The sequence below is a fragment of the Serratia proteamaculans genome, from assembly GCF_946227095.1.
Lineage (GTDB): Bacteria > Pseudomonadota > Gammaproteobacteria > Enterobacterales > Enterobacteriaceae > Serratia > Serratia proteamaculans_E.
The window spans coordinates 346,029-575,520 of record NZ_CAMISV010000002.1 but is presented as its reverse complement, the minus strand read 5'-3'; the positions used below and the strand labels follow the sequence as shown (position 1 = coordinate 575,520).

General features: G+C 55.8%; 216 protein-coding genes, 3 tRNA genes, 1 other RNA gene and 1 pseudogene (2 of these 221 only partly in view). 95 read left to right on the top strand and 126 right to left on the bottom strand.

Going from position 1 to position 229,492, the window contains the following annotated elements; genetic code table 11:
- The 6 genes from arnE to OC597_RS06315 form a co-directional block, all read left to right on the top strand.
- A protein-coding gene (gene arnE, locus OC597_RS06340; protein ID WP_261284431.1) for a 4-amino-4-deoxy-L-arabinose-phosphoundecaprenol flippase subunit ArnE crosses the window boundary here: on the top strand, positions 1-68 show its end. Its footprint begins 280 nt before the window's first position; only the last 68 of its 348 coding nucleotides appear in the window; its start codon lies beyond the left edge, outside the window; its stop codon occupies positions 66-68.
- Positions 65-457 (top strand): 4-amino-4-deoxy-L-arabinose-phosphoundecaprenol flippase subunit ArnF, encoded by a 393-nt coding sequence (gene arnF, locus OC597_RS06335; protein ID WP_112347550.1) that lies wholly within the window; start codon positions 65-67, stop codon positions 455-457. Before arnE ends, arnF begins: the two co-directional genes overlap by 4 nt.
- A gap of 172 nt (positions 458-629) precedes the next feature.
- Positions 630-1,094, top strand: coding sequence for an NlpC/P60 family protein (locus OC597_RS06330; protein WP_135316311.1), 465 nt, complete (start codon positions 630-632; stop codon positions 1,092-1,094).
- Between the two features lie 57 nt (positions 1,095-1,151).
- A complete protein-coding gene (lplA, locus tag OC597_RS06325; protein WP_261255357.1) occupies positions 1,152-2,165 on the top strand; it encodes a lipoate--protein ligase in 1,014 nt (337 codons plus the stop codon).
- A 552-nt stretch (positions 2,166-2,717) separates the two neighbouring features.
- Positions 2,718-3,455 (top strand): EAL domain-containing protein, encoded by a 738-nt coding sequence (locus tag OC597_RS06320; RefSeq protein ID WP_261255354.1) that lies wholly within the window; start codon positions 2,718-2,720, stop codon positions 3,453-3,455.
- Positions 3,456-3,707: 252 nt separating this feature from the next.
- Complete coding sequence (locus OC597_RS06315; RefSeq protein WP_099065550.1) at positions 3,708-5,150, top strand: protein adenylyltransferase SelO; 1,443 nt, start codon at positions 3,708-3,710, stop codon at positions 5,148-5,150.
- Between the two features lie 46 nt (positions 5,151-5,196).
- Here the strand turns inward: OC597_RS06315 and OC597_RS06310 are convergent, their stop codons facing one another.
- The 9 genes from OC597_RS06310 to ppsR form a co-directional block, all read right to left on the bottom strand.
- On the bottom strand, positions 5,197-5,982 hold the full coding sequence (locus OC597_RS06310; RefSeq protein WP_261284433.1) for a heme ABC transporter ATP-binding protein: 786 nt from the start codon (positions 5,980-5,982) through the stop codon (positions 5,197-5,199).
- Positions 5,975-6,979, bottom strand: a complete 1,005-nt coding sequence (locus OC597_RS06305; RefSeq protein ID WP_261255348.1) for a FecCD family ABC transporter permease — start codon at positions 6,977-6,979, stop codon at positions 5,975-5,977. The genes OC597_RS06310 and OC597_RS06305 overlap by 8 nt, the downstream gene beginning before the upstream one ends.
- Positions 6,979-7,809, bottom strand: a complete 831-nt coding sequence (locus OC597_RS06300) for a heme/hemin ABC transporter substrate-binding protein (RefSeq protein WP_262208044.1) — start codon at positions 7,807-7,809, stop codon at positions 6,979-6,981. Before OC597_RS06300 ends, OC597_RS06305 begins: the two co-directional genes overlap by 1 nt.
- Positions 7,806-8,840, bottom strand: coding sequence for a hemin-degrading factor (locus tag OC597_RS06295; protein WP_262208043.1), 1,035 nt, complete (start codon positions 8,838-8,840; stop codon positions 7,806-7,808). Before OC597_RS06295 ends, OC597_RS06300 begins: the two co-directional genes overlap by 4 nt.
- Positions 8,841-8,903: 63 nt before the next feature.
- The gene (locus tag OC597_RS06290) at positions 8,904-10,946 is read right to left on the bottom strand and encodes a TonB-dependent hemoglobin/transferrin/lactoferrin family receptor (protein ID WP_261284434.1); all 2,043 of its coding nucleotides are present in this window, start codon (positions 10,944-10,946) and stop codon (positions 8,904-8,906) included.
- A 94-nt stretch (positions 10,947-11,040) separates the two neighbouring features.
- The gene (gene hemP, locus OC597_RS06285) at positions 11,041-11,232 is read right to left on the bottom strand and encodes a hemin uptake protein HemP (RefSeq protein WP_369804786.1); all 192 of its coding nucleotides are present in this window, start codon (positions 11,230-11,232) and stop codon (positions 11,041-11,043) included.
- A gap of 162 nt (positions 11,233-11,394) precedes the next feature.
- Positions 11,395-11,880: a glutathione peroxidase gene (locus tag OC597_RS06280; RefSeq protein WP_261255338.1), complete on the bottom strand. Its 486-nt coding sequence runs from the start codon at positions 11,878-11,880 to the stop codon at positions 11,395-11,397.
- Positions 11,881-11,984: 104 nt separating this feature from the next.
- Positions 11,985-13,031 (bottom strand): 3-deoxy-7-phosphoheptulonate synthase, encoded by a 1,047-nt coding sequence (locus OC597_RS06275; protein ID WP_135316322.1) that lies wholly within the window; start codon positions 13,029-13,031, stop codon positions 11,985-11,987.
- Positions 13,032-13,228: 197 nt separating this feature from the next.
- Positions 13,229-14,050: a posphoenolpyruvate synthetase regulatory kinase/phosphorylase PpsR gene (gene ppsR / locus OC597_RS06270; RefSeq protein WP_085116558.1), complete on the bottom strand. Its 822-nt coding sequence runs from the start codon at positions 14,048-14,050 to the stop codon at positions 13,229-13,231.
- A 533-nt stretch (positions 14,051-14,583) separates the two neighbouring features.
- Here ppsR and ppsA point away from each other — a divergent pair.
- Entirely contained in the window at positions 14,584-16,962 is a 2,379-nt protein-coding gene (gene ppsA, locus OC597_RS06265; RefSeq protein WP_099065558.1) for a phosphoenolpyruvate synthase, read from the top strand.
- A 112-nt stretch (positions 16,963-17,074) separates the two neighbouring features.
- Here the strand turns inward: ppsA and rprA are convergent.
- Positions 17,075-17,185, bottom strand: an RNA gene (rprA, locus tag OC597_RS06260) — antisense sRNA RprA.
- Positions 17,186-17,431: 246 nt separating this feature from the next.
- Positions 17,432-18,532: an AI-2E family transporter YdiK gene (ydiK, locus tag OC597_RS06255; RefSeq protein WP_261255334.1), complete on the bottom strand. Its 1,101-nt coding sequence runs from the start codon at positions 18,530-18,532 to the stop codon at positions 17,432-17,434.
- A 252-nt stretch (positions 18,533-18,784) separates the two neighbouring features.
- Here ydiK and ydiJ point away from each other — a divergent pair, with 252 nt between their 5' ends.
- Together ydiJ and menI are read left to right on the top strand one after the other, a co-directional pair.
- The gene (ydiJ, locus tag OC597_RS06250) at positions 18,785-21,841 is read left to right on the top strand and encodes a D-2-hydroxyglutarate dehydrogenase YdiJ (RefSeq protein WP_261255332.1); all 3,057 of its coding nucleotides are present in this window, start codon (positions 18,785-18,787) and stop codon (positions 21,839-21,841) included.
- Positions 21,838-22,254 carry a 1,4-dihydroxy-2-naphthoyl-CoA hydrolase gene (gene menI / locus OC597_RS06245; protein ID WP_085116562.1) on the top strand — a complete coding sequence of 139 codons (417 nt, stop codon included), beginning with the start codon at positions 21,838-21,840 and terminating at the stop codon, positions 22,252-22,254. The genes ydiJ and menI overlap by 4 nt, the downstream gene beginning before the upstream one ends.
- Positions 22,255-22,308: 54 nt before the next feature.
- Here menI and OC597_RS06240 read toward each other — a convergent pair whose 3' ends face one another.
- Complete coding sequence (locus OC597_RS06240) at positions 22,309-22,713, bottom strand: hypothetical protein (protein ID WP_085116573.1); 405 nt, start codon at positions 22,711-22,713, stop codon at positions 22,309-22,311.
- Between the two features lie 555 nt (positions 22,714-23,268).
- Here OC597_RS06240 and sufA point away from each other — a divergent pair.
- The 7 genes from sufA to OC597_RS06205 all read left to right on the top strand — a co-directional run bounded on the left by sufA (position 23,269) and on the right by OC597_RS06205 (position 30,235).
- Positions 23,269-23,640, top strand: coding sequence for a Fe-S cluster assembly scaffold SufA (gene sufA / locus OC597_RS06235; RefSeq protein WP_085116563.1), 372 nt, complete (start codon positions 23,269-23,271; stop codon positions 23,638-23,640).
- Positions 23,641-23,654: 14 nt separating this feature from the next.
- Positions 23,655-25,151, top strand: coding sequence for a Fe-S cluster assembly protein SufB (gene sufB, locus OC597_RS06230; protein ID WP_085116564.1), 1,497 nt, complete (start codon positions 23,655-23,657; stop codon positions 25,149-25,151).
- Positions 25,152-25,193: 42 nt separating this feature from the next.
- Entirely contained in the window at positions 25,194-25,940 is a 747-nt protein-coding gene (gene sufC, locus OC597_RS06225) for a Fe-S cluster assembly ATPase SufC (RefSeq protein WP_099065633.1), read from the top strand.
- A complete protein-coding gene (gene sufD / locus OC597_RS06220; protein ID WP_261255324.1) occupies positions 25,915-27,201 on the top strand; it encodes a Fe-S cluster assembly protein SufD in 1,287 nt (428 codons plus the stop codon). The genes sufC and sufD overlap by 26 nt, the downstream gene beginning before the upstream one ends.
- Entirely contained in the window at positions 27,198-28,418 is a 1,221-nt protein-coding gene (gene sufS / locus OC597_RS06215) for a cysteine desulfurase SufS (protein WP_262208034.1), read from the top strand. The genes sufD and sufS overlap by 4 nt, the downstream gene beginning before the upstream one ends.
- A gap of 95 nt (positions 28,419-28,513) precedes the next feature.
- A complete protein-coding gene (gene sufE / locus OC597_RS06210; RefSeq protein ID WP_261255321.1) occupies positions 28,514-28,927 on the top strand; it encodes a cysteine desulfuration protein SufE in 414 nt (137 codons plus the stop codon).
- Between the two features lie 294 nt (positions 28,928-29,221).
- Complete coding sequence (locus OC597_RS06205; protein ID WP_261255319.1) at positions 29,222-30,235, top strand: L,D-transpeptidase family protein; 1,014 nt, start codon at positions 29,222-29,224, stop codon at positions 30,233-30,235.
- 143 nt (positions 30,236-30,378) lie between these two features.
- Here the strand turns inward: OC597_RS06205 and OC597_RS06200 are convergent, their stop codons facing one another.
- The 7 genes from OC597_RS06200 to OC597_RS06170 form a co-directional block, all read right to left on the bottom strand.
- Positions 30,379-30,615, bottom strand: a complete 237-nt coding sequence (locus OC597_RS06200; RefSeq protein WP_005165631.1) for a major outer membrane lipoprotein — start codon at positions 30,613-30,615, stop codon at positions 30,379-30,381.
- A 308-nt stretch (positions 30,616-30,923) separates the two neighbouring features.
- Entirely contained in the window at positions 30,924-32,336 is a 1,413-nt protein-coding gene (gene pykF, locus OC597_RS06195; RefSeq protein ID WP_261255317.1) for a pyruvate kinase PykF, read from the bottom strand.
- Between the two features lie 403 nt (positions 32,337-32,739).
- Entirely contained in the window at positions 32,740-33,045 is a 306-nt protein-coding gene (locus tag OC597_RS06190) for a cupin domain-containing protein (protein WP_099065638.1), read from the bottom strand.
- Positions 33,046-33,186: 141 nt separating this feature from the next.
- Positions 33,187-33,263, bottom strand: a tRNA-Val gene (locus OC597_RS06185).
- 21 nt (positions 33,264-33,284) lie between these two features.
- Positions 33,285-33,361: transfer RNA gene (locus OC597_RS06180), tRNA-Val, on the bottom strand.
- Between the two features lie 21 nt (positions 33,362-33,382).
- Positions 33,383-33,459 (bottom strand) — tRNA-Val (locus tag OC597_RS06175).
- A 193-nt stretch (positions 33,460-33,652) separates the two neighbouring features.
- On the bottom strand, positions 33,653-35,029 hold the full coding sequence (locus OC597_RS06170) for an MATE family efflux transporter (RefSeq protein ID WP_261462472.1): 1,377 nt from the start codon (positions 35,027-35,029) through the stop codon (positions 33,653-33,655).
- 242 nt (positions 35,030-35,271) lie between these two features.
- Between OC597_RS06170 and OC597_RS06165 the strand changes: the two genes are divergently transcribed.
- Both OC597_RS06165 and OC597_RS06160 read left to right on the top strand, forming a co-directional pair.
- The gene (locus OC597_RS06165) at positions 35,272-35,922 is read left to right on the top strand and encodes a riboflavin synthase subunit alpha (protein ID WP_261255313.1); all 651 of its coding nucleotides are present in this window, start codon (positions 35,272-35,274) and stop codon (positions 35,920-35,922) included.
- Positions 35,923-35,951: 29 nt separating this feature from the next.
- Positions 35,952-36,248 (top strand): I78 family peptidase inhibitor, encoded by a 297-nt coding sequence (locus OC597_RS06160; RefSeq protein ID WP_170925020.1) that lies wholly within the window; start codon positions 35,952-35,954, stop codon positions 36,246-36,248.
- Between the two features lie 81 nt (positions 36,249-36,329).
- Here OC597_RS06160 and cfa read toward each other — a convergent pair whose 3' ends face one another.
- The gene (cfa, locus tag OC597_RS06155; RefSeq protein WP_207977095.1) at positions 36,330-37,481 is read right to left on the bottom strand and encodes a cyclopropane fatty acyl phospholipid synthase; all 1,152 of its coding nucleotides are present in this window, start codon (positions 37,479-37,481) and stop codon (positions 36,330-36,332) included.
- 340 nt (positions 37,482-37,821) lie between these two features.
- Positions 37,822-39,030, bottom strand: coding sequence for a purine nucleoside transporter PunC (gene punC / locus OC597_RS06150; protein ID WP_261284443.1), 1,209 nt, complete (start codon positions 39,028-39,030; stop codon positions 37,822-37,824).
- A gap of 123 nt (positions 39,031-39,153) precedes the next feature.
- Between punC and punR the strand changes: the two genes are divergently transcribed.
- Positions 39,154-40,098, top strand: a complete 945-nt coding sequence (gene punR, locus OC597_RS06145) for a DNA-binding transcriptional activator PunR (protein WP_261255307.1) — start codon at positions 39,154-39,156, stop codon at positions 40,096-40,098.
- On the opposite strand, the gene purR is transcribed toward punR, so the two are convergent.
- A complete protein-coding gene (gene purR, locus OC597_RS06140) occupies positions 40,095-41,120 on the bottom strand; it encodes an HTH-type transcriptional repressor PurR (protein WP_099065644.1) in 1,026 nt (341 codons plus the stop codon). The two genes, punR and purR, sit on opposite strands and share 4 nt — an antisense overlap.
- A gap of 323 nt (positions 41,121-41,443) precedes the next feature.
- Here purR and cydH point away from each other — a divergent pair, with 323 nt between their 5' ends.
- Positions 41,444-41,533, top strand: a complete 90-nt coding sequence (cydH, locus tag OC597_RS06135; RefSeq protein WP_004943739.1) for a cytochrome bd-I oxidase subunit CydH — start codon at positions 41,444-41,446, stop codon at positions 41,531-41,533.
- Between the two features lie 56 nt (positions 41,534-41,589).
- Here the strand turns inward: cydH and sodB are convergent, their stop codons facing one another.
- Entirely contained in the window at positions 41,590-42,168 is a 579-nt protein-coding gene (gene sodB, locus OC597_RS06130) for a superoxide dismutase [Fe] (RefSeq protein WP_085116580.1), read from the bottom strand.
- Positions 42,169-42,361: 193 nt separating this feature from the next.
- Complete coding sequence (locus tag OC597_RS06125) at positions 42,362-43,183, bottom strand: C40 family peptidase (protein ID WP_261255301.1); 822 nt, start codon at positions 43,181-43,183, stop codon at positions 42,362-42,364.
- A gap of 415 nt (positions 43,184-43,598) precedes the next feature.
- On the opposite strand from OC597_RS06125, the gene OC597_RS06120 reads away from it, so the two are divergent.
- The gene (locus tag OC597_RS06120; protein WP_012144929.1) at positions 43,599-43,946 is read left to right on the top strand and encodes a Grx4 family monothiol glutaredoxin; all 348 of its coding nucleotides are present in this window, start codon (positions 43,599-43,601) and stop codon (positions 43,944-43,946) included.
- 72 nt (positions 43,947-44,018) lie between these two features.
- On the opposite strand, the gene rnt is transcribed toward OC597_RS06120, so the two are convergent.
- Positions 44,019-44,699, bottom strand: coding sequence for a ribonuclease T (rnt, locus tag OC597_RS06115; protein ID WP_261255298.1), 681 nt, complete (start codon positions 44,697-44,699; stop codon positions 44,019-44,021).
- A 78-nt stretch (positions 44,700-44,777) separates the two neighbouring features.
- Positions 44,778-45,185 (bottom strand): lactoylglutathione lyase, encoded by a 408-nt coding sequence (gene gloA, locus OC597_RS06110; protein ID WP_099065734.1) that lies wholly within the window; start codon positions 45,183-45,185, stop codon positions 44,778-44,780.
- Between the two features lie 338 nt (positions 45,186-45,523).
- Between gloA and idi the strand changes: the two genes are divergently transcribed.
- Entirely contained in the window at positions 45,524-46,063 is a 540-nt protein-coding gene (gene idi / locus OC597_RS06105) for an isopentenyl-diphosphate Delta-isomerase (RefSeq protein WP_262208029.1), read from the top strand.
- Positions 46,064-46,130: 67 nt separating this feature from the next.
- Here idi and OC597_RS06100 read toward each other — a convergent pair whose 3' ends face one another.
- From OC597_RS06100 to OC597_RS06085, 4 genes are all read right to left on the bottom strand, one after another.
- On the bottom strand, positions 46,131-47,228 hold the full coding sequence (locus OC597_RS06100) for an alkene reductase (RefSeq protein WP_262208028.1): 1,098 nt from the start codon (positions 47,226-47,228) through the stop codon (positions 46,131-46,133).
- A gap of 86 nt (positions 47,229-47,314) precedes the next feature.
- Positions 47,315-47,935: a TetR/AcrR family transcriptional regulator gene (locus tag OC597_RS06095; protein ID WP_112347520.1), complete on the bottom strand. Its 621-nt coding sequence runs from the start codon at positions 47,933-47,935 to the stop codon at positions 47,315-47,317.
- Between the two features lie 103 nt (positions 47,936-48,038).
- Positions 48,039-49,676 carry a phosphoethanolamine transferase EptA gene (eptA, locus tag OC597_RS06090; RefSeq protein ID WP_262208027.1) on the bottom strand — a complete coding sequence of 546 codons (1,638 nt, stop codon included), beginning with the start codon at positions 49,674-49,676 and terminating at the stop codon, positions 48,039-48,041.
- 146 nt (positions 49,677-49,822) lie between these two features.
- On the bottom strand, positions 49,823-50,464 hold the full coding sequence (locus OC597_RS06085; RefSeq protein WP_262208026.1) for an NAD(P)-dependent oxidoreductase: 642 nt from the start codon (positions 50,462-50,464) through the stop codon (positions 49,823-49,825).
- Positions 50,465-50,605: 141 nt separating this feature from the next.
- Between OC597_RS06085 and OC597_RS06080 the strand changes: the two genes are divergently transcribed.
- The 3 genes from OC597_RS06080 (at position 50,606) to OC597_RS06070 (ending at position 52,792) form a co-directional block, all read left to right on the top strand.
- The gene (locus tag OC597_RS06080) at positions 50,606-51,535 is read left to right on the top strand and encodes a LysR substrate-binding domain-containing protein (RefSeq protein WP_261255253.1); all 930 of its coding nucleotides are present in this window, start codon (positions 50,606-50,608) and stop codon (positions 51,533-51,535) included.
- Between the two features lie 21 nt (positions 51,536-51,556).
- Positions 51,557-51,796: a DUF1289 domain-containing protein gene (locus tag OC597_RS06075; RefSeq protein ID WP_261255242.1), complete on the top strand. Its 240-nt coding sequence runs from the start codon at positions 51,557-51,559 to the stop codon at positions 51,794-51,796.
- Positions 51,797-51,895: 99 nt separating this feature from the next.
- On the top strand, positions 51,896-52,792 hold the full coding sequence (locus tag OC597_RS06070) for an aldo/keto reductase (RefSeq protein ID WP_262208025.1): 897 nt from the start codon (positions 51,896-51,898) through the stop codon (positions 52,790-52,792).
- Between the two features lie 41 nt (positions 52,793-52,833).
- Here OC597_RS06070 and OC597_RS06065 read toward each other — a convergent pair whose 3' ends face one another.
- Positions 52,834-54,681 (bottom strand): polyurethane esterase, encoded by a 1,848-nt coding sequence (locus tag OC597_RS06065; protein WP_262208024.1) that lies wholly within the window; start codon positions 54,679-54,681, stop codon positions 52,834-52,836.
- A gap of 240 nt (positions 54,682-54,921) precedes the next feature.
- Between OC597_RS06065 and sodC the strand changes: the two genes are divergently transcribed.
- The gene (gene sodC, locus OC597_RS06060; RefSeq protein ID WP_262208023.1) at positions 54,922-55,443 is read left to right on the top strand and encodes a superoxide dismutase [Cu-Zn] SodC; all 522 of its coding nucleotides are present in this window, start codon (positions 54,922-54,924) and stop codon (positions 55,441-55,443) included.
- A gap of 9 nt (positions 55,444-55,452) precedes the next feature.
- Here the strand turns inward: sodC and OC597_RS06055 are convergent, their stop codons facing one another.
- The 3 genes from OC597_RS06055 to OC597_RS06045 are packed head-to-tail and all read right to left on the bottom strand — an operon-like array spanning position 55,453 to position 58,593.
- Positions 55,453-57,486, bottom strand: coding sequence for an FUSC family protein (locus OC597_RS06055; protein WP_262208022.1), 2,034 nt, complete (start codon positions 57,484-57,486; stop codon positions 55,453-55,455).
- A gap of 9 nt (positions 57,487-57,495) precedes the next feature.
- Positions 57,496-58,353, bottom strand: coding sequence for an efflux RND transporter periplasmic adaptor subunit (locus tag OC597_RS06050; protein ID WP_261255215.1), 858 nt, complete (start codon positions 58,351-58,353; stop codon positions 57,496-57,498).
- Between the two features lie 3 nt (positions 58,354-58,356).
- Positions 58,357-58,593: a DUF1656 domain-containing protein gene (locus OC597_RS06045; protein ID WP_170925021.1), complete on the bottom strand. Its 237-nt coding sequence runs from the start codon at positions 58,591-58,593 to the stop codon at positions 58,357-58,359.
- A 180-nt stretch (positions 58,594-58,773) separates the two neighbouring features.
- On the opposite strand from OC597_RS06045, the gene slyA reads away from it, so the two are divergent.
- Positions 58,774-59,208, top strand: coding sequence for a transcriptional regulator SlyA (gene slyA, locus OC597_RS06040; RefSeq protein WP_099061826.1), 435 nt, complete (start codon positions 58,774-58,776; stop codon positions 59,206-59,208).
- An 88-nt stretch (positions 59,209-59,296) separates the two neighbouring features.
- On the opposite strand, the gene OC597_RS06035 is transcribed toward slyA, so the two are convergent.
- On the bottom strand, positions 59,297-59,761 hold the full coding sequence (locus OC597_RS06035) for an outer membrane lipoprotein (protein WP_026142354.1): 465 nt from the start codon (positions 59,759-59,761) through the stop codon (positions 59,297-59,299).
- A 367-nt stretch (positions 59,762-60,128) separates the two neighbouring features.
- Between OC597_RS06035 and anmK the strand changes: the two genes are divergently transcribed.
- The 5 genes from anmK (at position 60,129) to pdxY (ending at position 64,679) form a co-directional block, all read left to right on the top strand.
- Complete coding sequence (gene anmK / locus OC597_RS06030) at positions 60,129-61,250, top strand: anhydro-N-acetylmuramic acid kinase (RefSeq protein ID WP_262208021.1); 1,122 nt, start codon at positions 60,129-60,131, stop codon at positions 61,248-61,250.
- Between the two features lie 45 nt (positions 61,251-61,295).
- Complete coding sequence (locus tag OC597_RS06025; protein ID WP_261284451.1) at positions 61,296-61,598, top strand: MliC family protein; 303 nt, start codon at positions 61,296-61,298, stop codon at positions 61,596-61,598.
- A gap of 87 nt (positions 61,599-61,685) precedes the next feature.
- Entirely contained in the window at positions 61,686-62,339 is a 654-nt protein-coding gene (gene pdxH, locus OC597_RS06020) for a pyridoxamine 5'-phosphate oxidase (RefSeq protein ID WP_099061829.1), read from the top strand.
- Between the two features lie 139 nt (positions 62,340-62,478).
- On the top strand, positions 62,479-63,753 hold the full coding sequence (gene tyrS, locus OC597_RS06015; protein ID WP_261284452.1) for a tyrosine--tRNA ligase: 1,275 nt from the start codon (positions 62,479-62,481) through the stop codon (positions 63,751-63,753).
- A gap of 65 nt (positions 63,754-63,818) precedes the next feature.
- Positions 63,819-64,679: a pyridoxal kinase PdxY gene (gene pdxY / locus OC597_RS06010; RefSeq protein WP_262208020.1), complete on the top strand. Its 861-nt coding sequence runs from the start codon at positions 63,819-63,821 to the stop codon at positions 64,677-64,679.
- Positions 64,680-64,727: 48 nt separating this feature from the next.
- Here pdxY and gstA read toward each other — a convergent pair whose 3' ends face one another.
- The 4 genes from gstA to OC597_RS05990 form a co-directional block, all read right to left on the bottom strand.
- Entirely contained in the window at positions 64,728-65,333 is a 606-nt protein-coding gene (gene gstA / locus OC597_RS06005; protein WP_261255129.1) for a glutathione transferase GstA, read from the bottom strand.
- A gap of 92 nt (positions 65,334-65,425) precedes the next feature.
- Positions 65,426-66,310 carry a 4-hydroxy-tetrahydrodipicolinate synthase gene (dapA, locus tag OC597_RS06000; RefSeq protein ID WP_261284454.1) on the bottom strand — a complete coding sequence of 295 codons (885 nt, stop codon included), beginning with the start codon at positions 66,308-66,310 and terminating at the stop codon, positions 65,426-65,428.
- Between the two features lie 204 nt (positions 66,311-66,514).
- Positions 66,515-66,781 carry a DUF3811 domain-containing protein gene (yjbD, locus tag OC597_RS05995; RefSeq protein ID WP_085116604.1) on the bottom strand — a complete coding sequence of 89 codons (267 nt, stop codon included), beginning with the start codon at positions 66,779-66,781 and terminating at the stop codon, positions 66,515-66,517.
- Between the two features lie 102 nt (positions 66,782-66,883).
- Entirely contained in the window at positions 66,884-67,549 is a 666-nt protein-coding gene (locus tag OC597_RS05990; RefSeq protein ID WP_261423749.1) for an HD domain-containing protein, read from the bottom strand.
- Positions 67,550-67,783: 234 nt separating this feature from the next.
- On the opposite strand from OC597_RS05990, the gene OC597_RS05985 reads away from it, so the two are divergent.
- Positions 67,784-68,179: a nuclear transport factor 2 family protein gene (locus OC597_RS05985; RefSeq protein ID WP_261284456.1), complete on the top strand. Its 396-nt coding sequence runs from the start codon at positions 67,784-67,786 to the stop codon at positions 68,177-68,179.
- On the opposite strand, the gene OC597_RS05980 is transcribed toward OC597_RS05985, so the two are convergent.
- Together OC597_RS05980 and OC597_RS05975 are read right to left on the bottom strand one after the other, a co-directional pair.
- Positions 68,176-68,445, bottom strand: coding sequence for a hypothetical protein (locus OC597_RS05980; protein WP_037418759.1), 270 nt, complete (start codon positions 68,443-68,445; stop codon positions 68,176-68,178). The two genes, OC597_RS05985 and OC597_RS05980, sit on opposite strands and share 4 nt — an antisense overlap.
- Before the next feature lie 213 nt (positions 68,446-68,658).
- The gene (locus OC597_RS05975; RefSeq protein ID WP_261255098.1) at positions 68,659-69,036 is read right to left on the bottom strand and encodes a RidA family protein; all 378 of its coding nucleotides are present in this window, start codon (positions 69,034-69,036) and stop codon (positions 68,659-68,661) included.
- Positions 69,037-69,179: 143 nt separating this feature from the next.
- Between OC597_RS05975 and OC597_RS05970 the strand changes: the two genes are divergently transcribed.
- A complete protein-coding gene (locus OC597_RS05970) occupies positions 69,180-70,034 on the top strand; it encodes an aminoglycoside phosphotransferase family protein (protein WP_262208019.1) in 855 nt (284 codons plus the stop codon).
- On the opposite strand, the gene OC597_RS05965 is transcribed toward OC597_RS05970, so the two are convergent.
- The 4 genes from OC597_RS05965 to OC597_RS05950 all read right to left on the bottom strand — a co-directional run bounded on the left by OC597_RS05965 (position 69,999) and on the right by OC597_RS05950 (position 72,964).
- Positions 69,999-70,502: a cupin domain-containing protein gene (locus OC597_RS05965; protein ID WP_261255074.1), complete on the bottom strand. Its 504-nt coding sequence runs from the start codon at positions 70,500-70,502 to the stop codon at positions 69,999-70,001. The two genes, OC597_RS05970 and OC597_RS05965, sit on opposite strands and share 36 nt — an antisense overlap.
- Positions 70,503-70,525: 23 nt before the next feature.
- Positions 70,526-71,191 carry an O-methyltransferase gene (locus tag OC597_RS05960; protein ID WP_261255073.1) on the bottom strand — a complete coding sequence of 222 codons (666 nt, stop codon included), beginning with the start codon at positions 71,189-71,191 and terminating at the stop codon, positions 70,526-70,528.
- Positions 71,181-71,666, bottom strand: coding sequence for an MEKHLA domain-containing protein (locus OC597_RS05955; RefSeq protein ID WP_261284458.1), 486 nt, complete (start codon positions 71,664-71,666; stop codon positions 71,181-71,183). Before OC597_RS05955 ends, OC597_RS05960 begins: the two co-directional genes overlap by 11 nt.
- 116 nt (positions 71,667-71,782) lie before the next feature.
- On the bottom strand, positions 71,783-72,964 hold the full coding sequence (locus OC597_RS05950; RefSeq protein ID WP_261462480.1) for a benzoate/H(+) symporter BenE family transporter: 1,182 nt from the start codon (positions 72,962-72,964) through the stop codon (positions 71,783-71,785).
- A 113-nt stretch (positions 72,965-73,077) separates the two neighbouring features.
- On the opposite strand from OC597_RS05950, the gene OC597_RS05945 reads away from it, so the two are divergent.
- Together OC597_RS05945 and OC597_RS05940 are read left to right on the top strand one after the other, a co-directional pair.
- Complete coding sequence (locus tag OC597_RS05945; protein ID WP_262208018.1) at positions 73,078-73,641, top strand: helix-turn-helix domain-containing protein; 564 nt, start codon at positions 73,078-73,080, stop codon at positions 73,639-73,641.
- 164 nt (positions 73,642-73,805) lie between these two features.
- On the top strand, positions 73,806-75,896 hold the full coding sequence (locus tag OC597_RS05940; protein ID WP_262208017.1) for a prolyl oligopeptidase family serine peptidase: 2,091 nt from the start codon (positions 73,806-73,808) through the stop codon (positions 75,894-75,896).
- A gap of 81 nt (positions 75,897-75,977) precedes the next feature.
- Here the strand turns inward: OC597_RS05940 and dtpA are convergent, their stop codons facing one another.
- The 6 genes from dtpA to rsxD all read right to left on the bottom strand — a co-directional run bounded on the left by dtpA (position 75,978) and on the right by rsxD (position 81,163).
- Positions 75,978-77,498: a dipeptide/tripeptide permease DtpA gene (dtpA, locus tag OC597_RS05935; protein WP_261255038.1), complete on the bottom strand. Its 1,521-nt coding sequence runs from the start codon at positions 77,496-77,498 to the stop codon at positions 75,978-75,980.
- Between the two features lie 197 nt (positions 77,499-77,695).
- Positions 77,696-78,097: a hypothetical protein gene (locus OC597_RS05930; RefSeq protein ID WP_262208015.1), complete on the bottom strand. Its 402-nt coding sequence runs from the start codon at positions 78,095-78,097 to the stop codon at positions 77,696-77,698.
- Positions 78,098-78,102: 5 nt separating this feature from the next.
- Positions 78,103-78,744, bottom strand: a complete 642-nt coding sequence (gene nth, locus OC597_RS05925) for an endonuclease III (protein WP_085116616.1) — start codon at positions 78,742-78,744, stop codon at positions 78,103-78,105.
- The gene (locus OC597_RS05920) at positions 78,744-79,442 is read right to left on the bottom strand and encodes an electron transport complex subunit E (protein ID WP_135316385.1); all 699 of its coding nucleotides are present in this window, start codon (positions 79,440-79,442) and stop codon (positions 78,744-78,746) included. Before OC597_RS05920 ends, nth begins: the two co-directional genes overlap by 1 nt.
- Positions 79,439-80,068 carry an electron transport complex subunit RsxG gene (gene rsxG, locus OC597_RS05915; RefSeq protein ID WP_261255036.1) on the bottom strand — a complete coding sequence of 210 codons (630 nt, stop codon included), beginning with the start codon at positions 80,066-80,068 and terminating at the stop codon, positions 79,439-79,441. Before rsxG ends, OC597_RS05920 begins: the two co-directional genes overlap by 4 nt.
- Before the next feature lie 9 nt (positions 80,069-80,077).
- On the bottom strand, positions 80,078-81,163 hold the full coding sequence (gene rsxD, locus OC597_RS05910; RefSeq protein WP_261255035.1) for an electron transport complex subunit RsxD: 1,086 nt from the start codon (positions 81,161-81,163) through the stop codon (positions 80,078-80,080).
- Between the two features lie 380 nt (positions 81,164-81,543).
- Here rsxD and OC597_RS05905 point away from each other — a divergent pair, with 380 nt between their 5' ends.
- Positions 81,544-82,437 carry a helix-turn-helix domain-containing protein gene (locus OC597_RS05905; protein WP_262208014.1) on the top strand — a complete coding sequence of 298 codons (894 nt, stop codon included), beginning with the start codon at positions 81,544-81,546 and terminating at the stop codon, positions 82,435-82,437.
- Between the two features lie 36 nt (positions 82,438-82,473).
- Here the strand turns inward: OC597_RS05905 and rsxC are convergent, their stop codons facing one another.
- From rsxC to OC597_RS05875, 6 genes are all read right to left on the bottom strand, one after another.
- A complete protein-coding gene (gene rsxC, locus OC597_RS05900; RefSeq protein WP_262208013.1) occupies positions 82,474-84,813 on the bottom strand; it encodes an electron transport complex subunit RsxC in 2,340 nt (779 codons plus the stop codon).
- On the bottom strand, positions 84,806-85,378 hold the full coding sequence (rsxB, locus tag OC597_RS05895; protein ID WP_085116623.1) for an electron transport complex subunit RsxB: 573 nt from the start codon (positions 85,376-85,378) through the stop codon (positions 84,806-84,808). The genes rsxC and rsxB overlap by 8 nt, the downstream gene beginning before the upstream one ends.
- Positions 85,378-85,959, bottom strand: coding sequence for an electron transport complex subunit RsxA (rsxA, locus tag OC597_RS05890; protein WP_085116624.1), 582 nt, complete (start codon positions 85,957-85,959; stop codon positions 85,378-85,380). The genes rsxB and rsxA overlap by 1 nt, the downstream gene beginning before the upstream one ends.
- Positions 85,960-86,104: 145 nt before the next feature.
- A complete protein-coding gene (locus OC597_RS05885; RefSeq protein WP_112347490.1) occupies positions 86,105-86,545 on the bottom strand; it encodes a DUF2569 domain-containing protein in 441 nt (146 codons plus the stop codon).
- Between the two features lie 160 nt (positions 86,546-86,705).
- Positions 86,706-88,211 carry an L-arabinose isomerase gene (araA, locus tag OC597_RS05880; protein ID WP_262208012.1) on the bottom strand — a complete coding sequence of 502 codons (1,506 nt, stop codon included), beginning with the start codon at positions 88,209-88,211 and terminating at the stop codon, positions 86,706-86,708.
- A 33-nt stretch (positions 88,212-88,244) separates the two neighbouring features.
- On the bottom strand, positions 88,245-89,930 hold the full coding sequence (locus OC597_RS05875) for a ribulokinase (protein ID WP_262208011.1): 1,686 nt from the start codon (positions 89,928-89,930) through the stop codon (positions 88,245-88,247).
- A gap of 361 nt (positions 89,931-90,291) precedes the next feature.
- Here OC597_RS05875 and OC597_RS05870 point away from each other — a divergent pair, with 361 nt between their 5' ends.
- From OC597_RS05870 to OC597_RS05845, 6 genes are all read left to right on the top strand, one after another.
- Positions 90,292-91,275, top strand: a complete 984-nt coding sequence (locus OC597_RS05870; RefSeq protein WP_085116628.1) for an arabinose ABC transporter substrate-binding protein — start codon at positions 90,292-90,294, stop codon at positions 91,273-91,275.
- A gap of 60 nt (positions 91,276-91,335) precedes the next feature.
- Positions 91,336-92,871 carry an L-arabinose ABC transporter ATP-binding protein AraG gene (gene araG / locus OC597_RS05865; RefSeq protein WP_262208010.1) on the top strand — a complete coding sequence of 512 codons (1,536 nt, stop codon included), beginning with the start codon at positions 91,336-91,338 and terminating at the stop codon, positions 92,869-92,871.
- 17 nt (positions 92,872-92,888) lie between these two features.
- On the top strand, positions 92,889-93,872 hold the full coding sequence (araH, locus tag OC597_RS05860; protein WP_085116630.1) for an L-arabinose ABC transporter permease AraH: 984 nt from the start codon (positions 92,889-92,891) through the stop codon (positions 93,870-93,872).
- A 98-nt stretch (positions 93,873-93,970) separates the two neighbouring features.
- A complete protein-coding gene (gene araC, locus OC597_RS05855; protein WP_261255019.1) occupies positions 93,971-94,888 on the top strand; it encodes an arabinose operon transcriptional regulator AraC in 918 nt (305 codons plus the stop codon).
- Positions 94,889-94,969: 81 nt separating this feature from the next.
- A complete protein-coding gene (locus tag OC597_RS05850; RefSeq protein ID WP_262208009.1) occupies positions 94,970-96,010 on the top strand; it encodes an oxidoreductase in 1,041 nt (346 codons plus the stop codon).
- 65 nt (positions 96,011-96,075) lie between these two features.
- The gene (locus tag OC597_RS05845; protein WP_262208008.1) at positions 96,076-97,074 is read left to right on the top strand and encodes a bile acid:sodium symporter family protein; all 999 of its coding nucleotides are present in this window, start codon (positions 96,076-96,078) and stop codon (positions 97,072-97,074) included.
- 237 nt (positions 97,075-97,311) lie between these two features.
- Here the strand turns inward: OC597_RS05845 and add are convergent, their stop codons facing one another.
- From add to OC597_RS05800, 9 genes are all read right to left on the bottom strand, one after another.
- Positions 97,312-98,310 carry an adenosine deaminase gene (gene add, locus OC597_RS05840; protein WP_262208007.1) on the bottom strand — a complete coding sequence of 333 codons (999 nt, stop codon included), beginning with the start codon at positions 98,308-98,310 and terminating at the stop codon, positions 97,312-97,314.
- Between the two features lie 188 nt (positions 98,311-98,498).
- Positions 98,499-99,095 carry a P-loop nucleotide/nucleoside kinase family protein gene (locus tag OC597_RS05835; RefSeq protein ID WP_261284469.1) on the bottom strand — a complete coding sequence of 199 codons (597 nt, stop codon included), beginning with the start codon at positions 99,093-99,095 and terminating at the stop codon, positions 98,499-98,501.
- Positions 99,092-99,529, bottom strand: coding sequence for a PTS sugar transporter subunit IIA (locus OC597_RS05830; RefSeq protein ID WP_262208089.1), 438 nt, complete (start codon positions 99,527-99,529; stop codon positions 99,092-99,094). Before OC597_RS05830 ends, OC597_RS05835 begins: the two co-directional genes overlap by 4 nt.
- Positions 99,530-99,538: 9 nt before the next feature.
- Entirely contained in the window at positions 99,539-99,808 is a 270-nt protein-coding gene (locus OC597_RS05825) for a hypothetical protein (protein WP_262208006.1), read from the bottom strand.
- A gap of 73 nt (positions 99,809-99,881) precedes the next feature.
- Positions 99,882-100,724: a class II fructose-bisphosphate aldolase gene (locus OC597_RS05820; protein WP_262208005.1), complete on the bottom strand. Its 843-nt coding sequence runs from the start codon at positions 100,722-100,724 to the stop codon at positions 99,882-99,884.
- Positions 100,711-102,078, bottom strand: coding sequence for a PTS sugar transporter subunit IIC (locus tag OC597_RS05815; RefSeq protein ID WP_085116638.1), 1,368 nt, complete (start codon positions 102,076-102,078; stop codon positions 100,711-100,713). Before OC597_RS05815 ends, OC597_RS05820 begins: the two co-directional genes overlap by 14 nt.
- Positions 102,071-102,385 (bottom strand): PTS sugar transporter subunit IIB, encoded by a 315-nt coding sequence (locus OC597_RS05810; RefSeq protein WP_262208004.1) that lies wholly within the window; start codon positions 102,383-102,385, stop codon positions 102,071-102,073. Before OC597_RS05810 ends, OC597_RS05815 begins: the two co-directional genes overlap by 8 nt.
- Positions 102,386-102,395: 10 nt before the next feature.
- Positions 102,396-103,376 (bottom strand): 6-phosphofructokinase, encoded by a 981-nt coding sequence (locus tag OC597_RS05805; protein ID WP_262208003.1) that lies wholly within the window; start codon positions 103,374-103,376, stop codon positions 102,396-102,398.
- A 385-nt stretch (positions 103,377-103,761) separates the two neighbouring features.
- A complete protein-coding gene (locus OC597_RS05800) occupies positions 103,762-104,517 on the bottom strand; it encodes a DeoR/GlpR family DNA-binding transcription regulator (protein WP_262208002.1) in 756 nt (251 codons plus the stop codon).
- Between the two features lie 100 nt (positions 104,518-104,617).
- Here OC597_RS05800 and OC597_RS05795 point away from each other — a divergent pair, with 100 nt between their 5' ends.
- From OC597_RS05795 to OC597_RS05785, 3 genes are all read left to right on the top strand, one after another.
- Positions 104,618-105,226 carry an NUDIX domain-containing protein gene (locus OC597_RS05795; RefSeq protein ID WP_262208001.1) on the top strand — a complete coding sequence of 203 codons (609 nt, stop codon included), beginning with the start codon at positions 104,618-104,620 and terminating at the stop codon, positions 105,224-105,226.
- Positions 105,211-105,588, top strand: coding sequence for an NUDIX hydrolase (locus OC597_RS05790; protein WP_262208087.1), 378 nt, complete (start codon positions 105,211-105,213; stop codon positions 105,586-105,588). Before OC597_RS05795 ends, OC597_RS05790 begins: the two co-directional genes overlap by 16 nt.
- Positions 105,589-105,734: 146 nt before the next feature.
- Positions 105,735-105,884 (top strand): hypothetical protein, encoded by a 150-nt coding sequence (locus tag OC597_RS05785; RefSeq protein WP_261462490.1) that lies wholly within the window; start codon positions 105,735-105,737, stop codon positions 105,882-105,884.
- Between the two features lie 99 nt (positions 105,885-105,983).
- On the opposite strand, the gene OC597_RS05780 is transcribed toward OC597_RS05785, so the two are convergent.
- The 13 genes from OC597_RS05780 to OC597_RS05720 all read right to left on the bottom strand — a co-directional run bounded on the left by OC597_RS05780 (position 105,984) and on the right by OC597_RS05720 (position 118,355).
- Positions 105,984-106,310 (bottom strand): hypothetical protein, encoded by a 327-nt coding sequence (locus OC597_RS05780; protein WP_261462491.1) that lies wholly within the window; start codon positions 106,308-106,310, stop codon positions 105,984-105,986.
- 121 nt (positions 106,311-106,431) lie between these two features.
- Positions 106,432-107,457, bottom strand: coding sequence for a fimbrial protein (locus tag OC597_RS05775; protein WP_262208000.1), 1,026 nt, complete (start codon positions 107,455-107,457; stop codon positions 106,432-106,434).
- A 26-nt stretch (positions 107,458-107,483) separates the two neighbouring features.
- Positions 107,484-110,015 carry a fimbria/pilus outer membrane usher protein gene (locus OC597_RS05770; RefSeq protein ID WP_262207999.1) on the bottom strand — a complete coding sequence of 844 codons (2,532 nt, stop codon included), beginning with the start codon at positions 110,013-110,015 and terminating at the stop codon, positions 107,484-107,486.
- A gap of 39 nt (positions 110,016-110,054) precedes the next feature.
- On the bottom strand, positions 110,055-110,792 hold the full coding sequence (locus tag OC597_RS05765) for a fimbrial biogenesis chaperone (RefSeq protein ID WP_262207998.1): 738 nt from the start codon (positions 110,790-110,792) through the stop codon (positions 110,055-110,057).
- An 85-nt stretch (positions 110,793-110,877) separates the two neighbouring features.
- On the bottom strand, positions 110,878-111,405 hold the full coding sequence (locus tag OC597_RS05760; protein WP_261462495.1) for a fimbrial protein: 528 nt from the start codon (positions 111,403-111,405) through the stop codon (positions 110,878-110,880).
- Between the two features lie 211 nt (positions 111,406-111,616).
- Entirely contained in the window at positions 111,617-111,880 is a 264-nt protein-coding gene (locus OC597_RS05755; protein ID WP_261462496.1) for a hypothetical protein, read from the bottom strand.
- A 16-nt stretch (positions 111,881-111,896) separates the two neighbouring features.
- The gene (locus OC597_RS05750; protein ID WP_261462497.1) at positions 111,897-112,112 is read right to left on the bottom strand and encodes a hypothetical protein; all 216 of its coding nucleotides are present in this window, start codon (positions 112,110-112,112) and stop codon (positions 111,897-111,899) included.
- A 58-nt stretch (positions 112,113-112,170) separates the two neighbouring features.
- Positions 112,171-112,488 carry a hypothetical protein gene (locus OC597_RS05745; protein ID WP_261462498.1) on the bottom strand — a complete coding sequence of 106 codons (318 nt, stop codon included), beginning with the start codon at positions 112,486-112,488 and terminating at the stop codon, positions 112,171-112,173.
- Positions 112,489-112,586: 98 nt separating this feature from the next.
- The gene (locus OC597_RS05740; RefSeq protein WP_262207997.1) at positions 112,587-112,775 is read right to left on the bottom strand and encodes a hypothetical protein; all 189 of its coding nucleotides are present in this window, start codon (positions 112,773-112,775) and stop codon (positions 112,587-112,589) included.
- A 97-nt stretch (positions 112,776-112,872) separates the two neighbouring features.
- A complete protein-coding gene (locus tag OC597_RS05735) occupies positions 112,873-115,008 on the bottom strand; it encodes a peptidase domain-containing ABC transporter (RefSeq protein ID WP_262207996.1) in 2,136 nt (711 codons plus the stop codon).
- Between the two features lie 33 nt (positions 115,009-115,041).
- Positions 115,042-116,301: an HlyD family secretion protein gene (locus tag OC597_RS05730; protein ID WP_262207995.1), complete on the bottom strand. Its 1,260-nt coding sequence runs from the start codon at positions 116,299-116,301 to the stop codon at positions 115,042-115,044.
- Positions 116,302-116,337: 36 nt separating this feature from the next.
- Positions 116,338-117,651: a TolC family outer membrane protein gene (locus OC597_RS05725; RefSeq protein ID WP_262207994.1), complete on the bottom strand. Its 1,314-nt coding sequence runs from the start codon at positions 117,649-117,651 to the stop codon at positions 116,338-116,340.
- Positions 117,652-117,719: 68 nt separating this feature from the next.
- The gene (locus tag OC597_RS05720) at positions 117,720-118,355 is read right to left on the bottom strand and encodes a response regulator transcription factor (RefSeq protein WP_262207993.1); all 636 of its coding nucleotides are present in this window, start codon (positions 118,353-118,355) and stop codon (positions 117,720-117,722) included.
- A 399-nt stretch (positions 118,356-118,754) separates the two neighbouring features.
- Here OC597_RS05720 and OC597_RS05715 point away from each other — a divergent pair, with 399 nt between their 5' ends.
- A complete protein-coding gene (locus OC597_RS05715; RefSeq protein WP_262207992.1) occupies positions 118,755-119,453 on the top strand; it encodes a fimbria/pilus chaperone family protein in 699 nt (232 codons plus the stop codon).
- Between the two features lie 244 nt (positions 119,454-119,697).
- Positions 119,698-120,357: a response regulator gene (locus OC597_RS26630; RefSeq protein WP_315904191.1), complete on the top strand. Its 660-nt coding sequence runs from the start codon at positions 119,698-119,700 to the stop codon at positions 120,355-120,357.
- 93 nt (positions 120,358-120,450) lie between these two features.
- Here OC597_RS26630 and OC597_RS05700 read toward each other — a convergent pair whose 3' ends face one another.
- Positions 120,451-123,738, bottom strand: coding sequence for a hybrid sensor histidine kinase/response regulator (locus OC597_RS05700; protein ID WP_262207990.1), 3,288 nt, complete (start codon positions 123,736-123,738; stop codon positions 120,451-120,453).
- A 693-nt stretch (positions 123,739-124,431) separates the two neighbouring features.
- Between OC597_RS05700 and OC597_RS05695 the strand changes: the two genes are divergently transcribed.
- From OC597_RS05695 to OC597_RS05680, 4 genes are all read left to right on the top strand, one after another.
- Positions 124,432-125,388, top strand: coding sequence for a 2-keto-3-deoxygluconate permease (locus OC597_RS05695; protein WP_099061867.1), 957 nt, complete (start codon positions 124,432-124,434; stop codon positions 125,386-125,388).
- Positions 125,389-125,409: 21 nt separating this feature from the next.
- Entirely contained in the window at positions 125,410-125,751 is a 342-nt protein-coding gene (locus OC597_RS05690) for a UxaA family hydrolase (protein WP_262207988.1), read from the top strand.
- 11 nt (positions 125,752-125,762) lie between these two features.
- On the top strand, positions 125,763-126,935 hold the full coding sequence (locus OC597_RS05685) for a UxaA family hydrolase (protein WP_262207987.1): 1,173 nt from the start codon (positions 125,763-125,765) through the stop codon (positions 126,933-126,935).
- A gap of 260 nt (positions 126,936-127,195) precedes the next feature.
- Positions 127,196-127,945: a FadR/GntR family transcriptional regulator gene (locus tag OC597_RS05680; RefSeq protein WP_262207986.1), complete on the top strand. Its 750-nt coding sequence runs from the start codon at positions 127,196-127,198 to the stop codon at positions 127,943-127,945.
- Between the two features lie 41 nt (positions 127,946-127,986).
- Here the strand turns inward: OC597_RS05680 and OC597_RS05675 are convergent, their stop codons facing one another.
- Together OC597_RS05675 and malX are read right to left on the bottom strand one after the other, a co-directional pair.
- Positions 127,987-129,168, bottom strand: a complete 1,182-nt coding sequence (locus tag OC597_RS05675) for a MalY/PatB family protein (protein ID WP_262207985.1) — start codon at positions 129,166-129,168, stop codon at positions 127,987-127,989.
- A complete protein-coding gene (malX, locus tag OC597_RS05670; RefSeq protein ID WP_262207984.1) occupies positions 129,161-130,780 on the bottom strand; it encodes a maltose/glucose-specific PTS transporter subunit IIBC in 1,620 nt (539 codons plus the stop codon). The genes OC597_RS05675 and malX overlap by 8 nt, the downstream gene beginning before the upstream one ends.
- A gap of 225 nt (positions 130,781-131,005) precedes the next feature.
- On the opposite strand from malX, the gene OC597_RS05665 reads away from it, so the two are divergent.
- Entirely contained in the window at positions 131,006-132,037 is a 1,032-nt protein-coding gene (locus OC597_RS05665; protein WP_261284476.1) for a Mal regulon transcriptional regulator MalI, read from the top strand.
- Positions 132,038-132,039: 2 nt separating this feature from the next.
- Here the strand turns inward: OC597_RS05665 and OC597_RS05660 are convergent, their stop codons facing one another.
- Positions 132,040-132,933, bottom strand: a complete 894-nt coding sequence (locus tag OC597_RS05660) for a LysR family transcriptional regulator (RefSeq protein ID WP_261284477.1) — start codon at positions 132,931-132,933, stop codon at positions 132,040-132,042.
- Positions 132,934-133,125: 192 nt separating this feature from the next.
- On the opposite strand from OC597_RS05660, the gene ampC reads away from it, so the two are divergent.
- Positions 133,126-134,268, top strand: a complete 1,143-nt coding sequence (gene ampC, locus OC597_RS05655) for a class C beta-lactamase (RefSeq protein WP_261284478.1) — start codon at positions 133,126-133,128, stop codon at positions 134,266-134,268.
- Between the two features lie 9 nt (positions 134,269-134,277).
- On the opposite strand, the gene OC597_RS05650 is transcribed toward ampC, so the two are convergent.
- Positions 134,278-135,207 carry a LysR family transcriptional regulator gene (locus tag OC597_RS05650; protein WP_261284479.1) on the bottom strand — a complete coding sequence of 310 codons (930 nt, stop codon included), beginning with the start codon at positions 135,205-135,207 and terminating at the stop codon, positions 134,278-134,280.
- 102 nt (positions 135,208-135,309) lie between these two features.
- Here OC597_RS05650 and OC597_RS05645 point away from each other — a divergent pair, with 102 nt between their 5' ends.
- Positions 135,310-136,467 carry a serine hydrolase domain-containing protein gene (locus OC597_RS05645; RefSeq protein WP_261284480.1) on the top strand — a complete coding sequence of 386 codons (1,158 nt, stop codon included), beginning with the start codon at positions 135,310-135,312 and terminating at the stop codon, positions 136,465-136,467.
- Between the two features lie 45 nt (positions 136,468-136,512).
- Here the strand turns inward: OC597_RS05645 and OC597_RS05640 are convergent, their stop codons facing one another.
- Complete coding sequence (locus tag OC597_RS05640; protein WP_261254989.1) at positions 136,513-138,042, bottom strand: YdgA family protein; 1,530 nt, start codon at positions 138,040-138,042, stop codon at positions 136,513-136,515.
- Positions 138,043-138,183: 141 nt separating this feature from the next.
- Positions 138,184-139,362 (bottom strand): mannose-6-phosphate isomerase, encoded by a 1,179-nt coding sequence (manA, locus tag OC597_RS05635; RefSeq protein WP_261254988.1) that lies wholly within the window; start codon positions 139,360-139,362, stop codon positions 138,184-138,186.
- 201 nt (positions 139,363-139,563) lie between these two features.
- Here manA and OC597_RS05630 point away from each other — a divergent pair, with 201 nt between their 5' ends.
- From OC597_RS05630 to fumC, 3 genes are all read left to right on the top strand, one after another.
- A complete protein-coding gene (locus OC597_RS05630; protein WP_262207980.1) occupies positions 139,564-139,803 on the top strand; it encodes a hypothetical protein in 240 nt (79 codons plus the stop codon).
- Positions 139,804-139,826: 23 nt separating this feature from the next.
- Positions 139,827-140,165 (top strand): hypothetical protein, encoded by a 339-nt coding sequence (locus OC597_RS05625; protein WP_261254985.1) that lies wholly within the window; start codon positions 139,827-139,829, stop codon positions 140,163-140,165.
- Positions 140,166-140,417: 252 nt separating this feature from the next.
- The gene (gene fumC / locus OC597_RS05620) at positions 140,418-141,815 is read left to right on the top strand and encodes a class II fumarate hydratase (RefSeq protein ID WP_207977028.1); all 1,398 of its coding nucleotides are present in this window, start codon (positions 140,418-140,420) and stop codon (positions 141,813-141,815) included.
- Between the two features lie 124 nt (positions 141,816-141,939).
- Here fumC and tus read toward each other — a convergent pair whose 3' ends face one another.
- A complete protein-coding gene (tus, locus tag OC597_RS05615) occupies positions 141,940-142,878 on the bottom strand; it encodes a DNA replication terminus site-binding protein (RefSeq protein ID WP_262207979.1) in 939 nt (312 codons plus the stop codon).
- Positions 142,879-143,033: 155 nt separating this feature from the next.
- Positions 143,034-144,299 carry an MFS transporter gene (locus tag OC597_RS05610; RefSeq protein WP_262208085.1) on the bottom strand — a complete coding sequence of 422 codons (1,266 nt, stop codon included), beginning with the start codon at positions 144,297-144,299 and terminating at the stop codon, positions 143,034-143,036.
- Between the two features lie 149 nt (positions 144,300-144,448).
- Between OC597_RS05610 and OC597_RS05605 the strand changes: the two genes are divergently transcribed.
- From OC597_RS05605 to bioD, 3 genes are all read left to right on the top strand, one after another.
- A complete protein-coding gene (locus tag OC597_RS05605) occupies positions 144,449-145,339 on the top strand; it encodes a LysR family transcriptional regulator (RefSeq protein ID WP_262207978.1) in 891 nt (296 codons plus the stop codon).
- A gap of 159 nt (positions 145,340-145,498) precedes the next feature.
- On the top strand, positions 145,499-146,716 hold the full coding sequence (mlc, locus tag OC597_RS05600; protein ID WP_261254983.1) for a sugar metabolism global transcriptional regulator Mlc: 1,218 nt from the start codon (positions 145,499-145,501) through the stop codon (positions 146,714-146,716).
- A gap of 151 nt (positions 146,717-146,867) precedes the next feature.
- Positions 146,868-147,539 carry a dethiobiotin synthase gene (gene bioD / locus OC597_RS05595; RefSeq protein ID WP_262207977.1) on the top strand — a complete coding sequence of 224 codons (672 nt, stop codon included), beginning with the start codon at positions 146,868-146,870 and terminating at the stop codon, positions 147,537-147,539.
- Here the strand turns inward: bioD and clcB are convergent.
- On the bottom strand, positions 147,536-148,816 hold the full coding sequence (gene clcB / locus OC597_RS05590) for a voltage-gated ClC-type chloride channel ClcB (protein ID WP_261254980.1): 1,281 nt from the start codon (positions 148,814-148,816) through the stop codon (positions 147,536-147,538). The two genes, bioD and clcB, sit on opposite strands and share 4 nt — an antisense overlap.
- Before the next feature lie 275 nt (positions 148,817-149,091).
- On the opposite strand from clcB, the gene OC597_RS05585 reads away from it, so the two are divergent.
- Positions 149,092-150,579: an MDR family MFS transporter gene (locus OC597_RS05585; RefSeq protein WP_261284484.1), complete on the top strand. Its 1,488-nt coding sequence runs from the start codon at positions 149,092-149,094 to the stop codon at positions 150,577-150,579.
- A 39-nt stretch (positions 150,580-150,618) separates the two neighbouring features.
- On the opposite strand, the gene OC597_RS05580 is transcribed toward OC597_RS05585, so the two are convergent.
- Both OC597_RS05580 and OC597_RS05575 read right to left on the bottom strand, forming a co-directional pair.
- The gene (locus OC597_RS05580) at positions 150,619-150,918 is read right to left on the bottom strand and encodes a DUF1161 domain-containing protein (RefSeq protein ID WP_261284485.1); all 300 of its coding nucleotides are present in this window, start codon (positions 150,916-150,918) and stop codon (positions 150,619-150,621) included.
- 89 nt (positions 150,919-151,007) lie between these two features.
- On the bottom strand, positions 151,008-151,376 hold the full coding sequence (locus tag OC597_RS05575; RefSeq protein WP_099061886.1) for a DUF1283 family protein: 369 nt from the start codon (positions 151,374-151,376) through the stop codon (positions 151,008-151,010).
- Between the two features lie 148 nt (positions 151,377-151,524).
- On the opposite strand from OC597_RS05575, the gene OC597_RS05570 reads away from it, so the two are divergent.
- Positions 151,525-151,851: a YnfA family protein gene (locus OC597_RS05570; RefSeq protein WP_262207976.1), complete on the top strand. Its 327-nt coding sequence runs from the start codon at positions 151,525-151,527 to the stop codon at positions 151,849-151,851.
- A gap of 34 nt (positions 151,852-151,885) precedes the next feature.
- Here OC597_RS05570 and ydfG read toward each other — a convergent pair whose 3' ends face one another.
- From ydfG to OC597_RS05515, 11 genes are all read right to left on the bottom strand, one after another.
- Positions 151,886-152,635, bottom strand: a complete 750-nt coding sequence (gene ydfG / locus OC597_RS05565; protein WP_262207975.1) for a bifunctional NADP-dependent 3-hydroxy acid dehydrogenase/3-hydroxypropionate dehydrogenase YdfG — start codon at positions 152,633-152,635, stop codon at positions 151,886-151,888.
- A 181-nt stretch (positions 152,636-152,816) separates the two neighbouring features.
- Entirely contained in the window at positions 152,817-153,338 is a 522-nt protein-coding gene (locus OC597_RS05560; protein WP_261254970.1) for a GNAT family N-acetyltransferase, read from the bottom strand.
- A gap of 97 nt (positions 153,339-153,435) precedes the next feature.
- Positions 153,436-154,878, bottom strand: a complete 1,443-nt coding sequence (locus OC597_RS05555) for an MFS transporter (protein WP_261462521.1) — start codon at positions 154,876-154,878, stop codon at positions 153,436-153,438.
- Between the two features lie 168 nt (positions 154,879-155,046).
- Positions 155,047-157,371, bottom strand: a complete 2,325-nt coding sequence (fecA, locus tag OC597_RS05550; protein WP_262207972.1) for a TonB-dependent Fe(3+) dicitrate receptor FecA — start codon at positions 157,369-157,371, stop codon at positions 155,047-155,049.
- Positions 157,372-157,482: 111 nt separating this feature from the next.
- The gene (fecR, locus tag OC597_RS05545) at positions 157,483-158,442 is read right to left on the bottom strand and encodes a ferric citrate uptake sigma factor regulator FecR (RefSeq protein WP_262207955.1); all 960 of its coding nucleotides are present in this window, start codon (positions 158,440-158,442) and stop codon (positions 157,483-157,485) included.
- A complete protein-coding gene (fecI, locus tag OC597_RS05540; RefSeq protein ID WP_262207954.1) occupies positions 158,442-158,963 on the bottom strand; it encodes a ferric citrate uptake sigma factor FecI in 522 nt (173 codons plus the stop codon). Before fecI ends, fecR begins: the two co-directional genes overlap by 1 nt.
- Positions 158,964-159,056: 93 nt before the next feature.
- Complete coding sequence (locus OC597_RS05535) at positions 159,057-160,136, bottom strand: ABC transporter ATP-binding protein (protein WP_261284493.1); 1,080 nt, start codon at positions 160,134-160,136, stop codon at positions 159,057-159,059.
- The gene (locus tag OC597_RS05530; protein WP_085116665.1) at positions 160,136-161,089 is read right to left on the bottom strand and encodes a carbohydrate kinase family protein; all 954 of its coding nucleotides are present in this window, start codon (positions 161,087-161,089) and stop codon (positions 160,136-160,138) included. The genes OC597_RS05535 and OC597_RS05530 overlap by 1 nt, the downstream gene beginning before the upstream one ends.
- Positions 161,090-161,108: 19 nt before the next feature.
- Positions 161,109-161,948 carry a carbohydrate ABC transporter permease gene (locus OC597_RS05525; RefSeq protein ID WP_085116666.1) on the bottom strand — a complete coding sequence of 280 codons (840 nt, stop codon included), beginning with the start codon at positions 161,946-161,948 and terminating at the stop codon, positions 161,109-161,111.
- The gene (locus OC597_RS05520) at positions 161,938-162,846 is read right to left on the bottom strand and encodes a carbohydrate ABC transporter permease (RefSeq protein ID WP_261284494.1); all 909 of its coding nucleotides are present in this window, start codon (positions 162,844-162,846) and stop codon (positions 161,938-161,940) included. Before OC597_RS05520 ends, OC597_RS05525 begins: the two co-directional genes overlap by 11 nt.
- Positions 162,847-162,855: 9 nt before the next feature.
- Positions 162,856-164,106 carry an extracellular solute-binding protein gene (locus tag OC597_RS05515; protein ID WP_262207951.1) on the bottom strand — a complete coding sequence of 417 codons (1,251 nt, stop codon included), beginning with the start codon at positions 164,104-164,106 and terminating at the stop codon, positions 162,856-162,858.
- 100 nt (positions 164,107-164,206) lie between these two features.
- Here OC597_RS05515 and OC597_RS05510 point away from each other — a divergent pair, with 100 nt between their 5' ends.
- The 5 genes from OC597_RS05510 to xdhC all read left to right on the top strand — a co-directional run bounded on the left by OC597_RS05510 (position 164,207) and on the right by xdhC (position 171,597).
- Positions 164,207-165,379 (top strand): ROK family transcriptional regulator, encoded by a 1,173-nt coding sequence (locus tag OC597_RS05510; protein WP_261254955.1) that lies wholly within the window; start codon positions 164,207-164,209, stop codon positions 165,377-165,379.
- A 313-nt stretch (positions 165,380-165,692) separates the two neighbouring features.
- Positions 165,693-167,024, top strand: coding sequence for a guanine deaminase (guaD, locus tag OC597_RS05505; RefSeq protein ID WP_262207948.1), 1,332 nt, complete (start codon positions 165,693-165,695; stop codon positions 167,022-167,024).
- Positions 167,021-168,451 carry a xanthine dehydrogenase small subunit gene (xdhA, locus tag OC597_RS05500; RefSeq protein WP_262207946.1) on the top strand — a complete coding sequence of 477 codons (1,431 nt, stop codon included), beginning with the start codon at positions 167,021-167,023 and terminating at the stop codon, positions 168,449-168,451. Before guaD ends, xdhA begins: the two co-directional genes overlap by 4 nt.
- Positions 168,444-170,846 carry a xanthine dehydrogenase molybdopterin binding subunit gene (gene xdhB, locus OC597_RS05495; RefSeq protein WP_262207944.1) on the top strand — a complete coding sequence of 801 codons (2,403 nt, stop codon included), beginning with the start codon at positions 168,444-168,446 and terminating at the stop codon, positions 170,844-170,846. Before xdhA ends, xdhB begins: the two co-directional genes overlap by 8 nt.
- Positions 170,830-171,597, top strand: a complete 768-nt coding sequence (xdhC, locus tag OC597_RS05490; RefSeq protein WP_262207942.1) for a xanthine dehydrogenase accessory protein XdhC — start codon at positions 170,830-170,832, stop codon at positions 171,595-171,597. The genes xdhB and xdhC overlap by 17 nt, the downstream gene beginning before the upstream one ends.
- Before the next feature lie 15 nt (positions 171,598-171,612).
- Here xdhC and OC597_RS05485 read toward each other — a convergent pair whose 3' ends face one another.
- From OC597_RS05485 to OC597_RS05475, 3 genes are read right to left on the bottom strand one after another with little or no spacing between them, the layout of a single operon-like run.
- Positions 171,613-172,617 (bottom strand): fumarylacetoacetate hydrolase family protein, encoded by a 1,005-nt coding sequence (locus OC597_RS05485; RefSeq protein WP_262207940.1) that lies wholly within the window; start codon positions 172,615-172,617, stop codon positions 171,613-171,615.
- The gene (locus tag OC597_RS05480; protein ID WP_262207938.1) at positions 172,614-173,195 is read right to left on the bottom strand and encodes a VOC family protein; all 582 of its coding nucleotides are present in this window, start codon (positions 173,193-173,195) and stop codon (positions 172,614-172,616) included. The genes OC597_RS05485 and OC597_RS05480 overlap by 4 nt, the downstream gene beginning before the upstream one ends.
- 26 nt (positions 173,196-173,221) lie before the next feature.
- The gene (locus OC597_RS05475) at positions 173,222-174,067 is read right to left on the bottom strand and encodes an alpha/beta fold hydrolase (protein WP_262207936.1); all 846 of its coding nucleotides are present in this window, start codon (positions 174,065-174,067) and stop codon (positions 173,222-173,224) included.
- Between the two features lie 305 nt (positions 174,068-174,372).
- Here OC597_RS05475 and OC597_RS05470 point away from each other — a divergent pair, with 305 nt between their 5' ends.
- From OC597_RS05470 to OC597_RS05460, 3 genes are all read left to right on the top strand, one after another.
- A complete protein-coding gene (locus OC597_RS05470) occupies positions 174,373-175,293 on the top strand; it encodes a GNAT family N-acetyltransferase (RefSeq protein WP_262207935.1) in 921 nt (306 codons plus the stop codon).
- A 154-nt stretch (positions 175,294-175,447) separates the two neighbouring features.
- A complete protein-coding gene (gene dcp, locus OC597_RS05465) occupies positions 175,448-177,649 on the top strand; it encodes a peptidyl-dipeptidase Dcp (RefSeq protein WP_262207933.1) in 2,202 nt (733 codons plus the stop codon).
- A gap of 167 nt (positions 177,650-177,816) precedes the next feature.
- Complete coding sequence (locus tag OC597_RS05460) at positions 177,817-178,980, top strand: serine hydrolase domain-containing protein (protein WP_262207932.1); 1,164 nt, start codon at positions 177,817-177,819, stop codon at positions 178,978-178,980.
- Between the two features lie 30 nt (positions 178,981-179,010).
- On the opposite strand, the gene OC597_RS05455 is transcribed toward OC597_RS05460, so the two are convergent.
- The 5 genes from OC597_RS05455 to OC597_RS05435 form a co-directional block, all read right to left on the bottom strand.
- Positions 179,011-180,318 (bottom strand): MFS transporter, encoded by a 1,308-nt coding sequence (locus OC597_RS05455; RefSeq protein ID WP_261284506.1) that lies wholly within the window; start codon positions 180,316-180,318, stop codon positions 179,011-179,013.
- Between the two features lie 145 nt (positions 180,319-180,463).
- Positions 180,464-181,099 (bottom strand): N-carbamoylsarcosine amidohydrolase, encoded by a 636-nt coding sequence (locus tag OC597_RS05450; protein ID WP_262207929.1) that lies wholly within the window; start codon positions 181,097-181,099, stop codon positions 180,464-180,466.
- A 9-nt stretch (positions 181,100-181,108) separates the two neighbouring features.
- Positions 181,109-181,861 (bottom strand): maleate cis-trans isomerase family protein, encoded by a 753-nt coding sequence (locus OC597_RS05445; protein WP_099061907.1) that lies wholly within the window; start codon positions 181,859-181,861, stop codon positions 181,109-181,111.
- Positions 181,862-181,877: 16 nt separating this feature from the next.
- On the bottom strand, positions 181,878-182,672 hold the full coding sequence (locus OC597_RS05440; RefSeq protein ID WP_262207927.1) for an alpha/beta fold hydrolase: 795 nt from the start codon (positions 182,670-182,672) through the stop codon (positions 181,878-181,880).
- Positions 182,669-183,820 (bottom strand): FAD-dependent monooxygenase, encoded by a 1,152-nt coding sequence (locus OC597_RS05435; protein ID WP_316044860.1) that lies wholly within the window; start codon positions 183,818-183,820, stop codon positions 182,669-182,671. Before OC597_RS05435 ends, OC597_RS05440 begins: the two co-directional genes overlap by 4 nt.
- Before the next feature lie 329 nt (positions 183,821-184,149).
- On the opposite strand from OC597_RS05435, the gene OC597_RS05430 reads away from it, so the two are divergent.
- The 6 genes from OC597_RS05430 to OC597_RS05405 all read left to right on the top strand — a co-directional run bounded on the left by OC597_RS05430 (position 184,150) and on the right by OC597_RS05405 (position 193,593).
- Entirely contained in the window at positions 184,150-185,208 is a 1,059-nt protein-coding gene (locus OC597_RS05430; RefSeq protein ID WP_262207925.1) for a 2,5-dihydroxypyridine 5,6-dioxygenase, read from the top strand.
- Between the two features lie 66 nt (positions 185,209-185,274).
- Positions 185,275-185,748 (top strand): MarR family winged helix-turn-helix transcriptional regulator, encoded by a 474-nt coding sequence (locus tag OC597_RS05425; RefSeq protein WP_099061911.1) that lies wholly within the window; start codon positions 185,275-185,277, stop codon positions 185,746-185,748.
- 91 nt (positions 185,749-185,839) lie between these two features.
- Positions 185,840-186,382: a (2Fe-2S)-binding protein gene (locus OC597_RS05420; RefSeq protein WP_261254912.1), complete on the top strand. Its 543-nt coding sequence runs from the start codon at positions 185,840-185,842 to the stop codon at positions 186,380-186,382.
- Positions 186,375-189,950 carry a molybdopterin cofactor-binding domain-containing protein gene (locus OC597_RS05415; RefSeq protein WP_262207923.1) on the top strand — a complete coding sequence of 1,192 codons (3,576 nt, stop codon included), beginning with the start codon at positions 186,375-186,377 and terminating at the stop codon, positions 189,948-189,950. The genes OC597_RS05420 and OC597_RS05415 overlap by 8 nt, the downstream gene beginning before the upstream one ends.
- 239 nt (positions 189,951-190,189) lie before the next feature.
- Positions 190,190-191,455 (top strand): HlyD family secretion protein, encoded by a 1,266-nt coding sequence (locus OC597_RS05410; protein WP_262207921.1) that lies wholly within the window; start codon positions 190,190-190,192, stop codon positions 191,453-191,455.
- A 2-nt stretch (positions 191,456-191,457) separates the two neighbouring features.
- The gene (locus tag OC597_RS05405) at positions 191,458-193,593 is read left to right on the top strand and encodes a peptidase domain-containing ABC transporter (RefSeq protein WP_316044862.1); all 2,136 of its coding nucleotides are present in this window, start codon (positions 191,458-191,460) and stop codon (positions 193,591-193,593) included.
- Positions 193,594-193,629: 36 nt separating this feature from the next.
- Here the strand turns inward: OC597_RS05405 and hpxO are convergent, their stop codons facing one another.
- Together hpxO and OC597_RS05395 are read right to left on the bottom strand one after the other, a co-directional pair.
- Entirely contained in the window at positions 193,630-194,787 is a 1,158-nt protein-coding gene (gene hpxO, locus OC597_RS05400) for an FAD-dependent urate hydroxylase HpxO (protein WP_262207919.1), read from the bottom strand.
- 129 nt (positions 194,788-194,916) lie between these two features.
- Positions 194,917-195,411, bottom strand: coding sequence for a DUF1003 domain-containing protein (locus OC597_RS05395; protein ID WP_261254902.1), 495 nt, complete (start codon positions 195,409-195,411; stop codon positions 194,917-194,919).
- 239 nt (positions 195,412-195,650) lie between these two features.
- Between OC597_RS05395 and OC597_RS05390 the strand changes: the two genes are divergently transcribed.
- From OC597_RS05390 to OC597_RS05380, 3 genes are read left to right on the top strand one after another with little or no spacing between them, the layout of a single operon-like run.
- Positions 195,651-197,858 (top strand): xanthine dehydrogenase family protein molybdopterin-binding subunit, encoded by a 2,208-nt coding sequence (locus OC597_RS05390; RefSeq protein WP_261423804.1) that lies wholly within the window; start codon positions 195,651-195,653, stop codon positions 197,856-197,858.
- A 14-nt stretch (positions 197,859-197,872) separates the two neighbouring features.
- Positions 197,873-198,331, top strand: a complete 459-nt coding sequence (locus OC597_RS05385) for a (2Fe-2S)-binding protein (protein ID WP_012145048.1) — start codon at positions 197,873-197,875, stop codon at positions 198,329-198,331.
- An 11-nt stretch (positions 198,332-198,342) separates the two neighbouring features.
- Positions 198,343-199,647, top strand: coding sequence for a cytochrome c (locus OC597_RS05380; protein WP_262207918.1), 1,305 nt, complete (start codon positions 198,343-198,345; stop codon positions 199,645-199,647).
- A 34-nt stretch (positions 199,648-199,681) separates the two neighbouring features.
- On the opposite strand, the gene OC597_RS05375 is transcribed toward OC597_RS05380, so the two are convergent.
- Entirely contained in the window at positions 199,682-200,851 is a 1,170-nt protein-coding gene (locus OC597_RS05375) for a cupin domain-containing protein (RefSeq protein ID WP_262207916.1), read from the bottom strand.
- 588 nt (positions 200,852-201,439) lie between these two features.
- On the opposite strand from OC597_RS05375, the gene OC597_RS05370 reads away from it, so the two are divergent.
- Genes OC597_RS05370 through licT form a run of 3 tightly spaced genes read left to right on the top strand, consistent with a single transcriptional unit; the run spans position 201,440 to position 205,581 of the window.
- Complete coding sequence (locus OC597_RS05370) at positions 201,440-203,305, top strand: beta-glucoside-specific PTS transporter subunit IIABC (RefSeq protein ID WP_262207914.1); 1,866 nt, start codon at positions 201,440-201,442, stop codon at positions 203,303-203,305.
- Positions 203,302-204,714 carry a glycoside hydrolase family 1 protein gene (locus tag OC597_RS05365; RefSeq protein WP_262207913.1) on the top strand — a complete coding sequence of 471 codons (1,413 nt, stop codon included), beginning with the start codon at positions 203,302-203,304 and terminating at the stop codon, positions 204,712-204,714. The genes OC597_RS05370 and OC597_RS05365 overlap by 4 nt, the downstream gene beginning before the upstream one ends.
- Before the next feature lie 27 nt (positions 204,715-204,741).
- Positions 204,742-205,581, top strand: coding sequence for a BglG family transcription antiterminator LicT (licT, locus tag OC597_RS05360; protein WP_262207911.1), 840 nt, complete (start codon positions 204,742-204,744; stop codon positions 205,579-205,581).
- Here the strand turns inward: licT and OC597_RS05355 are convergent.
- Entirely contained in the window at positions 205,578-206,498 is a 921-nt protein-coding gene (locus tag OC597_RS05355) for a LysR family transcriptional regulator (protein ID WP_262207909.1), read from the bottom strand. The genes licT and OC597_RS05355 overlap by 4 nt on opposite strands.
- A gap of 99 nt (positions 206,499-206,597) precedes the next feature.
- Between OC597_RS05355 and OC597_RS05350 the strand changes: the two genes are divergently transcribed.
- Together OC597_RS05350 and OC597_RS05345 are read left to right on the top strand one after the other, a co-directional pair.
- Complete coding sequence (locus tag OC597_RS05350) at positions 206,598-207,170, top strand: chromate transporter (protein ID WP_261423810.1); 573 nt, start codon at positions 206,598-206,600, stop codon at positions 207,168-207,170.
- Positions 207,167-207,688, top strand: coding sequence for a chromate transporter (locus OC597_RS05345; protein WP_085116688.1), 522 nt, complete (start codon positions 207,167-207,169; stop codon positions 207,686-207,688). The genes OC597_RS05350 and OC597_RS05345 overlap by 4 nt, the downstream gene beginning before the upstream one ends.
- A 40-nt stretch (positions 207,689-207,728) precedes the next feature.
- On the opposite strand, the gene OC597_RS05340 is transcribed toward OC597_RS05345, so the two are convergent.
- The gene (locus tag OC597_RS05340) at positions 207,729-208,088 is read right to left on the bottom strand and encodes an AprI/Inh family metalloprotease inhibitor (protein WP_262207906.1); all 360 of its coding nucleotides are present in this window, start codon (positions 208,086-208,088) and stop codon (positions 207,729-207,731) included.
- A 418-nt stretch (positions 208,089-208,506) separates the two neighbouring features.
- On the opposite strand from OC597_RS05340, the gene OC597_RS05335 reads away from it, so the two are divergent.
- Together OC597_RS05335 and OC597_RS05330 are read left to right on the top strand one after the other, a co-directional pair.
- Positions 208,507-210,105, top strand: coding sequence for a serralysin family metalloprotease (locus tag OC597_RS05335; RefSeq protein ID WP_262207904.1), 1,599 nt, complete (start codon positions 208,507-208,509; stop codon positions 210,103-210,105).
- A gap of 69 nt (positions 210,106-210,174) precedes the next feature.
- Positions 210,175-210,894, top strand: a complete 720-nt coding sequence (locus tag OC597_RS05330; RefSeq protein WP_262207902.1) for a 2-phosphosulfolactate phosphatase — start codon at positions 210,175-210,177, stop codon at positions 210,892-210,894.
- Positions 210,895-210,897: 3 nt separating this feature from the next.
- Here the strand turns inward: OC597_RS05330 and OC597_RS05325 are convergent, their stop codons facing one another.
- The 8 genes from OC597_RS05325 to OC597_RS05290 form a co-directional block, all read right to left on the bottom strand.
- Positions 210,898-211,557 carry a dihydrofolate reductase family protein gene (locus OC597_RS05325; RefSeq protein WP_261254885.1) on the bottom strand — a complete coding sequence of 220 codons (660 nt, stop codon included), beginning with the start codon at positions 211,555-211,557 and terminating at the stop codon, positions 210,898-210,900.
- A gap of 153 nt (positions 211,558-211,710) precedes the next feature.
- Positions 211,711-212,208 carry a GNAT family N-acetyltransferase gene (locus OC597_RS05320; protein ID WP_262207900.1) on the bottom strand — a complete coding sequence of 166 codons (498 nt, stop codon included), beginning with the start codon at positions 212,206-212,208 and terminating at the stop codon, positions 211,711-211,713.
- A 29-nt stretch (positions 212,209-212,237) separates the two neighbouring features.
- Positions 212,238-213,245 (bottom strand): alpha/beta fold hydrolase, encoded by a 1,008-nt coding sequence (locus tag OC597_RS05315; RefSeq protein ID WP_261254881.1) that lies wholly within the window; start codon positions 213,243-213,245, stop codon positions 212,238-212,240.
- Positions 213,246-213,377: 132 nt separating this feature from the next.
- Positions 213,378-214,547 (bottom strand): pyridoxal phosphate-dependent aminotransferase, encoded by a 1,170-nt coding sequence (locus OC597_RS05310; RefSeq protein ID WP_261254879.1) that lies wholly within the window; start codon positions 214,545-214,547, stop codon positions 213,378-213,380.
- Positions 214,548-214,760: 213 nt separating this feature from the next.
- Positions 214,761-216,365, bottom strand: coding sequence for a GMC family oxidoreductase (locus tag OC597_RS05305; RefSeq protein WP_262207897.1), 1,605 nt, complete (start codon positions 216,363-216,365; stop codon positions 214,761-214,763).
- Positions 216,366-216,385: 20 nt separating this feature from the next.
- On the bottom strand, positions 216,386-216,904 hold the full coding sequence (locus OC597_RS05300; protein ID WP_261254876.1) for a sugar dehydrogenase complex small subunit: 519 nt from the start codon (positions 216,902-216,904) through the stop codon (positions 216,386-216,388).
- Positions 216,905-216,914: 10 nt separating this feature from the next.
- A complete protein-coding gene (locus OC597_RS05295) occupies positions 216,915-218,195 on the bottom strand; it encodes a c-type cytochrome (protein ID WP_262207895.1) in 1,281 nt (426 codons plus the stop codon).
- Positions 218,196-218,417: 222 nt separating this feature from the next.
- Complete coding sequence (locus OC597_RS05290; RefSeq protein WP_261254872.1) at positions 218,418-219,323, bottom strand: DMT family transporter; 906 nt, start codon at positions 219,321-219,323, stop codon at positions 218,418-218,420.
- 174 nt (positions 219,324-219,497) lie between these two features.
- Here OC597_RS05290 and OC597_RS05285 point away from each other — a divergent pair, with 174 nt between their 5' ends.
- The 3 genes and pseudogenes from OC597_RS05285 to OC597_RS05275 all read left to right on the top strand — a co-directional run bounded on the left by OC597_RS05285 (position 219,498) and on the right by OC597_RS05275 (position 221,284).
- Complete coding sequence (locus OC597_RS05285) at positions 219,498-220,370, top strand: helix-turn-helix domain-containing protein (RefSeq protein ID WP_261423822.1); 873 nt, start codon at positions 219,498-219,500, stop codon at positions 220,368-220,370.
- A gap of 15 nt (positions 220,371-220,385) precedes the next feature.
- Positions 220,386-220,553, top strand: a pseudogene (locus OC597_RS05280) (glyoxalase); the annotation flags it as partial.
- A gap of 392 nt (positions 220,554-220,945) precedes the next feature.
- Positions 220,946-221,284: a MoaF-related domain-containing protein gene (locus OC597_RS05275; RefSeq protein WP_261254866.1), complete on the top strand. Its 339-nt coding sequence runs from the start codon at positions 220,946-220,948 to the stop codon at positions 221,282-221,284.
- Between the two features lie 179 nt (positions 221,285-221,463).
- Here the strand turns inward: OC597_RS05275 and OC597_RS05270 are convergent, their stop codons facing one another.
- The 3 genes from OC597_RS05270 to OC597_RS05260 form a co-directional block, all read right to left on the bottom strand.
- A complete protein-coding gene (locus OC597_RS05270; protein ID WP_261284533.1) occupies positions 221,464-222,660 on the bottom strand; it encodes a multidrug efflux MFS transporter in 1,197 nt (398 codons plus the stop codon).
- 124 nt (positions 222,661-222,784) lie between these two features.
- On the bottom strand, positions 222,785-223,999 hold the full coding sequence (locus OC597_RS05265) for a glycosyltransferase family protein (RefSeq protein ID WP_012145068.1): 1,215 nt from the start codon (positions 223,997-223,999) through the stop codon (positions 222,785-222,787).
- Positions 223,992-224,822 carry a mannosyl-3-phosphoglycerate phosphatase-related protein gene (locus OC597_RS05260; RefSeq protein WP_262207890.1) on the bottom strand — a complete coding sequence of 277 codons (831 nt, stop codon included), beginning with the start codon at positions 224,820-224,822 and terminating at the stop codon, positions 223,992-223,994. Before OC597_RS05260 ends, OC597_RS05265 begins: the two co-directional genes overlap by 8 nt.
- A 228-nt stretch (positions 224,823-225,050) precedes the next feature.
- Here OC597_RS05260 and OC597_RS05255 point away from each other — a divergent pair, with 228 nt between their 5' ends.
- From OC597_RS05255 to OC597_RS05235, 5 genes are all read left to right on the top strand, one after another.
- Entirely contained in the window at positions 225,051-225,899 is an 849-nt protein-coding gene (locus OC597_RS05255) for a GNAT family N-acetyltransferase (RefSeq protein WP_261462559.1), read from the top strand.
- A 246-nt stretch (positions 225,900-226,145) separates the two neighbouring features.
- The gene (locus OC597_RS05250; RefSeq protein WP_262207887.1) at positions 226,146-227,018 is read left to right on the top strand and encodes a MurR/RpiR family transcriptional regulator; all 873 of its coding nucleotides are present in this window, start codon (positions 226,146-226,148) and stop codon (positions 227,016-227,018) included.
- Positions 227,019-227,036: 18 nt separating this feature from the next.
- Positions 227,037-227,600 (top strand): D-alanyl-D-alanine dipeptidase, encoded by a 564-nt coding sequence (ddpX, locus tag OC597_RS05245; RefSeq protein WP_262207885.1) that lies wholly within the window; start codon positions 227,037-227,039, stop codon positions 227,598-227,600.
- 35 nt (positions 227,601-227,635) lie between these two features.
- Positions 227,636-229,186, top strand: coding sequence for an ABC transporter substrate-binding protein (locus OC597_RS05240; protein ID WP_262207883.1), 1,551 nt, complete (start codon positions 227,636-227,638; stop codon positions 229,184-229,186).
- Between the two features lie 48 nt (positions 229,187-229,234).
- Positions 229,235-229,492, top strand: partial view of an ABC transporter permease gene (locus OC597_RS05235; protein ID WP_085116706.1) — the beginning only. Its footprint extends 759 nt past the window's final position; the window shows 258 of its 1,017 coding nt (coding positions 1-258); it begins with the start codon at positions 229,235-229,237; its stop codon lies beyond the right edge, outside the window.

Sequence of the window (229,492 nt, the reverse complement as noted above, 5' to 3'; positions counted from 1 at the left end):
CCGCACGTCACTGGTTCGGGGTGGCTTCGATCATGCTGGGGATCCTGCTGATGAGTATCAATCCATGAGAGGTTACGCCTGGGGCGCAGCCAGCGTGCTGTTGGTCACGTTGGCGCAGTTACTGATGAAATGGGGCATGGCCCAGATCCCATTGATGTCGTTTGCCGACGTCACGCTTAACCTGTTTATTCAGTACTGGTTGCCCTTACTGACGGTCAGCGGCGGTATTTTCGGCTATGCGCTGTCCATGCTGTGCTGGTTCTTCGCGCTGCACCATTTGCCGCTTAACCGGGCTTATCCGTTGCTGAGCGTGAGTTATGCGCTGGTCTACCTGGCGGCGGTGATCCTGCCCTGGTTTAACGAATCCGCCACGCTGCTGAAAACGCTGGGCACGTTGTTCATCCTGTTTGGCGTGTGGCTGATTAACAGTCAGGCCAAGGTAAAAACGCCCGAATAGCGTAAAAACCGGCGTCAATTCGATTATCTCCTTCAGCATGCTTGCCTTTTTCCCCCGCAGGGGGATAAATTAGCCCAAAATGGCGCTCACCTTACTTGGTGCCGGCTTTGCCTCGCAGGCGGTAAGCTTACCGGACGGCATGATGCGGCAATCTGTTCAATGAAGGGATATTATGCGGATGCGTATTTGGTTTTTATTAGCCAGTTTAATTCTTGCCGGTTGCAGCAGCCATGCGCCGCCACCCAGTGGCCGATTGGCCGACTCCATCGTGGTTGTCGCTCAGTTAAATGAGCAACTGCGTCAATGGTATGGCGCGCCCTATCGCTATGGCGGGTTAGATCGCGGCGGTGTTGACTGTTCCGGATTCGTTTATCGCACCTTCAGCGATCGTTTCGATATGCAATTGCCACGTTCTACTGAGGCGCAAACCTCGCTGGGGACCAAAGTGTCGCGCGATGAGTTAATGCCCGGCGACCTGGTGTTTTTCAAAACCGGCGGCGGTGAGAACGGTTTGCATGTGGGCATTTATGACACCAACGATCAGTTTATCCACGCCTCAACCAGCCGTGGCGTGATGCGCTCCTCACTGAATAACGTCTACTGGAAGAAGGTCTACTGGCAGGCGCGCCGCATTTAGTCTTAACCCTTTGATTTGGTGTATCATGGCGGTATCACGTCCTTAACGGTGACCGCCATGAATAACTTACGCCTACTGATTTCCGACTCCTACGATCCCTGGTTCAATCTTGCCGTCGAAGAGTGCATCTTCCGCGAAATGACCACGCAGAAAATTTTGTTCCTATGGCGCAATGCCGAAACCGTGGTAATCGGTCAGTCACAAAACCCGTGGAAAGAGTGCAACACCCGCAGGATGGAGCAGGACGGTATTCGCCTGGCGCGGCGCAGCAGCGGCGGTGGGGCGGTATTTCACGATTTGGGCAATACCTGTTTTACCTTTATGGCAGGCAAACCCGGTTACGATAAAACCGTTTCTACCGGCATTATTCTGCAAGCGCTGGCTCAGTTGGGTATTTCCGCCAGCGCATCGGGGCGTAATGATCTGGTGATTGATACCGCAGAGGGCGTGCGTAAAATCTCCGGTTCGGCCTACCGGGAAACCCAGGATCGCGGGTTCCACCATGGCACGCTATTATTGAACGCCGATCTCAACCGCCTGGCGGATTACCTTAATCCAGACCCAAAAAAGTTACAGGCCAAGGGCATTACTTCGGTGCGGTCACGGGTTGCCAATCTGGCGGAGTTTAAACCCGATATCAGCCACCAACAGGTGTGCGACGCGGTGACTCAGGCGTTCTTTGATCACTATGGTGAAACGGCCAAAGCGGAAATCATTTCTCCGGATGTTTACCCGGATCTGCCGGATTTTGCCACTCAGTTTGCCAAACAAAGCAGTTGGGAATGGAATTTTGGCAAGGCACCGGCATTCAGTCATTTGCTGAATGAGCGGTTTGTCTGGGGTGGGGTGGATATCTTCTTTGACGTAGAGAAAGGCTTGATCTGCCGGGCGCAGATTTTCACCGACAGTCTCAGTCCGGCACCGTTACAGCGGTTGGCCGAGATGCTGGTGGGTTGTGCCTATCGCAGTGAGGCGCTGGCTAATTGCTGCGACACTTTGATTGCGCAGTTCCCAGAACAGGCCGCTGAATTAACCGAACTGCGGCAATGGTTGCTTGAAACGATCAAATAACGTTCGGATCCTGAACGTTCCGGGATGAGGTGACTCATCCCTTTTTTATGCCACGAGTTTGCTCCCTCTTTCCTGACGTTATCCCTTTCTGTAAAAATGCAGTGAAAACACTGAGGTAGCATAATTTCCCCAAAAAGCAAGGTGGGCATTTTTTTGCGGATTCAATGCAGAGAATAACGCGAAGAATTGATGCGTTATTAAATTTAATCAGTTGATGTCACTTCTTCGTACATGAGTCCGGGGGGCGGATTTGATATTTATCGGTTAATAGGAATTTCTTTAATTAAAACAATGGCGATAAGTCAAATTTTCAGAATTACCCTATTCCTTAAGCTAAATATGACTTAAATTCATGCCTGGCGCTCTATTTTTTGCCTTAAGCCAAATTGTTTTTTATGTTGCATTTTGCCTGGTCAATATAGCTTTAATCTATCAATTAAATGATAAGTTATCACTGGCTGCATTGATATTTCCGATTAATCCCACAGGGATTGATCGATAAAATATATTGATATACGATGAGATGTTCGCCATTCAGCCTATGGCACTGAAATGAAAATCCAATTCGAAGCTGACTTTATTAGTAGCTATGTTTTTCAACCTGTTTACTCAATGGAGGGCAGGCTGTTAGCGGTGGAAATTTTGAACCGTTTTAATAGTCTGGACGGTGATTTGGCGATGCCGGCTGACATTGGGATTAATTTATTGACCTACGAGCAAAGGATTGAGTTATTTAATGAGCAATTGAGTTTGGCAGAACAGCATGCCACCTGGTTTGTCGAAAACGACGTGCTGTTGACCCTTAATGTTGAAGAACCCCTGGTCGATTTGATTCTCTCTGACGCTCAATTGTGTGAGCGCATCAGACAGTGGCCATTTATTGCCTTTGAAATCAGCGAGGGTTTTCCGAATCTTTCAGCAGGAAAAAACAATGCAAAGATCCGTCAGCTTAGCGAGAAGTTCTCACTGTGGCTGGATGACTTTGGTTCCGGCCAGGCGACTCTGACCGCATTGTATGATGGGCTATTCGACTACGTGAAAATCGATAAGCGTTTTTACTGGCAGTTGTTCAACCATCAGGGTTATGACGTAGTGATCGACTCGCTATTAAAGAATATCAATTTGCTGTGCAAGGGAGTGATCGTCGAAGGAATAGAGAAGGAGGAGTATTTTAATAAGCTCAGACACGCCGGCGTTTTTGGTCTACAAGGTTTTTTATGGCCCAGCGTTGGTGTGGATAATCTGGCAGCGTTACGGGTAACACCCGATGAGTTCAATAACAATAATTGACAGTACTTACTACACACAATGGGGCCAATAATGGACTGGATGATGTTTGCTGTGATTCCTGCGCTGTTATTCATCATGATTTTCTCGCTGATAAAGTATTTTATCTATCAGCGCAAAAGGGCTTTTAAGCCATATCGGCATAAACGTTGAACCATGCGCATCTGTCCTGGTTTCAGGCAGATGCGTTCTCCCTGCATTTCCTCTGTGTTAATCACCACGCCCAAGCTCTACACTAGGTGGAACGGAGGGCCTATGCCGCAGTTTGAAAACGCTTACCATCAACAGTTAACCGGTTTTTATACCGAATTGAACCCCACGCCGCTGCAGGGCACCCGGCTGCTGTATCACAGCGAGCCGCTGGCCCGAGAACTGGGGTTGGACGAAAGCTGGTTTACCCAGGATAAAACCCCGATTTGGGCGGGTGAAACACTGCTGCCGGGCATGCGCCCGCTGGCTCAGGTGTACAGTGGCCACCAGTTCGGCGTCTGGGCCGGGCAGTTGGGTGACGGTCGCGGCATTCTGCTGGGTGAACAACGACTGGCCGATGGCCGCAGCATGGACTGGCACCTGAAAGGGGCCGGCCTGACGCCGTATTCGCGCATGGGCGACGGCCGTGCGGTCCTGCGCTCGGTGATCCGTGAGTTCCTGGCCTCCGAGGCACTGCATCATCTGGGTATTCCCACTACGCGCGCGTTGACCATCGTCACCAGTGAGCAACCTGTCTACCGTGAACAACCGGAGCGCGGTGCGATGCTATTGCGCGTAGCGGAAAGCCACGTGCGTTTCGGCCATTTTGAACATTTCTATTATCGAAAGCAGCCGGAGCAGGTGCAACAGTTGGCCGATTTTGTTATTGCCCGCCACTGGCCGCAGTTTCAAGATCAGAGTGATGGCTATCTGCAGTGGTTTACCGACGTGGTTGAACGCACCGCGCGGTTGATTGCTCATTGGCAGACCGTCGGTTTCGCTCACGGCGTAATGAATACCGATAACATGTCGATCCTGGGCATTACCATCGACTACGGCCCGTATGGTTTCCTCGACGACTACAAACCTGACTACATTTGCAACCATTCGGATCACCAGGGGCGTTACGCCTATGATAATCAGCCAGCGGTGGCGCTGTGGAACCTTCACCGGCTGGCACAGACCCTGTCCGGGCTGATGAGTACCGAACAGCTACAGAATGCGCTGGCGGCCTACGAACCGGCCCTGATGCAGGCTTATGGCGAACAGATGCGTGCCAAACTCGGTTTCTTCACTCAGTCGTCGCAAGATAACAGCCTGCTGACCGGGTTGTTGAGCCTGATGGCGCAAGAGGGCCGAGACTACAGCCGTACCTTCCGCCTGTTGAGCCAGACGGAGCAGCAGCAGGCGCAGTCACCGCTGCGGGATGAGTTTATTGACCGCGCCGCGTTTGACGGTTGGTACCAGCAGTACCGTCAACGCTTGCAGCAGGAGCAGGTGAGTGATGCCGAACGGCAACAGGCAATGAAAGCGGTGAACCCGAAGCTGATCCTGCGCAACTATCTGGCGCAGCAGGCGATTGAAAGCGCCGAACAGGATGATGTCAGTAAGCTGGCTCGCCTGCATCAGGCTTTGCTGACGCCGTTTGCCGACAAGCCGGAATATGACGATCTCGCCGCGTTGCCGCCGGATTGGGGCAAACATCTGGAGATCTCCTGCTCGAGCTGATGGGGGTAAAAGATAACGGGTGCGGCTTGCCGCACCCGTTATAGCCCTACTGACGCAAATACACTTGCGGTAGCGCCACTTCCGGGTGGTGAACCACCCCGAGATCCGCCTGATACCAGCGGGTGAGTATATCCGCCTGCAACACTTCCTGCGGCGTGCCCGTAGCGACCAATTGCCCCTGATGCAGCAATAAAATGCGGTCCGCGTACAGTGCGGCCAGATTGAGATCGTGCAATACACAGCATACGGCAATCGGTTGTTGCCGCGTCAACGTGCGCAGCAGCCTCAGCGTATGTTGCTGGTGGTAGAGATCCAGCGCCGAGGTCGGTTCGTCGAGAAACAGCCAGGCCGGCGTGGGCTGTGGTTGCCAAAGCTGTGCCAGCACGCGGGCAAGCTGTACCCGTTGCTGTTCGCCGCCAGAAAGCTGTCGATAATCACGCTGGGCCAATTCGAGACAGTCGGTTTGTGCCATCACTTGCTGTACCGCCTGCTGTGCGTCGCGCTTGCCGTGCGGTGCGCGCCCCATGCTGACCACTTCTTCGACGGTAAAGGGAAAGGCCAGATCGCTGTGTTGGCGCATCACCGCGCGCACTTTCGCCAACTGCTGCGGCTGCCACTGTTCCAGCGGTCGGCCAAGCAACTGGCATTCGCCACAGCCTGGTGCCAGATAACCGGTTAACAGGCGCAGTAACGTCGATTTTCCCGCGCCGTTCGGCCCGATAATCGCCACCATTTCACCGCTGGCAATACTGAGTGAGACGTCGTTGATCAGCCGGCGTGAACCCAGGCTGTAACGTAATTGCTGCGCCGTCAGGCTTGATGAGTTATCCACCCACACGCTCCCGCTGGCGCATCACCAGCCATAAAAAGTAAGGGCCGCCGATCAGGCTGGTCATCAAGCCGACCGGCATTTCTGCCGGTGCCACCAGGGTGCGCGCCAGCGTATCGCTGACCAGCAGCAGGCAAGCGCCACCGAGTGCGGAGCAGGGCAGCAGCCAGCGATGGTCGCCACCGAGGCGCATGCGTACCAGGTGCGGCACCACCAGCCCGATGAAACCAATCACGCCGCTCATCGCCACCGCTGCACCAATCAACAATGCGCTTAGCAGCAGCAGTTGCAGTTTGGCCCGCTGAACATTCACCCCCAGGTAATGCGCCTCTTCATCACCCAGTTGCAGCAGGTTCAGGCGGCGCGCCTGTAACAGCGTCAGCAGGGTGGCCGGCAGGATCAACGAAGCGGAAACCACCAACGTTGGCCACTGGGACTGGCTCAGGCTGCCCATCATCCACAATGAAAACTGGCGCAGTTGCTGGTCGCTACTGAGGTAAGACAGCACACCAATCGCCGCCATGCACAGGGCGTTGATGGCGATACCCGCCAGCAACAGGCGTGACAGGCTACCGTGACCGCTGCGGCTGATGCCGTAGATCAACAGTGAGACCAACAGGCTGCCGAGAAACGCTGCCAGCATGTGTCCATACAGGGCAATTACCGGTGGCAGGGCCAACGGCATAACGATAATCAGCGCAACAAACAGCGCGCCGCCGCTGCTGATGCCCAACAGGCTGGGATCGGCCAATGGGTTACGAAACAGCCCTTGCATCACGGCACCAGACACCGCCAACGCACAGCCTATCACCACTGCCAGCAGTACGCGCGGCAGGCGGATGTTCAGCCAGATATGCCAGGCGGTGTCGCTGAAGGGCTGTTGCCACAGGGTGCGAAACGACAGCGTTAACGCACCCAGATTGGCGGCGCCCAGCGCCAACAACATCAGCAGCACCAACAGGCCGGTGATCGCCAGACGGGGGGAGGTGCGACTGCGCATTACTTTTGCTCCGCCGCACGACGCAGCTCGGCCAGCGCGGCCGGTGTTTCCAGCCCAAAGCCCAACAACGCCATATCGTCAACCACCAACACCCGGTGCTGTTTACCCGCCGGGGTGAGTGCGATGCCCGGCAATTTCCACAGCTGTTGTTCGCCGCCGAGCGTTTTTATGCCGTCAGTAGTGACCAACAGCAGGTCGGGGGCGCTGGCAATTACGCCTTCCTGCGACAGTGGGCGATAGCGGCTGAATCCTTGCATGGCGTTCTTCAGACCCGCAGCGGTGATGACCGCATCGGCGGCAGTGTGTTGTCCGGCGGCCATTGGCGTAATGCCGCCGTGGCTCATGACGAACAATACCCTGACCGGCAGCGCATCGGTTTTCACCACCGCCAATTGCTGCTGGTAGCGGCTACTTAACTGCTTACCCTGGTCGACTCGCTGCAACGCATTGGCGATCACGTCGATTTTTTCCGGCACGCTTTGCAAGGTTGTATCACCGGGAATGCGCACCACTTTAACGCCGCTTTCTTCCAGCTGTTTGAGTACCAGCGCCGGTTCGGCTAACTCGGTGGTCAGCACCAGCGTGGGTTTTAGCGCCAAAATCCCTTCGGCGTTGAGTTGGCGCATGTAACCGACGTCCGGCAGTTTTTTAACCGCTTGCGGCTGCAGGCTGGTGCTGTCTCGCGCTATCACTTCATCGCCCGCGCCCAGTGCGAAGGCAATTTCGGTGACGTCACCGCCTATCGAGACAATACGTTCCGCCGCCGCAGCGGTGAACGGCAGCGCCAGCGCAATGCACCACGCCAGACGACGGGTCAATGAGGGTTTCATGCGGCAATGTCCTTGGGTTCGAGCGCGGCGACCTGCTCACGCCACTGGGTTTGTTCCGGCTGGCCTTCGGTGCGTTGGCCGTAAAGTTGGGCGATCTGTGTGCCGTCGGCGGCAAACAGTTCCAGGCTGGTAACGAAACCGTCTTTGGTCGGTTTGCGGGTGATCCAGCTTTCGGCGATCGCGTCTTCGATCAGGTGCAGGGTGAAACGGCGGTTAAACACGTTGATCCAGCCTTCCTGCGGCATCAGACGTTCAATCTGACCGGTGAAGATCTGCACGCAGCCCCGGTTGCCAACAAAAATCATGATCTCGTTCTGCAGGCCCATCGCGGCGTTAAGCAATTGGTTCAGGGCGCTGTTATCGACCCGATAGGCCAAATCGTTGCCGACGGCGCGGAAGGCTTGCTGACGGGTCAGTTTATTGCGGCTCAGCAACTGGAAGAACTGGTGAACGTCGGTCATGGCACGCCATTCCTGGTCGATCTTGTCGGCATCTGACACTGCGTTGCTGACCGTAGCGTCTGCCGGTTGCAGCGCCAGTGCTGGGTTTTCTGCGTTCAGGTGGCGTTCAACCAGCGCCATCCAGGCCGGCAAATCGGTTTCATCGGTGGTGTACACCTTATGCAGTGCGTCGCCCTGATGATCGAAGAACTGAATGCTGTGACGCACGCCGCGCTTATTGGTTTCACTCATGGCAAAAGCGCTGGCCCACTGGTTGAGGAACAGGCGCAGATCCAGCTCACGGGGGTTCAGGATCAGCCCGGCGTGGCCGTTCAGGTGCTGGTTGCGATAGCGGCCCATTTGCTCATGTACCGCGTAGCTGTTGCGGGTGATGGATTTGGTCATGCCGACCTGCTCGAGTTCGGTCAGCAGGGTACGGGCATCCGCCTGCAGGCGACGGGTATCCTGACCGACGCGGGCGTGGGTCAGTTCCGCTTCACTGACGCCAAGCAGCTCAGCCAGATCGCGCGCATATTTGCCCGGGTTATCGATTTTTGCCTGTTGGTAGCGTGCGTATAGGGTATTGCTCATAGGGTGTTCTCCTGTGTGAGGTTCAATCGGCGGGCAATCGGCTTGCCCGCCGGATTCAAAACGTTACCACTGATAGCTGACCAGCAGTTTGGCATTACGCCCATCCTGCGGAATGCCCTGTGGCGAGTAATATTCTTTATCAAAGGCGTTGCCCAGCACCACCGTGGTGGTGACGCCTTGCAGGCGCTCACGGCCTTTATAGCTGAGGTAGAAATCGTTGACGCCATAGCCGCCTTGTTCCGCCGTGCCGGTTGCCACGTGGGTGGATCTTTCGGCGAAGGTCGCTACCCAACCGGTCGACAGGCCGCTTTCACCCAAAGGGACGTCAAGTGAACTGGTAACCGTATCCGGGTTGATGTCGCTTAGCCATTCGCCGCTGTTGCCGTTCAACTCACCGCTGCGTGACTTATCTTTACCGCGCGTACGGTTGTAGGCCAGATCCCAATTAAACCACGGGGTTTGATAGCTCAGCGACGTATCCCAACCCCAGATTTTAGCGCGTGAGATATTTTGCGAGGCAGTCTGAGTCCGGGTGACGTACAGGCTGATGTAGTCTTTGGCATCGGTGTCGAAGTAGCTGGCTTTGAACTGCAGGTTATCGTCAGCCATCAGTAAATCGTCGAAGCGCAGGCCGAAACCGTACTCCGCGGTGCTGGTGGTTTCAGGTCTCAGATTTGGGTTGGGCACCCAATAATTGCCGGGAAAGTGCCTGGAGTCATTGTACATTTCGCCCATGGTAGGTGCGCGGAAAGCCTGGGAATAAGAGCCGAACAACATCAACCAATCGGTAGGTGAATAGGTCAGTGCACCGCGGGATGACCACTTATCCGCATTAACATCATCATGGCCCTGGCTGCTGCCCTTGTAATTGTCGTAACGCGTTCCCGCCAGAAGGGTGACAGGGATATCACGCAACGTAATTTCATCCTGCAACCAGCCCGAGGCGAAGTCGATTTTAGCCTGTGGGAAGCTGGTAGTGGCGCCGCCTGGCGCTTGTTTTTGTTGATAGCTTTCTGAACCGTAGGTCAGCAGGTGCGAAGCGAAACTGTCGGCAAACAGGCGGGTGCGGTTTTCCAGTTTGGCGCCGTGGGTGGTTTGCTTACGGAATTCATCCGTGGAGCCGGCATCGTGAGCGTTAATTTTGACTTCTGAGGTATACACCTTAACGTCGGCGTCCAGCCATTGCTGATTTAGCGGTTTCAGCTTATAGCTCAACGCCGCATCGCGCTGGATAGTCGAGCGTTGGGTCATAGGATTACTGCGGGAAAAATCGGGTTCCTGCGGGTTTTTTGGCTCACGGGCGCTGTTATTGTAATAGCGCAGATCGCCGCTCAGTGACTGAGCATCATCGATTTTCCAGGTTCCCTTGGCCAGCACATTGCTGATGGTTTCATCGTTGGGGGTATCAAAGCCGTTGCCCTGGCGTAGATCGCCGACGTCACGGGTACCGAACGACAACAGGCCGTCGAGATTGTCTGTCTTGCCATAGGCGCTGGCGCCCATACCCAGGCTATGATCGCCGCTGCCGGCGGTGCCGTAGACCCGGTAGCCAGTATCATGGCCAGGCAACAGCAGATCGGCGGCATCCACGGTTTCATAGGCGATCACCCCTCCCAAAGCGCCGCTGCCATACAGCATGGCTGCGGGGCCTTTAACCACCTCAATGCGTTTTACCAATGCCGGATCAAGGAAGGTGGCACCAATATGCCCGGTGTCGGTGCCCTGGCGGATGCCATCGACCAGCGTCAATACGCCATTTTTACCGTAGCCGCGCATAGAAACATCCTGACCGTTGCTACGGCCGGTACCATTGACGGTAAGCCCCGGTACGCGGCGTAGCATATCGGCGGCGCTGGTGGCGGTCTGGCTTTCAGGCGTATTGCCCTCGATCACCGTGACCATCATTGGTGCTTCAAAGCTGCTGCGTGCGTTGCCGGTGGCGGCGACGGTCATGGTTTCGTCGCTGGTTTTGTCCTTTTTTACCGGCGTCGTCGTGGAAGAAGCAGGGGTACTGCTGGTTTGTGCAAAAGTCACCGTCGGCAGAGCACAGGCAATCGCCAGACTCAATGCGGATAAACGCAGCCGGGTGGAATAGGTCAGAGGCATGTCGCAACTCTCCGTATGTTTTAAACATATCAATAGATTTGCTGGCTGCCTGGATCAAAAACGATCGGGGTGGCTGGCGTTGAGGGGTAAGGGGTTATTTGGTCAGGATCAATTTCCCGGCTTTGGTCTGCCGCAGTTGATAACGCTGGCCCTGATGGATGATGATCGCCACGCCGTCGGCATCAAGCAATTGCGCACTATCGTAGCAAGGAGGCGAAACCAGGCCGCTTTCAGCGGGGTGAGCTGCTTGGGCAGGCGGGGTGCGGTTATAATTATCCATCGTCATGTGTTTATAAAACAGACCGTTAAATAGTAATTAATATCAAATTGAGAATCATTATCATGTGAACGAAAGGTTACATCAAGGAAAATTTTCTTACCGATGGAACCTTTTTGCAAGAAGGTGATGTGAGACGGGCTGAGACGACTCAGCCCGTAAAAAGCGGGGTTATTTCAGCAGGGTTTCGATGCGCTCAAACAGGCGTTCGGGTTTGGTGATGGGCGCGTAGCGTTTTACCCGCTGGCCGTCGGCGGTCAGCAAGAACTTGGTGAAGTTCCATTTGATGCGTTGGCTGCCCAGAATGCCGGGTGCCAGGCGTTTTAATTCGCTGAACAGGGGATGCGCACCCGGGCCATTAACCTCAACCTTGTTGAACAGCGGGAAGCTGACGCCATAGTTCAGCGTACAAAAGTTGGCGATCTCCAGCGGGTCGCCAGGTTCCTGTGCGCCGAACTGATTGCAGGGGAAACCCAGCACCATCAGGCCGCGATCGCGATAGTACTGCCACAGATTTTCCAGACCGTGGTATTGAGGCGTAAACCCGCACTTGCTGGCGGTGTTGACCACCAGATAAGCCCGGGCTGGGAAATCACCGAGGGTTTTGTGCTCCCCTTGCAGTGTGACGCAGGGGATAGATAACAGTGAGTGGATCATGCCTAGGCTCCGAATCCGTTCCATGGGGAACTGCGAGAATTGCTACCAGTATAGATGAGTGAGTGGCGGGCGGAAAAGCCGGGGCGGGCGCCCCGGCGATGAGATCAGAAGCGGGTATCTACCGCATCGGCCAGCATGGCCAGCAGTTGTTCGCTATCGGACCAGCTCAGGCAAGGGTCGGTGATGGACTGGCCATAGGTCAGCGGCTGACCGGCAACGATTTTCTGCGTGCCTTCCACCAGGAAGCTTTCTGCCATTACACCGGCGACGGCGACGGAACCGGCGCGGATTTGTTGGCAGACGTTTTCGGCCACTTCCAACTGGCGACGATGCAATTTCTGGCAGTTACCGTGGCTGAAGTCGATCACCAGCTGCTCCGGCAAATCGAATTCGCGCAGGCTGTCGCAGGCAGCAACCACATCGGTAGCATGGTAGTTCGGCGTCTTGCCGCCACGCATGATGATATGGCCGTAAGGGTTGCCGCTGGTCTGATAGATCGTCATCTGCCCGTGTTTGTCCGGCGACAGGAACATATGGCCGGCACGTGCCGCACGGATGGCGTCAATCGCGATACGGGTGTTGCCGTCGGTGCCATTCTTGAAGCCTACCGGGCAGGACAATGCGGAGGCCATTTCACGGTGGATCTGGCTCTCGGTGGTGCGCGCACCAATCGCACCCCAACTGATTAAGTCGGCAATGTATTGACCAACCACCATGTCGAGGAACTCAGTGGCGGTTGGCAGGCCGAGCTGGTTCACTTCCAGCAGCAGCCGACGCGCCATTTCGATGCCCCGATTCACCTGGAAGGTGCCATCCAGTGCCGGATCGGAGATCAGGCCTTTCCAGCCCACCACGGTGCGCGGTTTTTCAAAATAGGTGCGCATCACGATTTCCAGACGGTCCTGGTAACGAATGCGCAGCGCATTCAGACGGCCGGCATAATCGACGGCGGCGTCCAGATCGTGGATAGAGCAAGGGCCGATCACCACCAGCAGGCGACGGTCTTCGCCGGTCAGGATTTTTTCAATTCGCTGCCGTGAGGCAGTTACGTTGTCCGCGATTTCGGCCGAGATTGGCAACTTCTCCGCCAGCTCTTGCGGCGTGACGAGGCTGTCGATGCGCGCGGTCCGCAGTTCATCTGTTTTGTGCATGATTTTCTCTAAAGACTTTTCTTCGCTGCGGCAGGAGTGCCGGGAAGTGATGGCGATCACAATAACGTAAAAACCGATGAATTCAACCGGAGAAACTGTGTTCTGTTGATCAAAACCGCTAAAAAAAGCACAAAAAACGTGGCCCGTGGGGAAATAAACAACAGATGGCAGGGGGCTTCTTTCCCGCCATCTTATCATCAGAACATACGACGGCTCATGCCCAGAATATCCAGGATTTTGGTCGAGATCTCTTCCACCGAATAATTGGTGGTGTTCAGATAACGGATCTGGTTTTTACGGAACAGCGCTTCTACTTCTGCAAGCTCCATCCGGCATTGACGAATTGAGGCATAACGGCTGTTTTCTCGACGTTCTTCGCGGATGGCGGCTAAGCGTTCCGGGTCGATCGTCAGACCGAAAAGCTTGTGCTGAAACGGCTTCAGCGCCACGGGAAGGTGCAAATTGTCCATATCGTCGGCGGTAAACGGGTAGTTGGCGGCGCGGATACCGAACTGCATCGCCAGGTACAGGCTGGTGGGGGTCTTACCGCAGCGCGAAACACCGAGCAAAATCACCTGGGCCTGATCGAGATTACGCAGAGAAATACCGTCATCATGCGCTAACGTGTAGTCAATGGCGGCGATACGGGCGTCATATTTGCCGAGGTTGCTGGCGGTCAATCCGTGGGTGCGGTTGGGCACCGGGGTCGGTTCCACTTCCAGTTCACCCTGTAACGGGCCGACCAGCGCCTGCACGATATCCTGGCAGAAACCTTCGCTCTGGGTAATGACATTGCGTACTTCCGGCGAAATGATTGAGTAAAACACCAGCGGCCGCACGCCGGTCTCACGATAAATATCGTTAATCTGCTGACAAACCCCGCGGGCTCGCGCTTCGGTTTCCACAAAGGGCAGCGTAAAGGTGGTGGCTTTCACCGGAAATTGCGACAACACCGCGTGGCCCAAAACCTCGGCGGTGATCGCCGTTCCGTCCGAAATATAAAAAACGCTTCTTTCCACCCTGGGCTCCTTAGCTGAAACGGTGACGTCATTATCACGTTTGCTTGTTCATATCATGGGCTGCAGATAATCCTGCGGTAAAGGGGCAGGCAAAAAAATTGTGATAATGCAGGCAGAGTGGATGAATAAACACCTTGGTCAGGGAATGAACGATTGCTATAAAAAAAGCGGGTTAAAACACTATTTTAAATTTTATGAAAAATGGAGGTTTATTTCCAATGGGGAATTATTCGTCAGGGTGGCGTTATTTTCACCAAAGACAGGGTGGATTACAGGGTTTTTAAAACTGAAGTTTAAAAAATACTTAATTTGTTGAGATTTAAGCTATTAGTGCGGAAGGGAACGATTCCAGACTGATTTTCCGTTTCAGGAAGTTTTCCTAAAATCCACTTTCTTCGCCGGGTTGATCGATTCACCTTTCCATCTCTTATGGATCATTGTGCTAGTCTGATTCGGCACCGTTTTAGCGGCGCTGAGAAAGCAAGCGAATTAAATCCGTCTATACCCTACTGATAGCAATAAGGATTGTCTCGATGTCCAACAATGGCCCAGACTTGCGTAATGTGCTTTGGTACAACCAGCTCGGCATGCACGACGTTGACCGTGTCGGCGGCAAAAATGCCTCACTCGGTGAAATGATCACCAATCTTTCCGATTTGGGCGTTGCCGTGCCAAACGGTTTTGCCACCACCGCGCAGGCGTTTAACGATTTCCTCGAGCAAAGCGGTGTTAACCAGCGCATCTATCAGTTACTGGATCAAACTGACGTTGACGACATTGCTCAATTGACCAAGGCTGGCGCGCAAATTCGCCAATGGGTCATCGACACGCCGTTCCACGCGGAATTCGAGCGTGAAATTAACCTGGCTTACCAGCAACTGGCCGATGGCGAGCCGGAAGCGTCATTCGCTGTGCGCTCCTCTGCCACCGCAGAAGATATGCCGGATGCTTCCTTTGCCGGCCAGCAGGAAACCTTCCTTAACGTGCAGGGTATCGACGCCGTCATGGTGGCGATCAAGCACGTGTTTGCCTCACTGTTTAACGACCGTGCCATCTCCTACCGCGTGCATCAGGGTTACGATCACCGTGGCGTGGCGCTGTCGGCCGGTGTGCAGCGCATGGTGCGTTCTGACCTCGCGTCTTCAGGTGTGATGTTCACCATCGATACCGAATCCGGCTTTGATCAGGTGGTGTTTATCACTTCTGCCTTCGGCCTGGGTGAAATGGTGGTGCAGGGCGCAGTCAACCCTGATGAGTTCTACGTGCACAAACCGACGCTGCTGCGAGGCAACCCGGCTATCGTGCGCCGCAATCTGGGGTCGAAGAAAATCCGCATGGTGTATGCGCCATCGCAGGATCACGGCAAGCAGGTACAAATTGAAGACGTGCCAGAGCAGCAACGCAATCGTTTCTCTCTGACCGACGAAGAAGTGCAGGGGTTGGCACACCAGGCCATTCTGATCGAAAAACACTACGGTCGTCCGATGGACATCGAGTGGGCCAAAGACGGTCATACCGGTAAATTGCTGATCGTACAGGCCCGTCCGGAAACCGTGCGCTCTAACGAGCAAACCATGGAGCGCTATCAGCTTAACGCCACCAGCCCGGTGCTGGTGGAAGGCCGTGCCATCGGCCATCGCATTGGCGCAGGCCCGGTGAAGGTCATCCATAACATCAGCGAGATGGATCGTATTCAGCCGGGTGATGTGCTGGTGACTGACATGACCGACCCGGATTGGGAACCGATCATGAAGAAAGCCGCCGCGATCGTCACCAACCGTGGCGGCCGTACTTGCCACGCGGCGATCATCGCGCGTGAACTGGGTATTCCGGCGGTGGTGGGTTGCGGTAACGCGACCGATCTGCTGAAAGAAGGCCAGCAGGTCACCGTTTCTTGTGCAGAAGGTGATACCGGCTTCGTTTACAGCGATATCCTCGATTTTAACGTGCAGAGCTCCGAAGTGACCGAGCTGCCGGATCTGCCGCTGAAAATCATGATGAACGTCGGTAACCCTGACCGTGCCTTCGACTTCGCGCGTTTGCCGAATGAAGGTGTGGGTCTGGCCCGTCTGGAATTTATCATCAACCGTATGATTGGCGTGCACCCGAAGGCGTTGCTGGAGTTTGATCAGCAGACCCCAGAGCTGCAAACGGAAATCAAGGCGTTGATGCAGGGCTATGACCATCCGGTCGAGTTCTATGTTGGCCGTCTGACAGAAGGGATCGCTACGCTGGGTGCGGCGTTCTGGCCGAAGCGGGTGATTGTGCGCCTGTCCGACTTCAAGTCCAATGAGTATGCCAACCTGGTCGGTGGCGAGAAGTATGAACCGCACGAAGAGAACCCGATGCTGGGCTTCCGTGGCGCCGGTCGCTATGTGTCTGACAACTTCCGTGACTGTTTCGCGATGGAATGTGACGCGGTAAAACGCGTACGTAACGAAATGGGCCTGACTAACGTCGAAATCATGGTGCCGTTTGTTCGTACGGTGGAACAGGCGGAAGCGGTGGTTGCCGAGTTGGCACGTCAGGGCCTGAAGCGCGGTGAGAACGGCCTGAAAGTGATCATGATGTGCGAGATCCCGTCCAATGCGTTGTTGGCGGATCAGTTCCTCGAGCACTTTGATGGCTTCTCTATCGGCTCCAACGATATGACCCAGTTAACCCTGGGGCTGGATCGTGACTCGGGCGTGGTGTCTGAGCTGTTTGATGAGCGTAACGAAGCGGTGAAAATTCTGCTGTCGATGGCGATTCAGGCGGCCAAGCGCCAGGGGAAATACGTCGGCATTTGCGGTCAGGGTCCGTCCGACCATGAAGACTTTGCCGAATGGCTGATGGATCAGGGCATTGACAGCCTGTCGCTCAACCCGGATACCGTAGTGCAAACCTGGGTTAATCTGTCGAAGAGAAAGTAATTCTCGGGTAACGAATTAACCACGGATCTTAAAGCCGTAACTCAGGTTACGGCTTTTTTATTTCTGAATGTAAATAGAAGGGGCGAATGGAATAATAACGGTCAAAAAAAGAATAAAAAAAAGCCCATCATAGAAGACGGGCAAAGACTACACACAGCAATTCACATGTATGGCATTACATTGTTTGGAAATTTTGCTTTAAATCAGGTGTTTGAAGCAATAGATGGTAATAATACTAAATATTTAAGCGTCGCCAGTCATTAAGAATCGTCCGAATCAAGTTCCGTATTTGAATTCATTCTAAAGGCCGGTAAATTTTATCCCGTATCTAAAAAGATGCATTTATTCAGTATGTTTAATTAATGTTCGCTGGGGGAGTCATTGCGGTGAGTTTTATTATCGCGGAGGGGAATTCAAAAAAAATGGAGCAGGGGGTTCCCGCCCGGCAGCCCGGACAGGAACGGGGGGATTACATCTGTTCCAGCTCTTTGGCGACGTCTTCCAGATCGGTGGTCGGCTCAGGGGCTTCGTGCATCCAGGCGGTAAGCAAGCGATAAGACACCGCCAGAACCACCGGGCCGATAAACAAGCCAATCATGCCGAAGGCCAACAGGCCACCGATAACGCCTGACAGGATCAGGATCATCGGCAGATCGGCACCCATGCGGATCAACACCGGCCGCAGCACGTTGTCCAGCGTGGCCACTACGCAGCTCCATACCAGCAACACGGTGCCCCAGGTGGTGTCGCCACTCCAGTACAGCCAGATAATGGCCGGTACCAGCACCAGTAACGGCCCCAATTGCGCCACGCAGCAGATAAAGATCAGCACCGTCAGCAGCGTTGCCGCGGGAATACCGGTTACGGCCAGGCCAATACCGCCCAGTACCGATTGCACCAGCGCGGTGACTACCACACCCAGTGCCACGGCGCGGATTGCCTGACCGCCGAGCACCACCGCCGCGTCGCCTCTTTCGGCACCCAGACGGGTTGCAAAGTGACGAATACCCAGAGCCACTTGCTCACCGCGTGCATACAGCAACACGCTAAATAACAGCATCAGCGTGCAATGTAACAGCAGGCGGCCAATATGTGCGGCCTGTGCCACAAACCAGGTGGCGGTCTGGCCGAAATACGGCTGTACCTTCGCCACCAGCGCGGTTCCGCCGGCGTTCACCAGCGTATGGTAGCTGGTATAGATCTTGTCGCCGATCATCGGGATAGATTGCAGCCAGGCCAGATCGGGAATATGCAGTTTGCCCGGCGTACTGGCCCAGGCAACGATGGGCGCGCTGTTGTCCACCACGCTGCTGACCAAAAGAGAGATTGGCAGGATGAACAGCAGGATCAGCAGTATCGTCATCACGAGCACCGCCAGCGAACGCCGTCCCCAAAGTATTCTTTGCAGTTTAATCAGCAGTGGCCAGGTGGCAATGACCACCATGCCGGCCCAGGCAAAGCCGAGTATAAAAGGTTGAACGACCCAAAAACAGGCGACGATCATAATGACGATAAACATCACGCCAAAAATAATCCGTGGCAAATCATATCGGGATTTCGGGATTGTCATGAATGGGTTCTCATTCTGGTAAGTTAACTCCTTGGGGCCGTTTAATCATGGTGCATATTGGTGAAAAACGACAGGGCGGTACACCTTTTGTTGCGGGCCATACTGCGGCAGGGCAATTGCAATAATCTGCATGCCTTCACTAAACGAGTATGTTAGTTTTTATCCCTAATAAAAAACAGGGTGGGCCTGAATAAAGGCCTGATTCAGCGTTCATCAGCGCATAAAAATTAGACAGACAGGGTCAAAAATCGAATGATCCCACAAATTTCTCAGGCACCCGGCCTCGTTCAACGGGTGCTCGACTTTTTGGAAGCGTTAAAGCAAAACGGATTCAACGGTGATATCGCCACCAGCTACGCCGACCGGTTGACGATGGCCACCGACAACAGTATCTATCAGTTGCTGCCTGACGCGGTAGTGTTTCCCCGTTCCACCGCGGATGTGGCGCTGATAGCCCGTCTGGCGGCCGAAGAGCGTTTCACTGCTCTGACCTTCAGCCCGCGCGGCGGCGGTACCGGCACCAACGGTCAGTCGCTCAATACCGGTATCGTGGTGGATATGTCGCGCCACATGAACCGCATTCTTGAAATCAACGTCGAGCAGGGCTGGGTCAAGGTTGAGGCCGGGGTGATCAAGGACCAGTTGAACCAGTATCTGCGGCCGTTCGGTTATTTCTTCTCGCCGGAACTTTCCACCAGTAACCGCGCCACGCTTGGCGGTATGATCAACACCGACGCCTCCGGTCAGGGCTCGCTGGTGTACGGCAAAACTTCCGATCACGTGTTGGGCCTGCGGGCGGTGCTGCTGGGCGGCGATATGATTGACACCCGCGCCATGCCGACACCGCTGGCGGAAACGATTGCCTGCGAAGAGACCGTTGAAGGGCGTATTTATAACCAGGTGCTCAACAGTTGCCGCGACCAGCGCGGATTGATCCTGGAAAAATTCCCCAAGCTTAATCGCTTCCTGACTGGCTACGATCTGCGCCATGTGTTCAGCGATGATATGCAAACCTTCGATCTGACGCGCATTTTGACCGGCGCCGAAGGGACGCTGGCGTTTATCACCGAAGCGCGGCTGGATATCACGCCGCTGCCGAAGGTGCGCCGACTGGTGAATGTCAAATACGACTCCTTTGATTCCGCCCTGCGCAACGCCCCCTTTATGGTGGAAGCCAAGGCACTGTCGGTCGAGACCATTGACTCCAAGGTATTGAACCTGGCGCGTGAAGACATTGTTTGGCATTCGGTCAATGAACTGATCACCAACGTGCCGGATAAAGAGATGCTCGGCCTGAACATCGTCGAGTTTGCTGGCGATGATAAGGAACTGATCGACCAACAGATGGAGAGCCTGTGCCTGCGGCTGGATGAGTTGATCTCCGGGCAACAGGGCGGGGTGATCGGCTATCAGATCTGTGGCGATCTGGTCGGCATCGAAAGAATTTATAACATGCGTAAAAAAGCGGTTGGGTTACTGGGTAACGCCAAAGGGCGCGCCAAACCGATCCCGTTTGCCGAAGATACCTGCGTGCCGCCGCAGCATCTGGCCGATTACATTGTCGAGTTCCGCCAACTACTGGACAGCCATAACCTCAGTTACGGTATGTTTGGCCATGTGGATGCCGGCGTCTTGCACGTGCGTCCGGCGCTCGACATGTGCGATCCCCAACAGGAAGTGCTGATGAAGCAGCTTTCTGACCAGGTGGTGGCGCTGACCGCCAAGTATGGCGGCTTGCTGTGGGGGGAACATGGCAAAGGGTTCCGCGCCGAATACAGTCCGGAGTTCTTCGGTGAGCAACTGTACCAGGAACTGCGCCGCATCAAGGCCGTGTTCGATCCGAATAACCGGCTCAACCCCGGTAAAATCTGCCCGCCGTTAGGCGTCGATGCGCCGATGATGAAAGTGGACGCTGCCAAGCGCGGTACGCTCGATCGTCGGATCCCGGTCGAAGTGCGCACCTCGTTCCGCGGAGCCATGGAATGTAACGGTAACGGCTTGTGCTTCAATTTTGATGTGCGCAGCCCAATGTGCCCGTCGATGAAGATCACCGGCAGCCGTATTCACTCGCCAAAAGGCCGGGCGGCGCTGGTGCGTGAATGGTTGCGCCTGCTGTCCGAGCAGGGCGTCGATCCGCTGGCGCTGGAGAAACAACTGCCGCAGCAGCGCCTCAGTTTTAGGGCTGTGATCGAGAAAACCCGCAACAGTTGGTACGCCAGCAAAGGGGAGTACGATTTCTCGCACGAGGTGAAAGAGGCGATGTCCGGCTGCCTGGCCTGTAAAGCCTGTTCTACCCAGTGTCCGATTAAAATTGACGTGCCGGGCTTCCGCTCACGTTTCCTGCAGCTTTACCACACCCGCTATCTGCGACCGGCGCGTGACTATATGGTCGCCGGCGTGGAGAGTTACACCCCGCTGATGGCGAAAGCGCCGAAGGTGTTCAACTTCTTTTTCCGCCAGCCCTGGGTGCGTGAACTGAGCCGCAGCAGTATCGGCATGGTCGATTTGCCGATGCTCTCCAGCCCGACATTGCGCCAACAGCTTTCAGGCCACGGTGCGTTAACCATGACGCTGGAGCAGTTGGAAGCGCTGAGCACAGAACAACGCGAACAGCATGTGTTGATCGTGCAGGATCCCTTTACCAGCTATTACGATGCCAAAGTGGTGGCGGATTTTGTGCGGCTGGTGGAAAAGTTAGGTTACCGCCCGGTGCTGCTGCCGTTCTCACCCAACGGTAAGGCGCAGCATATCAAAGGCTTCCTGACGCGTTTTGCCCGCACTGCACGCAAGACTGCCGATTTTCTCAACCGGGTGGCCAAGCTTGGCATGCCGCTGGTGGGGGTCGATCCCGCCCTGGTGCTGTGTTACCGCGATGAATATAACGAGATCCTCGGGGAAACTCGTGGCGACTTCCAGGTGCAGTTGGTGCATGAATGGTTGCAGCAGCTGTTAGCCGAGCGTGCGGAACAGCCGGCGACCGGTGAAGCCTGGTACCTGTTCGGCCACTGTACCGAAACCACGGCGTTGCCGACCAGCGGCCAACATTGGACGTCGATCTTTGCGCGCTTTGGCGCCAGGCTGGAAAATGTCAGCGTCGGTTGCTGCGGCATGGCGGGGACTTACGGCCATGAAGTGAAGAACCTGCAGAATTCACTCGGCATTTATGAGCTATCATGGCACCAGGCGCTGCAACGTTTGCCACGGCAGCGTTGCCTGGCAACCGGCTATTCCTGCCGCAGCCAGGTCAAACGCATTGAGGGTAACGGTGTACGACACCCATTACAGGCACTTCTGGAGATGATTGAGTGAAACTGTGGAAAAGAGAAACAACGCTGGAACAATTAAACCAGGCCGGTGAAGGCTGCATGGTCAGCCATGTCGGGATCCGCTTTACCCGGCTGGAAGAAGATTACCTCGAGGCAACCATGCCGGTCGATCAGCGCACCCGGCAGCCGTTTGGCCTGCTGCACGGCGGGGCATCGGTTGTGCTGGCGGAATCGATGGGATCGATGGCCGGTTACCTGTGCTGTGAAGGCGAGCAGAAAGTGGTGGGGCTGGAAATCAACGCCAACCATTTGCGGGCTGCATTTGAAGGAGAAGTCCGCGGCGTGTGTCGTGCGCTGCATATTGGCCGCCGTCATCAGGTTTGGCAGATCGAGATCTTCGATTCGCGCGATCGTCTGTGCTGCACCTCGCGTCTGACTACCGCCGTCATCGATTAAGCGTTTTACCCCGCAGGCAGCCCTGTCTGCGGGTGTTTTTGTCGTGCAACCGGGTTACAGCTGAAAAGGCACCCGCTTGACGAAGTCCTTCTGGAAGGCATTGGCCTTCTCCCAGGTGCCTTCCATCGCATATTTCTGGCAAATCAAGGTCAGGGTATGACGGGCAAAATGATAGCTCTGAACCCGGAACAGCTGGCAGCGCTGTGGATTATTTATTTCCACGATCAGCCGATTATGCAGTTTGCTCAGCGCATGCAGATAGCTTTCATCATCGCCATTCTCCAGACACAGGTTAGCCATGTTCAGGCTGACGTTGTTATAGCGTTTCAGGTGGTTGACGTTGCACTCCGGCCGTCGAAGCGATGCTTCCGCCATGTAGAAATCTACCGTGGCATCGCGCACGCTGAATTTGTAGTCATCAATTTTGCCCAGCAGCCACGCATTCATCGAGATATTCATTTGCCCGCGCTCAATGTGAATTGAATGATAATCATTATCATATTTATTGACGCGTTGGTGATCAATCATTCTGTTGAAATATTTATCGCCGGCAGGGGATGGATTGGGGCTGGGGCAACCCAATATAACCAGTAACGACTAAACTTTAATCAGCGGTTACCGTTTCTGTTGGCTCTGTCGGGTGAGTGAAATGGCGTGAAATGCGCCTTATTGTCGATAAACGCATTTTTAAGACAGACAAAATGCAGAAATAGGTATTTTCTATGAATGTTTAAATCTACAGAAAAAGCCCGGCCCTGTAAAGCGTTCGAGCCAATGGGCAAGCGCAATGGTGATACAGGATGTGCAGTAAATTCATAAGGATAAAATGATTCCATTTCCGACCGGCAGCGCCTGGCGCGCTGACTGTCCCGCGCGCTTGCCGCATGCCGAAGTGAAAATCCGGGCTTTTAACGGATACCCCTGTAAAACAAACGGTTGAAGTGATAATCGTTATCACTAACATAGTAGCAACCCAGATTGGCTGTGGTAAAACACGAGTGTGAGGTAGGCCATATGCAAACGGAAAATGTCGGCACTTTTTCTCTGGACGAAAATGTCTGGCAAGGCATTTTGCTCAGTGACAATGCCGTACAACAAATCAGTAAATTAATGCAGCAGGATCCACAGGTGAAGGGGCTGCAACTCGGGGTCAAGCAGTCAGGCTGCGCCGGGTTTGCCTATGTGCTCGATCTCACCCGTGCGCCTGCCGACGACGACCTGCTGTTTGAGCGCGATGGCGCCAGGCTGTACGTGCCGTTGAAAGCCATGCCGTTTATCGATGGCACCACGGTGGATTTTGTCCGTGAAGGGCTGAATCAGATCTTCAAATTTAATAACCCTAAAGCTCAGCATGCCTGCGGGTGCGGCGAGAGTTTTGGCGTTTGAGCGATGCAATCAACATGACACGAAGCAATGTAGAAATGCCTAATGAAGTGCAGGCTTGGGTCAGCGAAGGTCGCTACAAAGAAGGTTTTTTTACCCAGTTGGCCACCGATGAGTTAGCCATGGGCATCAACGAAGACGTGGTGCGCGCTATCTCGGCCAAGCGTAACGAACCTGAGTGGATGCTGGAGTTCCGCCTCGAGGCCTACCGTGCCTGGCTGCAAATGGAAGAGCCACACTGGCTGAAAGCGAACTACGACCGCCTGAACTATCAGGATTACAGCTATTACTCGGCGCCGTCCTGCGGCAGCTGCGATGATGCCTGCGGCTCACAGCCCGGTGCGGAGCAGCAACCTGGCGCACCGACGGACAACAACTACCTGACCAGCGAGGTTGAACTGGCGTTTAACCAGCTCGGCGTCCCGGTGCGTGAAGGCAGCGAAGTGGCGGTAGACGCCATCTTTGACTCGGTCTCGGTGTCGACCACCTACCGGGAAAAGCTGGCGGAGAGCGGGGTAATTTTCTGCTCGTTCGGCGAAGCTATCCATGAATACCCGGACCTGGTGCGCAAATACCTCGGCCGCGTGGTGCCTTCTAACGACAACTTCTTTGCTGCATTGAATGCGGCGGTGGCCTCCGACGGGACCTTCGTCTACGTGCCGAAGGGCGTGCGCTGTCCGATGGAGCTGTCGACCTATTTCCGCATCAACGCCGCCAAAACCGGCCAGTTCGAGCGCACTATCCTGATCGCCGATGAAGGCAGCTATGTCAGCTACATCGAAGGCTGCTCGGCCCCGGTGCGCGACAGCTATCAGCTGCATGCGGCGGTGGTGGAAGTGATCCTGCACAAAGACGCCGAAGTGAAATATTCGACGGTGCAGAACTGGTTCTCCGGCGGCGACAGCAAGGGCGGTATCCTCAACTTTGTGACCAAGCGTGCGCTGTGTGAAGGCGCGGGCTCGAAAATGTCCTGGACCCAGTCGGAAACCGGCTCGGCGATCACCTGGAAATACCCGAGTGTGATCCTGCAGGGCGACAACTCTATCGGTGAGTTCTTCTCGGTGGCGCTGACCAGCGGTCATCAGCAGGCGGACACCGGCACCAAGATGATCCACATTGGCAAGAACACCCGTTCGACCATCATCGCCAAAGGTATTTCTGCCGGGCACAGCGAGAATACCTACCGCGGTCTGGTGAAGATCCTGCCTGGGGCGGAAAACGCGCGTAACTTTACGCAGTGTGACTCGATGCTGATTGGGCCGGATAGCGGTGCCCATACCTTCCCGTATGTTGAAGCTCGCAACAATAGTGCGCAGCTGGAACACGAGGCTACCACCTCAAAAATTGGTGATGACCAGCTGTTCTATTGTCTGCAGCGCGGTATCAGTGAAGACAATGCCATTTCGATGATCGTCAACGGATTCTGTAAGGACGTGTTCTCAGAGCTGCCGCTGGAGTTCGCCGTTGAGGCACAGAAGTTATTGGCCATCAGCCTGGAACACAGCGTGGGCTAAATGCCGGATTTACAGCGCGACAGCGCGACCTAAGGACACTGCATGTTAAGTATCAAGAATTTAAAAGTCAGCGCGGAAGGCAACGAGATCCTCAAGGGCCTGGATCTGGAAATCAAACCGGGTGAAGTGCATGCCATCATGGGGCCGAACGGCTCGGGCAAGAGCACGCTTTCGGCAACCCTGGCCGGGCGCGAAGAGTACGAAGTGACGGCGGGCGAAGTCACCTTTAAAGGCAAGGACCTGCTCGAACTGGCCCCGGAAGACCGTGCCGGTGAAGGTGTGTTCCTGGCGTTCCAGTATCCGGTGGAGATCCCCGGCGTCAGCAACCATTTCTTCCTGCAGACCTCGGTCAACGCGGTACGTAAATACCGTGAGCAAGAACCGCTTGATCGCTTCGATTTCGCTGATTTTATCGAAGAGAAAATTGAACTGCTAAACATGCCGCCCGATCTGCTGACCCGTTCGGTTAACGTTGGCTTCTCCGGCGGTGAGAAAAAGCGCAATGACATCCTGCAGATGGCCGCGCTGGAGCCGGACCTGTGCATTCTGGATGAAACCGACTCCGGTCTGGATATCGATGCGCTGAAGATCGTCGCCAATGGGGTTAACTCACTGCGGGACGGCAAGCGCTCGTTCATTATCGTCACGCACTACCAGCGTATCCTGGATTACATCAAACCGGATTACGTCCATGTTCTTTCCCAGGGCCGCATCGTTAAATCCGGCGATTTCTCCCTGGTGAAACAGTTGGAGGAGCAGGGCTATGGCTGGCTTACCGACGAACAATAATTCACGCGCGCTGCAGCAGCTTTACAGCCTGTTTGAAGCCCGCGGCGGTGAGCATTCCGCCCATGCGCTGGCACACTGGCAACAGGCTTTACGCCTGGGCTGGCCGACCCGCAAGCATGAAAACTGGAAATACACTCCGCTGGAAGGCTTGCTGGAACAACAGTTCCTGGAGCCGCAACCGGAGCTGGTCACGGCCGCTCAGCGGGATGCTCTGGCGCTGGATATTGCCGCTTATCGGTTGGTGTTTGTCGACGGGCGCTTCTGCGCGGCGTTAAGCGACAGCGATCTGGGCGATTACCAGTTTGACGTGGCGCCTTATGGGACGTTACAGGCGCTGCCGGAGCCGATCCAGGCCGAAATCTTCCTGCATCTGACCGAGAGTCTGGCGCAAGAAACCAGCTTTATCCGCGTGGCGGCCGGTAAGATTGCGCAGCGGCCGTTGTACCTGCTGCATATCAGCAGCGGACGCGGCGCTGAAGGTGAAGTGAATACCGTACATCACCGTCATCATCTTGAAATTGCGCGTAATGCGCAGGCTGAGGTGATCGAACATTATGTCAGCCTGAACGATGCCGCACATTTCACCGGCGCACGCCTGACCGCCAACGTGGGCGACAATGCTCAACTGCATCACTGCAAACTGGCGTTTGAAAGCCAGCCGAGTTACCACTTCGCCCATAACGATCTGGTGATTGGCCGCGATGCGCGGGTCAAGAGCGACAGCTTCCTGCTTGGCGCGGGGCTGACGCGACATAACACCAGCGCACAGCTCAACGGTGAAGGCTCCAACCTGACGATCAACAGCCTGGTGCTGCCGGTCGGCAAGGAAATCTGCGATACCCGCACCTACCTGGAGCATAACAAGGGTTACTGTGAGAGCCGCCAACTGCACAAAGTGGTGGTTAGCGATCGCGCCAAAGCGGTGTTTAACGGCATGATCAAAGTGGCCAAACACGCGATTAAAACCGATGGGCAGATGACCAACCACAACCTGCTGTTGGGCAAGGTGGCGGAAGTGGACACCAAGCCACAACTGGAAATCTACGCCGATGACGTGAAATGCAGCCACGGCGCGACCGTTGGGCGCATCGACGAAGAGCAACTGTTTTATCTGCAATCGCGTGGCATCGACAAGCATGCGGCGCAGCAGATGATTATCTTTGCCTTCGCTGCTGAACTGACCGAGGGCATCGGCAACGAGACCATCCGTGAATCGGTGCTGGCGCGCATTGCGCAGCGCCTGCCGGGGGAGGCAGCATGAGTTTTCCGATTGAACGGGTACGCAGTGACTTTCCGCTGTTGGCGCGTGAGGTCAATGGCCAGCCGCTGGCTTACCTCGACAGCGCTGCCAGCGCGCAGAAACCGCAGGCAGTCATCGATCGCGAACTGGATTTTTACCGTCATGGCTACGCGGCGGTGCACCGTGGCATCCACACCCTGAGCGCCGAGGCGACGCAGGAAATGGAAGCGGTGCGTGAAAAGGTGGCGGCGTTTATCAATGCTGGCTCGGCCGAAGAGATTGTGTTCGTCAAGGGCACCACCGAAGGCATCAACCTGGTGGCCAACAGTTTTGGCCGCCATTTCCTGCAGCCCGGCGACAGCATCATCATCACCGAGATGGAGCACCACGCCAATATCGTGCCCTGGCAGATGCTGGCACAGGAACGCGGGTTGAACCTGCGCGTCTGGCCGCTACAGCCAGACGGCACCCTGGATTTGGCCCAGTTGCCTGGGCTGATCGACGCGTCCACCAAACTGCTGGCCCTGACCCAGGTATCCAACGTGCTGGGTACGGTGAATCCGGTGCAGGAAATTACGGCGCAGGCGAAAGCCGCCGGTCTGAAAGTGCTGATCGACGGCGCCCAGGCGGTAATGCACCAGCGGGTGGATGTTCAGGTGCTGGATTGCGATTTCTACGTGTTCTCCGGTCATAAGCTGTATGGGCCTTCCGGCATCGGTATTCTTTACGGTCGGCAGGCGCTGTTGCAGCAAATGCCACCCTGGGAAGGGGGCGGATCGATGATCCAACAGGTCAGCCTGACCCACGGCACCACCTACGCCGAGCCGCCGTGGCGCTTTGAGGCGGGGTCGCCCAACACTGCCGGTATGATGGGGTTGGGGGCGGCAATCGACTATGTGAATGCGCTGGGGCTGGAGGCGATTGGTGATTACGAGCAGTCACTGATGCATTACGCGCTGGAAGCGTTGCAACAGGTACCGATGCTGAAAATCTACGGTCCGGCAGAGCGCGCGGGCGTGATCGCCTTTAACCTGGGTGAGCATCATGCCTATGACGTCGGCAGCTTCCTGGATCAGTACGGCATTGCTATTCGCACCGGCCACCATTGCGCGATGCCGCTGATGGCGTTCTATAATGTGCCGAGCATGTGCCGCGCTTCATTGGCGTTATATAACACGCGCGATGAAGTAGACCGGCTGGTGGCCGGGTTGCAGCGCATCCAAAAACTGCTGGGATAGGATAGACCGGGGCTTAATCCCTCCGGGTGAATAAATGCCTGTAGTCAGTGACATGGGGTCGGCATGCCGGCCCCTGAATGATTGAAAGGATCCTCATGGCGAACTTGCCGGACAAAGAAAAGTTAGTGCGTAATTTCTCCCGTTGCCTGAACTGGGAAGATAAGTACCTGTATGTCATTGAACTGGGTGCCAAACTGCCGGTGCTTGACGATAGCGAACGCCAGGCGGGCAATCTGATTTCCGGCTGTCAAAGCCAGGTGTGGATTGTGATGCAACTGGGAGATCAAGGGCAGGTCGAGTTTCACGGCGACAGCGATGCGGCGATCGTCAAAGGACTGCTGGCTGTGGTGTTTATTCTTTATCACCAAATGACGCCACAGCAGATTATCGAATTGGATGTTCGTCCCTTCTTTGCCGAATTGGCGTTGAGCCAACACCTGACACCTTCGCGTTCGCAAGGGTTAGAGGCGATGATCCGCGCTATCCGCAGTCAGGCTGCCAAGCTCTGACATAGCTCTAAGACTCATTGATACGGTGCTGGTATTTGTTGTGTCAATGAGTCTTTACAAAGCCCAGCAACTCCCGCCATCAGCCCTGCAAATCAGTGACATATCAGCAGCTTACTCCTTGACGTTGCATTGACAAATCGATAAAGCGATTACGTTATAACATGTTGATTTTTAGAGGAGTTATTGCCTTTGGTGTCAGCATTGCTAGTATTAATCAGGTCTTGTCTGATTTACCCGCAGCCAAGTGCCCGTTAGCCTTGTGGCCGAACCGTAATAAGCATAATAGGGATGATAATGAAACGTGCGTTGAGTTTAATGGGCATGCTATTTGCCACCGTACTGACAGGCACTCAAGCTGCCAGTGCGAGCGAATACCCGCTGCCGCCGCCGGACAGCCGTCTGATTGGCGAGAATACCACCTACACCGTTCCGAATGATGGACGTCCGCTGGAGGCCATTGCCGCCGACTATCAAATTGGTCTGTTGGGCATGCTGGAGGCCAATCCTGGCACCGATCCGTTCCTGCCCAAGCCAGGTTCGGTATTAACTATCCCGACCCAAATGCTGCTGCCGGACACCAAGCGTGAAGGTATCGTGGTCAACCTTGCCGAACTGCGCCTGTACTATTACCCGAAAGGTGAGAACAAGGTGATCGTTTATCCTATCGGTATCGGCCAGACTGGGATGCACACTCCGCTGCAGGTCACTTCCGTCAGCCAAAAAATCCCGAATCCGACCTGGACGCCAACGGCCAATATTCGAAAACGCTACCTGGAGAAAGGGGTGAAACTGCCAGGCGTGGTGCCGGCCGGGCCTGAAAACCCAATGGGGTTATTCGCGATGCGTCTGGCCATGGGACACGGTGAATACCTGATCCACGGCACTAACGCCAACTTTGGTATCGGTATGCGCGTCAGCTCTGGCTGTATCCGCCTGCGTCCAACGGATATCGAAGCACTGTTCAACATGGTACCGCCCGGGACTCGCGTGCAGGTGATTAACGATCCGGTGAAAATCTCTGTTGAGCCGGACGGTAAGCGCTACGTAGAGGTGCATCAGCCACTGTCGAGAGTGGAGAGTGACGATCCACAGACCATGCCGATCACGCTGTCGAAAACCGAGAAAACTTTTGTGGGTGATACTCAGACCGATAAGGCGGTGTTCGATAGCGCGGTTGTACGCCGCTCTGGCATGCCGGTGCTGGTTAATCTGGGGCAGAGTCCATCTGAGGTCAGTTTAACGCCTGTAGCCTCGCAGGAAGCGAATAAAGGCCTATTCAAGAGCGCACCTATCAGCTCGGTGAATTAAAAACGGTCGTAATGGGTAATTCTGAGGGGTTCAGCGTGCTGAGCCCTTTTTTTTCGCCTGGTGGCAAGGGGGAGAAGTAGGGGGAATTTGCAGACAAAAAAAACGGCGCACAGTGTGCGCCGTTTTCATTAACCGAAGCAAACTTACTTTTTGTAAGCGTGTGCTTGGTTGTCCAGGCGCTGGTTAGCACGTGCTGCGTCGTCTTTAGCTGCTTGAACGTCAGAACGGATTGCGTTCACGTCGTTGCTCAGCTGGTCAACTTTAGCGTTCAGAGTCTGAACGTCAGAAGACAGTTGATCGATTTTAGCATTGCTTGAACAGCCTGCCAGCATAGTGGAAGCCAGGATTACCGCGCCCAGTACCAGTTTAGTACGATTCATTATAACACCCTCTAGATTGAGTTAATCTCCATGTAGCGTTACAAGTATTACACAAACTTTTTTCGAAAGAGAATAATTTTTTTGGATTGGAGTGCTTTATTTTGATCGTTCGCTCAAACTTGCATCTTCTTTTGAAAAATAGTTAAAAAATGTAGGGAAAACAGCCGGATTCCATGGGACAACTCCGATTTGTAATTAGCTAAATAATGAGCAATCCACGGTTGCGTTTTTGAGAAAACAGTTTACTAGTGCTAAAAAAAACGCCGCTAAGCGGCGTTTTTGTCAAAATAATTATGTCACGTTTTATATTAAAGCACGTGAACCGAGGCAGTATTGGTCGTGCCGCTTGGTACCAGAGCACCAGAAACCATCACCACAACGTCGCCTTTTTGTGCCAAACCGCTGGCCAGTGCCGCTTCTTTTCCAATGCGATAGAAGTCGTCGGTAGAGGCAATTTCCTTGACCATCTGTGGGATCACGCCCTTGGTCAGGATCAGCTGATGTGCGGTAGTTTCGTTGGTGGTCAGCGCCAGGATCACCGCGTTAGGGAAGTATTTACGCACTGATTTGGCTGACTTGCCGCCGCTGGTGGCCACCACGATCAGTGGCGCATCCAGTTTCTCTGCGGTTTCAACCGCACCACGGCATACGGCTTCGGTGATGCGCAGCTTGCGATTGTCATGCAGGCTGTCGATACGGCTTGGCATCACGCGATCGGTGCGCTCACAGATGGTCGCCATGATGGTAACAGCTTCCAGCGGGTATTTGCCCTTGGCGCTCTCGCCAGACAGCATGACGGCGTCGGTACCGTCCAGAATGGCGTTAGCCACGTCGCCGGCTTCTGCACGAGTAGGGCGCGGGTTCTTGATCATGGAATCGAGCATTTGGGTGGCGGTGATCACCACTTTACGTGCACGGTTACATTTTTCGATCATCATCTTCTGAGCGAAGATCACTTCTTCTACCGGGATTTCAACGCCCAGATCGCCACGAGCTACCATGATGCCGTCAGAAGCTTCGAGGATCTCGTCGAAGTTGTTCAGGCCTTCCTGGTTTTCGATTTTGGAGATGATTTGGATCTGTGCGCCGCCATGGGCTTTCAGGTGCTCACGAATTTCCAGCACGTCAGAACGCTTGCGGATGAAGGAAGCGGCAACGAAGTCCACACCCTGTTCGCAGCCGAAAATCAGGTCGCGTTTGTCTTTCTCAGCCAGTGCAGGCAGTTGGATGGAAACACCCGGCAGGTTAACGCCTTTGTTTTCGCCCAGGTCGCCGCTGTTCAGCACCTTACAAATCACTTCGTTTTCGGTGACGTTGGTGACTTCCATGCCGATCAGGCCGTCATCTACCAATACCGTGTTGCCGATTTTCAGGTCAGCGCTAAAGCCGGCGTAGGTTACTGCAACACGTTCATTGTTGCCGATAACGCTCTGATCGGTGGTGAAAGTGAAGGTCTGGCCGGCAACCAGCGCTGCGTCTTTGCCGCCTTCCAGTTTCATGGTGCGGATTTCTGGGCCTTTGGTATCCAGCAGGATACCGGCGTTCTGACCGGTTTTTGCCATCACGGCACGCATGTTCTTGATGCGGTTGCCGTGCTCTTCGTAATCGCCGTGGGAGAAGTTAAGGCGCATTACGTTCATGCCCGCATTCAGCAGGTTGGTCAGCATTTCTTCCGATTCGGTTTTTGGACCGATGGTACAAACAATTTTGGTCTTTTTCATGACGGAGTTTTCTACAAGTTGTGATGGATAATAAAACGAATAAAACCAGCGGTCAGGCCACTGATAAGGGATTTGAGTCGCGCCTGGTGATGCAAAACACAGTTAAGGATAGGTGACCAGAGTCGAAATGGGGCGGAAAAATTCAGCCCGCGCCGGGATGCGGGGATGCTGCGCAACGTGATGAGATGAAAATGTGTTGTTATTGCGTTTTCGCAGATCAAGGGCTGAAACCATTCAACTGAAAGACGTTGCGCATTATAAAGGCTAAGCGGCGGGAAACAAAATAAAAAACCGATGCAAAACCTCGGTTCCGTCAAATCAGCAGCAAATAGGGCGCAAATGCAAACCCGCAGTGGGTGTTTGTTGCGCAAATAACATTTTTAAAAGTGCGTGTATTGCGTGGTCAGTTTGTGGTGACGATTTCCCACAGCGTACCGGCCGTCAGACAGAAACAGCCGCTGGCGGTGTTAGCGGGGATCGCGATGGTTTCACCGGCTACTACCACCTGGCTGTCGTTACCTACGGTGAATTCAAACTCACCGGAGACCACTTGCGTTTGCAGAGCGTAATCGCGTTTTTGCAACTGGCCAAAGGTACCGGCGTCAAACTTCACTTCCGTGGCGCGGGCACCGTTGCTCATGACACCTTGTCGGCGGATGAGGCCGTTGTCGAGTTTCTCAAACGGGGTCTCTGCGGTAAATGTCAGCATGGGATCGGTCCTGATAAGGTATTCGCCTTGATGATACCTGATACGGCTTGCGGTGACAGGAGCAAAGCTACGGGATCGGACTGGCGAGTTAACGGTAGAGAAAGTGTGAGTCGATAGGGTAGAGCTGAGGAAACAATGATTTGGTGCGTCCGAGTGGACTCGAACCACCGACCCCCACCATGTCAAGGTGGTGCTCTAACCAACTGAGCTACGGACGCACTGCACTGCTTTTAGAAATTTGGTGCGTCCGAGTGGACTCGAACCACCGACCCCCACCATGTCAAGGTGGTGCTCTAACCAACTGAGCTACGGACGCACTGTACTGCTGTTAGGAATTTGGTGCGTCCGAGTGGACTCGAACCACCGACCCCCACCATGTCAAGGTGGTGCTCTAACCAACTGAGCTACGGACGCATCTTTTCCTGTCTGTCATGGCTGACAGCGGGGACGAATATTAACGAGCTACCCGCGTGCTGGCAAGGAGAAAAACGTAATTTTATCCGGTATTTCACGCGATTGCTGCGCTTGTGTGCAGTGCGGTGGTTTTTTCTGCAAACAAGGGTGATGAAGTTGTCGACCGGGTTAACTTCCCGGCCGACAGCGACAGTTAGCGGGCAGAACGCTGCAGGATCAACGCCGCCGGCTGTTTTTGCAGCCAACGCATACGCATAGCCATCATGATGGCGGCGAAGGTCAGGCCAATGATAAAGCCAATCCAGAATCCACTTGGCCCCATCGCCGGTACCACGACGTCGGTCAGCGCCAGTAGATAGCCGCTCGGCAGACCCAGGATCCAATAAGCTACAAAGGTGATGAAGAAGATTGAACGGGTATCTTTATAGCCACGCAGAATACCGCTGCCGATCACCTGAATAGAATCGGAGATCTGGTAAATAGCCGCCAACAACATCAGGTGCGATGCCATGGCAACCACCGCCGGGCTGTCGTTATACAGCAGGGCGATCTGTTCACGGAAGGTGGCGGTAAACAGCGCGGTGCAACAGGCCATGGCGATGCCGACGGCAATCGCCGCGTAGGCGGCAATTCGCGCACCTTCGACCGAGCCTTCGCCCAACCGATAGCCGACACGGATAGTCGCGCTGACGCCCAGTGACAATGGCAAGACGAACATCAGTGCACTGAAGTTAAGTGCAATCTGGTGGCCGGCCACGGAAACAATGCCCAGCGGCGAAACCAGCAGGGCGACGACGGCGAACAGCGTGACTTCAAAGAACAGCGCCAGTGCCACCGGCAGGCCAATGCCGAACAGGCGTTTCATTGCCGGCCAGTCGGGGCGTTTGCTGCTGCCTTCATGCGGCAGAATATCGCGCTGTGACGGTGCGCGTTTAACATACCAGCGCATCGCCAGGAACATAAACCAGTAGACGCTGCCGGTTGCCACGCCGCAACCGACGCCGCCCAGTTCCGGCATACCGAACTTGCCGTAGATGAAGATATAGTTAATCGGGATATTCACCAGCAGGCCGAGAAAACCAATCACCATGCCCGGTTTGGTTTTCGACAGTCCTTCACACTGGCCGCGCAACACCTGGAAGAATAAATAGCCCGGAGCGCCCCACATGATGGCATGCAAATATCCCACGGCTTTATCCGCCAGTTGCGGGTCGATATTGTGCATCATGTCGATGACGAACTTGCTGTTATACAGCACGATAATCACCAGCAGTGAGACGATGGCCGCCAGCCAAAAGCCCTGACGAACCTGATGAGCGATACGATCGCGTCGGCCTGCGCCATTAAGCTGAGCTATCACCGGCGTTAACGCCAGCAGCAGGCCGTGGCCGAACAGAATGGCCGGCAGCCAGATTGAGGTACCGACGGCTACTGCCGCCATATCCGTGGCGCTGTAGGCACCGGCCATAATGGTATCTACCACGCCCATTGCGGTTTGTGATATTTGCGCGATGATTACCGGGATAGCGAGGGCCAATAAGCTACGCGCTTCAATTAAGTACTTCTGCACGCATACACCTTTTCTATTTATTTATGATGGAGGGATGGGTCGTCGCGAAAGGACAACAATTAAAAATAGCGGAATTTTGTCAAAAAGATTGTACCCGCTCGGCGTGGTTAAGCAAATGCTGTGATGAAATAGTTATTAAATGCGCAGGCGCAGATTTTTTGTCGCCCCAGGTTTGGTTTTCATCGTCAACTGGGGCAAACTGCCCCAAGCGTTTTAAACATTTTCAGAAAGAAGAGGCTCACATGTTCACCGGTATCGTACAAGGCACCGCGCCGCTGGTCGCCATTGATGAAAAATCCAACTTCCGCACGCACGTCATCGACATGCCCACTGAGTTGCTGCCTGGGCTCGAGCTTGGCGCATCGGTCTCTCATAATGGCTGCTGCCTGACCGTCACTGCGGTTGAAGGCAACCGCGTCAGCTTTGATTTAATCAAAGAAACGCTGCGCCTGACCAACCTCGGTGAGCTGGCGTTGGGGGACGTGGTCAACATCGAAAGAGCGGCCAAATTTAATGATGAAATTGGCGGTCACCTGATGTCCGGCCATATTATCTGCACGGCAGAGGTTGCCAAGATTTATACCTCTGAGAATAACCGTCAGGTGTGGCTGCGCATGCCGGATGCGGAACTGATGAAATACGTTCTGCACAAAGGCTTCATTGGTATCGATGGTATTAGTCTGACCATCGGTGAGGTGGTGAATAACCGTTTTTGCGTGCATTTGATCCCGGAAACGCTGGAGCGCACCACGCTGGGCAAAAAACGCCTGGGTGATAAGGTGAATATTGAGATCGATCCACAAACGCAGGCGGTGGTAGACACCGTTGAGCGGGTGTTGGCGAGCCGTGAAGCGGCAATGGCGGCGGCGAGTGCGCTGGCACAGAAGGTCTGACGAACGACAAACTACAGAGGAGCAATCGCGTGAAGTTTTATGGGAAAACGTTGATGTTAACGGCGCTGTTGGCGCTGAGTGCTTGTAGCAGCTCGCCGGAACAGGGTACTGCCAACCCTGCGGTAGATGCAGAAAATGACACCTGCGGTGCGGCGCAATATCAGAGCTATGTCGGTAAACCGATGTCAGCGCTCGAAGGCGTGCAGATTGAATCGCAAGTGCGCGCGATTCCGTATAACTCTGCGGTCACGATGGACTTCAATCTGCGTCGTCTGAACTTCCTCGGCGATAGCGATGATAAGATCATTCGCGTGTATTGCGGCTAATATACCCGCGTTGATCAATGCATAAAAAGAACCCCGGTTAGTGTAAGCTAGCCGGGGTTCTTTCATTATGCTGAGTGATTATTAACGCGTGACGCGAATACCGCCATCAACGCCTTTCGGGCTGAATACCACCTGCCACAGCTGAATATCACGTGCGCGAAACGCTCCTGCACAGGCATTCAGATAATAGCTGAACATGCGTTCGAAACGATCCGAATAACGTTGGGCAAGTTGTGGCCACGCCTGTTTGAAGCGTTCGTACCAGGCCATCAGGGTGCGATCATAATCGGCGCCAATATTATGCCAATCTTCCATCACAAAACGCCCCTCACTGGCCTGGGCAATATGTGAGATCGACGGCAGGCAGCCATTCGGGAAGATATATTTGTTGATCCACGGGTCAACATTCATATCTGTCCGATTCGAGCCAATGGTGTGCAGCAGGAACAGGCCGTCCGGTTTTAAATTACGCTCCACCACTTTGAAGTAGGTGGGGTAGTTTTTCGGACCAACGTGCTCGAACATGCCGACAGAAACAATACGGTCAAACTGCAGGTCTAAATCGCGGTAGTCTTGCAAGCGGATTTCGACGTCCAGCCCGGCGCAGTTTTCCTGTGCCAGTTTTTGCTGTTCGGCAGAAATGGTCACGCCCACTACCGAAACACCGTAGTTTTTCGCCGCATAGGCGGAAAGCCCGCCCCAGCCACAGCCAATATCCAGCAAGTTCATGCCCGGCTGCAGCTGCAGTTTATCGCAAATCATCCGCAGCTTGGCTTCTTGCGCTTCTTCCAGCGTGGTGGCTTCTTTCCAGTAGGCGCAAGAATATTGCATATAAGGGTCGAGCATCTGCGTAAACAGATCGTTTCCCAGATCGTAATGTTCTTTACCGACTATCCAGGCGCGTTTCTTCGATTGCAAATTGGTGAGTCGCGCGGCGGCAATACGCAGGGTATCTTTCAGATGGCGGGGGAGTTTCTTTTCCAGACCGGCACGGACTACGTGTTGAAAGAATATATCCAGCCGTTCACATTCCCACCAGCCGTCCATATAGCTTTCGCCCAGGCCAAGGGAGCCTTCCTGCAGCACGCGTTTAAAAAAATCGGGATTTTTAACCTGAATATCGAAAGGGCGCGAGCCGTTAACTTCAATACCGGCCATGCTGAGCATTTCATGGGCGATGCGATACCATTGGTTATCCTGAATGCTCAGATCTTCTATACACGATGAACTCATAGCTTCTCCATCACCTTCTTCTGACTTATGACCCGCCAAAAAATAGCTTAGACAAATTCTGCGGGTGCATACGTTTACCTACGGTAAAAAGTCCCGTGGCGTCTGATATCCGACTATGAACAGAGGAAAATTTTAAGAAGATTCCTGCGCAAGAAACGCGGGAAAGACAATCCTTAAAAAAGTGTGACGCCATACGCGTACACAACAGCAATTTGTGATAAAGAAATTATAAAAGTGTTATTTTAAAAGGTCGTTTTGAGTATAGGCTTGCCGAGGCGCTTACTCAACTGTAAATCGCACTCGGCAAAAATATTCTTTAAGTGATTATTAATGCATACAATTATGACGCAGAGTTAGCATGTTCCTGCCCTGCAGCCTGCTGATCATCGATCACTTTTCCCCGTTGCAGCATATAGCCCAATGCGGCCAACACCACTGTAGAAACCATCACCGTTACCGTTGCCAACAGCGGCTGGCCGATAAAGGCCGACACCAGCATACTGGCGACAAAACACAGGCCCAACTGCAGGGTGTTTTGCAAGGCCGCGGCTTTGCCGGTGCCTTCCGGGAACGGGGTTAACGCATTTGCCACTACGATTGGGTAGGTGGCACCGTTGACCAGCGCCATCACGCAGAACGGGATCAGCAGCGTGGTGAGCGTTGGCTCGGTCAGCGTGGCAACCAGATATAACGCCACCATGCTGATGCCATAAGCTACCAGTAGCCACGGCAGTAAGGTGTTGCCATTCATGCGATTTAACGCGGTGCGACAGCCATAACCCCCTAATAAGAATGCCAGGGTCTGCGGCACATAGCTCAGGCCGATATCATTTGGGCTGTAGCCCATATCACCAAGAATAAAGGGTGAACCGGTCAGCCAGGCGAAGAAGCCGGCTGAGCAGGCGGCAAAGATGGTGACGTTGCCGCTGAAGGCTGGGGACTTCAGCAGTTGCAAGAAGGTCAGGGTATTTTTCTTCTCGGCAGAAGGCGCGGCCTTGGCACTTTCTTTCAACAGCAGCGTCGGCAGCAACAAAATCACCGTGATGCCCAGCAGCACGGCGAAGATTGCACGCCAGCCCATGTGGTTCAACAACCAGGCGCCGACCAGGGGGGCCAGTGCCGGCGAAAGTGCGACCAGTGGCATAATGGTGGCGAAGACTCGGTTAGCCTTGCCTTCACGGTAACGGTCAATCACCAGAGCTTGCCAGGTGACGGCGGCAGAACACACGCCAATCGCCTGGATAAAACGCAGTGACCACAGCTGAACGGCATTCTGTACCCACAGCATACCGAGACAGCCCAGGGCAAACAGCGCTAGGCCAATCAGCAACACCGGTTTACGGCCGAGGTGATCGGAAAGCGGCCCCCAGAGCAGCTGAGCAAAGGCAAAGCCGGCCAGGAAGATACTGAGGCTGGCACTGATCGCCCCGGCGGAAATCTGCAGGTCTTGCTGCATCACGCCAAAGGCGGGCAGGTACATGTCGGTGGCCAGATAACCCAGCATACTCAGGCCGGCAAGGTAGAACATAAAACCAAAGGAATTTCGCATGGTATTTCTCGTTAATATTTTAATGTCGCAGGTTTTTAGCGCCGGCAAGTGTATCCGGCTGGATCTCTGCTTGTGAAACGGTAATATTTGCGAGGTGCTGTTAAAAAAATTGAAGGCAAAGTCATGTGGTCTGAATATTCTCTCGATGTAGTAGACGCGGTCGCCCGTACTGGCAGCTTCAGCGCAGCGGCGCAGGAATTGCACCGTGTGCCCTCGGCGGTAAGTTATACCGTGCGACAACTGGAGCAATGGTTGGCGGTACCCCTGTTTGAGCGCCGTCATCGTGACGTGGAGCTGACCCCGGCTGGCGTGTTGTTTGTTCAGGATGCGCGCATTGTCATCAAAAAAATGCTCGACACCCGTAGACAGTGTCAGCAGGTGGCTAACGGCTGGCGTGGGCAATTGAAAATTGCCGTGGATATCATTGTTAAACCTCAGCGCTGCCGCCAACTGGTATTGGATTTTTATCGTCATTTCCCCGACGTTGAACTGATGGTGCAACCGGAAGTGTTTAACGGTGTATGGGATGCGCTGGTGGATGGGCGTGCCGATATGGCGATCGGGGCGACGCGTGCAGTGCCGGTCGGTGGCGGGTATGCTTTTCGCGATATGGGGGACATGCGCTGGTTGTGCGTGGTCAGCCCGCAGCATCCATTAGCGGCGTTGGAAGGCCTGCTGAACGACGATCAGCTTCGGCCTTTCCCATCACTGTGTCTGGAAGATACCTCACGCAACCTGCCCAAGCGGGTCACCTGGACGTTGGACAACCAACGGCGGTTGGTGGCGCCGGACTGGGCTTCGGCGCTGGATTGCTTGTGTGCAGGCCTGTGCGTCGGCATGATGCCTGCGCATCAGGCATTGCCGTTGGTGCAACGTGGGGAACTGGTGGCATTGCAGTTGCAACAGCCGTTTCCGGCCAGCCCCTGTTGTCTGACCTGGCAGCAGAATACGCCATCCCCGGCGATGGCCTGGCTGTTGGACTACCTGGGGGACAGTGAAACGTTGAATCAGGAATGGTTAAGCGAAGTGACGCCGGAAACTGCAGAGGCTTCCGGCGCTAACGACTAGCGGCGGTAATCGATGAACGGGCCGTCAGCGACCGAACGGCGCTCAACCAGCTTGGGATGCACTTCAATTACCTGCGACTCTTCGCGCTTGCTGATGATACGGTCCAGCAACATGGTGAATGCCATCTCGCCCAAACGCTCTTTGGGCTGATGAATGGTGGTCAGTGCCGGGGTGAAATAGCGGGCGTTACGCACGTTATCATAGCCAATCACCGAGATGTCCTGTGGCACGCGCAGCCCAAGTTCATCGGCGGCGCAGATCGCGCCCATCGCCATGATATCGCCACCGCAGAATACCGCGGTCGGGCGATGTTTCTGCGACAATATCTGGTGCATGGCCTTGTAGCCGGATTCTGGCTCAAAGTCACCCTGGACAATCCATTCGTCGCGGACTTCGATATTGGCTTCTTCCATGGCTTTTAAAAAGCCCTGATGGCGGCCGCCACCGGTATTGCGCGCCAACTGACCCGGAATGGCACCGATGTCACGGTGGCCGCGCTCGATCAGATAACGCCCGGCCAGATAGCCACCTTCGAAGGCATTATCGATAATGGTATCGGTAAAATCACCGCGTGCGGTACCCCAGTCCATCACCATCATTGGGATATTGCGATAGTCTTCCAGCATGCCAAGCAATTGGTCCGGGTATTCCGAACACATGACCAGCAGGCCATCGACGCGTTTTTGCGCCAACATCGCCAGATAGGCACGCTGTTTGTCCAGATTGTTGTGCGAGTTACACAGGATCAGCGTATAGCCTTTGCTGTAGCAACTGTTTTCCACCGCCTCGATCACTTCGGCAAAGTAGGGGGCTTCGCTGGAGGTCGCCAGCAAACCAATCGATTTGGTGTGATTGACCTTCAGACTACGCGCCACGGCGCTGGGTGAATAGTGCAGCTCTTTAATCGCGGCAGCCACGGCCGTTTTTGTCTCTTCGGCGACGAAACGAGTCTTATTGATGACGTGCGAAACGGTGGTGGTGGAAACGCCAGCGCGTTTGGCCACATCTTTAATCGTTGCCATGTAAAGAATGACTCCTGAACTCACATGTTGCAGCATGTAAGTGTGATGTTAATCGTTTGCCTGCGTAGATCCTTCTCCAAAGAAGCGAAAACTGAGTTTTTAGTGTGTTGAAGTCGTCAGCGCTTGGTCAGGAGGGGCATTTTGCCGGTACACAGTTGTGAACTGCGAATTTTGTCCCATATTGAACAAAAGTGGAAGAGGTAATCGATATAATAAACCGGGAAATGATAACAAGATTTTATTGGCTAACTGTGTGAAAATGGTTTGACGCATTAATTGTGTGCCTTTTACCCTTGGGAAACCCAATCTGAAAAGGAGTTGTAATGGATACCGATCTGAAAATGTCACTGTTCACTACCGTCTGTGCGCTGGCTGTGATTATTGCTTTCAGCTTCACCGCTGCTTTGAACTGATCCCCTTAAGTAAAACAGGCGCAGCCCGCTGCGCCTGATTGCTCTTTCCCCCAGCTTTACGCCAGGTTTTTCTCCACAAATGCCCAGTTAACCAGCGCCCAGAAGTTTTCCAGGTAGGCCGGCCGCGCATTGCGGTAATCGATATAGTAAGCGTGTTCCCAAACGTCGACGGTCAGCAGCGGTTTATCTTCACCGGTCAACGGCGTAGCCGCGTTCGAAGTGTTAACAATGGCCAGTGAACCATCCGGCTTTTTCACCAGCCAGGTCCAGCCTGCGCCAAAGTTTTTCACTGCGGCATCGCTGAATTGTTCCCTGAAGGCAGCGAAAGAACCAAAAGCCTGGTTGATCGCCGTTGCCAGTTTGCCCTGAGGCTCACCGCCGCCTTGTGGCGACAAACAATGCCAATAGAAGCTGTGGTTCCACACCTGTGCAGCATTGTTGAAGATGCCGCCGTCTGAGGCCTTAATGATTGCTTCCAGCGATAACCCTTCAAACTTGCTGCCTTTCAACAGATTGTTCAGGTTAACCACGTAGGCGTTGTGGTGCTTGCCATAGTGGTATTCCAGGGTTTCTGCGGAAATGTGCGGCTCGAGGGCGTTTTTTTCATAGGGTAATGCGGGCAGTTCAAACGACATTGCTTTCTCCTTTTACAGTGCCAACCTGAATCAGAACAACCAACAATAGATTGACCTGTTTTTATTGTGGGTATTTAGCTTAGCAATTTTCGCGATGAAATGCAGGGGGGAATGGCAAAGGATTGGCTGCAGTAACGGGAGTTTGGGGAAACAATCAGGGGAGAGCGGCTGGTAGTGCCAGCCGCAAAGGAAATTATCGAATGGTTTTCGGTGTCACTACCCGACGTGCGCCAATGTAGTGGTTTTGCCAATAGTCGTTGTCGAGCTGGCTGATGCGGATCTCTTCACCAGTACGCGGTGACTGAATGAATTTACCGTTGCCCAGATAAACCCCAACATGGTCTGCCGCACCGCGGTTGTTAATCCGGAAGAACACCAGGTCGCCGCTTTCCAGTTCATTTTTCTTGATCGGCGCGGCGTCGCGCAGGTGGTACATCTCGTTGGCGGTACGTGGCATTTTGATTTTCACCACGTCTTTGTAGGCGTAATAAATCAGGCCGCTGCAGTCAAAACCGGTTCTTGGCGAGGTGCCGCCCCAGCGATAGGGCTTGCCCATCTGATCCATCAGCTTGGCCATCGCGGTTTGTTTCGCATGCTGGTAGCGTTTCTTGTGCGCCGGGGTCAGTTTCAGTGGCTTCTCGTCACGAACTAATTTGGCGGTGGCCATGCCGGCTTCGCGGTGGCGACCATAGCCTTTTTTGTAACCCTTTTTCGGCGGGGTCACTTTAACTTTGGCGATTTTATGCGTTTGGTTTTTCGATTTGGCGCTAACAATCTTTTTAGCGGTTTTTTCTGTTTTGGCTTTGGAAACCTTGGCGGTTTTCTGTGGGGTGGTGACTTTCACTTTTTTGCTGCTGGCTTTAACCGCTTTCTTTTTCTTGCGGTCATCCGGTCGGGCTTCGTTTACGTGGCTCTTGCGCTGCTCGGCGGCAACACGAGACTGCGGCGCAGCATGCGCCAGATTAAAGAATAGCTGTGTAAACAACAGCACAAAAAGCGTAAGAATTAAACGCATGTCGACGTTACCAACCTTGGCCCCGGAACAGATATCGAAAGAATGACAGTATTCCCGAATTTCGCCATATAAAACAGCGAAGAACTCATAAATGATAATCCATATTGTGAGAAAACGTTAATAGCATTTTTTTTGTTGAATAATCAATCTGTTGGTGTATAAAAAAACAACAATGTCCGTCACCGGAATTATTAAACGTCGCGTTTTGATGAAAAAATATATTAGTGAAATAGCCAGATTAAAAATGTTATTCTGCGCATATGTTTTGACCGGAAAGGCCTTGCCGGCGAGACGCGACTGACAACCAAGGAATGCCCCTGCAAAAGATGGCGTTTTCTTGCGACTGTTCCAGCCGCTACAATAGCCAGTGTGATGCATGTTGTAGCCATGAGATTTGGCTTGAGGAAGCAATATAATGACGACGACGATTGAAAAAATTCAGCACCAGATCACTGAGAACCCAATTCTGCTGTACATGAAAGGTTCACCGAAATTGCCAAACTGCGGTTTCTCAGCGCAAGCCGTGCAGGCACTGTCTGCCTGTGGTGAGCGTTTTGCTTACGTTGATATTCTGCAGAACCCGGACATCCGCTCCGAGTTGCCGAAATACGCTAACTGGCCGACGTTCCCACAGCTGTGGGTAGACGGTGAGCTGGTCGGCGGCTGTGATATCATCATGGAAATGTATCAGCGCGGCGAATTGCAGCAGCTGATCAAAGAAACAGCAGAGAAATACAAACAGCAGGAAGACCAGCAGCCATAATCGGCTCGGTTCTATTGTTGGAAGTCATCGGGCGGTGCCAGCTAATACTGGGCCGCCCGATTTTTTTGTATCTTAGTCGGTATTACTGGCCGCCAATGGCCAGCCACCAAGGCGTTTCCAGCGGTTAACCAGTTCGCAGAACAACTGAGCGGTTTGCTCGGTATCATACAGCGCCGAATGCGCCTGGGCGCTATCGAACGGGATATCGGCGGCAATGCAGGCTTTGGCCAGCACCGTCTGCCCCAACACCAGCCCGCTCAACGCCGCGGTATCAAAGGTGGCGAAGGGGTGGAAAGGGTTGCGTTTCAGGCTGGCGCGCTCTGCGGCAGCCATCAGGAAGCTGTGATCGAAATTGGCGTTATGCGCCACAATGATCCCCCGGTTACAGCCACGATCCTTAATCCCCTTGCGTACCGCTTTAAAAATAGCGTGCAGGGCATCGTGTTCACTGACCGCACCGCGTAGCGGATTACTCGGGTCGATACCATTAAAAGCCAGCGCTTCCGGCTGCAGGTTGGCACCTTCAAAAGGCTCCACGTGAAAGTGCAGGGTTTCGTCCTGTTGTAACCAGCCGTCTTCATCCATTTTTAACGTAACGGCGGCAATTTCCAGCAGCGCGTCAGTTTTGGCATTAAAACCGGCAGTTTCTATATCTATCACTACGGGGTAAAACCCACGAAAACGGCCACTCAGGGCGTTAAGATCACTTTTTTCGGCCATCAGTTTCTTATCTTCATCGAATGCAGCGCGCATTATGGCAAATTTTGCGCCCGGTTGCAGGCGGTTATCACGCGGAAAAAACAGGGGCGCAGCAAGCGCCCCTGATTGGCCTTAGTGACCGAGGCCATGGCCGGCGTGTTTGTTCTCGATCAGTTCGATTTTATAACCGTCCGGATCTTCAACAAAGGCGATAACCGTGGTGCCGCCCTTGACCGGACCGGCTTCGCGGGAGACCTTGCCGCCAGCGTTACGGATGCTGTCACAAGTGGCGGCGACATCGTCAACCCCCAGCGCCAGGTGGCCGAATGCGGTGCCCATTTCGTAACTGTCGGTGCCCCAGTTATAGGTCAGTTCAATCACTGCACCTTCGCTTTCATCGGTATAGCCTACAAACGCCAGCGAGTACTTGTATTCCGGGTTCTCGCTGGTACGCAGCAAGCGCATGCCTAATACCTTGGTATAGAAGTCGATGGAGCGTTGCAGGTCACCGACGCGGATCATGGTATGGAGTAAGCGCATAATTCCTCTGATTGGATGTGCCGTTGCCAATGGCGGATGGATTGAAGCGAAATCCAGTATAGCGTTGCCGCATAAAGGATTTCAATGTATGCCAAGGCAGGGCGCACAATACCATGGTGACGTTGTCACTCAGTGATCCGGTAAGGCAGCCGCAACCGCACACTTTGTCGCCGTGCACAGTATGGAAATAGGTACTATAACCACTGCAAGGAACAGCGCGTCACGATAACGAGGTAGAGCCCGGATTGGACAGGGTTAATTTATCAATTTGGATCGGGTTAATATGACGGTTTATTTTTTCAGTGCGGGAACATCGCGTTTGCCGAAGGAGTCGCTTAATGGATGAAATGCTCATTCTGGTGGATGCCGATGATAATTCCATTGGTTCGCAAACCAAGACGCAGATACACCAGCAGGGGTTGTTGCATCGGGCGTTTTCAATTTTTATCTTTGATAGTCAGGGCCGTCTGCTGTTGCAACAGCGGGCTTTCAGTAAGTATCACTCGGCCGGGCTATGGACCAACAGCTGCTGTGGCCACCCACGCTGGGGGGAGGCAACACTTGCCGCGGCTCAGCGCCGATTGCAGGAAGAGATGGGGTTCAGCAGTGAGTTGCAGCAGGTTTCCAGCTTTACCTATCACGCCGCGGTACCCGGCGATTTAATTGAGCACGAATTCGATCATATCTTCGTCGGTTTATTTGACGGTGAACCACAGGGGGCACCTGAAGAGGCCCACAGCTGGACGTGGATTGATATTCAGCAATTAACGGATGGTATAACGCGCAACCCTGAAAAGTTTACCGTTTGGTTTCGCACAATAATGAATAATCTTGATGCCAATGAGATGGACCGTTGGGCGAGGTTGGCTGCGGGCTAACTGACCGATGTCCCAGACAGCAAAAAGCCCGTCGGCATGGGTACACCGGCGGGCTTTTCTATTTTACTTACAGCGTTGGGTAGTCGGTATAACCTTCAGCACCGCCGCCGTAGAACGTTTCCGGCTTGGGTTCGTTCAGTTCAGCATTTTGCTTGAAGCGCTCAACCAGATCCGGGTTGGCGATATAGCTGCGGCCAAAGGCCACGGCATCGATAAAGCCTTTATTGATCAGCTCTTCCGCTTTCTCGGCGGTGTAAGCGCCGGCCCCGACAATCACCCCTTTAAAGTGGGCGCGTACTGAATCACGGAAGGCGTCGGAATAAGGCTTGCCACCGGCCCAGTCAGGTTCGGAAATATGCAGGAAAGCGATGTTGCGCTTGTTCAGTTCTTCCACCAGATACAGCGCCGCGTCTTCCTGATCTTCACCGTTGTCCAGGCCGTTGAACGGGCCCAATGGTGAAATACGGATGCCGATGTGTTCTGAGCCCCATTCAGCGATGGTGGCGTCAACCACTTCCAGCGTCAGGCGCGTGCGGTTTTCGACGCTGCCACCGTATTGGTCGGTACGTTGGTTAGACGCCGGAGCCATAAACTGGTGCAGCAAATAGCCGTGTGCGGCGTGCAGCTCGACAAAATCGAAACCGGCCTCACGTGCGTTGGCGGTTGCCTGACGGAAATCATTAATAATGCCTGGGATCTCTTCGGTTTCCAGCGCGCGCGGGGTAGTGGTAGGTACTCGTACCCAGGCGCCGGTTTCGTCACGTACGGTGGTGCGGGTGTCGGCATTGATCGCAGAAGGGGCGACCGGTGCCTGTTGGCCCGGTTGCAGGCTGTCGTGGGAAATACGACCCACGTGCCACAGTTGAACGGCGATATGGCCGTTTTTATCGTGTACGCCCTGGGTGATCTTTTTCCACGCGGCGATCTGCTCTGGGGTATGCAGCCCCGGTGCGCCGGCATAGCCTTTCGCCTGGAAAGAGATCTGGGTGGCTTCGGTGACGATCAGACCCGCGCTGGCACGTTGGGCATAATACTCACCCATCAGCGGAGTAGGGATGTCGCCCGGCTCAATGCTGCGCAGGCGCGTCAGCGGGGCCATAAACACGCGATTTGGCAGGGTTACTGCGCCAACCTTCAACGGGGAGAACAACTTTTCAATCTTCATAATGAATCCTATATTAATAGACCGGTCGACTAGTAACAAATGTAGAACTGCCCAACTGGGTAATTCTTGATAAACCAAAGTGTTTTTTAGCGCTGCGCCGGGCGCAACAACAGTTCAATACTTTCCAGCGCGCTGGTCAGTGGGGCGACCGAGTGGCGGATTTTGGCGCGCAGTGAAGCACCAAGCCACAGTGAATACAGCGTTTCTGCGGTGGCTGCCGGGCTCATGGCTATCGACAGCGAGCCTTCGCGGATACCGCGTTCAATCGTATCCTGCAGGTGACCAATTACCCGGGCACTGCCGGTTTCCAGTGCATGTCGCATGGGCTCCGACAGGTCGCTCACCTCGGCAGAAAGTTTGACCGCCAGGCAGGCGTTATGGCATTCGCTGCGGCAGTGGTAGCTGATCGCCTGAGCGTAATAACTCAACAACTGGTGGCGTGCATCACTTTTATCGTCGGTAAACAGCTGTTGCATTGCCGCATCATAGTGTTCGAAATAGCGCTGTAGCATCGCTTCGCCAAACACTTCCTTCGAACGGAAGTAGTGGTAGAACGAGCCTTTCGGCACGCCAGCCGTGCTCAGCAACTCGCTCAACCCCATGCCGGTAAAACCAAGGCGCAGGCTGAGGGTCTCGCCGGTAGCGAGCAAATGTTCACGGGTATCTGTAGGGCAATGCGCATGTTTAGTCATAATGGGTGTCAGCATAATAGACCGATTGGTCTAGGTCAATGGCAATAAAAAAACCGGCATAAAAATGCCGGTTATGATGATCAGTATTTTGCCCGAACAGGGGCCGCAAATTAAGCCCTCAGGCTGCACCCCGGCAGCGCTGCAGAATATCCAACTGGGGTTGATATTCACGGGTCTGCACGTTCAGCATGCCGAGCAGGGTGTGGAACAGGTTGTCTTGCGAGACATCATCCTTTTCCGCCATGTTATTCAGGCACTGACGATCCACCTTGAAGTTGCGCTCATAGTCTGCAGACATCCACATCAGGAAAGGGACGTGGGTTTGCTGGCTTGGGGCAAACACGTAAGGCGTGCCGTGCAGATACATGCCATTTTCTCCCAGCGATTCACCGTGGTCAGAAAGGTACACCAGCGCGGTGTTGAACTTGTCGCTGTGCTGTTGCAACAGCTTGATGGTGTCGTCCAGCATGGCATCGGTATACAGCAGTGAATTGTCATAGGTATTCACTAACTGTTCGTGGGTACAGTCCTGGATCTGATTGCTGTTGCAGGTCGGCGAGAGCTTCTGGAATTCTGGCGTGCTGCGGCGGTAATAGGCTGGCCCGTGACTGCCCATCTGGTGCAGCACTATCACGCCGTCATCTTTCAGGCCGTTGATATAGTCGTTCAGTTTATACAGCAGCACGTTATCCATGCAGACGTCGCCGTCGCAATCCTGCGGTAATTTCAGCTTGGTCATGTCCACGTGCGGTACGCGATCGCAGGCACCTTTGCATCCGCCGTCGTTTTCACGCCACAACACATTGACACCGGCATGTGCCATTACGTCGAGCATGCCTTCCTGATGTGTTGCCTGGGTAGCATCGTAATCCCTGCGCGGCATGTTGGAGAACATGCAAGGCACGGAAATGGCGGTTTCGGTGCCGCAGGAACTGGCGTTTTTAAAGTACACCACGTTGTCCTGCTTCAGGCGTGGGTTGGTTTCACGCCCATAGCCGCCCAATGAGAAGTTCTCGGCGCGCGCCGTTTCCCCCACCACCAGGATCACCAGGGTTTTCTTTTGCTGTGCAGTAATCAGTGGCCCTTTATGCGCATCTTCACCGATCTTCACCAGCGGTAAATTGCGGGTGAAGTAACGCTGCTGGGTAAATTTGATGGTGCCCGAAACGAAGTTCGATGGCGTCAGCATTTTTACCACGCTTTTGTTATTGCGGATCAGCGAGGCGTAATCCTTATAAAACAGCGCGGCGATAATCAGGATCACCACCACCGAGAGCATCACGTTGGCGGCGCGTAGCCCGACCATGTACCACCATGGGCGAGTTTTACGGATGTCGACAAAGCAAACCAATACCGCAGGCAGAATACCGAGCAGGGTTAACCACAGCCCCATGCGTGGCGTTAACAGCGCCGTTGCCTCCTGGGGATTGGTCTCGAAGGCGTTCTGCATCATGTTGCCGTCGATCACCACGCCGTAGCTGTACATAAAGTAGTTGGCGGCAGCGCTGCCGAGCAGGAAGAAGATCATCAGCGGTTTGCGCAGGAATGGCACGGTCAGCACGCTGAAAATAATATTCAGCGCACAGAAAATCACCACCGGCATAGTGACGGCGAAAATCACGCTGTGGACGTTATCGAAGGTGATGTACGACCAGGCTTTATGAAGGAATAACGCATTTTGGAACAGAGTGAAGAATAAGGCGCTGGTGAGGATAAAACCCAGGCTGTTGCACTGTAAGCGTTGACGTAACGACATTGCCAAATCTAAATCCTGATATTGTGTAATGCGCTGAAATTTACAGGATGAAACTTAAGAAAACCTTAGAGATTTAGATTGGTGGCAGAGCCGTTTAATTTTGGTTTAGGTTAAAGGCGCCAGACCGGGTGGTCTGGCGATAGTGCTTAGTAGGCGGCGGTAAATTGCGCTTTAATAAACTGCGGTTTTTCTATCTCATCGAGGATCGCAACCGACAGGTCTTCTACCGAGATACTGGCCGGAGCCTGGCCGTTCATCAACAATTGAGTGGTGCCGAGACGGAACTGGCCGGTACGCTTGCCGGGTTCCAGCAGTGCAGCAGGGGACAAGTAGGTCCAGTCGAGTTGGGTTTCATTACGCAGCTTGTTGCGTAAATCACGCACGGCCTGCGCGCCTGGACGAATATTTTCCGGGAACTGCGGGGTATCTACCAGTTCAACGCCCGGAGCCACCTCCAGGCTGCCGGCACCGCCAACCACCAGCAGGCGTTTGACGCCGGATTTTTTCACCGCGTCCAGGATCTGCTGTGAACCGCGAGTGGTTTTTTCGTACAAATTCTCTTCCGCCCAACCTGGGTTAAAGGTGCTGATCACTGCATCCTGACCGGCCAGCTGTTTCGCTAGCCACTCGGTATCGGCGACGTCACCCAGGGCGACGGTCAGGTTAGCATTGTCCGGCAAGTCTTTTGGCTGACGAGCAATCGCCGTGACCTGTAAGCCACGAGCCAGTGCTTCATCTACCACGCGACGGCCTACAAAACCGGTTGCTCCAATAATGGCTACTTTCATCTGTTTGCTCCTGTCAGGAATAGGTTCAGTGCTTTGTCTCAGGCCGGGTTGACCTGAGCGGCTATATACACTGTAGTACTTAACAATAGAGCTGATTAGTGCCATATTCATGCTTTCTTGATTAAGTAAAACTTCATAATCGTGGATAAACTGAATCGAATGGCGGTATTCGCTACCGTGGTGGCGGAAGGATCTTTTGCCGGAGCGGCCCGGCGGCTGGGCATGACGCCGTCGGCGGTCAGCCAACATATGCGGTCGCTGGAAAAAACGCTCGGTGTGCCGCTGTTGCACCGTTCGACGCGGCGGCTGGCACTGACCGAAGCAGGATCGGCGTTTTACCCTGGCTGTGAGGCGATGCTGTTTCAGGCGCAGCAGGCCGAACAGCGGCTGGCGGAGCTGCGTGACACCCTGGTAGGGGAATTGCGTATTGCCACGACCATTGGTATTGGTGGCCGCCCGCTGGCGGAGGCGATGGCACCGCTGCTGCAGGCCCATCCCAAGTTGACGCTGCGGGTGCTGGCGGACGACCGGATTATCGATATGATCGAACATCGGATCGACATTGCGCTGCGGGTCAACCGCCAACTGGCGGATGCCAATATGATTGCCCACCCGCTGGCCGAATGGCCGATGGTGCTGTGTGCCGCACCGCGCTACCTCAGCCAACATGGGGTGCCGGAGACGCCGCAGGACCTGGTGCAGCACCGGTGGATCTCGGGAGCTTTCAGCGGCGCACATCTGGATTTACATCATCAGGGCGGGCAACAGCTAAAGTTGCGCCTGGCGGAAGGACAGATCGTCAGTGACAGTATGAACGTGATGCGCGCCTTTACTCGCAGTGGTCTGGGGATCTCGATTCAACCGCTGTATGAAATTGAAGATGAACTGCAGCGCGGCGAACTGATCCAACTGATGCCTGAATGGCGACCGGCACCGTTGCGGCTGCATGCGATGACGCTCGAACGGGCAATGCCGGAGAAAAATCGTCAGGCGTTGCGATATTTACGTGACTATTTTCACCGACATGCCGAAAAGTCACTTGCCAGCGGCGCCGATGGCGTCTTCAATTAGGAAGAGAACGCAGGAGGACGTGTGGCACAGCAGCTCGAGTTTTTTGACATCCCCAGCCCGTGTCGCGGCATTTGTCAGGCCGACGATCGCGGCTTTTGCCGTGGCTGCCTGCGCAGCCGTGAGGAACGCTTTGGCTGGATACAAATGAGCGATGCGCAAAAACGGGACGTGCTGCGCCTGTGTCACCAGCGTTTCCTGCGCCTGCAACGAGCGAACAAGCAACCTGATGAACCCTTGCCGGAACAACCCTCGCTGTTCTAAGCCATTTCTGATCTGCCGCACGTAAGCGCGGCTTTCTGCTTCCCACCGCGTTATCCGCTTGTGTATGCTGGCATTAAACAATGTCATGAGGTTTCAACAATGGTAAACCGTATACAACTCGCGCCGCAGGGGCCTGAATTTTCCCGCATGATTTGCGGATACTGGCGTTTGATGGAGTGGGGCATGTCGCCGCAGCAGTTGCTGGCGTTCATTGAGCAGCATATTGAGCTGGGTGTGACCACCGCCGACCATGCGGACATTTACGGCGGCTATGCCTGCGAACAAGCCTTTGGTGACGCGATGCGCCTGAAGCCTTCGCTGCGCCAGTCGATGGAGCTGGTGTCCAAATGCGGCATCGCCACCACCGCCAAACCGGGTAACCCGATCGGCCATTACATTACCGATCGCGAACACATAGTTTACAGCGCGGAACGTTCACTGGCGCATCTGCATACCGATTATCTTGACCTGTTGCTGATCCACCGTCCGGATCCGTTAATGGATGCCGATGAGGTGGCCGAGGCCTTTGTGGCGCTGCATAAAAGCGGCAAGGTACGCCACTTCGGCGTGTCCAACTTCACTACGACGCAGTTCACGCTGTTGCAGTCGCGTCTGCCGTTCTCACTGGTGACCAATCAGCTTGAGATCTCGCCGATCCATCAGCCGAGTATTCTGGATGGCACCCTGGATCAGTGCCAGCAATTGCGTATCAAGCCGATGGCCTGGTCCTGTCTGGCGGGCGGTCGCCTGTTCAACGACGCCGAGTTCCAGCCGCTGCGCGATGAGCTGCAGGCGGTAGCGCAAGAAATCGGTGCCGATACGATTGAACAGGTGGTGTATGCCTGGGTGATGCGTTTGCCGTCGGCACCGTTGCCGATCATTGGCTCTGGCAAGATTGAACGCGTGCGTTCGGCGTTGAAGGCGCAGCAATTGACGTTGAACCGCCAACAGTGGTTCCGTATCCGTAAAGCCGCGTTAGGTTACGACGTGCCTTAATCGTCTTAAGAAGCCGGGCAGCCTGGACTGCCCGTTTTTTTTTACGCCAGCACCACCTGGCCGTCAGACAGGCTGCTCAGCCCCTGTCCGACCAGCGTGACCGTATTGCCGCCAAAGTTAAACACCAGATTGTCGTTCACTTCAGAAACAAAATCGCGGAAGTTACCGCCCGCGCTGCTGCCATCCGTCCCGATAAACACCAGCTTGTCCTGCGCCTGATAGCCGTAAATCTGATCCTGACCAAAGTCGCCACTGAACAGGAAGGTGTTGCTGCCGCCCTGACTGTGCATTACGTCGTTACCAGCGCCACCGACAAAGACGTCATTGCCTTTGCCACCGAACAGTTGGTCATTGCCCTCCAGGCCGAACAGCCAGGAGCCCGTGGTTTTGGCGGTCAGGGTGTCATCGGCTGCACTGCCGTTGGCCGAACTGGCATAGGCGGTCAACCCTTTGTCGGATCGCAATCCGCTGTCGGTCACCTGGTGATCAACGTCTTTGGTAAAAATCAGCAGTGCTGATTCTTTGCTTTTCAGCGTATTAATCGAACTTGCCAGAGTGATGCCGCCTTTGGCATCGCGCAGGTAGAGCGTATTACCGTCGTAGGCGACCTCGCTATTTTTCAATGCATACTGCAGATCCAGGGTGTTATTGCCTTCGCCGCCGGAAATAATATTAAAACCGCCGCTGTCACGGAAAGTGTCATTGCCGGCACGGCCTTCAAGATAATCATTACCGGCACCGCCCTTGATTAAATCATTACCGTCACTACCCACAATAAAGGTTGGGCCGCTGTGGTGCTCGGCGTTGCGATTGAGATCCTCAACCCAGGTATTGCCGCGAGTCACATCGGAGAGGTTGGAGACAATCACCGTCGAGTCTTTACTGGTCAGCGAGTAAAACTCTGAATTTAATACTCGCATCAAGCCGTCCTGATAAAAGAACGGCAGATGGGATAGCCAGGTCGGAATATTCAGGATCGAGAAGGGCAGGATATTCCAGACGGCTGAAGCGTAGTGATCGTTGAAATTAACGATATTATTGGTGGCGGACTCCTGCGGCGCATCATGCACCCCTAAGGAGGCCAACGTCAGGTTTGTGCCGTCCAGTGCGCGGAATACCGGGTCGTTTTCATAGCCGATATTAATCACCTTGCCACCGGTCTCGTATTGCGTGGGGGATGCGAATGCCACATAGCTGGATTGCGAATAGAAACCGCCCCAACTGTCGTCGCTGAGTGCCGCCATGCTGTTCACCGCCAGCCCACCGAGACTGTGGCCGCTGATGGTGATGTCATCGCCGCTCAGCCCGTGCGCCTGGGCGAATTTAGCGACATCGCCCAGCAGGGTGCCGAAGGCCTTCAGGCTGTAGTTATCGGCATAACCGGCAGGGCCAAATCCCGCCAATAGGTCATTAATCAAATCGCCAATGCTATCGCTAATCAGGGATTCCCGCGGGCCGCTGGTACCACGAAAAGCAATGCCAATGCCGGTGAGGTTGCCTTCGCCGTCATATTTCCCCAGTACTTCAGCCTGGGCGGTGGTATAGCCCAGAGTTTCGCCATAATAGGTACCACGGGCATCGGTTTTACCCTGGTAGCCTAATTGGTTAGCACTGATCAATGACCAGCCAGCGTTATTGACTGCCGTCAGCGCCGCTTTTTCCGAATCGGGGTTCCAGGGAATTCCAGGTAATCCTCCCTGCGATTGCGTGCTGCCAATCAGCGCTGTCACCAAGGTCAGGGGTAAGCCCAGACCGAATCCGGTATTGTGGTAGCCCTCATCAAATCCATTGTCGATGTTGTGATAGGCGTAAGTAGAAATTGCCATAGCGTCACTAAATAATACTTTAGACTTCGCATCATCGAGATCTTGGTAATTAAAGATTCCCATATCAGTTCCTTATGAATTTGCTGCATTGCCGGGTTGATCTTTGATTAGCTGTTGCAGCTTGCACAGGTAAAGAAGGTATACCGAACGACAGCTGGTCAGAGGACCGACATCGGTAGAATTATTATTAGTATGAATTATTCAGAATGCGAATTTGAACGGCAAAATTGTGCGCGTTTTGAGCGGTGGCTAACAGCTTCCCCTATACTTGAATGCTCACAGTGAGCTCAGGGAGATTAATTAATGAAACATTATTGGTATGCAGCCTTCGGCCTGATGGCCTGCGGAGTCGCGCAGGCGGCAACGGTGGATGTTGAGATGAATCTGGTGACCGGACAGGGAATTGGTCAGGACATTGGCAAAGTGACGATCAGCGAAACGCCTTACGGCCTGCTGTTTACGCCAAAGCTCAAAGCGTTGCCGGCCGGGGTGCACGGTTTTCACGTTCACGAGAACGGCAGTTGCGAGCCGGGAATGAAAGAGGGTAAGGCGGTTGCGGCACTGGCGGCGGGCGGCCATTTTGACCCGCAAAAAACCGGTAAACACCTTGGCCCCTATGCCGACGGCCATTTGGGAGACCTGCCGGCAATTTATGTAACGAATGACGGCATGGCCAACGATCCGGTGTTGGCACCGCGGCTGAAAAAAATCAGCGAAATAACCGGTAAGGCACTGATGGTGCATGCCGGCGGCGATAACCATTCCGACCAGCCTAAACCTCTGGGTGGCGGAGGCGAGCGTTTCGCCTGCGGTGTCATCAAATGATAACGCCGGTTAACGGGGCGCAGGTACCGCTGCTGTACTGTCAGGAGGGGTGATCGCCTGCTGTAACTGTTGCAACGAACAGTAAAGTCGCCAAATTAACCCGGCAAGATCGCGCGCCGCCTGTTCCGGGTGGTGCGCCAGTGCATTACTCATGCGTTGCAATTCCTGCAAACTGGCGTCCAGCGAGCGATGCTGTACGCCTTTCTCCGTCATAATGCCCCGCAGGCAGTGGATACAAACATCCCGCACCGCCGAGAGCGGATCGGAGCGGGTCTGCCAGTCGCGCAGTTGCCAAACGATATGGCTGCAGTTGAGCAGCACCACGCCCCAGCGCAATAACCAACTGCGTGCCTCTTGATCCTGGCTTTGATTCAATTGGCTGATGCGGTGGTAAATCAGCGATTCAAACCGACTCTCGCTCTGCTGCGGCTTTTTGCTCAGTTGATCGATAAAGTCGCGTCGCAGGGCTCGGATAATGCGCTGACTTTTGCGTTTGTCCGAGCTGGGCCGCAAGATTTGGAACGCCAGCCCGGCCAACAGGACACCAACAATCTTGCCGAGGCTGTCATTGATAAACGACTGGTAATCGTAGCTCGGCGGATTGGTGACGGACAGAAACGAGCCCATAAACACGATCAGCTGTCCCCAGAGCGCGGCATAGGGGGGATTTTGCAGCTTGAGCATCTGCATGGTCACCAGCACCGGGAACAGGAAGGCGCAGAACAGCCACAAATCATCTATCTGGATCATCAGGCCAAACTTCACCATAAAACAGACAATCGAAAGCAGCGTCACCGCCTTCAGCAAAGTCGTGATGCTGTTGATCGGCGAAGGCGTGGAAGAATAGAGCACGCAACTGATGGCGACCAGCGTCAGGGCGGAGCTGCCGGCTTCCCATTGGGTGTTAATCCAGTAAGCGCAGCCGAGGACAATGCACAAAAAGGTGCGTAACCCGTTATAGGCGGCTTCGTAGCTGTCGGTGTGGCGTGCCAGAGAGGTCACATGCGGCGGTTGGATATCGCTGACCGGGGTGGCGCTCTCCAGCCGCAGCAGCCAGCGACTGCAGTTCAGGTACAGCCAGCAGAAATGCCGTAGCCGCAACCAGAAGGCGCGGTGGCGGTAATCGGCAGGATCCTGTGGGGCGACCTGCTGCAGGATGCGGGCCAGCCGGTATTTATCGGTATCAGGATTGCGCAGCTCGTTCAGCAGTTGATCCAGCACGCTCGCCAGATTGGCCGGGCGATCCGGCCAGTTCAGCAGCATGCGGCGCAGGCTGGAGATCACGCTGGTAATACGCAGCTGCTGATGCAACATATAGTTGAGCAGGTTGTTTTGCCGACGCAGCCGGTAGTGGCTCCAGAAGGCCTGAATACGCAGCAGGTTCATGGTCAGGATCTGGCCGATGACCCCTTCGTGCGACGTACGCATCTGCACGGTAATTTCAGGCTGCCACAGCATGGCGGCGTGTTCCAGCAACCGCAGGTGCATGCGTCGTAGCGAGGTCAGCAGGGCTTCACCGTCCGAGGTGCTGGGCAGGATCATCATCATCAGGCCGCCGCACAGAATACCGGTGATCACCTCGCAAACGCGCGCCTGGGCGATATCAAAGATTTGCTGGGTGTCGGTCACGTTGACCGTGCTGAAGGCGATGATGGCGGCGGTATAGCCCGCCAGTGCAAAGGCGTAGGAGACGTTGTTCTGATAATGATTGGAAATGTAAGTGCACAGTCCGATCCAGGCGGCAATAAACAGGGTGAACAACCAAGGATCGTTCAGGCAATGGCCAGCAATCGCCACCGAAGCGGCGGCACCGACCAGGCTGCCGAAAACACGTCCGATGCTTTTACTGATCACGCCGCCGACGGTGGGGAAACTGACCACTGCCGCCGAGGTTAGCGCCCAGTAGGGTTCGTCCAGATTGAGAACAAAAGCCACCCACAGCGACAGGCACATCGCCAGCGAATTGCGCAGTGCATAGCGCCATTGCCCGCCGGTGGCTTTCCCCCAGGGGGTGCGGTTCCATTCCAAAAAAGGCAGATTCACCGGTTAGCCTTACTGATGAATGGAGATGGTGCAGGTGGTGCCAGCCACCAAGGGTAAATCGGCGGGCACGTTCAGCAGTTTTATCCGCACCGGTACGCGCTGCGCCAGCCGTACCCAGGGCACGTTGGGCTTCACGTCCATTAATAAATCGCTGCTGCTGTCGACGCTTTGATCGTAAATGGCTCGGCCAATACTCTCCACCTCGCCCTGGAGCGGGATGTTGCCATTATATAAAACGATATCCGCCTTATTGCCTTCTTTTATATGTTTTAGCTTGGTTTCCTCAAAATAGCCGAGCACATAAAAAGAGTGCACGTCAACCAGCGCGACCAGCGGGGTCCCTGCGCTGGCATAGTTTCCAACCCGAGCCTGTAAATTGGTGATATAGCCGTCGGTAGGGGCAAAAATTTTAGTTTTACTTAAATTCCATTTGGCCTGTTCCAGATTAGCTTGCGCGGCTTTATACGAGGCTTTCATTGCCTGGGCCGCTAAATTTGACTCGTCCATGTCTTCGGCAGAAATAACATTTTTCGGCAGGCCACGACGGCGTGCCGCTTCATGGTCGGCCTTGGCCATATCGGACTGCGCTTTTGCCAGCGCGGCCTCAGCATTGTCGAGTGCAATCTGGTATGGCACTGGGTCGATCGTAAAAATCAGACTTCCCGCAGGTATGAACTGATTGTCATGAACCGTTATTTTCTCTAATCTTCCAGATACTTCTGGCGTGATATTGACGAGTTCTGCGCGCACCTTTCCATCACGGGTCCACGGGGATTGCATATAATAATTCCATAGCCACCAACCGGCACAGATGGCAATGGCACAGACGATTACCGTAGAAAAATATTTTAATGTTTTAGGCATCATCAGTTACCAACTTGCTAAAAGCCACAGGGAGCCGCTGACGGCAATGACGAAAATAGACAAATCCATCAGCATGGGATGCCAAATTTCGCCGGAATAAATCCAGTCTCGCAACAGATGGTGTACCAGTAACCATAAAACCAGGCCAAGCAACACAGCCTTAAATATGGGTGGAAAATAAAGCGAGGCGCCCAGCACCAAATCGGGTAGCGGGGACGAGGCATGAAGCCATGAAGTATTCACATTAACAATCCCGATGAGTGAATATGTTGAGTCTTTGCATAGAGAATAAACAATAACAGATCAAAATGGTGGCTATTTCCACAATATACATTATATACATTTGTGTTTTTAATGTTAGTTACTCAAAATAGTCTAAGCTCTGGGAGGGTATGTTAGCATGCTAATTATAAGGAGGGGTAAGTGGAGTCAACATTAGGTTCAGATTTAGCACGATTAGTTCGTGTATGGCGCGCGCTCATTGATCATCGGCTCAAGCCGCTGGCGCTCACGCAAACACACTGGGTAACCTTGCACAGTATCAATCGTTTGCCGCCGGAGCAGTCGCAGATCCAACTGGCCAAGGCGATCGGCATTGAGCAACCGTCATTGGTTCGTACGTTGGACCAACTGGAAGAGAAGGGGTTGATTACTCGCCACACCTGCGCCAATGACCGGCGTGCGAAACGTATTAAGCTGACCGAAGCGGCCGACCCGATTATCCGGGAAGTGGACAGCGTCATCAGTTCTACGCGGGGTGAAATTTTGAGCGGAATTACCACCGATGAAGTGCATCTGCTGGTGGGTTTGATTGGTAAGTTGGAACAAAACATCACTGAACTGCAAAATAAACAATAAGAATATTTTCTATTTTACGATTTGATTTCACAGCATCGGAAATGAAACCGGAGGCCTAAAGCCTCCGGTTTTACCTGCTACACCCAGCTTACAGTGGGGAGACGGTAATGGTATCGCCAGTGCGAGCCATACGAACGCGTTGCCCCGGGCTGAACTTGGTATCGCCAGCCTTCTGAACCACCACGATGTTCTCTTTCTGGTCAGTCTTGATTTCCAGCTCATAGCCTGAAGTACGACCGGCTGCTTCACCGATGCTGTTACCCGCAACGCCACCCGCTACCGCACCGGCTGCCGTTGCCAGGCTACGGCCTGTGCCGCCGCCAACGGTGTTACCAAGGAAACCACCCAGCACGGCACCGCCAATGGCACCAATGGTGTTCGATGTTTCACTACCCTGGATCTTGACCGGGCGCACAGAAACCAGCGTGCCGTAAGTCACGGTTTGCACCTGTTTGGCCTGCGAAGCGGAATAAACGTCGCCGGACATGGAATCATTGGCGCACCCTGCCAGCGTAACTGCGGCGATGGCAACGACGAGAAGACGCTTGATCATATAAAACTCCTGTTGGTAGTAGTCCATAACCTGGGGAACCTTTCCAGGCTAGATTCATAAAAATGATAGACAAAGTATGGCCTAAACGCACGTACATCACCATGACCCGCTACTGCACGCAGCTTAGCTTTGCTCTGTTCAACCAATAATAAACGGTGGTTTAGCTTTATAACAGCGTTGGAAGAAAATACGTCGCAGGTTGAACCGCTGTTTAACCGTGGTTATCAATATGTGGCTCTGGCAAGAAACAGGCGCATTGCTCACAGAGGTGAAAAAATACAACATAATTCATGGCGTTAATGTGGCAATTCTGGTTTATTTGTCAGGTCAAAATTTTGCTTCCCCGTAAAGGGTAAAGGATGTCGCTATGAAGTCAGGCCGCTATATAGGTGTTATGTCTGGCACCAGTCTGGATGGCGTCGACGTGGTGCTCGCTGCGATCGACGGACGTATGGTGGCGCAGCAGGCCAGTTACAGCCATCCGATGCCGATCCAACTGAAGCAGGATATTCTCGGCATGTGTCAGGGCCAGCAGACCACGCTTTCTGCGGTGGGGCGGCTGGATGCGCAGCTTGGCACGCTGTTTGGCGAGGCCGTACTGGGCTTACTGAAGCAAACCGGTGTGGCGGCGCACGACATCACGGCCATCGGCTGTCATGGCCAGACGGTCTGGCATGAACCTGAGGGTGATGCGCGCTTCTCTATGCAACTGGGCGACAATAATCGCATTGCCGCGCTAACCAATATCACCACCGTTGGCGATTTCCGCCGGCGCGATATGGCCTACGGCGGCCAGGGGGCTCCGTTAGTCCCTGCCTTTCATCAGGCGCTGCTGGCGCATCCGGTAGAGCGTCGTATGGTGCTGAATATTGGCGGCATCGCCAATTTGTCGATGCTGTTGCCGGGGGCGGCGGTACGTGGCTTTGATACCGGGCCGGGCAATATGCTGATGGATGCCTGGATATGGAGTCATCACTCACAGCCTTACGATAAAGATGGCGCTTGGGCGATGGAAGGGCGCGTTTGCTTACCGTTGTTGCAACAGATGTTGGCCGATCCTTACTTCGCGCTGCCGGCACCGAAAAGTACCGGGCGAGAATATTTCAACGCAGCCTGGCTGGAGCAGCAGTTCGTGGGGCGGGCGGCGGTGAGCCCGGTTGATGTGCAAACCACGCTGGCAGAACTGACGGCAATCACCATTTGCGAACAGGTTCAGTTGGCGGGCGGCTGCGAACGTCTGCTGGTCTGCGGCGGCGGGGCGCGTAATACCCTACTGATGGCGCGGATGTCTGCGTTGTTGCCAGGTACCGAAGTGTGCCTGACAGATGATTTTGGCATCAGTGGTGATGATATGGAGGCGCTGGCCTTTGCCTGGCTGGCGTTTCGCACCTTGTCCGGGCAGCCCGGCAACCTGCCTTCGGTCACCGGCGCCAGCCGTGAAACCCTGCTGGGTGGGATTTATCCGGTTTTGCCTTTAGGGGGTCGCTAGCTCTGTTAGGATAGAAATCGATGGATTTTCCTAAGGAGCAACAGCATGAAAAAAATCATTATTGCCGCCGGCGCACTGGCGCTGGCCGGTTGCAGCTACGTTCTGCCGCAAAACAGCCAGACCTTGCATTACCAGTGCGGCACTACACCGTTAACGGTGTCACTGGACGGTAAAGAGAGCACCGTCAGCCTGTTGATGGACGGTGAGCAACTGAAACTGAAACAGGTACTGGCCATGTCCGGTGCGAAATACAGCGACGGTAAATACACCTTTTGGTCGAAGGGCCAAAACGCCTACCTTGAGCGTAATGGCAAAGTGATCATGAGCGATTGTACGTTGACGAATTGATCCGGCCGTTGCGGCGTCAGAGCGATTGAGATCCTGACGCCGCTGGCGCAGAATAGAATCACGATTTTTCAGTTGGTTGATAACCGAATGATTGAAAATAATGAATTTGATGTTGCGGACCTGCGCCGCGAATATACGCGTGGCGGCCTGCGCCGTAACGATCTGTCCGCCAATCCGCTGGAACTGTTTGAACACTGGCTGAAACAGGCCTGTGACGCCCGCCTGGCCGATCCGACCGCCATGTGTGTGGCGACGGTGGACGAAAACGGCCAACCCTACCAGCGTATTGTGTTGCTCAAGCATTTTGATGACAAAGGGCTGGTGTTCTACACCAACCTGGGGAGCCGCAAAGCTCAGCAACTGGCGAATAACCCGCACATTAGTCTGCTGTTCCCGTGGCACATGCTCGACCGTCAGGTGATTTTCCTCGGTAAAGCAGAGCGCTTGTCCACGTTCGAAGTCATGAAATACTTCGCCAGCCGGCCGAAAGACAGCCAGATCGGTGCCTGGGTGTCGCAGCAGTCATCGCGTATTTCAGCGCGTGGCGTGCTGGAAAGCAAATTCCTCGAACTGAAGCAAAAATTCCAACAGGGCGAAGTGCCACTGCCGAGTTTCTGGGGTGGATTCCGGGTTAATTTCGACTCCGTCGAGTTCTGGCAGGGCGGTGCCAACCGTCTGCATGACCGTTTCCTGTATCAACGGGACGGGAATGACTGGAAAATTGACCGACTGGCACCCTGAACAGCGAAAATCCCCCTTAAGCGCTGGCACTGATGTCGCCGGCGCTTTATTCTATGCGTTATTCTGAATTTAATATTTCGCCAGTGGGCGAAAGGTCGTGTACCGACAAAGGTGCATTCGTTTATACATGGAGTCATTGATGGCAAGCAGCAACTTGATTAAACAACTGCAAGAGCGGGGCCTCGTTGCCCAGGTTACGGATGAAGAAGCGTTAGCAGAGCGACTGGCGCAAGGGCCAATTGCACTGTATTGCGGTTTCGATCCGACCGCTGACAGCTTGCATTTGGGCCATCTGGTTCCTCTGTTGTGCCTGAAGCGCTTCCAGCTCGCCGGGCACAAGCCGGTAGCCTTGGTTGGCGGTGCCACCGGTCTGATTGGTGACCCGAGCTTCAAAGCGGCTGAGCGCAAGTTGAACACCACCGAGACGGTGAATGAGTGGGTGGATAAAATCCGCAAACAGGTTTCTCCGTTCCTCGATTTCGACTGCGGTAGCAACAGCGCAATAGCCGCCAACAACTACGATTGGTTCGGCGGCATGAACGTGCTGACCTTCCTGCGTGATATCGGCAAGCATTTCTCCGTCAACCAGATGATCAACAAGGAAGCGGTGAAGCAGCGTCTGAACCGTGACGACTCGGGCATTTCTTTCACCGAGTTCTCCTACAACCTGTTGCAGGGCTATGACTTCTCCGAGCTGTACAACCGTCATCAGGTTGAACTGCAGATCGGCGGTTCCGACCAGTGGGGCAATATCACCTCTGGTATCGATCTGACTCGCCGCATGCACCAGCAACAGGTATTCGGCCTGACCGTGCCGTTGATCACCAAGGCCGACGGGACCAAATTCGGTAAAACCGAAGGCGGCGCAGTCTGGCTGGCACCCGAAAAAACCAGTCCGTACAAGTTCTACCAGTTCTGGATCAACACGGCCGATGCCGACGTGTACCGCTTCCTGAAGTTCTTCACCTTTATGGATCTGGCCGAGATCAACGCGCTGGAAGAAGAAGACAAGAACAGCGGCAAAGCGCCACGCGCCCAGTATGTTCTGGCCGAAGAAGTGACCGGCATGGTGCACGGTGCGGAAGGTTTGGCCGCGGCCAAGCGTATCACCCAGAGCCTGTTCTCTGGCGCGCTGCACGAGATGACCGAAGCGGACTTCGCCCAGTTGGCGCAGGACGGCATGCCGACCATCAAGCTCGATGGCGACGCCGATCTGCAACAGGCGCTGGTAAATGCCGAACTGGTGCCTTCCCGTGGCCAGGCGCGCACCATGATCGGTTCCAATGCGGTGACCATCAACGGTGAGAAGCAGTCCAACGCCGAATACGGCTTCAGCGATGCCGATCGCCTGTTCGGTCGCTACACGCTGCTACGTCGCGGCAAAAAGCATTACTGCCTGGTTGATTGGAAGTAATCAAAACTACAGCAAAGGGGCCCTCAGTGGCCCCTTTATTTTTAAGGCCTCAGAGCAGGTTTTTGATGAAAAACATTCTCTCTATTCAATCCCATGTGGTGTTTGGCCATGCGGGTAACAGCGCGGCAGAATTTCCGATGCGCCGCATGGGCGTTAACGTCTGGTCGCTGAACACCGTGCAGTTTTCCAATCATACTCAGTACGGCAAGTGGACCGGTTGTGTGATGCCGGCCAGCCATCTGACGGAGATTGCCCAGGGCATTGCGGATATTGACCAACTCAAGCATTGCGATGCGGTGTTGAGTGGTTATATCGGCTCACCGGAGCAGGGCAGCCATATCCTGGAGATTGTGCGTCAGGTCAAGCAGGCCAATCCGAACGCCTGGTACTTCTGCGATCCGGTGATGGGTCATCCGGAAAAGGGCTGTATCGTGGCGCCGGGCGTGGCAGAGTTTCATTGTCAGCAGGCGTTGCCGTGCAGTGACATGATTGCGCCTAATCTGCTGGAACTGGAGTTGCTGAGCCAGCGCACCGTGACCAACGTGGGGCAGGCGGTTAGCGCTGCACGCGAACTGATTGCCAAAGGGTCGAAAGTGGTGCTGGTCAAGCATCTTAGCCGTGCCGGTTACCATCTTGACTGTTTCGAAATGCTGTTGGTTACGGCGAGTGAAGCCTGGCATATCAGCCGTCCGCTGGTGGACTTCGGCGAGCGTCAACCGGTCGGCGTCGGTGACCTGACCAGCGGTCTGTTGTTGGTTAATTTACTCAAGGGTGAGGCGTTAGACAAAGCGCTGGAGCACGTGACGGCGGCGGTATATGAGGTGATGCTGACGACTCAGGCCATGGGGCAGTATGAGTTGCAGGTGGTCGCGGCTCAGGATCGTATTGTGCAGCCGAGCTGTGAGTTTAAAGCGGTAAAATTGTAACTCTGCTGACAAAGTGCCCCGGCGAATTGTCTTGCCGGGGCGCAGATATTATTTCAAACCTTCCGCGTTCAACGTCGCATCTACGGCTGGTCGTGCGGCCACGCGATCAAAATAGGCCGAAAGCTGGGTGCGCTTTTTGATATCAAACTGCAGGGCGATGGCCCAACGCATCACGGTGAACAAATAGGCATCCGCCACGCTGAACTTGTTGCCCAACAAGAAATGCTGCTTCGCCAGCACCGAATCCAGATAGTCGAACTGCTTGTCCAGTTTTTCCCGCGCGATGGTTTTGTATTCTTCCGGTGTTTTTGGGTTAAACAGCGGGCTGAATCCCTTGTGCAACTCAGTGGCGATATAGTTCAGCCATTCAATCGCATGGTAACGCGACAGCGTACCTGCAGTGGGGATCAGGCCACGGTCCGGCACGCGATCCGCCAGATATTGCACAATCGCCACGCCTTCGGTCAGCAGGCTGCCATCATCCAGCAGCAGGGCCGGTACTTGTCCTTTCGGGTTGATGGCCAGGTAGTCCGCGCCGCTTTCGGTCTTTTTCAGCGCCAGATCTACCTTTTCCGCTGTGAAATCCAGGCCTGCTTCGCGCAGTACAATATGGGGAGACAGAGAACAGGCACCGGCTTTATAGAACAGTTTCATCGAAAGCTCCTTGATAGTGATGAGTGACAGGCATGCTTAACCTGTGATCCTAGCTCTATAACGTCAAAATTACAGTGGTTTAATCGACAAATTTAACTTATCAGTTCGGCTTGCGGCTGCAACTGCGCCAGGGTATCGGCAATTTGCTGTTGCAACGCCTGCGGCACGGCCTGCATGGGGGAGCGCAACTCGTTGTGGATCAAGCCTTGTTGCGCCAGCGCAGCCTTGACTGGGCCCGGGTTAGGGAAGCTGAACATCTGGTGGATCATCGGCAGCAGGGCATAGAAGTTTGCGCGAGCGGCAATCAAATCACCCTCTGCGACCTGTTGTACCAGCTGCACAAAGCGCTGCGGGTGAATGTGCGCGGAGGCAGAGATGGCGCCGGTACCGCCCAGGCACAGCGTAGTGAGGATCAGGTTATCTTCACCGGTCAGTACGTCGATTTCACCGTCATTAATCAGCGCCATCATGGTGTCAGGATTACCGCTACACTCTTTGATCGCTTTCACTTGCGGGTGACGCGCGATCTGCCGCAGGGTAGCCAGCTCGATCACAATACCGGTACGTTGCGGAATGTTGTAGAGGATCACCGGCACGCTTGAGGCATCCGCAAGCTGGGTGAAGTAGTCCACCAGGCCGCATTGCGATGGGCGAATGTAATAAGGTGCAGGGATCAGTACGCCGGCAATGTCACGCAGTTGGATCGCCTGCTGCATTTGCAGGGTGTCGACCATGTTATTGCCGGACAAGCCCATAACCACCTGATGAGCCGGGGTGACGGCCAACACCGCATCGAGCACCGCCAACTGTTCGTGCTGGCTTAACGCGGCTGCCTCACCGGTAGTGCCACAGACGACCAACCCATCGACGCCAGAGGCGATCAGATGTTGAGCCAGCCGTTGGGTCGCAGGCAGGTCGACGGCGTGGTGATTAAATGGGGTAACCAACGCAACCCAAATACCGGAAAATGAGGCCATAGTAAGTTCCTTCAGTGCGAGCAATAAGAAGCCAAATAAGAAAACAAGCGAGGAGATGATGCGCTGATAATGAATATTCTGCATGAGGCTGTCAATTTACAACCGCTTGATAACACGGTTATTCATGATTAAGTAGCGCAGATGAGTTTGGCTAATAAAAAAGGGAAATAAAAAACCCTGCCTTGGCAGGGTTTTCGAGTGGTCTTAGCGGGGGCGGCGGGTGCTGTTCATCGAGGCCGTCCAGTTGAAGGTTTCACCGGTGGGCTGGATGCGATTGGCTTTACGCTCGGCCCGGGTGGCTTTTTCAATTTTCGCTCGGGCGGCGGTAATTCGTGCCACCACTTCATCTTTGATTTTGTTATTTTCGGCGTTGGTTAATGCACGGCCGAGGTTTTTGCGTGCCTTATCCAGCTCGGTTTTAACTTCACGTTGCTCGCTTTCCGTCATGTCTTTCAGCGTCAGTTTTTTCATTGTTGTAGCCCGGTCAGTGAAGATGATCGACAGTGTACAGCAATTAGAGGCCCGAAGATGCCGCTGCCGTGACCTAAATGCCGGGTAGGGTGAGCCAGTCTGTCACATTTCTTCCTGCAACTCGCTGAGAAAACGCCGCATGCGTTCGGTGCGTTCCAGTGCCATTTTCTTGCCGGTCGCGGTTTGAAAACCTTCCTGCAGCTTGAACAGTTTGGTTTCGAAGTGATCCAGACAAAAACGCTTGTCGTCATATTGGCGCTGCTGCGCCAGCGGATCGGCAGCATCATACAATGCGCTGCGCATACGCCCACCAATATAGAAACAGCGTGCCACGCCAATCATGCCGATGGCGTCCAGGCGGTCGGCATCCTGAAGTATTTTGGCTTCCAGCGTTTCCGGGGTAATGGCGGCGGAGAAACTGTGGGCCTCGATAGCATGGGCGGTTTTGGCGATATCCTGGGGTTCCCAACCCAGTTGGGTCAACATCAGGGTGGCTTTTTCCGCCGCCATGCGTGAAGCCAGATGGCGCTGTGGCGAGTTCTTTTCCACCGCCACGCAATCATGTAACAGCACGGCCGCACACAGGACTCGGCGGTCACCGCCTTCCTGTTGGCTGATAGTGTGAGTATTTTTCCACACGCGGTGCAAATGAGCCACGTCATGTGAGCCATCATCGGAATCGAGAGTCAGTGGCAACAGTGCCTGGGCCAATTCCTGATGAGGTGAAAACGGTTGCAACAATTCCTGCGCCAGGGTTGAAAAATGCACGCTATGTTCCTTGTAAGCGGAAAACCTAAAACTATAACAGCCGTTGATGAGGCGGTTATGACAGAACGGCAAAAAGATTGTTTACTGTATTGCAACAGACTATTGCCGTAATCGCGGTTTTTATACCGGAATAAGCAACCTAAAATGTTCCTATTCCGGTCATCCCCGCTTGGTGTAAGCCTGTGTCCGTGGGGTATGGCCGGAATATCCCGCTCATGCAATTGGAGAAACGCCATGTCAACGAATCTTGAAATCGTACGCGCTACCTATGAAGGCGGCAGTGCCGAAGAGAATGGCCGCAATCTGCTGGCGGCATTGTCGCCCGATGCGCAATGGACCGAAGCCGCAGGCTTTCCCTATGCCGGCACCTATATTGGCCCAGAGGCGATCTTCAAAAATGTTCATCAGCGTCTGGGAACGGAATGGCAGGGTTATCGCGCCGAGGTCGATCACTTCTATGATGCCGGCGAGAACGTCATCGCTCAGGGTTTCTACCATGGCACCTATGGCGTGACCGGCAAATCATTCACCGCATCCTTCGCGCATATTTATCAGTTGCATGCGGGGAAAATCATCAAGTTTGTGCAAATCGTTGACAGTGCAAAAGTACTGGAAGCCATGCAGGGCTAAAGGCCGCTGTGTTTGCCAAATTTGCGATCGTACTCCCGTCGGTAGCCGCGTGCCTTGTTGCGATCGCGGATCCACAAATAGCCGCATACCAGCGCGACAGCGCCTGAAAAGGTAATGTTGCGCATATCCCGGTCATAAAAAAACACCAGCACCGCGTCCATCGCCGCGATAAAGGCAATCCATTTGTACATATGGGATTGTCGTCGCGTGGCGGCGTTGAGGCGCTTTAACTGTCTGGCTTCGTGCATAACCGGCTTTTGCTGCATAGCGTCTCGTCGGTAATAAATTTCTTAGGGGTAAATTAGCAGAATTTTCCCGATGGCGGCAAAGACAAACGTGCGCTGCGTTCAGTTTTTTACCGCAGGGGATCTCAGAGGAAAATTATTTTGCTGACCAGCAAATTCGCCGAAAAACGTGGTGGGATATTTATTCACTTTTGGCTGTGGTGATGGCAGAGGGCGCGTGATCGCGCCCTTATCTTATAACGCCACGACGGCCTCGATCTCAACGCTGACCTGCGGTGAGAACAATGCGCTGACCGCAACCAGTGAACTGGCTGGTAGCGCCCCATCGAAATAATCAAACAGTACCGGCCGTACGGCCTGCAGATCGCCGATATCGGTTAAAAACACCGTTATTTTAATCAGCGCCTTGAGATTGGTCCCTTCGTCGGCGGCGATAGTCGCCAACTGCTCAAGAATCGCCTGCGCCTGTTGCGCCGTGCTTTGCCCCTGAGCCTCGGTGGCAAATGCCGTCAGTCCGGAAATATACAGCGTATCGCCATGGCGCACCGCATGGACATAGGGTCCGCCCGGCGTCGGCAACTGCGGATAATTAATGCGCTTCAATGATGTCATGGTAAAAACCCCGAGAGATTAATTAAAAAAGTAAACAAACTTGGTTAGGATGGAGTGGTGAACATCGGAAGTACGCTGAGACTTATTGCTTTTAAATAATATCACTAACATTCATTTATAACTGTGAAGGACGTTTCAGGGTAATGAATCAGGCCTTAATTCCCTATATGCAACGCTGGCAGTTGCAGCCCGACGGCCCGGCATTTGAAACTCACAGCAGCCTGCTGATGCCGGTACGCTATCAGGGGGGCGCCGCCATGCTGAAAGTTGCCCGCGAACAGGAAGAAAAGTTCGGCGGGTTGTTGATGTGCTGGTGGCAGGGCGAAGGCGCTGCACGAGTGCTGGCCTGGCATGACGACGGTATTTTGCTGGAGCGTGCGCAAGGCAGCCTCTCATTGCCGCAGATGGTGCGAGACGGCGACGATCGGCAGGCGACGGCGATCCTGTGTCAGGTAATTGCCCGCCTGCATGCGCCACGCTCTCAGCCTTTGCCGGAGCTGATCCCTTTAGACCAGTGGTTTAACTCGCTGTGGCCAGCGGCGCAGGCGCACGGCGGCATGCTGCGTCTCAGCGCCACGGCGGCGGCGGAACTGCTGACCAGTCCGCGTGAACTGAGTGTGCTGCATGGTGACATTCACCATGACAACGTATTGGATTTCGGCGAGCGCGGCTGGCTGGTGATCGACCCTAAACGTCTGTATGGCGAACGCGCCTTCGATTACGCCAATATCTTCTGTAACCCCAACTACGGTGTTGCCACCGATCCTGATATTTTTCTCCGCCGGGTGGAGCAGGTCTGCCAACTGGCCGGGCTGGATCGTCAGCGTCTGCTACAGTGGATCCTCGCCTGGGCCGGGTTGTCCGCGGCCTGGTTTATGGAGGATGGCGAGGCAGCGGATATCGATTTCCGTGTTGCAGAGCAGGCCGCACGCGCGTTGGACCTCTCGCTACCGGAAGGGGACTCAGGGTTCATCCTGCCAATAATCGAGCGAGGCTGAAGGGCGTTGCACATAGCGCACCGGCTCGCCATTTTCGCGCAGTGCCGTCGCCTGAAACTTGCCTGAGTCCGGATATTCCACCAATTCGGGCTGTTCGCGGGTGCTGATGGAGAGGTATTTCAACGGCGCGTCCGAACTGTTGATGATCTGATGCGGGTATTCCGGCCCCGGCGGGATAAAAATCATGTCACCGCTTTTAATTGGCAGGTGTTCGCCCGCCACCCGCAAGGTGCCGGTTCCCTCCAGTACGATAAACATTTCTTCCTGTGCGTAGTGAAAGTGATAAGGGCAGGAACGCATGCCCGGTGCCACGATATCGATGGAGGCACCCAGCTTGCTGGCTGCCGTACCGGTACCCAAACGGGTACCTATGCTGTCATACAGCGGTGGGCGGGAGTCGTGCGTTTTTTCAACCTGTTCGAAGTTACGGATCAGGCGCTGGGCTAGCAGCGCGGCAGGATCATTCATGGCTATCCTCGTGACATTGTCACTTAATCATTAACGATGGCGATGGAGAACCCATCCCAACCTTTGCTGCCTACGGTTTGTAAGGCGGTAGCGCTGAGACGCGGTTCATTCGCCATCATGTCAAAAAAACGCCGTACGCCCTGAACCCGGTCGTCAGTGCTGGTGGCATCGGTGACAGCACCATCACGCACCACGTTGTCGCCGATGATCACCGTACCGGGGCGTGACAACGCCAGAGCCCAGCGCAGATACTCCGGATTGTTAGGCTTGTCGGCATCAATAAATATCAGGTCGAAAGGCGCGTCTGGCGGTAATTGTGGCAGGCTCGCGAGGGCCGGACCCACCCGCAACTCAACCTGTTCACTCAATCCGGCAAGGGCAATATTTTTTCTGGCCACGTCGGCATGGGTTGCATCGGCTTCCAGCGTGACCAGCGAACCCTCCGGCGGCAAGGCGCGCGCCAGCCAAATGGTGCTGTAGCCGCCCAGAGTACCGATCTCCAGAATGCGTCTGGCATTCACCATACGGGCAAACAGGTGTAGTAGCTTGCCCTGATTGGGTGCCACGTCATGTTCAGGCAGCCCTGCCAGACCGTTGGCAGTCAGCGTCTGTAACAGGGCTTCATCCTGAGTGACCAGTTTGTCGACGATATAAGCGTCAACCTGAGCCCAATGGTTATCATCTTGCATGGTTCACCTGGTGTTGTGGGTTATACCAGCCCGGTCGGCGTTTCGGCTGCGGCCAGAACAGCGCGGCCTGACCTCCGCTTGGGATCTGCCACACTTCGCAATCATAAATAGTGAAAGTGTCGCCGAATTTATCGACGCGCAGGCCACGATACCCTTGTGCAATACCTTGCCGAGTCACGGTATCCAGCAATTGCTGGCGCTCGGCGCGGTCCGCCGGGGATGCGCTTAGCCGCGAAGGCAGCGCGATAAACTCATCGAAGGAATAACCAAAGCACTGTTGAGCACAGTGGTTGGCATAGATAAACACCGGATCACCGCCGCCGGTGTGAGCCAGCAGGCTGTAGGGGGCTTGTTGATGCAGCCAGGAGAAACGTTCTGCGGTAGCCGCCTGTGGGCCTGGCAGGCCTTCGCCAGTCCATTGTTGGTACGCGGCATCTATCTGTTGAATCAGGTCAATCTGCGCGGAAGATGGCATAAAGGCTCCCTTAACGGTCCCGAGGGGCAACAGTCGTTCCCCCTCTCAGTTAAGCAGAAGATCGCCGAAGGGGGAACATATTGCCGGATGAACCGAGACTTGAACGCAGTTTGGGGTTATTTTGCCCGCTGCGGCAGCGACAGGATGATATGGGCAACCGCGCCGCCAATAATTCCCCAAAAAGCAGAGCCGACGCCGAGCAGCGTCACACCGGACGCGGTGATCAGGAAGGCGATTAACGCGGCGTCGCGCTGTTTTTCATCCTGCAGTGCGCGTTGCAGACTACCGGCGATAGTGCCCAGCAGGGCCAGCCCGGCAATGGTGTGGATCAAGGCGACGGGGAGTGCAGTGAACAACATGCCGATAACGCCGCCGAACACGCCGGCCAGCAAATAAAATACCCCGGCGGCGACGGCAGCCATGTAGCGGCGTTGTGGATTGGGATGCACGTCCGGCCCCATACAGATAGCCGCGGTAATGGCGGCGATACACACCGAGAAGCCACCGAACGGCGCTAGCAGGAGCGCCGTCAGCGCCGTCCAGCTAATCAGTGGCGAAGTCGGGACGCTGTAGCCGGCCGCCTTTAGCGTGGCGATGCCGGGGGCGTTTTGTGACGCCATGGTGACCACAAAGAAGGGTACGCCAATGCCCAGCAGTGTCGACCAGCTAAAATGCGGCGTAATAAATTCCGGTACGGCGAACGCCAGCGGTTGCTGTGAAAGATGAATATTGCCCTGCAGTGCCGCAATCGCCAGCCCGGCCAGCAGCGTCAGCACAATCGCATAACGTGCCAGATAGCGCCGTGTCACCAGATACACCAGCCCCATGCCGGCGCTGAGCACGAAATTGACCTGCAGCGAGGCAAAAGCATCCAGGCCAAAGCGCAGCAGGATCCCCGCCAGCATCGCCGCCGAAATGGCCTGCGGAATATAATCCATCAGCCGGGCGAACAGCCCGGTTACGCCGCACAGCAGGATCAACCCGGAGGCGAAGATGAATACGCCAATCGCTTCGTTGATCGGCGTGCCGGGCAGGCTGGTGACCAGCAGGGCGGCACCGGGGGTCGACCAGGCGGTCAGAATGGGCGTACGGTAATACAGCGACAGCCCGAGCGAGGTAATGCCCATCCCCAGCCCCAACATGCTTAGCCAGCCGCCGATCTGCAACGGCGTGGCGCCGGCCGCGGCAGCCGCCTGAAAGATAATCGCGGCAGAACTGGTGTAGCCGACCAGCACCGCAACAAAGCCGGCCATGATGGCAGGCAGGGACAGATGACGTAAAGAGATAGCAGGGCGCATGGCACACTCCGGCAGCAGCTGTGCGTTATAACGCACGATGAACGGCGAGCATAGCACCGTGCGTTATAGCGCACAAGTGGCTATAATCAGCCGCATTATCAGGGGAGAAAAATATGCAGGAATTGTCTGGCCATCTGGCACAAACGCTTCGAACGCTACGCATGCAGCGTGGCTGGAGCCTGGCGCAGGCGGCCGAAAACACCGGTGTCAGCAAGGCGATGCTGGGGCAAATTGAACGGGGTGAATCCAGCCCGACGGTAGCTACCTTATGGAAAATCGCTACCGGTTTTAACGTGGCTTTTTCCGCCTTTCTGGAGATATCGCCGCTGCAACAGCAGGCCACGCTGCATCGCTATGGCGATGCTCCGGTGTTCAATCAATACAATGCCGATATGCGGGTGGTACCACTGTTCCCGTTCGATCAACAACTGGGTTTTGACATGTTCGTTATCGATCTGGCACCGGGCGCGCTCAGCGAATCTTCGGCCCACGAGCCGGGCGTGATTGAGCATGTGATTGTCATCAGCGGTGAACTGGAACTGGCGGTAGATGGCGAGTGGCACCACCTGGCCCACGGTGAGGCGATGCGCTTTCAGGCCGATCGGCCCCATGCCTACCGTAATGCCAGTCAACAGACGGTGCGCATTCACGATTTGATTCACTACCCTAAATTCTGACTCAACGGCATTGGCGCAGGCTTTGACTCCGCCTCACCAAACGCCTACCTTATTGAAAATGATTCTTATTAACCCTCAAAGGGAGATTGATTTTGCCGATCACTCACCGCAACCGACGCCAGTTTCTTAAACTCAGCGCACAAACCGCAGGAGCCGTATTCGCAATGACTTCATTACCTAACAGTATCCGCCTGGCGATGGCGGCAGAAGGCGGCGCCAGCGCCACCGATGAATTTTTATGGCTGGAAGAGCTGCAGGGCAAGGCCGCACAGACGTGGATCAAGCAGGAGAATCAGCGGACCACCGCGCGTTTCGCTCAGGGCGAAGGCTTCCGGCAGGTGGAAAAACAGGTGCTGGATATTCTGAATAAAGACAGCCAAATCCCGTGGGTCGCCAAGCGCGGCGATTATTATTACAACTTCTGGCAGGATCAAACCAATCCACGCGGCTTATGGCGGCGCACCACGCTGCAGGAGTACCGCAAAGCCAAGCCGGCCTGGGAAACGGTGCTGGATATTGACGCGTTGGGCAAGGCCGAGGGCAAAGACTGGGTGTTCCACGGTTCGCAGTCGCTGGCACCAGAATACCGTTACTGCCTGCTGGAACTGTCGCCGGATGGCGGCGACGCGACGGAGATCCGCGAGTTTGATCTGGTCAGCAAGCAGTTCGTCAAAGATGGCTTTGTGCTGCCGGTGGCGAAAAGTCAGGCTTCGTGGATCGATAAGGACACGTTGTTTATCGCGACTGATTTCGGTGCAGGTTCGATGACTCAGTCCGGCTATGCGCGCATTGCCAAACGCTGGCGGCGCGGTACACCGCTGAGTGCCGCTCATACCCTGTATGAGGCGCAACCGCAGGATATGACGGTGTTTGCTTATCATGACCAGACGCCGGGCTTTGAACGCAACTACGTGGGGCGCAGCCTGGATTTCTACCGTCGTGAAACCTATCTGCTGAATGAGCAAGATCAACAAGTCAAAATCGACATTCCCGCCGATGCCGAGTTCAGCACGCACCGGGAGTGGATATTGATTAAACCGAGCAGCGACTGGGAAGTAGGGGGGACTCGTTATCCTTCAGGCTCACTGCTGGCCGCCCATTTTGACGATTATCTGGCGGGTAAGCGTGAGCTGACGGTGTTATTCACCCCGACGGCCCAGGCGGCCCTGAGTGGCTACAGCGGCACGCGTGACCATCTGATCCTCAGCATCATGGACAATGTGGTCAACCGGCTGGAAGTGCTGACGCCACAGGGCAAAAGCTGGCAGCGTAAGCCATTGGGTAACCCGGGGGCGATCAGCACTATTTCTGCCGGTGGCGTCGATGACGAAACCAACGATTACTTCCTGACGCTCAGTGGGTTCCTGCAACCGACCTCGCTGTACCTGGGCAATCTCGACGGCGGCGAAGCGGAATTGCTCAAGCAGGGGCCGCAGGACTTTGACGCCAGTGCCTATCAGGTCAGTCAGCACTTCACGGAGTCTAAAGACGGGACGCGCGTACCGTATTTCCAGGTCTCTTCCAAGGGCATTAAACTGGACGGCAGTAATCCCACGTTGCTGTACGGTTATGGCGGATTCGAGGTGTCGTTGTTACCGGGGTATATGGGGGCCAAGGCGCCGGCCTGGCTGGAGCGCGGTGGGGTATATGTGGTGGCGAATATCCGCGGCGGTGGCGAGTATGGCCCAGCATGGCACCAGGCGGCGCTTAAGCAAAACCGTCATCGTGCCTATGAGGACTTTGCCGCCGTGGCGCAGGATCTGATTACCCGAAAAGTGACATCGTCACAACATCTGGGGGCGCGAGGGGGCAGCAACGGCGGCTTGTTGGTGGGCAATATGCTGACGCTGTACCCGCAGCTTTTCGGCTGCATCGTTTGTGAAGTGCCATTGCTGGACATGCAGCGTTATACCCAGCTTTCTGCCGGTGCTTCCTGGATTGCCGAATACGGCGACCCAGGCAAAGCGGAAGAGTGGGCGTACATCAAAACCTTCTCGCCGTATCACAACATCAAAGCGGGCGTATCCTACCCGCCGGTGCTGTTTTACACCGCCACCAGTGACGATCGGGTTAATCCGTCGCACGCCCGTAAAATGGCGGCACGCATGCAGCAGATGGGCTATCCACAGGCCCATTTCTATGAGAATACCGAGGGCGGACACAGCGCTGCAGCGGACAAGAAACAGGCCGCGTTCCACGGTGCACTGGTCAGTGAGTTTATGTGGGTCAATCTGAGCGCTAAATCCACCGCCTGAACCACAGGGTGATGACGTAAAAAAGCCGGGGCAAATTATTGCCCCGGCTTTCTTTTACCTGTCTGAAACCGTCGTTAGCGATCAGTTGGCAGTAGCGGCCGCCTGAGCTTTCTTCTCGGTGTCTTCTGCGGTGTCCAGCGTCATGCGGTACAGCTTCGGCGCGGTCAGCATCATCAGGATGGCGATCACGGCGGTGGCGATACCGATTTGCATAAACACGTGGCTATAGATAGCCAGTGAAGCGTGCGCATCGTTGATGTTGGCAGGCACGGCAGTCAGACCCGCGACCTTACCGGCAATCAGTGCAGCGGCAGCCGTGGTCAGGAACCAGGAACCCATGATAAAGCCCATCAGGCGTTGTGGCACCAGTTGTGCAACCATGGCCAGACCCAGACCGGAGATCATCAGTTCGCCGATACTCTGCAGTCCATAGCTCAGGATCAGCCAGTTAACCGAAACGATGCCCTGTTCATTGGCGAAGCTGGCACCCCATGGCAATACCAGGAAAGCACCGGAGCACAGGATCATACCGAAAGCGAACTTGTGCGGCATCGGCAGACGGTCACCCATCTTGTTATACAGTGCTGCCAGAATCGGGCTGGCCAGCATGATCCAGAACGGGTTCAACGCCTGATACTGCTCAGGTTCGAACGCCAGGCCAAGGATGTTGTGTTCAACGTTATGGATGGCGAAGAAGTTCAGTGAGGTTGGCATCTGGGCGTACAGCACGAAGAACACGACCGCTTCCAGCATCAGCAGGAAGGCGACGATCATCTTGCGGCGTGCCGCACCGTGCAGGGCAAAGGCTTCCTTGGCGAACACGATCACGATACCGATGGAGATAAGCGCCAGCGCCCAGCGAGCAACCACCTGGTTGTGCAGCAGCCAGCTTGAAATGGCGACCAGCGCAACCACGCCAACCAGCACCATCAGCAGTTTCTGGATATGCAGCGGTTTGAAGTCAGGCTTGGAACCGTGATTCTTCACCCACTTGTGGCAAACCATAAAGTTGACCAGGGTGATCAGCATGCCCACCACGCTCAGTGAGAACGCGACGCTCCAGCCATATTTCACCGCCAGCCAAGGAGTGGCCAACATGGAGAGGAAAGACCCGATATTGACGGACATATAGTACATGGTGAATGCACCGTCCAAACGCGGATCGTCTTTCTCGTAGCAGGTTGACAGCAGGGAGGACGGGTTGGCTTTGAACAGACCACTACCCACGGCGATGGTCGCCATACCCAGGTAAACCCAGAAAATTTCATGGCCGGAGTAGGCTACCATGGCATAACCGACGGCCAGCACCAGCGCACCCAGCACGATCACGCGCTTGGAGCCCAGCACTTTATCCCCGAGCCAGCCGCCGATGGCAACGAAGCCATATACCAGCGCACTGAAGGAGGAGAACAGGGTAATGGAGTCGGCTTCGCTCAGGCCAAGCATCTTGACCAGATAAACCGCCATGATGCCTTGCAGGCCGTAATAACCAAAACGTTCCCAGAGCTCGATGGAGAAGATCAGGTAAAACGCCTTAGGCTGTTTGAAGGCGTTGAGACTGACGCTTTCAGGATGTTCGCTGTTGTTGTTTGCAGTTGACACTGGTACCTCTGATTTTTCACTGCCCCGACTCAGAAAGACGGGAAATTGCAAAAGGTGATGCAGGACTGCATCCTTCTGCGTTGTTATAGGATGGGATGACGGCGGTTAATGTTCACTATCTTTGTCAACGAGGCAAGACGTTTGTCATATTCTGTTACATATAACGCCCGTGAAGTGAAACGACCATGTTACAAATGTTATGCAGCATTAACTTTCGACTTTGTTTGCTTTGCCGAGTTTTTGTTTTGATTAAAAGGGGTACAGAATTTAAACAGTGAGATATTCTGCTGTAATGGCTTTTGATGGTTCATATCAATAGGTGTGGTGAATAATCCATTGGATTGTTGTGCATATGACGGTTTTTGTAAAATTATAGAAATTTGGGAAAATGCCTCTGGCGGTTGTGACGACAATGTGATCGTCAAAACGTGAGGTTTACCGCAATTTTTGACTAATTTTTCGCTTGAAAATAAGCGAGAAGTGAGTTTTTCACTGAAATCCGTGAAAACACCAAGGTTACTGCTGCTTGATATCACATTTCCGATAAAAAATAGGTCAGTGGCGTGGGGGCCCGAAGCGGGGTGCTGCGTTGCACCCATCGGCATCAGGCGTCGGGATAGACTTTTTCTTTAAACTCGCAGAGGTCTTCAATCATGCAGGAACCGCAGCGGGGCTTACGCGCGATGCAGGTATAGCGGCCGTGCAAGATCAACCAGTGGTGACAGTCGACCTTGAATTCGGCGGGCACCACCTTCAGCAGTTTCTCCTCCACCAGATCGACGTTCTTGCCCGGTGCGAAATTCGTGCGGTTACAGACGCGGAAGATATGGGTATCGACGGCAATAGTTGGCCAGCCGAAGGCGGTATTAAGCACCACATTGGCAGTTTTGCGGCCGACGCCGGGCAGGGCCTCCAGCGCAGCGCGGTCTTCAGGCACCTCGCCGCCGTGCAGTTCCAGCAGCATACGGCAGGTTTTGATCACGTTCTCGGCCTTGCTGTTAAACAGGCCAATGGTCTTGATGTAGCCTTTAACGCCGTCGACACCCAGTGCCAGCATGGCCGCCGGCGTATTGGCCACCGGATAAAGCTTGGCGGTGGCCTTGTTGACGCTGACGTCGGTCGCCTGTGCAGACAGCAGCACGGAGATCAGCAGCTCAAACGGCGTGGTGTACACCAGTTCGGTGGTCGGGTGCGGATCGTTATCACGCAGTCGGGTAAGAATTTCCAGCCGTTTTTGCTTGTTCATTACGCTTTCTCTGCCTGTCCTTGTCCCTGCGCCGGTTCGGCCAGTAATGCCTTGGCCGTGCGCGCCTTCATCCTTTCGTCAATCAGGTATTTTACCGCCAACAACAGGCCCAGGCCAATAAAGGCCCCCGGTGGCAGCATGGCCAACAGAAACGGGCTGTCGAAGTGAACCACTTCAATCCGCAGTACCTTGGCCCAACTGCCCAACAGCATATCGGCCCCGTCGAACAGGGTACCGTTACCCAACAGTTCGCGCATTGCACCCAGCGTCACCATCACGCCGGTGGCACCCAGACCAATGGCCAGGCCATCCAGTGCGGACAGACCGACCGGTTTTTTAGAAGCCACCGCTTCGGCGCGACCGACCACGATGCAGTTGGTGACGATCAGCGGGATAAAGATCCCCAACGACTGATAAAGGCCGAAGGCATAGGCGTTGATCAACATTTGTACGATGCTCACCGCAGCCGCGATGATCATCACGTAAATCGGGATACGCACTTCATTCGGCACCCAGCGGCGTACCGCGGATATCGAGGTATTGGTCAGTATCAGGACCAGCGTGGTTGCCAGCCCCAGACCGAGGGCGTTGGTGACGGTGGAGGTGACGGCCAGCAGTGGACACATCCCCAGCAATTGCACCAGCGCGGAGTTATTCTTCCACAGCCCCTGGACAATCAGATCTTTGGCTTCACTCATTCGCTGGCTCCACAGGCAGGTAAGCTATCAAGTTTAGGCGGCAGCGTTTCCATATACAATGCCGTGCGCCGAACGGCGTTGACCACGGCGCGCGGTGTGATGGTCGCGCCGGTGAACTGATCGAACATACCGCCGTCTTTTTTCACCGCCCAGCGTTTATCGTCCGGGCCGTCAATCTTTTTGCCGCTGAAGAAAGAGATCCAGTTTGAGATACGCAGTTCAATTTTATCGCCCAGCCCGGGGGTTTCGTGATGTGAGACGACCCGGGTACCCAGCACGTTACCGCTGAAATCGGCACCGACCAGCAACTGAATGGCGCCGGAGTAACCGTCCGGTGCGGTAGTTTCCAGTGCGGCTGCGGTGGGTTGACCGTTTTTGCGCGCCAGATACAGACGATGCGGCGAGCCATTGCCCAATGCCGGATCGCTGACCAAAAAACACTCGGTCTGCATGTTGTTGTCGTAGTGTTCCGGTGGCACCACCTGATCAAGCAGCGACTTTTGCTGTAACGCCGCCTGGTGGGCGATGGTGCTTTGCGTCAGGCTATGGACCACCGCAGTCAGGCCGGTGGTCACTGCGGCAAACACCGCCAACGTGGTGCCATGCTTTCTCATTGAATTTAGCATCATGGCTCCTTAGCGATGGCCGTACACGCGGGGCTGCGTGTAGTGGTCGATGAGCGGAACAGTAATGTTGGCCAGCAATACCGCGAAGGCCACGCCATCCGGATAACCGCCGTAAACCCGAATGAGCCACACCAGCACGCCCACCAATGCGCCGTAAATCAGGCGACCTTTCGGGGTGGTGGAGGCGCTGACCGGGTCGGTGGCGATAAAGAATGCGCCCAGCATGCTGGCACCGGAGAACAGGTGGATCAGCGGCGAGGCCTGCTGCGCCGGATCAAGCCACCAGGCCAAACCGGAACACAGGGCGATGGCCGCCAGCATGCTGAACGGGATCTGCCAGTGGATCAGGCGACGGCCCAGCATGAACAGGCCACCGGCCAGGAAACCCAGGTTAACCCATTGCCAGCCGATACCGGCCACTGCGCCACCGAACAGCGGTTGTTGCAGCACTTGCTCGACGCTATGGCCACTGCGCAGGCCGGTTTTGAAGCCGTCCAGTGGGGTGGCCTGGCTGATGCCGTCGATACCCATTTGCAGTTCATGGATGGTGGCACCCTGGCCGGTATGGCCGCTGAAAATGGCCAGCAGGGTATCCTGGAACGACAGCGCGGTGGCGCGCAGCTCATCCGGCGGCAACCAACTGGTCATCTGCACCGGGAAGGCGATCAGCAATACCACGTAACCGACCATCGCCGGGTTGAACGGGTTTTGCCCGAGGCCGCCGTACAGCTGTTTGGCGATAACGATGGCAAAGAAGGTGCCGATGACAATCATCCACCAGGGGGCCAGCGGTGGCAGGCTGATGCCCAGCAGCAGGGCGGTCAGCAGGGCCGAGTTATCCGCCAGCCGGGTGCGTACCGGCAGCTTGCGCAGCGCAAGGATGGTGCCTTCTGCCAGCAGGGCGACGATCATCGCCAGTGCGGTCTGGACCAGTGTGCCATAGCCAAAAAACCATACCTGCGCAGCGATACCGGGAATACAGGCCAACATCACCCACAGCATAATACGGCTGGTGCTTTGCTGGTTATGGGTAAAGGGGGAGCTGGCGATGTGCAAGCCTTTGGCGGCTGTGGGTTGTACCGGCCTGAACTTCATAGAATAACGACACCTATCTTTGCCGGACATCGGCAGGTTCAACGCGCCTCTCAGCGGAGACGCAGGAAAAATTATAGCGCTGCATTCTACCTGAATCACCGCAAGGGTAATACGTCTTAATGGTAGGGTTATTAGCCTTATAGCACGGGGTGTACGCCGTGATCAGATCGTCTTATGGCGCGATCGGATTTTTTTTGCCGACAAAACCGGGCTAGTTTGGTGACGCAGCTGTAAACTGTCGGCATTAACTCCCGGCGGCAGGCGATAACCTCTGGATTAACATGGTGTTTTTGGTTCGTTTTTTCGCACTAAATAACAACTTTTACATAATCTATGTGGGTTATTATCCCGAGTATTATTGAGTTAGTGAATACAAATTAATGACAAATGAAGATGTCTTTTTTATTGAAGAATTAATTGAATGGGTTGAGATACATCTGGAAACGCGGCCTAATCTGGACGAAGTCGCGCGCATTTCCGGCTATTCCAAATGGCACCTGCAACGCAAGTTCAAACGTATCACCGGCATTCAGCTCGCCACCTATATCCGCTCACGTATCCTGACGCGTGCCGCAGTGGCGTTACGAATTACCCATCGTTCTATCATTGAAATTTCAGATGAACTGGGCTTTGACTCGCAGCAAACCTTCACCCGCATGTTCAAACAGCGTTTTGACACTACGCCTAATCGTTACCGTTCGATGGAAAGGTGGGACGTGAAGAATTTGATGCCTCGTTTCAGTTTTGATGCCAAGTTTGCGGCCGACTATTACCCCGAGGTCAAGCGTCTTACGCTGCCTGATATGCAGCTTGTGGGTTACTCGCGTCAGTTGGATTTTGCCGGAGAGGCGGAGATCGAACATTCGTCCTGTATGGCGATGAAGGACGAAATTTTCACTGATTTTTTCCGTGGGTTAAGTGTGGATTGTCGCCGGGTGTACAGCATTCATTCCTTCCGTAATCGGGAGGGCAGTGAATGTTCAACGACTCATATCATGGCGGTGGATCCTGAGAACAAAAAGGATATTCTCTCGGGCTACCAGATAGACAATATTTCTCTGGTCGGGCGTGAATACATCTCTATCAACCATTTGGGCACCGCGAAGGAATGCTCGCAGTTCTTTTCCTATCTGAGTACCCACGTGATGCCGGGGCTGCGCCATGAGGTACAGGGGAGCGTGGAGATGGAAATTATTCAACCCAAGGAATGGAATCAGGACTCAAAGATGCGTCAGATTGACGTTGATTATACCTATCTGATTTCTATCGATTAAAAGTCGCCTTGCGTTCTGCAAGGCGACTTTTATCCGTTACTCTTTATTTGTCTCCACCGTCGCCTGCTGCGCGGCCTTCTTGGCTTTGGCACGGGCAATGGCTGCAGCAACCGCCGCTTTGCGCGGATCTTCTTCTGGTACCGCCGCTGGTGGTTCGGTCGGAGTTTCCACCGTCGCCTGCTGCGCCGCTTTCTTGGCTTTAGCTCGGGCGATGGCTGCCGCAACCGCGGCCTTGCGTGGATCTTCTTCCGTTACCGTCACCGGTGACTCGGCCGGCGTTTCTACCGCCGTTGCCTGCTGCGCTGCTTTCTTGGCTTTGGCACGGGCAATGGCTGCCGCTACCGCCGCCTTGCGTGGATCTTCTTCCGTAACCGTTGCTGGCGCTTCGGCTGGCGTTTCCACCGCCGTCGTCTGCTGCGCGGCTTTCTTGGCTTTGACCCGTGCCAGTGCAGCGGCCACTGCCGCTTTGCGTGGATCTTCTTCCGTTACCGCCACCGGTGGCTCGGCCGGAGTATCATCCGTAGTCGTCTGCTGCGCGGCTTTCTTGGCTTTGACCCGCGCCAATGCTGCGGCCACTGCCGCTTTGCGCGGATCTTCTTCCGTTACCGCCACCGGTTGCTCGGCCGGAGTATCATCCGTAGTGCTCTGCTGCGCGGTTTTCTTGGCTTTGACTCGCGCCAGTGCAGCGGCCACCGCCGCCTTGCGTGGATCTTCATCTGCTGTAGCTGATGCAGCAGCCGGTGCTACGGCAGTTTCCTGCTGCGCACGTCGTTCACGCGCCTGTGCCTTACGGGCCTCGCGGGCAGCGATCATCTCGCTGTTGTCCGGCGCATCGCCGCTGATGGTGCCGGTCGCCGGTGCTGTGTTTTTACTGCGAACCCGAGCCAGGGCGGCCTGAACGGCATCCTGATCGCCATCGGTTAGCTTGACCGCCGCTTTCTTATGGCGCTCTTCACGCGCCAGTTTTTCACGTTCCAGGCGCGCCAGCTTGGCTTCGTAACGTGCCTTGGCTTCGGCGGTGCGAGCGGCTTCCTGATCGATGGCTTTGATCTCGGCCTTTTCCTGGCGGTAGTACTGCACCAGCGGAATATTGCTCGGGCAGACAAAGGCGCAGGCACCGCATTCAATGCAGTCGAACAGATTGTGATTGCGGGCTTTCTCGTGCTCTTCGCCGCGGCTGAACCAGTACAGCTGTTGCGGCAACAGGCCCGCCGGGCAGGCGTCAACGCACAAACCACAGCGAATACAGGACTGCTCCGGCTCTTGCGGTGCCATTTCGCTGACTGACGGCGCCAGAATACAGTTGCTGATCTTGACGATGGGCACGTTGAGTGCGGGCAGGGTAAAGCCCATCAGCGGGCCACCCATCACCACCATTTGCTGAGCCTGCGGCTGGAAGCCGGCAAATTTCAACAGGTGCTGTACTGGCGTGCCGATGCGCGCCCACAGATTGCCCGGCTGGCTGAGGGCCTCACCGGTCAGGGTCACCACGCGCTCGATCAAGGGTTCGCCATCGACAATCGCGCGTTTAATGGCAAAGGCGGTGCCGACGTTCTGCATCAGCACCCCGATAGCGGAGGAGTGCTTGCCGTGCGGGACTTCTTTACCGGTCAGGATTTTGGTGAGCTGCTTGGCGCCGCCAGAAGGGTATTTGGTCGGAACCACCCGCAGAGCGATGCCTGGCTGGTCGCGCAGCGCCAGTTTCAAGGCGGCGATCGCTTCGGGTTTATTGTCCTCGATGCCAATCAGCGTGACCTTGGGTTGCAGCAGGTGGCGCAGGATCTGCGTGCCTTCAATCACTTGATCGGCGTGTTCCTGCATCAAACGGTCATCGGCAGTGATATATGGCTCGCATTCCGCGGCATTGAGGATCAGGGTTTCCACCCCATTCATGCCGCCCTGCAGCTTGCTGGCGGTCGGGAAACCGGCACCGCCCAGTCCAGCGATGCCAGCCTGATGAATACGTTGGATCAACTCGCTGGTGGCCAGTTGACGGTAGTCTGCCACCGGCGCACGCTCGCACCAGCGGTCTTCGCCGTCTGGCTGAATGATCACGCACAGTTCCGCTAACCCGGAAGGGTGAGCGGTGATATGCGGTGTGATGGCGCTGACAGTTCCCGAGGTCGGTGCGTGCACCGGTACGGTACGGCCCCGACCGACGGTCAGCGGCTGGCCTTTCAGCACCGGGTCGCCGACCTTGACGCACAGTTCGCCTTCCGGGCCCAAATGCTGTTGCAGTGGGATCACAAAAATATCGGGCAGTGGGGCGGTACGCAACGGCACGCCGCTGGACAGGGTTTTCATTTCAGGCGGATGGATCCCGCCGTCGAAATCCCAAATCCGGTCTTTTTTGAAGGCGGCGAACAGATTAAGCATGTTGCTCCACGTGGATCACTTGCACCGGGATCGTCTTCATGTCCCACTTCCAGTTGGCGGTAGTGGTGGCGACCGGTCTCATTTCAATACAGTCGGTAGGGCACGGCGCAACGCACAGGTCGCAGCCGGTACAAAGATCGGTAATGACGGTGTGCATGGCACGGGTAGCCCCGACGATGGCGTCCACCGGGCAGGCCTGAATGCACTTGGTGCAGCCGATGCAGTTGGCTTCGTCAATGTAGGCCACCTGGCGCACCGGTTCGACGACGGCTTCGCTGCCCAGGGGCTGCGGCTCGACGTTGAGCAACTCGGCCAGCTTCAGCATCACCTGCTCGCCACCCGGCGCGCATTTGTTGATCATCTCACCGTTGGCGACTGCTTCGGCGTAAGGACGACAGCCGGGGTAGCCGCACTGGCCACACTGACTCTGCGGCAGGATCTCGTCGATCTGCTCGGCCACCGGATCTTCTTCTACTTCAAAGCGGCGTGCGGCAAAGCCCAGCACCAGCCCGAATAGCAGGCCAAGGGCACTTAACGCAGCAATCGCAATCCATAACGCGGTCATTAGAATTTCACCAGCCCGGTAAAGCCCATAAAGGCCAGCGACATCAATCCGGCGGTGATCAGCGCGATGGAAGAACCGCGGAAGGGTGCAGGCACGTCGGCAACCGCCAGACGTTCACGGATCGCGGCGAACAGTACCATCACCAGCGAGAAGCCCGCGGCGGCGCTAAAGCCGTATACCGCAGACTGCAGGAAATTGTAGCCCAGGTTGACGTTAAGCAACGCAACGCCGAGCACCGCACAGTTGGTGGTGATCAGCGGCAGGAAAATGCCCAGCAGGCGATACAGCGCCGGGCTGGTTTTACGGACCACCATCTCGGTGAATTGCACCACCACGGCGATCACCAGAATAAATGACAGCGTGCGCAGATACACCAGATCCAACGGAACCAGAATAAAGGTATTGATCACCCAGGCGCTGACGGAGGCCATCGTCATCACGAAAGTGGTGGCCATCCCCATGCCAATGGCGCTTTCCAGCTTCTTGGAAACGCCGAGGAACGGGCACAGGCCAAGGAACTTCACCAGGACGAAGTTATTCACCAGTACGGTGCCGACAAACAGGAGCAGGTATTCGGTCATTGCGACGCCTAAAAAAATAAAAGCCGCCTATTATCGGGAATTGGCGGCTTGATCACAACATAGGGAAAGCAGGGTTATTGCCCTTTTTGCTCTTTTTTGGCGAAAATTTACACAATTATTCGCACAAAACGTGCCACAGAGTGGCCTAGCTCTCGGTAAAGGTCCCTTTGACTCGTTTGGAACGCTTCATATAGGGCACCAATAATGCCGCCATTAACAGTGGCCAGCCGAGACTGCGTACCGCCAATTCATCCGGCACCGGCGCAAAGGCAAAGGCTTTCACCGCCAGCAGCACGGTAATCAACAGCCACAGCAGAAACAATTTGGGGAACCGCTGTGCGCGGTGGCAGAACAACCACAGCAGCCACAGGGTAAAGCACCACATCGCCAGGGTGGTCAGCACCGAGAAATACCACTGCATGCTAAACGCCTGGGCGTTGGTGAGCAGATATTCGCGCGATTCCGGTACGAAAATCGCCATGCCATACAGAAGCAGCATCAGACTGGCGCTAAGCAGGGTGACAATCAAATAGGCCATCGGGGCCAGCAACCAACCGCCAATTCGGGTGTATTCAGCTTGAGACATAAACGGCTTCCTGGGTAAGACATGATCCAATGTGACAGCCGCCTAGCTTAGCGGGTAATGCGGGCTTCGTCATCAATATCAAACGGATGGTCGGGCTCAGGAAGGGGGGCGCAGCACGTTTGGCTACCGGCAGCCCAATGTACTGCCGGTAGCCGGCCGATTAACGGCGGTTAAGTTGATAATAGGCTTCGTTCCAGCGCAGCTCGTTTTTGAACGACGGCAGGGTGGTGTCCTGGTCGATCAGCAAGAACTCGATGTTATGCATTTCGGCATACAGCCGCAGCATATCGGCATCCAGCGCCTGGGAGAACACCGTGTGGTGTGCGCCGCCCGCCAGGATCCAGGCTTCGGCAGCGGTCGCTAAAGTGGGTTGGGCGCGCCAGATGGCACGGGCTACCGGCAATTTGGGCAGCGGGTGCGGTTGCTCCACGGTTTCCACCTGATTGACCAGCAGGCGGAAGCGATCCCCCATGTCGATCAGGCTGGCATTGATGGCCGGACCGGCCGGTGTCGAGAAAATCAGTCGCGCCGGATCGGCCTTGCCGCCGATACCGAGCGGTTGAATATCCAGCAGCGGCTTGGGTTCTTTGGCGATCGATGGGCAGACCTCCAGCATGTGCGAGCCGACCACCAGATCGTTACCCGGCTGGAAATGATAGGTGTAATCCTCCATAAACGAGGTTCCGCCGTGCAACCCTGCGGCCATCACTTTCAGGATGCGCAGTAACGCTGCGGTTTTCCAGTCGCCTTCGCCGCCAAAGCCGTAGCCTTGCTGCATCAGGCGTTGCACTGCCAGTCCCGGCAATTGCTTCATGCCGTGCAAGTCTTCAAAGTTGGTGGTGAAGGCCTGGAAGTGCCCCTGTTCGAGGAAACTTTTCATCCCCAGTTCGATGCGTGCCGCATCGATCAGGTTTTCACGTTTTGCGCCGTTGATTTTCGCCGCGTCGCTCAGCACATAGCTGGCTTCATACTCTTCAATCAGCGTATCCACCTCGCCACGGCTGACTTCATTGATCACGCTGACCAGGTCGCCGATGCCATAGGCATTGACCGAGTAGCCGAACTGGATCTGTGCGCCGACCTTATCGCCATCGGTCACCGCCACCTCACGCATGTTGTCGCCAAAACGGGCCACTTTCAGCTGCTGGCTGGCCTGTTTGGCGGTGGCGACCCGCATCCATTGGGCAATGCGTCGGTGTGCCTCGGGATCCTGCCAGTGGCCGGCAATCACGCTGTGCTGCTGGCGCATACGGGCACCGATAAAGCCGAACTCACGGCCGCCGTGGGCGGTCTGGTTGAGGTTCATAAAGTCCATATCCATGCTGTCCCACGGCACCTGGGCGTTGAACTGGGTATGGAACTGCAGCAGCGGCTTGTTGAGCACCGACAGCCCGGCGATCCACATTTTGGCCGGTGAGAAGGTGTGCAGCCAGGCCAGAATGCCAATGCACTGTGGCTGATAGTTGGCGTCACGGCACAGGGCGGTGATTTCATCCGGCGTAGTGACCAGCGGTTTCAGCACCAGTTTTACCGGTAACCCGGCCTCGCGGTTGAGGCTTTCCACCACCTGTTCGGCGTGCGCCTTGACCTGCTGCAGGGTTTGCGGGCCGTACAGGTGCTGGCTGCCGATGGCGAACCAGACTTCGCGCTGCTTGAATGCGTCCATTAAAACTCCCGAATTGTCATGTCGAATCAGGGTTCAGCTTGCTGAACCGGAGGTAGAGGCGTAGCGCGGCTCGGCGGCCTGGCACCACTGTTGATAGCGTTGGTAAAGCTGTTGGTAGCGAGCGACGCGTTGCGGGCTCGGCTGCAGGGTGCGTTCGATACCGCAGGCCATCTGGCGCTGGGCTTCGGGCACGCTGCCAAATTGACCGGCGGCCACGGCGGCGAAGATCGCTGCACCCAGTGCGCAGCACTGATCGGAAGCAACGATTTGCAGCGGCCGGTTCATGACGTCGGCGCAGACCTGCATGATCGCCGGTGATTTACGCGCAATACCGCCCAGCGTCAGCACGTTATCGACCGGAATATCCTGCTGTTCAAAGCACTCCATAATCGCGCGGGCACCAAAGGCGGTGGCGGCGATAAATCCGCCGAACAGCGTCGGCGCATCGGTACCGAGATTCAGATCGGCGATCACGCCTTTCAGTCGCTGGTTGGCGTAGGGGGTGCGGCGGCCGTTAAACCAGTCCAGCACCACCGGCAGATGATCCAGTGACGGTTTTTCAGCCCAGGATGCGGTTAGCGCCGCCAGCAGGCCGGCTTCAATCTGTTGTAGCTGGGCTTGCAGTTCAGGCTGATTTTTCGCGGCTTCGCGCAGTGGCCAGCTCAGCAGGCGGCTGAACCAGGCGTACATATCGCCAAAGGCCGACTGGCCTGCTTCCATGCCGATCATTCCTGGCACCACGCTGCCATCGACCTGGCCGCAGATCCCCTCGATGGCGCGTCCGTCCACCCGCTGACGATCGGCGATCAGAATGTCGCAGGTGGAGGTACCAATCACCTTCACCAGAGTATAAGGCTGGGCACCGGCACCGACGGCACCCATATGGCAGTCGAAAGCGCCGCCGGACAGCACCACCGTGGCGGGGAGCCCGAGCCGTGTCGCCCATTCGGCGCTCAGGGTGCCTACCGGCAGGTCGGCGGTGTGGCAGTCCTCAAACAGCGGCCAGGGCAGGTGTTCAACCAAAAGCGGATCGAGTGCGGCAAAAAATGCCTTCGGTGGCAGGCCGCCCCAGTCCGGGTGCCACAGGGTTTTGTGGCCGACGCTACAGCGCCCGCGTTTTAACTGATGCGGCGCGCAGGTAGCGGACAGCAGCGCCGGTACCCAATCGCAGAGTTCAACCCAGGAGGCGGCGGCCTGACGGACTTCGGCGTCCTGGCGCGTGACGTGCAGGATCTTGGCCCAGAACCACTCAGAGGAGTAAACGCCGCCGATATAACGGGAATAGTCGGGGAATTCGCCGCTGCGGCACAGCCGGTTGATGGCGTCCGCCTCTTCAATGGCGGTGTGATCCTTCCACAGCACAAACATGGCATTCGGGTTGTCGGCAAACTCCGGGCGCAGTGCCAGCACCTGGCCTTGCTCGTCGATCGGCGCCGGCGTGGAGCCGGTGGAGTCAACGCCGATACCAATCACCTGCAGCCGCTGCTGCGGCGACATGCGTTGTACCAGACTGACGATCGCCTGTTCCATGGCTTCAATGTAGTCGAGCGGATGGTGGCGGAAACGGTTCTCCGCCGCATTGCAGAATTCGCCGCGTTGCCAGCGGGGGTAATAGACCACTTCGGTATCCAGCTCAGTACCCTTATGGCAATCGACCGCCAATACCCGTACTGAGTCACTGCCGAAGTCCAGTCCCAGGGCAATAGCACCTGCCGTCATGATGTTGACTCCTGATGTGTTAATACGCTGTGACAACCATAGGAGCCGAAGCGGGGAGCCGGTGAGGAGCCGTTAGCTGGAAGTATGCACTTTTCTGCTTCCCGCAGTGGTTTTGTGACGGCTGTCATAAGTTGTCGCTTGGCGGAATTCGCTAAATATATGCACATATCAGCTGTATTCCACGGATGTGATAGCGCTCTACATTTCAGTAACAAATACCCGCTAAAACTTATGCCGTCTTACCCCCGTTGTGAATAAATGCCGCGAGATAAGCGCCACACCGACAACGGATACCCTAATGATAACGTTTTCACCGCGAGCGGGTTTCGTCGCCACAGAGAACAAAATAGCGGAGAGCATCATGCATAAATTCACTAAGACGCTGGCGACACTGGGGCTGGCGGCCGTTATGTCACATTCAGCTATCGCCGAGACCATGAAGCTGGGCTTTTTAGTCAAGCAGCCGGAGGAACCCTGGTTCCAGACCGAATGGAAGTTTGCCGACAAGGCCGGTAAGGATCTCGGTTTTGAAGTGATTAAAATCGCCGTGCCGGACGGGGAGAAAACCCTTAATGCCATCGACAGCCTGGCAGCCAGCGGGGCCAAGGGTTTTGTTATCTGCACACCGGATCCGAAACTCGGCTCGGCGATTGTCGCTAAGGCGCGCAGTTACAACCTGAAAGTGATCGCCGTGGATGATCAGTTTGTCACTGCCAAGGGCAAGCCTATGGACAGCGTGCCGTTAGTGATGATGGCCGCCACCAAAATCGGTGAACGTCAGGGGCAGGAGCTGTGGAAAGAACAGAACAAGCGGGGCTGGAAATTACCGGAAACCGCGGTGATGGCGATTACCGCCGATGAGCTGGACACCGCCCGTCGCCGCACCGGTGGCTCGATTGCCGCGCTGAAAGCGGCCGGCTTCCCGGAAAAGCAGATTTATCGGGTACCGACCAAGTCTAACGATATCCCGGGGGCGTTTGACGCTGCCAACTCGATGCTGGTGCAGCATCCTGAAGTGAAAAACTGGCTGATTGTCGGCATGAACGACAACACCGTACTGGGCGGCGTACGTGCCACCGAAGGCCAGGGCTTCAAGGCACCGAACGTGATTGGCATCGGTATCAACGGGGTGGATGCGGTCAGCGAGCTTTCCAAAGCGCAGGCCACCGGGTTCTACGGTTCGCTGCTGCCAAGCCCGGATATCCATGGTTACAAGAGCATCCAGATGCTGCATGACTGGGTCGAAAAGGGCGTAGAACCACAGAAATTTACCGAAGTGACCGACGTGGTGCTGATCACCCGCGACAACTTTAAGACCGAACTGCAGAAAAAAGGCCTGATGTAATTAGCGAGCCGCCCGCAGCACGTTGTCGGGCGGCATTTTTAACTGCAGGAGGAGCGCACTATGACCGCCGCACTGCCGTATTTGGCGTTTAAAGGCATCGGTAAAACCTTCCCGGGCGTGAAGGCGCTGGATGACATCAGCTTTAGCTGTCAGGCCGGGCAGATCCACGCCCTGATGGGGGAAAACGGGGCCGGGAAATCCACGCTGCTGAAAATTCTCAGCGGTAACTACGCGCCGACCCAGGGGGAAATTCAGTTGCAGGGCCGGGCGGTGCAGTTCGCCAACACCACCGATGCGCTGAATGCCGGGGTGGCGATTATCTATCAGGAACTGCATCTGGTGCCGGAAATGACGGTGGCGGAGAACATTTATCTTGGCCAACTGCCGACCAAACGCGGGCTGGTGGATCGCAAACTGCTGCGCTACGAATCCCGATTACAGTTGGAACATCTTGGGCTGGATATTGATCCGGATACGCCGCTGAAATACCTGTCGATCGGCCAGTGGCAAATGGTGGAAATCGCCAAGGCGCTGGCGCGTAACGCCAAGGTGATCGCCTTTGACGAACCGACCAGCTCGCTGTCCGCCAGGGAGATTGAGCAATTGTTCCGAGTGATCCGTGAATTGCGCGCCGAAGGGCGGGTGATCCTGTATGTCTCGCACCGTATGGAAGAAATCTTTGCCCTCAGCGACGCCATCACCGTGTTTAAAGATGGTCGCTACGTGCGCACCTTTGACGATATGAGCCAGGTGGATAATGCGCAGTTGGTGCAGGCGATGGTCGGGCGTGACCTGGGTGACGTGTATGGCTATCAGCCGCGTGAGCTGGGGCCGGTGCGTCTGGCGCTCGAAGGGGTAAAGGCGCCGGGAGTCAAAACGGCGATCGACCTGAGCGTGCGTGCGGGGGAAATCGTCGGGCTGTTCGGCCTGGTCGGTGCCGGGCGCAGTGAGCTGATGAAGGGCATCTTTGGTGCCACCCGGATCAGTGCCGGTCAACTGATGCTGGACGGACAAGCCATTGCCATTCGTTCACCGATTGACGCTATCCGCGCCGGTATCATGCTGTGCCCGGAGGATCGCAAGGCGGACGGTATCATCCCGGTGCACTCGGTACGTGACAACATCAACATCAGCGCACGGCGTAACAGCATTCGTGCCGGTTGCCTGATCAACAACGGTTGGGAGGCCAGCAATGCCGAGCATCATATCCGTGCATTAAATATCAAAACGCCGAGCGCCGAGCAGCTAATTATGAATTTGTCCGGCGGCAACCAGCAGAAGGCCATTCTGGGCCGCTGGCTGTCGGAAGAGATGAAAGTGATCCTGTTGGATGAACCGACACGCGGCATTGACGTCGGTGCCAAACATGAAATCTACCACGTGATTTACCAACTGGCGCAGCGGGGCATTGCCGTGCTGTTTGCCTCCAGTGATTTGCCCGAAGTGCTGGGATTGGCGGACCGCATCCTGGTGATGCGTGAAGGCGCGCTGTCCGGCGAATTACGGCATGACGAGGCCAGCGAGGAAAAAGCCCTCAGCCTGGCGATGCTGCGCACCCCTGATATAGCCCCTGATGCCGCTACGGCGGTGGCCTGATGGTGAAGGAGAAAGAGATGTCGACCATAACGACCCATTCTGTGAAAAAACGCAGCGGCCTGGGGCTGGCGCGAATTTGGGACAGCTACGGCATGCTGGTGGTGTTCGCGGTGCTGTTTATCGCCTGCGTGCTGTTCGTGCCCAACTTTGGTTCTTTTATCAATATGAAAGGGCTGGGGCTGGCGATCTCCATGTCCGGCATGGTGGCCTGCGGCATGCTGTTTTGCCTGGCCTCCGGGGACTTTGACTTGTCAGTCGCCTCGGTGATTGCCTGCGCTGGGGTGACGACGGCGGTAGTGATCAACATGACCGAAAGCCTGTGGATCGGCGTGGCGGCCGGTCTGTTACTGGGCATGGTTTCCGGGCTGATTAACGGCTTTGTTATCGCCCGGCTGAAAATCAACGCGCTGATCACCACCCTGGCCACCATGCAGATTTTCCGCGGGCTGGCCTACATTATCTCCGACGGTAAAGCGGTGGGCATTGAGGACGAACGCTTCTTCGCGCTGGGTTACGCCAACTGGCTGGGGCTGCCGGCCCCGATCTGGATCACCGTCGCTTGTTTGATCCTGTTCGGTTTCCTGCTCAATAAAACCACCTTTGGCCGCAACACGCTGGCGATTGGCGGTAACGAAGAGGCCGCGCGGCTGGCCGGGGTGCCGGTAGTGCGCACCAAAATCGTGATCTTTATGCTGTCCGGGTTGGTTTCCGCTGCCGCCGGCATCATTCTGGCTTCGCGCATGACCAGCGGCCAGCCGATGACCTCAATCGGCTATGAGCTGATCGTGATCTCCGCCTGCGTGTTGGGTGGGGTGTCATTGAAGGGCGGCATCGGCAAAATCTCCTACGTGATCGCCGGTATCCTGATACTGGGCACGGTGGAAAACGCCATGAACCTGCTGAATATTTCGCCGTTCTCACAGTATGTGGTGCGCGGTGTGATCCTGTTGGCCGCGGTGATTTTCGACCGTTACAAACAGCAGGCCAAGCGCAGCGTTTAAATTGCCAGCATTGCTCACAGTTCTGTTATCGGCCCGGGCAACAATTAACCGGGCCGCTAAGCTATAGGATCGTTACCTAAGCCGTTCCGGGAGGACAGATGTATCATCGCATGGCTCAGGAGCCGCAACCGAACCCGCTGTTACCGGGTTACACCTTTAATGCCTATCTGGTGGCAGGGCTGACGCCGATCATGGCGGATGGCCCATTGGATTTCTTTATCGACCGCCCCGGCGGCATGAAGGGCTATATTCTCAATCTGACCATCAAGGGCCAGGGCAAGGTGTTTGACGGCGAAGATACCCTCTACTGTAATCCTGGCGATCTGCTGCTGTTTCCGCCCAAGGCGGCGCATTACTATGGCCGTTCACCGGACAGCGACTGTTGGTATCACCGCTGGGTGTATTTCCGTCCGCGCGCCTACTGGGCCGACTGGCTGGAATGGCACAGCAAAACCCATGAGGTTGGGCGGCTGACGTTGCCGAACAATAACCTGCTACTGGAGTTTGACCGGCTGTTTGCCAATATCGAACAGACCCAGCGTTCCGGCCGCCGCTTTGCCGAAGAGTTAGGGATGAACCTGCTGGAACGACTGCTGCTGCGCGCGATGGAGGAAGATCCGCTCAGCCCACAGAAAATCATGGATCCGCGGGTGATCGAAGCCTGCCAGTTTATTACCGGCAATCTGGCCGGTGAGCTGCGTATTGACGAGGTGGCGCGTCATGTCTGCCTGTCGCCATCGCGGTTGGCACATCTGTTCCGTGAGCAGGTGGGCATCAATATTCTGCGCTGGCGAGAAGATCAGCGGGTGATCCGCGCCAAGCTGTTGTTGCAGACCACACAGGAGTCGATCGCCACTATCGGCCGGGTGGTGGGCTATGACGATCAGCTCTACTTTTCCCGGGTGTTTCGCAAGCGGGTTGGCGTCAGCCCGAGCGATTTCCGTCGCCGCAGCCTGGAGATAAATTATCCGGCCAGAAATCAGCGCGATCAGCCTTATGTGGCGGTCACCAATTAACATTTAATTTACCTCTTGTTCCTGCCTGCGTCATGGTGTCAAATCTGATGGGTCTATTGCGAGCCAGTAAGAGGAAACACCATGGCAGAAAAAATTCGGGTTGGGCTGGTCGGTTACGGTTATGCCAGCAAAACCTTTCATGCGCCGCTGATTGTCGGCACTCCCGGTGTAGAGCTGGCAGCCGTCTCCAGCAGTGATGCCGGTAAAGTACACGCCGACTGGCCGTCGATGACGGTGGTCAGCGATCCGCAGGCGCTGTTTAACGACCCCTCTATCGATCTGATCGTCATTCCTACCCCCAACGATACCCACTTCCCGCTGGCGCAGCAGGCGATGGCCGCCGGCAAGCACGTGGTGGTAGACAAACCGTTTACCGTGACGTTGTCACAGGCTCAGGAGCTAAAGCAACAGTCGGAGCAGAGCGGCAAGCTGCTGTCGGTATTCCACAACCGTCGCTGGGACAGTGATTTCCTGACGCTCAAGGCGCTGCTGAAAGAAGGCGTGCTCGGCGAGGTGGTTTACTTCGAATCTCATTTCGATCGCTTCCGGCCAGAGGTGCGTCAGCGCTGGCGTGAGCTGGGCGGTGCGGGCAGCGGCATTTGGTACGATTTGGGGCCACACCTGATCGATCAGGCATTGCAATTGTTTGGCAAGCCGAAAACGTTGTTTGTCGATCTCGGTGAACTGCGTCCGGGCGCGCAGTCGGTCGACTATTTCCACGCGGTGCTTAACTACGGTCAACGTCGGGTGGTGCTGCATGGCACGGTGTTGGCGGCGGCAGAAACCGCGCGTTATATCGTGCATGGTACTCAGGGCAGCTTTGTCAAATTTGGTCTGGATCCGCAGGAAGACCGGTTGAAAGCCGGTGAGCGCCTGCCGCAGGCTGACTGGGGTTATGACATGCGCGACGGTGTGGTGACGTTGTCACGTGATGGTGTGCTGGCGGAAAAACCACTGCTGAGTATTCCGGGCAATTATCCCGCCTATTACGCGGCAATTCGCGATGCGATTAACGGTGAGGGTGAAAACCCGGTGCCGGCCGCCGATGCCATCCAGGTGATGGAATTGATCGAGCTGGGCATTGAGTCTGCCAAACAGCAAAAGGCGCTGCCGGTAGCCTGACCGCCAGGCTGCTTATCCGGGTTCGGCTGACCGAACCCGCCTAACTTCTCGAGGTATCCGGATCCATGTCCTGGTTGCAACGTTTGCGCATTGATAAGTTTTTGCTGGTCTTGATTTTGGTGGTGATCGTCGCCTCGGTTTTCCCCTGTGAAGGGGTATGGAAAACCTTCTTTGATCGCCTGACCACCGCCGCCATCGCGCTGTTGTTCTTTATGCATGGCGCCAAGTTGTCGCGTGAGGCGATTATCGCCGGTATGGGCCACTGGAAGCTGCATCTGGTGGTGTTTCTCAGCACCTTTGCCTTGTTCCCGCTGCTGGGGCTGGCGATGAATCTGATGGTGCCGGGGCTGATGACGCCGACGGTGTATATGGGCTTCCTCTACCTGTGTGCGCTGCCGGCGACGGTTCAGTCGGCCATTGCCTTTACCTCGGCTGCGGGCGGTAACGTGGCGGCAGCGGTCTGCAGTGCTTCGGCATCCAGCATCCTCGGCGTTTTCCTCTCGCCGTTGCTGGTGGGCGCCTTGATGCATACTCAGGGTGGCGATACTGACGTGTTGCACGCCATTGGTTCGATCATTTTGAAACTGATGGTGCCGTTTTTGGTGGGGCATCTGGCGCGGCCGTTGATCGGTAAATGGGTCGATCGCCACCGCAAGCTGATTAATCTCACTGACCGGTCATCGATTCTGCTGGTGGTGTACACCGCCTTTAGCGCCGCGGTGGTAGAAGGCATCTGGCACAAGATTGACGGTTGGTCGCTGCTGACTATTTTGGTTATGTCATTGGTGTTGCTGACGGTGGTGCTGATTATCAATACCTATGCCGCACGTTGGCTGGGATTCAATACCGCTGACGAGATCACTATTGTGTTCTGTGGCTCGAAAAAGAGCCTGGCGAACGGCATTCCAATGGCTAACGTGCTGTTCCCGGTGGCGGCGGTGGGCGCGATGGTGCTGCCGTTGATGATATTCCATCAGGTACAGTTGATGGTGTGCGCCGTGTTGGCCCAGCGCTATGCGCGCAAAACCGCCAAACAGCGCGCAGAAGTGCTGACGGCAAAATAAAAAATGGGCGCGAAATCGCGCCCTTAAAAACAATTTTAATCTTGGCTTTTAACCCGAGATCCCCGGACCTAGCGCACCGAGGGGCCATTATGGGACACGTCCATGTGTCCCACCCTACGGGCCGACTGGAAGTCGTTCCAATTTGCTCCCGGCAAATTGGTCGGCGGACAAGCCGCTACGACCCCTTCGGCACGCTCTCCCTAATATTCGGCTCAAGTGGAAGCCTGAAGGTCTGGTTTAACCCCGAACTTTATCGCGCAGAGCCTGCTTTTCCTGCTCGCTGAGGAACGCCATTTTCAGACCATTTTCCTGAGCGGTACGGATCTCCGCCGGTGTCAGCCCGGCCTGTGGTGCCGCTACCCGGTATTCGTGTTCAATTTCGATACCCTGAACCGCCGGATCGTCGGTGTTGATCGACGCCATGACGCCGTGGCGCAGGAACTTCGCCAGCGGATGCTGTGCCAGAGAAGGTACGGTGCTGGTCTGAATGTTGGACGTCAGGCAGGACTCAATGCCAATGCCGTGCTCCGCCAGGAAGTCTATCAACGCCGGATCTTCAATCGCTTTCACTCCGTGGCCGATACGCTCGGCGCCCAGCTCGCGGATTGCCTGCCAGATACTTTCCGGACCGGCTGCTTCGCCTGCGTGTACGGTGATGCGCAATCCGGCGTCGCGGGCGCGGTTGAAGTGGTTGAGGAACAGGCCACCTGGGAAGCCCAGTTCATCACCGGCCAGATCCAGCGCGGTGATGCCATCGCGGTGCGCCAGCAGGCCTTCCAGCTCTTGCAAACAGGCCGCTTCGCCGAAGGTGCGGCTCATGATACCGATCAGGCGCACATCAATGCCAAAATCGCGGGAACCGGAACGAATGCCATCAATCACCGCTTCTACCACCCCAGCCACCGGCAACTGGTGCTTCATCGCCATGTAATACGGCGAGAAACGCAGTTCGGCATAGTGCAGACCGGCGTTGGCCGCATCCTCGACGTTTTCGTAGGCTACGCGGCGGCAGGCTTCCAGGTTACCCAGCACGGCAACGCCCCAGTCCAGCTTTTGCAAAAAGCTGATCAGATCGGGTTCGGCATGGGTAATTTGCACGTGTGGACGCAGTGCTTCCAGTTCGTCGGCAGGCAGGGCAAGGTTAAACTGACGGCCCAGATCGAGAATGGTTTGCGCACGGATGTTACCGTCGAGGTGACGGTGGATGTCGGTCAGCGGTAGGCGGGAGTCAATCATGATGTGCACTCGTTATTTTGTTGTAGGTAAAGTGCAGATCAGTATAAAAACAAAATGATGAAAATTGCCATTTCGTTGCATAAAAAAGTGATGAAAATCACATTAATTGCGGGTGGTGCCGCATTTTCAGGCGAGTGCGGGAGAGAAATACCCCCGCGACCTGGCAGGCAAACGGCGGCCAAACCTCATCAACCCACCCTCAGTTTAGTGATATTTTCATCGCCGTTATCGGCTACGCCGTGCAGTGCCAGCCAATCTGCAATCTTGCCGATCTCCAGCGGCAGCGCTTGATCAACGCGGATCATCGGACCAATGGCCATCGGCATGGCGCGTTCGGCCAGTGCCCGCAGCTCAGGCAAATATTCTGTACCGGGATGGCCAGCAGAGCGCTGGCCAATGCGGGCCGCATAGCGATCGGTTGCCAGTTCAGCGGAGATCTGGTTCCACACCTCTAAAACCTGGACCACGCCCGCCTCGCGCAGGTATTGACGCAACAGTTCTCTGGGCTGAAAGCCGAACCAGGCATCGATAATGTAGATACAGCGCGACGGAGCCTGCGCCACCGTCGACCAGACAGCCTGATAGGCGGCGTAGCCAAGCCGACGGTTAAGCTCACGATCCACGTTGTCCAATCGGGCCATAAAAGGCTCTTTGATGCCGTCGAGGCTCAGATAAGGCAAACCAAAGTGCTGTGCCAGCGCACGGGCGAGGGTGCTCTTGCCAGAAGCCGGAATGCCATTAACCAAAATAACGGTTTTACCACCGCTGTCAGTGAGCACAGTCATAGGATTTCTACCACCTCTTGCCACAGTTTGGCGGCGCGCAGCTTATCGAGCCGTTGTTTATTATCGAGCAACTCGACAATCGCCCGGATACCTTCTTCAATATGTCGGCTGCTGTCCGTCGCGCCGAACAGGATGACGATGTCAGCCTTTTCACTGTCCTGAAAGGCGATCGGCTGTTCCAGCAATACCATACTGAAGCAATTTTTGATCACCCCAGACTCAGGCCGCGCATGGGGGATGGCAATACCCTCGTCAAATACATAATAAGCACCATGGGCCAGCGTATTGCTGATCACCGCCTGATAATAGGAGGGGTGAATATAGCCGTTCTCGACCAAAGGCTGCGCCGCCAGCTCAATCACTTTTTTCCAGTCCGTTTCCTGCACGCTGACCTGTATTGCTCCGGCCTCAATCAACAGTTGTTTAATGGTCATCATGTTCCCTCAAAGAGACTTCCTGATAATATTGCGCAGTTCGTCAATCTTGATAAAAACCGTATCGATATGTTGGCGATGGTTTTTATTTTTGGCATAGATCTTTAATGCCCGATTATAGGTCAGCATTAAGGTTTTATGTATTTCACTATTTGTCGGTGTGGCCACCAACTGCTGCTCCAATACGCTTATTTCGGCTGATATATCATTGGCTTCAGCATCATTTTGCGCATCGGTTGCGGTCTTTATATTTCGCTGCAATTTCATAAAATCAAGCATAGTATTCTCCAGCCCCGACGGGCGCCGGGGCACCAGGGTTGTAGGGTTATATTAAAAAGGAAAGGGGCAGTGATTATTTAAACAGGCCGATCTTTTCCGTTAATACCTGGGTGACGGCATTATTGGCGGGGATCAGGAATTTGCGCACGCTGTCATTTACCTTGCCCTTTTCAAATGTCTGCATGCAACGACCGACCCATTGCACGTTCATCTCGGTACCGACGTTGACCTTCTCAATGCCGCCGGCCACCGCGCGTCGCATGTCCTCATCGCTGACCCCGGTACCGCCGTGCAGCACTAGCGGGGTCTGGGTGGCCTCGGTGATTTCCGCCAGGCGTTGGTGCTGAATATGTGCCTTGCCGGTGTACATGCCATGAACGGTACCGACCGAAACGGCCAGCATGTCGACTCCGGTTTCATCGACAAAGCGTTTGGCGTCTTCCACCGAGGTAAAGGTGATGTCTTCTTCCGCCACAGCTTTGCCGTCTTCCGAGCCACCGATGGCGCCCAATTCGGCCTCAACCGACACATTGCGCTGGCGTGCAATGTCGATCACTTTGCGGGTATTGGCGATGTTCTCGTCCATTTCCAGGTGTGAACCGTCATACATCACCGAACTGAAACCGGCGTCGATCGCGGTAACGATAGAGGCGATGTCTGAACAGTGATCCAGGTGCAGGCAGGTTGGCACCTGTTCGCTTTCTGCCAGTGAGCGCACCGAATCAACCAGCAGCTTGTAGCCCAGATACTCGGCGGTGCCGGTCGAAATCTGGATCATCAGCGGGCTGTGGGTGTCCTTGGCCGCTTTGAAGAAGGCCGGCAGCATTTCCAGGCAGTGGAGATTGAATGATCCTATTGCCTTGAAGTCACGCGCTTTGGCCACGGACAACAGCTCGTTGAAATTATAGAGTTTCATGGACTTTTTCCTCATGGTGTTTGGTTGATTTACCGTTAACAAACCACGCAATCAGCGTGACGAAGACGATGAACAGGGCGATGAACAGCCAGTTGCCCTGGAAGGCATGGCCCATCACCAGACCGCTACTGATGACGTCGGAGTCGCTGAAGGTCACGCCGACAAAGCCGTAGCTCTCCAGCATCGGCACCAGAATGGCCGGCAGGAAGGTGATAAACAGACCGTGGACCACGCCGCCGATCATGGCGCCGCGTCGGCCGCCAAGCGCATTGCCGAAGATGCCTGCGGTACCGCCGGCGAAGAAGTTGGTCAGCAGGCCGGGCAGGATCATCGCCAGACCGAACATAGGGAAAACGATCATGCCGATGATGGAGCCGAGGGTGGTGGCCAGGAACCCGACGATCACCGCGTTAGGGGCGTAGGGGAACAGCACCGGGCAGTCCAGTGCCGGTTTGGCGTCCGGCACGATGCGCATGGCGATACCGCGAAAGGCGGGGACCAGTTCGTTAAGCAGCAGGCGCACGCCGCTGTAGAGAATAAAGACCCCGGCGACAAACTGAATGGCCTGCATAAAGGAGTACATCAGGTAGTTCATACCGCCGGCATATTGGGCAATATATTGCGGACCGGCCGCCAGCGCGGGGATCAGATACATCGGGATCATCACCACCGCCATCGACAGGTAGGTATCCTGCAGGAACTTGAAGTTGTCGGGCAGCTCCAGATCTTCGGTTGAGCGGGAACCTTTTCCAACCACCTTGGCGACTGCCGCCTGGACCAGATAGCCAATGGTGCAAAAGTGCCCCAGCGCCACCTCATCCGACCCGGTGATTTTGCGCACCACCGGTTGGGCCAATGCCGGCATTAACACCGCCATTACGCCGCCAAAGATGCCGCCGGTCAGGATCAGCGGCAGGCCGGTTAGGCCGGCCTTGTAGCCGATCACCGCCCCGATGGTGGCCATCCACAGCAACGCCTGGCCGGTCAGGAAGATGTACTTGAACGGGGTGATACGGGCAATGATGATATTCACCGCGAAAATCACCATCAGGGTCATCGCCACTTCCGAGCCCAGCTCACGGTTGGCCAGGCCGGCAATGGCGGCGACGTCGGTGATGTAGCCGGTCATGCCGAAGCCGTGAGTGAAGATGCTGTTCAGGTAGGTCAGGGCACCGACAATAATGTTGATGCCTGCCATCATGATCAGAAAGCCCAGCAGGGTTTTAAAGGTGCCCTCGGCCACTTTCCCGGTGGATTTTTTCTGCAGTATTAGCCCCAGCATGGCGATAAAGGCGATCAGGATCGAAGCCTGACCGAGCAGGTCTTTGACAATAAAGTCAATCAGGCTATTCATTGTGGTTTTCCTTCATGTCGCGTTCTTTTAAAAAGGCCACGATCTTTTGCTCAATTTCCACTTTATCGGTGAGCCGGTGGAGAATAATTACCCGTTTCTTTTCCTCTTCGCTGGCATCGGCATTTAAAATGTCGGCGAAGGTTTTTTGGGTGAGAATAATATCTGATTTAAAGGCGCTGGCCTCAGAGATAGTGGTGTGATCAATGTCTGCCTCAATCTCTAATTTTTTCAGCACCGCTCTTGCGCTCATTTCGATGGCAAAGCTGGAGCCGAGGCCACAGCCACATACGCACAGTATTTTAAGCATGGGTATCTCCTCAGATTATATTTAATTGCCTGGCGAGTTTGTAATGATGTCCTTCGGTATCAATCAATCGTTTTTGCATGCTGATTAAATCAATCGGAATAGGTTGGTTGCTGGCATTAATAATAATGGCCTTGTTTTTCATGCCGGAATGAATACAACGAACCACTTCGCTGGCCATAATGGTTCCCTGATAAATCTCTTCACAGGTCGGATCGCCATTGCGCAAACCATAACCCATAATGGTTTTACGGATGCGTACACCAATTTTTGGTTCAAGCTGTTTAATCATGGTGTCAATGGCACCCTGAAAGCCGGGCGAATATTCTTTGGTATATCCCTCGGAACATAAAATAATGACACTATTTTGTTGTTCCAGCCGCTGGGATATTTTCTCTGCCAGCTGGCTTAAGGCATATTGGCATTCCGGGATCAGGGCAAAGTCCGCATTGGATTTGATCGCCGCCTGCAGCGTCAGTTCCCCGCAGTAGCCGCCCAACAGCTCAATCATAAACACGCGTCCGGGCAGGGCACGTCCGGTGTTGCGCAGTTTGGAGACCTCTTTGATCACCTGCTCGCAGGCGGTGGAAAAACCAATGCTGTAATGGCTGCCAAACACATCATTGTCGATGGTCATGCCCACGCCAAAACAGTTAACGCCAAATTCACTGAGGGTATTTAAAAACTGCAGCGAACCGTCGCCACCGGCCATAATAAGCACTTCAATGTGTAAGGTTTTAAGCTGCTTGCTGATGGTTTCATATTCACTGGCTACCAATTTCTTGGCCGTGCGGCCGGAAGACATTATCGGCATCGATGAAATAGAATAATCAACCAAATCACGTAGACTGACAGATTGATGTCGATTAGCCAATAATCCGGGTATTCCGCCGTTAAACAGAACGATATCGGCCTGCGCCAGTCTGGCGACCTGGAAAATAAAGTTATTGATGCCGGTGACGTCGCCGCCGCTTATTACCACACCGATTTTCATATACTGGCCTCCAATCTGTTCCGTGGAGCTCATTGTCATTTTTGGTATCGCTAAAATTTGCAGGTGACATCACAAAACACTCACAAATATTTCCGTAATTGACCTTGACAGACTCGTGTTAGGCAATGTTTTTGAGAAGTAGATCTCATTTTAATTTAAGCGCCTCAGCAGCGTTAAAACGACTATTTATTAATAATCATCATGTTACATCTGTGTTGCTGTGGGATTATTAGTAAGGAGAAAAATGATTGGCTGGGAGGGAATAAGTTTAACGAAGTGTGATTTCTCTCGCATTTTTATCCGATTCGCGGAGATTAATCGTAATAAATACGCGGAGAAAATTAATAACCGCGTATTTATTACGTTATTTAATTCAGGATACCATTCAGGCTTTGATAACGGTCAACCCCGCCTGTTCCAGCGGGGCCGTTAGTGCGGCGTCGGTTGAACGTTCGACAATAATGCTCTGCGCCAGGCTGATATCGCCAATCGCATACTGCGAGGCGGCATTCAACTTGGCGGCAGAGGCCAATACCACGGTTTCGGCTGCCCGCGCCGCCAGAGCGCGTTTGATGTAGGCCTCCTCGAGATCGCCGGTGCTCAGGCCGGCAGTCGGGTGCACGCCGGTCACGCCCATAAAGTAGAGGTCGGCGCGGATGTGCGACATGGCTTCCACCGCAGCCGCACCCACGCTGACGATCGAGTGTTTGTACAGCCGCCCACCGATCAGAATGACTTCCACTTTGGGATGTTCAGCCAGGCCAACCGCCACGCTGGGGCTGTGGGTGACGATAGTGGCTTCCAGCGTGGCGGGAAGCTGTTTCACCAATTCGGCGGAGGTGGTACCGCCGTCGATGATCACCACCTGTCCGGGCGCGATCATTGCCGCTGCGGCTTTGGCAATTGCGCGCTTGGCGGCGGATTCCTGCCCGTTTCTTTCGGCGAAGGTGGCAATCGCCGGAGAGACCGGCAGTGCACCACCGTGTACCCGTTGCAATAGGCCTTCACTGTCCAGCTCGCGCAGGTCACGCCGCAGGGTATCCTCGGACAACCCGAACATTTCGCTGAGCTGTTTGGCCAGCACCTGTCCGTCCTGGGCCAGTTTTTCCAGAATGATTTTTTTACGTTGGCTGGTAAGCATGACGTTTTCCCGTTAAATTTTCTATGCACGAAATATCTTGATCATACACGAAACTGCACGATAGTATCGTTTTCCTTTCCTGCTTGTGGAGTTGACCAACATGATCGCCACTAAAGATCGGGTTCGTATTGTCGAAACCCGGGTGCTGTCCGATGACTGGTATCTGCTGAAAAAAACCACCTTTGATTTTTTACGTCGCGATGGCGTATGGCAGCGACAAAGCCGTGAAACCTACGATCGTGGCGACGGTGCAACCATTTTGCTGTTTAACCGCCAGGCGCAAACGGTGGTGCTGACGCGTCAGTTTCGCTTCCCGGTGTTCGTCAACGGCCACGACGGCATGCTGATCGAGGCCGCCGCCGGTCTGTTGGACAACGCTTCGCCGGAAGAGCGTATCCGCGCCGAAGCGGAGGAAGAAACCGGCTATAGCGTGCAAAACGTGCAAAAGGTCTTTGAAGCTTATATGAGCCCAGGTTCCGTTACCGAGAAACTGCATTTCTTTGTCGGCGAGTACCATGCTGCTGGGCGGGTCAGCGATGGCGGCGGGGTGGAAGCGGAGGGCGAAGATCTCGAGGTGTTCGAGCTGCCGCTGGCGGAGGCGCTGAGCGCCATTGCACAGGGGAGTATTGTCGATGCCAAAACCATCATGCTGTTGCAGTTCGTCGCCCTTAATCACACCCTGGAGAATGCGCTATCAAAGCTCAACTGATTTTAATTGCCGGCCCTTACCGCAGCGGCACCGATGGCGATGCACAGCGCATTGCCGATAACCTGCAACGCCTGGAACAGGCAGCGCTTGAGGTGTACCAACGCGGGCATGTACCGGTGATTGGCGAATGGCTGGCGTTACCGTTGGCGGCAGCGGCGGGATCAACCCGCCATGGTGATGCGATTTGCGAGGAATACCTCTATCCGGTGGCCCATCGGCTGATTGCCCAGTGTCAGGCGGTCTATCGCATTGCGGGGGCTTCCGCCGGTGCGGATAAAGATTTGTTGTTGGCCAATGAGTGGGGGTTGAAGGTGTACCACCACCTGGAGGAGATCCCACTGGCCACGCTAACCGCTCGTTAACGGGAGCACTGCGTGAAGCCGTGCAACTGACGCCCCTGAAAGTTGGCTGGTGTTCACGCAGTGCGTTTTAAACCGGGAAAACCGAGCGGGATTAATTGATCAATGTGCTCAGTTCAACGATGTGGGGTTCGCTCAGGGTATAAACAATGAACATGATTAAAGACAAAAAAAACATCATCACCAGAATGATGCAATCGCCGGAAGATTTTTTAGCCATCGGTACCTTTCTCATTGTCGCGGTGGTTGGCGCTAAACAGAGAGGAGATGATAAGCCATTGAAACAGCTAAATAGATAGGATAGCTCCAGTTATTGAATAGGATTTTTCCCGATGAATAATAGGAACGCGTGGGCGGCGGGAAGGATCAACCACCGCCGCCCAACAGCTTATTTCAGCTTACGGCTTGAAGGTCCCGTTGATGTAACCGATGATGGCCCCTTGCGCCAGATTCCAGGTGGTTGCCATTCCGACAATAGGCGCGCCGACGGCCCCCGCAGCCATGCCAATCATCCCGCCGCCGATCATGCCGACCAACTGCCCCAGAGAACCGAAGCCCCAGCCACCGCCGGTGCCGCCGTTTTTACCGCCGATGATGGCACCGAACGCGCCGGCGACAGTGGCCCCCAGCACAGAACTGCCCACCGCCTCGGTCAAATCGGACCAAAACCCATTGCCATAACCGCCGGATACCTGCTCAACTTCATAAATAGTTAAATCACGCATAGTAAAACTCCTTTTTAGTTTAGATGTGTTTACTCCAGAAGAGAGATAAACACCGCTGATATATTGGTTCGCCCAATGAGCGAACCAATAACCTTCGTGTCCCGCCGTGCGGCGGAAAGAACTATTGATATGAAATGGTGTAGGTCATCGAGCTGTTCGCCGTGCCGGGGCTGACACGGGCTGCTGTCTGGTAATAGCGGGCAGAAAACGGCACGTTAATCAGGCTACTGCTCATTGGAAAGTTCCCCACCAGCCAGGGTGTCGCTAAGGTCACCGGGGTGCTGGTCGGGCGATTAAGCACCTGTACGCCCACGCCACCGGCCACGCCGCTTGCTCCGGCATTGGTCAACGCCAGCACGCCCTGAGCGGCCAGCCCGCTGACCGGGGTAGCGTCCAGTTGCAGCATCACCTTGAAGGCACCGGATATGGCGGTATCGCAACTCAGGGCAATGGCGAAGTCTTTAGCCGGTGAAGTGCTGCCGACGCCGGAACCAAAGCCGCTGGTGCTGCTGGCGGCGATGTTACCTAACGGCACCTCAAACGAAGCCGGTGATGGCACTTTGCAGGTTTCCGCCACATAGCTGATGGTATTGGCACCCCGCAGGTAATAGAGCGCCTTATCGCTAGTTTGCAACGTGGAACCGACGCTGCCGACCGTCAGGTTGGCGCTGACTGTGCCCGGAGCGCTGGTGCCGGTAGTTCCGGTTTTGACGATCTCAAGGGTAATCGATCCCAAGGCCACGTCTTGCCAGCTTGATGACGGTAGCCCCAAGAACGCCGAGTTGTTGGTCACGGTGACGCCGGTGGAGATATTCCCGGCCGTGCTGCTGCGGATACCTTTATAGGTGACAAACAGCGTTAGTCCGCTGCCCAATGCGGTGCTCAGGTTGGGCCGCACAAAGTAGGCGGTAGCGGTCTCTCTTAATGTGCTGGTACTGCATTTGGCTATGATCCCAGGGAAAGTCTGACTGAACAACGTGGTGCCGATCGGCGTGCTTGGCGTGACTTTTACCGAAGTGGCAAGATCGATCAGCGTCGCCGATCCATCGCCATTGGCACATTTCAACGCAGCCTGAACCGGGGAACCGACCAGCCACAATGTGCCAATGGCGCTCATGACGATGGCGTTTACCCTGGATATTTTCATAATGGATGATCCTTGTGTCGGCATGGTCATTGTGACGCCTCGCATCGGGCGCTGAGGCGTTCAAAGGCCAGCGTGCCGGCCGGTTTTTGTTGCGGCAAACTGACGCTAAAACGGCAGTCGCCTCCCTGGCGTTTGATGGTCAAACGGGTGTGTTCTGTTGGCAGGCGGGCGTAAATCATGCCGCCCTGGCCGACGGTGCCGACAAAGCGTTGCTGTTCATCCAGCACCTCGGCGCCGAATGGCAGATTCTGATCCGCCAGGGAGATCAACACCGCCCGACCGCTGACGGTCGGATAATTCAGCCGCACTATCGCTCCGTCACGCGGCACCACCTGCTGGCTGGTGGTTTGCAGCTCAACGTCCGCAGGCAGTCCTTTGGTATCGATGGCGATATCATTCACCTGATAGGTATTCAGGTAGGGCACGATGGCGTAGCCACGCTCGTCCAGACGAATGCCTGAATACCCCAGCACTCGTGCACCGCCGGCGTCCGGTGCGTGGATCACCGCCAGAGTATTGGTGTTGTACGGGCTTACCGTCAGGCCCCCCCGGTGTGCTACCAGGGTACCGCTCAACCCGGCTGAGGCGGCGTGATAGTCATCGCCCTGGCTGTAGCTGCCGCTCAGGTTGCTGTAGGGTGAACGGTAACCGCCTGACAGGTTGGCGCTGGTGCGGTTTAGACGATCGTAGGCGGCACCCAGGCTGTAGCTGTACTGGTTGTCCTCGCCGAGCAGGCCATTCAGGTTGGTCTGGCTGTTAACGCCGTTGCCATCATGACCAACGCTGAGGCCGAGGCTCGGTGAGTGAGTGCCGCTGCCCAGTGGCAGAGTCATGCTTAGCAGATACTGGGTTTCCTCACTGCCATCGGTATTGCGGGCACGTCCGGCACTCAAGGTGTAGGACAGGCGTTTGATATTGTTGCTGTAACCAAACTGGTATTGGCGGTCACTGGTGCTGCGTTGCCAGTAGTTCTGGCTATAACCGGAGAAAAAGAGTTGCCCCCAGCCCTCCGCTAATCCTTGATTCAACGATAACGAGAAGCGGCTGCGTGGTCGCCACAGGTAGCTGTCGTCGTTGCCGGTGCGTGCGTCGTCGGTAAACATCAGTGCATTGTTCAGATCCAGATAACCGGATGATGAGAAACGATAGGCGGCGAGCGACAGGTTACTGTCGGTGGCGCTGAACATTTTGTTATAAGTGGCGCGCCAACTGGTGCCCTGGCTGCTGCGACCGTCGGCCGAGGCTTTTGCCCCGGTGACGTCCAGCGCCAGTGCGCCGAGCGGGGTGTTGAAGGCCGCACCGAGCAGCGCAGAACCGTAATGGTCGCTGCCCAGCACGCCACCGTAGCCGGTCAGCAGGTTATTCAGGCCATGCTGCAAGGTGGCCTGCACCACTTTTGGCGTATAGCTGAGGTTTTGATTCTGCAGGGTACCGGCCACCAGGTTGTAGCGTGACATGCCAGGGCGCAGCAGTTGTGCGACCGACGAATAGGCCACTTTGAAACTGCTGGTGCGCCCGTCGGCTTCTTCCACCTGAACATCGAGATCACCACCGTAGCCGGTTGGATACAGATCGTTGATCACGAATGGGCCAGGCGGCACCGTGGTGTCATACAGCAGCACGCCGTTTTGTTTGATGGTGACGTGGGCGTTGGTTTGTGCCACGCCACGCACCGTTGGCGCATAGGCGCGTAGTGAATCCGGCAGCATGCGATCGTCGGTGGCTAGCTGTACACCGCGGAAGGCAAAGCTGTCGAACAATTCGCCGGAGGTGAAGCTGTCGCCCAGCGTCAAGCGAGCGCGCCATGGCGTGATGTCGTGCTGCAGGTAGCTACGCGTGGCTTTGTAACGAGATCCTTGCTGGTCATCCCAGTTGAGGTTACCGGTGTGGCGGAACATCCAGCCGGCCAGATTCAGGCCGCCATTCAGGCCGACATAGCCGGTTTTTTGCGTTTGTCCGCTACGTTCAGACTGGTAGTAGTTGGCGTTATAGCCCAGCAGCAAGGCGGGTTCACCGTCGTCCCACAGTGCGGGGTTGACGTAGCCGCGTGCATGGCGCGCAATCATTTCCTGTGGCAGAGCGATATCCAGCCTCAGCTCATTGGTGTTCAGGCGCAGGCTGCCACGATCGGTCAGTGCATCCAGGGTGACGCAGCCAGCAGGATCTTTCAGTTGTTGCAAAGCCTGCGGGTTAACGCCGGGGGCGGAGCTATTAAAAGCCAGTTGGCTTAGCAGGACGTTACTCAGACAAACTGCCGATGTGCCGCCAACCAATGCCACCGTTGCCGTCTCACGACCGATTACCTGGCCGTTGAGGTAGACGTCCACCCGGTAGACCCCCGGCAATAGCGGGTTGCCGCGCTCGTAACGGCTCAGATCCACGTCTTTGCCCAGAACGCTATTCAGAAAGTCGGGGTTAAAGGTGGCGGCCAGTGCCATGCCATGGCGTTCAGTCTCGCTATTGGCTATCGCCGGCAACGCAATGCCGGAAAACAGGCAGCAGCAGGCCGTGGTGATGGCAGAAAAATGCCAGCGCCGAGTCATAGATTTGATTTTCATAGTTTCCCAAAACTCCCTGCCGGGAAGCGCTGACGCCGATTAATTAACCTTGGCTTGTTGCTTCGTTTCACCGCCGAAATCGTTAATAGCGGTGTAATTGATTTGCACGCCGTGCGGAATGTCGCCGCCCGCCGCATTGAATTTAAATAACTGGGTTTGGCCCGGTGCCACCATACCGCCCTCTACGCTGGTGAACTTGCGTCCACCGTTGCTGTAGGTGACCGAGGCGATATTGACGTAATAGGCACTGTTGTTGGCCGCCAGCAAACCGCTGCCGATTGGGGCCCAGCGCAGGGCCGTAATAGCCGCAGCGGCTCCCTCTGCGTCAAGCTTGATGGGCCGGAAGAAAATTTTGATCCGCGTGCGCAGTGCCATTTGCAGCGTATTGGCATCCTGTTTTTTGGCTGACTGTGGCGGAATATCCAACAGGTTCAGCCAATACACCGATTCTTTATCGCCTGGCAACTTGGCATCGCCGGTATAGCTCAGGCGCAGGGTTTGGCCGTTATGCGCTTCAATGCGTGAAATTACCGGTGTGAGCACAAAGGGCATTTTCAGTTGGCCGATCGGCGTGTCTTTATTGCCGTCATCCACCCACACTTGCACCAGAGCCGGCAATTCGCCGCGATTGTCCAGACGCAGGGTCACTTCACGCTGGTCTGCCGGGTAAATCACCCGGGTGCCGGCAATCACCACGTTGGCCTGTGCTACCGGTGCGATCAGTGGCAGTGCCAGCAATAGGGCGGTGAACTTTAGCGGTAAAGGTTTATTGATCATCTTTGCGGTTCCGTAACGCGGATAAATCGGTTATCTCCGGGGAAAAGGAGCCCTTGCGGGCTCCTGGGTAATAACGACTCAGGACTTACAGGTAGTCGATGGAGTAAGTGACTGAAGTGTCAACCGTACCGGCAGTCGCCGCGCCGGTGGCGTAGTACTGTGCCTGGTATGTCATCACAGCGGCACCGTCGGTCACGGTAGTACCTGCAGCAGAGCGCTGAGAGGTATCACCAATTTTAATAACCGTACTGGCTGGGGTCAGCAACTGGACTTCCACGTTGGTTGCGGTACCGTTGTTTTTCAGGTTGTGCGTAGCCGCGGTAACGTTTGGACCTGCCTCAAAGAAGGCGCGCGTAGAGGTTAGCCCGGTGCTGCACGCACTCAGCGCAATTCTTACTTCAGTTGGCATCGCAGTCGCACCACTGGCACTCAGTTGGCTGGCGGAAACGCTTGCCAAATCCACGGTGTTGGTGCTTGCGCCTTCATTCACCTTGACGGTACAGGTGTTGGCGGTGACTTCACCGGTAAAAGTAATGGTACCGTCGGCGGCGTTGGCCATCAGCGGGGAAGTTACTGCTACAGCGATCAATGCGGCCAGAATATTAGTTTTCATAATTAAATCTCTCCATAAATATAATGTAAAAATCCCTATCGATATAATGTCGGCGTAACTGCCCCAATCGATTAATCGATAATTAAATTCTACTTGGTTGATAGGGGTAAATAACTCGTAATATTGTTATTTTGGCGGACTATTTAATAAGTAATCCGCCATTTAAATAACGAATAGCATTATTCAGCGTGCTATATAGGGAGGCTCTTATTTACTTGCCGGCAGAGTCCAGCCATTTACCCAGCCCGAAGGTCAGGGCAGTTGCTGCGGCAGCGACGACGGCCACCACACCCACAGCCAGAACGCCGACTACGCCGCCCAGACCGGCACCGGACGAAGGTGGGGTGACCGGTGGTGTCCAGGGAGGGGTTGGGGTGTTTTTAGAGCCGAACAGGCCACGCAGGAAATTCATGATGTCCGAGCTGGACAGTCCGCCGCTGGTTTGCAGCAGTTCATTAGGGGTTAATTGACGCATATGACCTCCTGAAGGATCATTTAGCCTTAAAGGCGTTGGCGAAGGATTGGGCGAATGAAATAAAGATGCCGCCGAGGGTATAGCCAATGCTTTTACCCAGCACCTGGCCATTGAGCGGATTGGCGTCGCTGGTCAGCCAACCGAAGAGATCTTTGAACAGCTTATTGGCCTGTTCGAGGGCACTGGCGCCGCCGCTGACGCAGGCGATTTGCTGCGGTGTGAGTTGTTTCATTTGTTACTCCTGAAGGTGCCGGGTGGCGAGAGCCACCCGGCGAAAAGTTCAGTAGGAATTAGACCTTTGGTGCTGGTACTGTCTGATCGCCCCATTGTTCAACAACCGAATTGAACCAGCCCAGGGTCTTATCCCAGCCGTTGACGAAACCGTAAACGGCACCGGTCACGGCACCCAGACCACCGCCCCAGATTGCGGTAACTGCGGCGGCAATAGCGCCGATGCCCAGAATACCGCCGGTGCTGCCGCCGGACACGCCGCCTTTGGCTGAACCGATGCCGATACCGGCCAGGCCGCCCAGGAAGGCCGCGCCCAGACGGTCAAACAGGCCGGCACCAGAAACGTGTTCGATTTCCATGATGTTTAATTCGCGCATTTGTATTACTCCATTTTTTAATGTGCGGATGTACCACGCCCATCCGCGTTAGGCGTTATTCACATGCCTGGTAGAGATATAATGACGAGCTTAGAACTTTACTTTTTGATGATCGGCAGTCCAGGTGTGTTGGTTTGAGGGATCTGGAATGGGCCGTCCCACCATTCTTTCTTGGTAAACAAATTTTCCAACAGTGTTTTAAAATTGTTAAAAATAGCTTTGCTAAAATCACCGAAAGCATAGGCACCGGAAACACCAGTAATTTCTTTATTACTTAATTGACGCATTTGTATGACTCCATTTTTTGATCTGCGGATGTACCACGCCCATCCGCTCCAGGCGTTATTCTCTTTACAGGTGAAAATAAAAATCTGCTTTACGGTACTATTCGATCAACAGCGGTGCCTGCCAGGGGGCAATCTTGCCGTTGTTAACCACCAGAATACGGTCGGCGCTGGCGATGGTTTCCGGCCGATGGGCGATAATAATTCGCGTAATCGCCATGGCTTTAACCGCTTCATTAATCAACCGCTCACGCTCTACGTCCAGATGGCTCGAGGCTTCGTCGAGGATCAAAATCGACGGGTTGCGGTACAGCGCCCGCGCCAAAAGCACCCGCTGCGCCTGCCCCCCGGAGAGGGACGACCCCATATCACCCACCAGACTCTGGTAACCCATCGGCATCGCCATGATGTCCTCATGGATTTGCGCCAGCCGCGCTGCGCGCTCTACCGCCGCCAGATCGGCCGTTGGGTCAAAGAAGCTGATGTTGTCGTTCAGCGAACCGGCGAACAGGATGTCGTCCTGCATCACACAACCGATACGGTCGCGGTAGCGCTGTAAGCCGCCCTGACGAATATCTATGCCGTCGAGCGCCACCCGTCCGGTTTCCGGTTCCAACAACCCCAGCAGCAGTTTCACCAGCGTGGTTTTCCCCTGGCCGGAGGGGCCAACCACCGCCACAGATTCACCGGCCGTCACGCTGAAAGAAGCGTTTTCCAGCACCCAGGGTTCGGTTTCGGCGTAACGGAAACTCAAACCGTCAACGCTCAATACGGCAGGGGCATCGTTGTCACCGCCTGACGTCGACAACATGCCGCGGTCCACGTGCTTTTCATCCTCGGTCAACACGATGTCCGCCAGACGCTCGCCGTGCAGGCGCAGCATGCGGAAATCGATCACGGCATCAATCAGGCCCGAAGCGCGGCCGATAAATTGGTCGGAGAAGGAGATAAACGCCACCAGCATCCCGGCAGAGAAGTTGCCCTCCAGCACCTGGCGTGCCGCCAGCCAGATCAACACCACGCGGCCCACGCCTGAGATAACGCCCTGCAGGGTGCTAAAGCCGATCGACAGCTTTTGAATGACGATCCCTTTGTTGGTGGTGTCCACCAGCGCGTTGGCATAGGCGGTCACGCGCAATTCCTGCTTATTGTTAATCTTCAACGCCTGCACACCGCGTACCGATTCCAGCAGGATGCTCTGTGCCCGTGCGGCGGTAATAATGTGGTCCTCGTTGGCCTGGCGGAAAGGGCGGTAAGACACCTGCCGCACCAGCACATAGGCTACAAACAACCCAATGGTCAGCCAGGCCAGGGTGCCGTTATAGATAAACAGCATGCTCAGCGTGACCACCGCCATGACGCCGTCCAGCACCGTGCTGATAAAACGGTTGGTCAGCGTACTCTGAATGGTTTCGATCGAGCCGAAGCGCGACACGACATCACCAATATGGCGTGACTCGAAATAGGCCATCGGCAGGCGCAACAGGTGGGCGCAGACGTTGACCGTCCATTGCACCCCAAGCAGGCTGGAGAACCAGGCCATCACCCAGGATCGCAGGGCGCTGATGATGTTTTGCATCAGCACCACCATGATAAAACCGCTGCCGAGCAGGCTGAGCAGATCCCAGTCGGCAGAAACCAACACCTGGTCCATCACCCACTGCATGTAAAACGGCGACAGCACGCCAAACAGCTCCAGCGCCACCGACAACGCCAGGATCTGGATAAAGGTCGGCAGGGCACCCTGTACGCTGCCGATCAGTTTCATCATCGAGATGCTTTGCTTTTCTTCGCGCTTTTTAAAGCTGGCGCTGGGCAGCAGTTCCAGAGCGACACCGGTAAAACAACGTGATACTTCCTCCATCGGCACTTCACAGAGTCCGCGTGCCGGATCGTGGATCACAATCCCTTTGCGGGTCACGCGCTTGAGCACCACAAAGTGGTTCAGCGACCAGTGCAGAATGCAGGGACGACGTAACTGTCCCAGCTCTTCGATATCCAGCCGCAGTGCGCGGCCGACCAGGCCCGTGCGGTGGGCTACCATCATCACGTCGGCCAGGGTGGCGCCTTTCAGCGACGAGCTGAAACGCTGGCGCATGGTGATCATGTCGATGTGGTAGCCATAGAAGTTGGCGACCATATTCACGCAGGCCAGCCCACATTCGGCGGCTTGCGACTGTTGAACCACCGGCAGGCGATGGCGCCAGCCAAAATGTAATCCCTGTAAAAAAGACATCGTTGTTCCCTTTGCGCGGTTGTTCCGCGGTGATTAACTTGCTGCACGACGCCCGAGGGCATAAAGCGGTTCCAGTACCCATTCGATCAACCGACGTTTGTCGATCAGGAAGTCAGCTTCCAGTGCGCTGCCGGAGCGCAGGGCTTCAGGTTTGCCGTAGGCCATGACCTGTTGGCGTTCCAGCGTCACCGTGACCCGGAAAAACTGTTCTTGCACGTTGGGCTTGCCGGTCAGCTGCGCCACTTCCTGTGGGCTGAGCGAGGTGCGGGAGACATCGCGCACCTGGCCGTATTGCTGGCCGAACTTCTGATACGGGTAGGCGGTATAGCGCAACACCACCCGCTGGCCCGGCTGAATAAAACCGATCGCCCGGCTGCTGACCATCATCACTGCCTGCAATGGGCTGTGCTGTGGCAGCAGGGACAGCACCGACTGCCCGGGGCTGACCACCTGGCCCGGCTTGACCAGCAGTGGGCCGACCAGGCTGTCACGGGGGGCCCGCAGGATCACCCGGCGACGTGACTCGTTTTCCGCCATGGCCTGTTCGATATCGGCGCGCTTGCGTTCCAGATCGTTGCGCTGGTTTTTGCTGTTGAGCGGTGCTTCACGCAGCTGCTGTTGCGTTTGCTCAATCTGCTGACGCAGTTCGATGCGCTGACGTTCGACGTCCTGCAATCTGGCTTGCGCATCCAGCAACAGGTTTTCCTGCTCGGACACCTGCTGGCGAGTGGCATAGCCGCGCTCCTGCATCTGCTGCACCTTGCCAAGCTGGCGGCTGGCCAGCTCGGCCTGTCGCAGCCTGCTGCCACGCATTGCCGAGGCGAAACTCAGTTGCTGTTGCAGCATTTGCTGGCGCTGTTGCAGGCCTTGTACGGTTTCCCGTGCCAGCAGCGTCAGCCCACTCAGATCGGCCTCCAGCTTGCTGCGCTGCAACAACAACTGTTCCGCGACCCGTTCACGGGTCTGCCCCATAGAGGTGGTCACCTCTGAGGAGATGGTGATCAGCGGCGTGTTGGCCTTGACCAGCGCACCTTCGGTGACCAGCAGCTCGGTGACTACACCCGCGACGGTAGGGGTCACGCCGACCACACCATCACGCGGTTGCAGCGCACCGATGGCGGTCTCGCGCTTGGTGTAGCTGCCAAAAAACATAAACAGCAGCACCGCGAGGGTAATCAGCACCACTGCGCCGATCATCAGCCAGCGCCAGGGCGGGCAATACATCGCCACGCTGCCGGCCATTTTGTTCTTTTCCGCGTCCATTACTTCCTGACGAAACAGTGACTCAGTCATAGCAATCCGTTACTGGGTTATGGGTTAACCGCCGGTCTACACCGTGCGGCAGGTCAGGGCGTTAATCGAAGAAAAACCGAGCTGACCGGAGACCGACAGCAGCTTGATGCGGTTTTTCAACAGGTTGTAACGTGCGTCGGCCAGTTCACGCACCGCGTCGTAATAGCGCTGACGGGCGTTCAATTCATCGATGCCGCTGCGCAGGCCCATCTCGCGGCCGTACTCGGTCGATTTCACCTTGCTGTCAGCCGATGTCACCGCCTGATGCAGCGCGTTCAGCAGGGCGATACCGTTGGTAATGTCCAGCCAGGCGGAGCGGGTGTCCTGTTGCGCTTTGCGTCGGGCGTCATTCAACAGGTCTTTCGCCTGCATGCGGTTGTAAACGGCCTCCCGGGCGCGTGACATCTGCCCACCACCGCTGAATAGCGGTACCGTGACCACCACGCCGACGGTGGTGTTGCGGGTTTTGGAGGTGGTGCCAAATATCTCGTCCAACCCATTTTCATTTTCGCCGCGGCTCCAGTTACCGCCATAGCCAGCCTGCAGGTTAACCACCGGCAGTTGGCTGCCGTAGGCGGAGGTGACGTCGGCCTGGGTTTGCGCCAGCTGGAACACCGCCCGGCGGATATCCAGGTTGTCGACTTCGCTTTGTGCCAACAGCGACTTCAAATCCCCGGTTGGAGTATGGGTGGCGCAGCTTTCGTTAATGGCGTCGATGCGGTCGGCATTTAGCCCGCTCAGGCGTTGAAAGCTGACGCCGGCCACTTCCAGTGCATTGGTGGCGGCGATCTGGTCAGAGGCTGCACGATCGTAGTTGGCCTGCGCTTCGTCCACGTCCATACGCAGCCCTTCACCGAGATCCAATGCTGCCCTGGCCTGTGCCAGTTGGCGACCGTAAACCTGTAGCGCCGCACGGGCGGCCTGCAGTACCTCACGCTGGTACAGCACCTCAAAATAGGCGGAGGAGACGTCACCGATCAGCTTTTGCTGAGCGCGGGCGAATTCTACGTCGGCTACTTTTGCCAAGGCCTGGCCGCGCATAAAATCGGCATATTTACTGACGTCAAACAACGGCTGGTTCAGGTTGACGCTGTAGTTATGGCGGGTAACTTTGGCACCATAGGACGCCTTGGGCTGATCCTGTTGGGTATAGTTGCCGTCGATCTGTACTGTCGGCAGTAATCCCGCCAACCCCTGGTCCCATTTCTCCTGTCCTGCCAGACGCGCATTCTTTTGCGCCTGATATTCGCTATTCCATTCACCGGCGGCGTTAATGGCCTCCAGCAGGGTAGCGGCCGCAGCCGGTTGGCACGCCAGCAGCGCGCAAATAAGCGTGTTTATTTTTCGCATAATTAAAACCCTGTAACGGTATCCCGAGTGCGGAAATAGTCCGCCCAATAAATTATTCCTGTGCGGCGCTATGAAATATGGCTGTCCACCGCATAGCGGATCAGATCGGCATTGGAATGAAGACCCAATTTTCGCATCGCATTATATTTATGGGTGGCTACCGTGCTTACCGAGCGATTTTTCATTTTGGCTATTTGCACTAATGAAATACCCGAGGCCAGCAGACGGACGACCTCCAGCTCTTTGTTGGTTAACTGATAGCCATTAATTTTGTTCAGCGTTGCCTGTTCCAACGCCGCGTGTACCGCCGGCGAGAAGTAGCTCTCATTGGGATGCGCCAACGCATAATGCAGTGCCTGCAGGTTGGCCTCCGGTGGATCCTGCTTGCTGACCAATACCCGCACGCCCAGCTCAAGCAGTTTGCCGAAGGTATGCGGCGGTGGGGCGTCAGTCATCACCACCAGCTTGCCCTGTTGCATATAGCGGCGCAGCAACAGATGGCCCGGGCCACTGAATTTTTCCTGCAGCAGAAATTGCTCGTCGGCAATCACCATATCTACCGGCTCAGCGGTGAGCTGTTGTGCCAGTTGCTGGCTACAACCGCTACGGTGTACCACCCGTAAACCGGGCTGTTGTTGCAGTAGTTGAGTCAGCGCATGCACTATCAGCGGGTGACCATCGGCAATCGCCAGCGTTTTTTCCATTATTCATTTCCCTTGAACATGATCACAGCGACCTGATTCATTTGATGACGAAGGTGCCGTGATTGATGGCGTTGATATTAAAGGGCTGGGCGGGGTTAAAAAATAAGACGCTTGTTTATTACAATTAGGATACATCCTAAATGGAACTCATAAAAACAAGTAACATTTATGCTGCATGTTAAGTGGATCCTGGATTGCTTGGTGGCATCATTCCAAATAAGAAAAATCTTATCTCAATTGACATTGTTGTCTTATAACGGCAATAAAAATAATCGGTTATATTTTCTTTGTTACTGCTGTCTTCCCGATAGCCCGGTTACTTCCATAAATAGATCCTCAGATAATTAAAGTCATTATCTCCAACGTTCAAGCGAGCTTTTCTGATAAAGGGAATTAACCATGAAGCATCATCCTATTGCCAACGTATTGATGTTGGCGGGCTTGTTAAGTCTGGGTACGACAGCCGTTGCTGGCGTGCAGCCCGAGGCTTCAGTTCTGATGGTTAATGCCGACGATGGCGAGGCGGTAATCAGTATAAAAAATACTGGCCCTATGCCGATCATGTTGTTAACCAAAATAGAGCCTATTGCCGAAGATACAAGCAACCTGCTTACCGTTATGCCACCACTGGCGCGTGTCGAGGGCAATAACAGCAAACAGGTGCGTTTTGTTTTGACCGGTACTCGTGACTTTAGTACGCAGCGTCTGCAACGCATTTATTTCGCAGGGCTGCCAATCAATAGCCAAACTGGCAACAATATTGATGTGGGAGGGGGACAAAACTTACCGGTGATTATCAACCCAAAGGGACTGGCAATGAAAAACGATCCCTGGACACTGCTGCAATGGCAGGTGGTTAACCATCAACTGGCGGTGAAAAACGCCAGTCCCTACGTGGTGTGTTTGTCGCAGACCATCATTGCCTCACCGGGTAACCAGATATTGTTGCTGCCGCGGGACTATGTGCTGCCGGGTGAACAGCTGTTGTTACCGGCGAATAATCAAGCGTCGCTGGATGGCGTCAGCAGGATCACCTTATACCCCGTCGCCATTGACGGTTATGCGGTCGACAGTTATACCGCTGACGTGGACCAATAAAATGCCGCGTTGCCGGTTGGGCTAGCAGCTACAAGAGGCCCGGGAGTCGCAATATTATGAAAATGTCGATGCCGTTTGCAAATAGCTTGCGACAGCGGCAATCTGGAGTGGAATATCGCCGATTTCCGCTATATTTATCGGAGATAGGCATTTTATTATTATATATTGTGGGCAGGATATTGAAGCGATTGACCGACCCTTCTTTGGAATAGTCGGATAACGGCTACGCTACTGGTGAATAATTATGCTTAACACTGATGTGCGGGTGATTATTGCCGACGATCATACCGTCGTGCAATTGGGTGTTGCCAAGCTGCTGGAAGCAGAGTCCGATATACAGGTGGTCGGGGTGACCGGCACCGTTGAGGGGCTGCTGAAAATGTTGAAAAGCACGTCCTGTGAAATCCTGATTTGCGACTATTCCTTTCACAAGGATCCTGAGCCGGACGGCATGGCGCTGTTGGAAAAAATACGTCGTTACCATCCCGAGATTAACGTCATTCTGCTCAGTTCCTATGACAGCGTGGTGATTGTGCGCGAAGTCCTGCAGATCGGCATCAAGGCGTTTATCAGCAAATCCAGCCAGGACTTGGCCCGGCTACCGGATATCATCCGTCGGGTGATGAACGGTGAGCAGTGCGTCGATCATAAAACTTCGCAGGAACTGATCAGATACATGCTGGAAGCGCCGTCGAGCAGCAAGTCAGGCATGCTGAAACTTTCGCCACGTGAAATGGAAGTGGTGCGGCTGTTTATTCGTGGCATGACCGTGACTGAAATTGCTCAATATACTAATCGCAGTCTGAAAACCATCAGCACCCAAAAGAAAAAGGCCATGGATAAGCTGGGGGTGAGAAGCGACAGCGAATTAACCGAAGTTTATCTGGACCTCAATAACCGCTAGCGGCGGTTAAAATAACGACGCTGTAAGACAAAGGTGACAATGGGAGCCTTCCCATCGCCACGTTAGTCTTGTCCTTGCCATCCTCGGTTTGCGCTAACAGCGCCACGGCGAAGCCTGGCGTTCAATCTTCTCGCTTAACGTCTCCCAACCTGTCTGCATTTGTGCGCTACTGAGGGTAGAACAGTCATGGTGTAATGCCTGACACTGTTCGGCTTCGGTATGCAGGCCGAGGATCAGCAGTGCCCCCTTCAGCCGATGCAGCGTATCACGCAGTGCGGTGATATCTCCGGCGGTGATGGCCTGTTCAATTTGCTGCCGGTCTTCATCCCAGCCCCTGAGGAATTCTGCGCGGATCATGTCATCGGTAATGGATAACGTTTTTTGCTGCGGCTCAGTGGGCAGTGACAGGTGACTCAATAGCGAGGTCAGGGCGCTTTTCAATTGTTCCAGCCCCACGGGTTTATGCAACACCGCGTCAAACTCACCCTGTTTGATTAATGAGGCGGTGGTGACTACCACCGGCATGCGCTGACCCTCGGCACGCAACCGAGCCAGCAATTCCTCACCTCCCATCAAGGGCATATGAAGATCGGTAATCAGCAGGTCAAATGGTTGATGTTGGCACAAGGCATAGGCCTCCTGACCGTTCTCCACGTAGCGGGTGTTGTTCAGCCCGAGTACGGAAAGTTGTTGGCGGATCAGCATCCGATTCACCGGGTCGTCCTCGGCCACCAGGATCGCCAGCGCCTGGTAGTCGCTCAGCACTTCCTGTTCGCAGATCGGGCTAATGTCCGGCGTGATGCCAAAGCAGGAGGCCAGTGCGTTGAGAATTTCAAACACCGAGAAAGCGCCAACGCGGATCAAACGTCCTTCTCGCTGCAACGACAGTGGGCCGTCAGGCGAGATATTGACCACCTGCCGGCAGCCCTCGATGATGTCAGGCGGCAACAGGAAACCCGGGAAGCTGGTCGCGCAAACCAAGACCTGCGGTTTATCACCGTTTTCCAGGGCTGTTAGCGAGTCGAGCGTCTGGACGCGCATGCCATAACACCCCATCAGCAGGCGCAGGGTTTTTCGCCAGTCCGGATTATCACAGTACAGCGTTACGGCCTGATCTTGCAGCTGGTTGAACATTGCCAATCGGGGCACCGGGATATCGGTGTTTTGCAGGGGAATATGTACGGAGAAAATGGAGCCGATCTCCATCTCACTTTCCAGTTCAATGCTGCCGCCCAGCAACTCCGCCAGATGTTTGCACAATGAAAGGCCCAACCCGGTCCCTTCGGTATACAGATGGTCACCGGCCAGGTTTTGTACGAAGGGCTGATAAATATCTTTTTGTAGCGTCGGCGGAATACCGCAGCCTGAGTCGGCCACTTCAATGCAAATCTGACCCTCGTTCGGCCGTTTGATTCGCACAATGATCACTCCGTGTTCGGTGAACTTATAGGCGTTGCTCAGCAGGTTGATAACGATCTGGCTGATACGCTGACTGTCGCCGTACATCAGCGTTTCTGGCACGAATTCTAGAATAAAGTAGAAACGCATGCCTTTCTTGGCGATCAGTGGGGCATAGGTTTGCGCACATTGCTCGATAGTTTCAATCAGGTCGAATGGCTGATTATGCACGTGTAACTCTTCGGCTTCGATGCGTGTCAAATCCAGAATTTTGTTGACGATGTTCAACAGGGAGTTCAGTGAACGATTAATGGTACTGATGCGCGCCCTGGCGGGGGCATCGGTGACTTCCAGCCCCAGCAGCTCCAGGTTGCCCAGTGCGCCGTGCAAGGGTGTCCGGATCTCATGGCTGACGTTGGCCACAAACATGGTTTTGGCATTATTGGCCTGGTTGGCGGCGGTTTTGGCGTCAATCAACAGCCGTTCGGTCTCTTTGCGCTTACTGATATCCAGCAGTGAGAACAGCAGTACGTCATGGTTAAGATAACGGGTTTGCGCCACCGTCAGGTCAAGCTCCAGCGGTGGGGTGCCCGGCTGGCGAGCGATGGCCTTTTCGAAGGAAACCCGCTCATGCTGGGAGAGGGTGATCGCATGTTCTTCCAATACATCCTGATAAAATCTCAGGTGGTCAATTTGTGTCTGATCCAGTAATTCAGCGGCAATATCATTCTCGAAAATAATGCGTCGGTCCTGCAGACCTATCACCGACAGGCCCACCGGTGCAGTAGAGACCACGGTGCGGTTGAAGACTTCGCTTTCATACAGGGCGGCGGATTTACGGTAAAAGGGGATCAGCACCTTTTTATCGAAGAAGGTGATCGACCACCAAATCAGGCTGATGATAAACAGCGTGAGCAGGAACAGCGGTATACAGTTAGGGTAGAGCGCTTTGGCGACGATCCGCCAATCGAAGGTATATACCGCCAGCCATTCACCGTTATTCACCAGTTGCGAGAGATAAAATACACCGCCGTCACGACCCAGTTTGACTTCACCGCGGCCGGGCAGTTGGAAGGTTTTCGCCGCCTTGAAATGGTTGATCCAGTCCAGTTCCGCGCCTTTGAAGGAACCGTCATCCAGGCCGAAGACGATTTTGCGGTCTTTTGACGCCACAAAAAAGCCTTTCGGCCGGTCGGCGGCGGTGAAAAAATAGTTAAAATTGGCAGAGGTCACCCGGACTACAATCACCTCGTTGATCTGGCCGTCGGTGAATATCGGCACCCCATAGTAGGTGGCCAATTTGCCGGTCAGGGCTTCCCGATGAGGGGCTACCCAAAAGACCCGATGTTTTTTTAGGTAGCTCAGATCGTATTTTTGTAGTGCCGCCTCTGTGGGTTGGATCTGTGACTGAATAATTTCGGCAATCGGGTATGACTGCAGCACATGCCTGATTTCGCTGTCATCCGGGGATAAAAACGCCAAAAATTGACCGTCACGAGTATAGATAAAGTTGTCGAGGGTTCTGCCTAACTCACGGGTGCGGATGGCCACCGCCGGGGTGAAGTCTTGCAACAGGCTCAGGGTGTCGGTGCGTAACGCCTCGGCGCTGTTATTGTCCGTGGGTGCCTGCAAAAAGATATAGGGCAGGTCAGCGGTCAGTGGTGAACCGAGCAACACGCCGTTATGGCGACGCAGATCGGCTAAAAACGAGCTGTATTGGCTGCGATCGTGAAAATGCATGGCTTCGGTTTCTTCATGCAAATTGGCGAACATTTTAAGGCGGGTGGTGAATTGATCGGTTCTGATCTCCACATAGTCGCGTTCGGTCTGCAGACGGTTGGCCTGTTTGGCAATAAACGACTCGAAATGGTTGTAGCTACCCAACGCGGTGGCGAATATCAAACTGATGGATAATAGTGTCGCACTCAGAAGTAATACTCTTTTATAATAATTGTAAGAGTTTTCCATACTGTTGGCTTTCATTGCATACCTTAAATACGACTGCGGATAAGAATAATCTTACACTGCAAAAAAGAGAAATACTATATATTATAGAATAAAAGTAGTGATAGTCTACATCCAGAGCAATAAGGAACGGTGCCGTTACCGCCAAGGAGGATGTAATGTGGAATCATTATAAAGAAAGGCTAATAATAAAAATACTAAGAATTAATATATTTAAGCTGGTTTTGGTTTTTTGCAGTTTATTCTGGGCGATGGTGATCGTCATTCTTAGCCATCCGAACGTGATATTTACAGTGTGAAATGTTCGGTGAAGGTGATTGAGCGATTAATACAATGAATAAATTAGACATGTTTATCGTTATTGCTGCGGTCATGCTGGCGGTGATCACCGTTACCAGTATGGTGCAATATATTATTTATCTGGCGTGATGCGGCAGGACTGAGTTTTGATATTGCCTCGTTTTACCCCCCTTTACCGCCGTCGTTGGCGGTTTTTTTTAGCCTGATTTTCTGAGCTTCTGCTTTACGCCCTCATGTTCCCCCCCCGTGCGGCCATCCTGTTAGCCCTTTCGCACTGCAACCATGATGCAGATCAAAGTTGTTGGTATAACTTGGTATACCATGGAATTCCATGAGGCAAGCACAACGCACCGCGCCGCATCGCCAGCCTCTATCACTCCTGAATAAGCAGGCTGACACTATGAGGTTCCAATGAAGATTATGAAAACCATGCAGCGTTTCCCCGGGGGTATGATGGTGATCCCATTATTGCTGGCTGCGCTGCTGAACACCTTTTACCCGCATGCATTACGCATTGGCGGCTTTACCGAACAGCTGTTCGTGTTTGGTTCCTCACCGCTGATTGCCCTGTATTTGCTGTGCGCCGCCGCCGGCATCAACGTACGCAAGGTAGGGCGTCCGCTGGAGAAAGGGGCGGTACTCTTTGTGGCTAAAGTGGTGTCCGGCATCGTCATTGGGCTAATTGTGGCGCACTTCTACGGCGTAAAAGGCCTGCTGGGTATTTCACCCTTGGCGTTAATTCCCGCCATGACGGCGATTAACGGAGGACTGTTCGGAGGCCTGGCCGGTGAGTTTGGCGATAACACTGATGTCGGCGCGTTGGCTCCGGTACTGCTTGGCTGTAGCCCATTCTTTACGCTGATTGCGCTGGGGGCTTCCGGCTTGATCAGCGTGCCTTATAGCGCATTGTTTGCCGTGATCTTCCCGATGATTGTCGGTTTCGTACTCGGCAACCTGGATGATGACTGGAAAGAGATGCTGACCAAAGGGCAGAACTTCCTGGTGCCGTTCTTCGCCTGGTCACTGGGGATGAATCTTAACTTTCACCAGTTGGTGGCAGCGGGCGTGCAAGGCATCGTTTTGGGGTTGATTACGCTGGTAGTCACCGGCGGGTTGGGGTTCCTGGGTTATCGTTTGTTCTTTCGCGACACCAAGCCGGCCATTGGCGCTGCCATTGGGACGACTGCGGGGTTGTCGGTTGCCTTTCCTGCCGTGGTAGCTCAGGTGGCTCCCGGTTTTACACATTTGGCGGCGGTAGCGGCGGCCCAAATTTCGTCCGCGGTGATAGTCACCGCCATTCTATGTCCTTTGGTGGTCTCGCTGCTGGCTAAACGCTCGGCGCGTCAGACGGCCAAACAATATCAGTAATTACTTCAAACGAGGTTGAAAATGTCACAGTCAAAGGTTTTGGCATTAAAAATTATGCCTTGTGATAGCGTTGCCACCGTATTGGAAGATGTACATAACGGTGATGTTATTACAGTAAAAGATAAATCTGGTAATACCCAACAGATTACCGCGGGTGCGGATATTCCTTTCGGTCACAAGATCGCCGTTGCGAAATTAAATGTGGGTGATGAAGTGCTGAAATACGGGGAAAGTCTGGGGATAGCCACTAAAGGTATAGTTATCGGTGACTATGTGCACACCCATAATCTGGAAAGCCAGTACGGTCGCGGTGATATTAATCATGGCGGTCAGGTTATTCACACCCGCGCTTCCCGTTATTAGGAGATATTATAATGAATAATTCATTTAAATGGTTTGGCTACCGCCGGGAGAATGGTCAGGTAGGTTCACGCAATATCGTAGCGATTATTCCTGCGACCGTCTGCGTCACCGAAATTGCTCAAGCCATTGTGTATAACACCCAAATGTCGAAAGCCTTGCTGCACCACTGCGGCTGCTGTCAATTGATGCCCGATCTGAGCCTGGTGACCGAGACCCTGGGCCGTCTGGGTTCCCATCCCAACGTCGGTGCAGCACTGGTGATCAGCCTCGGTTGTGAAGGTTCTAACGCCGATGAGATCGTGGCGCAGATTGCCTCTACCGGCCGCCCGGTAGAAAAAATCGTGATGCAGGAACTGGGGGGCACCAGTCGCGCTATCCAGCAGGGTATTGATTTGGTGCAGAAGATGGCGATTGCCATTTCGGCCCAGCAGCGCAGTGAGGCTGGCCTGGAGGATTTGGTGATGGGCATCAAATGCGGTTCTTCCGACACCACCTCCGGACTGTCGTCCAACATGGTCATCGGCCAGATGTCAGACAGCATCGTGGATGCCTGCGGCACGGTGTTGTTTGGCGAAACGACCGAATTTATGGGGGCCGAGCATATTCTTGCCCGCCGTGGCCGTATGCCAGAAGTGGGGCAACGCATCTATAAAATCGTCGACGCCATGGAGAAAAGGGCGATGGCGGTTGGGGTGGACATGCGTAACGGTCAGCCAACGCCGGGCAACATTGCCGGAGGGTTATCCACCATTGAGGAAAAATCCTTGGGGGCGATCAATAAGTCGGGCTCGCGCACTATTGAAGGGGTGTTGGATTACGCCGATGGGGTCCCGGGCAAGGGGCTGTGGATTAAAGACTCGCCGGGGTTTGAGCCGGAGATCCTGACCGGTATTGCTGCCGGCGGTGCGCAGGGCATCGTGTTTTCTACCGGGCGCGGCGCGCCACAGGGCTTCCCAATTGTCCCGGTGCTGAAAATTTGCGGTAACCCACGGACTTATCAGCAACTTTCTCACGATATGGATATTGACGCCGGGCAGATCATTCTGGGCAACAAGTCGATTGAGCAGGTGACAGAAGAAACCCTGACGGCATTCATGCGGGTATTGTCGGGTGAGCTAACCAAATCAGAAGCCATCAACTACAACCGCACCATGGATATACATACTTACGGGCCTAAAATTTAATCCCTGCCTGCCATTCAGGTTCTCCCCACGCTATATCCGTTCGGCGTGGGGCTTTTTAAATCATCAGGCCCAAACTCTGACGCTGGGTGACTCATGTTAAAATTACATTTGTATATGACGCTAATTTTTACATTACTGTTAATCAATTATTATTTTATTCTGGTTGCCGGTCGTTAAATCTGCCTTCCCGCCAATGGCCCCGTGCTTGTGGCTCCTGCCGTGATGTATGATAATTAATAGATAAAAACAGGAGCGACATGATGTCAGCACAGTTATTTACCCCGATCCAACGTAGCGACCGGCAACGAGGCGCCACGTTAGCCATGCTGGTTTATGAAGCGCTCAAGGAGGCTATCGTCAGCGGTCGGATTAAGCCGGGTGAATGGCTGCCGGTTCAGCGCGAGCTGGAAGATCAACTGGGCGTTTCCCGTCCACCTATCCGTGAAGCGCTGACCAAGCTGCAGGCCGAAGGGTTGTTGACCGGCGGGCAGGGTAATGGTCTGCAGGTGGCCGACATGTTTGAAGATGCCTTCGCCTCTCCTCTGAGCAACTTATTGATTTCCAATCCTCAGGTACGGCTGGATATCCTGGAATTTCGCCGTTTGCTGGAGGGGGCCGCCGCGTTCTATGCCGCCAAGCGCAGTACGCCACAAGAGCATCAGCATTTGCGTCAGCTCTATCAGGAACTGGCGTGGGCTTATACGCAAGGAACGCTGCAGGAGGCCGCGAGGGCGGATGCAAAGTTCCATCTGGGCATTATTGAGGCGGCCCATAATCAGGCGATGTTGAGCGTGATGAGTGGTTTTTACTCGGTGTTGCAGGACTCGGTGCTGGATGCGGCCGATACGATCCGCCGTGATAAGCAGAACTGGGATGAGACCGATCGACATCACCAACAGCTTCTGCAGGCGATCATCGCCGGCGATGCAGAACGGGCCCAGGCGCTGGCCTGCGAACACCTGACCTTCCTGCATTCGACGCTGTCCGCTTCACAACCGACGATCCCTTAAAAAATACCGGCTCCTCTGCCTGTCAGCGAGGAGCCACAATCTTATCTTTCCTCTGAGACGGCTTTCAGTCCGTTAATCAGCTTGTCCATACCGGCCTCAACCTTGCTGCGCGGGCAGCCGACGTTTAGCCGCAGGAAGCCACGGCCTTCTTCGCCGTAGGTGAAGCCCGGCATGATGGCAACCTTCTCCCGCTCGATCAGCACCTGTTGTAACTGACGGTCGTCAATGCCCAGCGGGCGCAGATCGATCCAGGCCAGGTAAGTGGCCTGCGGCGGTTGCCAATTCAGTGCCGGGAACGCTTGATTCAACCGCTCGGCAACGTAGGTCAGGTTGTCCTGCAGGTAGTCGCGCAGTGCGTCCAGCCAGGGTTCGCCGTGGCGATAAGCGGCAATATGCGCGACAACCGCCAGCACCGCCGGGGAAGACAACCCGTCGCGGGCCTTAAGTTGCTGAGTGTAGGCTTCACGCGCGGCATCATCGCTGATAAACCCGTAGGCCCCGGTCAACGCCGGGATATTGAAAGTTTTGGAACCTGAGGTCAGCAGTGCCCAGGGCGTGGTGGCAACCTGGCTCCAGGGCGTATGACGTTGCTCGCCCCAGACCATATCCATATGGATCTCATCGCTGATCACCCGCACGTCATGGCGTTCGCACAGTTCGGCCATTTGCTGCAGTTCTTCCGTACGCCATACTTTGCCGGTTGGGTTGTGCGGGCTGCACAGCAGCAGAATTTTGGTTTGCGGCCGTGCCAGTAACGCCTCCAGGTGGGCCATATCGCACTGCCAGTCGTTAGCGTCCTTGTGCAACGGGCAGGCCAGCAGTTGGCGCTGATTACCGAGGATCACCTTATAAAAAGCGTCATAGGCCGGGGTGTGGGTGACGACGTATTCACCCGGTGCCGACCACAGGCGAATCAATTGCGCCACCATGTAAATCACTGACGGGCCATAGACCGCCATATGGGTGTCGATGGGGGTATTGAAGCGCTGCTGATACCAGTGGCGCACCGCGCCGAGAAAATCCTCATGCTGCCAGCGGCTGTAGCCCAGCACACCATGCTGCAGGCGCTGTTGCAGCGCCTCGAGAATGCAGGGCGCGGTGGCGAAATCCATATCGGAAATGGTGAACGGCAGCAGGTCATCGTGGCCAAAACGGTCAGCGATGTAATCCCATTGCGTGCACCAGGTACCGTGCCGATCGACCGGGGTGGAAAAATCAAACATTTGACGCTCCCTGCAGGGCCGCAGCAGGAAGCGCTGCCGCTATCAGTGAGTCTAATTCATCTTTCACCGATTGCACCTGCGGGCCGATCACTACCTGCAGGTTGTGCTCATTGAGGTGCACCACGCCAATGGCGCGATTGGCCTTCAGCGCCGCGTCATCCACTTTGCTCATGTCATCGACCGACAGGCGCAGGCGAGTGATGCAGTTATCCAAAGAAACAATATTCTCACTGCCACCCAGCGCCGCCAGAATGGCCGGAACGTTATAGCCGGATTTGCCGACCGAGCCAACGGGTGCGCTCTGGCTGGCGGTGGTTTCGCTTTCGCGGCCCGGCGTTTTGATATTAAAGCGCTGAATGGAGAAGCGGAAAATGGCGTAGTAGGCGGCGAACCAGATGCCGGCGACGATCGGCACCAGATACCACTTGGTGGCGGTACCGTGCAGAATGCCGAATACCACGAAGTCGATGATATTGCCGTCGGTGTTGCCGATGGTCACGCCCAGCAGCGCCATCACGGTGAAGCCCAGCCCGGTAAGAACCGCGTGAATAAGATACAGGAACGGCGCGACAAACAGGAACAGGAACTCGATCGGTTCGGTGGTGCCGCCGACCACGCAGGCCACTACGCCGGAGATCAACAGGCCTTTAATTTTATGGCGGTTTTCCGGCTTGGCACAGTGATACATGGCTAACGCCGCGCCCGGCAGACCACCCAGGAAGGCCGGCATCTTGCCCTGTGACAGGAAGCGGGTGGCGCTTTCGGCAAAGCCGGTGGTGGTTGGGCAGGAAAGCTGAGCCTGGAAGATGGTCAGTGCGCCACTCACGGTATGACCGCAGACGTCCAGCGTGCCACCCGCTTCGGTAAAGCGGATCAGCGCCACCAGAATATGCTGCAAGCCGAAGGGTAACAGCAGACGTTCACCGGTACCAAACAGCATCGGCCCAAAGGCACCGGCGCTGTTGATCACCCAGCCCAGCCCGGTGATACCGGCGGCAAACCAGGGCCAAATCAATGGGATCACCAGGCCACACAGACCCAGTACCACGGTGGTGACGATCGGCACAAAGCGGGTGCCACCGAAGAACGCCAGTGCATCCGGCAGACGGATGGTGTGAAAACGCTCGTGCAATTTATAAACGATAATACCGACGATCACTGCACCCAGAATACCGGTATCAATCGATTGAATCCCGAGGATATTTTGGATGTTGTTGGCTTTCAGCACCAGCGGATCGGTGGTGGGTAAAATGCCGGTGGTGGTCAGGTAGAAGTTGGTGGCCAGGTTCAGTACCGCAAAGCCGACAAAGCCGGAGAACGCGGCGACGCCCTTGTTTTCACGCGCCATGCCCAGCGGAATGGCAATGGCGAACATCACCGGCAGGAAGCTAAAGGCAAAGGAACCGATCTTGCTCATCCAGGTGAACAGCAACTGGAAGGCAGGGTGGCCGATAAACGGCAGCAGGGTGATGACATCTCGGCTGCTCAGTGAACTGCCGATACCCAGCATGATGCCGCAGAACGACAGCAGGGCGACGGGCAACATAAATGTTTTGCCCAGGCTCTGGAAAAACTCCCAGAGCGTGATTTTTTGTTTTTTAGGTGCTGGCATAACCGGCGGCTCCTGGCGGAAAAACGTGCGAAAGTGGTGTGTACCCCTGTTAGGTAAAAATAAGATAAAACGTTTTACCTACTAAAAATGCGCCACTAATCACAATTCCGACGCGCACTTTGCGGTGACAATGACGAGACCAGTAAAACGTTTTACTGACCAAACAGATTCGGTATACCATTTGCTGCAAGATGCAGAATGCCCAGGATCGGGCTCGCAGAGGTCATGACCATCAAAAAGATCACCATTACCGATGTCGCGCAGCAGGCCGGCGTTTCGGTCACCACCGTTTCGCTGGTGCTGAGTGGCAAAGGGCGTATTTCACCCACCACCGTGGCGCGGGTGAACCACGCCATTGAACGTCTGGGCTACGTACGCAACCGTCAGGCGGCGACGCTGCGCGGTGGGGCGTCGGGCGTGATTGGCCTGATCCTGCGTGATATCTGCGAGCCGTTTTATGCGGAAATGACCGCCGGGCTGAGCGAGGTGCTGGAGGCGCATGGCAAAGTGTTGTTCCTGACCCAAAGCGGTCGCGACGGTAAGGGGCTGATGCGCTGTTTTGATACGCTGCTGGAGCATGGGGTTGACGGCATGGTGCTGGCGGGCGGCATACGCTCGGCCGAGGGGCTGAAGGAGAAGGCCACAGAGCAGGGCGTGCCATTGGTGTGCGCTGCACGCTCGAATGGCCTGGAAGGGGTCGATGTGGTGCGGCCGGACAATATGCAGGCCGCCAAGATGGCCACCGAATTTCTGATCAAGCGCGGCCATAGCCAAATCGCCTATCTGGGCGGGCAAAGCAGTTCTTTAACCCGAGCCGAACGGCTGGGGGGCTTTTGTGCCACGCTGGTGCAGTATGGCCTGCCTTTCCGCTCCGACTGGATTGTCGAGTGTGACTGCCATCAGCGGGCGGCGGCAGAAGCAGCAGAAAACCTGCTGCGGCAACACCCGAACATCAGCGCGCTGGTCTGCCATAAGGCGTCGGTGGCTTTGGGTGCCTACTTTGGTATTGTGCGCAGCGGGCGCAGTATCGGTTCGGAAGGCGTCGACACCTACTACGGTCAGCAGGTGGCGCTGATTGGTTTTGGCGATGTGCCTGAGGCCGAACTGACCGAGCCGCCGCTGACGCTGGTTTCCAGCTCGGCGCGTGAAGTGGGGCACAGCGCCGCCTCACGTTTGCTACAGCGGATCGCCGACGCCGACTTACCGCCGCAAAACGTGATTCTGCCGCCATTGTTAATCAAACGTGGCTCGGCCTGATCTCAATCTGCTTGCTGCTCATCTTTGACCTGCTGCTGGATCCAACTGACAAACACTTTCATCGCTGGCGTCATATCGCGTGATTTCAGGTGGGTCAGCCAGTAGCCGCCAAGGTCGGCTTCGGCGCTAAAGGGGCGCTGCAACAGGCCTTCCCGCAGCTCACGGGCAAACATGCGTGCCGGAGCCAGCGCCACACCACCGCTGTGGATCGCCCCTTCTACCATCAGCCGGGAAGAGTCGAACACCGGGCCGTTAATCCGCCACGGTGTCACCTGAGCTGCGGCAAACCAGCGCTCCCACTCATCCTTACGGTAGCTGCGCATCAGCAGTTGGTGTTGCAGATCCTGCGGCGTGCGGAGTTGCTCTGCCACTTGCGGTGGGCACAGCACCGTCAGCGGGGCGTCAAACAGTTTGAGATTGTGGGTCGCGGGCCACCGGCCTTCACCGAAACGGATAGCGAAGTCCATCCCGTCGGCCGACAGGTTAACCAGGTTATTATTGGTCAACACCCGCAGATCGATAAACGGGTGTGACTCTCTGAACGCCGCCAGCCGGGGCATCAGCCAGCCGACGGCAAAGGTGCCGACCACCGCCACCGTCAACACCTCATGGAAATGCCCGCCTTCAAACTGTTGCAGTACCGACTCAATGCGATCGAAAGCATCGGTCAATATTGGCAGCAGCGCCTGTCCCTCCTCGGTCAGATCCAGCCCGCGCGGCAGACGACGGAACAGCTGAATACCCAACTGTTGTTCGAGTGTCCGCACCTGCTGGCTGACGGCGGCCTGGGTGACGCTCAGTTCCAGCCCGGCGCGGGTAAAGTTCAGGTGACGGGCGGAGGATTCAAACGCCCGCAGGGCATTAAGCGGCAGTCGGTTACGCATAAAGTTAGCCATAAGTTTTTCTTTATGCTGGCTGAAATTCTTATCGCTTGTCAACCTCAGGCGAAACCCCGATATTTAGCCCAGCTGTTGCGGAATTAACGCAGTCAGAAAAGGAATAACACCGTTACCCAAGGATATCCTCGTGTCGAATGGCAATAAATTCTTTTGCCATCGGCCGATACCCTGTAACCCAAGAGCTTTCACATGACCAAAATAAATCGCTTGGCGGCCGCGTTGCTGGCCGCAATGATCCTGCCGGCTGGCCATGCCGCCGATAAGGCCGACATCGACGCCATTATTCAACCCCTGATGCAGAAATATGGCGTGCCGGGCATGGCCATTGCCGTGTCGGTGGACGGCAAGCAGCAGTTTTATCACTATGGTGTGGCGTCCAAACAGACCGGCAAGCCGATCACCAACCAGACCTTGTTTGAAATCGGTTCATTGAGCAAAACCTTCACTGCCACGCTGGCTGCTTACGCGCAGAATGAGGGCAAATTGTCGTTCGCCGAACCGGCCAGTCATTACCTGCCTGAGCTGCGTGGCAGCGCTTTTGACCACGTTAGCTTGCTGAACCTGGCCACGCACACTTCCGGGTTGCCGTTGTTTGTTCCGGACCAGGTGACCAACGATGCGCAATTGATGGCGTATTACAAAAACTGGCAGCCTTCGCATGCCGCGGGTAGTTATCGGGTTTACTCCAACCTGGGGGTTGGCATGCTGGGGATGATCACCGCCAAAAGCCTGAACCAACCCTTTGCTCAGGCGATGGAAACGCAGTTGCTGCCGGGGCTGGGCATGAACCACAGCTACATTAATGTGCCTGCCGGGCAGATGGATAATTATGCCCAGGGCTACAATAAGAAAGATCAGCCGGTGCGAGTGACACCGGGCCCGCTGGACGCAGAAGCCTACGGTATTAAATCCAACGCTCAGGATCTGATCCGTTACCTGGAAGCCAACATGCAGGTGGCCAAGGTGGGGGATAAGTGGCGCAAGGCACTGGCCGCGACCCATACCGGTTATTTCCATGCGGGGGTCTTTACTCAGGATCTGATGTGGGAAAGCTATGCTTATCCGGTGGCATTACCCAAGCTGACGGAAGGCAACAACGCCGGGATGATCATGAACGGCACGCCGGCCACTGCCATCACGCCGCCGTTACAGCAGCAGACGGCCGCCTGGTTCAATAAAACCGGCTCAACCGGCGGGTTCTCCACCTACGCGGTATTTATTCCGTCGCAAAAAATTGCCGTGGTGATGCTGGCCAACAAATGGTTCCCGAATGACGACCGGGTCGCGGCCAGTTACCGGATCGTGCAGGCGTTGGATAAGCCTAAGCCTTAACGCTGAACCTCAGGGCGCCACACTGGTGTCCTGAGGGCGGCTCTGTTGCGACCGTTTTTCCCGCATAAAATCAATGAATACCCGCAGCTTGAGCGGCATATGCCGACTGGCTGGAAAGTAGATGAAAAAACCAGGGAAATCGCCGCTGTACTCGGTCAGTATTTCCACCAGTTGCCCGCTGCTCAGCTCGCGTTGCACCGTGTTGGCAAAACGTTGGGTAATGCCCAATCCCATCAAAGCGGCGTCTTTAATCAGTCGGTCTTCGTTAAATATCAGGTTGCCGCTGACTTCCAGCGTGAGCTGTCCGCCATCCTGCCTGAAATACCAGGGTTCAAACTTGCCGCTGCCGGGGAAACGGTAACGCAGGCAGTTATGATCGCTCAGCGCCTGCGGCGTCAGTGGCGTGCCGTGCTGCGTCAGATAGTCGGGTGTAGCGATAATCACCCGCCGCTGGTCGTGGTCGATCGGCACCGCAATCATGTCTTTCTGTAGCATGGCTCGCATGCGAATACCGGCATCGAAACTGTCCAACACCAGATCTGAAAAGTGGTCGTCGGTAAACAGCTCAAGCTGTACCTCGGGGTAGCGCGTCTGAAACTCCGCCAGATAGGGCATCACCAGCAGCGAGGCGGCCAACTGCGGCAGGGTAATGCGCAGCAGGCCGGAAGGGCGACCGTGCAGGGTGCGAACGTCGTCGGCGGCCACCTCGATCTGCCCCATGGCGGGCGCCACCCGTTGGTAAAAAAGACGCCCCTCATCGCTTAGCCGCACCGACCGACTGGTACGGTTGAACAGCCGTACGCCAAGCCGGGTTTCCAATGCCTGAATGTTTTGCGACACCGCCGGTGGGGTGACACCCAACTGATTAGCTGCCTGGGTAAAGCTGCCCAACCGGGCGACGGCTTCGAAAAACGGCAGTAATTGCAATAGTGAGCTCATCTATCAGTAATCCCTGCTTAATGATTCGTTAAGTAACCGGGTATTTAATTTTATAATAATCGCTTTAGACTGATTTTATACCCCCTCAGAGAGCATCAAATCATGTCGACACCGAATCAGTCATTAGCAGAACGAGTACAAGCGGTCAGCCGTCAGGCGATTGCCGAGCAACGCATCGTCGGCAGCGTGGTGCTGGTGGCACAGCAAGGTAAGGTGATTTACGCCGAGGCCAGCGGCTACGCAGATCGAGAACTACAGCGGCCGATGCGACGTGAAACCCAGTTCCGGCTGTCGTCGGTGTCCAAGCCCTACATCACGCTGGCGGCGATGCGCATGGTCGAACAACAAAAGCTGGGGTTGGATGATGCCGTTAGCCGTTGGCTGCCCTGGTTCACGCCTGCGCTGGCCGATGGCCGCCAGCCAGAGATTAAAATCCGTCATTTGCTCAGCCATACCGCCGGGCTGGATTATCGTTTTAATCAGCCGTTAGAGGGGCAATATCAGCGATTGGGTGTTCAAGATGGTATGGAGTTGTCATCACTGACGCTGGAGCAGAATTTGCGGCTGTTGGCCCAGGCCGAGCTGTTGGTGGCACCCGGCAGTGAATTTCATTATTCACTGGCGATCGACGTGTTGGGGGCGGTGCTGGAGCAGGTGGTTGGCGAGCTGTTGCCACAGTTGTTCAAACACTGGGTTGCCGAACCCTTGGGGTTGGGTAATACCGGCTTTTCCACCACTGACGCCGACAACCTGGCGACGGCTTATCACGACACCGCCGTTCCGCCGGAACCGATCCACGACGGCATGCACCTGACGCTGCCGGAAGGTTTTGGTTTTGATATCGCACTGTCGCCATCACGTGCGCTTGATCCTTTGGCTTATGCTTCTGGCGGTGCTGGCATGGTCGGCGATGCTGATGACGTGTTGCGCCTGGTCGAGACTTTGCGCGGGGGTGGCGAGGGTATTTTACAACCGGCCAGCGTGGAACTGATGCGTCAGCCACATGTTGGGGCTGAAGCCGAAACCCAGGGACCGGGCTGGGGCTTTGGTTTTGGCGGCGCAGTGCTGGTGGATGCCGAATTGGCGGCGACGCCACAGCATAATGGCACCCTGCAGTGGGGCGGCGTGTATGGACACAGTTGGTTTTACGATCCGCAGGCGGCATTAAGCGTGGTGGCGCTGACCAATACGGCGTTTGAAGGTATGAGCGGGCAGTATCCGCAGCAGATCCGCGATGCGGTGTACGGGAACCAGGAATAAAACAGGGGCCCGACTAAGCGGGCCCCAAGGCTGTGATGCTGAGAATTACTGGGCTGGTACCGGTGCAGGAACGGCGTCCTGTGCCGGTGCGCCTTCTGCTGCTGGTGCACCCAGCAGGCCAAAGGTACCAATGAACTCTTGCAGCGACATTTTGTTGCCGTTCAGATCAACCTGATTGTCAGCGTAATGGAAGCTGCTGCCGATCACCCCGTCTTTCAAGGTGGTCAGTTTGAACATCTGCCCCATGGCAGCCAAACCCTGCACCTGCTGCTGGGCCAGTTTCTGTGCTTCTTCCGCGCTGTAACCCTGCAGTAACGCCGTTTGGGAGGTGGTTTCAGTTGCCATCGCCACCGGAATGCTCAGATTGGCGTCCAGTTTTTTCACTGAACGGGCAATCAGTTGATCCGGTGATTCGGCTGGGGAACCGGCCTGCGCAGGATCGGTCAGGTCCAGATTCAGGGTAAAGGTACTTTCACCCTTGCTGTTTTTCCAGCTCAGCGGTGCAACGCTGATGCTTGGGTTACCCTTCAACAGCAGCGGCAGGTTCTGCAGCAGGATGTCGGTGGTTTGCTGCTGGTAGGCCACAGGATCCATAGTTTGCGCCTGTTGCAGCATCTGCATTGCCTGCTGGTTATAACGGTCAGCAAACTCTTTCAGCGATTTGGCGTCCAGTTTGTCGATTTTCAGCGACAGCTTGCCGGAACCGAAGTCGCTGTTCTGGATCTTCAGCGCGTCCATGGTGTAATCGATTTGGCCGTTCAGGTTAGCGTCTTTCTCACCGAATTGGCTCGCCAGCTTGAAGCCGTCCAGCGTCAGGGTCTCTTTACCGTCAACGGCAACCTTGACCTGCTTCAGTTCCATATTCTGGTTACCCAGGCTGAGATCGAACTGACCGGCATGGGTCTGGCTCTTCAGCGTAGCGCCCAGCAACTGAACCTGCTCGGTTTGACCAAACTGGTTCGGGCCGCTGATCACTGCGCTGTCGCTGCTGGCGTCCAGGGTGATGGCTTTCATATCGCGTGACACATCGGCATTGATGGTCGCACCGCTGAACTTCAGCGCTGACTTGTCTTTCTGGTATTCCAGCGGGATCACGTCAATGGCGGACGAGGTATCGCCACTGTAGGAAATACGGGATTCGGCGGTGAACAGCGACTTGCCCTTGGTGATATCAAACAGGCCTTTGGTCGCCGGGGTGTTTTCCAGTTCGGTATGCACCGACGCCATGCTTGGCAGCAGGTTGAATTTTTTCAGCTGGGCAAACGGGAAGGGACCATGATCGATGGTTTCCATAAACGCCACTTCATCACCGGCTTTCAGTGGAGCCTCGTCGGTGGTGACGCTGCCGTCGGCGCGCAGCACATAGCGAATTTTACTGCTGAAAATACCGCGCTGGTAATTTTCATAACCCAGTTTAACCCCGGCTTTCGGCAGATAGACCTTCAGTTGGCTGTTGGCGTTATCAACCACTTCACCCATCCGTTGTTCGATCAGTTTGCCGGTGTACCAGGAAGCCCCGGTCCATGCTGCGCCAAGAACCACAATGACGCTAACAGCGACTAACGATTTTTTCATAGTTCTGTTCATCCTTATTAAGCCATCTGTCTCGAACAGATGGATGGGCAAATTGGGGCCAATAAAAAAACGCCCGTAGGCGTTTAATTGTGAAGGTAAGCCACTCTTTCAGCAACCAATTTGCGGAAATTTACCGAGTGTTTACGACAACAGGTTATAAACACGAGCGATTCGACCGCTGCCACTGACGTTTACCGGTGATTCGAACGCGCCGATAAAGCAGGATTCACCCGGTTTGAGCACCAGTTGCTGCTCCTGTTTGGTTAGCACTGCTTCACCGTCAACGCAGAACACAATGGCCGCGCTGTTTTGCGCCAGTGCCTGTGGTTCAGCGGAAAGGTCATGCAGTGAGAAGGCGAAATCTTCGACCGGGATTGGGAAGAACAGCTCGTCACCGCGCTTTTGCGGCTGGGTCAGCAGGCCGGATGCCGGTTGTGGACGGAACTGCAGGTTGGCCAGCAATTCTGGAATATCGATGAATTTTGGCGTCAGACCGGCGCGCAGCACGTTGTCCGAGTTGGCCATCACTTCCAGCGCCACGCCTTTCAGGTAGGCATGCGGCGTTTCGGCATACAGAAACATCGCTTCGCCCGGCTTGAGCTGTACCACGTTCAGCAGCAGCGGTGAGAACAGGCCGCTGTCTTCCGGGTAGAAACCGGCGATAAAGCGGATGGTGTCCCAGGTTTCGCCCTGTTGATTATTCAGCGCGGCTTTCAGTACCCCAAGCGCCAGCGATTTCTGTTCGCCACTCATCGCCAGCAGGCTGGCAAACAGGGACGAAAGGTGGCCGACATCCGGCTGTTGCAGGAATGCGGCGATATCATGATGGGCACCGGCAATCGGCTGCAGCAGGGAAACAATGTCGGACAGTTCGCGGAAGCCGTTCATCGCCAGGAAAGGCGTCAGGGCGAACACCAGCTCCGGTTTGTGATTCGGATCTTTATAATTACGCTCGGCGGCGTCCAGCGGAATACCGGCGGCATTTTCTTTGGCGAAGCCTGTTTCAGCTGCGGATTTACTTGGATGCACCTGAATGGACAGCGGCTGATCGGCACACAGCACTTTGAACAGGAACGGCAACTCGCCAAAGCGGCTGGCAACCTCGGCACCCAATTGTTTAGGCTGATCTTCATCAATGACATCGCGCAACGAGCGCAAAGTGCCGTCGGCACCGGCCACGCGGGAGCTGCTTTTCGGATGCGCGCCCATCCACAGTTCGGCCATCGGCTGCCCTTGCGGGTTAGCAATGCCATACAGCTGGGTTAACGCGTCGTGACTGCCCCATGCATAGTTTTGCACTGCGTTGGTCATTTTTTGCATCTTGATAAACATCCTTTGCATTCCCGTCGAGGCGACGGTCAGTATCTGACAGTGAGTAAAACCTTGTGTGGCTTATCCTACACGCGAACCTTGGCGTAAAAGCGGGGCGCGATCAAACAAGTAGCGTTCCGCAAGGCCGGCAAAGTATAGCGTGATAGCCACCCCTGTCACAATTCGGACGTCGGTTGGCAAGGCGGTGGGGTGGGTAAAAAAACACCGTTATTTTCTTCGGGTAAATATACTTTTCGGCGAAAACGCTGGCGTTGGTATTTTGGTCTGTTTCCTCACTTTCTATTTCAAATTGTGTTTTTTGAAGTGAATTATTACCGGCAGAATATATCTCTCATCATAATTATTGGGTTTATATTGGCAACCACACAACTAGCTAAATTTAGTGGGCAGCGTCGCTATACAGTGCAGGCAAATAAACCCACTGAATAAATTTTGCTAAATTAGAGGCGCTGATGAAAAAACTGTTACTGGTTCTGATGCTGTGCACTTCCGGTGCTAATGCGGCCGTTGTGGTCACCCATGCTTATGGTTATGGCGTTGCCCGGCCGGTGGTGGTTGTTCCCAGACCGGTGATCGTAGCGCCACGCCCGGTCGTGGTGGTGGCTCAGCCCGTGGTGGTCGCACCGGCACCGGTGGTAGCGACTGCTGCCCCGGTTGCTCATCCTGTCGCCGCCGTTGCCGGTGCAGTCGGTGCCGGGGTTTATCGCCATAATGAGCGTCAGGACGCCTACGATGAAATCAATCACCTGCAGGACCAAAGAATTAATGCCTATAATCAACACCACCCTTAATTTGTGGGTTAAGAATAAATAATCAGAGCGCCAGACGGCGCTTTTTTATTGCCGATATTTATTTGAATGTCTGGAATACGTCACCTAAAAAATAATGCCCGCACAATAAGCCAGACAATGGAGGAAAAATGCTGTGAGGCAACTCTCTTAATGCGAATAGTTATTATGTCACTATACTGGTTGGGTGTGCCGGCGGGCTTGAGCTCGTTGGCGTAATCGTACATTTTTAGGAATTGTACTAAGGAGATCGTGATGGCAGCCGTTCGTATTGAAAAAGACTCTATGGGACCGATTGAAGTACCGGCCGATCGGCTATGGGGGGCGCAAACTCAGCGTTCGCTGGAGCACTTCCGCATCTCTTCCGAAAAGATGCCGACCGCCCTGATCCATGCGCTGGCGTTGACCAAACGCGCTGCGGCCAGCGTGAATATGGATCTGGGCCTGCTGCCCGCCGAACGTGCCAACGCCATCATCAGCGCTGCCGATGAAGTGCTGGCGGATCAACATACCAACGAATTCCCGTTGTCGATTTGGCAAACCGGCTCCGGTACCCAGACCAACATGAACATGAATGAAGTGCTGGCCAATCGCGCCAGTGAGCTGTTGGGTGGCGTGCGGGGGGAAGAGCGACGGGTGCATCCGAACGATGACGTCAACAAGAGCCAAAGCTCCAACGATGTGTTCCCGACCGCGATGCACGTAGCCGCGGTAATTGCGGTGCGCGAGCATTTGATCCCCGAGCTGAAAGTGCTGCATAAAACCCTGAGCGACAAAGCAGAAGCCTACCGCGATATCGTCAAAATTGGCCGCACCCATCTGCAGGATGCAACGCCGCTGACCCTCGGCCAGGAGATTTCCGGCTGGGCGGCGATGCTGGCGCATAATCTGCAGCACATTGAAGCCAGTATTCCGCATATCTGTGAACTGGCCTTGGGCGGGACTGCCGTGGGCACCGGGCTGAATACCCATCCGGAATACGCGGTGCGCGTTGCCAGGGCGTTGGCTGACCTGACGAAACAGCCGTTCGTCACCGCCCCCAACAAATTTGAAGCGCTGGCCACCTGTGATGCGTTGGTGCACGGCCACGGCGCGCTGAAAGGGCTGGCGGCGTCGTTAATGAAAATTGCCAACGACGTGCGCTGGTTGTCCTCCGGCCCGCGTTGCGGCATCGGTGAAATCTCGATCCCGGAAAACGAACCGGGCAGCTCGATCATGCCGGGCAAGGTCAACCCAACCCAGTGCGAAGCGATGACCATGCTGTGCGCACAGGTGCTGGGTAACGACGTGGCGGTGAATATCGGCGGGGCTTCCGGCAACTTTGAGTTGAACGTATTCCGCCCGATGGTGATCCACAACTATCTGCAATCTATCCGCCTGCTGGCCGACGGTATGCAGGGCTTTAATGAGCACTGTGCGGTGGGGATCGAGCCTAACCGGGACCGCATCAGCCAGTTGCTGAATGAATCCTTGATGCTGGTTACCGCGCTGAATACCCACATCGGTTATGACAAAGCGGCAGAAATCGCCAAGAAAGCGCACAAGGAAGGGCTGACGCTGAAAGGCTCTGCGCTGAAGTTGGGCTACCTGACCGAAGAAGAGTTCGATCTGTGGGTGCGCCCGGAAGACATGGTCGGCAGCATGAAGAAGTAAACCTTATGCTTCTGACGAACCTGCGCAAGAGCTAAACCTGTAGGGGTCGAACCCATGTTCGACCCGATTTAGCCCATTGATTATGTACGAAGGCGCAGTATGCAGCGCCTCTACCATGAAAGTCTCAGCGAGTAGGAGCGTCGGTATACAGATGCAAGCGTTTGACCAGCAGCCGCAGTGGCCTGGTGTCCGGTTTGTATTTATGTTTCACCGCCGAGGCGTCGTAATTGAGCAATTCGCCAATCTTCGGCACCTGGGCACCGTTTTCCACCTGACACAGGGCAATCAGCGGCAGCGGGCAGGGGTGTTGCACCTGCTTTTGCTGCGGTTGATACCACACCCGGGCGATGGGTTGCACTTTTACCGGTCGTTTGATTTTTAGCACCGCCTGCTGGGGCAGACGGCTGACGTCATCGATCTCACGGCTCACCAGTTCGGCCCATTGTTCGCGATTATGGGGTGGCACTGCGCGTCCGGCCTTCAGGCTCTTTTCCAATTGCGCCAGAATATCGTCGCGTTTCACGTTCTTGATGATGTGCTTATTGGCCCAGCCGAAGCGCACCGAATCCGGATTGGTCAGAACGGTGAGGGTACGATAGGCGCTGAGGGTGATCAGGCCATGCAGGTGGGTGTGGACGAAGTCAAAACGCTGCTCCGGCGCCAGGCCAGAGTCGACGGTGATAATCTGCTCCAGCTCGGACTTCAGCCGGTTAATCAGGGCAATTTTCTGCTGCAACTCAGGGTATTCCATTCCTTCCACCGCCAGGCAAATCACACCGGGCAGGCGCACCGCCGCCTTGCTACTGATGTTGTGCTTGTTGTGATGAATAAACAGCCGCTGATAGTGCTCCAGCGCCAGATCGCGCGCGGCCAGGCCCAGATGTTGCTCGACGGCAATCTGCGCCACGGCATCGTGCTCTTTACCTTTCTCGATTTCGGGCAGGCTGAACACCCGCCCAGCCAGCAAGCGCAGCGGCAGGATCTGCTGGTGGAGGCTTGCCAGCGCCTGTTCCAGCTCGCTAAAGCAAGTATTCATCCTGCTGATTAAACCGTATTTATCCATCACTCGCTCCTGTTTTAGTTACAACATACAATAAGAGAACAACAAACGAAAGGGCAACATTAGCAACGGTGTGGGTGGGGATACCGAGCGGTCCAGGCCTGACAGAGGGATTAAGGCCACCGCCGGCATCGATTGGGGCGGCGGTGGGCCAGAGATTAAACGCGAGCCGCTTCCGGCAGCTTCTTCAGGTAATGCACCACCAACAGGGCCAGCAACAACATCACGCTGATAAAGGCCACCACGCCATTCCAGCCAAAGCTGTGCCAGAACACGCCGCCGAGGGTGCCGGCGACGCTGGAGCCCACGTAGTAGCAGAACAGATAAAGCGAAGAGGCCTGACCCTTGGCACGGCGCGCACGCCGACCAATCCAGCTGCTGGCAACCGAATGGGCGGCAAAGAAACCGGCGGTAAACAGCATCATGCCGATAAAAATAACCGCTACCGGTGACAGTGCGGTAATCAGGATCCCGATCAACATAATCAGGGTAGATGCCAACAGCACCGGCCCGCGGCCAAACCGGGAAGTCATGGCACCGGCTTTCGGTGAGCTGTAGGAGCCGGTCAGATACACCACTGACAGCAAACCCACTATCGCCTGGCTGAGGTGATAGGGATCTGCCAGCAGGCGGTAGCCAATATAGTTGAACATGGTGACAAAGCTGCCCATCAGCAGAAAACCTTCGGCAAACAGCAGCGGTAAGCCTTTGTCGTGCCAATGCAGCCGGAAGTTAATCAGCAGGGTACGCGGGCGCAACGAACTGGCGCGAAAATGCTTTGATTCGGGCAAGATGCGCCAAAACATGCAGGCCGCGGCCAGCGCGAACAGGCCGATCACCGCCAGCGAAACCCGCCAGGAGAAGAAGTCGGTCAGTACCCCAGTCACCAGACGACCGCTCATGCCGCCGATGGAGTTACCGCTGATATACAGCCCCATCGAAAAGGCGACAAAGCTGGGATGGATCTCTTCGCTCAGGTAAGTCATGCCGACGGCGGCGACGCCGCTCAGCGAGAGCCCTATCAGCGCGCGCATCAGCAGAATACCTTGCCAACTGGTCATAAAGGCGCAAATCAGGGTGCAGATTGCCGCCAGCAGCAACGCTACCACCATCACCGATTTGCGGCCGATGGCGTCGGACAGTGGGCCGGTAAACATCAGGCCAATCGCCAATAGCCCGGTGGACACCGACAGCGACAGGCTACTTTCCGCCGGAGAGATGCCGAAGTCCTGTGACAAAACCGGCAGGATCGGCTGCACGCAATACAACAAGGCGAAAGTGGCCAACCCGGCAGAGAACAACGCCAGGGTGACGCGCATAAACTGCGGCGTTCCACGTTCGATGTAGGGAAGTTTGTTAAGAGTGGAACGTTGAGTTTTTGGCGCAGCAGCCGCATCGTCATTGGCGGTCAGCGTCGACGGCATATTGGCCGCAGAACGCACAGGGGTTGTCACAGTCTTTCCTTACCGAACTTGGGTTGATTTAAACAAGCACATCTTTGGTTAACAAAATCATAGGGAGAGGGCAGTTTTTTGTCTAATATATTAATAATTCAAATTAAGACGTTTAAAGTATGAATATCGAATTGAGGCACCTGCGTTATTTCATTGCCGTGGCAGAAGAGCTGCATTTTGGCCGCGCTGCGGAACGCCTGCGGATCTCCCAACCGCCCCTCAGTCAGCAGATCCAGGCGCTGGAGGAAATGGTCGGTGCACGCCTGCTGGCACGTAACAACCGCAATGTCAGCCTGACGCAGGCGGGGAAAATGTTCCTCAAAGAGGCCTATCAGGTGCTCGATCAGGTCGGTCGGGCGGCGGAGAAAGCGGCGCGACTGGAACGCGGTGAAGTGGGTGAGTTGACCATAGGCTTCACCTCTTCGGCTCCCTTTATCAGCGTGGTGTCGCGCAGTTTACGGGCTTTTCGTCAACAGCACCCTCAGGTGCATATCAAAATGCGCGAAGTGAACACCAAACAGCAGATCGAACCCTTACTCAATGGCAGTCTGGATCTGGGGGTAATGCGCAATACCCGCTTGCCGGACGCCTTAAAGCATCAGCTTTTACTGTGTGAGCCGTTGGTGGCGGTGGTACCGGAAGGGCACCCGCTAACCCATGTGGCGCCGGGCACGTTGCGTTTCCAACATCTGGCGGAGGAACCCTTTGTGTTTTTCTCCCGCGAGGTCGGCACCGCGCTGCATGACGAGATCTTGTCGCTGTTGGCCAAAGCGGGGATCACCCCCTATATCACTCAGGAGGTGGGCGAGGCGATGACCATCATTGGCCTGGTGTCTTCCGGGCTGGGTATCTCGATTCTGCCGGCGTCTTTTGCCCGGGTTAAAATCGACGGTGTGCAATATTTACCGCTGGCGGAACCAGAGGCGATGACTGAAGTTTGGCTGGTACATCATCGTCAACGCCCCCTGACCGCTGCGGCCAAATCCTTGATGGCGTTACTGTTGCCATGAACGCTGAACTGGGTGAATAAAACACAATCCGCAGTGAAAGTGGGGTGAATTTGTGCAGCAAATCACATAACGAATCAAATAGTTGACGCTGTATTACAAAAGCCCCACCATAGCCGATAGTCTTTATTTAGAAGCGCGAAAAATAGTAGGAGCAGGTTTGTGATTGCTGTTGGGCAGCCTGGGCATATCGATCAAATCAAGCAAACAAATGCAGGGGCAGTTTATCGGTTAATCGATCAACTGGGCCCAATTTCGCGCATCGAACTGTCAAAACGCGCTCAGCTCGCCCCCGCCAGTATCACCAAAATCGTACGCGAACTGCTGGAAGCCCATCTGGTTAAAGAAACCGAATTTCAGGAAGTCGGTAGTCGCGGTCGTCCGGCGGTTGGGCTGGTACTGGACACCGAAGCCTGGCACTACCTTTCCGCCCGCATTAGCCGTGGCACCATTACGCTAGCGCTGCGCGATATCAGCAGCAAACTGGTGGTAGAAGAGTTGTTACCACTGGCCGCCGAACATCCCGATCCGCTGTTAAAACGCATTCTTGCTGAAGTCGACCAGTTCTTTATCCGTCATCAAAGCAAGCTGGAACGGTTAACGGCGATCGCCATTACGCTGCCGGGCATGGTCGACGCGATTTCCGGCGTAGTACACCGTATGCCGTTTTACGATGTAGAAGACATGCCATTAGGGCCTGCGCTGGAAACGCGCACCGGGCTGCCGGTTTATTTGCAGCACGACATCAGCGCCTGGACCATGGCCGAAGCGTTATATGGCGCTTCACGCGGCAGCCAAAACGTGATCCAGGTGGTGATCGACCACAACGTCGGCGCCGGGGTGATCACCGGTGGCAGGGTATTGCATGCCGGTAGCCACAGCGTGGTTGAGATTGGTCATACGCAGGTCGATCCTTACGGCAAACGCTGTTACTGCGGCAATCACGGCTGTCTTGAAACCGTCGCCAGTATCGAAAATATTCTGGAAATCGCCCAACAACGTCTCGCTACCTCAATGAGTTCCAGCCTGCACGGCGCCCCACTGACGGTTGAGTCACTGTGTGACGCGGCGCTGGCGGGCGACCAACTGGCTAAAGACATTATTCTGGGGGTCGGTCACAGCGTAGGCCGTATCCTGGCGATTATGGTCAATCTGTTCAATCCGGAAAAAATCCTGGTCGGTTCCCCGCTGAACCGGGCGGCAGAAATTCTGCATCCGGCCATTGCCTCCTGTATCCGCCAGCAGTCGCTACCGGCTTACAGCGAAAAGGTCCAGGTGGAATCCACCCAATTCTTTAATAAAGGCACCATGCCAGGCGCGGCACTGGTGAAAGAAGCGTTATACAACGGTTCTCTGCTGGTGCAACTGCTGCAGGGCTAACACCAATCAGTAATTCTTATCGTTTAACGACAAAAGGTTGAGCTACCTCAAGCCCCGTCCTCCTTGCATCCTCTAGACTTTTCCCGTTCGTCTCTTTCGCCGTATTTTCGGCGATATTTTGGTTAACGGTGCATCTCGGGGCAATTCATTCATGTTATCGCGTTTATTTGTTACAGGTACGGATACCGATGTCGGTAAAACCGTGGTTTCCCGCGCTTTATTACAGGCGCTGGCCGCGCAGGGCCGTTCTGTGGCTGGCTACAAGCCTGTTGCAGCACGCTGTCAGGAAACCAGCGAAGGCCTTCGCAATAAAGACGCTTTGGTTTTACAGGCATCCTCAACCCTGCCGCTGTCGTATCAGGAAGTTAATCCCATCACCTGTCTGGAAGAAGTGTTTCACGCGCAACCCACCGACGATATCGACTACGGTGTGATGAGCAGCGGGCTGCAGCATTTATCAGCCAAGGTTGATACCGTGGTGGTTGAGGGCAGCGGCGGCTGGCGCGTGCTGATGAACGATATGCGGCCCTACGCCGAATGGGTGATTCAGGAGCAACTGCCGGTGGTTTTGGTGGTGGGGATCAAACTGGGTTGTGTCAGCCACGCCTTGTTAACTGCGCAGGCGATCATTAATGATGGCTTACCCCTGCTGGGCTGGGTCGCTAACCGCATCAACCCGGGGCTGGCGCACTACGCCGAAACTATCGATGCGTTGCAGCAGCGCATTCCCGCGCCACTGCTGGGTGAAATTCCTTATTTGCCACGCGCCGAACAGCGTGAACTGGCGCGTTATCTGGATATCTCTCCGCTGCTGAACCGTTAGGCATTGTGATAAACCGACACCGAACGCAAGCCGCGCGAGACGGTGGTGGCGATCACACAGGCCAGCAGAATGCCTGGCAGCAGGGTATATTCACCGGTCATTTCGAACACCATCAGCGCAGCCATAATGGGCGCGTGGGTGGTGGCCGCCAACAGCGTAGCCATGCCGGTTAACGCCATCAGAATCGGTACCGCACTGCCCAGCTCCGGCCAGATGGCACAGAGTTGCCCAACCACCGAACCCAGTGCCGCCCCGACAAACAGCGTTGGCGTGAATACACCGCCGGGCGCCCCAGAACCGCTACTGGCGAGCACCGCCAGCAACTTGCAGATCAGAATCGCGCCAACCAGCAATACGCCGGGGGGCGCACTGAGCAGCGACTGCACCACGCTGTAGCCATTGCCCCACACCTCAGGAAACAGCAGCGAAAGCAGCCCGACAATCAGCCCACCCAACGCCAATTGCAGCGGTGGTTTTAGCCGTAGCGAACGGAATGCGCGACCGGAAGAGGACATGGCCCACAGGAACAACGGCCCACAGATGCCGGCTAAAACGCCGAGTAGCGCCATCAGCAGATATTGCACCGGCCAGGGGGCGGGCAGGGGTTCCACCAGATACAGCGGCGCCTGGCCGCCGTTGAGCAAATTGGTCACCAGCAGGGCGCTGACGGCAGCAATCACCACTGGGCCGAGTGAGGCCAGCATCAGTGTGCCAAACAGGATTTCAGCGATAAACAGGCTACCCGCCAGCGGTGCATGGTAGGCGCTGGCCATACCGGCGGCGGCACCGCAGGCCACCCACAGCTTCCACTCTTTCTCATGGGTGAAGCGCTGGGCAAACACTGACCCCACTAAGGCTGCCAGCAGGATCATCGCCCCTTCGCGACCGATAGCGCTGCCGCTGGAGACCACCAGCAGCGAGGCCAGACATTTCACCAGGCTGGCACTGACGTCCAGTCGTCCATCACCGGTTTCTATCGCTTCCATGTAGTCGGTTGGGGCAACCTGTCGCTGGTGCTGATACCGCTGATATACCCACAGCAGCAAACCCGCCGCCAGCCCGCCCAATGCCGGGGTTAATGCTCTGCGCCAGCCCGGCATGGCCGCGGCTGCAGCCACCAGACTGCCATCTTCGTGGTCGAGCAGTAACCATTCCAGCCCGAGCATCGCACGGTGAAACAGCCAAACCACCAACGCAGCGGCAATACCAAGAAAGATGGCGATAAACAGGCGGCGCAACAGGGCGCGGTAATGGTGCAGGTGGACCAATCGTTTCATGCGTCAGTAAAATCTTGAGAAAAATGAAAGGGTCGCTGAACATTGTGCTTGTCACCCCGACCGAAGGCCAGATAATCTTTCCAGATTCGCCGAGCGGCTCGTGGTTTGTTTGTTCTGTCGAACCATTGGGTGGCCTAATGGTTACGCTGTCACCTTGTGTTCAAATGGTGCGTTTATCACCAGTCAAAACAGGGAACCCGACACCGGTAACAGCAACCTTTAATCCGGCTGGTATAATTTAAAGCAAATAAGAATCCATGGTTTGTAATAACGCTATGACAAATAACGACACACCTGCACCGATCGCCCATCGACCCTTAATCCTGATTGCCTGCATGCTGGCGATGTTTATGTCCGCCATCGAGGCGACCATTGTCGCCACGGCGATGCCAACCATCATCGGCGATCTCGGCGGCTTTTCCCTGCTCGGTTGGGTGTTCGCGGTTTATCTGTTGGCGCAGGCCATCACCATTCCAATCTATGGCCGGTTGGCGGATCTGCTGGGCCGCAAGCGGGTATTTTTCTTTGGTGCGTCGCTGTTTTTGCTGGGTTCGATACTGTGCGGTTTCTCCCCCAATATGTACTGGCTGATTGGGTTTCGGCTGTTGCAGGGGCTGGGGGCCGGGGCGATTATGCCGACAGCCACCACCATTATTGGTGATATCTATAGTCCTACCGAGCGTCCCAAGGTCATGGGCTATATTTCCAGCGTCTGGGGTGTGTCGGCGATTATCGGGCCGTTACTGGGGGCGTTTATCGTCCAGCATTTGCCCTGGGCACTGGTGTTCTGGGTCAATTTGCCGATCGGTCTGCTGGCGATGTTTTTCCTCGCTCGTTATTTGCCTTCGAGTCAAAAGGTGCGTAAACACGCGCTGGATCTGGCGGGTACCGCCTGGCTGACGCTGTTTGTTACCGCGCTGCTGTTGTCGCTGTTGCAGGCAGAAAATCTCGGTTGGTGGGTACTACCGTTATTGGCGTTGGCGGCCGTCTCGCTAATGTTGCTGGTTCGTCAGGAACGTCGTGCACCGGAGCCGCTGTTCCCACTGGCGTTATGGCAAAGTCGGGTGATTGTGGCCGGTAATATTGGCGGACTGGTGATTGGTGCGGCGATGATGGGCATCAGTGCCTTCCTGCCGACCTTTATTCAGGGCGTGATGGGCGGAACGCCGCTGGAGGCCGGAACCACGCTGGCGTTGATGTCGATTGGTTGGCCGCTGGCCAGCACCTTCAGCGGTCGGCTGATGCTGATGACCTCTTACCGCACCACGGCGCTGATGGGGGCGTTGTTACTGCTGGCCGGTGGTCTGATTCTGTTGCTGCTGCAGCCGACCGGTGGTTTATTGTGGGGACGGGTAGCCGCTTTTATGGTCGGTGCCGGCATGGGGCTGTGCAACACCACGTTTCTGGTTTCGGTGCAGAACGCCGCCCACCACAGCATCCGTGGCATTGCCACCGCCTGTACGGTATTTACCCGCATGATGGGGTCGGCCATCGGTACCGCCATTTTGGGTGCGACGTTGAACATCAATCTGCAAATTCGCTTGCCGCAAACGGCCGATCCGGTACAGCAACTAATGGAACCGGCAGCGCGTAGCGCAATGGCACCAGAAATCCTGACCGAGATGACGCAGCAGGTTGCCGCTTCGTTGCATTGGGTGTTTTTGGTTTCTGCGCTGTTGTCATTGCTGGCGTTGGCGGCAGCGATGCTGATCCCGGCGCGGCATCGGCCGCAGGGTGAGGGTGAAGAGGCGGAACAGGCGTAAATAAAAAGGAAAGGGCGCACAGAGCGCCCTGAACGACAATTATTGCGAGGTTTTCGTATCCTGGCTGGTGCCGGTCTGAGCCGCGTCACCGTTGTCATCGCCGTTGGCAAGGCGAGTATACACAATCTTCTGCGTGTCGTTTTCGCAGTGGCCAACCACCAGCCCACCGGCCTGTTGGGCCTGATCGTTAGGCACGATATCCAGCTTGAAGCCAGATTCCGGCACGCCGTTTTTGATAATTTTTTGCGAAATGTCTGCCTGCACGCTTTCGCACGAGGCCAGGGCGGCCAGTGGCGCAGTGGCCATCAGCAGTGCACCCAAGATAAGCGCTTTTTTCATCAATTCGTCCTTATTTGAAAATGAGCATCCTTTGTCAGGATAGCAGCAACGGCGGCGCAGGGTAACGGCCACCGCGGGCTGCGACAAGATTAAGGATTAATCTGACGACCGGTCTGGCGATCCAGACACTTGCGGGTGTTTGGTTCCCAGTAAGCGTTAACGTTCAGGCTGTCGTCGCAACGATCTTCGCTGTCAATCGCCTTGTCTACCTTGTCGAACTCTTTCTCCACGCGGGTGTTAACCTTATTGCGCAGGGATTTGGTATCATTGAACTGCTGTTTGCTCTGGCGGGCTGCTTCGGTACTCATGGCGCCGCTGTTGCTGCCATCGACGGTCACGCAGGTGCTGCCCTGAGTGCAGCTGGCGGCCAGTGCCGGAGCCTGCCAGGCCCCCATCAGCATCAGCATGGCGACCGGCAGCATCCCGCGCAGCAGTCGTTGAGTCGAAAGTGTTTTCATCGTTTCATCCTTATGAGTTAGTGTTGCCTGATAACGGCAACACTGGCTTTGACTTGCCCGCAGGCGTATTGATAAATATACCATCACGGCCTTGGACTGCACCAGTCAAGCACTGCCTCGTTTAGTTTACAGAGAGAAAGTTTCCCCCATGTTAAAGACCACTCTGCTATTTTTCGCCACCGCACTGGCCGAAATCATCGGCTGTTTCTTACCCTACCTGTGGTTGAAAAAAAGCGCCAGCGCTTGGTTATTACTGCCGGCGGCGCTCAGCCTGATGCTGTTTGTCTGGCTGTTAACACTGCATCCGGCGGCCAGCGGGCGAGTCTATGCGGCCTATGGCGGGGTCTATGTGGCGACGGCGTTACTGTGGCTGCGCGTGGTGGACGGGGTTAAGTTATCGGCACTGGACTGGCTGGGCGCGGGTGTGGCGTTAACCGGCATGCTGATTATCGTTTCCGGCTGGCGCGCGGCCTGAAAACGACGGCAGGGGCAACCCCTGCCGCACAGGATCAAGACTCGCGGTGAATATTCAGCCCGGCAAAGGACTGGCTGACCGGCATGATTTCCAGCGAGTTAATGTTGACGTGGCCTGGCAGGGTCGCGACCCAGAACACCGATTCGGCGATATCTTCTGGCGTCAGCGCATTGGCGCCGTCGTAGACCTTATCCACCTTGCCGTCGTCGCCCTTGAAGCGCACGTTAGAAAATTCAGTACCGCCCACCAGACCCGGCTCAATGTCGGTAACCCGGATGCGAGTGCCGTGCAGATCGGCACGCAGACCCAGGCTGAACTGCTTGACGAATGCCTTGGTCGCGCCATAGACGTTGCCGCCGGCATACGGCCAGTTGGCCGCGACTGAACCGATGTTGATCACATGGCCCATGTTGCGTTCAACCATGTCCGGCAGCAGGGCGCGGGTCATGTTCACCAGGCCTTTGGCGTTGGTGTCGATCATGGTTTCCCAGTCTTCGGCGTTGGCCTTGTGGGCAGGTTCCATGCCCAGTGCCAGCCCGGCGTTGTTAACCAGTACGTCAATGTGGCGCAGTGCCGCTGGCAGTTCATCAATCACCTGCTGAATGGCGGCGCGATTACGCACGTCGAGACGGACAATATGCAGCGCCTCGCCCAATTCGTCTTTCAATTCTTCCAGGCGTTCCATACGACGGCCGGAGGCAATCACCTGATGACCTTCGCGGATAAAGCGTCGTGTAATGGCCTCACCAAAACCGGATGTGGCGCCCGTAACAAAAATGATCATGTTGCTGTTCCTCAACTGTTTTTAACCTGGATGCTATTAGCATTAGCATAAACCTACTTCAAGTGGCAGTGGTTATCGGCATCCACGTTGAAAAACCGCCATCGCTGCTGCCAGACGGGCGGTTTTCGGTCAATTATTTAGGGGGAAAGCCAAGGCGGGCCAGGCAGGCCCGCGGGAATGTTTATAGCTGCGGAGGGATGTGATACACCACACAGTCGTATTTGGTGTTTTCGCGGCGGCCTGCTACTTTGCCGCCTAGAGATTCGGCGATACGTCGGCTTGGGGTGTTCTGTTCGGCCACCGGGTAGATAAAGTGCCGCGGCTGGTAGCGCTCACTGGCCCACACCGCCATGGCGTGAACAATTTCACGGCCATAGCCTTTGCCGTGCAGGTTTTCTTTCACCCAGATGCCCAGTTCCGGCGTGGTGTTATACAAATCGTGCACGCCGCCCATGCCGACAAACTGTTTGGTGTCGCGCATCCGGGCGATGTAAATCATTTCCTCGCCTTCGCGGATCAGCGGCAGCCAGGTTTGCCAAACGTTAGCAAAGGCCTCCGGCGACTCCTCGGGCTCAAAGTTCATATAGCGCGTCAAGGTAGGGGTGATCGCCTGGTAGACATCGTCGGCGTCTGCTGCGGTAAATGGGGCAATCAACAACCGGTCGGTGTTAACGCGGCACTGAGAAAGGTCACTGTGAATCATTATTATTACCTCGCTTTTCAGGCCAAAACGGCAAAAAATCCGCACCGGTGAAACGGGGCGGATCATCGATACTACGTTGATTGGCGGCAGATGCGACTTATTTTTGCAATCGTTGGGGTGAGTGCGCTGTCGGGGCTGCGGCGGGTTTCCTCTGGCGAACCTCGCTGCCGGCGTTGGCATCCAGAGTAAAGCAGTCGATCACCGCCAGCAGGGCAATCACGCCGATGACCACAAACGCCCACTGGAAATCGACCAAGGGGATGCGTTCGCCCGATTGCGGCATCAGCATTTCCGCCAACCGCAGTGCCAGCGCACCAATGGCGATGCCCAGCCCGCTGCCCATTTGCTGCGACACATTGAACAGGGTATTGGCACCGTTCATCTGCGGCTGCGGCACCTCGGAAAACGCCAGCGTATTGAGCGCGGTGAACTGCATGGATCGCGTCAGCCCGCTGACGAACAGCAGCGCCAGAATCAGCCAGGTCGGGGTCTGCGGCGTCAACAGCGCACAGGCGAAAATGGTGATGGCGTTCAACAAGCCGTTCACTACCAGCGTGGTCCGAAAGCGAAAACGGTAAAGCACTGCCGAGGTAAACGGCTTCATCACCAGATTACCGGCGAATACCGCCAACACCAGCAGCCCGGCGTCAAAAGCGTTCAGACCAAACCCGATCTGAAACAGCAGTGGCAGCAGGAAGGGCACGGCACCAATGGCGATACGAAACAGCGTGCCACCCCAAATGGTGACGGCGTAACTTTTTATCCGCATCGCCCACAGATTGATCAGGGGGTGGGCGGTACGTTTGGCATGCCGAACCGCCAGCGTGCCTAACGCCAGGCTGCCGGCAATGCACAGCGCCGGCACCAGCCAGGACAGCTGCGGATGATTGATCAAGTCGAGGCCGAACATCAGACCGAAGCAGGCGATGCCGGTCAGCACGAAGCCGAGGGCGTCAAAGGGCACGCCTTTTTGTGGTGCTTCCTGCGGGATCAGCCGCCAGGCCAGCCACAGTGCGGCGATACCCAAAGGCACATTGAGAATAAAAATCCAGTGCCACGAGGCATAGGTGGTAATAAAACCGCCGACCGGCGGGCCGAGGATCGGTGCCACCAGCCCTGGCCAGGTAATGGTGGCGATGGCTTTGATCAGATCCGGCTTGGCGGTGTTGCGCAGCACCACCAGGCGGCCGACCGGCACCATCAGTGCACCGCCGAAGCCTTGCAAAATACGGGCGGCGGTGAAGGTGGGCAGGTTAACGCTGGCGGCGCACAGCACCGATGCCAGGGTAAAAATCAGCACTGCCGCGGCAAAGATATTGCGGGCGCCGAAGCGGTTGGCTATCCAGCCGCTGGCGGGAATAAACACCGTCAGCGTCAGAATGTAGGCCGAGATGCCAATGTTCATGTCCACCGGCCGTACGCCGAAGGCCGCCGCCATTTGGGGCATGGCGGTAACAATCACCGTACCGTCGAGGTTTTCCATAAAGAAGGCGCCCGCCACCAGCAGAGGTAGTGCGCTGGCGCGTGAAAAAAAGCTCATGACAGAGCGCGCCGGGCGGAGCACAAACAGAATGCAGGCATGACAAAAATCCCGTTTCAAAAATGTTAACGCTGGCAGAGTTTTGGAGCATAGCGCATCACGCTGAGGTTAAAAAGAGGTTGAACGGGTGATTATTAGCGGGCGCACTGATGGCGCCCGCGGAGGTATTTAGAACTTCACCGAGCCTTGCAGATACAGGGTGCGCGGTTGGCCAATATACAGCCCTTTGTTATTGTCGTCGTAAGCCCGAGTGAAATACTCGTGGTTAAACAGGTTTTTAACCCCAACGCCCAGATTCAGCCCGGCCATTTCGGGCCCAAAGTCGTAGGCGGCGCGCAGACCCCACAGCATGTAGCCCGGAATACGTCCGGTACTGCCGTCGGCGCTTTCGGCCACAGTGTTGGCGTTATCGGCAAACTGGCTGGACTGGAATTCGCTGTTGAGGTTAAACGCCCAGTTGCCTGGCGTGTAATCCAGGCCCAACGTGCCCTTGTGTTTCGGTGAGAACGGCACCTGGTTGCCCCGGTAAGCCCCATCTTCGCGGATGGTAGCGTCGACATAGGCGTAGCTGGTGTAAATCGTCATATCATTGAGTTTTGGCGTCAACTGCGCCAGATCGTAACGCAGGCTGCCTTCCAGTCCGGCGTGACGGGTTTTGCCGCGCGCGGTCACGCTGTCGGTCACCTGATTGGAATCGTATTGGTTGTTGAAGTTGATCAGGAACAGGCCAATCTCACCTTTCAGCGCATCGCCCTCATAACGGGTACCAAGCTCCCAGGTCCGCGCTTTTTCAGGTTCGATGTTGCCGCTGTCGACCGCTTTGCCCATCTGGCTGTATTGCACGGTGCCGAACGAGCCTTCGGTGTTGGCATACAGGTTCCAGTATTCATTCAGGTGATACATCACGTTCAGTGCTGGCAGTGGGGCGTTGTAGCTGACGTCCAGGCGATTATTCTTGATGTAGTTATTCTGATAGGAACTGATGTGCTCGTAGCGCATGCCTGGCGTGATGGTCCAGTCGCCGATATCAATGCGGTCATCGATATAGAAGGCGTGGGCGTCGGTACCGGACTGAGTATCGCGATCGTAAGGGTTGTTGGTTGAAGGCAATACGCCGCTGCTGGCCTTGCTGTAATAACGCAGTTCGTGGGTGGATTCGCTGACGTAGCGATAGCCGACGCCGACTTCATGCGCCGACTGGCCCCAGCGGAAGCTTTGGCTGTAACGCGGTTCCACGCCGCGCACCCAGTATTCGCGCGGCGACAGCGTCAGGTTCTTGCCCTGATCCAGATAGCCGCTGCGCAGGGTGTAGGTGTAGAAGCTTTGCACGTCGAATTTGTGTTGCTGGTCAGGCTGGTACTGATAGCCGAAGTTTGCCAACTGGCGGCGGCCCCAGAACTTGTCGTAAGGGCGTGTCGATTGATACGGGTTGGCATTGTAATCGGCACGACTCAGGCCGCCCGGCATATCGGCCTGGCCTTCATAGTATTGCAGCAGGCTGTTAAAGGTGTGCACTTCGTTGGGTGCATAGTGGCTTTTCAGCATCACGTCGTCAATTTTGGTCGAGCTGTGCTCGCGCCAGTCGCTGCCGCGGGTGCCGGAATAAAGCAGCGCGCTGCCAAAGCCGTTGTCGGCGGTGCCGCCAATCATCAGATTCCCGGTGCCTTTCGGGTGATCCTGGCTGGAGGTTGGGCTGAGCTGGCCCTGCATACCGGCCTGCATGCCGAAAGTTTTCGGAATGGCGCGGGTGACAAAGTTGACTACGCCGCCGACGCTCTGTGGCCCGTAGCGCACTGCGCCGCCGCCGCGTACCACGTCAACCGCGTCCATATTGCCGAGGGATACCGGTGCCAGCGACAGCTGTGGCTGACCATAGGGGGCGAAGGGGACCGGAATGCCGTCCATCAGCACCGTCGAGCGGCTGGCCAGACGCGGGTTCAGGCCACGAATACCGAAATTGAGCGCCATATCGTGACTGCCGGTGCCGTTGTTTTCCGGCGCGACTACGCCCGGTACGCGGTTCAGTGCTTCACGCAAGGTGGTTGCGCCCGTTTTGGCGAACTCTTCACGCCGCACCACGTCACGCGCTCCAGCGTGTTCGAATACGTCAATCTGTCGGCCTTCAGCCAGCCAGTCGCCGACTACGGTGATGTCCTGCTCTTGCTGCACTGCCGGCAGTTTGACCAGGGTGTAGCCATTGTCGCCGAGCGCCTTGGCCTGCAAACCGCTGCCTGCCAGCAATGCATTCAAACCCTGGTCGACGTTGTAGTGGCCGCTCAGCCCTGGCGAACGCTTACCGGCGGTCAGCGTTCCGTCAACCGACAGCGCGATACCGGCATGGGCGGCAAAGGCATTCAGTGAGGTGTCCAGGCCGCCTGCAGGGATCTGATAAGCGGCCGGGGCCTCCTGTTGCGCGGCCATCGTGGGTGAAGCGAATGCCAGACCCACGGCGATCGCCAGTGGCTGAAGTGGTTTTCCCCAAAAATTGTTCATGCCTTCTCCTGAATTATTTTATTTATTGCTGCAGTGTTTTATCTGGAGTCGGATGAGAACGGAAAAGGGACAATCAAGAATGCGATTTTTTATCATTTTCATTTAAATAATTTAGGCAGGGACGATCTTCAGCCAGTAACGGGTAAAACTTTGTAGCCGAACCGGCAGGGTTTGGCTAAGTAAAAGCAAAGCGCGATCGGTATCTGCCAATGGGAAACTGCCGCTGACGCGCAGGCTGGCGATGGCTGGATCGCAATCCAAACGGCCGTGGCGGTAACGCGCCAGCTCGGCGATCACCTGGTCCAGGCACCATTGGCTCACGCTGAGTATGCCGCGGGTCCAATCGCCTCCGTTGCTAACGGCTTGTTGCTGGCCAAAGGCCGTGGCGCTGAAGCTGATTTGTTCACCGGCATTAATCCGACGTTTTTCCTGCGGATGCTGTGCCAGTTGGGCTTCCACCGCATGTTCCAGTACCGTCAGCCGCGTGTGATCGTCGTTTTCGCGGACCAGGAAATGGGTGCCGAGTGCGCGCATAGCCCCTTGCGGGCTCTCAACCCACAGCGGACGGCTATCGTGGCCGGTAATCAGACTGATTTCACCGGCATGCAGCAGGATCAGCCGTTTTTCGGCGCTGTAGCGCACATCCACCGCGCTGGCGGTATTGAGCACCAATTGGCTGCCGTCACTGAGGATAATCGGTTTGATCTCACCGGTGGCGGTGCGATAGTCGGCTCGCAGTTCGCGGCCGAACGGGGACTGATAGCCCAGCCAACTGCTGCCGCCGACGCCAAGCAACAACAGTAGGCTTTTCAGCAGGGTACGGCGATCCAGCGGGGTTTGGCGACCGGCCTGATCGAGGGTGCGATAGCTGAATTTACCCGGCACGCCCTGCAGTTGGCTTTGCAGCGCTTCGACTCGCTGCCAGGCCCAGCGGTGGTCGTCATGCTGTTGGTACCAGGCTTGCCATTGTTGGCGTTGGCGTTCGGTGGCGCCTTCGTCGCACAGCAAGGCAAACCACTGGGCGGCCATTTTTAGCGCCTGGCGCTGTTCGGGGGTGATGATGTGACTCATTAAAGGTATTCGGTTTCCAGGCTGAACAGCAGGCAGTGTTCGGTGGCTTTGGCCATATATTTTTTTACCGAACTGACCGAAACGCCGAGTTGCAGTGCGATCTCGGCATAGCCTAACCCTTCAAGCTGCGACAGCAAAAAGGCCTGTTTGATTTTCGGCCCGAGCCCGTCGAGCATGCTGTCGATTTGTTGCAAACTTTCCAGCAGACACTGGCGTTGCTCGAGCGAGGGGGACAGCGCTTCCGGCGTTAACGCCAGCATCTCCAGATAGGCGCGCTCCAGCGTTTTACGGCGGAAGAAATCGACCATCACCCGTTTAGCGAGGGTAACCAGAAAATCTTTGGGTTCGCGGATGGTGGCGGCGGAATCACTTTTGAGGATCCGCAGGAAAGTGTCCTGAGCCAGATCGTCAGCGTCAAACGCGCAACCGAGTCGACGGCGCAACCAACCTTGCAGCCAACCATGGTGGGTTGCATAGAGGCGCGTGAGCGCATCGGAGGGAGAAGGGGCTGTGGCTGACATGGTTTTCGCGCTGCCGGTCAAAAAAGATGCGCGGATGATAATTGAGAATGGTTATCGTTTCAAGTTTGACGCCATCCGTGGCGGCGCGACTCATCAATTTTCACCCAGTCGCAGCCCCGTTGCGGCATCGAACAGATGGATGGCCTCCGTATTGGGTGCCAGCCACAGTGGCTGACCGCTCTCGGCATTAACCCGTCCGCTGAGTTGCACATGCAGGCGGTAACCGCCCCAGGTCAGGTGCAGCAGGCTGACATCGCCGGTGATCTCCATCAGGCGCAAAGTGGCAGCCGGTTGTTCGCTGACATCGACCAAATGGAAATCGTGCGGCCGCAGCCCGAGGATCACCGGGCTGCCGGGCGTCGCCAATCGCCATTTAGCCGGCAGCGGCAACCACAGTTCACCGCAGGTTACGCCGGGCCGATCGTCGCGTGGCGTGACGATACCCTCCAACAGATTCATTGGCGGTGAACCGATAAAACGCGCCACAAAAGTGTTGGCGGGCGCATCGTAGATCTCCAGCGGCTTGCCCTGCTGTACGATATTGCCGTCTTTCATCACCACGATTTGGTCGGCCAGCGTCATTGCTTCAATCTGGTCGTGGGTGACGTACACCGTAGTGGTCTTGAACTGCTGATGCAGCGATTTGATCTCGGCGCGCAGCTCCATCCGCAGTTGGGCGTCGAGGTTGGACAGCGGCTCATCGAATAAAAAGACTTTCGGGTTGCGCACCATGGCACGGCCCATCGCCACCCGCTGGCGCTGGCCGCCGGACAGCTCTTTCGGATAGCGTTGTAAAAGATGGTCGATCGCCAGAATACGCGCGGCCTGCTGTACCTTGCTTTGTTGCTCGCTTTTGGCGACCTTCATCACCTGCATATGAAACGCCATGTTTTCCGCCACCGTCAGGTGCGGGTAGAGCGCGTAGCTCTGGAACACCATGGCAATATCGCGATCGGCCGGATCCAGATCGTTGATCTTTTGTTTATCCAGCAGGATCGCGCCTTCGGTCAGCGTGTCCAGCCCGGCCAGCAGGCGCAGCAGCGTGGACTTGCCGCAGCCGGACGGGCCGACTAGCACGGTAAAACTGCCGTCGGGGATGGTCAAATCCAACGGGTTCAGCACTCGCTGTTTGCCGTAGTATTTGGCCACTTTTACCAGTTCGACACTAGCCATCAGACCATTTCTCCGGCGCAGGTTTTCAGGGTATTCCAGTCCAGATACTGGCGTGGCGAACTGCTGATGGCGTGGCTGGCGGCACGAATGCCCCAGCGTAGCGCCACCGCGGCCGAATGGCCGTGCAGGCAGGCCGTCAGGAAACCGGCGTTAAAACTGTCGCCCGCACCTATGGTATCGACCACCTTGATCGGATGTGCCGCTGCCTGCAACTGCCGCTCGCCACACCACATGCGTGCGCCGTCCGGGCCGCATTTCACCACGCAGGCTGCGTCGGCCGGCTGTTGCCGGTTCAGGGTGCGGGCAGCGGTATACAGATCCTGATGGCCCGCCATGCCGCAGGTTTCCACTTCATTCAACAGCAGCAGGTCGCAGAATGGCAGCCAGTCGGCGATCTGTCCGCGCAGCGCATCGCTCCAGCCCTGTGGCGGCCAGCCGGTATCAACCGCAATGCGATAGCCGCGTTGACGCAGGGTTTGCAGCAACGCCGGATATTCCGCCAATAAGGCGGTGCACAGGAAGGTGCCGCACAGCAAAATGGTGTCGCCATTACCGGCGAACAGTGGGATCTGATGCAGTACGTCGTCCTGGCTCAGGCGGGTAATGTGGCCCTGGTTGCTGAAAAAGGTGCGTTCGTTGTCGGGATGGGTCACGCCGAAGGTCAGCGAGGTTTCGCAACTGTAGGTCGGCCAGTACAGCGAGCTCTCCGGGAACAGCTGCGCCAGCCAGGGGCTGAAGTAGTCATTGCCCTGATTGGCCACCAGCCGATAAGGGGTTTCCAGGGCTGCCAGCGCCAGCGCGCAGTTGCCAGCCGAGCCACCGGGGCGCAGTTCGCTGTGATCCAGCATCGCCTCGGTGCCTTTTTGCGGCCACTGTTGCAGGGTGCTCATGATCACGTCGACGTTGATATTGCCCACCACGTACAGCGTGGGCCGGGTGTTGGTACTCATCATGTTAATTTCCCTGAATAAATTAGCCCTTGCTGCCGCCGCTGGTTAAACCGCTAACCAGCGTTTTTTGCAGCCAGATGGCAATGAAAAGCGGCGGAATGGCAGCCAGAATGCCGACGGCGGCGATCAGCCCGTCATCGGTGGCGCGTCCGGCGGTGAAACCGGCGATGGTCACCGGCAGCGTTTGCGCCTGAATATTGCTGGTGAACAGCAGCGCGTAGAAAAATTCGTCCCAGGCCAGCAGCCAGCCAAACAGCGCCGAGGCCCCCAGCGCCGGCTTGGCCAACGGCAGCGTAATACGTAACAGCACCTGCCACTGACGTAACCCGTCCAGCCGCGCCGCCTGTTCAATATCGATCGGCAGGGCGTCGAACTGGTTTTTCAGCATCCAGGTGAGGAATGGCAGGATCAGTGAGCAGTAGACCAGCACCAGGCCGATATGGGTGTTCAGCAACGCCAATTGCTGCAGGATAAAGTACAGCGGCAGCACGAAGGCCACCGGTGGCACCATGTAAATCGCCAGACTGGCAAACAGCCAGCCGTCGCGGCCGGGATAGCGCGAGAAGCTGAACGCCGCCGGGATCGCCAGCAACAGCGAAATCAGCGTAGCGCCACAGGCCACCAGCAGGCTGTTGAACAGCGCGTGCAGGAACAAGGCTCCCGGCTGGCCGGGCTGCAAGGAAAGCAGGCTGCCGTAGCGAGAAAAGTCCCAGTGGCGCGGCAACCATTCCAGCGGCACCCGGGTGAGATCGGCTGAGGAACTGACGCTCATCAGAAACAACCAAAGCATCGGCGCGAGGATCGACACCGCCAGCAGCAGCGCAGCGCCATAGCGCAATATCAGGCGGATTTTACGCTTCATCGGCGAGGCTCCTTCTGCGCTGGCGGAACAGCATCAGCATGTACAGTGCAATCAACAGGCCGCACAGCAGGGTCATCAACACCGCATAGGCCGCGCCGCTGCCGGCCCGCAAATAGCTGAAAGACTCCTGATAAACGAAGAAGCTGAGGGTTTTGGTACTGTCCATCGGCCCGCCGCGCGTCATCACGTAAATGATGTCGAACACCTTGAAGGCGTCAATGGTCCGCAGCACCAACGCCACCGCCAGCGGAGCCAGAATGGCGGGCAGGGTGATGGCACGGAAACGCCGCCAGGCGGAAGCACCGTCCAGTCGGGCGGCTTCATACAGGTCGTCCGGGATCGATTGCAGCGCCGCCAGCGTCAGCAGGGTGATCAGCGGGTAGTTCTTCCAGATGTCCGCCAGCATGACTGCGTTGAGTGCCGATGCCGGGTCACCCAGCCAGCTGCGATAGTGGTCAATCACCCCAAGCTGGGTCAACAGCGCGTTGATGCTGCCGTAATCCGGGTTGAAGTTCAGCCGCCACATCGTGGCGTTGACGATGGTGGGAAGTGCCCAGGGCAAAATCACCAGCACCCGCAGCACATTACGGCCGTGGAATTTCTGGTTAAGCAGCAGCGCCACCAGTACGCCGATCACCCCTTCGAACGCCACCGAAACCAGGGTGAAATACAGCGTACGCCACAGCGCGGCCTGAAAATCCGGGTCGGTCAGGGCATAGATAAAATTATCCGCGCCCACCCAGGCCGGCGTTATGTCGTTGCCCACCAGTGCTGCGTCGGTAAAGCTCAGCCACAGGGTACGGCCCAGCGGCCAGGCGGTTAACAGCAGCATCATCAGCAGCATGGGTGCCAGCAGCACCCATGCCTGACGCCGCTCACGTTGAGGTAAAGTGAGCATGCTCATCGCTTAACGCAGCCGTGCAGCGCTTTGGGTCGCGGCATCCAGCCCGGCCTGTGGCGTGACCTTACCCTGCAGGATCTGCTGCAAGTCCTGCTGCAAGCCGTTGGACAACCGGGAGTAATCGGCGGTTTCAGGGCGCGACAGCATCACGTTCAGCGACTGCTTGGCGGCGGCGATCAGCGGTTCCTGACCTTTCTGCACCGCCGGGTCGTCGTAGGACGACTTCCAGATCGGCAGGCTCAGCTTGGCGTATTTGTCCTGCACCGGCTGCGAGGTCATGTAGCTGATGTACTGCCAGGCCTGATCGGGGTGGACGCTGGCCTTGGCGATACCCAGCCCCATGGAGCCGTTCACCGCAGAGACCTGGCCCGCTACCGATCCCGGAGCCGGGACGATACCGACGTCACCGGCCACTTTGCTTTGCTTCGGATCGTTGGCCATGTTGTACATGTAGGTCCAGTTGAGCGCGAAAGCCGCATCGCCGTTGGAGAATGCCTTACGCACGTCCTCTTCCAGATACTCGCGGGAGTTCGGGTTGGTCAGCCCCTTATCCAGCGAGGCTTTCATATAGTCGACGGCCTGCAGTGAACCCGGGCTGGAGAAGGTGATTTTGCCCTGTTGGACGAACTGGCCTTTGAAGGCAGACACCAGCGTGGTGTAGTCGCAAACCAGTGCCTCGGCCTGTGACCAGCTCCACACCAGCGGATATTTGACCACGTTTTTCTGTTTGAGAATTTCAGCCTGCTGCGCCAGTTCCTGCCAGGTTTGTGGCGGGGCGGTTATCCCGGCCTTGGCCAGCATGGCTTTGTTGTAATACAGGTATTTGGTGTCGAGGATCCACGGCATGCCCCAGCGCTTGTCCTTATAGGTGACGGTGGTCATGGCACCGGCAAAGATTTTAGCGCTGTCGTCGGCGCTGATGCGCGAGGTGACATCTTGCAGCAGGCCGAACTTGGTGAACTCCGCCGGCCAGATGGCGTCGAACAGCACCACATCGTAGCCGTTGCTGCCAGCGCCGCGTGCCGCGACGATTTTATCGTGCAGCGCTTCGTAAGGGACAAACTCCAGGTTAACGGTGATATCCGGGTGCTGTTTGCTGAAATCCGCGGTCATGGCACGGATGTCGTTTTCGCTGTACGCCGCCTGGGTCATAAACAACGCGTTGATCTGCGTTGGGGCGGCATAGGCGGCTGACAGGCTGAACGCCAGGGCAGACAGGGTACAGGCTGCCGTAGCGGCGAGGGTATGGCTTTTCATTGTGCGTTCTCCGGTGTTAAAAAGATTCTTAAATCAATTTGATTGCTTTATTGGAGGGCACCATACTGCAAAGACGATTTCCCTTTCTGCATAGGCAGTTATGACGACTTCCGGCACTAACCTTGAACATGCTCGTGCACACAACCGGCGCGTAGTGATAGAGGCTATCCGTTTACACGGTGAACTGACCCGTGCCGAAATTGCCCGGCTGACCTCACTGACGCCGCAAACCGTTTCAAACATCGCAACAGAACTGGAACAGGCCGGCATTCTCTCCTCGCACCTGCCGCGTCGTGCCGGCGGGCGAGGTCAACCGGCCACGCCGTTGACCCTGAATCCTGACAGTGCGTATTCCATCGGCATCCATCTGGATCATCAGTCACTACTGCTTATCGTGGTTGATTTGTCAGGCAGCGTTCGTTTCCACCGGCTGATTATGGTGCAAAAGCCGCAACCTGCTGCCACCTTGAAACTGATTTGTGATGTACTGCAAGAAATGCGCCAGCAGGCGGATCTGAGCTGGGGAAAAATGTTGGGCATTGGCGTGGTGATGCCGGGGCCGTTCGGCGTGGAGGGGATTTCCTCCGTGGGGCCGACCACCCTCAACGGCTGGGAAAATATCGATGTGGTGGCCGAACTTAACGCACAGAGCGGCTTGCCGGTAACGCTGGAGAACGATGCTACCGTCGCGGCCATCGGCGAACGTCTGCACGGTGTCGCCAGACAGCTTAATTCATTTATTTATTTGTACCTTGGCACCGGTCTGGGGGCGGGGATTTTCACCGACGGCCGAATTTATACCGGCCATGCGCACAATGCTGGTGAAGTCGGCCACATGATTGTGCAACCGGGCGGACGGGCCTGCTACTGCGGCAACCAGGGCTGCCTGGAACGTTATGTCTCACTGCAGGCGGCTTACGAAAGCTGCGGGCTGGATCCAATGCGCGCCATGCCGCAAGACTTGCTAGCGTTACCGCAGCCGAAGATTGACGCCTGGCTGGATTCGGCGGTGCCGGCGTTACGCCAGGCCATCAACATTATTGAATGCATGTTTGACGCTGAAGCGGTGATTATTGGCGGGCTGATGCCCGAAAGTATCGTAGAACAGCTGATCAAGCGTTTAGCGCCACTGCACCGCTCGGTGCGCAGCAAATACCTCGACGGCCTGCGAGTGCGACTGGGCACCACCGGTGCGGATACCGCCGCATTAGGTGCGGCAGCGTTACCACTGTTTGATGAGTTCAACCCGCGTTATGAAGTGTTATTGAAGTAATAACTTTCATCCACCGATTTTTATTGTTGCCCGTTATTGGTGCAGGCTCATAATTAACCCAACACAAGCAAACGGTTGCTATTTAAAGGCAACCGTTTGCTTATTTCCCGCTTATTTTTATCGATTCAGATTATTGTGCGACTTGTTTTTATCTGTTTGTTTTTAAATGAAAATTATCATTAAAAAACCAACTGGCACGCCGCTTGCTATCCTTAAATCAACACCTGCGATCGATAAAAAGACCGCCATAGTTCCCCCGGCTGAATTCACTCCGCCGGGTACTGTGCGCTGGTCGGTAGAGAAGGAAAGCAAAATGAGCATGTCATTCACCACGGCGATCCGTGGCAATTTTTTTGATATTGCTGCCTGCGTGGATCAGCCGCAGCAGTTAGAGCAACATCTGCGACACATTCCGGACGGATTACTGCTGCTCGATGAAGGCACCATTGTCTGGTTTGGCCCCTGGCAGCAGGGTGAGGCGTTGTTACCGCCGGGGTTTGAGGTCACGCATTATCAGGACAAACTGATCGTGCCGGGCTTTATCGACAGCCATATTCATTATCCGCAAACCGAAATGATCGGCGCCTATGGCGATCGGCTGCTGGCGTGGCTGAAGCATTACACCTTTCCGACAGAAAGCCAGTTCTGCTGCGAGCAGCACTCCGACAAGATGTCGGCTTTCTTTCTGCAACAGCTGTTAAGCAACGGCACCACCACGGCGCTGGTGTTTGGCACCGTACACCCGCAGTCGGTTGAAGCGCTGTTCAGTCAGGCCGCGGCGCTGAATATGCGCCTGATCGCCGGTAAGGTGATGATGGATCGCCATGCGCCGGACGAACTGCTGGAAACCCCGGAGCAGAGCTACCGCCAGACACGCGAACTGATCGAACGCTGGCACGGAAAGCAACGGCTGAGCTATGCCATTACGCCGCGTTTTGCGCCGACCAGCACCCCGGCGTTGTTGGCTCAGGTACAGCGGCTGCGTGAAGAGTTTCCGGATGCCTATCTGCACACTCACCTGAGTGAGAACCAGGAAGAAATCGCCTGGGTGAAGGAACTGTTCCCGGACAGTCGCAGCTACCTGGATGTTTATCATCAGTATGGGCTGACCGGTGAGAGAAGCGTGTTCGCTCACTGCCTGCATCTGGAAGAGCAAGAGTGGGACTGCCTGTGCCAGACCCGTTCGGCGATCGCTTTTTGCCCGACTTCCAACCTGTTCCTCGGCAGCGGGTTGTTCAACCTGCAAAAAGCCTGGCAGAAGCAGGTCAAACTGGGCATCGGTACCGACGTGGGCGCCGGTACCACCTTCAATATGCTGCAAACGCTGGGTGAGGCTTACAAGGTCGGTCAGTTGCAACGCTATCAGCTCTCGGCCTGTGAGGCCTTCTACCACGCGACGTTGGGTGGGGCGCGGGCGCTGTCGCTGGATGACAAAATTGGCAACTTTGAGGTCGGCAAAGAGGCGGACTTCGTGGTGCTGGATCCAGCGGTGTCACCGTTGCAAAAGCTGCGCCATGAAAACAGCCATGCACTGACAGAACAGCTGTTTGTGTTGATGACGCTGGGTGACGACCGCAACGTTTACCGAACCTACGTCGACGGCAAAGTGGTGTATCGACCGGCTACCCAGCAGGAGGCTGCATGATCCAGTTTCTGCTTAATCAAACGCTGAAGAATGAGAACGCGATCGATCCCAATACCACGGTGCTGAACTACCTGCGCCGCGATCTCGGTCGCTGTGGCACCAAAGAAGGCTGCGCTTCCGGTGACTGTGGTGCCTGCACCGTGGTGCTGGCGGAACCGGACGGTGAACAATTGCGCTACCGCAGCGTTAACGCCTGCCTGACGTTTGTCAGCGCGCTGCATGGCAAACAGTTGATCACCGTAGAGGACCTGAAGCAGCAGGGGGAATTGCACAGCGTGCAGCAGGCGATGGTCGACTGCCACGGCTCGCAGTGCGGTTTTTGCACCCCAGGATTCGTGATGTCGATGTTCTGTCTGCAAAAGAACGGCGCGGCCTATCAGCGTGAACAGGCGCAGCAAGCACTGGCCGGTAATCTTTGCCGCTGTACGGGCTATCGGCCTATTTTGGCGGCGGCGCAGCAGGCGTGCGATAACAAAACACCAGACAGCTTCGATCACCACCAACAGCAAACGCTGCAGCGCCTGCAAGCTATCCCTGCGGCCACGCCGTTAGCGGCAGCAGGTAAGCGCTGTTTGCAGCCGCAAACTCTGGAGGAACTGGCGACGCTGTATCAACAGCATCCGCAGGCCAAACTGTTGGCCGGTGGCACCGATCTGGCGCTGGAAGTCACCCAGCGTCATCAGGATTTACCCCTGATGATCGCCATTGGCCAGATAGTGGCGTTAAAGCAGGTGAGTCGACAGGACGACCGTCTGATCCTGGGTGCCGGTGCCGCGTTGAGCGACCTTTACCCGTTGCTGGCCGATTACCACCCGGCCTTTGGCGAACTGCTGGCGCGTTTTGCTTCGCAGCAAATCCGCAATCAGGGCACGCTGGGGGGCAATATCGCCAACGCCTCACCGATTGGTGACGGTGCGCCGCTGCTGCTGGCGTTGGATGCACGGCTGATCTTGCGCCGTGGCGCTACGCAGCGTGAGCTGCCGCTGAATGACTTCTTCCTCGGCTATCGGCAGACCGCGCTGCAGCCGGGGGAGTTTATTGAAAGCATCGTGCTGCCGGCCAGCGCGCCGGCAGATTTCCGCGCCTGGAAAGTCTCCAAACGGCTGGAGGATGATATTTCTGCAGTATGCGGGGCCTTCAGCCTGACCCTTGAACAGGGGATTATCCGTGATGCCCGGCTGGCGTTTGGCGGCATGGCCGCGACGCCGAAACGCGCCAGGCTGTGCGAACAACAATTGGTGGGGCAGCCGTGGCGGCGGGCGACGATTGAGCTTGCGGTTCAGGCGCTGGCGCAAGACTTTACGCCGCTGAGCGATTTTCGAGCCAGTAGCGCTTATCGCCTGCTGGTGGCGCAAAACCTGCTGCGCCGCTATTTCATTGCGCTGACCGCACCGCAACTGGCGATCGAGGTGACGGCCCATGAGTAATAGCAAACGCACCGAATATACCCAGCAGCAGTTGGCCGAACGTTTCCGACAATCGCTCACCAGCGGTGTTGGCCGTAGCCGTAAACACGAAAGCGCCGACAAGCACGTCAGCGGTGAAGCGCAATACATTGACGACCGGCTGGAGTTTCCCAACCAACTGCATTTGGCGGCCCGGCTGAGCGAACGGGCGCATGCACGCATCGAAAAACTGGATCTGTCGGCCTGTTACGATTTTCCCGGCGTGGTGCGAGTGATCACCTGGCAGGATGTGCCGGGCGAGCTGGATATTGCCCCGTTAACTCACGGCGACCCGCTACTGGCGAAGGATGAGGTGGAATACGCCGGGCAGGTGATTGCGGCGGTGGCGGCGGAGGATCCGGAAATCGCCTGGCGTGCCGCGCAGGCCATTAAAGTGAGTTATCAGGATCTGCCTGCACAGCTGGACGTCACTCAATCGCTGCGAGAAGGTTTCGTGGTGCAGGAAGCGCATCATCACCAACGTGGTGACGTTGAGGGGGCGCTGGCGTGGGCTTTGCACCGTATTCAGGGGGAGCTGCACGTCGGTGGGCAGGAGCATTTTTATCTGGAAACCCAGATTGCCTCGGTAATGCCGGCCGAAGACGGCGGCATGCTGGTGTACTCATCGACCCAAAACCCCACTGAAATTCAGAAGCTGGTGGCCTCGGTGCTCAATCTGCCGATGCACAAGGTCACCATCGACACGCGGCGCATGGGCGGGGGCTTTGGCGGCAAAGAAACTCAGGCTGCCGGGCCGGCGTGCCTGTGTGCCGTGGTGGCGCATCTTACCGGACGACCGGTCAAAATGCGCCTTAACCGCCACGACGACATGCTGATCACCGGTAAACGCCACCCGTTTTATATTCAGTACGATGTCGGCTTTGACGACGACGGGCTGCTGAACGGGGTGAAAATCAGCCTGGCCGGTAACTGCGGTTACTCGCTCGATCTTTCTGGTTCTATTGTCGATCGCGCCATGTTCCACGCCGATAATGCCTATTTCCTGCAAGATGTCTTGATTACCGGCCACCGCTGTAAAACCCATATCGCCTCTAACACCGCTTATCGTGGCTTTGGCGGGCCGCAGGGCATGATGGCAATTGAGCAGATCATGGACCATATCGCGCGCTATCTGGCACTCGATCCGCTGGCGGTGCGCAAAACTAATTATTACGGCAAAGATCAGCGTAACGTCACCCATTACCATCAGCCGGTGGAACAGAACCTGCTGCAGGAAATCACCGCCGAACTGGAGCACAGTGCGGATTATCAGGCGCGGCGTCAGGCCATTGTGCAGTTCAACGCGCAAAACCCGATCCTGAAGAAAGGGCTGGCGCTGACACCGGTCAAATTCGGCATTTCCTTTACCGCCGGTTTCCTCAACCAGGCGGGAGCACTGGTACTGATTTACACCGACGGCAGCATTCAGCTCAACCATGGCGGCACCGAGATGGGCCAGGGGTTGAACACCAAGGTGGCGCAGATTGTCGCCGAAGTGTTCCAGGTGGAAATCGAGCGTATCCAGATCACCGCCACCGATACCGGCAAGGTGCCGAACACCTCGCCGACGGCGGCATCGTCCGGTACTGACCTGAACGGCAAGGCGGCGGAAAATGCCGCTCTGATCATTAAGCAACGGCTGATCGACATGCTGGCTAAACAGCATCAGGTTAGCGCCAGGCAGATCGTTTTCAATAATGGTCAGGTCAGGGTCGGTGAGCGTTACTTCAGCTTTGAACAGGTGGTTGAGCAGGCCTATTTTAATCAAATTTCCCTCGCCAGCACCGGTTACTACCGCACGCCGAAGATCTTTTATGATCGCGACAAGGCCAGCGGCCACCCGTTCTATTACTTCGCTTACGGCGCGGCCTGCGCTGAGGTGTTGATCGACACCCTGACCGGCGAATACAAACTGCTGCGAGCCGACATTCTGCATGACGTGGGTGATTCGCTAAACCCGGCAATCGACATCGGTCAGGTGGAGGGCGGTTTTGTGCAGGGTATGGGCTGGCTGACCAGCGAAGAACTGGTGTGGGATCAACAGGGCAAGTTGCTGACTCATGGCCCGGCCAGCTACAAAATCCCGGCGATTGGCGACGTCCCGGCAGATCTGCGCGTCACGCTGCTGGAAAACCGCAAAAACCCCGAGGACACGGTATTTCATTCCAAAGCGGTGGGTGAGCCGCCGTTTATGTTGGGCATCTCGGTCTGGTGTGCGATCAAGGATGCGGTGGCCAGCCTGGCAGATTACCGTCGGCAGCCCAATATTGATGCCCCGGCCACACCGGAACGGGTGCTGTGGGGCGTGCAGCAGATGTTAGCTAGTGACATTGTCACTGAATTGGCTGGGGAGAACGGCGATGGACGAGTGGATTGAGGTTCTGGCCGACTTGCGACGCCGCGGTGAGCCCTGCGTACTGGTGACGCTGGTGGATGAGCTGGGTTCCACGCCGCGCAATCGTGGTACCAAAATGCTGGTGACCGCCGAACGGGCGGTGAATACCATTGGCGGTGGGCATCTGGAGTTTCAGGTGCTGGCGATTGCCCGCGAGATGCTGCAACAACAGGCGGTCACGCTGCGGCTGGAACGTTTCCCGCTGGCGGCACGGCTGGGGCAGTGCTGTGGCGGTACCACCAGCGTACTGTTCGAACCCTTGATCCCGCCGCGCCCGCAAATCGCCCTGTTTGGCGCCGGGCATGTGGGGCGGGCGCTGGTGAATATCCTCGCCACGTTGCCGTGTCGGGTACGCTGGGTTGATGGCCGCGCGGCGGAGTTCCCGGCGGTTATCCCGGCCGGGGTGCAACAAGACATCTGCGAAGAACCGCTGGAGATCGTCGACGCCATGCCGCCGGGCAGTTATTTCATCGTCATGACCCACGACCACGCGCTGGATCTGGCGCTGGCGGAGCGTATTCTACGCCGTGGCGATGCCGGTTATTTTGGCCTGATTGGCTCGCTGACCAAGCGTAAACGCTTCGACTATAAGCTCGGCCAGCGCGGCATCAGCGAAGCGGCGATTGCCGGCATGCGCTGCCCGGTGGGGTTACCGGACGTAAAAGGCAAGCTACCCGCCGAGATCGCCGTGGCCGTCGCCGGGGAGATCATTGCCTGCTACGGCCAGCGCTAGCCAGGTCACTGCGATTTATTGTTGAAGGATCACCACTTTTTGGTCGATGGCACCAAACACGGAATGTCCGTCGGCATCGAACACCTCAATCCGCACCTGGTCACCCTGTGCCAGATAGGGCTGCCGCTGGCTTTCATCGACACCGCGCAGCGCTTGTCGCACCCGGGCTTCGGTAATGCAGGCACTGCCGGATGCCGGATCGGCATTGCTGATGGTGCCTGCCCCTACGATGCTGCCAGCCGCCAAAGCGCGGGTGCAGGCAAGGTGTGCAATAAGCTGCCCGAAATTAAACGCCGTATCATCACCGGCGTCCGGAGCGCCAAACCATTTTCCATTCAGACTGACGTGCACCGGCAAATGCAACATGGCCTCCCGCCAGTTCGCGCCGAGCGCTGCGGGCGTCACGGCAACCGGGGCAAAGCTGGTCGCGGGCTTGCTCTGGTAGAAACCGAACCCCCGGGCCAGTTCGTCGGGGATCAGACGGCGGAGGGAGGCGTCATTGAGCAACACCACTAGCGCGATACACTCCAGCGCCTGCTCGGGCGTCACCCCGAGAGGGACGTCAGTGGTTATCACGGCGATCTCTGCTTCAAAATCAATATCCAGCTCATCATCAGTGGCTTCGATCGGTGTGGTTGCCTTTAACATCACGTCCGAACCGCCCTGATAAACCAGCGGCTTCTCTTCGTATTGCGGGGGAATGGGTTCGTTTCGCCATTGATACATCAGTTTGGCGTGGTGGCGATAAACGGACCCATCAACCCACTGATAGGCGCGGGGTAGCGGTGCCAGGCAGCTTGAAGCATTGAAGAGGTCGCCAGTGTCCCAGCCGTTTGCAGCCACCTGCATCAACTGCGGCGCTATAACCGACCAGCTATCTAACGCTTCCTGCAGGGTGCGGGCAATAGCGGGCACGGCAATGCAACGTGAAAGGTCGGGAGATACCAGCACCAATTCGCCGTCCCGACGGCCGTTTTCTCGTGAGGCCAAACGTAATTGCGCAGCCAGAGTGGCGCTCATGATTTACCTTCAACCAAGGCCTGGCGTCGTGCCTGTTCTCGGGTCCAGATCGCCAACTCCTGATGCGCCGTGCGGGCAAAACCTTCCACGGTTTCAGCCGCCGCCACTTCGGTGGTCAATTCCAGACGAAACCCGTTCGGATCAAAGAAGTAAATGGATTCAAGATAACCGTCGTGATCGGTAACCCCAATCACCTCAATACCCTGTGCGAGTAGCCGTTGATGCATGCTGTCCAGATCGGCGCGGTTATCGACTTTCAGGGCAATATGGTTAACCCAGTCGGGGGTATTTGGGCTGGGTTGCGCCGCTACCCCGTCACCCAGATCGAAGAAGGCGATATGCGAATCATCTTTCATGCGGAAAAAGATATGCACATACGGGCAGTATTCTCCGGTGCTGGGGACATGGTCGTTTTTAATAACATGGACCAGCGGTAAACCGAGAATATCTTCATAGAAATGTCGGGTTTCCTCTGCGTCCCGGCAGCGCCAGGCAAAGTGGTGCAGCCGACGGATCGGCCTGGCAGGAGCGTTGGTTTTAACCGCCGTTTTTTTAGACCATGGAAAATCAGTGTGCATGATGTAAACCTCCAGCAGAGTCGCTGCTACTTAGTTTGTTTGCGCAAGAAACGCTCGATAGCACCCACCAGATAAAGCGGGATTTCCTGCATTGGGTAGTGTCCACAGCCTTCGAGCAGTTCCATCTCCACATTGACGAACCACTTCAAACAGGTGCTATCCATCATCGCCAGCGTCTGTGCCGGATCGTGCTGGCCAATCAGTAACAGCAAGGGAACCGTGCAGCCGTAAGTTTCGATGGAACAATCCTCCAGCGCCCAGCTACGGAGATAGGCTTCGAACACCTGCGGGTCGCAGGCCGCGCGTGACTGTTGAACGGTGTCGCTGACCCAGCGGTGGGGCAATCGGTGATGAGTGGAAAAATCAATCAGCGAATGGCGGCAGGTATCATCCTCGACAGCCTGCTCGAAGATGCGCCAAACTTGCTGCTCTACGTCCAGCCCGCTGGCCGGAACGGGAGTCAGGCCTACGGCACTGCGTACCCGTTCAGGGTGCCGAGCCGCAATGATCTGCGCAATTTTCCCCCCCATGGAATGTCCGACGACGTCGAAGCGATGCCAACCCAGGCTGTCCATCAGGTTGACCACGTCAGCGACCATTTCATTAGTGGTGTAGCTGCCGGCTATGTTGCGTGACTGGCCGTAGCCACGAAAATCCACAAACACATAAGTGAAGGCCTCGGTATCCAGATAGGAGAGCATCGGCTGATAGACGTTATGATCACCAAACCAACCTGGCAGCATGACCACGCATCGGGTGCCCTGACCGATTATTCTGGCGCTAAGTAGGGGGTTTTCATTCGTGGCCTTGCTTTCCTGACGATGCGAATGTCCCCCCAAAATCTGTTGATTGGGTTGAGGTGTTGTAGCCATGAAATATCCATCTCCTGATTTAAATAGCCGCACGTTTTAAGCTGGCGCGGATTAGGTCATGTGCATGACGCGTTTTTAGAATTATTTGAGGGTGATGCTACCTGTGGATTTGATGTTGGTATGCGGTTAAGTCGGAATATTTCGGTGAATCATTAGTCGGTTGAATAAGGCTAATGCGCCGTTAATAAAGCGTCTATAGGCGAGTTTGGGATGAACCGTTATATAAAACCGGACAATCAAAGACTTAGAAATGGTATGGGTTTATGGTATAATTTTGTTTTTATTGTATTTTTAGAAAAATATTCATGATACAAAAATTGACTTCTTTTGCTTCCGGGTGGAAGCCTGCCACAGCCAACGAATACCAACTATGCCATCAGCTCTATGGGGGTAGCTTTATGACTCACCCTGACGTGTTGCAGTTTTTCCAGGCACGTCTGGACTGCCAACCCGCTTACTACATTAAGCGGGCCGATAACGATCGTCTGCTGGGGGCATTTTGTTCCTGGGGCGGAAAAAATTTTGCACTCACTGGCAAGACGTCCAAAAAACTGGGTATTGATCGATATTCATTCAATAGAGATGAACTCATATTGCCATTGAGTCCTGATTTAAAAACAGCGCTCCCCTTTAAAACAAAAATGCTTTCATCGTTAAATGATAAGAATACGAGAAATGCGACATTTAAACTGAATAGCCAACGGGCAATTTGTCTGGCAAAAGGCTGCGGTAAAGACGGGTTTTCCTCTTCGACAAAAAGCAGCCGCCGCAGGGAACTGAATCGTTTTCTCAACGCGGGAGGCGAGATTGTGGATCAAGCCAATTTTTCTCCAGAGCAACTTGCCACTGTCTACTTCGAGCTATATGAAAAACGCTGGGGTGAAAAACCGGGTTACTACCAGGAAATGGTGGATATGCTTGGCTCATTAAGAGCCATGTTTTTTGGGCATGTCCTTTTCTTCGATGGAAAACCCTGTGCCTTCCAATTAATAACCAAAGCGGAAAGCCCTGACTGGATATGCTTTGACTACGTCAACGGGGGTTATGATCAATCGTATGATAACTTCTGCCCCGGGACTATTGTTACCTGGCTTAATGTTAAAACTGCCTATGACCTGTGCGTGTCAAAAGATAAAGTCATGCGCTATTCATTCGGAAAACCTACCGCCGGTTATAAAGACAGATGGTGTTATCGCTCACCTTTAGGCCGAGTGCTGTCTCTTTAAAAAAGACGCTGGCATCAGCGGGATCGCCGGGCAGGTTAGCTTCTAATCACTTGTTTTTGCTCAATCTGCCAACTGCGCCTAAGCTAGGATGTGACTCAAGGGGAGATGAGCTCTCCGCGACATTATTCTGTGAACATGGAGGAGTTTCGATTTGATGCGTTTATCGACATTGGTGTTGGCGATCGGCATGGCGCTGGGCTCGCAGGCACAGGCAGAAGAAACCAATCCGCACGCGGATCATAGCGCGTTGCCAAGTGGCCAGGCAAAGGAGGCTAACGTGACCGGTGAAGCCAACCAACACAACAATAAAAAGAACGAGAACCCGTTCTTCTATCAAAGTCGTCTGCCATTCCAGGCACCGCCGTTCAATCTGATCAAAGAAAGCGATTATGCCCCGGCGATCGACGCCGGTATCAAGCAAAAGCTGGAGGAAGTGGAGAAGATCGCCAACAACCCGGCCAAGCCTGATTTTAAAAATACCTTCGTGGCGCTGGAGCAAAGCGGCGCGATGCTGTCGCGGGTGATGAATGTGTTTGGCGCAATGACCTCGGCCAACACCAGTGACGGGTTGCAAAAGTTGGACGAGCAGAGCTCACCGAAGCTGGCGGCGTTGGATGATGCCATCATGCTCAACAGCAAGCTGTTTGCCCGCATCAAGGCCGTTTATCAGCAGCTCGATGCGCTGAAGCTGGATGCAGAATCCCGTCGACTGGTCGAAGTGACCTATAAGAACTTTGAGCTGGCGGGGGCCAATCTGTCCGACGCCGATAAAACCAAGCTGAAGGCGCTGAACCAGGAAGCGGCAACGCTGAGCACCCAGTTCTCCAACAAATTGCTGGCGGCGACCAAAGAGGGTGCGCTGGTGATCACCGAACAAGGGAAGTTGGACGGCCTGTCGGAAGGCGAACTGGCGGCGGCGGCCCAGGCGGCCGGTGAACGCAAGCTGGATAAACAGTGGCTGCTGGTGTTGCAAAACACCACCCAGCAACCGGAATTGCAGAGTCTGAAAAACCGCGATACCCGTAAAGCGCTGTTTGATGCCTCGTGGAATCGTGCAGAAAAGGGCGACGCTAACGACACTCGCCAGACCATTGCGCGGCTGGCTAAAATTCGTGCCGAGCAGGCCAAACTGCTGGGCTTCCCGAATTACGCGGCCTGGAAGCTGCAAAACCAGATGGCCAAAACCCCGGATGCTGCGCTGAGATTTATGCGCGATATCGTCCCGGCGGCTACCGCGCGAGCCGAACGTGAGGCCAAAGACATTCAGGTGGTGATTGACCAGCAAAAAGGCGGCTTCAAGGTTGAAGCCTGGGACTGGCAGTTTTATGCCGAACAGGTACGCAAAGCCAAATACGACCTGGATGAATCACAGATCAAACCTTACTTTGAGCTGGATAACGTGCTGAACAACGGCGTATTTTATGCCGCCAACCTGCTGTACGGTATCAGTTTCAAGGAGCGCAAGGACATCCCGGTTTATCAGCCGGACGTACGGGTTTATGAGGTGTTCGATAAAGACGGCAAATCACTGGCGCTGTTCTATACCGACTTCTTTAAGCGCGACAACAAGGGCGGTGGCGCCTGGATGAGCAACTTTGTCGAGCAGTCGAAGCTGAAAGGCACCAAGCCGGTGATTTACAACGTCGCCAACTTTACCAAACCGGCACCAGGCCAGCCTGCACTGTTGTCCTACGATGATGTGATCACCATGTTCCACGAGTTTGGTCATGCGCTGCACGGCATGTTCGCCGATCAGGAGTATCCGAGCCTGTCCGGTACCAACACCGCTCGTGACTTTGTTGAATTCCCATCGCAGTTCAATGAACACTGGGCCAGCGATCCCAAGGTCTTTGCGCACTACGCCAAGCATTACAAAACCGGTGAAGCCATGCCGCAGGAACTGGTCGACAAAATCAAAAAGGCCGACAAGTTCAACAAAGGCTATGACATGACCGAACTGCTGTCCGCGGCACTGCTGGACATGCACTGGCATATGCTGAGTGCCGACCAACCCCAGCAGGACGTGGACAAGTTCGAGGCCGAATCGCTGCAGAAAGACAAAATCGATCTCAGCTATGTGCCGCCGCGCTACCGTTCCAGCTACTTTAAGCATATCTGGGGTAACGGCTATGCGGCCGGTTACTACGCCTATCTGTGGACCGAAATGCTGGCGGATGACGCTTTCCAGTGGTTCAGCGAACATGGCGGTCTGACCGCAGAGAACGGCCAGCGTTTCCGCAATATGATCCTGTCGCGCGGTAACAGTCAGGACCTGGAAAAACTGTACATCGACTGGCGCGGTAAAGCGCCAAGCATTGAACCTATGCTGATTAACCGTGGCTTGAAAGACCAGTAATAGCCACGACGTTAACCAAAATGGCCACTAAGGACGCAAGCTTGCTTGCGTCCTTTTTTCATTCCACGGGGACATGGGCGGTGTGATGGTTTATCATGCGCCGATTATTTTTTGGCCCGTGAGCAATGAAGATAAGAATCCTCCTAACGCGCTGTTTTGCTTTGATTATGCCATTGCTGCTTTCAGCCTGTGGCACGCTGTCGCGCATGCCAACCGACACATCACCGTTGGAAAGTCGGCGTTTGGCGTGCAGTGCTGACCTGCAAGCCGAGGTCGACAGCCTGGCACGGCCGATCATCGACGGCCGGCAGACGCCGGGATTGGTGGTGGGCGTATTGACGGCAGACGGGCAGGCGCGCACCTATGGTTACGGCGTGACCGATGCGCAGCAGCGCTATCCGGTTAACGGCAACACGCTGTTTGCCGTGGGGTCGGTCAGCAAGGGATTTATTGCCGAAGTCACGGTGGTGTTGGTCAACAAGGGCGTGCTGCATTGGGACGATACGTTGGCAACCTTACTGCCGCCCGGCACCTTGCTCAGCAAGGATGCGGCTAAAATTACCTTATTGCAGTTGGTGACCCATACCTCGGGCCTGCCGCGTCAGATGATGACGCCGGAGATGCTGGGGGCCTTTGTCCGCTATCTGTTTACCGGCGATAATTTTTATGGCTCGCTGGACACGCCAAAAGTCCTCAACGACCTGGCGCAGTTTGAGGCCCCGGCGGTTGAAGCGCCGCGCTATTCCAACTTGGGCTATGCGCTGCTGGATTACATCCTGCAACGGCGCACCGGTAAAACCGTCGATCGTCTGACCACGGAAAACATCCTCCAGCCGTTGGGGCTGACCCACACCAGCTACGATGCGCAGCAGTTACCGGGTTATGCGCAACGGGCCATTGGCCATGCCGGCGATCAGCCCAAGTTTATTCGGCGCGGGCAGCCGGTGCCCGACTGGCAATTTTCTTCCTATATGATTGGCGCCGCCGGGTTATATACCGACGCCGACGATCTGCTGCGCTATGCGCGGGCACATTTCGTCCCTACCGGTTCGGCGGCACTGGATCAGGCGCTGAAAGACTCGCTGACCGTGCATTTTGCGCGCAGTAAAGAGGCGGCGGCCATCGCCTGGGTGGTCGACGACGTGGGTTCACAGCAAATTACCTATCAGGTGGGATTTATCGGCGGCTATTCCAGCTATATCGGCCTGGATCTGCGCCATAAAACGGCGGTGGTGGTGCTGCAAAACAGCTTTAACTGGAGTAACAATATTGGTCATCGTTTGCTGCAACGCATGGGCGAGGCGGCGGACGGGCATTTTACCTGCCATTAAGTCGGGCCCCGCGAACGGAGCCCGACATCCTCAGCGGTTAACCACCTTGGCCGGCAGCGCGACCACCAGCAGGGAACTGATCAACAGGCAACCGGCGAACGCCCAGAGTGCGCCCCCGCTTTTACCGGTCAGATCCAGCGCCAGCCCCATCAGCGAGTTACTCACCAACCCGGCGATATTGGCCAACGAGCAGGCCAGTGCAAAGCCGGTTGCTGCCGCCGTCCCCCGCAGGAAGGTGGCGGGCAGGCTGAAGAACACCGGTACCGCCCCGATGATCGCCGCCTGGGCGACAGAGAACAACAGCACCGTGGCGATCACGTTGTGGGTGAAGAAGGTGCTACCGGCCATCGCCATCGCGCCGACAATAAACGGCACTATGATATGCCAGCGTCGCTCACGCATTCGGTCAGAACTGGTGCCGATCAACAGCATCCCCAGCAGGGCGGCGACGCTCGGCAGCGCGGTCAGCATACCTATGGTAGTAATGTCGGTCACCCCGGCGGTTTTGATAAAGGTCGGCATCCAGAACCCCATCGCATAGGCGCTAAGCAGGATCGAGAAGTCAATGCCACCCAGCATCCAGACCTTGAGATTAAAGAAGCCGTCGCGGAAGCTGTGTTTACTGTGACCGGCCTCGGCGTCGTCTTGCGCCAAATCCTCGGCAATACGCTGTTTCTCTTCGTCGGATAACCATTTGGCCTGGCGGAAATTGTTCGGCAACACCCAGAAAGTCAGTACCCCCAGCAGCACGCTGGGAATGCCCTCCAGCAGGAACAACCATTGCCAGCCATGCAGCCCGTGGCGCATATCAAAATGTCCCATGATCCAGCCGGAAATCGGGCCACCCAGCACGCTCGACAGCGGCAGACCGATCATGAACAACGCAATAATGCGGCCGCGACGGTAGGTTGGGAACCACAGCGTCAGGTAATACAGCACGCCGGGCAGGAAACCGGCCTCTGCCACGCCGAGCAGAAAACGGATGACGTAAAACTGATTAGCGGTGGTAACGAACATGGTACAGGCGGAAAGCAGGCCCCAGGTGATCATGATGCGGGCAATCCACACCTTGGCACCGACTCGCTGCAGAATCAGGTTGCTCGGTACCTCAAACAGGATATAGCCGACAAAAAACAGCCCGGCTCCCAGACCGAAGGCCGCCTCGCTCAATTGCAGTTGATCGGCCATCTGCAGCTTGGCCAGCCCGACGTTGATGCGGTCGAGGTAGGCAGCCAGATAGCACAGACAGAGGAATGGGATCAGCTTCCAGGTGATTTTGCGGTACAGAAGCGATTCTGCGCCCGCTTTCCCGGTTAACGGGGTTTCAACAATGGCCATGATGATGTCTCCAGGTGGTGCATGGTGGCCTCCGGAGGAGGAGCGTTGTGTGTTTGCTTGGAAGCCGCCCTGTATCGGGCGGTCGCCTGAGGCGCTTGCCGCGCCTTCTTTATTTTTCAGCACTCCGTGCAGGTGAAACTCTGGATTACAGCCGGTTCAGATAATCAATTGCCTCCCGTTTAGCCACGACGTCGCCGTATTTACTGTCGATGTCGAACAGGTTGGCCTCATGCGGGCCAGGGTGACGATCGCCCACGCATTCACGTACCACGATGGTGCGGAAGCCATGCTGTACCGCATCCACAGCGCTGGAGCGGATACACCCGCTGGTGGAACAGCCGATCAGCAGCAGGGTATCGACGCCGAGCGCCACCAGCATGGGGGCCAGCGAGGTGCCAAAAAAGGCGCTGGCATACTGCTTGGTCAACACCACTTCCGTGGCTCGCGGGGCCACCTGTGGACAGAACGCCGCCAGCGGATTCCCCTCCACCATGTCCTTCATAACCGGTGCTTTTTTCACCCAGATGCCGCCATCGGCAAAATGCCCTGCATGATAGCGGATATTGGTGTGGATCACTGGAATTCCCACCTGGCGCGCGGTTGTCAGCAGAGCCACGCTTTCTTCGACCGCGCTGACCACGCCGGGAGCGAATAGCGGCGCGCCTTCGGTGGTGTAACCCTGCATAAAGTCGACCACCAACAGGGCCGGGCGCAGACCGAAGCCGATGCGGTTACCCCAGACGCCGTGGTAGTTATCGGTAAGCGAGTTTTCGGCTGCCATTTTGCCCCCTTAATAAGCGCCGGACAGCAGGGCGCCGGCACCGGGAACGATCGGCTCCAGTTCCAGTGCCGTCAGCATGGCGTAGGTGGTGGCGATAGCGGCTGTCAGCACCGGCTTGCCGGTTTGCGCCTCAACGGTAGCGACCGCCGGTAAGGACGGCATCTGCACACAGGCAGACAGCACGATAGCGTCGACACCGCTCAGATCCATCTCGGCAACAATGCCCGGCAGTTTGGCCGGATCATGACGGCCGACCGCCAGATTGTCGGCGATCTCCAGCGCGCGCCACACCTTGACCTCGATGCCTTCGTGCTCGATATAGTCCACCACCATTTGGGTCAGTGGCTTCATGTAGGGGGCGACCAGCGCAATGCGTTTGGCACCCAGCACCTTCAGGCCGTTGACCAACGCACCGGCGCTGCTGATCACCGGGGCCGCGGCGTTGTTGTCCTGGGTAACCTGCGCCAGCCGGGCCTGGGACTCGCGGTGATAACCCAACCCCATCGACATGATCGCCACCAGGCAGGCATAGCCCAGAACATCAACCTGGGCGTCGGACAGCTCCAGTGCGCAGCGGTCTGATTCGGCGTCCATCGCCGCCAGTTCCGCCTTGCTGACGTGCTTCATGCGCATGCGGCTGGAGTGAAAGGTAAAGCGTTCCGGACGGATCAACTGGCGTGCCGTCAGCATCGCCGGGATCTCGGTTTCCATCGTGGTGTTGGAACTGGGCACGATCTGGCCGATACGGTAATTTTTGCTCATGACAAAGGCTCCTTAATTAATCCAGAAAATCGCCCAAGGCGCGGAAGAAACCGTCGAAGTCGTCCCACGGGATCATATGACCGGCTTTTTCAACCTCTACCAGGGTGATTTCCGGCTGCAACTGGCGGATCTCCGCTGCGTCTTCCGGTTGGATCACACCGCCAAGGCCTGCAATCATCATCAGCGTCGGCATGCTCAGTGAGGGGTAATCGCGATGACTGTCGACCTGATGAAAATCTTCATAGGCGCGTTGGATCGCCGGTTCGTAGCAGGTGTGCAGCCACTCGGCCCGCAGTTGGCGCTGCTGTTCGCTCCAGCTTGGGCAGTAGGCGCGCATCTGTTCGGCGTCCATTCCCTGCAGCGACTGACGGATCGAATCTACGTACCAGGGCCATTTGCCCGGATATTCACGACGGCCGGGGCCGGAAACCGGCGGATCGACTAAAACCAACCGGCGTACGCCAGCCGGTTGCAACGCAGCGGCGCGCAGGGCAAAGCGCGCGCCCATCGAATGGCCGAGCAGGGCGTAGTTTTCCAGCTTTAATGCGGCGGCGAAGGCGTTGACGTCCTCGGCGCAGGTTTCGGCGTCATAGGCCAGATCCGGCCCGCTGGCGGACAGGCCGCGACCGCGCACGTCCAGCACATAGGTGTCGTAGCGCTCGGCCAGGCGTTCGGCAACGAAGCCCCAGGTGATCGCCGGGCTGGTGATTCCGGGGATCAGGATCAGGACCGACCCCTGGCCCCCGTAGCGCAGGTAGTGCTGGCGGATGCCGTTGGCCTGCACGTTGGCGCCATACAGAAAATGGCTCATGCGGCGTTCTCCGACTTCAGCGTCTGCGCGTACAGGTCATAGCCGTAAACCCAGGCCGGATCTTCCTGAGTGCGCAGGAAGGTGTTGGCATTGGAGACCGACTGGACGCGGGAGGCGCGTTCCTTGCGGTTGGCTTCATACAGTTGGAAAGCGGTGCGGTAGTCGGTCAAACCGGTTTCCTGCAGGCAGCGCGCCAGCATGGCCGCATCTTCGATCGCCATCGCCGCGCCTTGCGCCATGTGCGGTTTCATCGGGTGGCAGGCGTCGCCCAGCAACACCATGCGGCCTTCGCTCCACAGCGGCAGCGGTTTACGGTTTAACAGCGGCCATTTGGTGACTTGCTCGCTGGATTCGATCAGCGCTTGCACAATCGGGTGATAGCCGGCAAAGGTTTCGTACATTTCTTCGCGGCTGCTGTCGATAAAGCTGCCCTGGAAATCCCAGGCTGGGTGGGGCACGCCGCTGACGTAATAGTACTCGTCGCGTTTTTGGGTGGTGTAATAAACCATCAGGTGGCGATCTGCCGACCACCATTTCACGCAGTCTTCGAAACTCAGGTTGTACTTGGCCAGTTTCTCGCCGCGGATCAACGCGCGGTGGGCGACCCAGCCGCTGTAGGTGGGCGCTTCTGCGCCCAGCAGGTGTTCCCGAATGCGTGAGTTGATGCCGTCGGCGCCAATCACGATATTGGCGCGGGCCTGGGTGCCATCGGCAAAGTTCAGCACCACTTCGTTGTCACGCTCCTCAATCTTGCTCAGGCACTTGCCAAAATGCACGCTGCCCGGTTGCAGGGCGGCCATCTGCAACGCCTGCAAATCGCCCCGATGCACCGTCACGTAAGCCGCACCGTACTCTTTGCGGGCAAAGGCGCCCAGCTCAATGCGCGACAGATAGTCACCGCTTTCGGCGTCGCGGCTGAACCAGAAATCCGGGTGCGAGGCCATTTGCTCCAGCGGCTGCTCGATGCCGAGACGGCGGAAAATCTTCAGGACGTTCGGCCCCATATGGATACCGGCCCCCAGGCGTGAAAACACCGGGCTCTGTTCGTACAGGTCGACGGTAAAGCCGGCTTTCTGCAGCAGACCGGCGGCGGCAGCGCCACCCAGACCGGCACCGACCACGGCAATGCGTTGTTGTTTGCTCATCATTTTTCCCCTGACTGTTTGGTTTTTTACCTGTCATCCGCAATGATGCTGGACGATTGATTTATAGTGTATACGCTAAATAACGCAAGGTTGCACAAGTGTTAATTTAGATCTGGCTCACGCTAATTAACCGGCCATTGCTGTTAAACTCATGTTAATCACAGGATGGATAGGGCTTAAAATAGGATTTGCTTATGGATGGCTCCGCGGCCTTGCTTCCTGTTCGATTTTCGGCTTAGATAATTAAAAGAGTGTGATCACTTTAATTTGTACAAAATAACCTCACCGACGCCAGGCGTGTCGGCCAACCCTTAGCGAGACAGGAGATACACATGGCGGTCAATGATAGTCAGTTGGTTCAACTGTTCGAGCAGGTGCTTACGTTGTCGAAGGTTGATGCTTCGCAAAGCGTGGCGATCCTGAAAAGTCACTATTCCGATGCGCGTACGGTGCGCGCCGCCACCGATGCTGCACTGCGTCTGGGCGCCAAGGTTTACGCGGTCGAACTGCCGTCATTTAACCATCCGCGCGCCATGGGCAATGACATGACGGCTTACTGTGGCGATACGGCGTTGACCGGTAACCACGCAGCACAACGTGCACTGGAGGCGGCCGATCTGATTGTCGACACCATGATGCTGCTGCACTCGCCGGAGCAGGAGCAGATCCTGAAAACCGGCACGCGTATTCTGCTGGCCGTCGAACCTCCGGAGGTGTTGGCACGCATGTTGCCTAATGCAGAGGACAAAGCGCGAGTGTTGGCGGCGGCGGCGGTGCTGGAGCAGGCAAAGCTGATGCAGGTGAAGTCTGCCGCCGGCAGCGATTTCCGTGCGCCGTTGGGGCAATATCCGACGGTGACCGAATACGGCTACGCCGACGAGCCGGGGCGCTGGGATCACTGGCCGAGCGGCTTCCTGTTCACCTGGCCGAATGAAGAACAGGCTGAAGGGGTGCTGGTTCTGGAGGTGGGCGATATCCTGCTGCCGTTTAAAAGTTATGCCCGTGAACGCATTACGCTGGAGATCGATAAAGGCTTTGTCACGCGCATTCACGGCGGCTTTGAGGCGGAATATTTGCGGGAGTACATGAAGTATTTCAACGATCCGGAGGTGTACGGCATTTCGCATATCGGTTGGGGCTTGCAGCCGCGCGCGCAGTGGACGGCGATGGGGTTGCACGATAAAAACGACGGGATGTGTATGGATGCGCGCGCCTTCTACGGCAATTTCCTGTTCTCCACTGGCCCAAATACCGAGGTCGGTGGCACGCGTAAAACGCCGTGCCATATGGATATCGCGTTACGTCACTGCGACATCAGCCTGGACGGCACCACGGTGGTGGCCGATGGCGAAGTGGTGGCACCGGCGGCGTCGCAGGTCAGCCAGGGTTAACCTTGCTGCTAAACGCGGGGGTTTGTACTATTCTCGGTGGTTTCCATAGATGGTGAGAGTAACGCAATGACGCCCCCCGAATACCCGGCTGCAGATAACGGCAAGACCGAAAATTATCACTTTACTGAACAAGTCGGGCACCTGCTGCGTAAGGTTTATCAGCGCCACGTGGCGATTTTCCAGCAAAACGTGGGCGATTCGCAACTGACTGCCGTGCAGTTTATTACCCTGTGCGCGGTGCGCGACATGGGCCCAAGTTCGTTGACCGAACTGGTGCAGGTGACGGCGGTCGATCAGGCCACCATTCGCGGGATTGTCGAGCGTCTCAAGGCGCGTGACCTGATCACCGTGATGCCGGATCCGATCGACCGACGCAAAGTGGTGGTTGGGCTGACCGATACCGGAGCCGCGCTGCTGGCAGAAACGGTGCCGCATGCGGCGACGATCACAGAATTAACTTTCGGTACGCTGAATCCGGCCGAACGTATAGCACTGATGTTCCTGCTCAATAAAATGCTGGAAGACCAGCCGCCTGGCTGATTCGCCACCCGCAGCTGCGGTTGTCTGGTGGGTGCACTGGCGGCGAGGTCACAGCCCACAAAATAACCAGAGCGCAGGCGGAGACGCAACAATGGCGATAGCTGAAGTGCAATTGCCCAGGGAAGGTGCGGTAAAAACACTGACGGAGCATCCGCTGATGCTGTCAGTCAACGGCGAAAATATTCATATCCAAGTCATGGCGGATACCCCTCTGCTATTGGTACTGCGAAACGATCTGGCGCTCAACGGCCCAAAGTACGGCTGCGGTCTCGGTGAATGCGGGGCCTGCACCGTGTTGGTAGACGGCATCGCCGCACGCTCTTGTGTGATCCCGGCGCTGGGTATGAGCGGCCGCGCGGTGACCACGCTGGAAGGGCTGGGCGATCGCGACCATCTGCACCCGGTGCAACGGGCCTTTATAGAAGAACAGGCCGCGCAGTGCGGTTACTGCCTGAATGGCATGATCATGACCACCAAAGCCCTGTTGGATCGCAATCCGTCGCCCAGCGACCGCGAAATCCGCCAGGCGCTGTCCGGCAACCTGTGCCGCTGCGGCACCCATATCGAAATCCTGCGTGCGGTTCAGCGCGCCATCATTCTTTGCCGCAGTGAGGAAACCTCGCCCCATGACTGACACCCATTCCTCATTACCGAGCCAGGCCGAATTATTGCAGCGCCATGGCACGCTGCTGATTATCGATCAGATCCAGCCGCCGCCGGGTCTGGTGCCGAAAGGCCAGACGCCGAGCCTGAAACCCAAAGAGCCGGGGCTGTTTATCGCCATTTGCGACAGCGGTGAGGTTTACGCCTTCAACGGCCATGTCGATCTTGGCACCGGGGTGCGCACCGCGCTGGGGCAAATCGTCGCTGAAGAACTTTACTTGCGCATGGAACAGGTGCGCATGGTGTTGGGCGATACCGAAAGCACGCCAAATCAGGGCGCGACCATCGCCAGTGCCACGCTACAGATTTCTGCCGTGCCGCTGCGTAACGCGGCGGCCGAGGCACGGCGCTGGCTGCTGCAACAGGCCGCGCGGCACTTTGGCGTCACGGTTGAACAACTGACGTTGAATGACGGCAGGGTTGTCGGCCCACAGGGACAAGCGCTGAGCTACGGCGAACTGGTCACCGGTGTGCATATTGAGCTCTCGATCTCCGGCGATGCGCCGCTCAAGCCGCAGGCCGAATACCGCCTGGTTGGCACCAGCACCGCGCGTGTCGATATCCCGGCCAAGGCTACCGGCAAATCTACCTATGTGCACGACATGCGGCTGCCGAACATGCTGCATGGCCGGGTGGTGCGGCCGCCGTATGCCGGTTATGACAGTGGCGAATTTGTCGGCACCAGCCTGCTGGCGGTGGACGAGTCGTCCATTGCCCATATTCCCGGCATCGTCAAACTGGTGGTGATCGGGGATTTTATTGGCATTGTCGCCGAGCGCGAAGAACAGGCGATCAAGGCAGCGCAGGCGCTGCAGGTGAGCTGGAAGGACTGGCGGCGTAACCTGCCGCAGATGACCGACGTGGCGCAGGCACTGCGTGATAACCCGCATTCGACACGGGTGGTGCATGACACCGGCAACGTAGATGCGGCATTGGCCGCTGCCGATCGGCGCTTTACCCGCAGTTACCTGTGGCCGTATCAACTGCACGCTTCGATCGGCCCGTCTTGTGCGCTGGCGGACTACCAGCCGCAGCAGTTACAGGTCTGGTCAGGCAGCCAGAACCCGCACCTGCTGCGTGCCGATCTCGCCTGGTTGTTGGAATACCCGGAAGAACAAATCGAAATTATCCGCATGGAGGCGGCGGGCTGCTATGGCCGTAACTGTGCCGATGATGTCTGTGCCGATGCGGCATTACTGTCGCGAGCGGTTGGTCGGCCGGTGCGGGTGCAACTCACCCGCGAGCAGGAACACCTGTGGGAACCCAAGGGCACCGCACAACTGATGGAGGTGGATGGTGGACTGGACGCCGCCGGTCATCCGGTGGTCTATGATTTTCGCACCTATTACCCGTCCAACGGCGCACCCACGCTGGCGTTGTTGCTGACCGGAATGGTTGAACCGGTGCCGGTGGCCTATGAGATGGGGGATCGCACCTCGGTGCCGCCTTACGAATACCCGGAGCTGCGCGTCAGCATTGAGGATATGGCGCCAATCGTTCGTGCCTCCTGGATGCGTGGCGTGTCGGCACTGCCGAATACCTTCGCGCACGAGTCCTATATTGATGAGCTGGCCACCGCAGCCGGTGTGGATCCGCTCGAATACCGACTACGTTATATCAAGGATCAGCGGGCCACCGAACTGATGCTCAGCACTGCCGAACGTGCAGGCTGGACGCCGCATACCGAACCGATGCAAACTCCGGCGGAAGACGGTGTGCTACGCGGGCGCGGTTTTGCCTATGCGCGCTATATTCACAGCAAATTCCCCGGTTTTGGTGCCGCCTGGGCGGCCTGGGTGGCCGATGTGGCGATCGACAAGGCCAGCGGCGAAGTGGCGGTGACGCGTATTGTGGTCGGACACGATGCCGGCATGATGGTCAACCCGGACGGCGTGCGTCACCAGATCCACGGCAACGTGATCCAGTCGACCAGTCGGGTGCTGAAAGAGCGGGTGACCTTCGAAGAATCGACCATTTCCAGCAAGGAATGGGGGGCTTACCCGATCCTGACTTTCCCTGAAGTACCGGAAGTTGACGTGGTGATGATGCCACGGCCCTACGATCCGCCGCTGGGGGCCGGGGAGTCTGCATCGGTACCGAGTGCGGCAGCCATTGCCAACGCGGTGTTTGACGCCACCGGCATTCGTTTCCGCGAGTTGCCGATCACTTCCGACCGGCTGCGCGAAGCGCTGAACGGCCCGGATAGCGCCAGGCAGGAGGCTGCGCCAGCGGCCAAACCCAGGCGCAGTAAATGGTGGTTTGGCGGCGCGGCCGGTATTTTCGGCGCGGTGTTGGGCGTAGCGGCTACGGCACTGCCGTGGCGTGCCGAAATTGCCCCGGTGGTCACTGCAGGAGCGGGTACCTGGTCGGCCGCTACCCTGGAACGGGGTCGTCAACTGGCCGCCGTCGGGGATTGCGCGGTGTGCCACACCGCCTCGGAAGGGGCAACCAACGCCGGGGGGCTGGCGATGGCAACACCGTTCGGCACCCTGTACAGCACCAATATCACGCCAGATGTGGAGACCGGTATCGGCAACTGGTCGTTTACCGCTTTTGACCGGGCAATGCGTCAGGGCATCAGCCGCGACGGTCATAATCTGTACCCGGCATTTCCTTATACGTCGTTCAGCAAGATGACCGACGGCGACATGCAGGCGCTGTATGCCTATATGATGTCGCAGCCGGCGGTCGCGCAGAGGAATCCGGCTAACCAGATGCGTTTTCCGTTTAATGTCCGCCCGCTGATGGCCGGTTGGAATGCGCTGTTTCTGCGCCAGGGTGAATTCCAGCCGGATCCTGCGCAAACGGCGCAGTGGAACCGGGGTTCTTATTTGGTCAATGGTTTGGGGCACTGTGCGGCCTGCCATTCGCCGCGTAACCTGATGGGGGCGGAAAAGGGCGGCGCCAGCTTCCTGGCCGGGGCGATGGTGGATGGCTGGGAGGCGCCGGCGTTAAACCAACTGGCCACGGCGGACCAACCCTGGAATGAAGAGCAACTGTTCCAGTACCTGAGCAGCGGCCATTCTACCGATCACGGCGTCGCGACCGGGCCAATGGGCCCGGTGGTCAGCGAACTGGCTACCTTGCCGGAATCTGACGTGCGGGCGATGGCCAATTATCTGATTTCGTTAAGCAGCCCGGCTCCATTGAACGTAGAACCGCAGGTCAAGCTGGCCACCAATCTGCAACCGACCCTGGGTCAGCAGGCCGGTGAACGGCTGTTTCAGGGCGCCTGTCAGGCCTGTCACAGTGCCGCCAGCGGCGGGCCGCAGCTGTTTGGCGTCAGCCCGGATCTGGCCAATAACACCAATATTTTCAGTGAGCGACCGGATAACCTGATCAACGTGATCTTGCAGGGCATTGCCAAACCGGCCACCGCCGATCTGGGCTTTATGCCGGGCTTCAAGGACAGTTTCTCCGATCGGCAGGTGGCAGATCTGGTGAACTACCTGCGTCAGCGTTATGCGGGTGATAAGCCAGCCTGGCGTGAGGTCGAAGCGCAGGTGGCCAGACTGCGTGCCAATCCGGGCAGCCATTAACTGGGGGGGGGAAGTGATCAGCCGATACTGTAATTTAAACAAATAACACTGACACGTTACTCATTGTTAATTATTGATTTTTTATTTAATTTCGATGTATTTACACCCCGAAGTTGGTTATTTTAAATACCGTAAAATTAAGGCGAGAAGCTGGCGGTACTCGCCTGACTAGGGTTTGTTCGCGCATGGAATTGCGGCGGGCATAAAACATAAAGACTACGTAGAGGGTATCAACCCCAATGACAGGACGTCCCCCCCAGCTTTACCGCGAGGGTTATTTTGCTGCTCAGGCCACCAGGGCCGAGGGTGAAGTGATTATCCCCGCCAGCCTCTTAACCGCCTATGCCTGGGTCAGCATTCTGCTGGTGCTGGCCATCATGCTATTTATGATACTGGGTGAATATACCCGCAAAGCGCGACTGGAGGGGGTAGTGATGCCGTCCAGCGGGTTGATCAAGGTGGTGGCGCGCAGCGCCGGGCAGGTTACCGAGCGGCTGGTAGCGGAGGGGGCGGTGGTCAAGGCCGGCCAGGCGCTGTATCGGCTCAGCGGCGAGTATTTCAATGGGCAGGGTGTCGGTACTCTGGCCTCGGTTTCTGATTCATTAAACCGCCAATATCGCATGCTGGAGCATCAGCGTGCTCAAGAGCTGGCGACCGGTGTCCTGCAACAAATCGGCGTGCGCCAGCGCATCGCGCAGCTCAATCAGGAGTTGGCCAGCACAGAGGCGGCAATGGTGCTGGTTCAGCAGCAAAAGAAACTGGCGCGTTCGCTGATGGAACGTTACCGCAAGCTGATCGCCAAAGGCTATGTTTCAGAGCTTGAATTCCAGCAGCAGAAAATGGCCCTGGCAAAGGCGCAGGAAAAGGTTGAACTGCAGCGGCAGGCGCAGTTGCGGCTGAAACGCGAGCTGGCCGCGGCGGCGTCAGAGCTGCGCACCTTGGAACAGCAGCAGCAGGCACGTGACGCCGAGCTTGAACGCCAGTTGCTGGGCATTAAGCAGCAACAAATCGAACTGGGTGCCCAGCGCGATCATACGCTAACTGCGCCGGTGGATGGCCATATCGCCGTGGTGCTGGCCCGGGCCGGGCAGACGGTAAAACAAAACGATCCTTTGCTGATGATGGTCGCCGACGATGCACAATTGCAGGTCGAACTCTTTGCCCCGAGTAAAGCGGTGGGCTTTATCAAGCCTCAACAGCGGGTGGGGCTGCGCTTTGCCTCATTCCCCTATGAAAAGTTTGGCGTGCAATATGGTGCCACCCGCGCGATTACCGACACCAGCCTCAGCGCCAGCGAGGCGATGCTGCAAAACCCGATGGTGTGGAAGGAAAACGAAGGGCATTACCGCGTCATCGTAGCCTTGGATAAACCCACCATTACGGCTTATGGCCGGCAGGAGCCATTGCGCGTCGGCATGACCGTTTCTGCAGATGTAGAACTGGACAGTCGTCGCCTGTACGAGTGGCTGCTGGAGCCATTATGGAGCCTGCAAGGGAGGATCTGAACATGGACGTTACCGAAGTGATTAACTGGGGATGGCGCAAGTGCCTGCCGTTGATCCGCCAGACAGAATCGGCGGAGTGTGGCGTGGCCTGTCTGGCGATGATTGCCGGCTGGCATGGGCATCGGGTTGATCTGCCCACGCTGCGCGCGCAATTTAACGTTTCGCAGCTCGGTATGACATTTTCGCAATTGATGAGTTGTGCCGAGCGGCTGCACTTAAGCGGACGCGCGGTGCAGTTGGAGCTTGAAGAATTGCACCTGTTGGCACTGCCCTGCATTTTGTACTGGGACATGAATCACTTTACGGTGCTCAAGCGGGTACGGGGGCAAACGCTGGAGCTGCACGATCCGGCACGCGGCCAGGTAAAAATGAGCCTGCGGGAGGCGGACAGTCATTTTACCGGCGTCGCGATGGAGCTGACGCCCACTCACCAGTTTGCAGCCAAAGACCAGCGTAAAAAGATCCGCCTGATGGATCTGATTGGCAAAACCCAGGGGCTGAAGGCCGCGCTGGGCAGGATCTTCTGTTTTGCTCTGGCGCTGGAAGTGTTTGCGCTGATCGGCCCGCTGATTAACCAACTGGTGATTGACGAGGTTTTGGTGGCGCTGGACGCCAGCCTGTTGACGCTGATCGTCATCGCCATGTTGCTGATGGCCGCAACCCAAACGCTACTGGAACTGGCCCGCCAGTGGGCGACCCTCACCATGGCGGTCAATTTCAACATGCAGTGGACAGCGAACGTGTTTCACCATTTGCTGCGGCTGCCGATTGGCTGGTTTGAGGCGCGAAACATGGGGGATATCAGCGCCAAATTCGATGCGGTCGACACCATTCAGGACACCCTGACCACCACGCTGCTCGAAGCCTTTCTGGATGTGTTGCTGGTGGTGGGTACCCTCACCATGATGTTTTTCTACAGTGCAAAATTAACCCTGGTGGCCTTGGTGGCCGCCCTGGTTTATGGCCTGCTGCGGCTGTTTTGGTTCAGTACGCTGCGTAAAGCGGCAGAAGACAGCTGGGTCGCCGGCACCCAGGAATCCAGCCACTTTCTGGAAAGCCTGCGCGGGGTGTTGAGTCTGCGGGTCAACGGGGCGCTGACGCCGCGGGAATCGGTCTGGCGTAACCTTAACGTCGCCCGGCGCAATGCTCAGCTGCGTGAAAGCAAACTGATGATGGTTTACGGCATTATGCAGACGGTGATCGGCAGCGTGGTGGGGGCGGCGGTGCTGTGGCTGGGAGCCAGCGCGGTACTGGCCGGTCAGTTTTCGGTGGGCATGCTGGTGGCCTATATGTCTTTTCAGGGCCGCTTCTCGTCCAGCATCAACGGGCTGATCGACAAGCTGGTCGCTTACCGAATGCTGGATGTCTATAACGAACGGTTGGCGGATATCGTTCTGGCAGCGCGTGAAGATGCGGCGTCGCAGGCGGCGGGCGGTACGGGTGTGCCATCAGCCGCCTGCGTCTGGCCGAGCGATCGGCCGGCGTTGAGTCTGGATCAGGTCAGTTTTAACTATGCCGGCACCGAGCGGGAGATCCTGTCGCAAGTCTCGCTGCAGATTATGCCCGGCGAGGTGGTGGCGCTGGTTGGAGCCTCCGGCAGCGGCAAGACCACGTTGGCCAAATTGGTGCTGGGGTTGTATCCACCGACCGCCGGGGTGATATGTACACTGGGCATTGAGCACCGGCAGGCGGATTATCAACAAGTTCGTCAGCATATCGGCGTGGTGTTGCAAGAGGATCAACTGTTTCGCGGCTCTATCGTGGATAACCTGACATTTTTCTCTTCGCGGGTGGATAAGCAAAAGCTCAGCGAGTGCGCCCGTTTGGCGCAGCTGGAACAGGACATCGATAAGTTGCCGATGGGCTACCAGACATTAATCGGGGAAATGGGCGGCACCCTGTCCGCAGGACAGAAACAGCGTTTGCTATTGGCGCGGGCATTGTACAAACAGCCACGACTGCTGATCCTGGATGAAGCCACCAGCCATTTGGACATCAATAATGAAATGCTGATCGGCCGAACCTTGCGTCAGCTTGGCCTGCCCATTTTACTGATCGCCCACCGGCCGGAAACGATCGCCACGGCGGATCGGGTGATCGAACTGGTAGCGGGGCACATACGGAGTCTCAAAACCTGAGGTAGGCCCCTCTCCGAGCTGGAGAGGGAAATCGACTTAGGCCAGAGGTCCGCCCATAATGGTTTCTTTCATGCCGGAGAGAATACGCTCGCCGGTTTCGGTTTTTAGCTCTTCATACCAGCCACGAGTGATGGCCATCTCTTTGCCATGGGTCACATCGCAGCGCTTGCGCGCCTTCAGCACCAAATCCTTCACCCGATAGCTGCGTTTTTCCTGATAGCGCAGCAGCGCGTCTTCAATGCCCAGCGAGTTGGTTTGCAAGGCAATCGCCAGTACCACCGCGTCCTCCATGGCCGCACAGCCGCCCTGGCCGATATCCGGCGTGGTGCTGTGTCCGGCGTCACCCAGCAAGGCCACGCGCCCGCGTACCAGTTGTTCGAAGGGTTCGATATCGTGGATCTCAATGCGGTTGATGGTGTCGGGATCGAGTGCGGCAATCAGCTTCTGCACCGGCTCGGCCCAGCCGGCAAAGTAACGCTGCAAATCGGCACGTGCGGTGCTGCGGTCTTCCGGCAATCCGGTAGGCAGCGGCACATCGAAAAAATAGTAGAAGCGGTTGTCGGAAACCGGCATCAAAGACACGCGTTTGCCCTCACCGACAAAGGTGGTCCACTGGTCGGCTGGTGCGATGGACTGATCAATGGTCACCAGCCCGTTCCAGTTAACGTAACCGGCGTAGCGACGATCCACCCCGTGGCCCAGTACATAAGGACGAATGACGGAATGGGTGCCGTCGGCGGCGATCAGAAAATCGCCGCTGGCCTGGCTGCCGTCTTCAAACCAGGCGGTGACACCCTGCGGAGTTTCTTCAATGCCGCTGACGCGTTTGCCGAAGCGCACCTGGTCGCTGCCGTAAGTGTCCAGTAACATCGCCTGCAGTTCGGCGCGGGCTACCGGGTAAGGGCGTTCACCGACGCTGGCGATCAGCGGATCCAGGCTAAAGCGTGTCAGGGTCTGGCCGTGCAGGTATTCCTGATAGGCCATGTAATGCATTGGGCCGCCCAGTGCGCGCAGGGCGTCCTTCATCCCCAGGTAGTTAAGGCATTTGACGCCGTTGGGCCAAATGGAAATCGCGGCTCCAACCGGTTTGATCTGTTTTACCGCTTCAAAAATCTCGGTGTCGATACCGCAACGCTTCAATGCGATGGCGGTACACAGACCGCCGATGCCGCCGCCAATGACGATTGCTTTCATATTCTTCTCCTTCATAGCCATGATTGGGAGAAGCAATTTCCATACCAGCCTGCAAATCAGGCGCTGGCGCGGCATCGGGCGGTCGTCTGATGCAATTTGGTGCAATCACTGAGCCGTGGTAGGGCAAACTTAGGCGCGATCCCGGTTTGCCAACTGAATCGCCAGGTTCTCAATGCGCTCGGCCATCTGTTTGGTCAGAGTGGTTAACTCGGTGTTTTGTTTCAACAGCGCCAGTAGTTGTTCAGATTGCTGCGCGGCGAGAGTCTGTCGTTGCGCCATTGCCTCATCCAAATCCTCGCGGTGTTGAGCATCGGTCAGCGCATGCGCCTGGTCGCGTTCGGCCTGCCGAGTTTGCGCCAGCAGGATCAGCGGGGCGGCATAGGCGGCCTGTAGGCTGAATGCCAGGTTCAATAGAATAAAAGGATAGGGGTCAAACTTGGCGAAGCCCGCCAGATTGAGGTAGATCCAGACGGCCACCACCACCGTTTGGCCAACCAAAAACGTCGGCGTACCAAAAAAACGGGCGAAGGCTTCCGCTTTCAATGCAAACCATTGGTCGCCAAAAGTATGAGTTAAGCTTTTCAGTGGGCGATAGAAACGGAATTTTTTATTGGTCTGTAACATGACGTTCACGCTCGTGAGTGTTAATGAATAAATACCTGATTTATAGCACGGAGACTGAAATCCCCGATCGATGCATAGCACAAATCCGCAACAGAAAACCCAGCCCGAATGCTAAACAGATAAATTAATAGACTACGCTAACTATTAGCCCACCGTGCTTGCGGATGCAGACGGCGTGCATAAAAAGAATGATTTCGCCGCATTGATCAAGGTTGATCGGCATTTTGGAGCGATGAGCAATGAAACTACCCGAAGTCCCGCTTACCCGGCGGCGGTTTATCGTCGGCGCTGGCGCGTTGGTGATCGGCGCCTATCTGCCGTCTACCGGCGCACTGGCCCGAACCAACCCCGGCACGGCAGCAGAAAACACCGCTTTTGAAGCCAATGCTTTCGTGCAAATTGACGAAAACGGCATTGTTACCGTTATCAGCAAACATACCGAGGTGGGCCAGGGCGTGTATACCGGCATGGCGACACTGGTCGCCGAAGAGCTGGACGCCGACTGGGCGCAGGTGCGGGTAGTTGCCGCACCGGTCGATACCAACGTCTACAAAAACATGTCGTTCGGTTTCCAGGGTACCGGCGGTTCCAGCTCGGTGGCCAATGCCTATGAGCAAATGCGCCGCATGGGCGCGATGGCGCGGGCGATGTTGGTTCAGGCTGCTGCTCAAAGCTGGAAAACCTCTGCGCAGGAAATTACCGTGCAGGCGGGGAAAATCCGCCATGCAGCCAGTGGTCGTGAAGCGGACTTCGGTGAGTTCGCGGCGCTGGCTAGCCAATTACCGCCACCCGATCCCGCCACGTTGACATTGAAAGATCCGGCACATTTTACCCTGATCGGTAAGGCCAGCGGCCTGCACCGGGTGGACTCCTTGGCGAAGACCAACGGCTCGGCGCAATTCACTCAGGATATTCATGAGCCGGATATGCTGACCGTGACCATCAAAAAACCGCCGCGTTTTGGCGGCAAAGTGGCCTCGTTTGACGCCAGCCGTGCGCTGGCGGTATCGGGCGTGGTGGCGGTGAAGCAGACTGATACCGGCGTAGCGGTCTACGCCAAAAATACCTGGGCGGCGATCCAGGGGCGTGAAAAATTGCAGGTGGAGTGGGACGACTCGCAGGCCGAGCGGCGCAATACCGAACAGATTTTTGCCGAGTTTCGCCAGGTGGCGCAAAAGCCCGGCGCAGTGGCAAAAAGCCACGGAGAGTTAGACCAGGTTTTTGATAAAGCCGACAAAGTGATTGAAGCGGAATATACCTTCCCGTACATCGCCCATGCGCCAATGGAGCCGCTGGACGGCTATTTGTTCTGGGACGGCGAAAGCGTCAAGGCGCGTTACGGCTGTCAGATCCAAACTCTCGACCACAAACAGCTGTGCGACCTGTTCCAACTGCCGCCGGATAAGGTAGAAATTGAAACCATTCTGGCGGGTGGCAGTTTTGGTCGCCGCATCGATCTGGGCAACCCGCAGTTGGGGCCGGATCTGGCTGCCGATATGGCCGCAGCGGCCAAGGCGATCGGCCCCGGTCATGGGGTGAAGGTGGTATGGACCCGTGAAGACGATATCCGCAACGGCTGGTATCGCCCGATGATCCTGCACCGGCTGCGCGGAGCGATCCGCGACGGCAAGGTGGTGGGTTGGAGTGACACCATCGTTGGCCACTCCTGGTCGCTCAATAGCGCGATGACGGCGTTGGTGGTGAACGGCGTCGATCAGATGATGATCGAAGGTGCCAGCGAAGTGCCTTACACCTTTGAGAGTTTCCTTTGTGACGCCCATATCGTGCCGGGCAAGGTGCCTACTACTTCACTGAGATCGGTGGCCAGCACCCATACTGGCCACGCGGTGGAAAGCTTTATCGATCAACTGTTGCAGGAGACCGGGCAGGATCCCGTGGAGGGGCGGCTGGCGCTGATGGGGGATGCACCGCGTGAGGCCGGCGTATTGCGGGCGGTGGCAAAAGCCGCTAACTGGCAGGGTGCGAAGGTGGTGGATGGCCGCGCGCGCGGCGTTGGCGTCGCCAAGGCGTTTAATACCCGGGTGGCGCAGATTGCTGAGGTGTCGATCGGCGAAGGGGGCATTCCGCGGGTGCACAAGGTGTGGTGCGCCGTGGACTGTGGCGTGGCGGTCAATCCGGATGTGATCCGCGCGCAGATTGAGGGCGGCATCGGCTACGGTCTGAGTATCGCACTGTACGGCAACATTACGTTAAAAGACGGCGTGGTTGAGCAGTCCAACTTCAACAATTTCCGTCCGCTGCGTATCGACGAAATGCCGGAAATAGAGGTGATTATTGTGCCTTCAAGTGAGGCTCCGACCGGCGTAGGCGAACTGGGTGTACCCACCATAGCTCCGGCGGTCGGTAATGCGCTGGCGCTGCTCGGGCGCCCCCGCAGCTCACTAAACCTGCCTTTACACCGTCCCAACAGTGACGCCAGCGTCTGATCAAGGAGAACAGCATGATAACTTTAACCGTAAACGACCAACCGCTGACGTTTGATGGCGACCCACACATGCCGCTGTTGTGGTTCCTGCGCGATGAAGCCGGGCTGACCGGTACCAAATTTGGCTGCGGCATCGCCATGTGTGGTGCCTGCACCGTCCATTTGGACGGCGTGCCGGTGCGTTCTTGCATGACGCCGGTTTCTGCCGCCGAAGGCAAGAAAATCACCACCATTGAAGCGATCGGCGAAACGCCGACCGGTAAAGCGGTGCAGGCGGCCTGGGTCAATCTGGATGTGGTGCAATGTGGCTACTGCCAGTCCGGCCAGATCATGAGTGCCAGCGCACTGCTGGCCCAGAGCAAGAACCCGAGCGATGCAGATATTGACGCGGCGATGAGTGGCAACGTTTGCCGCTGCGCCACTTACGTGCGCATTCGCGCCGCCATCCACCAGGCCGCCAAGGCGTTGGATTAAGGGAGAGACTCATGAGCAACGCCCTGAGATGGCTGTTATGGCTGATTGTCGCAGTAGTGGTGATAGCGGGCGGTTACGCGATCTACACCCTGTTGCGCCCGGTCGGCCCGGAGCCTGCAGCGCCGATCGCCGGTGCGCCGGCAGGCATTAGCGATAAACTGGCGCGCGGTGAGTATCTGGCGCGGGCTGCCGACTGTGTGGCCTGCCATACCGCGCCGGGGGGGAAACCTTTTGCCGGTGGTTTTGCCTTTAAACTGCCGTTCGGGACCATTTACGGCACCAACATTACTGCGGATCCGCAAACCGGCATCGGCGGCTGGAGTGACGATCAGTTTGTCCGTGCGGTGCGTGAGGGCGTCGGTCCACAGGGCAATCTGTACCCGGCCATGCCTTATACCTCCTACACCGCGCTGAGCCGTGATGACGTGCTGGCGATCAAGGCTTATCTGTTCAGCCTGCCGCCGATAAAGCAGGCCAATCCGGAAAACGGGCTGTCGTTCCCGTTCAACCAGCGTTGGGGCATGAAGTTCTGGAATTTGGCGTTCTTCAATGAAAAACGCTTCGAGCCGAACCTCAATCAGGATGAGCAATGGAACCGGGGAGCCTACCTGGCGACCGCTCTGGGGCACTGTAGTGAATGCCACACGCCGCGTAATCTGGGCTTTGGCATCAATCAGAGCAAAAACCTCAGCGGCGAAGTGATCCAGGGGTGGTTTGCTGCCAATATTACCCCAGACAAGCAGACCGGTATTGGTGCCTGGAGCGAGCAGCAACTGTCACAGTACCTGGCAACCGGCCATGCGCCAGGGCGCAGCAGCGCTTCCGGGCCGATGGCAGAAGCGGTGGAAAACAGCCTGCAGTACCTGACGCCGGAGGATAACCAGGCGTTGGTGAAATACCTGCGTAATATCGAACCGATTGCCACCGACAGTGCCAGCGCAGTTAACCTGCAGCCGAAAGGGGCTACGTCCTCCAGTGCGATATTGCCGGGTGGGCAGGAAGATTCACTGGGCCGTAGGCTGTTTGCTGGCGATTGCAGCGGTTGTCATCAGTGGAATGGTAGCGGTCGCCAGAGTAAATATGCCTCGCTGGTCGGCAGCACTGCCGTTAACGATCCACAAGGCCGTAGCGTGGTGCAGGCGATCCTCAAAGGAACGCGTATCAGCATTGGTGAGCAGCACGAGCTGATGCCGGACTTTGGCGCCCAATACTCGGACGAGGAAGTGGCTGCGGTGGCCAACTACGTGGTGGGTCAGTTTGGTGAAAAACAAGGCAAAGTGACCGCCAAACAGGTCGCGGAGCAGCGTAAGCAGTAATCATCGGCGAGGGGGAAACCCCTCGCCATACCCATCAACTTCTGCGGCGAGACATCACCAGTTTATCCTTGGGGCGATCCTGCCAGTCGGCAATCTGGTTATTGAAGTTATCCGCTAACAGATAGGCTGGGGTTTTTGCCAGCCAGTCCGACAGCGAAATATCCTGGTAAATACCGTTATCCAGTACGATCAAGACCTTCAGATCTTCATCACCCATATTCTCAATGTAATGACCAAACCCCTGTGGTACATAGCCAACATCGGTCGGTGCATATTCTTCGGTCTGCGCATGGCCGTGTGAGCTGAATACCGTCATGCGGCCTTTACCGGAAATGTAATATTGCCATTCATTGGCATTTGGATGCCAGTGCAGTTCTCGGATTGCACCGGGTTTGACGATTTCAATAATCCCGGTGATGGTGGTGGAAATAGGGAATTCTTTTGATGACACCAAATGAACGCTGCCTGCATCATTTTCAAAAAAAGGTTTTTGTTTCATTAATTCATAACGATGGGCCAGCGGGGCATTATTCAAACCGCCGTCGTTGCTGGGCAGGGGAAGTGCCGGTGGAATGGCACCGCCGACAATATAGGCCTCACCCTGTTTGGCTTTGGAAAACACCGCCGCCGGCATATTGACGCTTTTTTCCAACACCTCTTTGGGCATGTGTGCCACCCAATCGGTAATGCTGAAAGTACCGAACTCGGAAAAGTGGCCGTTATCAAAGGTCAGGATGAAATGTGCGCCGTCAGCCAGCGCCTGAATCGAGTGTCCGTAACCTTTGGGGAAGTACCAGACGTCGCCGGGGCCGAAGTCCGCCACTTCACACTTGCCTTCCGGGTCAATGATGGTAATGCGGGCATGGCCTTCCAACATAAACGCCCATTCAGCCGCAATGGCGTGCCAGTGCAGCTCACGTACACCGCCCGGTTCCAGCGTCATATCTACCCCGGCAACGCCCTCGGAAATGGGGAATTGTTCGACGGTGGCCTCTCTGGCCCAACCGTTGGGCAAGCTGCGTTTTTTACTGTGAGAAAAGATATATTTATAAACGCCTTGGGCATCGGCGGCGGGTTGGAAAGAGCTGGGTGGAACAATATTACGGTGATCGTCGGCACTGGCGGACTTAATCATGCTCCCCATGACGCTGGCTGCCGCCGCGCTCACCGCGGAGGCTTTTAATATATCACGACGCGATATCATATAACTTTCTCCAAAATATAGAGTACCTGCTGAAATAACAGCAGGATTTATCTGTTTATTTTATTGTTTGCAGGTGTCTATTGCCGAGGTGGAAATATTCGGCGACGGTTAAATCATAGTGGGTAAATTTGCCTTCGCAGTTAATAATGTATTTATTTATGTTACTAATTGAGTGTGGCTGTAATTATTAATTTACTTTTTAAATAGTAATCCATTGGTATCAATTAAATTGTGTTTTAAATTAAATAAAGCATAAACGGAGTTAATTAACTGACGGGGTTGTCTTATTGTTAGTGTTAATTTAATCGGTTAATTAAACGCGGATGCGCCAAAGCGGGGCGAGGTCGGTAACATTGCAGTGCATTTTCGGTAAAAGGTGATGCTACTCACAAAGCTTAACGAAGACTCTTGCTGAAAAATCACAACTATGGCGATACTTTCGCCGCGATCTTAGCGATCGCCAGACATTTTTATTAAGGCGTGTTACTGCTCAGGCAGGCAAGACCAAAATAGGAATGCACCTCTCCATACGATGAGGTGCATTTTGATTTTGGTCTTTTTTTTTGCATTTTTTACCGGGGAAATTCGATGGATTACAAACAGCTGGGCCTGGAAATACTGGCGCGAGTCGGGGGCAAAGGCAACGTCAGCAAATTGACGCACTGCGCCACTCGCTTGCGCATGGAGTTTAATGATGACAGCAAGGTAGAGGCGAAAGCTATCGAGGCCTTGCCGGGGGTGATCAGCGTGGTCGAGCGCGGTGGTCAGTTCCAGATCGTGGTCGGTAACAACGTGCAGCAAACCTTCCGCACGCTGCAAAAAGAAATTGGCGACCTTAGTGGCCGGCAGAGCGAAAAGAAATCCCAGGCTCGCGGCGGAGTGATTTCGCAGATTATCAGCGTGATTTCTACCACCTTTACCCCGGTTATCCCGGCGATCACCGGCGCGGGGATGATTAAGGCGCTGCTGGCGATCCTCAAGCTGACCGGGACGATAGATGCCGCCAGCCCAACTTATCATCTGCTGGACACCATTGCTGACGCAGCCTTCTTCTTCCTGCCGGTACTGTTGGCCTACGGCGCGGCGATCAAGTTCGAGTGTAATCCGATACTGGCCATGACCATTGCGGGGGTGTTGTTGCACCCCAATCTGGCGCAGATGCTGGCGGCGGGCACGCCGATTGATTTTATCGGTATCCCGGTACGCATGGCGGATTACGCCGGTTCGGTGCTGCCGATTATTTTCACCGTCTGGCTGATGTCCTATATCGAGCGCTTTGCCGAGAAAGTTTCGCCGACGATGATCAAATTCTTCACCAAGCCAATGATTATTCTGTTGGTCACCGCGCCGCTGGCATTGGTGGTGGTAGGCCCCTTCGGTATTTTCCTCAACGATCTGGTTGCCGCCGGTGCGACCATTGTCGACGGCAAAGCCAGTTGGCTGATCCCGATGCTGATGGGTGGGCTACAACCCTTCCTGGTGATCACCGGCACCGCCTGGGCAATGACGCCGATCGCCACCGGTCAGTTGAGCAAGAACGGCTTCGAAATGATTAATGGACCGGGCATGTTGGCTTCCAACATTGCGCAGGGCGCTGCGACCCTGTGTGTGGCCTTCCGTACCAAAAACAAAAACCTGCGCCAGCTGGCGTCCTCCGCCGGTTTTACCGCGCTGTTGGGTATCACCGAGCCTTCGCTGTACGGCGTGACGCTCAAGCTGCGCAGACCGCTGATTGCGGCGATGATCGGTGGCGGCTGTGCCGGTATCTATGCCGGATTGAGTGGGTTGGTGCGCTATGCCTTTGTTTCTCCGGGGCTGGCGGCGCTGCCGGCATTTATCGGCGAAAACCCGATGAATATCGTTCACGCGCTGGTCACCTGCGCCATCGCCATCGTGGTGACTTTTGCGCTGACCTGGATCCTGGGCTTTGAAGATCCGGTCGAAGAGCAGGAGACGGCGGTGACGGAGCCTGTCAGCGGCGGTGAACAGCAGATTTTCAGTCCGCTGTCCGGCCAACTGGTGGCCCTGGAGCAGGTGAGCGACGATGTCTTTTCCCAGGGGCTATTGGGCCAGGGCGTGGCGATACTGCCGCAGGAAGGGCTGCTGCGTGCGCCACTGAACGGTGAGGTGGTGACCTTCCTGCCGTCGAAGCATGCGGTGGGTATCAAGGGTGACAACGGTGTCGAGCTGTTGGTGCATATCGGCATCGATACCGTCAATCTGGCAGGGCAGCATTTTAGCTCCAACCTGCAAGTGGGTGACCGGGTCAAGGTGGGTGACGAACTGGTGCGTTTTGACCTGGCGGCGATCGCCGGGCTGGGTTACGACCTCACCACGCCGGTCCTGGTGGTCAACAGCGAAGCTTTCCCGCAGTTGAGTTGCCGTCAGCCGGGGCGGGTAGGCTTTGGCGAACCGATCATCAGCCTCAATAATACGCAGCAGGAGCAAGCATGATTTATCAGCGACTGAACGATTTCCCCGCAGATTTTCTGTGGGGGGCTTCCACCTCCGCTTATCAGGTGGAGGGGGCCTGGAACGAGGACGGCAAAAGCCCGTCGATTGTGGATATGCTCGATCACCCGCAAGAAACCGCAGATTTTAAGGTCGCCAGCGATCACTATCACCGTTTCCGTGAGGATGTGAAGCTGTTTGCGGAGTTGGGGCTGAAGGCCTATCGTTTCTCGATTGCCTGGACGCGGGTGCTGCCCAATGGCACCGGCGAGGTCAACGCCGCCGGGCTGGATTTCTACCGCCAGTTGATTGATGAACTGCTGGGCCATGGCATTGAGCCAGTGGTAACGCTGTACCATTTCGATCTGCCTTACGTGCTTGAACAGCAGGGCGGCTGGTCTGATCGCGCCACTATTGACGCCTTTGTCGAGTATGCCGGGGTGCTGTTCGACGCCTTTGGCGATCGAGTGAAGTACTGGCTGACCATTAACGAGCAGAACACCATGATCCTGCACCCGGGGGCCATTGGTACGCCAAAGGGTGGTGAACTGCCGTCTAAACGGGTGCTGTATCAGCAAAGCCACCATATGCTGGTGGCCCAGGCGCGGGTGATGGCGCTGTGCCACCAACGCTGCCCGGGCGGGAAAATTGGCCCGGCGATTAACACCACCTCGATGTATCAGGAAACCTGCCATCCGCTGGACGCTATTGCCGCCCATAACTGGGAAACGCTGCGTTGCTGGAGCTTCCTCGACGTGGCAGTGCATGGCCGTTATAACCCGCTGGCCTGGCGTTATCTGCAGGACCGCGAATTGGCACCGCAGATGGAGCCGGGTGATGCGGCGCTGCTGCTGCAGGGCAAACCGAACTATGTGGCAATAAACTACTATTCGACAGCCACCATTGCTGCCAGCCGCGGCGATGCCTCAGACATCAGTGCGCGCGCCGGCGATCAGCAAATCATGTTAGGGGAACCGGGAGTGTATCGCGCGGCCGAAAACCCGTTTGTTGGCAAAACCCGCTACGGTTGGGTGATCGACCCAGTCGGACTACGGCTAACGCTGCGCAAAACCGCTGAACGCTACCATTTGCCGATATTAATTACCGAAAACGGCATTGGCGCCCCGGATGAATTGCAGGCCGATGGTACAATTAACGACGATTACCGCATTGAATTTATGAGACAGCACGTCGAACAGATGCAGCTGGCAATCAACGACGGAGTAGAACTGATCGGCTATTGCCCTTGGGCGGCGATAGACGTGGTCAGCACTCATCAGGGCTATGCCAAGCGTTACGGTTTTATCTATGTCAACCGGGGTGAGCAGGATCTGAAAGATCTGCGGCGGATCAAAAAGCGCAGTTTTGACTGGTATCAACGGTTGATTGCCTCCGATGGCCGGCAACGCTAATAAAAATAAAGGGTGATGGCCGCGACGATGAAAGTCATTAAGGTACTCAATAATAGCCTGGTGCTATCGACTGACGGCGATAACAATGAAGTTATTGCTATGGGCAAGGGTATTGGCTTTAACAGCAAAGTGGGTGACGTTCTCGACCCGGCCGCGATAGAGAAAGTGTATGTGGTGCAAAACGGCCAAAAGGGCCGTGATTACCTGCGGCTGATAGAATCCACGCCGGAAGAGCATATCGAGATCGTGCAGATGATCCTCGCAGAGGCCAATCGGCAGCTCAATGGGCGGATTAACGAGCAGATTTTCTTCACGCTGGCGGACCATATCAGCTTTGCCATTGAGCGTTATCACAAGGGCATTGCCATCCAGAACCGTCTGTTGTTTGAGGTGAAACGTTTTTATCCGCAGGAGTTCGCAGTGGCGACGCAGGCGCTGACGCACATCAATCAGCGGTTGAACATTAGCCTGCCGGAAGAAGAGGCGGGCAACATCGCTTTCCATCTGGTTAATGGTCAGACCGATGTGCAAAATATGGAGCACACGTTGCTGGCGATGAAGATGTTGAAGGACATTTTCAATATCATCAAATACCATTTTCGCATCAATATCGATACCGACTCGCTCAACTACTCGCGTTTTCTGGTGCATATACAGTTTTTTATTCAGCGCATGGTTGAAGGGCAACAGATGGCGTCGAAAGACGATTTTATCTTTGGCCAGGTAACCAAAGAGTATCCGCACGCCTATCGTGGTGCGCTGCTGATCCGCGACTACGTGAAAAATCTGCTGCAGATGGAGATGTCGAGCGACGAGCTGCTGTATCTGGTGATCCACCTGACGCGCATCGCCGACAAACAAGACTAGTCGGGCTGCTGCTCACTGACCGCTTCGGCTACCAGATCGCGAAAGCGAGTGACGATGGCGGAGGAGCGGTTGCTGCGCAGCGCCAGATAAAGTGGTGCGCTGAGCTGGGCCTGGTCGCTAATCGCCCGGTAGACGATGCCGTCACCGCCTAGCCGCCGCATTGAAGCCGGCACGATCGACAGCCCCAAACCGGCACCCACCAGGCTGAGGGTAGCGGGCAGGCGCGGGGCTTCCTGGATAACGCGGGGGCTGAATCCGGCGCGGTGACAGGCGGCCAAAATGGCATCATACAAACCCTGGCCTGCAGGCCGGCGGTATAGAATAAAGGCTTCATGGAGTAACGCCGTTAGCGGCAGCGGTTGTTCGACATCGACCGCCAACGGGTGACCGATCGGCAGGGCGACCAACATGGGTTCACTCAGCACCGGCTCAATCGTCAATCCAGGAATGCCGCCTACCGGCGAACGTACAAAAGCCGCGTCGAGCCTTTCATCCACCAGTGCATCCAGCAACTCACCGCTGCCGGCCTCTTCTAACTGAGTGGTAATGCCCGGCAGGATCTCGCGGTAGCGTCGCAGCAGGTTGGGCACAAATGGGTGCAGAGCGGCAGAACTGGTGAAACCTATGGCAATATGCCCTTGTTCACCGCGTGCGGCACGCTGTACCGCTTCGGTCAGATGTTCCGCACGCGCCAACAGAGTACGGGCTTCATTGAACAGCACATTGCCGGCTTCGGTAACGCGAACGCCGCGCGGCAGGCGCTGCAACAATTTTACTCCCAGCTCGTCTTCCAGCCCCTGCAACAGGCGGGTCAGCGGTGGTTGCTGGATAAACAGCCGTTCGGCGGCGCGGGTAATATTGCCTTCTTCCACCACGGTAACGAACGCCCGCAGACGGCGAAGTTCGATCATAGCCATACCTTAAAGGTATCCTTGTTGCTTGTGAAATGCATTAGACAGCATGACATGGCGGCGCGCATCATACCAGCCATCATAATAAGCAATGTGGAAGCGGCAATGTCTGAATCTGATGCGGTAAAAAACAGCCAACTTGCGTCACCACCGGGTAATGGCGAGCTGTTTTGGGGTTTTCTGATGCTTGGGTTAATGGGCTTCGGCGGCGTACTGCCGCTGGCGCGCAACATGCTGGTGGAGGATCGTCGCTGGTTAAGTGGAGAACAATTCACCGAACTGCTGGGCTTGTGTCAGTTTTTGCCAGGCGGGAACGTGATCAACCTTTCGGTAGCCGTTGGCATGGAGTTTCGCGGTCTGCGGGGAGCTTTGTGCGCCCTGTTGGGGCTGATCAGTGCGCCGACGGCAATTGTTGTTGGACTGGGTATGGTCTACGCCCGCTTCCAGAACGATGTACATGTGCAGCACGTGTTTGCCGGGTTAGCCGCCGCGGCGGCAGGTTTACTGTTGTCCACCGGGATAAAAATGCTGTTACCGCTGCGCGGTAAATGGTTGGCACTGGCGATTGTCGCGCTCAGCCTGATCGCCATTGCCTGGCTGCGTCTGCCGTTATTACCGACCATGCTGCTACTGGCACCGCTGAGCATTCTGCTGATGGGGTGGAGGAGCCGATCATGACGGGCATCCTGATTTCGCTGGCGCTGATCTTCACTGAGCTGTCGTTGCTGGCGTTCGGTGGCGGCATGACCATTCTGCCGGAAATGCAGCGTCAGGTGGTGGAGGTTCACCAATGGATGAGCGCGCAGGAGTTCAGTGCGCTGTTTGCCATGGCGCAGGCCGCACCGGGGCCGAATATGATGATCGTGCCGCTGATTGGCTGGCACGTGGCCGGCTGGGCCGGGTTACTGGTATCGTCCGTTGCCAAGTTTGGTCCGTCGTCGATTGTCACTTTACTGGTGATGGGCGCCTGGCGACGCTTCAAGGACAAACCCTGGCGTCGTCGTGTTCAGAGCGGCCTGGTGCCGGTTACCGTCGGTTTGGTGGCGGCGAGTGGGGTGCTGATTGCCGAGGCCTCCGCGCCAAGCTGGCCGCTGGCGGCGATTATTCTGCTGGCTACGGTCGTGAGCATGAGCAAGCGCATTCATCCGCTATGGGTGCTGGCGGGCGGGGCGTTAATGGGATTGTTGGTGGCGTGACGGCAGATTTTTTACGCTGCCGCCATGCCAGAAAAGCCGGTTATTGGCGTGGTGTCAGTGTAAAGCGCGGCTTGCCGTTATGGTTCATCACTTCGTAGTGTTTGGGGGCCGTCAGCGCCAGGAACGCGACCATGCTGCCGTCGGCGTTGGTTAACGTCATACCGTCCGGCGTTGGGCGCCAGGCAACCGGCAGTTCGGCCAGGGCCAGCGGCTGCAAACACTGCGCCGAGGCGGTAAAACGGTAAGCGTTGGTGCCTTCGATCAGCTCATCACTTAATTCAACGTTACAGGCGGCGGCTTGGTTTTCCGCATCGTTCAACTGCCAGTGCCCTTTCAATGCAGAAGGGGCCAGCAGGGGCAGTGAACTGGCAAAGCTGGTGCTGCTTAACATAAGGCTCATAACAACTCCTGTCAGGGCAACGCGCCGTACTGCGCGCAAACAGAGAAATCTCGACATCGGCCACTCCTTACTGAAATCCGCTAATACCATAGCACGATCCCTGGCAACCAGTGAGTGAAGGGTAAGCAATTTTAATGCTCGTTTATTCTGAATCAATTGACAATACACAGTATAAATCACGAGCAATTTGCCAGGGTAGCCTTTTATATGATGGGGTTTTGTAGAGTTAGTTATCTGTTTTTATTTAACTATACTGTTTTGTCTTATTTTGATTGCAGGCTCATTATTGCAGTTTGCGGGGTCGCATCATCGAGCGGGATCCCTATACTGGGTAACCGGAAGAGGAAAGCTTTCATAAGTTATTTTGATGAAAAACCTTATAAATTGAGTGAGTTCCTATTGTGTAAAGGAGAATACAATGAGCCGTAATTACAATGAAATTTTGCAAGATGATGAAGCGTTTACCAGCCTGGCAGCCACATCCCCGAATGACCCAAACGATCAATTCTATTACCACCAAACCGGCAGTATTTATAACGGGTTGGGCTATGGTGCCTATCTGACGTTGGATAATGCCAATTTGTATAGCAATCAACGTGGCACAGGCCCGATCACCACCTGGGGCAAGACCCGGGATAACTACACCTTTGATCGCGCTGCCGATCAACTGACCCGAAACGGTTTGACGCACAACGGCGATAACCTGTTTCATCAGCCGGCGGAGCTGACTTTTTCCTTCCTGACACAGAGCGCGCTCAACCGCATTGGCCAGACGGGGGATGGTGACAAGGGGTTACAGCCATTAACTCTGGCGGCACAGACTCAGGCGCTGAAGTCGATGCAGGCCTGGGCCGACGTGGCGAATATCACCTTTACTGAGGCCAGCTCCACCGATCTTAACCATCGGGCAGATATCACCTTTGCGTACTTTACCCAGACGGCTGACGGTAGCGTACCCGATTCAAATGCCTACGCCTATTATCCCGCCAGCTCCAATCCGCAGGCTGATAACAGCTATGCGGGGACGGTGTGGTTTAACAAAAGCTTCCTGACCCATCAGGCCCCGGTGCCGGGGGATTTCAGCAGTCAGTCGTTCACCCATGAAATAGGTCACGCTTTGGGACTGGCACACCCAGGTGATTACGACGCTTCGCAGGGTAACCCCACCTACGGTGACGACGCCAGGTATTATCAGGACTCCGTGCAATACTCGATAATGAGTTACTTCGACGGTAACTACACCGGTTCCGATACCAAAGGCATTAGCGGCTACGGCCCGATGATTGATGACATTGCCGCGATGCAAAAACTGTACGGCGCCAATATGGAGACCCGCACCGGAGATTCGGTATACGGCTTTAATTCCAACACGGGTCGCGATTTTCTCACCGCGACGGCGGATAACGGTAAACCGGTTAACTTTGCGGTGTGGGATGCGGGTGGTAACGACACGCTGGATTTCTCTGGCTACAGCCAGCAGCAACTGATCAACCTGAATGACGGCGCCTTTTCCAGCGTCGGCGGTGGGACCCAGAACGTGGCGATCGCCCGTGATGCGGTGATTGAGAACGCCATTGGCGGTAGCGGGCGCGATGTGATCATTGGCAACGAACAGGCGAACTGGTTGGCTGGCAATGCCGGTTCAGACATGTTGTATGGCGGCTTGGGCGCTGACCACCTGTGGGGCGGTAAAGACGCCAACAACTTCACCGATTATTTCGTTTATCTTAATGCGAATGAGTCAACCACGGCGGTTTTCGATGTGATTGAAGATTTTGAACACGGCATCGACAAGATTGATCTCTCCGGGCTGCGCTTCAATAACAGTCTGAACGAACTGCGGTTGATCGACAGTGCCAGTAACTTCAGCGGCCAGCAGGGTGAATTCAAACTAAACTTTGATACCTTCAACGGTACCACCGACTTGCTGCTGAATACGCATAACAACAGCACTGCGGCCGACTTTAAAATTCAGGTGGTCGGCCAGGTGGAGCAAAGCGATATTTTGTTTGCCTGATAAGTTGGACAACCTTATTGCCACCAAAAGAAAGGGCCATTTGGCCCTTTCTTTTCAATGGAGCGCTAGATGGGTTATTTCTCGCAATCTCAGTTCGATATCCGACTTGAATGGGGGGAGAACGCCATAGCACACATGGCTGGCGATGTTGACTGTGTGATCATCGTTGATGTGATGTCGTTTTCAACCTGCGTTAGCCTTGCTGTCGGAAGAGGGGCCCGGGTTTACCCTTACCCATGGAGAGATGATACCGCGACGGAGTACGGCAATAGCTTAGGGGCTGCCACAGCCAGCACCACCCGCCGTTTTGAGGGCGAAGGATATTCACTTTCACCGGCCTCGCTGGTCGGGATCCCGCCGAGAACCAAACTGGTACTCCCATCCCCCAATGGCTCGGCATTGGCTTTTAAAGCCAGGGATTTCGGCTGCGCCGTGTTCTGCGGCTGTTTGCGAAACCTGGAGGCAACGGCGATCGCCTGTGCGGCATATCAACGTATTTTAGTGGTGCCTTGTGGGGAAAAATGGCCGGATGCCAGCCTGCGGCCGGCACTTGAGGATTGGTTAGTGGCGGGAGGGATTATTTCTCGTCTCTCAGAGAGAAATTTATCCCCGGAGGCGCAAGCGGCGGCAGCGACCTTTAGGACATTATCTACGGATGTATTGCGTCAGTGCGGCTCAGCCCTTGAGTTGATTGAACGCGGGTTTACCGCCGATGTTGATCTCTGCCTGGCAACCGATGCAGACGGCAGGGCATGTTGGTTGCAGAACGATCACTTCATTTGCTGTTAATCGTTACTTAGCCTCGCTGGCCGCCAGCGCAAATGAGCCGGTGGCGATGCTGCCGGTACGCTGATAGCGGGCGACGATCACTCCGCTGGGTGAGATAACTGACTTAATCAGTTTAAACGCCGCCGGTGAAACACCGTTGCCAAACAGGTGCTTGCCACTACCGAGCACCAGTGGATAGGTTAACAGGCGCAGTTCGTCCACCAGATCCTCGGCCAGCAATAGCTGGATTAGTTCGCTGCTGCCCTGAACTACCAGATCAGGTCCCTGACCAGCCTTTATTTCCCGCAGGCGAGCCGCGACATCCTGGCTCAGCCACTGGCTGTTTTCCCATGTCAGGGTTTCACCGTGGTGGGTGGCGACATATTTGGTGGCACGATTGAAGGTGTTGGCAATTTCTGCATTGAGCACCTCATAGCCCTCTGCATCTGGGTCGGTCTCGATACGCGGCCAATGTGCGGCGAAAATGTCGTAAGTCTTGCGGCCCAGCAGCAGGTCAAATGGCTGGGAGAAACTATCCCCCATTGCCGCGGCAATGCTGTCGTCCCAATAGGGCACGGTCCAGCCGCCAAACTGAAAACCGCCCGAGGTGTCTTCTTCTGGTCCACCAGGGGCCTGCATCACACCGTCAAGGCTGATAAACGCGCCGACAATAATCTGCCGCATAATTATCTCCGCTATTGTTGCCGTCTGTAGCGCAAAGTTTAGGCGGCTGTGGGCGACAGTTCCAGTTAGCATTGGCGCAAACTCTTGTTGCCGATAATGGCTAATGATTCTCGCTCACCGGTTGTTAAATAGCGCTCGATATGACTCGTAGCTTTAGTGAAAAATGAGCACCATCAGCACTTCGTCGAGATAACCCTGTTCGGTTTTTAAAGCTCGAGGTTCCATGCCATAGGGCTCGAAACCGTATTTTTTGTAGAGGCTGATTGCGGCATCGTTGTCCGCTACAACCGTCAGCAGTATCTGCTCGACCTGGCTGGAACCATAGTCAATGACCGCGTTTAGCAGTGCATTGGCGATCCCCTGGCCTCTGAATTCGGGTTCAACAAATACCCCCGTCAGGGAAGCCTTATGGGCATCTTTGATGCCATCGGCTTGCCTGAATACCATAACCCCAACGATCTTGTCGTTTGAATAGGCGCCGAATACGGCGCAATTGGCGAGTCTGTCGGCAAAAAACGGTAGCGGTTTCATGGCCTCAACCGAATAAAGCGAGCCGAACATCTCGGGGGACTTTTTTAAGGCCGAAAGCCGGATAGTCCGAAAATCCTCGGCGTCTTCTGCTTGCAGGCGGCGAGTTTTAATATCAAGCATGGAGAGTTTCCTGTCCTGTATTGAGAGGGTTATGGCTGCAATGCCTTGATCAGCGCCTGATTAAACTGCGCAGGTTGTTCCATCTGTGGTGCATGCCCCAGCCCCGGGAACTCGATCAGGTTGGCGTGCGGGATCAGTTTCGTCACTTCTTTACCCAGCAGATTGTAATGCCCCAGTTTGGCTTTGACCGCCGGCGGGGCGATGTCGCTGCCGATGGCGGTAGTGTCGGCAGTACCAATCATCAGCGTGGTCGGCGTTTGCAGATCCTTAAATTCGTAGTACACCGGCTGGGTAAAAATCATGTCGTAAATCAGCGCCGAGTTCCAGGCCACCAGGCGATGCCCCGGCCCGTTGTTCAGCCCGGCCAGCATATCGACCCAGCGGTCATATTCTGGTTTCCAGCGGCCGACATAGTAGGTATTCAACTCATATTGCCGGATACCGGCAGCGGAAGTTTTCAGCTCGCGCTCGAACCATTGATCAACGCTGCGCCATGGCACGCCCTTGGCCTTCCAGTCTTCCAACCCAATCGGGTTCACCATCACCAGCCGCTCAACCGCCTGCGGATACATCAGGCTGTAGCGCGTTGCCAGCATGCCACCGGTGGAGTGGCCGACGATCACCGCTTTACTGATTTTCAGGTTATTGAGCAACGCGTGAGTGTTCTGTGCCAACTGCTGGAAGCTGTATTGGTAATGCTGTGGTTTGGTCGAACTGCAAAAACCGATTTGGTCAGGTGCGATCACCCGGAAGCCGGCTTTGCTCAGCGCTTTGATAGTCTCTTGCCAGGTGGCGGCGCAGAAGTTTTTGCCGTGCATCAGCACCGCAGTGTGACCATTGGCTTCACCTTCTGGTGGCACGTCCATATAACCCATGCTTAACGACTGCCCCTGAGAGCTAAAGCTGTACTGCTCCAGGGGATAAGGGTAGTGAAAGCCCTGCAGTTCCTGGCCGTACTTCGGCGTTTCGGTTGCTGCGCCAGCCGTAAAGGCGGTGAGGGCGGCGGATAGCAGCCAGAGGCGGGGAAATCTCAGCATCCTGATGTCCTTATGAAAAATCGGCAAGAGTCTGAGTATAGCCGTAATGGTTTGGTTTTCAGGATGATAAACGGGGGTTGTCGATTATAACCGCCAGCGAACTGGCGGCGGTGGTTTAGCGTATCAGGGCCACTATACCCAGCCCTTGGCACGGAACTCGTGCAGGGTCTTGGCGACAAAGGTCATTTCCTGCGGCGTGCCGAGCGAGATGCGACACCAGGCATCCGCCGGTGGGAAGGCGCGGCCAATCAATACACCGGCTTGCTTCATGTGCTGCTGGAACTCTTTCAGCGGCACGCTGAGCTGAAGAAAGACAAAATTGCCTTCGGACGGCAGATAGGGAATTTTCAATGCTATTAATGCATCCAGCAGGATCTGGCGTGAAGTATCGTTGCTTTTTTTGCTGTAAGTAATGAAGGCCTGGTCATCCAGTGAGGCCAGTGCGGCATCGACGCCACAAAAGTTGACTTTTTCACCGGCAACGTGGTTGTTCAGACGGGCGACGACCGCTGGCTGAGCAACGGCATAACCTACGCGCATACCGGCCATGGCAAAGATTTTTGAAAATGTTTTCAGCAGGATAACGTTATCTGCCCCTTGGCTGACTAACGGATTGACCGAACGAAAACGCGGGTCGTTAACAAACTCGGCGTAAGCTTCGTCGACAATGAACATGGTATTGGCCGGTTTGGCGGCGATCCAGGGTTCGATCAAATCGGCCGGTGTGATGGTCGCAGTGGGATTATTGGGGTTGACCAGATAGACCAGTGAAGGGCCGCTGTAGCTTGCCACCGCCTGTTTCAGACCGTCGATGTCAAACTGCCAGCCTGCGAGCATCGGCACTTTGGTGATTTTCATGCCGGCAATTTTGGCAAAATGCTCGCCGTCGCCGTAGGTCAACTGCGGGATCACCAACTGAGTATCCAGCGTGGCGTAAGCCTCTACGGCTGCGCGTATCCCTTCAGACGACCCAGCAGTGAGCAAGATTGCGCTTTCCGGCACCTGATGCAGGCTGGCCAGCTTACTGCGCAGGGCGATAATCTCGTCCTTGGCATAGCGATTGGCTTTTACCACCGCATCGCGCGCGGCGGCTTGTGCCTTGGGTGACATGCCGAGTGGATTTTCGTTGAAGTTGATACGGATCGGATTATCTGCGGTGGGCGCGGTGAACGGTGCGTTACCTGATGCGACGTTCGCCAGTGCGCTGCGATTCAACCCTGCCAGTGCGATACCGCCGGCCAGGGCCCCAGAGAGTTTTAATAACTGCCTACGCTTAACGTTTAAGGTGTTGCTTTCTTGCATGTGTCCTTTCTCCTTTTTATAAAGTTGCAGGGAGAACAGGCAGAAAACATGCCAACTTTTAATATGTTGATTTTAATCGGTTAAAATTATCTGGTGCACTATAGTGCACCACCTTGCATCAACAGGTGCACCATGACTGGTTGTAAATCTTGCCACCAAATGTCGGGCGCTGTTCCAACATTAAGCGGCATTTAATACAGGGGGAAAGCGTGACTAAATCTCTTTATTAATAATTTCAGCGACGCGTAGAGCGATCGCATAACCGGTCAGGGTGGGATTCACCACGGTAGAACTGGGGTGTACGCTGGTACTGGTGATAAAGAGGTTGGCATGATCAAAAGAGCGACACTCGTGGTTGACCACGGAGTCTCGTGGGTCACTCCCCATAATGGTGGTGCCCATGATATGGGAACTTGGTACCCAAGCCTGAATATCATTCAGTACCTCAGTCGCACCGAACAGACTCCTGAATTGGTCATAGTCTTTATAGAGCAAAGCCATGGTGTTCATGGTGTATTCATGGGCAATGTCATAGTCGATGCGTGGCGTAGGAAGACCCAGTGCATCGCGCTTATTGCTCAGGGTGACTCTGTTGGTCGGATCGGGCAATACCTCGACGTAAGATGCAATCTTCAGGTAGCGCGCGGAATTGTGGCGGATCAAACGATCAAGCTCCGGGCCTACAATACCTTGACTCAGCAACCGGCGGGTAATCAGTTCGTTAGGAACGGTATTATCCAGGAAGTGACGAATAGCTGCATGTTGGTGCCGTAGCGGCGTGTCTCGCCATGTGTTGATGCTTCCTTGTTGCGTGGGACCACGTCCAGCCCAAACGGGATCTTGCACCAGCATAGAGATTGATCGACCGGTGTGGCCCATCATGTTGCGACCGACCTGATCGGACGAATTGCCGATGCCCGACATCAGCATCAGTTTCGGGGTTTCTACCCCATGTGCTGCCAATACGAAGTAACGTGCAGTAAGGCGTGTGCTTTCACCCTGCGGATTTTTATAGTGGATAGCGACAATCTTGTTATCCGGACCTTTTTCAATGCGGTAAGCCACTGCATTGACTAACAGTTTGGCGCCATTCTGTTCGGCCCATACAACAGGTTTATCGCCAGAGAACTGTGCACCAATTGGGCAGATAGGCGCACAGTTATTATTGCCCGCGCAGATCGGTCGCCCTTGATAGGGGCGCGTCGCGCGTGCATTAGGTTCGTCAACAAAGTGGTGATTGACGGTTGATACCTTTTCGGCCACTTGCTGAGTCAAATAGCTCCAGGGCTGCATTGCCATGGGATAAGGTTTAGAGCGCGGGGGATAAGGTTGTTGCCCCAGACCTCGCTGATCGTCGGTGTTTGAACCACTCACGCCAATCTCTTCTTCGGCCTGTTGGTACCAGGTTTCTAACATGTCGTAGTCAATCGGCCAGTCACGGCCATGGCCGTACAGCGTCTTTAATTTGAAGTCGCTGGGCAGATTCCGCCAGGTTGCGCCGCCCCAGTGCCAGGTGGTTCCACCGACCAAACGCAAGAAAGCAGGCTTCTGTGTGATATTGCCGACGCTCTCGATATAGTCGTCAGAATATTTACCCGAAGCGGATTTGGGCGCCCAGGGTACGTCAGGGTAAGGACCGTTATAGTCCGATTTATTGCCATATTGGCGAAATGCTTCAAGGATTTCCGAACGCTTAACGCGAGGGCCAGCCTCTAAAATGGTGACTGATCGTCCCTGTTTGGCAAGGCTGTTGGCGACGGCTCCGCCCAGAATACCGGCACCCACGACGAGAATGTCGCAATCATATTCAATGGCCATAGTTTGCTCACTATTAATTTTTAGTTGTCTGGATTTGGCGTAGCCACCCAGTAATTAGGCTGGGCGCGGATATAAGTAGGGATCACGGTGACATCAATGGTCTTTTGGAACATCAATGCCTTTTCATAACTCACCACTACCGCCTGGCGACCGCGCCCAACATTGCCGGTATAAAAACTTTCTATAATAAGCAACGCCAGTTTTCGGTTTTCATCCTCGGAGGGAAGGGCAGAAATGAAGGATTGAACGTCTTGCGCGCCGCTGATAGACAGCGCTTTTTCCAGGGTGTTGAGGCGGTGATTAAACTGCTCCGTATGGGAGACCAGGGCTGAATACATAGCGGCGGAAAATGCGGGTTCGAGTGTCGGCCTGTTGGTCAGCAACCGGGCCAGTTTCAAAAAGGCATCCACACCAGGTCTCTCATCAACCAACTTGAGCGGGGCTGAAACGACATTGATAGACAGCAAGGTGGCGCCCACGATAGCGCTGCTTTTCAGCAGGCGACGTCGGGATAAGCCATAGCTCGATTTATTTTTCATATACGACGTCCTAATTGCTGGAATCACGGAGCTTTTTAACCTGATCGGCGTCCACTGTGAGCTTGTGCCCCGCAAAACTTTCCACCAGGTATTCAGCCAGCTGTGCCACTTGCTCATTGCTTAATTGGTCCGCAAACGCCGGCATGAAGTAGTGTTCCTTGCCATTGTTCACCTCGGCACCTTGTAAGATGACTTTGATCAGATTGTTGGTGTCCATGGCACCGATAACGCTGTTGCCAACCATTGAAGGGTAATAGCCGTCCGTTGTTCCGCTGCCTGTTTTGCCATGGCAACTGGCACAGTTGTTTAGGTAAACTCTGGCGCCGGTGAGTTCGTTATTTGGTGACGGCTCGACCTTTGACGAGCGTGACCGGGTTTGGTTATCACCTGCCGCGGGTATATCTCTCAAATACAAAGCGATAGCCTGTAGGTCCGCATCGTCCATTTTGCTAAAACTATGGGTGACCGCTTCAGCCATTGAACCGGCAGCCTGAGCCTTAAACGGCACATTGCCGGTTTTCAGATATTGCACGATCTCCGGCTGTGACCAGCTACCGATTCCCGAGGCCGTGTTGCTGGTGATGTTAAAAGCTTCCCAGCCGCCAATCTTCGCCCCGGCCAGGAAACCTTTCTGGCTTTCGTCATAGGCTTTTTCCTGCATGCCTAGCCCGCGGGGGGTATGACAGGAGCCGCAGTGCGCCGCGCCCTGTACCAAATAAGCGCCACGGTTCCACTCTGGGCTCCGGTCAGATTTGTATTGATAAGCGCCTTTTTCCAGGAACAGGGTATTCCATGCGATCAGCGGCCAGCGCATAGTGAGTGGCCACGGGAAGTCGGGCTCCTTATTTTCTTGATTAACAGGTTCAACGCCATGCATAAAATAGGCATACAGGCTGGCAATATCATCATCAGTCAGCTTGGTATAAGACGGGAATGGCATTGCCGGATAAAGATTCGAGCCGTCGCGCCTGATACCTTCACGCAACACTTTCTTGAAGTCGTCCAGTGAATATTCGCCAATGCCGTAGGTTTTATCTGGCGTGATGTTGGTAGAGTAGATATTTCCCATCGGAAGAGGCATGGCTAAGCCGCCACTGAAAGGTTTGCCTCCGGATGCCGTGTGACAGGCTACACAGTCAGAGGCGATAGCTAAATAGCGGCCTTTTATCAGACTGAGATCCTTACCTGCATCGACAACTTCAGCGTAACTCAGAGAAGTAGATAAAGAGATTGCCGTGACGATAAAACCGGCGATGGTCTTTATCATTAAATGAGGAATCTTATTGCTCATATTTATTTTCCAAACCAATTGGTTAATAAAATACAAAAAAATTACCAGAATACTGTAACGATTTAGTATTAAATGTATTTATTTGATGGCATGAATGTCAATGCTGATCTCAGGCTTTCAGCATTAATTGTTAATTTTTATTGGTTATAACAAAGGGGGAGATTCACTTGTGATCGTTTAGAACAGGATAAAACGCCTTCCAGAAGGCGTTATTTACTCATTTTATACCGCCCGGCGACGCCACAAAGCCGTGAGGCTGCCCGGTTTGGCGAACATCACCAGATTGCCCAGCAGGATCAGGCACAGGCCAATCACCGCATTGATGTGCCACTGGTAGCCTTCATAAATTGTCGAAATACTCAGCGCCACCAGAGGGAACAGCAGGGTGCTGTACGCCGCTGCACCGGCACCGATACGACCCAGCAGGCTGAAATAGGCGGCGAAGGCAATCACTGAGCCGAATATCGCCAGATACAGCAGTGAGCCGATATAGCGGCTGCTGAACTCAATCTGGAACGACGCGCCCTGAGCCAGGGCAATCAGCGCCATCAGGATCGCGCCGTAGCTCATGGCATAGGTATTGGTGGACAGAATATCCAGACCGCGCCGCTGGTGACGGGCACTGATCATATTGCCCAAAGAGAATCCGTAGGTGCCCAGAGCGCTCAGCCCGATGCCTTTCAACAGCTCCGGTGCCAGTTGTGTGGCGACCAGATCCTGCCAGAACAGGGCGACGATCCCGGTCAGGCCCAGCACCGCCGCCGGAAGCAGGTTTGGGCTGGGTCGTTGGCGGAAGAACAGCATGCCGTTAACGGCGTTGAACAGCACCGCCATTGAGAAAATCACCGACTCCAGTCCGCTGCTAATATAGGCAGCGGCATGGTAGAAACAGTAAAAGTTAAAGCCGAACACGCAGCAGCCTTGCAGGATGCAAAACAAATGATCGCGCGCAGCAATACGGCGCAGACGGCGCGCCAGTAGCAAAATGACCAACATCACTCCCGCGGCAACCACAAAGCGGTAACTGATGGAGACAGGAATAGCTACGGGCCCTTCCTGCTGCAGGGTAATCGCAATCCAGGTCGTGCCCCAAATCAGCACCACGGCAAGGTACAACAGCGTATTCATCATAGACTCCAGCAAAATAGACCGGCTCAGTATCCGTTGTTGCAGGCCGCGGTGCTTTCAGCGCTTTGCGTACAATTGCATATTCTTGCGCTTTTTTTGGCAAAAGCGTGGGCTGACGGCTGGTGTGGTGCAGTGCCTCTCTCTACACTGGAGGGATTGAGAAACGGAGGCGCGATGTCCAGCTACAAGGCGTTCGAAACACTGCGGGAGCATAACGCGCGGTTGCATAACAGTGTGCAACTGGGTTCTGGCGTGGAATTGGCCGCCTGGTCAAACTGCAACGATCGCATTACTCAGGAAAGCGCCGATCACCATACCCTGAGCCTGTATGTCGCCGACGGCTATGAGTGCTATCAAAAAGTCCCTGGTGGCTGGAAGAACGGCGGCGGACCGGACCGTTTTTGTATTATGCCGCGTCAATATGAATCCACCTGGGATGTGCGCAGCGATTTATCTTTTGTGCATCTTTACTGCACCGACCACCACCTGCGCCAGGTGGTGGAGCAAACCTGGGATCGCAGCCCGGCGTCAATTAACCTCGAACAATGCGCCTTTGGCGAAGATCCCCAAATCACGCTGCTGTATCGCCAGTTTTTACTTAACTGCAATTGGCAAGAACGTGCCAACCAGCTGGCGCTCAGCAGCGCCACCACCTTGCTGATGTCACACCTGATTCAGCGCTACAGCCAACTGCACTGGGCGTTGCCGCAGGTGCGCGGCGGTCTGGCTCCGACGGTCGCCAGACGGGTGAAAGAGTATATTGAGCAGCATCTCGACCAGCCGTTATTGCTGGCAGACTTGGCTGCGCAGGCCGGACTGAGTGAGTTCCATTTTGCTCGCATGTTCAAACATGACACCGGTCTGGCACCACACCAGTTTGTTATGCGTGCGCGGTTGCAGCAGGCAGAAAAACTTTTGTGCCACAGTCAGCTGCCGCTGACGCAGATAGCGCTGGAGTGCGGTTTCAGTTCCTCCAGCCATTTCAGCAACCGTTTCAAAGCGGCCTACGGAATTGCCCCGATGCAAATGCGTCTGGGGCGTTGCTAGTCAACAGGAGAGAACATGGAACAACAGTTCGCAGGACTAGGCGTGTTGTTTGTCGCCGGATTTGGGCCAATTACCCAACAAACTGAGCACAGCAAGGCGTTTTATGCTGACGCGCTGGGGTTACCGCTTAAGCCGATGGACGGCAATGCCGATTATTTGCTGACCGAGCATGGCGCGCTGGAGAGGGAAAATCTTCTTTTTTAAGACTGCTTTATTATTAACTTATAATAAATCGCCATAATGACTTCGAAATTTTTGAATAACACCTGCGTTAATCGCTCTAATTCCTTTCGTCAAGATAAGACCAATGTCTGTAATTCGTTATTATTTGAGACTTGTCTTAATTTAAAGGGTGGTTTCAGAGCTATTTAACTCAGCAAGTTAAATAGTGATGTTTCTTATATTGCGTTTCCTATACTAAGATAGAAAAACTCGTTATCGACGTCAGAAAGGAAAAGGGAACCATGAGTCAATTACGGCAGGCAGGGATCGCAATAGTAATATCCTGGGGGATGACCCTGGTATTACCATCGGCAATGGCGGGCAATAACAATGCGACAAATCAGGAGGCTACAGTGCAAAGAAATAATTCACAGTTTATTGCTGCTGGGAAAATCGTGCAGGTCACCTTTGGTGAGTTCGCTTTCAAGCTGGATTTTACCGATGACAAAACCATGACCTTTACCGGCATAGGCGCGAGCACTCAGGGGGTGACCGATACCGTGCAGTATACGGCGGTTGAGATACGCCCAGAGGTCTACATGGTGTACTGGAGCGAGCCAAAGTCTGGCGATAATGTCACTCATGTTGAGGATTTCCAGCGTGGTGAGGTGTATACCAATATCGCCAGTAAGGATGGCAGTTTTACCCACCTGAAAGGGCAGTTGAAAATCGTGGGTCCTTCAGGGAAATAAAGGGACAGTGATGAAAAAGCTATTTATTCCATTGCTTATTGCCAGCAGCATGTTGGCCAGTTACTCCGTGCTGGTGGTTGAAAACGGCACGCCACAATAACTTGTTGGAAAAAAACAGATGCCCAGTGAGAATAAACTCAAGGTAGTTGAAGATCTGTATGTCGGCGATGATCTGTCGATCATTTCCGCACGCCCTTGACCTTGTTAAACTGGCTACGCACCTGCAGGCAGTTAATCAGCACCAGCACCGCCGTTACCGCAAACACCCAGCGGAAGCCCATCAGTGCCGAAACGCCAGAGCCAATTAGCGGACCTACCACATTACCTAGATACATAAACGACTGGTTATAACCGAAGATACGGCCAGTGACCTGATCGGAAGAGTACTTCAGCAGCAGCGTCTGCACGGCAGGCATCAAGGCACCATCGGCAAAACCCAGCAGAAAACGCAGGATCCCCAGCTGTAGCGGTGTTTCCACCCACGCCATGATGGCGAACAGCACCGTGGTTAATACCAACGCCGCCAACAGAATGCGTGCGGTACCGATACGGTCACCAAGCTTGCCGAGGCGAGGTGCAGAAATCAGGGCAGCTATGCCGGGAACGGCGGCGATCATGCCGCTAATAAAGGCAAGGTTGCCACTATCACCGGACAAATCTTTGATAAACAGCGTCAGTATCGGACTGATCGATGAGTTGGCCAGCTGGATCATCAGAGTGCTGATAAACAGCGTCACAATCAGCGTCGGATAGGGCAGCGACTGGAATACCGCTTTGCCGCTTAACCGATCGGCTTTTTTTACCTCGATATGACGTTCTTTTATCAGAAACAGGGTGATCAGGAAACTGACAAACATCAGCACGGCAGTGACGAAGAACACCACACGCAGCCCCAGATGGTCGGCCATCAGGCCCCCTAACAGTGGACCAACGATCACTCCGGTCACCGGGCCGGTAGACAAGGTGCCCAAAGCCCAGCCGCTTTTATCACGCGGTACCTGCGACGCAACCAGCGCCATGGCATTGGGGATATAGCCGGAGGTCAGGCCCATCAAGGCACGCAGCGCAAACAGCTGGTAAACGTTGGTCACCATGCCTTGCAGCGCAATCACGACCGCCATCCCCAGCGAAGCACGCAACAGCATCAATTTACGCCCTTTGCGATCTGCCAGGCTGCCCCACAGCGGTGATACCAGCGCCGAGACTAAAAAAGTGCCGCTGAACACCAGACCGGACCAGATGCTCAGCGACTGGTGGCCGCTGACGCCGAGCTGTTCGATATACAGCGGCAGAAAAGGGAGGATTTGGCTCATTGCCAGCCCGGTGAAGAAACAGCCGAGCCAGACCGAGATCAGATTGAGTTTCCACGCTTCCATCAGCTTGTCGTACCACTTTGAATTTGGAGGGGTTTATTGAGCAGAGTAATAATAACACCAGTTATCAGGTGCTGCTGGGCGAAATCGGTGAACAAAAGTAAAACCCGCCAAACGGCGGGGGTGTTTACTGCTGATTATCTTGCTCCACGGCGTCATACAGCCGTTGCAGAATGTCCGGGAAGGCGGACTGTACACGGTTCCAGCTCGGCACAAAGGGTTTGTCACCGGGGTTTTCGCTAAAGGCGTGACCCGCCTGAGAAATGACACGGGAGAACAGCTCAACCGCCGATTCTTCGCTGTGACGATCGAAGCCCAGGCCGTTCATTTTAGCGTCGTGCTCGAAGGCGTCGATCATATCCAATGCGGTGCGGTAATAAGTGGCGCGCAGCACACGGAAAGAATCACTGGTGATCGGCACCCCCTGGATCGCCAGCTTGCGATACAACGCCTTGGTAATGTCGCTCGCCATACGTTGCAGGCCGGTGTTCGGATCATCCTCCGACATTGGCTGATGCTTGTGGTCGTAATGGTCGGCGATATCGACCTGACAAATGCGGTTGGTGGCGGTGTTCCGGTGGATTTCCGACAGCACGCCAATCTCAAGTCCCCAATCGCTGGGAATCCGCAGGTCATTGAGAATATGGGTACGCATGGCGAACTCGCCGGAGAGCGGGTAGCGGTAGCTGCGCAGATAGTCGAGAAAATCCGAGTTGCCATAGACCTTTTGCAGTGATTTCAATAGCGGAAACACCAGCAACCGACCCACGCGGCCATTCAGCTTGCCGCCGGCCACTCGTGCGTAATAGCCCTTGCAGAAGTCGTAATGAAACTGCGGGTTGGCCACCGGGTACAACAGGCGCGCCAGCATGCGACGGTCATAGGTGACAATGTCACAGTCATGCAGCGCTACACAGCTGCTGCGGCGCGATGCCAGGGTGTAACCGACGCAGAACCATACGTTGCGGCCTTTGCCCGGCTCGTTGGGTGCCAGTCCTTCGGCGCTGAGCTGTTCGGCAATCGCCGTCAGGCGCGGCCCATCATTCCACAAAATCCGGTGGCGCTGTGGCAGGCGCGAGAAGAAGGCTTTGGCGTGCAGAAATTGCTGATGGTTGGCGCGATCCAGGCCAATCACGATTTCCTCCAGATAGGGCACCTGTGCCAGCGTATCGACGATCTTGTCCAGCGCCGGGCCTTCCAGCTCGGAATAGAGTGAAGGCAAAATCAACCCCATGGTGTTGCGGCCGGAGAACACCTGCAGCTCATATTCCAGCTCGGCCAAGTCACGTTGGGCCAGATTGTGGAAGTTGGTGATGATGCCGTCCTGGTAAAATTCACTCATGTTGAGATCTCCCGTTAAGCAGAAAATGATCCAATCCTTCGCACCAGCCCTGTGGGCCTTGCTGTTGCGTGCGGTACAGCCGGCCGGAGAAATCGTTCGGTAAAGTAAGCGGCTGGGCCTGCTGGCCACGGATCAATACCGCCAGATCGCTGGCGTGCAGCAGGGAGAGGTCATTGGGGCCATCGCCCAGACTGAGGGTGGTTAAAGGCTGACGCCGGGTTAATTGATAACGCGCGGCCAGCCAGCGGGCGGCATTGCCCTTGCTGACCTCTCGGCTCATCAGGTGATAAAAGCGTCCCCCCTGAGTCAGATGCAGGTCGTGTTGCGCCAGCAGGGTGCGAAAGTGTTCAAGTTGGCGATCGGTGCCTGCCCAACGTAGCGGTTCTGAGCCGGCGCGTTGCCGTGCCTGGCGGGCTTGGGGCAGGGTTAAGCCGGTCCAGTCTGCCACCGTCGCGGCATCCACATCGGCAAATCCCTGGAAGGCGAAACCGGTCTGGTGGCGCAATGCCCGCAAGGTTGCCGTCAGGCTGTGGTAATCGGCCCCCAGGGTTTTCGCCGGGTAGTCGGGTTGGTCGTGCCATCCCTCGGGAAAAACAATCTGCGCGCCGTTTTCGGCAATAAAGGGCCAGTGGCTCAGCCCCAGTTGCTGTTGCAACGTGCAGACCTCGGCGGCGGTTTTACTGGTGGTGATGATCAGCGGCGTCTGGGCCTGTGCCAGACGATCCAGCCAGGGCTGCGCCGCTTGCCAGCGGTAGCTGTGGTGATCCAGCAGTGAACCGTCCAGATCGGTAAAAATTAACAGGTCGGGACTCAGTTTCAGCATTTCATCTCCATTCTATCGTGCACAATTCGCTGATAAATAGGCGGATTACTTTGTTTTAACGCGGGAGACCAAGAGGGGGATTTATCGCCGCACGCACCTTAAAACTGTGATGAAAATCACAATTAACCCTAACGGGTTATCGGCGAGGGCGCAAGTTTGCCGGTTGCAACCGACTATCTCATCATGGTGCTATAGCCAGAAATCAATGCTGATCAGGAGAACTGGGCGATGATATTTAAACTACGAGATATGGAGTCAACCGACGTGGCTCCAGCCTATTGGCTATCACAGCATGTGCAGTGGCCCCACCGGCTGGAGGATTGGCAGCAGGCGTGGTCGTTGGGGGGCGGCGTAATTGCCGAGGCCAGCGGTGAGGTGGCAGGCTGTGCGCTACGCTGGCTGTGGGGCGAACACCGTGCCACGCTGGGGCTGGTGATTGTCGCCGAGCAGCACCGAGGGCAAGGCATCGCCAGGGCAATGATGCAGCAGTTGATGGCACCATTGAGTACTTATCAGCTGCAATTGGTGGCAAGCGATCAGGGCAAGCCGCTGTATCAGCAATTGGGGTTTGTCGAACAAGGTACCCTGGCGCAGCATCAATGCCGGGAGTTGCCGCTACGCGATGCTGCACCGTTGCCAAACGGGCTAAGTCTTCGTCCGGCTTTGCCTGCGGATATTGGCTTACTGAGTGAGCTGGATTTGCTTGCCAGTGGCATGCAGCGTCAACCGCTGTTGGTAGAGTTACTGGCAAGTGCCGGGCAGGCGCTGGTGCTGGAGCGGCAGGGGATTGCCGTCGGTTTTGCCCTGCGGCGTCGTTTTGGTTATGGCAGCATGATTGGCCCGGTGGTGGCGTCAGATCCTGCCGACGCGATCGCCTTGATTGACTCCCTGTGCCAACCCTGCGGTGGCCAGTTCGTGCGGGTAGATACCCCCTTGGTCAGCGGCCTTAGCCCATGGCTGAACCAGCGTGGTCTGCCTTGCGTGGATACACCCACCATCATGGTTCGTGGCACGCCTTATAGACCGGATTATTCTCTTGCACAGACTTTTGCACTGGTTTCGCAAGCCTGGTCATAAAATTGAAATTAAGGGTTCACGGCGGTGCATTGCCAGATGCATTGCCCAAATGTTGTGCAATAGTTATCAACTGATGACTATGTTGTAACCGCAGGATCTGCCGTTCCTGCACCGCCGTCCGCCGCCGCGCGAGAATTCTTCCCCAGTAGTCCGCAATTGGCACAGGCCATGCATTGTCATCATTAGTCTCTGTTACCTGAGTAACAGAAGGTGGTTTGGTGACAACTCAACAACAGCGGGCGAACTATGGCAGAGCATCCTGATGTGATCGCACAAATAGAAGCGTCATTTGCGGTACAGACCCCGACCGGCAAGCGCATCGCCGGTTACCTGCTGGCCAATCTGGCGCAGGTGCCGTTTGAAACGGCCGACAGCATCGCCCGCAGCACCGCCACCAGTGGCATATCGGTGGGGCGTTACCTGCGTAGCCTGGGTTATCGCAATCTTGACGATTTGAAACGCACGCTGCGTGAACAGGGAACGGCACTGTACCAGCCCTGGGGCGTGACCGATCGCCTGGGAGCTTATCGCCAACGGCGTGAACAACCGCAACCACAAAAGCTTCGTCAGTCGTTAACGCTGGAGCTGGAGGCGATCGAACAGGTTTATCAATTGGCCGGTGGCGAAGCCTTTGCTCAGGTCAGCCGACAGTTGGCGCAAGCGGAAGCGGTATTTGTGATCGGTATTCAATCGACGCGCGGCATCGCCAACGCCTTCTACAGCCACCTGGAATACCTGCGCCCCAAGGTCTACTACGCCGACGGGTTGTCCGGCACCTATGTGGAATCACTCAACTCTGAATTCAGCACGCCCTATCTGGTGCTGACCGACACTCGCGCTTATTCCACCATCGCCCAGAAATACTGTCAGGCGGCCTGCGCACGTGGGCTAAGGCTGGCGCTGATCACCGATATTTACTGCCCGTGGGCACGGGATTACCCGATTGACCTGCTGCAGGTGAAAACCGACACCGGCCAGTTTTGGGATTCGCTGGCGCCGTTAAGTTGCCTGTTCAACCTGTTGTTGTCTTCGGTGTTGGAACAGGGCGGTGCGGCGGTGGAACAACGGCTGGCCAATAACCGCAGCCTGCAAAAAGAGTTGGGGCAATTTGAATCTTAACCGCTATGGGAAAATGCAATGAGTGACAATGTAACTTTAATCGATCTGACTGAGGCCTTTCCCGAACTGCCGATCGATTTGAAATACGCCAGCGCCGACAACTTGACCGGCCGGGCGATTTACCTGGAGAACCGTTGCCTGTTGCATCCCGATGCGCTACCGGGGCTGCAGCGCTGCCTGTTGGCGGCGAAGCTGGCCGGTTTTTCCTTGCTGATGTTCGACGCCTATCGGCCACAGCAGGCGCAGGCACTGCTGTGGCTGGCCTGTCCGGACCCGCAGTATGTCACCAGCACGCAAACCGGTTCGCACCATAGCCGCGGCGTGGCGATCGACGTGACGCTACTGGATGCCGACGGCATGGCACTGGATATGGGCACCGCCTTTGATGAGATGAGCGAACGCTCCCACCCGTTTTACCCAGATTTCCCTCCGGAGGTGCAGCGCAACCGGCTGCTGCTGAATGCGGTGATGGCCGCCGGAGGTTTTCGCGGTATCGCCAGCGAATGGTGGCACTTTGAGCTGCCCAACGCCGGGGATTACCCGCTGCTGGCCGATCGCTTCGGCTGTTTTTCTTACGATTAAAACAACACACATTCAACGCATCAGGAGCTTTGTTTATGAATAAGATCAAATACGCCGCTCTGGCGGCTGCAGTGACGTTGGGTCTGGCGGGAATGGGTCAGGCGCAGGCGGCGGTCCCCAAGGACATGCTGGTGATTGGCAAGGCGGCCGACCCGCAAACGCTGGATCCGGCGGTCACTATTGATAACAACGACTGGACGGTGACTTATCCGGCTTACCAAAGGTTGGTGCAGTACAAAACCGAAGGTGGCAAAGGCTCGACCCAGGTGGAAGGTGAGTTGGCCGAGAGCTGGACGGCTTCTGACGATCAGTTGGTCTGGACCTTTAAACTCAAACCCGGCAACAAATTTGATGATGGTTCGGACGTCGATGCCGAAGCGGTGAAGTGGTCGTTCGAACGCCTGATGAAGATTGGTCAGGGCCCGTCCGAAGCCTTCCCGAAAGATTTGCAGGTCACGGTGGTGGATCCGCTGACGGTACGCTTTACCTTGAAAACGCCGTTTGCGCCGTTCCTGTACACCCTGGCCAACGACGGGGCCGGTATCGTTAACCCGGCGATTGCCAAGGCCAATCCGGCGGATGAGGGCAAAGCCTGGCTGGCCAACCACAGCGCCGGTTCTGGTGCTTACAAACTGGATCGTTGGCAAAAAGGCCAGCAACTGGTGCTGGTACCGAATCCACATTACAGCGGGGCCAAACCGGCGTTTAAACGGGTGACGGTGAAAATCATCGGTGAAAGCGCTACCCGCCGTTTGCAACTGACACGTGGCGACCTGGATATTGCCGAATCGCTGCCGATTGACCAACTGACGGCACTGAAGAGTGAAAACAAGGTGGCGGTCAATGAGTATCCGTCTCTGCGGGTGACCTATCTGTACCTTAACAACGGCAAAGCGCCACTGAACCAGGTCGATCTGCGCCGCGCCATTTCCTACGCGGTGGATTACCAGGGCATGGTGAAGGGCATCCTCGGCGGCAACGGTAAACAGATGCGTGGCCCGATCCCGGAAGGCATGTGGGGTTACGATGCCAACGCGCAGCAATACAGCCAGGATGCGGACAAGGCCAAGGCGGCTCTGGCTGCGGTGAAGGATAAACCGGCTTCACTGAACTTCCTGTACTCGATAAGCGATCCAAACTGGGAGGCGATTGCGCTCTCGGTGCAGGCCAGCCTGGCGACGGTAGGCATCAATGTCAAACTGGAGAAACTGGCCAACGCCACCATGCGTGACCGCATCGGTCAGGGGAATTACGACATCGCCATCGGCAACTGGAGCCCGGATTTTGCCGACCCCTACATGTTCATGAACTACTGGTTCGAATCCGACAAGAAAGGGTTGCCGGGCAACCGTTCGTTCTACAGCGATCCGCAGGTAGACGCGCTGTTGAAGAAAGCGGTTTCGGTGTCCGATCAACAGGTGCGTACCGCCGATTACCAGGCGGCGCAGAAAATCGTCATCGACCAGGCGGCCTATGTTTATCTGTTCCAGAAAAACTACCAGGTGGCGATGAACAAAGACGTGAAGGGCTTTGTGTATAACCCGATGCTGGAGCAGGTGTTCAACGTTGGGCAGATGAGTAAGTAATCTTCTTCGGGCAGCCGTTTGGCTGCCCCTGCACCATGGGAAATCGCTATGAACGTTTGGAGCCTTATCCGGCAGCGTTGCTGGGGGCTGGTGCTGGTGATGTTCGGGGTGTGCGTGATCACCTTTACCATCTCGCACCTGATCCCCGGCGATCCTGCCCGGCTGCTGGCCGGTGACCGTGCCAGCGAGGAAATCGTCCAGCATATTCGCCAGCAACTGGGCCTGGATCAGCCGTTATATGTGCAATTTGGCCGCTATGTGCTGGATCTGCTGCATGGCGATTTGGGTACGTCCATCCGCACCGGC

Bases quoted from the DNA above. Each gene is read 5' to 3' on its own strand.
- araG (WP_262208010.1), top strand. From the start codon at position 91,336: ATGACCGCCGCACTGCCGTATTTGGCGTTTAAAGGCATCGGTAAAACC.
- OC597_RS05825 (WP_262208006.1), bottom strand. From the start codon at position 99,808: ATGCTTGATTTTATGAAATTGCAGCGAAATATAAAGACCGCAACCGAT.
- OC597_RS05760 (WP_261462495.1), bottom strand. From the start codon at position 111,405: ATGAAAACTAATATTCTGGCCGCATTGATCGCTGTAGCAGTAACTTCC.
- pdxH (WP_099061829.1), top strand. From the start codon at position 61,686: ATGATTGAAAATAATGAATTTGATGTTGCGGACCTGCGCCGCGAATAT.
- add (WP_262208007.1), bottom strand. From the start codon at position 98,310: ATGATTGACTCCCGCCTACCGCTGACCGACATCCACCGTCACCTCGAC.
- OC597_RS05795 (WP_262208001.1), top strand. From the start codon at position 104,618: ATGATCGCCACTAAAGATCGGGTTCGTATTGTCGAAACCCGGGTGCTG.
- OC597_RS05520 (WP_261284494.1), bottom strand. From the start codon at position 162,846: ATGCTCACTTTACCTCAACGTGAGCGGCGTCAGGCATGGGTGCTGCTG.
- sufD (WP_261255324.1), top strand. From the start codon at position 25,915: ATGGCTGGCTTACCGACGAACAATAATTCACGCGCGCTGCAGCAGCTT.
- OC597_RS05715 (WP_262207992.1), top strand. From the start codon at position 118,755: ATGAAGCATCATCCTATTGCCAACGTATTGATGTTGGCGGGCTTGTTA.
- OC597_RS06095 (WP_112347520.1), bottom strand. From the start codon at position 47,935: ATGCTGACACCCATTATGACTAAACATGCGCATTGCCCTACAGATACC.
- bioD (WP_262207977.1), top strand. From the start codon at position 146,868: ATGTTATCGCGTTTATTTGTTACAGGTACGGATACCGATGTCGGTAAA.
- yjbD (WP_085116604.1), bottom strand. From the start codon at position 66,781: ATGAAAAAACTGACGCTGAAAGACATGACGGAAAGCGAGCAACGTGAA.
- OC597_RS05430 (WP_262207925.1), top strand. From the start codon at position 184,150: ATGGCGGTCAATGATAGTCAGTTGGTTCAACTGTTCGAGCAGGTGCTT.
- OC597_RS06025 (WP_261284451.1), top strand. From the start codon at position 61,296: ATGAAAAAAATCATTATTGCCGCCGGCGCACTGGCGCTGGCCGGTTGC.
- OC597_RS05325 (WP_261254885.1), bottom strand. From the start codon at position 211,557: ATGCGGCAGATTATTGTCGGCGCGTTTATCAGCCTTGACGGTGTGATG.
- tyrS (WP_261284452.1), top strand. From the start codon at position 62,479: ATGGCAAGCAGCAACTTGATTAAACAACTGCAAGAGCGGGGCCTCGTT.
- rsxB (WP_085116623.1), bottom strand. From the start codon at position 85,378: ATGACCGCGTTATGGATTGCGATTGCTGCGTTAAGTGCCCTTGGCCTG.
- OC597_RS06085 (WP_262208026.1), bottom strand. From the start codon at position 50,464: ATGAAAGTAGCCATTATTGGAGCAACCGGTTTTGTAGGCCGTCGCGTG.
- OC597_RS06200 (WP_005165631.1), bottom strand. From the start codon at position 30,615: ATGAATCGTACTAAACTGGTACTGGGCGCGGTAATCCTGGCTTCCACT.
- sufA (WP_085116563.1), top strand. From the start codon at position 23,269: ATGCAAACGGAAAATGTCGGCACTTTTTCTCTGGACGAAAATGTCTGG.
- manA (WP_261254988.1), bottom strand. From the start codon at position 139,362: ATGCAAAAAATGACCAACGCAGTGCAAAACTATGCATGGGGCAGTCAC.
- OC597_RS05435 (WP_316044860.1), bottom strand. From the start codon at position 183,820: ATGATGAGCAAACAACAACGCATTGCCGTGGTCGGTGCCGGTCTGGGT.
- purR (WP_099065644.1), bottom strand. From the start codon at position 41,120: ATGGCAACGATTAAAGATGTGGCCAAACGCGCTGGCGTTTCCACCACC.
- OC597_RS05780 (WP_261462491.1), bottom strand. From the start codon at position 106,310: ATGCGTGATTTAACTATTTATGAAGTTGAGCAGGTATCCGGCGGTTAT.
- OC597_RS05295 (WP_262207895.1), bottom strand. From the start codon at position 218,195: ATGAGCAATAAGATTCCTCATTTAATGATAAAGACCATCGCCGGTTTT.
- OC597_RS05770 (WP_262207999.1), bottom strand. From the start codon at position 110,015: ATGAAAATCAAATCTATGACTCGGCGCTGGCATTTTTCTGCCATCACC.
- ppsA (WP_099065558.1), top strand. From the start codon at position 14,584: ATGTCCAACAATGGCCCAGACTTGCGTAATGTGCTTTGGTACAACCAG.
- OC597_RS05560 (WP_261254970.1), bottom strand. From the start codon at position 153,338: ATGATTCACAGTGACCTTTCTCAGTGCCGCGTTAACACCGACCGGTTG.
- fecR (WP_262207955.1), bottom strand. From the start codon at position 158,442: ATGAGTCACATCATCACCCCCGAACAGCGCCAGGCGCTAAAAATGGCC.
- OC597_RS05845 (WP_262208008.1), top strand. From the start codon at position 96,076: ATGTCCTGGTTGCAACGTTTGCGCATTGATAAGTTTTTGCTGGTCTTG.
- dcp (WP_262207933.1), top strand. From the start codon at position 175,448: ATGCGTTTATCGACATTGGTGTTGGCGATCGGCATGGCGCTGGGCTCG.
- OC597_RS05640 (WP_261254989.1), bottom strand. From the start codon at position 138,042: ATGAAAAAATCGTTAGTCGCTGTTAGCGTCATTGTGGTTCTTGGCGCA.
- OC597_RS06330 (WP_135316311.1), top strand. From the start codon at position 630: ATGCGGATGCGTATTTGGTTTTTATTAGCCAGTTTAATTCTTGCCGGT.
- pykF (WP_261255317.1), bottom strand. From the start codon at position 32,336: ATGAAAAAGACCAAAATTGTTTGTACCATCGGTCCAAAAACCGAATCG.
- OC597_RS05525 (WP_085116666.1), bottom strand. From the start codon at position 161,948: ATGAAGCGTAAAATCCGCCTGATATTGCGCTATGGCGCTGCGCTGCTG.
- OC597_RS05945 (WP_262208018.1), top strand. From the start codon at position 73,078: ATGCAGGAATTGTCTGGCCATCTGGCACAAACGCTTCGAACGCTACGC.
- OC597_RS05300 (WP_261254876.1), bottom strand. From the start codon at position 216,904: ATGAAAAATAAATCGAGCTATGGCTTATCCCGACGTCGCCTGCTGAAA.
- OC597_RS05410 (WP_262207921.1), top strand. From the start codon at position 190,190: ATGACAGGACGTCCCCCCCAGCTTTACCGCGAGGGTTATTTTGCTGCT.
- ydiJ (WP_261255332.1), top strand. From the start codon at position 18,785: ATGATCCCACAAATTTCTCAGGCACCCGGCCTCGTTCAACGGGTGCTC.
- fecA (WP_262207972.1), bottom strand. From the start codon at position 157,371: ATGAACAATTTTTGGGGAAAACCACTTCAGCCACTGGCGATCGCCGTG.
- OC597_RS05380 (WP_262207918.1), top strand. From the start codon at position 198,343: ATGAGCAACGCCCTGAGATGGCTGTTATGGCTGATTGTCGCAGTAGTG.
- OC597_RS05950 (WP_261462480.1), bottom strand. From the start codon at position 72,964: ATGCGCCCTGCTATCTCTTTACGTCATCTGTCCCTGCCTGCCATCATG.
- sodC (WP_262208023.1), top strand. From the start codon at position 54,922: ATGAAACATTATTGGTATGCAGCCTTCGGCCTGATGGCCTGCGGAGTC.
- OC597_RS05315 (WP_261254881.1), bottom strand. From the start codon at position 213,245: ATGCTGAGATTTCCCCGCCTCTGGCTGCTATCCGCCGCCCTCACCGCC.
- OC597_RS05625 (WP_261254985.1), top strand. From the start codon at position 139,827: ATGAAAAAACTGTTACTGGTTCTGATGCTGTGCACTTCCGGTGCTAAT.
- OC597_RS05395 (WP_261254902.1), bottom strand. From the start codon at position 195,411: ATGTTACAGACCAATAAAAAATTCCGTTTCTATCGCCCACTGAAAAGC.
- OC597_RS06320 (WP_261255354.1), top strand. From the start codon at position 2,718: ATGAAAATCCAATTCGAAGCTGACTTTATTAGTAGCTATGTTTTTCAA.
- OC597_RS05820 (WP_262208005.1), bottom strand. From the start codon at position 100,724: ATGAAACTCTATAATTTCAACGAGCTGTTGTCCGTGGCCAAAGCGCGT.
- gstA (WP_261255129.1), bottom strand. From the start codon at position 65,333: ATGAAACTGTTCTATAAAGCCGGTGCCTGTTCTCTGTCTCCCCATATT.
- punC (WP_261284443.1), bottom strand. From the start codon at position 39,030: ATGCGAAATTCCTTTGGTTTTATGTTCTACCTTGCCGGCCTGAGTATG.
- OC597_RS05405 (WP_316044862.1), top strand. From the start codon at position 191,458: ATGGACGTTACCGAAGTGATTAACTGGGGATGGCGCAAGTGCCTGCCG.
- OC597_RS05985 (WP_261284456.1), top strand. From the start codon at position 67,784: ATGTCAACGAATCTTGAAATCGTACGCGCTACCTATGAAGGCGGCAGT.
- OC597_RS05415 (WP_262207923.1), top strand. From the start codon at position 186,375: ATGACTGACACCCATTCCTCATTACCGAGCCAGGCCGAATTATTGCAG.
- sufE (WP_261255321.1), top strand. From the start codon at position 28,514: ATGGCGAACTTGCCGGACAAAGAAAAGTTAGTGCGTAATTTCTCCCGT.
- OC597_RS05390 (WP_261423804.1), top strand. From the start codon at position 195,651: ATGAAACTACCCGAAGTCCCGCTTACCCGGCGGCGGTTTATCGTCGGC.
- OC597_RS06290 (WP_261284434.1), bottom strand. From the start codon at position 10,946: ATGCCTCTGACCTATTCCACCCGGCTGCGTTTATCCGCATTGAGTCTG.
- OC597_RS05285 (WP_261423822.1), top strand. From the start codon at position 219,498: ATGTCCAGCTACAAGGCGTTCGAAACACTGCGGGAGCATAACGCGCGG.
- OC597_RS05585 (WP_261284484.1), top strand. From the start codon at position 149,092: ATGACAAATAACGACACACCTGCACCGATCGCCCATCGACCCTTAATC.
- xdhA (WP_262207946.1), top strand. From the start codon at position 167,021: ATGATCCAGTTTCTGCTTAATCAAACGCTGAAGAATGAGAACGCGATC.
- punR (WP_261255307.1), top strand. From the start codon at position 39,154: ATGTGGTCTGAATATTCTCTCGATGTAGTAGACGCGGTCGCCCGTACT.
- OC597_RS05975 (WP_261255098.1), bottom strand. From the start codon at position 69,036: ATGACATCATTGAAGCGCATTAATTATCCGCAGTTGCCGACGCCGGGC.
- OC597_RS05535 (WP_261284493.1), bottom strand. From the start codon at position 160,136: ATGGCTAGTGTCGAACTGGTAAAAGTGGCCAAATACTACGGCAAACAG.
- OC597_RS05835 (WP_261284469.1), bottom strand. From the start codon at position 99,095: ATGACTGTGCTCACTGACAGCGGTGGTAAAACCGTTATTTTGGTTAAT.
- OC597_RS05830 (WP_262208089.1), bottom strand. From the start codon at position 99,529: ATGACCATTAAACAACTGTTGATTGAGGCCGGAGCAATACAGGTCAGC.
- OC597_RS05725 (WP_262207994.1), bottom strand. From the start codon at position 117,651: ATGCGAAAAATAAACACGCTTATTTGCGCGCTGCTGGCGTGCCAACCG.
- OC597_RS05375 (WP_262207916.1), bottom strand. From the start codon at position 200,851: ATGATATCGCGTCGTGATATATTAAAAGCCTCCGCGGTGAGCGCGGCG.
- OC597_RS05350 (WP_261423810.1), top strand. From the start codon at position 206,598: ATGTCTGAATCTGATGCGGTAAAAAACAGCCAACTTGCGTCACCACCG.
- OC597_RS06035 (WP_026142354.1), bottom strand. From the start codon at position 59,761: ATGATCAAGCGTCTTCTCGTCGTTGCCATCGCCGCAGTTACGCTGGCA.
- OC597_RS06300 (WP_262208044.1), bottom strand. From the start codon at position 7,809: ATGAAACCCTCATTGACCCGTCGTCTGGCGTGGTGCATTGCGCTGGCG.
- gloA (WP_099065734.1), bottom strand. From the start codon at position 45,185: ATGCGCTTACTCCATACCATGATCCGCGTCGGTGACCTGCAACGCTCC.
- OC597_RS05570 (WP_262207976.1), top strand. From the start codon at position 151,525: ATGTTAAAGACCACTCTGCTATTTTTCGCCACCGCACTGGCCGAAATC.
- OC597_RS05785 (WP_261462490.1), top strand. From the start codon at position 105,735: ATGAACATGATTAAAGACAAAAAAAACATCATCACCAGAATGATGCAA.
- OC597_RS05815 (WP_085116638.1), bottom strand. From the start codon at position 102,078: ATGAATAGCCTGATTGACTTTATTGTCAAAGACCTGCTCGGTCAGGCT.
- OC597_RS05970 (WP_262208019.1), top strand. From the start codon at position 69,180: ATGAATCAGGCCTTAATTCCCTATATGCAACGCTGGCAGTTGCAGCCC.
- malX (WP_262207984.1), bottom strand. From the start codon at position 130,780: ATGCCAGCACCTAAAAAACAAAAAATCACGCTCTGGGAGTTTTTCCAG.
- OC597_RS05340 (WP_262207906.1), bottom strand. From the start codon at position 208,088: ATGAGCCTTATGTTAAGCAGCACCAGCTTTGCCAGTTCACTGCCCCTG.
- OC597_RS05720 (WP_262207993.1), bottom strand. From the start codon at position 118,355: ATGGAAAAAACGCTGGCGATTGCCGATGGTCACCCGCTGATAGTGCAT.
- OC597_RS05965 (WP_261255074.1), bottom strand. From the start codon at position 70,502: ATGAATGATCCTGCCGCGCTGCTAGCCCAGCGCCTGATCCGTAACTTC.
- OC597_RS05370 (WP_262207914.1), top strand. From the start codon at position 201,440: ATGGATTACAAACAGCTGGGCCTGGAAATACTGGCGCGAGTCGGGGGC.
- OC597_RS05680 (WP_262207986.1), top strand. From the start codon at position 127,196: ATGTCAGCACAGTTATTTACCCCGATCCAACGTAGCGACCGGCAACGA.
- OC597_RS06315 (WP_099065550.1), top strand. From the start codon at position 3,708: ATGCCGCAGTTTGAAAACGCTTACCATCAACAGTTAACCGGTTTTTAT.
- OC597_RS06125 (WP_261255301.1), bottom strand. From the start codon at position 43,183: ATGCGTTTAATTCTTACGCTTTTTGTGCTGTTGTTTACACAGCTATTC.
- OC597_RS05425 (WP_099061911.1), top strand. From the start codon at position 185,275: ATGACGCCCCCCGAATACCCGGCTGCAGATAACGGCAAGACCGAAAAT.
- OC597_RS06275 (WP_135316322.1), bottom strand. From the start codon at position 13,031: ATGCACAAAACAGATGAACTGCGGACCGCGCGCATCGACAGCCTCGTC.
- OC597_RS05320 (WP_262207900.1), bottom strand. From the start codon at position 212,208: ATGCTTGATATTAAAACTCGCCGCCTGCAAGCAGAAGACGCCGAGGAT.
- OC597_RS06280 (WP_261255338.1), bottom strand. From the start codon at position 11,880: ATGATCCACTCACTGTTATCTATCCCCTGCGTCACACTGCAAGGGGAG.
- OC597_RS05875 (WP_262208011.1), bottom strand. From the start codon at position 89,930: ATGACGGCAGGTGCTATTGCCCTGGGACTGGACTTCGGCAGTGACTCA.
- OC597_RS26630 (WP_315904191.1), top strand. From the start codon at position 119,698: ATGCTTAACACTGATGTGCGGGTGATTATTGCCGACGATCATACCGTC.
- OC597_RS05755 (WP_261462496.1), bottom strand. From the start codon at position 111,880: ATGCGTCAATTAACCCCTAATGAACTGCTGCAAACCAGCGGCGGACTG.
- OC597_RS05850 (WP_262208009.1), top strand. From the start codon at position 94,970: ATGGCAGAAAAAATTCGGGTTGGGCTGGTCGGTTACGGTTATGCCAGC.
- lplA (WP_261255357.1), top strand. From the start codon at position 1,152: ATGAATAACTTACGCCTACTGATTTCCGACTCCTACGATCCCTGGTTC.
- OC597_RS05270 (WP_261284533.1), bottom strand. From the start codon at position 222,660: ATGGAAGCGTGGAAACTCAATCTGATCTCGGTCTGGCTCGGCTGTTTC.
- sufC (WP_099065633.1), top strand. From the start codon at position 25,194: ATGTTAAGTATCAAGAATTTAAAAGTCAGCGCGGAAGGCAACGAGATC.
- OC597_RS05955 (WP_261284458.1), bottom strand. From the start codon at position 71,666: ATGCCATCTTCCGCGCAGATTGACCTGATTCAACAGATAGATGCCGCG.
- OC597_RS05515 (WP_262207951.1), bottom strand. From the start codon at position 164,106: ATGAAAAGCCATACCCTCGCCGCTACGGCAGCCTGTACCCTGTCTGCC.
- OC597_RS05775 (WP_262208000.1), bottom strand. From the start codon at position 107,457: ATGAAAATATCCAGGGTAAACGCCATCGTCATGAGCGCCATTGGCACA.
- OC597_RS05735 (WP_262207996.1), bottom strand. From the start codon at position 115,008: ATGTCTTTTTTACAGGGATTACATTTTGGCTGGCGCCATCGCCTGCCG.
- OC597_RS05265 (WP_012145068.1), bottom strand. From the start codon at position 223,999: ATGAGTGAATTTTACCAGGACGGCATCATCACCAACTTCCACAATCTG.
- OC597_RS05800 (WP_262208002.1), bottom strand. From the start codon at position 104,517: ATGCTTACCAGCCAACGTAAAAAAATCATTCTGGAAAAACTGGCCCAG.
- OC597_RS05305 (WP_262207897.1), bottom strand. From the start codon at position 216,365: ATGGCCATTGAATATGATTGCGACATTCTCGTCGTGGGTGCCGGTATT.
- rsxA (WP_085116624.1), bottom strand. From the start codon at position 85,959: ATGACCGAATACCTGCTCCTGTTTGTCGGCACCGTACTGGTGAATAAC.
- araA (WP_262208012.1), bottom strand. From the start codon at position 88,211: ATGGACGCATTCAAGCAGCGCGAAGTCTGGTTCGCCATCGGCAGCCAG.
- guaD (WP_262207948.1), top strand. From the start codon at position 165,693: ATGAGCATGTCATTCACCACGGCGATCCGTGGCAATTTTTTTGATATT.
- OC597_RS05260 (WP_262207890.1), bottom strand. From the start codon at position 224,822: ATGCTGAAACTGAGTCCCGACCTGTTAATTTTTACCGATCTGGACGGT.
- rsxC (WP_262208013.1), bottom strand. From the start codon at position 84,813: ATGCTTAATCTGTTCGCCGCCTTCAAAAAAGACCGGATTTGGGATTTC.
- OC597_RS06305 (WP_261255348.1), bottom strand. From the start codon at position 6,979: ATGCGCAGTCGCACCTCCCCCCGTCTGGCGATCACCGGCCTGTTGGTG.
- OC597_RS05885 (WP_112347490.1), bottom strand. From the start codon at position 86,545: ATGTCTCAAGCTGAATACACCCGAATTGGCGGTTGGTTGCTGGCCCCG.
- OC597_RS05250 (WP_262207887.1), top strand. From the start codon at position 226,146: ATGGCAGAGCATCCTGATGTGATCGCACAAATAGAAGCGTCATTTGCG.
- OC597_RS05750 (WP_261462497.1), bottom strand. From the start codon at position 112,112: ATGAAACAACTCACACCGCAGCAAATCGCCTGCGTCAGCGGCGGCGCC.
- OC597_RS06065 (WP_262208024.1), bottom strand. From the start codon at position 54,681: ATGGGAATCTTTAATTACCAAGATCTCGATGATGCGAAGTCTAAAGTA.
- ydfG (WP_262207975.1), bottom strand. From the start codon at position 152,635: ATGATCATTTTTGTTACGGGCGCCACATCCGGTTTTGGTGAGGCCATT.
- OC597_RS05455 (WP_261284506.1), bottom strand. From the start codon at position 180,318: ATGGCCATTGTTGAAACCCCGTTAACCGGGAAAGCGGGCGCAGAATCG.
- OC597_RS06190 (WP_099065638.1), bottom strand. From the start codon at position 33,045: ATGCTGACATTTACCGCAGAGACCCCGTTTGAGAAACTCGACAACGGC.
- fumC (WP_207977028.1), top strand. From the start codon at position 140,418: ATGGCAGCCGTTCGTATTGAAAAAGACTCTATGGGACCGATTGAAGTA.
- OC597_RS05365 (WP_262207913.1), top strand. From the start codon at position 203,302: ATGATTTATCAGCGACTGAACGATTTCCCCGCAGATTTTCTGTGGGGG.
- idi (WP_262208029.1), top strand. From the start codon at position 45,524: ATGGATGAAATGCTCATTCTGGTGGATGCCGATGATAATTCCATTGGT.
- OC597_RS05335 (WP_262207904.1), top strand. From the start codon at position 208,507: ATGAGCCGTAATTACAATGAAATTTTGCAAGATGATGAAGCGTTTACC.
- OC597_RS05330 (WP_262207902.1), top strand. From the start codon at position 210,175: ATGGGTTATTTCTCGCAATCTCAGTTCGATATCCGACTTGAATGGGGG.
- pdxY (WP_262208020.1), top strand. From the start codon at position 63,819: ATGAAAAACATTCTCTCTATTCAATCCCATGTGGTGTTTGGCCATGCG.
- dapA (WP_261284454.1), bottom strand. From the start codon at position 66,310: ATGGCCTCATTTTCCGGTATTTGGGTTGCGTTGGTTACCCCATTTAAT.
- OC597_RS05460 (WP_262207932.1), top strand. From the start codon at position 177,817: ATGCCATTGCTGCTTTCAGCCTGTGGCACGCTGTCGCGCATGCCAACC.
- anmK (WP_262208021.1), top strand. From the start codon at position 60,129: ATGAAGTCAGGCCGCTATATAGGTGTTATGTCTGGCACCAGTCTGGAT.
- OC597_RS05980 (WP_037418759.1), bottom strand. From the start codon at position 68,445: ATGCAGCAAAAGCCGGTTATGCACGAAGCCAGACAGTTAAAGCGCCTC.
- OC597_RS05610 (WP_262208085.1), bottom strand. From the start codon at position 144,299: ATGCCGTCGACGCTGACCGCCAATGACGATGCGGCTGCTGCGCCAAAA.
- OC597_RS05930 (WP_262208015.1), bottom strand. From the start codon at position 78,097: ATGGGTGCAACGCAGCACCCCGCTTCGGGCCCCCACGCCACTGACCTA.
- OC597_RS05765 (WP_262207998.1), bottom strand. From the start codon at position 110,792: ATGATCAATAAACCTTTACCGCTAAAGTTCACCGCCCTATTGCTGGCA.
- OC597_RS06295 (WP_262208043.1), bottom strand. From the start codon at position 8,840: ATGAGCAATACCCTATACGCACGCTACCAACAGGCAAAAATCGATAAC.
- rnt (WP_261255298.1), bottom strand. From the start codon at position 44,699: ATGCGCGCTGCATTCGATGAAGATAAGAAACTGATGGCCGAAAAAAGT.
- OC597_RS05700 (WP_262207990.1), bottom strand. From the start codon at position 123,738: ATGAAAGCCAACAGTATGGAAAACTCTTACAATTATTATAAAAGAGTA.
- OC597_RS05745 (WP_261462498.1), bottom strand. From the start codon at position 112,488: ATGCGCGAATTAAACATCATGGAAATCGAACACGTTTCTGGTGCCGGC.
- OC597_RS05730 (WP_262207995.1), bottom strand. From the start codon at position 116,301: ATGACTGAGTCACTGTTTCGTCAGGAAGTAATGGACGCGGAAAAGAAC.
- OC597_RS06120 (WP_012144929.1), top strand. From the start codon at position 43,599: ATGACGACGACGATTGAAAAAATTCAGCACCAGATCACTGAGAACCCA.
- OC597_RS05810 (WP_262208004.1), bottom strand. From the start codon at position 102,385: ATGCTTAAAATACTGTGCGTATGTGGCTGTGGCCTCGGCTCCAGCTTT.
- OC597_RS05870 (WP_085116628.1), top strand. From the start codon at position 90,292: ATGCATAAATTCACTAAGACGCTGGCGACACTGGGGCTGGCGGCCGTT.
- OC597_RS05475 (WP_262207936.1), bottom strand. From the start codon at position 174,067: ATGGCTACAACACCTCAACCCAATCAACAGATTTTGGGGGGACATTCG.
- OC597_RS05510 (WP_261254955.1), top strand. From the start codon at position 164,207: ATGACGACTTCCGGCACTAACCTTGAACATGCTCGTGCACACAACCGG.
- OC597_RS05310 (WP_261254879.1), bottom strand. From the start codon at position 214,547: ATGCAAGAAAGCAACACCTTAAACGTTAAGCGTAGGCAGTTATTAAAA.
- OC597_RS05440 (WP_262207927.1), bottom strand. From the start codon at position 182,672: ATGAGCCATTTTCTGTATGGCGCCAACGTGCAGGCCAACGGCATCCGC.
- OC597_RS05530 (WP_085116665.1), bottom strand. From the start codon at position 161,089: ATGATGAGTACCAACACCCGGCCCACGCTGTACGTGGTGGGCAATATC.
- OC597_RS05665 (WP_261284476.1), top strand. From the start codon at position 131,006: ATGACCATCAAAAAGATCACCATTACCGATGTCGCGCAGCAGGCCGGC.
- cydH (WP_004943739.1), top strand. From the start codon at position 41,444: ATGGATACCGATCTGAAAATGTCACTGTTCACTACCGTCTGTGCGCTG.
- OC597_RS05580 (WP_261284485.1), bottom strand. From the start codon at position 150,918: ATGAAAAAAGCGCTTATCTTGGGTGCACTGCTGATGGCCACTGCGCCA.
- OC597_RS05450 (WP_262207929.1), bottom strand. From the start codon at position 181,099: ATGGCAGCCGAAAACTCGCTTACCGATAACTACCACGGCGTCTGGGGT.
- rsxD (WP_261255035.1), bottom strand. From the start codon at position 81,163: ATGAAGTTCAGGCCGGTACAACCCACAGCCGCCAAAGGCTTGCACATC.
- OC597_RS05575 (WP_099061886.1), bottom strand. From the start codon at position 151,376: ATGAAAACACTTTCGACTCAACGACTGCTGCGCGGGATGCTGCCGGTC.
- ydiK (WP_261255334.1), bottom strand. From the start codon at position 18,532: ATGACAATCCCGAAATCCCGATATGATTTGCCACGGATTATTTTTGGC.
- ampC (WP_261284478.1), top strand. From the start codon at position 133,126: ATGACCAAAATAAATCGCTTGGCGGCCGCGTTGCTGGCCGCAATGATC.
- sufS (WP_262208034.1), top strand. From the start codon at position 27,198: ATGAGTTTTCCGATTGAACGGGTACGCAGTGACTTTCCGCTGTTGGCG.
- OC597_RS05290 (WP_261254872.1), bottom strand. From the start codon at position 219,323: ATGAATACGCTGTTGTACCTTGCCGTGGTGCTGATTTGGGGCACGACC.
- OC597_RS05660 (WP_261284477.1), bottom strand. From the start codon at position 132,933: ATGGCTAACTTTATGCGTAACCGACTGCCGCTTAATGCCCTGCGGGCG.
- OC597_RS05555 (WP_261462521.1), bottom strand. From the start codon at position 154,878: ATGAGCTTTTTTTCACGCGCCAGCGCACTACCTCTGCTGGTGGCGGGC.
- OC597_RS05740 (WP_262207997.1), bottom strand. From the start codon at position 112,775: ATGCGTCAATTAAGTAATAAAGAAATTACTGGTGTTTCCGGTGCCTAT.
- OC597_RS05420 (WP_261254912.1), top strand. From the start codon at position 185,840: ATGGCGATAGCTGAAGTGCAATTGCCCAGGGAAGGTGCGGTAAAAACA.
- OC597_RS05385 (WP_012145048.1), top strand. From the start codon at position 197,873: ATGATAACTTTAACCGTAAACGACCAACCGCTGACGTTTGATGGCGAC.
- ddpX (WP_262207885.1), top strand. From the start codon at position 227,037: ATGAGTGACAATGTAACTTTAATCGATCTGACTGAGGCCTTTCCCGAA.
- OC597_RS05605 (WP_262207978.1), top strand. From the start codon at position 144,449: ATGAATATCGAATTGAGGCACCTGCGTTATTTCATTGCCGTGGCAGAA.
- OC597_RS05240 (WP_262207883.1), top strand. From the start codon at position 227,636: ATGAATAAGATCAAATACGCCGCTCTGGCGGCTGCAGTGACGTTGGGT.
- OC597_RS05470 (WP_262207935.1), top strand. From the start codon at position 174,373: ATGATACAAAAATTGACTTCTTTTGCTTCCGGGTGGAAGCCTGCCACA.
- OC597_RS05255 (WP_261462559.1), top strand. From the start codon at position 225,051: ATGATATTTAAACTACGAGATATGGAGTCAACCGACGTGGCTCCAGCC.
- clcB (WP_261254980.1), bottom strand. From the start codon at position 148,816: ATGAAACGATTGGTCCACCTGCACCATTACCGCGCCCTGTTGCGCCGC.
- OC597_RS05960 (WP_261255073.1), bottom strand. From the start codon at position 71,191: ATGCAAGATGATAACCATTGGGCTCAGGTTGACGCTTATATCGTCGAC.
- OC597_RS06100 (WP_262208028.1), bottom strand. From the start codon at position 47,228: ATGAAGATTGAAAAGTTGTTCTCCCCGTTGAAGGTTGGCGCAGTAACC.
- fecI (WP_262207954.1), bottom strand. From the start codon at position 158,963: ATGTCAGCCACAGCCCCTTCTCCCTCCGATGCGCTCACGCGCCTCTAT.
- OC597_RS05650 (WP_261284479.1), bottom strand. From the start codon at position 135,207: ATGAGCTCACTATTGCAATTACTGCCGTTTTTCGAAGCCGTCGCCCGG.
- OC597_RS05355 (WP_262207909.1), bottom strand. From the start codon at position 206,498: ATGGCTATGATCGAACTTCGCCGTCTGCGGGCGTTCGTTACCGTGGTG.
- eptA (WP_262208027.1), bottom strand. From the start codon at position 49,676: ATGTCGTTACGTCAACGCTTACAGTGCAACAGCCTGGGTTTTATCCTC.
- OC597_RS05905 (WP_262208014.1), top strand. From the start codon at position 81,544: ATGACAAATGAAGATGTCTTTTTTATTGAAGAATTAATTGAATGGGTT.
- OC597_RS05445 (WP_099061907.1), bottom strand. From the start codon at position 181,861: ATGAGCAAAAATTACCGTATCGGCCAGATCGTGCCCAGTTCCAACACC.
- nth (WP_085116616.1), bottom strand. From the start codon at position 78,744: ATGAACAAGCAAAAACGGCTGGAAATTCTTACCCGACTGCGTGATAAC.
- rsxG (WP_261255036.1), bottom strand. From the start codon at position 80,068: ATGCTAAATTCAATGAGAAAGCATGGCACCACGTTGGCGGTGTTTGCC.
- OC597_RS05805 (WP_262208003.1), bottom strand. From the start codon at position 103,376: ATGAAAATCGGTGTGGTAATAAGCGGCGGCGACGTCACCGGCATCAAT.
- OC597_RS05695 (WP_099061867.1), top strand. From the start codon at position 124,432: ATGAAGATTATGAAAACCATGCAGCGTTTCCCCGGGGGTATGATGGTG.
- OC597_RS05675 (WP_262207985.1), bottom strand. From the start codon at position 129,168: ATGTTTGATTTTTCCACCCCGGTCGATCGGCACGGTACCTGGTGCACG.
- tus (WP_262207979.1), bottom strand. From the start codon at position 142,878: ATGGATAAATACGGTTTAATCAGCAGGATGAATACTTGCTTTAGCGAG.
- sodB (WP_085116580.1), bottom strand. From the start codon at position 42,168: ATGTCGTTTGAACTGCCCGCATTACCCTATGAAAAAAACGCCCTCGAG.
- OC597_RS06205 (WP_261255319.1), top strand. From the start codon at position 29,222: ATGAAACGTGCGTTGAGTTTAATGGGCATGCTATTTGCCACCGTACTG.
- OC597_RS05345 (WP_085116688.1), top strand. From the start codon at position 207,167: ATGACGGGCATCCTGATTTCGCTGGCGCTGATCTTCACTGAGCTGTCG.
- sufB (WP_085116564.1), top strand. From the start codon at position 23,655: ATGACACGAAGCAATGTAGAAATGCCTAATGAAGTGCAGGCTTGGGTC.
- OC597_RS05920 (WP_135316385.1), bottom strand. From the start codon at position 79,442: ATGAGTGAAGCCAAAGATCTGATTGTCCAGGGGCTGTGGAAGAATAAC.
- hpxO (WP_262207919.1), bottom strand. From the start codon at position 194,787: ATGAAAGCAATCGTCATTGGCGGCGGCATCGGCGGTCTGTGTACCGCC.
- OC597_RS05485 (WP_262207940.1), bottom strand. From the start codon at position 172,617: ATGAGCGCCACTCTGGCTGCGCAATTACGTTTGGCCTCACGAGAAAAC.
- araH (WP_085116630.1), top strand. From the start codon at position 92,889: ATGTCGACCATAACGACCCATTCTGTGAAAAAACGCAGCGGCCTGGGG.
- xdhC (WP_262207942.1), top strand. From the start codon at position 170,830: ATGGACGAGTGGATTGAGGTTCTGGCCGACTTGCGACGCCGCGGTGAG.
- OC597_RS05940 (WP_262208017.1), top strand. From the start codon at position 73,806: ATGACTTCATTACCTAACAGTATCCGCCTGGCGATGGCGGCAGAAGGC.
- OC597_RS06165 (WP_261255313.1), top strand. From the start codon at position 35,272: ATGTTCACCGGTATCGTACAAGGCACCGCGCCGCTGGTCGCCATTGAT.
- xdhB (WP_262207944.1), top strand. From the start codon at position 168,444: ATGAGTAATAGCAAACGCACCGAATATACCCAGCAGCAGTTGGCCGAA.
- OC597_RS06240 (WP_085116573.1), bottom strand. From the start codon at position 22,713: ATGAATATCTCGATGAATGCGTGGCTGCTGGGCAAAATTGATGACTAC.
- cfa (WP_207977095.1), bottom strand. From the start codon at position 37,481: ATGAGTTCATCGTGTATAGAAGATCTGAGCATTCAGGATAACCAATGG.
- hemP (WP_369804786.1), bottom strand. From the start codon at position 11,232: ATGACGATGGATAATTATAACCGCACCCCGCCTGCCCAAGCAGCTCAC.
- araC (WP_261255019.1), top strand. From the start codon at position 93,971: ATGTATCATCGCATGGCTCAGGAGCCGCAACCGAACCCGCTGTTACCG.
- OC597_RS05685 (WP_262207987.1), top strand. From the start codon at position 125,763: ATGAATAATTCATTTAAATGGTTTGGCTACCGCCGGGAGAATGGTCAG.
- OC597_RS05480 (WP_262207938.1), bottom strand. From the start codon at position 173,195: ATGCACACTGATTTTCCATGGTCTAAAAAAACGGCGGTTAAAACCAAC.
- OC597_RS06050 (WP_261255215.1), bottom strand. From the start codon at position 58,353: ATGATGCCTAAAACATTAAAATATTTTTCTACGGTAATCGTCTGTGCC.
- OC597_RS05690 (WP_262207988.1), top strand. From the start codon at position 125,410: ATGTCACAGTCAAAGGTTTTGGCATTAAAAATTATGCCTTGTGATAGC.
- OC597_RS06070 (WP_262208025.1), top strand. From the start codon at position 51,896: ATGGTAAACCGTATACAACTCGCGCCGCAGGGGCCTGAATTTTCCCGC.
- OC597_RS05645 (WP_261284480.1), top strand. From the start codon at position 135,310: ATGTCGACACCGAATCAGTCATTAGCAGAACGAGTACAAGCGGTCAGC.
- arnF (WP_112347550.1), top strand. From the start codon at position 65: ATGAGAGGTTACGCCTGGGGCGCAGCCAGCGTGCTGTTGGTCACGTTG.
- licT (WP_262207911.1), top strand. From the start codon at position 204,742: ATGAAAGTCATTAAGGTACTCAATAATAGCCTGGTGCTATCGACTGAC.